Genomic DNA, 230,686 nt, shown 5'->3' with positions numbered 1-230,686 from the left:
GCTTTTTCTTTTGGCATATGATCTAAATCACATTATTTGGTAAATATTAAGCAAATTATACCATTTCAGTATATGTTATACATAAAATACTTGAAAATGCAGGATTTATATCGGAGTACTTTATATATACCTAACTAATTTTGCTAAAAATGAATATAAATATTGTAACACCAACAACTACTATAAATATTGGTCTAACTAAATTTGATCCTTTTAGTATAACCATTTTTGAGCCCATCCAGCCACCAAAAAAACTTCCCAAAGCCATCATCAAACCATAAAATATATTCACATGACCAGATGCTATAAATATTACTAATGAGAATAAATTGCTTTTTAAATTAAGTACTTTAGCGTATCCTGAGGCTTGTAAAAATGTATATCCTAAAAAATAAACTATAACTATAATCCAAAAGTTACCTGTGCCTGGACCAAAAAAACCATCATAAGCACTTAGTAGAAAACCAAAAATGATAAAAAATGCCACCTCTGACATCCTTTTTTTACCAACATTCACACCTAAGTTTTTATTAAAAATACTAAATAAGAAAACTACAACTAAAAGCACCGGTACAATATAGTTCATAAATTCATTGTTAATAACTAATGCCATCACGGTACCAAAACACGCTCCTATAAACCCAGCTACCAATCCTCTAATAACAGTTTTGAAATCTATAAGCCCACTTTTATAGTATTTGAAAGTAGCCATTGCTGTACCAATGCTAGCTTGTAGCTTATTTGTGCCAAGTGTAACTATAATAGGTAAACCAACCATACTCAAAGCAGGAATACTAATAAGCCCCCCACCTCCAGCTATAGCATCTATAAAACTTGCTAAAAAGCCCATCGAAACTATAAACATACATAACAAGAAAAAATGATCTGCTAAAAACTCTTGCATATTTACTCCTTAATATGGATAGCAAGCCAAATGGTTGGATTGTCTGTATAAGTTACCCAATGCTTACTATTTTTAGGAATAAATAGATACTCTCCTTGCTCTAAGGTATATTCTTTATCTTCTAATTTAAGCTTTGCATTGCCTTTTAATACTAGTACCCATTCATCATGTTGTTGAATATAAGGTGCGTCAGTGGAAGTCACTTGGCCATATGAAATTATCTTTTCAATTTTAATGTTTTTAGCGTTTAATAAATCAATAAACTTTTCGTGTTTAGAAAAGTTAGGAATTACATCAAATAAATTATCTTCCATATTTATCTACAACTTAAAAACTTCACAAGTATTTTTATATGTTTGTTGGAAAACTTTATCGAGACTCTCTCCCCTTAAGCAAGCTAAAAATTCTGCCACGTACTTTACATACTCTGGATAATTTGGCTTACCTCTAAATGGTGCTGGTGTTAAATAAGGAGCATCTGTTTCCACCAAAATTCTATCTAATGGTAATTTTTTAGCTGTTTCTTGAATATCCTTGGCATTTTTGAAAGTCAAAATCCCAGAAAAGGAAATATACATACCCATATCTATAGCTTGTTTTGCCATATCATAATCTTCAGTAAAGCAATGTAAAATCCCTCCACACTTTTCTATATTTTCTGATTTTAAAATATCTAGAGTATCTTGTTTCGCTGCTCTTGTGTGAACAATTATTGGTTTGGAAACTTCTATAGCCGCCTGGATATGATTTACAAATTTTTCTATTTGCTTAGCTCTAGTATCTTGACTATTGTAGTAATAATCTAAGCCAGTTTCTCCTATAGCTACACATTTAAGATGATTAGATTTAGTAATCAGCTCTTCTATATTCGGCTGATAAGTGTCTAATTCACTGGGATGTACCCCAACAGAAAAATACACATTTTCAAAGTTTTCGGATATTTGTTGGATTTCGTCTATTTCATGCCATGCTACTGCAATTGATATAATCTTTTCAACTCCCACACTTTTTGCATTCTTTATAACTTGCTCAAGGCTTATATCTTCTAACTTTAAATAGTTAAGATGACAATGTGAATCAATAATCATTTTCTATGGAAAAATATTGTAAGTTAAAATGATTATAGCAAACAAGCTATACCATCAACAAAAAAATTGAGCTAATTGGAAATAACTAACACACCGCCAGAAAAATTGCTTTCTTTTTATCTACTAATATTTATACTCAAACTAGCTTTTGCTAATATCTTAAGTAATTTCTTTTTATAAAAAGTATTATGGCATTATACACCTATCCTTCTAATAAACTTGAATATCTAGTAAAGATATTTTCTAAATTACTGCAGTTTAATAAAAAAGAAATTTTTAAGCCAACTTATATACTAGTTGGTAGCCGTGGCATGCAACACTGGTTAAGCATGGAACTTGCCAAGCAAAACAGCATTTCCATGAACACAAAATTTGATATGGTAAATAGTTTTATAATTAACACTAGTTACAAAATAACTAACAATCAATCTCATAAGAAAGCTTATTCTAAAGAAGTTCTTAGCTGGCGTATATTCAAATTACTAGATGACATTGGCGTTGCCAAACTAAAAAACTACTACAAGGATAGTAGCCAAAGAAAATATCAATTAAGCTCACAAATAGCTAATGTTTTTAGCAAATATATAAAGTATCGCCCTGCTTGGTTAGAAAAATGGCAAAATCTTCAATTTATTAGCAACTCACCTTCTGAGGACGAACTATGGCAAGCTAAACTTTGGCAACTTCTTACAAGCGAAAATCCTAAAACACCTATTCAAATACAAAAACAAGGCATAGGAAAACTTAGTTCTGAAACTTTACCTAAAGATATTTACATCTTTGGAATTAGTGCAATTTCACCTAATAATTTAGAATTTCTGCTCGAAGTAGCAAAGTACACAAATATACATCTTCTGTATTTAAACCCTTGTAGTGAATATTGGTACGATTTAAAAAAAGCTAAAATAGCTAGTTGGCTTAATACCGAAGAAGATTTTACAATACAACCTTTATTAGCTAGCTTTGGCCAACAAGGAAAAGATTTTTTCAACCAACTTTTAGAACAAAATCAGCAAGAATTCACTAGTTTTGAGCATGTATGTGAGAATATAAAAATAACACCTTCTGATGGAGGCTCTCTACTAACAAATATCCAACGAAATATACTTGAATTAAATACTGAAAAGTATACGAATAGTATTGATAACTCTGTAATAATAAATTCTTGTCATAGTCCACTTAGAGAAATACAAGTTTTACATGATAACCTTCTAGAGCTCTTTGAACAAGACTCTACCCTGCAACCACAAGATGTTTTAGTAATGTGCCCAAATATTGAGGATTATGCTCCTTATATAGAATCAGTTTTCACTAAATCTCCTAGTGATTCGCCTAACAGACTTCCTTGTTCAATAGCTGATAGATCGATTATAGATTCAGAAAGTTTAGCAGCTAGTTTTATTGAGATTCTTAAGCTTCCTGATAGTAACTTTGAAGTTACCAAAATTATAGATTATTTATCCGTACCAGCTTTACAACGAAAATTTGACATTACACTTGACCAACTTGAAACTATTAAATACTGGTTAACTGAGGCCTGTATACATAGAGGATTAAATAACCAAACTTTTAGCTGGAATTGGGGACTTAAACGACTATTGTTAGGTTTTTGCTTAGCTGATGAGCCTATGATTATAGAAGATTCATTGCAAACTCTACCGAATATCCAAACAAATGATATTCAAGAACTTGGAAAACTATATGAACTTATTGAACTTCTACAATCATTTTCTGAAGAACTTAAACAAAAACGCTCAGCCCATGACTGGCAAGAATTTTTATTAAAAATACTGGATACATTATTTAATATAGACGACTCTGATGAATACATAGCAAACGTTATTAAACAAAATATTGCAAAAATTGTACAACATACTGACCAAGCTAACTTTACAGGGCTAATTGATCTAGCCATTATTCGAAATATTTTAACCACAGCTCTTTCTGAGCCTATTGTAAATAACCATTTCTTACGTGGTAAAATCACCTTCTGTTCAATGACTCCTATGAGAAGTATACCGTTTAAAGTAATTGCTATGCTTGGGCTTAATAGTACAACTTATCCCCGTAAAGATACAAAAATTAGTTTTGATCTGACAAACCATTTTTCAGCTCAAAAAGGTGACAGAACCAAACGTGATGATGATAAATATCTCTTCTTAGAAACAATAATTTCTGCTAGATCAGTGTTGTACCTAAGCTTTCAAGGAAACAGTTACAAAAATAATTCTGAACAAGAACCAAGCCTTATAGTCAAAGAGTTTATAAGTTATTTAGAAACCCACTATAGCTGGAATCTTAAATACAACCTTAAAAAATACCCTTTACATCCCTTTAGTCCAAAATGCTATAGCAAAAACTATCAAAGCTACGATGATAAGTGGTTAAAGCTTATAAGAGCAGAGAAACAAAATTTTAATTCCCAAAGAAATAACGATGTAGAGTTGCCTACTAAATTTAGTTTACAAGAAATAGTTAACATTTTTGAAGATCCTTTCAAAGCTTATTCACAACATACTCTAGGCTTGACTCTACAAGAAAATGAACCAGGACTTTCAGATACAGAACCTTTCGAAATAAATGCTTTACAAACTTATAAAATAAAAGAACATTTTTTAAATTGTCATGAAAATCACAAAGATATTGATTTAAGCATCAAACACCTTAGATTTTCTGGTAGGTTGCCTCAATCACCACTTACTGATGAATTATTGCACCAGAACCTAGACTTAGTAAGTAGTTTTTACGATAAAATTGACCACTTAAATCTACAAAACTTAACTTTAGAAGCAAATATACAAAATATAAAAATATATTCTAATATTAAATTATCTAGTGATAATACTTTAACCTTATATAAGGTTTCTAGCTTAAAACCAAAAGATAAGTTACAACTTTATCTAAAGTGTATATTGTACAATCACATCTATAATGAAAAAATAACTGGAGAATATTTATATATCAATGATAAAAAAGTAGAGTCCTTTAAAATTAATACTCTTGAAATAGAAAATGTCGAAAACGAATTATCTCATTATTTAATTCAAGCAATAAATTTTCTAAAGCAGCCTACTCTTGCTCATATCAGCCTGCTTGAACCTGCTCTTCAAGAAAATAACAATAAAATCAATGAGGTTTTATATAAAGGTCCTCGTCCTTTAGCTAAAAATCTTTATTATAAATTATTAAATGACAGTAGCACTCATATAAAAAATATAAATAAGTATTATACAGAATACTTCGTAAAATTATTTTAAGTAAAAATAATAATTATACATAGCTTATAACAAATTATTAAGAACTTTTTATTTCAGGGTTTTCTTTGATAGTTTTTAAAATATAATGCGTTGTAGAGTCCAGTAAGTCCTGCATTAGTTTATAACTTTTTGAATCTTTACTAGAATAACGAGTTATTTTAGCTATCTTTTCTATTTCCAACAGCTGGTTTTTCACGAATTCAATAAGCTCTTGGTCACCTCCTTGAGGGGCACTATCTTTTTTAACGAGCCTTGCATTTATTCTTGTAGCTATATTTTGACGAATTGCTATTAGCTTATTGTATTTTTGTGGAGAAAATACGTTTAAAAAAGGATTCATCTCTAATGCCATATAATCAACCAACTTATATAAATTACATAAAACTATTGAGTTGATACTACATCTCAAATATAAAGGGTTAATATATAACTGATCCAAAGGGATAGGATAGTTACTAATCATATGATGCTTAACTCCAACTTCCCCTTGAAGGTTTCGGACAACAATATTTTTTGAAATAATTTCTTCACAAAAAATTTTAACATGGTCTTTATTTATCTCACTTGGATATTTAGGATAGCAACTTTCTATTTGACGTAAGTAAGCTAAAAATATACTACTCATACTTAGAGTTATATTTATATCAGTGTGACTACGACTTTGTATTATTAATACATCTCTTTCAGTATAAGGTGAAGTTGGAGGAAGGTACCTATCAAATCCAGGTGTCCAGTTTAAGTAGTTACCAACTCCATACACAACAAGACGAATGGGGGTTTTTCTTAAAATATCAGCTTTACTTGCTATGCCAAATGGCACACATGAAAAGAAATTTCCAGGCACCGGATCAAATGCAAATAGATACGTTTTCTCTAATATTTCTTTGCTTTGGGAAACTTTGTTTAATTCATTAGCAAAAAGCATTGCAGTAAAACACCCCCTACTGAATCCTACTAATACCAGAGATCTACAATTTTTAATTTTCTCACCAGTTAACTCACCAAACTCAGTATTTAAAGGCTGGAAAGTTCTCTTATTTAGCTTTTTAGGTTTTTTTGCATATTTATTATTTCGGCTTTGCGCTAATTTCTTTAGTTTAGAGTCGTCAGATAATTGTGCAGATAAATACTTTGCTGTTTTACTTAAATCTGGAAAAAACACATCTTTAAGTGTTTGACCACAACCTTCAACAAAGTAAGTTTCATACTCGTCTTTTTTTTTTAAACAAACCATTAACAAATCATTTTCAATCTCGTCTTTATAGAAATCTTTTATCCACCTAGAATTCGCTCCAGTCCCTTTAAAATAAATCACTATCTTTTTTTCAGAATACTGGTTATTGTTTTCACCTCTATCCATATATAGCTTACCTCCTGAGGTTGCATTTTCACAATTAGAATTATTGTTAAAATTTTTGTATTTATAGCATGTTATAGCTAACTACACTAAAAAGTAGCATATCATTCCGTCAAGCTTGACCACTAGATTTACTTGAATAGCTTGATTTTAGCTATGCCAGCTAGTACTACTTTTATACATTTTACGCTATATTTAAAAAATAACCAATATAAAACATATAATAATTTAACTAAATTAATAACATAAACTATCAAACTATTATCAAATTTAAAACATTTTATTTATTTTTTAAATTTAAATTTAATATTATTTAATGATTTAATAGCTTATTAGATACTATTTATAGCCAAAATCTATACTTAAACTTTTCATCTAAAGATAAGTTGTTTGGGTGAGAACCGACTTCCCCTTGGGGTACTTTTAAGCCATATTGACCATAAAAATCTTTCCAATATTGGGAAACTGAGAGATCATTTAGTGATATATAATTAAGGTAATGTTCTTTAAAAAAGATACCTTTATTTGCGTATTTAAATAATTCATGAATAAGCTCAGAACAATAAAACTTTCCTGATTGGTTTGGTAAAAATAAATCATTATACTGACAACCAATTAACTTGTGTGCATACTTGATAACATTATTAAGAAAATCATCTTTTTGGGCTGTGCGCCCAACTAATATTTTATTATTAGAGTACCTAGCTAAATCAGCGATTATGACTCCTTCAGTTTTTACTGACTCTATAATTCTACTGTCACCAATATATAAGCTACAATGGTAATAACTATAATCTCCGTAGCCAACAGATAAGTTAGAAATATTTTTTTCATAACTATCTACTATAAATAACACATCTCCTTTTCTCAAGCACTGACTAATACTCAACTTAACAACCCTTTTAATTTATCTTCTGTAACTACATTAACACCCAACTCTTGTGCTTTTGTAAATTTGCTGCCTGCATTTTCACCACAGATGACCATATCCGTTTTTTTAGAAACACTTGAAGTAACTTTAGCTCCCATAGATTTCAGTAGCTGCGTTAAGTCTGTACGGCTATAATCTTCAAACGTACCTGTGATAACTATTATTTTATTATCAAAATTACTGTTAGTAACTTTTTCTATCTTTCTTGGATTAGATATTTCTATACCAACGTTTAGTAAATCTTCCATTATTCTTATATTCAAAGAGTCTTGCCAGAAAGAAATTACATTATTAGCCATAATTTCACCGATATCATTTATAGATATTAGCTCATCAAAACTAGCTTGACGAAACTTTTCTAAACTACCAAAATAATTTGCTAGCGATTCTGATGATACTTCTCCAATGTCTTTAATCCCAATAGAAAAAATAAACCTGGCTAAGCTAGGGTTTTTACTATTGGTAATTGAATCTAAAACATTTTGTGAAGACTTAACACCCATTCTCTCAAGATTAACTAATTGCTCAAAGGTAAGCTTATAGATATCTGCTGGATATTTAATTAAATTATCTCTAACTAGTTGTTCAATAAGTTTAGCTCCAATTTTATCAATATCCATAGCTTTACGAGAAACAAAATGTTTTAGGCGTTCAGCGGTTTGTGCCTGACAATGCCAACCTCCTGTACAACAATATATCGCTTGATCATTAATGTTTTCAACAGGTGAATTACAAACTGGGCAGTTGCTTGGCATTTCTATAAGCTTAACTGACGTTTTACGATACTTTGGTAGACTTCTAACGACTTCTGGTATTACATCTCCAGCTCTGCGTACGATTACTCTATCACCCACACGGATATCTTTTCGCTTTATCTCATGGATATTATGTAATGTAGCGTTTGAGACTATAACTCCACCAACTGCAACAGACTTAAGTCTAGCTACAGGAGTTATAGCACCTGTTCTGCCTACTTGAAACTCAATATTAATAACTTCTGATTCTACTTCTTCGGCAGGAAACTTATATGCTACAGCCCACTTTGGTGCTCTTGAAACATAACCAATAGCCTCTTGAAGCTTAATATCATTAACTTTAAAAACTAAACCGTCAATGTCATAATCCAAATCTGCTCTACTATGGCTCATTTGGTGATAATATTCTTCAATAGCATTAAAATCAGTTGCTAACCTCATATGATTACTTATAGTAAAACCTAAGCTTTTAAGGTAGTTCATAAGCTGATATTGAGTGGGAGGGTGTTCAAAGTCTTTAGAATAATATCCTACTCCATAACAATATAATTTCAACGGACGTTTAGCTACAATTTTAGAATCCAACATACGTATACTTCCAGCAGCTGCATTACGAGGGTTTGCAAAGCTCTTTTGACCATGCTCTTGCATATAGTTATTAAGTGCTAAAAAACTAGCTTTATCTAAAATAATCTCTCCTCTTACTTCTAGCTCCTTAGGTGGGCTATTCGTATTTAATCGTAAGGGCACGTTTCGGATAGTTTTAACATTTTCTGAAACTTTTTCACCTTGAACTCCATCACCTCTAGTTACAGCATAATCAAATCTACCATTTTTATAAAAAATGCTTATAGCAAGCCCGTCCATTTTTGGCTCACACTCTAATTCAACATTTGAAAAATCGAGTTTTTCATAAAAACTTTTAAGTTCTTCCAAGCTAAATACGTTAGATAGTGAAAGCATTTTTTTCTTATGCTTAACAGTCTCAAAGCCTTCTAAAACTTTTCCACCTACTTTATCTAAAACTGAATTTACTGGGGTTAATTCAGGGTGTTTAGCGACCAAACTTTGTAAAAGCTGAAAAAGTTTATCATAATCACTATCTGTTATTATCGGTTTATCTAATGTGTGATATAGATAACTTTGTTGACTAAGATAATCAGCAAGCTTATCTATAGTTGATTTTAACTCAGCAAAAGCTAAACTATCATAATCCGTATAAAAAAACGTTCTTGGTGTCATAAGCTAATTTAAATATTCGTATTTAAAATTTCATTGGCTAACATTTTATACTATTTGGCTCTTTTTTAAATCACCTAAACAATTGAGCAATAACTATAATTGTAAGCTCAGTTTCTTTTTAGAGCTTAAATTAAAAATATTTTTACCGTAAATATTTTTTGTAAAAAATTATATGGTACATACATTAGATTCAAGGTATAATGATAAGAAAACAAGCATAAAGAAATAAACTATGAAAAAAATTATAGGTTTCGCATTATTAGTAACTTTATCTTTTACTGGCGTTTACGCAAAAAATTTACAGCTTATGCAAGATAATATACAAAAGGCCCAAGAGGAAAATTCTTCCTCTTAGAAAAGCAATACAAACTCTAAGACCCTTCTAAAACAATATAGAATAAGGCTAGATCACTTATTCAAACTATAAAGACCTCTCTAAGGAACAAAAAACTTATAATCTGTCACATATAAAAATTGCTATAAATCAAGATTTTGGATGTTATCCAAATAATACTGGCGATTAGCTTTGTCTTGTAAATCTAAGAAATCAAAAGAAGGTTGTTCAAATTCTGATGAACAAATCAAAGAAGATTTGCTGTATAAAATTATTAGTCATGAATGTTTATTTGCTAGAATTAGGCTTATTAGTTTAAAGTAAAAGTAAAAAGGGGAAATATTATGGCTACTTTAGTTGGTACACAGTCAAATTTTGCTAAAGCGCTTACTGAATTGGCAGAATTAGATTTTGATGCAATAGAAGCTTATGAAGCTGCTATTAACAGACTAAAAAATATAAACTATAAAGAACAATTACAGCATTTCAAACAGGAGCATGAAAAACATGTACGCGATCTAAACGAAATTTTACTTCTTCATGATCATGAAAGAGTAACAGGCCCTAGTATGAAACAATGGCTAACTAAAGGTAAGGTAGTTATTTCTAATATAACAGGTGATGATATAGGCATACTTCAAGCAATGATTACAAATGAAGAAGATACTAATACTGCTTATGAAAGAATGTTAGACCGCCAGGACAAATGGTCAGATGCTGTTGAAGTACTAGAAAAAGGCTTAAAAGATGAAAGGCATCATAAACAATGGCTCAAAGAGACTATTGCAGCTAAAGGTATAGAATAACTATAACTCACTTAGGCTCTTTCCAAATTTTATAAATAAATAAGCCATAGATGGATTTTTATCAAATTTTCTACAGCCAAAATAAAATTTGGATACTGACTCATCCTTAGGAAAGGGCTATAGGAAAAACCCTACCTTGTACCAAAAATTTTATCTCCTGCATCGCCTAATCCTGGGATAATATATTTTTCCTCGTTCAAATGGCTGTCTATAGCTGCTGTATATAACTCAACATCTGGATGAGCTTTTTTTAACGCTGCTATGCCTTCTGGGGCTGCTACAAGTGTAATGATTTTAATATCTTTAGAACCTGCTTTTTTAAGTAATGAGACGGTTTCTATCATCGAACCACCGGTTGCTAACATAGGATCAACTATTAGTGCTATTCTTTCATCTAACTTATCGCAAAGCTTTGCAAAATATGGTACTGGTTTAGCTGTTTTTTCATCACGGTACATACCCACCATACTTACTTTAGCTGCTGGTATATGCTCAAATACACCATCTAACATACCTAGCCCTGCTCTTAAAATAGGTACTACTGTTAATTTTTTACCTTTAATCTGTTCAACTGTAATTTTTCTACCTTCCCAACTAATAACCTCTACTTCTTCTAATTCAAAACTTGCTGTTACTTCATGTGTCAATAAACTAGCAACTTCTTTTGTCAAGCGCCTAAACTCTTGGGTACTAATATCTTTAACACGCATAAGTCCTAACTTATGTCTAACCATTGGATGTTTTATTTCGACTACTTTCATATTAAAAATTAAATTTAAAAGTCTTTGTTATTTTTAAGATTTTAACATATTACCGACATTTCTTTGACAAATTAGTTTTTAAAAATAGTTTACTTGCCCTAGTATAACCTTTTGGTTAGCTCCTGTAGCAGCTGGAACATTATTATATTGTCTATGGAGAGTTTCATTACCAAGTACAGCAAAAGCTATAGCCTCTTTTGCGTCACTATTTTCCCCAATATCCTCAAAAGTCAGTATAGTTGTCTGATTAAGTAACTTTTTAATTTGCATAATTAAAAAGTTATTGTAGGCTCCTCCACCTGTGAAAATAATTTCATCTAAATCATATTTATCAAATACAAAGCTTTGATACGCTCTAGCTATACTCTCGGCTGTAAATATAGTTAATGTATGCACAATATCTTCTGGTTGCTCGTCATTATATTTTTTTATAATCTTATCTGTATAACTAATTCCAAAAAGCTCTCTGCCTGTTGATTTAGGAGGTTGTTGGTTTAGGTATGGATTTGCCAAAAGTTCTTCTAACATTTTTACTATAACCTTTCCTTTTGATGCTACATTGCCATCTTTATCATAACTCTTAGCAAATAGCGTCTCCATCGCCCTATTAATCATCATGTTACCAGCACCTGTATCAAATGCTATTATTTGATCAATACTGGCTCCTTTTGGGATAACTGTCGTATTAGCAATCCCACCAATATTGTGTAAAGCTCTTGATTTATTTTTATCACGATATAGTAGATAATCCACATACGGTACCAATGGCGCACCACCACCTCCTGCTGCTATATCTGCTGCTCTAAAATTTGAAACAACTGTAGTTTTACATTCATAAGCTATAGTAGCAGCATCACCTAATTGCAAAGAAGACTTAACAAAACCGGCTTCATTTTTTGCTTGGTGATAAATTGTCTGTCCATGGCTTGCTATAAACTCAATTTGTTCTAAAGCCACGTTAGCTTTTTTTAATAATGCTTTAGTAGCATTTGCATACTCTGTGCCAAGCTTAAAATTCAAACTACATAACAATTGAGCACTACTAGTGCTTAAGTCAAGAGCTTTCTTTATATCCTGTAAAACATCATTAGAGTAATTATAAGTTTCAAATGTAACTAGTTTAATCTTTGTATTTAAACCATAACCTTTAACTTTACATAAAGCTACATCTATACCGTCCAAAGATGTGCCTGACATTAGGCCTATACAATATTTATATTCGTTCATACTTAACACTTTTCTAACTCTAAAAGCTCTTCCCAAAGGGTATACTTTTGTTCTAATTCAGTGTTAAGTTTATCAAGCTTTTGTTGTATTACTTTGATTTCAGACTGGCTTTTTTGATAAAACTCCATTTCACCCATTTGATTTTCTATCTCTGAAATACTAGCCTCTAGTTTTTCTATTTGACTAGGCAAGTTACGTAAAATCTTTCTCTGTTCATAGCTAAGCTTATTTAAGTTACTAGCTTCTTTATTATCTTTTGCCTGATTATTATTTGTTTTATTGATGGTGGCTTTACATTGAGATAACCAATCATCATACCCACCAACATACTCCTCAAGCTTACCGTTCTCAAAAACTATTGTGCTAGTAGCAACATTATTTATAAATTCTCGATCATGACTTACTAAGAGTATTGTACCTTGATAGTTTATAAGTAGCTCCTCTAATATTTCTAGAGTTTCGATGTCCAAATCATTTGTTGGCTCATCTAGAACAATAACATTACTAGGCTTTGATAATATTTTAGCTAATAAAAGACGATTTTTCTCACCACCTGATAGATGTGTTATAGGTGCATGTAACCTATCAGGGGTAAATAAAAACTTTTGTAAATATGTAATAATATGAACCTCTTTACCTCCAATGTTGATAAAATCAGACCCTTCTTTTACATTATCTACTACGCTTAGTTTCTCGTCTAGCTGGTCTCTTAGCTGATCAAAATAAGCAACTTTTAAATTATCCGCATGAGAAATAATACCCTCAGTTGGTGATAAAGTTCCTAACAAGCAGTTTAAAAGCGTACTTTTACCACAACCATTTTGCCCAAGGATTGCTATTTTGTCACCACGATGAATTTCTGTAGAAAAGTTTTTAAATAAATATTCTGAACGATATTTGAAGCCTAGATTATCAGCTTGTATTATCTTTTTTGATGAAGTTTTAACATGAGATGTGCCAATATCAACCTTACCAACTTTGTGTTTACGTTGGCTTAGCTCCTTACGCATTTGTTCTAAAGCTCTTACTCTACCCTCATTTCTTGTACGACGAGCTTTTATACCTTGACGTATCCAAGCTTCTTCTTGAGCTAATTTTTTATCAAATTCACTATTAGCTTTTTCTTCAGCATGCAAAATCTGTTCTTTTTTTTCCAAAAATTTAATATAGTTCCCCTCAAAAGAAAAAAGGTGTCCTCTATCTAGCTCAACTATACTTTTAGCAACATTATTTAAAAACTTTCTATCATGTGTAATAAATAATATGGCTCCATTAAAATTAGCTAGAAATTCCTCTAACCATTTTATCGAGTCTATATCTAAGTGGTTTGTTGGCTCATCTAATAACAGCAGGTCTGGCTTTTTAATTAAAGCTCTAGCTAATATAACTCTTCTTTTCATCCCACCAGAAAGATCTTTAAATATAGCTTTTGGGTCTAGCTTTAACTTGGATGCTAAAATCTCGACATCATTTAAGTAATTCCAAGCATGATTTTCATCTATATATTTATGTAACTTCTCCAACTTTGGTGAATTAGGATTACTAGCTAAAGTTTGCTGATACGCTATGAGCTTCTCCCCAACCTCATCTAAGCTAGATAATATAACATCTGCTATACTTCCTTGAATACTTGCAGGAACCTCCTGGATCATACTTGAAACTACAGCATTATTGTGAATAATAACTTCCCCGCCATCAGGCTGAATTTTATTTTCAATAATTTTGAGCAACGACGATTTACCTGTGCCGTTACGTCCAATAAGACATATTCTTTGGCCTTTTGTGATTTCTAGATTAACATTGTTAAGAACTATCTGAGTACCAAAATTTAAACTGATATTTTTAAGCGAAACTAACTGCATTTATATACTTTTGTTAATAAAGTTGTAGATAGCTATTTTACCTTTTCATACAAAACTTTGGTAGCTAATATAAATATTATAATAGCAACAAAATACATTCCTCCGCCAAAAGAAATAGGTGAGGTTGATGAAACTGACGCTAAATGTCCCATCATAATATCATTTAAAAACCAAGCTAGACCAAAACCAGCTCCCGCTGCACCCATGGCTTTGCCTTGCTCTTTATCAGAAACAGCAAAAGATATCATTGACAATAATGCAGTATAACAAATTAGCTGTGCCATTGATGAGATAATTCCTATTAACCACTGTAATTTTTCTACCCCTAGAAATAAGCCTACACTTATAAGAGATGCTCCGCATACTACAGCAGCCAATATAAAAGCATTGTTGTTAGAAAACTTGGCAAAAACTTTGGGTTGTAAAGTTAAGCTTGCAATTGCCGTTGCTAAACCTATTACAGCATAAAATATACCGACTTTTGATACGCTATAGCTATAAGCTTGTGTTAAAAATAATGCTACCCCTTGACCATAAAATCCCCAACCACATTGCACCAAAAGATAAACTACTCCGATAGCTCTTATACGCTTATCTGAAAGCAAAAAAGATATAGTCGTATAAATAGTACCAAGTTCTATAACTAAACCAGGGTTTTTTGGCAAATCTCGCTGCATCGCTATATATATAAATAACATATTTATAAAAGATAAAACACCAGCGAAAAAAAATGGCAAAGTATGACTTATATTCAAAGTCGAAACTAAACTTGTAATCACCGGCCCTATCACAAAACCTAAAGAGCCTGCCATCGCTATAAATCCAAGGTTTTTAGATTTTTCTTCTTCAGTAGAAATATCTATAACAGCAGCTTGAGCTATTTCAAATGCTCCGCCTGCCAAACCACTAATAAATCTACTAGCTATAAACAAAATATAGTTATGTGAATAAATAGCATAGGCAGATAACGCATATGACAAACAAGTTACAAAAAGAGCTACCATCAAGATAATTTTTCTCCCATACTTGTCAGATAATTCACCAATAACAGGACAACCTATCATTAGACCCAAAGGCCAACACGCTAACGCTATTGAATAATACCAGTTTTGGAAATTACCACTAGGGTCACCAAATGTAATACAAGTATTATCAAAAAATAATGAAGGCATAATAGGGAAAACTAAACCTATACCCATTATATCAACTATAATCGTAGTGATAAGTATTACTATTACTACGTTTTTTGAATGTAAATTCATAAGAGACTCTCTATTATATTTTTTTTTAAAAAAGAAAAATCGAATAAATACTACTTAAAAACAGTAAAGATATCAATGCTTAGACATCTGCAAAATATAGTTATGCTCAATTGCTAGCTTTTTCACCGAGCTAAGAAACATCTTGATACAGAAGGTAAAATTTGCGTCTGTTTCATTCAATAATTCAACATCTTTTATTAATGGCCGTATGTGCTTTTCAAATTTTAATAGTTCTTTATAACTTATCCTTTTGTGTTTTTTAATATCATATACAATATCTGATAAAGATTTCATGATATAGTCTTTAAATGCTATAAATACTGGTTCTTGGTCTAGTTTAGCCACTAGTGTAGGATCTAGTGAAGCTTCAATATATTCATACATAACTATCATATATCTATAAATTCTGCGTATATATAGGCCCATTTTCTCATATTCTCTGACCCTTTTAGCAGAGCCTTCATATTTAAGCTCTTTTAGTAAAGATAACTGTTTTGTAAATTCAAGAAAGATACTTTCTCTAAGTTTTTGATGGGACTGGTTACGCTCTATAAATAAAATTTCAAAAAAGTCTCTAATTTGTGAAACAGTTTTTACATAGCTTTGTTTTATTCTTGTTTCAGCTCTTATAGGGAAAACAAAACGGTTAACCATCAAAGCTATAGCTATCCCTAGGGATATCTCCTCTGCTCTTTGGATTGCAATTTCAACACTGGGACGAGCGTTTAGGATAATAATTATTATTGTTATACCAGCAAGAGTACCAGCATAACTATATTTTGATGAAGCTCCTGCAAAATATACAGATAACATCAAAAAGGGTAAAACCATAATTATTTGCAAAGACTTATTAGCGAGAAATACCGTTATTATCATAGCTATTATCGCACCAGCTACAGTACCTAAAAACCTCATAAGTGCTTTATCCAAAGCCCCTCCTAAGTTTGGCTGAGTCGACATGACTACTAATACAGTTATTACCATCCATAAATACATTTGTTTAACTTCAAAAAAATCACCCAAGTAGAAACCTACTAAATAAGCTATCGCTACACCTAATGTAGCTTTCATAGCATTAATTGCTGCATACTTATTACTGTTTAAAAATGCAAATTGCATATATATTCACTATTTGATTTGAAACTCTTTCTTAGAGTTATTTTAACATAAACAATGCTTCTAAAGGCTTTGTTATCTAATTAATTACATAAGCCAATCGATCATAAAACCCTTATATAATTACCGTGCAGATGAAAAACTCCAAATATAATCCATGATCTAAGAGCACCTCGTATCAAATATGAGAACACAGTTGTTGCAAGCTACGACCTTATGATGGTTTCAGAAAGCTTAATAAAATTAGTTCATTAGCTTATAACTTAACAGGTACGTTCATTCAATAATTTCGGAGAAACTTAAATATAAAATAACTAGAGCAAATAAATTAAAAATGTTACTTGTATTTTTGTTTAGTTTTAAGTATAAATAATTTAAAACTTATTTTAAAATAATAAAGGTGCTTAATGAGTTTTCATCTATATAAGAATAATAATGGTATAGCCATAGATCATTATGAAAATAAAATATTAACAAACTTGCCAGATAAAGATGCGAGCGTGCTTTGTGAGTTGGTTTACGAAAGTAGAGCTTTAGATTTTGCTCTTAATTCACCAGATTTGAAGGATTCCTCACTTGCTAATATTTTCTATGAAAACAAACGTAAGGTTATAGAAGATAAAGAACTTAATTTATCCCCGGATGTAAAAGATGCCTTAGAACAATACCCTCATAATTACTATCCAGTATTAGCAAAATATAAGTTGGTGGCTACAAGTTTAGATCTTGTATCAAAGACTCAATCAAATTTTTTTGGTACAGCACCAAGTTATTATGCAATTGTAGTGGCTAATGTTAATGATAAAGAGAATAAAGGTATTTATATTATTAATAGAGGTACTGACAAAGCCTGGGATTATTGGTCGGATTTAAAAATGGGTCACGGTAAATTAATACCAAGTGCTGAAATAATTCCGCATATGATAGCAGGTATAAATTTTACACAAGAAGTATTAGCTCAATACCAAGTAAGAAGTATCGGTTTTAGCGGTCATAGTTTAGGTGGCTCAATAGCGCAAATCCAAAGCATAAGATTTTTTGATTATAAAAAAGGCTTAAGCTTAGCTCCGACTAAGTGTTTTGAGCCTTTTGGGACTAAGTCAGAGGTTGATCCAAGTTTTGGCTTTAGGTTTAAAAATAAATATTATTATTCTGATATTAACTTATGGAAGGGTTTTCGTTCTCAAGTATGTAATGTGGGTATAGAGTGGAAATGTAATAGTTGGCAAGAACTAAGTGACAGATTAATCCATAAGTATCAAAGAAATGCTAAATTTATAGCAAACAATATTAAGAATTTTATAAGGCAAGGCGATATAATAGCTGAGTTGTCAGCACAAATAGGTGATTCAATAAAGTTAACAACAAACATTAATAATAATTACTATAACTATATACCACAGCAAACAAGTGGATTAATAGCTGTACCACAGTTTTTATTTGAGTTGTTAAGAAGGTTAACTATACATAAGATAAGTTGGTATAGGTATAATACATATGCTGAGAACGGTGACTTAATTCCTAATCAGATCGATAAGAAAAATGTAAAAATATTTAAGTTTTCAGCAAATTATAAAGATATACAAAGTTTTAGAGAGGCATTTAAGGATGATAACTAAGATTTCAAAAAAGTTTTTTATTTTAACTTTGTTATTAAGTATTATGTTGCTCACATCATGTGCTAAATCATTATGGCTAGGTAATAAGCTTAGTGATAAAGCAACAAAACAGCAACAAGAACAAGTTATGCAAGAAGTTATGCAACTCCTTAAACAAGAATATAATCAGCCATTTAAATTATTAAATTATAAGTATGAATATAAAAAACATTATGATTTGGGTGGTAATTGTCACTATTGTGATGTTGTGAAATATGGTACATATTATTTCAAAATACAAGCTCTAGATAATCCAATTATAGTTATGGATTTTAGAATCGATGATATTAATAAATCATCAACCAATGAATTGTTAGAGGATTTTAAAAAGAGGCAATTAAAAAGCGTTTATTGTGCTGCTTTTCCAGCATATTATCGACAGTCCATAGCAAATAAAACGAAGGTATTACAACCATATACTAAGCAGACAGAAAATTTTTGTGATAGTAGAAATCAAACAAGCTTTCATAATCCTAGAGATTACTACTTAAAACATCAAGATGAATATAAATAGAATTGGCTTTTTAGTTAAAGTATGTGTTTGGTACAAGTTAAGAATAGATCGTTTTAGCAGTCTATTGCTTGGTGCTTGTGTCTTTTAAAGCACATTTGCGTTTAGCAGTTGTTAAGCCATTGAAATAGCAACTACAACTGTTTGAGCATCGCGAGTTTTGTAGTTGCCAATGGCATACAACTAAGCGATAGCATGTGCTAGGCATTTTTGCATACTTTTTTTGCGATGAAAAAAGTATGTCGCTAAAACTTACATAGTAAGTAGCGAAACTAATCATACTTCGACTACGCTCAGAAACCGAGCACGAAAATAACTGTATACAAACATTTTAATGACAAACATTATCCAATACTTTAATATGTAACTAGGGCTATGCTTCAAAGATCAAGCTCAATAGCATAAAAATGATCATTTACTTGTTAAAAAAGATAGGAGTTTTATGATATCTAAGTCAAATTATAAGAATTACCCTAAAGAAGTTCCAAGCCATATCAAAATCCCTGAGATCACTTTAAGTGATATGCTTAAAATAGTAGTTGAAAACTTCTCCTCTCGTGAAGCTTTTATATGTCAAGGTCAAAAGCTAAGCTTTAAACAAATTGATGAATATTCTGATATGTTTGCAGGATACCTACAACATAAATGGGAAGTAAAAAAAGGTCAACATATCGCCATTATGTTACCAAATCTACTACAGTTTCCTATTATTATTTTTGCGTTAATAAAATTAGGCTGCGTTTTCGTAAACATCAACCCTCTTTATACAAGTAAAGAAGTCAAAGGAATTCTTAAGGATTCAAAAGCAAAAGCAATTATCGTACTCTCATCATTAGCACATACTGTGGAAGCAATTGCTGCCGAATGTGAAGACCTTACGCATATGATGGTTACACATATCGCAGATTTATATTCTACTCCAAGAAAACAAATAATTTCTTTTGTAGCTAAATATACTAAAGGTATGAAAGATAAATATTCAAAAGATAAGTTTGACTCGTTCTCTAATGCCATAAAAGCAGATTATAAACCTGACTACTCTAAAATAGAGGTGGCTCCCGATGATATGGTAGCCTTGCAATACTCTAGTGGTACAACAGGTACACCCAAAGGAACTATTCTTTTACATAAGAATATCGTTGCTAATATATATCAAATCAAAGCATGGACAGAAGGCTTTAATATTAAACTTAGTGAACAAATTGTATTAACTACCCTACCTATTTATCATATTTTTAGTCTCACAGCTAATTTATTTCTTTTCTATTTTTCTGGTGCTCTACAGATTCTAATCCCAAACCCAAGAGATATTAATGGGCTAGTAAACCAAATGAGAAAAAGCAACTTCTCAACTATTTTTGGGGTTAACACCCTTTATGTTGCGTTACTAAATAATAAAAAGTTTAGAAAAAGTAACTTCCCTAATTTCAAGCTTTCTATAAGTGGTGGGATGTCAACCGTCAAAGCAGTAGCAGATGAATGGAAAAAAGTTACAGGTGTGAATATCAAAGAAGGCTATGGCTTATCTGAAATGTCACCGGTTGTCACTGTAAACTCACTCGAAGATTCTGAGTTTAATGGTACCGTTGGATATCACCTACCAAATACAGATATCAGAATATATGATGAAAAAGGTAATGAACTTCCTCAGGGAAAAACTGGTGAAATCTTGGTTACAGGACCTCAAAAATCTCCTGGATTTTGGAGTTTGCCAGAAATCAACAAGGAGCACTTTACTGATGATGGCTGGTTAAAAACAGGGGATATGGGATACCTCGATGAATTAGGACGCTTGGTTATCTCAGGAAGGATAAAACATATGATTATTGTTTCAGGGTTTAATGTTTTCCCTAAAGAAATTGAGTTAGCTCTTATTGATAAACATGAAATACAAGATGCTGCTGTTGTGGGTATACCTTCGGTAGAGACTGGTGAAATGCCCGTGGCATTTGTAGTACTAAAACCGCACCAAAAATTAACAGAAAAAGAAATTATCTCTTACTGTACTACTAAGCTTGCACATTATAAACTACCGAGAAAAATCATTTTTAAGGATGAACTTCCTAAGAATACTGTTGGAAAAATAGACATTAAATTGTTACAGCAAGAAGCTCAGAAGTATAAATAGAAGGTTTTTAAAGTTTTGTTTAAGGAGTCAAGAAGATGTTAAATAGTTTATTTAATGTAATATACAAAAAGGCTAGAAAATCAATGCCTACAATTTCTAAAACTGAGCAAACTGCATTAAATGCTGGTGATAGCTGGTTTGAACAGGATATTTTTCAAGGTAAACCTGATTTTGAGAAACTCCATAACTTACAGAAATTCAGCTTATCAGAAGAAGAAAAATCTTTCTTAGAAAATGAAACCACACAACTCTGTGATATGTTAGATGACTGGAAAATCAATTATGTAGATAAAGATCTAACAAAAGAAACTTGGAAATTTATAAGAGAAAAAGGTTTTTTTGGTCTAGTTACTAGCAAAGAGTACGGAGGCAAAGGCTTTTCAGCAGCAGCACATTCAGAAATAGTCATGAGAATTGCGACAAAAAGTGTTACTGCAGCAATCACTGTCATGGTACCTAATTCTCTAGGTCCTGGAGAGCTTCTGCATCATTACGGTACAGATGCACAAAAAAAATATTACTTACCTCGTTTAGCTGCTGGTCAAGAAATCCCTTGCTTTGCTCTAACAGGTCCAACTGCTGGTTCTGATGCAACATCTTTACCTGATAAAGGAGTTGTTTGCTATGGTGAGCATAATGGAAAAAAAGTCCTAGGTATTAGGCTAGAAAATATTAATAAACGTTATATCACATTAGCACCTGTTGCAACTTTAGTAGGCTTAGCATTTCAATTACAAGACCCTGAAGATTTATTAGGTGGCACTGGCGAAGAAGGTATCACGTGTGCACTATTACCTCACGATCACGAAGGTTTAGAAATTGGCAAACGAGGTTTTCCACTGGGGCAGGCTTTCATGAATGGTTATATCAAAGCTAAAGAAGCTTTTATTCCTATAGATTGGATTATTGGTGGGCAGAAAATGGCTGGAGAGGGTTGGCGAATGCTAGTGGAATGTTTATCTATTGGCAGGTCAATTTCTTTACCTGCATGTGGCTCTGCTAACACACTTATGTCAGCTATAATCACATCTGCATATAGTAACGTAAGAGAACAATTTAAAGTACCTATTGCACACTTTGACGGTGTCCAAGAGAAATTAGCTGAAATTGGTGGTCTGGCATATTTAGCAAATGCAACGCGTGAGTTTACTGTATCTGCTGTTGATGCTGGTATCTCACCATCAGTTGCCTCTGCTATTGCTAAATATCATTTAACTGAAATGGGTCGTACAACAATTAATAATGCTATGGATATTCATGGTGGACGAGCAATAATTATGGGGAAAAATAACTATTTAGCTATTCCCTACATGGCAACACCAATAGGCATTACTGTTGAGGGTGCAAACATTATGACACGTAACTTAATGATCTTTGGTCAAGGAGCTATGCGTTGTCACCCATACATACGTGCTGAAGCTGAAAGCTTGATGAATTTAGATGAAGAACTTGGACAAAAAGAGTTTAGCAGTCTTATGAAAAAGCATATTTGTTATACGCTTGGTAATAGCTCTAGAACTCTTTGGTATGGTTTAACAGGAGGAATTACTGCTAAAGGATATCAAAGTAAGTTTAAACACTATTACAAATATATTACCCACATGAGCACAGCTTATGCATATATTAATGATTTATCACTTATTGTATTAGGTGGCGGATTAAAAAGAAAAGAAAGATTATCCGCACGTCTAGGAGATATTATGAGCTATCTATATATGGCTTGTGCTGTATTAAAATTTTACAAAGATATAGGTGAACCTGAAACTGATGATGCTTTTGTACATTGGAGTTTACAATATTGCTTATACCAAGCACAACAAGCTATGCTGGATTTATTTAGAAATTTTCCTATTAAGATTTTAGCTTTAAAAATGAAATTTTTTGTATTTCCATATGGTAAAAAATTCAAAAAGCCTTCTGATAAACTTGAAGCTGAAATCTGTAAAGAACTTTCTACAAATAGTGCAACTCGTAACTGGATGAAAACTAGATGTTATATCCCGAATGATGATCAAGATCCAACTGGCAGAGTTGAAAATGCTTATCTGACAATATTAGAGACTATACCAATTAAACATAAGGTTATCCAAGCTATCAAAGCGGATAAATTACCAAAAATGACTTGGACAGCAGTGACCGAAGAGGCTTATGAGCAAAAAATTATCACTTCTGATGAGTTAAATAAAGTTAAAGAAATGTTAGCTAAGGTTAATAACGTCATCCAAACCGATGAGTTTGACGATTATGCTTTAGGACCTAAAAACGCACATCCTGAATGGCAGAAAGAAAAACCTTAAAAAGGAGAGAAATATGTCAATTTTAGAGCAAAAATTCAATGAAATGGTTCAAGCAGTGCGGGATGCAACCATTGATTTTAAACCAGATAACAATCAAAAACTAAAACTCTATGCTTTTTACAAACAAGCAACTGAAGGAGACATCCAAAGCAAAGCTCCATCTGCGTTTAGGATGGTCGAACGTGCAAAATGGATGGCATGGAATTCAGTTAAAGGAATGAGTAAAGAAAACGCCATGCGTGAGTATCTAAAAGTTTTTGGCTCTGAATATTTACCTGAAGAGGAAACTATAATTCAGGAAGGTAGCTCCGAACCAGCTACTACAGTAAAACCAGAACCTATTTCTAGAGAGTCTCAACGTAAAGCTATTGATAAAATTGCTGTACTTGGAGCTGGTGTTATGGGTTCGCAAATTGCAGCTCATTTTGCTAATGCTAGATTTCCAGTAGTGTTATTTGATTTAAAATCAAAAGAAAGTGAACCAAACTCTATAGTCAATGAAGCATTGCAAAAATTAACTAAGCTTAACCCAGCTCCTTTTGGCTCAGAAGATTCTATTAAATATATAACCCCAGCAAACTATGATGATAACCTGTCTCTTTTAGAAGATTGCGATTTAATAATTGAAGCTGTTGCAGAACGTTTAGATATTAAAGAAAAACTATATAATAAAATTGCTACTTATATTAATCCAAATGCTATTCTAGCAAGTAATACTTCTGGACTAAGTATTGCCACTTTAGCAAATTTTCTTCCAGAAGATATAAAGGTAAATTTCTGTGGAGTGCATTTCTTTAATCCTCCAAGATACATGCCTTTAGTAGAATTAATTCCTCATTCTACTACAAATACAGATGTATTAGATAAATTAGAAACTTTTTTAACAACAAAACTTGGTAAAAGCATAATTCGTGCTAAAGACACGCCTAACTTTATAGCTAACCGTTTAGGTGTATTTTCAATGCTAGTAACATGTCACTACACAGAAAAAATGAATATCCCTCTTGAGGTTGTCGATTACCTAACTGGTAAGAAGCTAGGTCGTGCAAAAAGTGCTACTTATCGTACAGCAGACTTAGTAGGACTAGATGTACTTTCGCATGTTATTGACACAATGAAAGACAACTTAGAAGATGGTTGGGAACAGCTATACCAAACTCCTAGCTGGATCAAATCACTGATTGATAAAGGCTCTCTAGGACAAAAAACCCAAAAAGGTCTATATATCAAAGAAAATGGCAGTATAAAAGTCCTAGATTTAGAAACACAACAGTATCGAACTTCTGAGAAAAAAGCTGATAAAGAAGTATCTGAAATCCTTGCAGAGAAAGATTGGGGTAAAAAGCTAGAAGCGTTAAAAAATAGTAAAAATTCTCAAGCTCAATTTGTATGGGCATGTTTTAGAGAAATGTTTCACTATGCTACTGTTCTGGTTGGTGATATATGCAACTATCCCAAAGATATGGATTTTGCTATCCGCTGGGGCTTTGGATGGAAACAAGGGATATTTGAAATTTGGCAGCTAGCTGGATGGCAAAAGGTTAGTGGCTGGTTAAAAGAAGAAATATCTGCGGGTAAAACTTTATCTAATCAACCATTACCAAAATGGGTTGATAAACTAGAAACTGGAGTTTATGTCGATAATAAAGAATTTAGCTTTACTGATAATGAGTTAGTGCTGCGTGATAAATTACCTGTATATCAGCGCCAATTATTTCCAGAAATGGTTGTTGGTGAGCATAGCACACTTGATATTGAAACCTTATTTGAAAATGAAGGTGTCAAATTATGGCAAATTACTGACTACAAAGGAGTTGGTATTTTATCATTCAAAAGTAAAATGTGTGCAATTGGTGATGATGTTCTTGATGGAATATCTCAAGCAATTGATATCGCTGAAGAAAAATGTCAAGCCATGGTTATCTGGCAAGAACAAGATGTTTTTTCCGTTGGGGCAAACTTAGAAGAATTTGGCATGAAATTTATGATGAATGGTAAAGATGCTATAGAATCGATTATTCGCAAAGGTCATCAAATAATCACGCAAAAATTACGCTATAGTAAAATTCCAGTTGTTACTGCAGTTAAAGGTTTTGCATTTGGTGGTGGATGTGAAACTATTTTACATAGTGATGCTGCTGTGGCTGCATTTGAAAGCTATATCGGACTAGTTGAAGCTGGTGTTGGGATTATCCCTGGCTGGGGCGGGTCAAAAGAAATGGCGCAACGTGCTAGCCAAGCTCAAGACCCATGGAAAGACTTTGAGCGACGCTATAAAAATTTAGCTATGGCACAAGTTGCTAAAAGTGCTTGTGAAGCTAAAGAAATGGGCTTTTTACGCGAAGATGATATAGTTGTAATGAATACTAAAGAAATTCTATCAGTAGCTATCAAAAAAGCTCAATTAATGGCATTTGTTGGCTACCAACCTCCTTTAAAACAAAAAATTAAAGTCTTTGGTGAAACAGGGATTGCTACAATTAAGGCTTTACTTGTCAATATGCGTGATGGTAATCAAATCTCTGAACATGATTATAAAATCGCTGTAAATCTTGCTGATGCAATGTGTGGGGGAGAAATTGAAAAAGATACTATGGTTTCAGAGGGCTGGTTATTAGAAAGAGAGCTAATAAACTTTATTGAGTTAGCCTCTTCAGAAAAAAGTGCTGCGCGTATGCAACATATGTTAGAAACTGGTAAGCCATTAAGAAACTAATTTTAAGGAGTATTCGCATGAGTGAAAACGTATATATAGTCGCTGCAAAACGCTCTGCTGTTACAAAAGGCAAAAAAGGTGGTTTTGCAAAAAAACGTCCTGATGAATTATTAGCTGATGTTTTACAAAAAACTGTTGCTGAATCTGGTATTAATCCTAAAGATATCGGCGATATAGTGGTTGGTTGTGCTATGCCAGAAGCTGAGCAAGGGCTAAATGTAGCTAGAATTTCTTCACTTTTAGCAGGGTTACCTGATACTATCCCTGCTTTTACAATTAACCGCTACTGCAGTTCTGGCTTACAATCTATTGCTATTGCTGCTAACGAAATTGCTCAAGGCAATATGGATGTTGCTATTGGTGCTGGTATAGAAAGCATGAGTATGATTCCATTTGGTGGTAATAAAATGTCTTTTAGTAAAGAAATTTTTGCCAAAGATGAGAATGTAGGTATTGCATATGGTATGGGAATTACTGCTGAGAATGTTGCTAAAGATTGGAACGTTTCTCGCCAAGAACAAGATGCTTTTGCTCTTAAAAGTCACCAAAAAGCAATCTATGCTATCGAAAATGGTTATTTTAAAGATGAGATTTTGCCGATAGATGTAGATCACCGTAAGCCAAATGAGAAAAGTGGCGAAATCATAAACCATAAAGAAACTATATCCGTAGATGAAGGTGCTCGTAAAGATACCTCACTTGAAGCTCTAGCTAAGCTAAAACCAGCTTTTGCAAACGGTGGTTCTGTAACAGCTGGAAATAGCTCGCAAGTATCTGATGGTTCTGCTGCAGTAGTTTTAGTTAGCGAGAAATATCTTAAAGAACACAACTTAAAACCTCTAGGTAAATTTCTGGGATTTGCTGTAGCTGGTGTTGACCCTCGTATTATGGGTATTGGACCAGTTAAAGCTATTCCTAAGGTACTTAAGCAAACTAGTTTAACAATACAAGATATAGACTGGATTGAATTAAATGAAGCTTTTGCTGCCCAATCATTAGCTGTAATTAATGATCTTAAACTTGACCAAGAAAAAGTTAACCCTTGTGGTGGTGCTATTGCTCTTGGGCACCCTCTTGGTGCAACTGGTACCATTCTAGCCGTAAAAGCGCTTCATGGTTTACGTCGTACTGGCAAAAAATATGCAATGATTACAATGTGTATTGGTACAGGTATGGGGGCTGCAGGTATTATTGAAGCTTGTTGTTAGTTAATAATACGATACTACTTGTTATAGCAGCATATAATGTTGCCTTATTTATAAATTATGTATATAACGCACATTAGCGATAAGTATGTTGCTATAGCTTATGCAGTAAGCAGCGAAATTTGCTTATATAGATAAGGTTAAATTTACTAACTTTTATAAAAACTACTAGAGATTATTTAACATGATAAATTTAGATGATTATAAACCTATAGAATTCCCGTGGGATTATACCTGCTTTAGTTCAATAGATAAAAACCCTATTGGGATTCAACTACCCTTATACCATATTGGAGAACACTTTTATACTAAGTTTAAGTGTTTGCCTCACCATGTTGGTTGGGATAATGTTATTCACGGTGGTGTGATAGCATTGCTATGTGATGATATCCTTGGTAAACACGTGTTAGAGGTTAGTAAATCCTTTTGTATGACACGTAACCTAAATATAAAGTATCTAAAACCCACATATAGTAAAGCAACACATATCTTTAAAACTACTATTATCCGTAAAGGTCGTACCACAGTATGGGCAAAAGTTGATATTTACAATGAAAAAGGTGATTTATGTACCTATGCTGATGCTGATTTTGCTCTTTTAGAAGAGCACCTTGCAAAGCACAAAGATATAGCTAGTTATAATATTAATGACTTAATCTCTCACTCACAACTAAAACTATAGTGATTTAATTCAAATATGATACTTAACTACTAAAATTACCATGTGTAAGGGTATATTTTAAACTTATATTTTAGTAATATTTGAAAAACAGAATAAAGTTTTAAACCAAGAAAATAATTACGAGTTTATATAGCTAACTATACTAAAAAGTAGTACGTCATCCTCGTGGTTGGCTATAGTAGTAAAATGCTTGAAAATACTAAACTCTTTTCGAAAATAGGTAACTATTTTATTGACTTCAGTTTCAATAATTGCAGCTAAGTACAGTAAAGGGTTCGAACTATGTGATGGTATATAGGAATTATTCCTAATACTTGTAATAAAATTATTAAGTGTATCCGATGTAAAGGTACAAGCCAGCTAAGTTTCTATAAATAACCTTAGCTTATTGCCACTATTGATGTGTTTACCTTTTTGCGATTTTAAAAAAGTATTGAGAATTAATATCTAAATTCATATTACACTATACCCGCGTTTTATTCTTATATTTACAATTTTATTAATAACAGAATTAGCCTCAGCTATAGAAGCTACATGTATACTTTTTCTATGAGAGAATCTAGTAAGCTTTGAACCATAATCGCATACGACTAGCAAATCATTAAAAAGGTCTCTCAGTATAGTTATATTATAATATTTGGTCTCAGTTTCTAAAGAAATCATAGGCTTCTTATTTTATTAATCAATTCTTTAATTTTTTTCACTAGTTTCAAAGCTTTTTTAAAGTTATTAGTAAAAGCATTCATAGGTGTTCTAGCTTTAGCTAGCATAATCTTAGCATTTTCACTCCTGAAGCGCTAATCTATTTTTATCCATAAAATCTTCCATACCTGTTCAGACTATGCCTGCACTTTAATAAGAACTGCTAAAATTAAACTATATTATAATCATCAACTTATGCAAGGTTCTAATTTTTCGCAACTAATTGCTCACCACAGTAGCTAAGGGGCCGAACAAAAAAATACTTGCTTGAGCGTAATAAATTTTTGTATGAGAAAAAATATTTAAATACTGCGGCATAAATATTACTCTATAAGATATTCCAGTTATACACTGGCGGAGTTGCTCGCCTAATACCTAATGCCCTAGCAATATAATAACTAACATTTTTACCATCTAACGCTCTTTGATTTTTAAGCTCTAAAATTAAACCTTTTTTGTGCACGATTTAATCTAGGGTCTATAACTTTTTCAAAATTTGTCGTTGATATAACCCAGGTAACTATAAGTCTCACATTTTCAACTTTTTTTTAAATGCGATTGCCTTTACAGAATGACTTGAATAATAAGCCTAAAAAATGTTTAATTTATTAAGCAAGTAATGAGCTACAATATTAAGATAGGTGAAATTATGAATTATACATTTTACTTTAATGGAACTGGTGACGATACTATATTCTCCTTAGATTCCGATCCATGGATAAATCTTAGCGATAGTCGAGAAGATCGTTCTTTAATACTAACATATTTAGATTTTATGAATCGACCTGACAAACTCAAGGTATACGAAGGACTAGGTACAGGACAAGGTATGCAAAGCTCTATGGAACTTCTCTTTGCTACAAATCTTAGTAAGTATACTAAGCGATTTATTTACGATATTGAGGACGTTACTCAAAATCAGAAAAATGAGCAAATAACTATTAATCTTATAGGATTTAGTAGAGGCAGTATTACTATCTTACATATTTTAAAAAATCTTCAAAACAGTAAGACCAACCCTTTGAAAGAAATTCCTAATTTAACCCTAAATGTAGTTTTAATAGATCCAGTTCCTGGTAATTATAAAATATCAAATAGACTTGATTTTTTGCATCAGAATACAACAAATCAACATATAGATCTATCTAATATTAATTGGATAAATAATGTAGGAATTCTTATATCATCCCATTGCATAAAAGCAATGCCATTTAAGCCAATGATTCCAGAATTTCATTATAATACAAAAGTTACAATTGACTTTTATTTTGGTGAACACACTTTTATCCTCTATACAACAGCCCGGCTCCGCATCGATAAAGACGATGACGTAAGCTATCACGATTACTATGATGCTGAAAGGATATTAAAAAAATACGATGACGATGACGATGACAATTACAATGACAGTTATTATAAAGCTAAAAGAATATTCGATCGAAAAAAGCTAGAGATTATATGTGATGATTACAATAGCTTACCGTTATTAAATGTTTTATAAAAAATATTTAATAACAGTACGCTTGAGAAAGTGGAAAATAATGAATACTTGCTCAGAACTCCATCTGGATTGACTAACTTAAAATCTAAGGATAAAAAAATACGTCTATTTATTAAACCTCCCCAAAAGGAAGAGCTGCCCGAAAAACCTATATATAGAGAGGTATTTACTAGAGCTGGAACAATAAAATTGCAAGTCAATAACCTTCCTAATGGTGACCGCTTAAAAATTGAAAAATACGGTCTTAAAAATATTCCCATCGCAAAATATGTAAATCAAGATGATGATTTTACTATGTTGAAAAAAGCATTAATTCAATGCTCTTCTAATAATGATAAGCGAAATTTATTTACTCAAGCTACAAATTTAAAAGATTTATGTTCTGTAGCTTGCAAACGCAGAAAATTTGGAAAAGGATCTACGGAAAGTCTTAATAAACTTATTGAATTATTAAACCTTAAAACATTTACTAATATTAGAAACCAAATAATAGATGTAAACTATCCTCTACGCCAAAGAGATATTAGAAGTTTTGCATTTTTTGAAAAAAAATTTAATCAGGCTGTCCAGGATGCTAAATCCGTACTCCCAAAAACAGATATTCGAACTATAGAAGAAATAACTCATCAATTTTTAGAAAATTATTTTAGTAGTAAAAAATAAGGAGGAAAACTAAAACTATTCTTTCGACGCAAAACAATCTAATAAGTAAAAATTTATAAAATAACTAGCGGAGAGCAGTTAACCCTAACCTAACCAACTCCAAACTGGGGTGGTATGGTCATGTTTTTAGTCTCTGCGGCGATTATAGAGTCGTACTTGGAGAGTGTCAAATGAACGATTTTGGAATCTCTGTAAAATATTATCGTGTCCATAAATTCTCTATTTGCGTGATCTTAAGTACATGATATGAGCCTTAGGTATCGAAATATGAAACCTAGAGGGCAAGGTAAATCATTCTGTTTCTTTTATCGGCATGTTATGCTTGACTTATACGCTTTTTATCAGCATAGTAAATAATTAGATATAAACTGATATTTAGCTTACATCATGCCGACAAACTTTAAACCCATGTATAGTATAACCCCTAGCATCGCCAAAAGCCTGATGAGAATTGAGGCTGCGAAGGAAAAGGTCACGTTACTGCCTGTTAATCCTACAGTTCTCGCCTCGCTGCGTGAGACGGCAAAACTATATACTACGCATTATTCGACGATGATAGAAGGTAATAAGCTCAAACCTGAGGAGATCAAAGAAGTCATCCACCTTAAAGGACATTTCCCCGGTAGAGAGCGTGATGAACATGAAGTAAAGGGCTATTATGCTGCACTCGCTCAATTAGAACAATATGCCTCACAAAACCATCCCGTTACCGAAAAAATTATTCAAACTTTGCATGCTCTTGTAATGAGCGATGGAAGGACGCGCATTAAACCAACACCTTACCGAGATGGACAAAATGTTATCAAGGACAGTGGAACAGAAACGATTGTCTATATGCCGCCGGAAGCAAAAGATGTACCTGGGCTTATGCGCAACTTAGTGTCATGGATCAAAGCAAATGAAGAGATACCGTGCCCCATTGTCGCTGGGATTGCTCATTACCAGTTTGCAACAATTCACCCCTATTACGATGGGAATGGACGAACAAGCAGGTTACTGACGACCCTAATCTTGCACCTTGGTGGGTATGATTTAAAAGGCCTGTATTCTCTTGAAGAATATTATGCTAAAAATTTACTTGGCTATTATCGCGCTATCAGCATTGGTCCATCTCACAATTATTATTTTGGAAGGGCGGAAAGCGATATAACCCCTTGGGTGGAATATTTTACGGAAGGGATGGCTTTTGCTTTTGAAAAAGTTGTTGCACAAATGATTGCAAGTAATGAGAAAGGCGAAAAAGATCATTCGCAAGTTTTGCGCACCTTAGATCCGAAACAGCGCAAAGCCTTGGAATTATTTAAAGGATATGATGTTGTTACAGCCAAGCAAATAGGCGATCTATTTGGCTTCCAGCCTAGAACGAATGCTGCGCTTTGCAAAAAGTGGGTTGAAGGTGGTTTTTTAGAAATAGTGGACCACTCTAACAAAGCCAGAAAATATAAGCTGGCAGAGCCTTACGATGTTATTGTGAAAGAGAGTCTATGACAACCTTCCAATCTAATATCATCAGCATTTACGGAGAAAAAGGCAAAATCTGGCTAAATGAACTGCCTCAGCTTGTCTCAGCAACATCCTCAAAGCTAGATTTACGTGATTTAAAATTTAAAATCCCCAATCTTACTTACAATTATGTGCTATCAGGATTTCAGGACGGCAACCATATCATTTTAAAACTGGGACTTGATAATGAAGGTTTAAAGCAAGAAGCATTTGCGCTCAAGTGCTTTGCAGGATGTGGTGCCGTGAAGGTATTGGCCGAAGATGAGGGCATGTTACTTTTGGAAAGAGCGGTGCCTTGTACATCTCTTAAAGGCTATTTTCCAAACAGAGAACATGAATCTATTGAAATTGCATGCAAGGTTATGAAAAAGCTGCATCAAGCAAATATTCCTTCCGCCCATAAGTTCCCCCATATCAAAGATTGGCTTACGGCGTTGAATAAAGATTGGTCTATTCCTGATGAACACCTTCAAAAAGCAAGAATGCTACGAGATCAGCTGCTACAAACTTCTGAGGCAGATGTTTTGCTCCATGGAGATCTCCACCACGATAACATTTTGCAAAATGGCGAAAATTGGTTGGTGATCGATCCTAAAGGGGTTATTGGCGAATCAGCATATGAAGTAGCAGCTTTTATCCGCAATCCGATACCAGAATTACTGAATCATATAGACGCTCCACATATTATTCATAATCGCGTCAGTCGCTTTGCTACAATTCTTGAATTACCATCACAGCGAATTCTTGATTGGTGTTTTGTGCAAGCGCTTCTTGCATGGGTTTGGGCACTAGAAGATGGTTGTGATACAGGATACTGGGAACGATTAGTAGAGGTTTTGCACTCTTGCCACATAAGCTGAGAGTTGACATCTATGGCGTTGGATAATGTAGTAGCTCAAACTTGATCTGACAGTCACCAATTAATTTGAGACTGAATTTATTTCTAAACTAGTGTCAGATTTATCAAACATATTACCTAAATTTTTCTCTTTTGCCAAAGGTTTTGAGTCAATAAAAGTTTTCATAGGCGTTTTTCCATAACAGTGCTTACCAGAATGTGGTCTATCGTTATTGTAATAATCCAGCCATATATCAACATCTTGCTGAATCTCCTCAATCGTTGAATAAACCTTTTTTCTAAACATTGTCTCATAACATTCATTTTTCATAGTTTTATGAAATCTTTCACAGATACCATTAGTTTGAGGGGAGTTAGCTTTTGTTTTAGTATGGTCAATGTCTTCTATGCTTAAGTACATCTGGTAGGAATGATTCTCCAGCTTTCCACAATATTCCGTGCCTCTATCTGTTAATACTCTTAATAGATCTATTCCATGTTCCTCAAAGAATGGTAATACCTTATCATTAAGCATATCAGCAGCTACTATTGCATTTTTTTCTGTATATAACTTAGCAAATCCTACTCTAGTATACGTATCTACAAATGTCTGTTGATATATCTTACCTATACCTTTTATATACCCTACATAATAGCTATCTTGAGATCCTAAGTAACCTGGATGATGCGTTTCAATCTCACCAGTAGCAACCTTTTTAGCTTTTTCTTTTTCTAAAGCTTGTAATTGAGCTTCTGTAAGTATAAAGCCATCTTGAGCTACTTTGGTCTCTAGTGCTGTTAATCGCTTCTTAAAATTCTCTAAGTCATGTCTAAGCCAAATAGATCTAACTCCACTTCCTGAGACTAATATTCCTTGCTTTGCTAATTCATTTGATACTCTATGTTGTCCATACGCCGGATATTCATAAGCCATATTAACTACTGCTTGCTCAATATGTGCCTCAACTCTATTTTTCTCTAATGGCTTCTTACGGGATATTTCTTGTAAAGCTAATTCTCCACCATTATCGTATAACTCTTTAAAGCGATAGTAGCTGTCTCTTGAGTAACCCATCACTTTACAAGCTTGCTTGACATTACCTAATTGTTTTGCTAATTCTAACAGACCTAATTTGGGTTTGATTATCTTTTGAGATGCATTCATTTTATTCTTCCTTAATTTGACATCTTATTTTATACACAATGTCAGATTAAGTCAAAGCTATTACAGATGATGATAATTCTTTAATCATCCAAATATTAGCTTCTGTTTGAAATTGCTCAAATATTTTAAACCCAGCTTTTGTAAAGGCTTTAATTGCGGTTAGATTATCTTTTGCTGGATCGATTAGGCACCAATCAAAATGCGTTAGTACTTGGCTTTCAAATTCATTTAAAATTCTTGCTCCCCATCTTTGGTGTAAGAATTGTTGCTCTCCGATAAATAAATCTACACCGCATATAGAGCCAGAAATAGCGCTTAAATTTAAGCCATTCTCTTGCGCAAAATCACGGGCATTATAAGCCTGTGTATAACCTATCGTTTCTTTGTTCACACAGATGATGTAAGCATATGTTTTGTGGTTTGAATTTTTTGAAAGAGCAAGGCCATGGATGTGTTTACCAAATTTCTCTTTCACCAACTCCAGCGTATATGTCACATCCTGATCCCACCATTTTTTGACGTGCGGCGTTTCCAGCCACTTTAGCAATAACGGAAAATGTGATTCATGTAGTGTTTCGAACGTGATGGCCATGATCTACTCCTGCTTTCCTAATGATTGGAAGGCTTTTAGCGCAGGGGTATCGTCCACAAACTTCAGCATTCTGCGCGCCCCTTCAAAAGGAGAGATAGCAGTTGTATCCACCTTAAAATCATATGAATTCAAAACACCTTGATGTACTCTATCGATCTGATCATTTGATAGACCAATGCAACGATCTCGTCTTAAAACTTCTCGCTCTTGCATAACTGCTAGATCGCAGAAAACGCCGATATAATAAACTGTGTGACTCTTTAACTGCTGAACATACGCTTTTAAGGCCTCTTCATCAAATATCACTTCGTCGATAATGAGGTTGTTTCCGTATGTAGCTAGCATTTCAGTAAACTGCGGCATAACGCTAAATAGCTTCACGCCTTCTGGCCCAGATTCGACATACATTGTGGGGTCGCGATCATTTTGCCCTGGAATAAATTTTAAGTATGGCTCTTGTCTTCCGAAGGGAATCATATCAATGAATGTATCAACGCCGAAACTTAGCCAAAGATCGGTACTTTCGTGCTGAATGGCCTTTGCAATGGAAGTTTTACCGCTAGAACCACACCCGTTTAAGAAAATAATTTTACTCATGCCCCGTCCGCTGTTTGTTGTTGTAAAATGCCGCGCAAATGCTCATCAAACCCTTGTTTATTTTCCCCTAAACTTTTGAAAAATGATTCTTCAGCTGCAAGGAGATCTTTTGCTGCGCCTTGGATTTTAGCTACACCGGCATCTGTAAGCTCAGAAAACTTAGACCGTTCATCACCTTCTTTTTGGGAGCGCTTCAAAAGTCCTCTTTTTTCCAGGGCACGCAACACCTGAGACGTCATGGTCACATCAAAGCTCAAAAACTTGGCGAGGTCATTTTGCGATACATCCGCCCCATCTTTTTTCAAAAACCCTAATGTCATTAAAAGCATAAACTGAACGTGAGTGAGATCATGAGGCAATAACGTGCTTTCAATCTTGCGCTTCCAGGCAAAATAAGCAGAATAGAGCAAGAAGCCTGACACTTCGTTCATGTTGATCCAGTTAGTTTTTGATGACTTTTTCATATGAATAATCTCCGATTAATTGCTTGGTGCATGTTGTGGATTGATAGTGACTCTGTGCTGATACATGTAAATGATCTCCTTTAAACAATTATTTTACACGAAACATACTGTCTACGCACAGAATATATTTGCATAAAAACAGCAAAGTATGTCAAGATAAAGCTGCGCATGAGGAGCAATAAAATAATTTTGGATTTGAATAAAATGACGACACTTTTTGATTTACATGGGAAAACAGCCATCATCACCGGGGCTTCCAGTGGTCTTGGGGAGCAATTTGCCCGCTCTCTATCTGGTGCAGGCGCACGTGTGATCTTGGCCGCTCGCAGGATTCATAAGTTGAACGACTTGGCTGTTGAGCTTAATAACGCGAAGGCCATCCAGATGGATGTATCGGACAAACAATCCATAAAAAGTTGTTTTGCTGAGTTAGAGCAAGCCGGAGAGAAGATTAATATCTGCGTTAATAACGCCGGAATTGCTATCCTTACTCCTGTTTTTGAAGAAGATGATAATGATAACTTTGAGTCCATTGTTCAAACGAACCTGATGGGCGTGTGGTACGTCACTAAGGCAGTGGCAAACCACATGAAAAACCATGACATTCATGGGTCTATTATTAATATTGCCAGCATTAACGGAGATGCCTTTCCTTATAAAGAAGCAACAGCTTACGCAACCTCTAAGGCGGCTGTGATTCATATGGCAAAATCTTTGGTGACCGAGTTATCAAGGCATAAAATCAGAATTAATTCTATATCCCCCGGTCTTTTTCATACTCCTATGACAGATCACAAATTGGGTACTGATCAACAACGACAAGAGTTTGCTGGGCAGATCCCTATGGGCTTCGTTGCAACTCCACAAGATTTGGATGGCGCTTTATTGTTGCTCGCATCAAATGCGCATTCGTCTTATATAACAGGAGCATGCATTACCGTTGATGGTGGCAAATCTTTTGGAACATCCTGGGGGTCATAATAAATTCTATGCGCGTACTTAAATTCATCATCGCAAATATAGGGCCCTATAAAAAGTATGTGTTTGGCATCTTTTTAGCGATGTGCTTGATCACAGTTGATAATACCTTAAAGCCGCTTTTAGTGAAGCTGTTTATTGATATTGTCTCGGGAGCTGAGCAAGGAAATCTATGGGTTGTATTCATATTCTATGCCTTACTTCAATTTATGTTGGTGAGTGTATGGACGATGAGCGACTATTGCATCACAAAATATACAGCTAAGTTTCGATTAAATGTAGCCGAAACCTTTATGACAAAGCTATATGAATATCCGTATAGCTTTTTTCAAAATCAGCTTTCCGGTTCTTTGACATCGAAAATAAATGATGCATTTCAACACTTGCCACATCTGATTTTTACGATCATTAACCCATTTATGTATTTCATTCTGTTAATACTGATCTCATTAGGGCTGCTTGCCTCAGTTGCACCTATTTTTGCACTAAGTATGGGAGCTTGGGTTCTATTATTTTTTGTTATCACCCTGGTTTCCATGAAGAAAAGCATGCGGCTCAATAAAGAATATGCGGAGGAAAAATCTAAAATAATTGGTCTGGCTGCAGACTATCTGAGCAATATGATGAGCGTGAAACTTTTTGCCGCCAGAACTTTTGAACAAGGGCGATTTTTCAAACTGCAAAAACCTTTTGTTGATATAGCTGAAAAAGGCGGTTTTTATCACACCTGGTTATATGGTTTTTTGGGCATACTCACATCACTTTATGCACTATCTTTTCTAGCTGCTCTTATTTTTGGTTATCAAAAAGGGATTGTCAGTCCGGGTGATTTTGCGCTTGTGATTATGATAAATTTTAATATCATTAACACACTCTATCAACTCTCACATATGCTAAGAGATTTTATAGCTAATTGGGGTGCAGTGGATCAGGCGATAGCTTTGCTAGAAACAAGCGAAATTACGCATTCAGATAAGCCAAACGCCACGACCTTAAATTGCAGACAAGGCAAAATAGCTTTTGATCAAGTCAAATTCCATTACAAGGGCACTGAGCCTCTTTTTCAGAATAAATCCATCGAAATTAATGCCGGTCAGAAAGTTGGGCTTGTAGGCTATTCCGGTGGTGGTAAGTCTACTTTCGTTAATTTGATCCTACGCCTTTACGATGTAACTGATGGCGCTATTTTGATTGATGGTCAAGATATCAGGGATGTAACCCAAGACTCTTTACGAGAAAATATCGCTATGATTCCCCAAGACCCATCATTGTTTCATAGAAGCTTGATAGAAAATATTCGTTACGGCCGAGCAGATAGCACCGATGAAGAGGTGATTGAAGCTGCTAAAAAAGCACACGCTCATGATTTTATCTCCACATTACCCCAAGGTTATGACTCACTCGTTGGAGAAAGAGGTGTTAAACTTTCCGGTGGCCAGCGTCAACGTATTGCAATCGCCAGAGCGATTCTCAAGAACGCCCCAATTCTTATCCTTGATGAAGCAACGAGCCAACTTGATTCTGTAACAGAAAGCTTGATCCAAGAATCCTTATGGGAGTTGATGCAAGGTCAGACTGACGCCTCCGGCAGGGGGAAAACCACAATCGTCATTGCCCATCGCTTATCAACCTTGCTGCATATGGATCGCATCCTGGTTTTTGACAAAGGCAAGATCGTAGAAGACGGCGCTCACAGCGGGCTTCTTGCAAAAGCAGGGCTTTACAAAAGCCTATGGGATGCTCAGGTTGGTGGATTTTTGGGTGACGATCAAATGGAGGAGGAGGCATGAAATCTTCAGTAAACATTCAATACACATCCACACCTGCAAGTGAAGACATCGATTTTCTAACGCAAAAAATCAATCAAGAAACACCTGAATTTGGTGAAGCTCATCCTTTCGCATTCTTTATTCGAGATGAGAGGAGCCAAATTATTGCGGGATGCAATGGCAGTGTGATTTTCGGCAGCATTTACACCGATCAATTGTGGGTACATCCGACTCATCGTAAAAATGGTTTAGGCCACAAATTGATGGAGGCTGTTCATGATTATGGCCGCAGGTCAGGATGTTCTATGGCAACCGTTGCAACAATGAGCTTTCAGAGAGCTAAAACATTTTATGAAAAATTAGGATACGTAAGTGATTTTGAAAGGCCGGGGTATACGCAAAATTCTAGCTGCATCTTTTTAAAGCGGAGCTTGTAATGTTTAAAGTTGATTGGGAAAAAACAAGTGTCACATATCAACTGCCAGAAGGCACGATAGAGAACATTCTAGGCCTTGCTTATCCCGATACAAAACTCATTTCGCATGCATTGATTGCTAGTGGCTGCGCCAATCTTAATTTTAAAATTCAGTTGGAAAATGAAAAGCACCCACTGATTTTACGTGTTTATTTGCGCGACAAAGATGCGGCCTACAGAGAACAAAAGCTATCTGTATTATTAAAAGCAAACGTTCTCATACCTCTTACGCACTATATAGGCGAACTTGAAGGGCATCATTTTGCCATTACAGAGTTTATGACTGGCGTACCTCTTAGAGATCTTTTACTGGGTGATACACCCCATGATCTGAGTGCAATCATGAGTGAAGTGGGTATGATTCTCTCAAAAATTACAGCTTATGAATTTCCAAAAGCTGGCTTCTTAAATAAAGAGCTGGAAGTGATTGCATACGAATCCTCCGATGTCATCAAATTTGCACAAGATTGCTTGAATGATAAAACCGTATTATCTGTGCTATCGCCTGAGGTGGTTGCTGAAATCAAAGAAGCTATAGATCAGCACGCATCTTTATTTCCCAATAGTGATGAGAAGCATCTTGTTCACGGTGACTTTGATCCGGCCAATATTTTGGTAGATAAAATTAACGGCTCTTGGGTTGTGACCGGCATTTTAGACTGGGAATTTGCTTTTTCTGGGTCTTACCTTTGGGATGTGGCTAACATGCTCAGATACGCCCATAAAATGCCGCCTGAATTCCAGAACTCATTTATAGATGCCTTGCAAAAAGATGGTATCAAATTGCCTCCCGATTGGCACACAACTGCACATTTATTAAATTTATCATCGTTGCTTGACCTTCTTAAGCGATCAAACTCTAAAGACCATCCGGATCGATGCGCTGATATTCGCGAACTTATAAGTCATATTTTGGGAGAATTAAACAAAATGAATGAAAAAAGAAAGGTTCAAGTGCGATGCTATCAAGATGGGGATGCCAAACATATTGCTAGTATTTTTTACAACACTGTACATACAGTCAATGCCAAGGATTATACTAAAGAGCAGCTTAATGCATGGGCCCCATACTATGATAATTATGCTGCTTGGCAAGAAAAATGTGCAAAACTAAATCCTTTTGTTGCAACAATAGATGGTACGATAGTTGGCTTTGCAGAATTTGAGCCAAATGGCCATATCGATTGCTTTTATGTCCATCATGAATTTCAAGGTGCTGGAGTTGGCACGGCCCTTATGCGTGAAATCGAGATGGAAGCGAGAGAAAAATTATTGCCGCGCATTTATGCAGAAGTTAGCATTACTGCCAGAGCATTTTTTGCTAGCAAAGGATTTCAAGTGCTAAAGCAACAAACGGTGGGAATTCGTGATATAGAACTGACAAATTTCCTTATGGAGAAATGCTTTGTAACTTGTGAATTACTATCATCAAATCATATCCCACTTATATCTGAGGCTTTTAACCAAATCGGCTGGAATAAGCCAGCATCCATTTTTGAAGAATATTTAAAGGAACAAGAGATAGGCGCGCGAATCGTTTGGGTGGCTCACGTCTATGATCAATTTGCCGGTTACATAACCTTGAAATGGCAATCACTATATCCGTCATTTAAAGCGCAAAACATCCCAGAGATTAGCGATTTAAACGTATTGCCGGCCTACCGAAAAATGGGCATAGGCTCTTTGCTGCTTGATACGGCGGAAAAAGCCGCTGCAACAAAAAGCGAAGTTGTGGGCATCGGGGTTGGCCTATATGCAGGTGCAGATGGCGGATATGGAGCAGCTCAAAGACTTTATGTGAAACGTGGATATATCCCTGATGGAAAAGGCGTTACATACAATTACCAACCAGCAATACCTGGCAATAGCTATCAGCTTGATGATGACTTGGTGCTGTGGTTTACGAAGAAATTGAGGTGAGAGGGGTTATGAACAAACGAATAAAGAAATTTTTTTCATATTACAAGCCTTATATGAGGTTGTTTTATGCTGATATGGCTTGTGCTGCTATTGTTTCGATAATTACGCTTGCACTGCCATTCTGCGTCAGATATATCACCAAAAATTTACTGGAAGTTGAAAATCCAAATGCTCTGAATGATATTTATTTCATGGGCGGACTAATGCTTACTCTACTTGCGATTTACACAATATGTGAAGCATTTGTGAGTTATAAGGGGCATATAATGGGCGCTTTGATGGAAGGTGATATGCGTAATGAACTATTTGAGCATTATCAAAAGCTTTCTTTCAATTTTTATGATGAGCATAGAACTGGCGAATTAATGACTAGAATCTCAAATGATTCTTTTGATATTTCAGAATTGTACCACCATGGCCCCGAGGATATTGTTATATCTGCGCTAAATTTTATTGGCGCATTTATTATTCTGCTCTGTATTAACATTAAATTAGCATTAGTTGCACTGAGTTTTCTTCCAATTATGGGGGTATACGGGTATTACTTTAGCAATAAAATGCATGCTGCCTTAAGAAAAAGTAGAGACAAGATTGGCAATATTAATGTCCAAGTAGAGGACTCTCTTTCTGGTATTAGGGTTGTTAAATCATTTACTAATGAAGAAATTGAAAAGAATAAATTTTCATTCGCAAACCAAGCATTTATAAACAGTAGAAAAGATGGATATAAGAGTGAGGCTTATTTTTATAGTGGCCTGGAAACATTCACGCATCTTATGATGATTGTTGTTGTTATATTCGGTGCTGCCAGCATTGTAAAGAAAACTTTAGATTTGGCTGATTTACTAACATTTCTACTTTATATTGGCATACTGATCGAGCCAATAAAAAGGCTTGGCAATTTTATCCGGTTGTATCAAGAAGGGCTAACTGGCTTTGAAAGATTTATGGAAATTTTAGAGGTGGAGCCTGATATAAAAGATAGCCCTAATGCTAGAGAGTTAACGAATGTTCAGGGAAATATAGAGTTTAAAAATGTAAGCTTCAAATATAAGGAAGATTACAATCATATATTGAATAATTTATCTCTTAACATTCAATCTAGTGAATATATTGCTTTAGTTGGGTCTTCAGGCGTCGGAAAAACAACTTTATGTTCCTTGATCCCTAGGTTTTATGAAGCTAACAATGGTGAAATTCTGATAGACGGTAACAACATTAAGCATATTACTAAAAGATCATTAAGAAAAAATATAGGCATTGTGCAACAAGATACTTATCTTTTTGCAGGGACAGTGCTAGAAAACATTCGCTATGGTAGGCCAAACGCAAGTAATGAAGAAATCATTGAAGCCGCAACACAAGCAAATGCGCATGATTTTATTATGGCGCTACATAATGGATACGACACAGATATCGGACAAAGGGGAGTCAAGTTGTCAGGAGGACAGAAGCAAAGATTAAGTATTGCACGTGTTTTCTTAAAAAATCCACCTATCATTATTTTCGATGAAGCAACCAGTTCTCTGGATAATGAAAGTGAAAAAGCTGTACAAAATGCTTTGGAAAAATTAGCGACTAACCGTACAACCATTGTTATTGCGCATCGTTTGTCAACAGTAAGGCATGCACAAAGGATTTTAGTCTTAACTGATAGTGGAATTGTTGAGCAAGGCACTCATGCTGATTTAATAGCTCTGGGTGGAGCCTATGCTAATTTATACAATATGCAACTTAGCATGTAATTTGAAAGACTGTTGATTTAATAAAACTCATGCTTTAGGTAGGAGTGTTGGAGGCTTTACTACTAAGATACATGCTCTTACAGATGCTTTAGGAAATCCAGTTAGATTTATTCTAACTGCTGGTAATATACATGATATAGTTCCATCTCAAGAGCTTTTGCATGGTATTAAAGACTCTTATGTCATAGCTGATAAAGCATACTTCTCAGATGAAAATGTAAGGTTTCTCAAAGAAAATGGCAATACTGTTGTGATTCCTGCTAGAGAAAACTACACAAAAGATCATAGTGTTGACTGGCATATTTATAAAGAAAGGCATCTTATAGAGAATTTCTTCTCTATAATTAAGCATTTTAGAAGAGTTTTCTCCAGGTTTGACAAAACTTGCTCAGCTTTTTTAGGCTTTATTGCTTTAGCTAGTACATTTATTTGGCTGAGATGATTTTTTGTTCATGGAACCTAGTCTCATGTATGCTTAGTACATCAAATTTATCTATTCCAATAGACTATGAAATAGTGAAAAAGGATGAGCGATATTATGATGAAAAAGATAAACGGTATAAAAGAAGATCTAAAGTTACTAAAAACCAAATGTTTCAAAACATGATAAATCGAGCAGTTATTAATCATGTTAAGTTTAAATATATTTTGGCAGATAGCTGGTTTTGCTCTAAAGATAATATGAATTTCATACATCACACATTATCGAAGAAATTCATACTTGGTATGAAGTCAAATAGAGTTGTTGCCTTGAGTGATTATGCTAGAAAGAGTAAGGATTTTATTAAACTCTCTGAACTTGATATTGCTGATGGAGAATCTTTAAAGATATGGCTTAAAGATATGAATTTCCCTGTCCTTTTAACAAAAAAGATTTTCATAAACGAGAACGGTGCAAAAGGAATTTTATATCTTGTAACAAATGATTTAGAAATAGATTCTAATCAGTTATATCATGACTATCAAAAAAGATGGCAAATAGAGGTTTATCATAAATCAATTAAGCAAAATACTTCTTTATCAGCATCACCAACTAAAGTTGAGAAAACTCAAAGAAATTGTAATAGCTTTGACTTAATCTGACATTGTGTATAAAATAAGATGTCAAATTAAGGAAGAATAAAATGAATGCATCTCAAAAGATAATCAAACCCAAATTAGGTCTGTTAGAATTAGCAAAACAATTAGGTAATGTCAAGCAAGCTTGTAAAGTGATGGGTTACTCAAGAGACAGCTACTATCGCTTTAAAGAGTTATACGATAATGGTGGAGAATTAGCTTTACAAGAAATATCCCGTAAGAAGCCATTAGAGAAAAATAGAGTTGAGGCACATATTGAGCAAGCAGTAGTTAATATGGCTTATGAATATCCGGCGTATGGACAACATAGAGTATCAAATGAATTAGCAAAGCAAGGAATATTAGTCTCAGGAAGTGGAGTTAGATCTATTTGGCTTAGACATGACTTAGAGAATTTTAAGAAGCGATTAACAGCACTAGAGACCAAAGTAGCTCAAGATGGCTTTATACTTACAGAAGCTCAATTACAAGCTTTAGAAAAAGAAAAAGCTAAAAAGGTTGCTACTGGTGAGATTGAAACGCATCATCCAGGTTACTTAGGATCTCAAGATAGCTATTATGTAGGGTATATAAAAGGTATAGGTAAGATATATCAACAGACATTTGTAGATACGTATACTAGAGTAGGATTTGCTAAGTTATATACAGAAAAAAATGCAATAGTAGCTGCTGATATGCTTAATGATAAGGTATTACCATTCTTTGAGGAACATGGAATAGATCTATTAAGAGTATTAACAGATAGAGGCACGGAATATTGTGGAAAGCTGGAGAATCATTCCTACCAGATGTACTTAAGCATAGAAGACATTGACCATACTAAAACAAAAGCTAACTCCCCTCAAACTAATGGTATCTGTGAAAGATTTCATAAAACTATGAAAAATGAATGTTATGAGACAATGTTTAGAAAAAAGGTTTATTCAACGATTGAGGAGATTCAGCAAGATGTTGATATATGGCTGGATTATTACAATAACGATAGACCACATTCTGGTAAGCACTGTTATGGAAAAACGCCTATGAAAACTTTTATTGACTCAAAACCTTTGGCAAAAGAGAAAAATTTAGGTAATATGTTTGATAAATCTGACACTAGTTTAGAAATAAATTCAGTCTCAAATTAATTGGTGACTGTCAGATCAAGTTTGAGCTACTACAAAGAAATCATATTTTTTGCTCATTAGTGGCTTTTTGTAAACTAGAAATGCTCAAGATAAAAACTTCACTAGACCTCTTGCATAACCGATCTAGAGCTCGAAATTATAAATTCTAGCAATCAAATTAAACCTCAAACCAAATCTTTTTCTTCTGTTTCTATAACGATTGGCAATAATTTTAAATCGCTTAACCATGCCGATCACACTCTCATTTAGAACACGTTGACTAGATAGTTCACATTTAGCAAGTTATGCAAGAGGTCTAATATATAATAGAAAATGAAGAAGTAAACTGTCCCAAATTGACGGGGTAGATCACTTTATATGATATCACACTCGTGATTACTACTTTCAATAAACTCATAACAACTTGGGCACATAGGGAATGTTTCAAACTTAATTGGATTTTCAGAGTATGCCGATATAGTATCACCATCTTTACTTATAACATAAGTGCTAGCTCGACTGGTTGTTTTAGCGGGGTTGAAGTTATTTTCTTGATTAAAATTGGGATTGTAAAAACCTTTATTGAAGCCTTTCACAAATTGTTGTTTTTTCTGTTTACTTAATTCATCTTGTGTATCAAATTTATTGTAATCCTTAAAAAGAAATTGTCGAGTATTAATTGGCTTACCCGTGTTTAGATGAACATTACATTGTAAGGTATAACCTTTAACAGAGCCACTCAGCTTGTTGCTTATCATAGCAATAACTAACTTTTCACTAGCACAAAGTTGATCTTCTGGGATATTTATGTTTTGAGAATGCGTAAGGTGGCTATGTAAGCTTTTTTTAAAATCTAAATCTTTAAAATCAGATAGCTTAAGTTGTTCTGACAACGTTTTACTTATTGTTGTATCTACTTTATTTAGAACATCTCTATTTTTTATATTATTGATATTTTGTTCATTTTGTTGCAAATAATTGAATGTGTTTCTATAATTACTATTTATGTTATTCCATTGATTGTCTGGTTTTTGGAGGCTGAGATCATTAAAAGAATTAGATTTGCCAAAATCTCTGAATTTTGTTTGTATTGTTGGCATTTGGTTTATAATTTTACTATTTTTTAGCATTGGTTGCATTACTGCAAATAACTGTAACATTGTATTATGATTATGAGTTAAATCCATATTACTAGTATGGCAGCCAATAAAATGAACTCGTGTTGTTGAGAAAGCTTTCATAAATTCTATAATTTGCTCACTTGACCAAATGAGGTCGTTACCCATACCGCAATGACCCATTAGACTTAATCCTCTAATGGTTATATTTTTATTATAGGATAAATGAGTTGTAATATAATCAAAATTTTTTGCTTCAATTATCCCTACTTTCCGATTTACTTTACATTTTCTCCTAATGTATGCTCGAGTTGATAATAAGGTTTCTTGGTCACAATCAAGATCATAATGGTTTAAGACAAGAAGAGTGTCAGCATCTTTTAATACATTTTCTAATGATGTTGGTTTTATCATTGTTTTACCATCTTGGATACAACTTATATATCCCATATTAGGTCCATATTTATCGAATTTACTAGACTTTACTGGTATACATTCTTTAAAAAAATATATATCAGAAAAGTGGCTTTCTTGTAAAAGATTGAATAAGTCACCATATTTTTGATTCTCGCCAGCTTTTAAAATTTTTGGAGACTCCGTGATCCGGCGTTTAGCTTCCAGTTTCTTTATTTGAACACTAACTTTATCTTTACAAGTAAATTTCGGTATCGTAATTTTACCGTAATCGTAAATGTGGGCCTCGTATAAATAAAAGAATTTATCTTTTTCCATAGTCAGAAAAGCTTCTGCTGTATAAGGTTCTTTTGAAGAGTTAAAATCGTTGACGATTAAAGTAGCTAGCTTGTAAGTGTAGTCATTACACAATTTATAATCCAAACCACACTCTTCCTTTAAAGCGTGAAGTTTTAGGATTACTTTAGAATTCATTTCAAATTGAAATTGATCAGATTCAATTGCTTTTGAAAGAAAAGGATAGATCACATCATCACGAAGCTGTACCCAAAAAACCACCGCACGTATATGCTGCTCAGAACCCTCAGGTAATGATTCTATTAATTTGTCAATTTTCTCAAAAAGTATCATCTTGTGTTCTCCTATTTTTTAACAAACATCTTAATCTTGTTAAAATGATGAAAGATTTTAATTACCTTATAGTTTATATAATACAACTTCATCAGTATCTATTATATACAGTTTAATTGATAATAGATGTTAATTAATAATCAACATTATGTAAAAATTAAATAATTGCTAGTGTTTTGAGATAGAGGTGATATAGCAAAATCACCACATTTTAGTTGCATAGATTTCTAAAGTTATAATTCTTTGTTAACTTAAATATATACTCTAAATATTTGTAGAGTTAACTGTTTAGTTAGGTAATTCATGACGTTAGTTGAGACACATTTACTCTCAGTATTGAAAAATTTTCCATCCTTACATAAAGAGCTTAATTGTGAGGTTAGATAAAGTCTAAACTCAAATTTTCCATTTTTAATTGCATTTTTATTATCCCCTGATAATGCCAAATGTTTAACAAAAGTTCTTGAGTTAATTTTTTTCTATAATTATGTCCATTTAGAGTATACTTTTTGAAACACAGTGTTTTGTGATCGGTGGAAAATAATGGTGTACTACTTGTCTCTGATAGAGTACAATAAATTTGAGTTATTTATATTTGTAATGGTCAAATAAGTCTGTAGACAAATTAAGCCACATTTTCTAATAAATTTCCTTTTTGATGAGGGGTTAAATATCCAATAGACCTCTTGCATAACTTGCTAAATGTGAACTATCTAGTCAACGTGTTCTAAATGAGAGTGTGATCGGCATGGTTAAGCGATTTAAAATTATTGCCAATCGTTATAGAAACAGAAGAAAAAGATTTGGTTTGAGGTTTAATTTGATTGCTGGAATTTATAATTTCGAGCTCTAGATCGGTTATGCAAGAGGTCTACTAAACCACTCCGCTCTGAAATATAAGCTCTTGGTTAGATCTAATGCTATTGCTCTTAAGCAACTATATGAAATTAGAAATTCATAAGTAACATGCGTAAGGTGAGTTACTTAAAATAGCCGTTTAGATAAAAGTCCGTAACTTCAGTTAGGTAAGGATAATAAGTTTGTAAAATTAAATAAGCTTTTAGACTTTAATTACTTCAGAAAGGCTTTAAAAGGTATATATGTTCAAGATAGTAATAATCTAGGCAGACCGAGTTACGATAGCGTGATGATGTTTAAGTTGTTGTTACTTGGCCAATGGTATAGCCTAAGTGACAGAGAGCTATCCGATAGTTTAAGACTGCGTTTAGATTTTTTATATTTCACAGGTTTTACTCCTACAGGTGATTTACCAGATTATAGTAGTATCTGTAAATTTAGAAACCTACTAATTCGTAAGAACAAGCTATCAATATTGCTAAATAATTTGAATCAACAGCTGACAGATTTAGGTTTAAATATATCTCATGCTAAAGGAGCAATAATAGATGCTACTCTTGTTGAATCTGCTGGTAGGCCTGAAAAATATATAGATAACCCACCAGAAGATAGAAAAGAAGATCAAACTCAATATACTAAAGTTGCCTATGGCAAAGATACTGATGCACAGTGGCTTAAGAAAGGTAGTAAAAGTCATTATGGATATAAGGTTTTTACAAGTGTAGACGATGAGTATGGATTTATACAGGCTATCCATACAGAATCAGCTAAAGTATATGAAGGACATAGGTTAGCAACGCTACTAGAACTTGTATCACCAGAAAGATTGTTTGCAGATAAAGCGTATTACGATGCTAAAAATAATGAGCTATTAAAAATAAGAAAATTAAGAATCGAATACTTCAAAAGGCGGTTAAGAATAAGCCTTTAACTAAAAGGCAGAAATTAAGGAATATTCTTATACCAAAAACCAGATATAAAGTTGAGCAATGCTTTGGAACATTAAAGAGAAAGTTTAACTTTACTAGGGCTAGTTACTTTTCAACGGTAAAAGTTCATGCACAAGCATTGATGAAAGCTTGTTGTTTTAACATGCTAAAGGCAGTCAATTTGATGGGTTAACTAGGATAAGTGTATCTATATCTGCCAAAACAGCAGCTATAGAACACAAAGGTACTAATATTTGCTAATCTAGCACAAAAGTGCAAAAAATTATGATAATCTCAAAAAATCTACTATTTATTCAACAGTCTTATATATTTCAATTGGTATTAGGTGCATTTCAGCAGAAAATTCTCGCTCTACGGGTACATACGCCATTCTCCGCCCCAATAACGAACCTCGAGACCGGATTTTCAAAAGCCCAGTAAAATCAAGGGTTCAGGACATGCGTACCTTCGGGTCGGACGTTCGCATCTAACGGAGAAACGGAGATCAAAAAGGGAGATTTTGGGGTGAAATCGGTGATTTTACGATTCTCTAGGTACGTATGTGTCGGACGACTAAAACGCGCTAAAGCCTATGAATACTGGGGTTCAGAGGGGAGTTTGTAGATTTAAAAATTCACGCCCAAAAAGTTCGAGCGCTGTAAACTGGCGGAGAGGAAGAGATTCGAACTCTCGATAGCTGTTAAGCTATACACGCTTTCCAGGCGTGCTCCTTCAACCACTCGGACACCTCTCCAAAGGAATACAAGTATACAATAAAATTTTTTATTTTCAAACCTTTATAGAACCATAACTACCGCAGATATAAACATCAATGCAATAAATAGCATCTTTAATAACCTTGGAGATATTATCCCTAAGTATTTAACTGCTAATAAACTACCAACTACAGAAAATGGAATAGCCGATAAAAGCAAAGGTATACTCAAATAACCAAATGTATTAGGCACATCGACATTAATACCATACACCAACATAACAGTAGCAATGCTTGAACTAATAACTACACACACGCTTGCAATTGAAATGGCTTTTTTTATATCCACACCTATCTTTATAAAAAACATAGTCACAAATGTTGTGGAAGTAGCAAGTATACTTAATACACCACAAACCCCACAGATTGGATAGGCAATTTTTGATGGTAGCTTCACAATTTTACTATCATTATGTAAAATCATCCAGATACCACTTAATACAAGTATCACAGAGAAAATATGCTTTAATAAAATCGTATCTATATGCTTAACAATTAATCCTCCTATCACAGCACCTATGGCCAAAGCTATTAAATAATATCTTAGCTCTCCAAACTGAATATTTCCTTTACGTTGATGCTTATAAGTAGCTATCAAACTCAAGCATATAGACATACCGCAACACGTAGCCAATGCTATTTGCATTGCATAACTTGGACCATATATATGAACAATAATATAATAAAAAGCTGGTGTTGCTATCAATCCAGCTCCACCGCCAAGCAGTGTAGATATAAAACTAGCCACAAAACCCACTACAGCTCCTAATATAATCAACATTTTTTCTCCTTTAAAGTTTTATTTGAGATAGTTGTAAACCGTTGCTCGACTAATACCTAATGCCCTAGCAATATAATAACTAGCATTTTTACCATCTAACGCTCCTTGATTTTTAAGCTCTAAAATTAAACCTTTTTTTTGTGCACGATTTAAATTATCTAACAACAAGTTTTTATCTATACAATATTTTTGTACAAAACCATTTATCTTTTCATATAAAGTATCCTTAAATAGATTTTGTTCATCTTTTGCTATTTGATTACCATCATCTGGCAAAAACATATTTATTAAAGCTCGATACTTATCAAAGACAGAAACATCTAAATTTATACATAATGCTCCTACTACGATACCTTTATCATCTCGAATAACAGTAATAATACATTTCATCTTCCGTCCGTCATAATTTAGCTTCTCATAAGGACCAATTACAGATAATAATTTGTCATAAGCTTTAAAATCTATATGATCTAAATATGATGAATCACCGACTTCTCTTCTAGATATAGGATTAAATATTGCTTCTATTCTATTTTTACTTAGGTCATGAATAACAACCTCAGCAAAAGGATAAAGAAGCTTACTTATCGCTTGTGCGATATCACTATAAGATCTTAATTCAACACGCATTTCTTCATACTCAAAACAACTATTTAAACAATATATTCTAATTTAGACATTATTGTCAATATAAATAAATAAAAATAGTTTAGAATATAGCAACAGCTTGCTATAATGAATTTGTTAGACTTTTAATTTATACAAACAATATAATAGCGAGGGAAAATTATGATGAAGAAAAAATTACTTACAATAGCTACACTATTAGCAGCTTCTGTGGCACTTACATCATGCACAGCTGAAGCTGTTGCTGTTACAGGTTTAGTTTTAGCCAGTGTTGCAGTTGGAGCTTTAGCATATGAGTGGATGGAAAACCCAGATGCTTATAACGCATATGCAAAAAGTAGAGATACTGTCTTTTCAGCTGTTCAAGAAGTATTAAAAGAAAATAACTATACCACTACAGAGCAAACAGTTGATCAGAAAAAATCTGAAATTAAAGCTGTTTCTCCTAGTGGTGACTCTATTAATATTGTAGTCCAATCCGCTAAAGATAATAAAGATCAATCAGCTATTTATATTAAAGATGATAGCAAAGCTAATGCAACTATTATACTTAATAAAATTAATGAAAAACTAGCAAAACAAAATTAATTGATATTAAAAAGGTTTAATAATAGGGCTAATCAGCTATAAGATCATATTCGGTAGATTCTGTTATTTCAACCGTAGCAAATTCTCCTACTTTTAAACCTCTCTCAATTGCATCGCCAACGATTACCTGACCATCAACCTCTGGAGCATCATATTTAGTTCGCCCAATAGCATAATTTTCATCTTTATTAATAGAATCTATAATTATCTGCTGCTCTGTACCTATAAAACTTTGTAACTTATCAGCACTTATTTGAGCTTGTAACCCCATAAACTCATCTAAACGTTGTTGTTTAACTTCTTCGGAAATAAGATTATCAAAACCATTTGCCTTAGCTCCTTCAACTTCAGAATATTTAAAACAACCTACCCTGTCAAGCTGCGCTTTTTCTGCAAAATCTAATAAATGCTCAAAATCTTCTTCTGTCTCACCTGGAAAACCAACAATAAAAGTACTACGAATAGTTATATCTGGGCAAATATCACGCCATTTGTTTATTCTATCTAAAGTCTTTTGCGTATGTGCAGGACGCTTCATTCTCTTTAAAACTTCTGGTGATGAATGCTGTAAAGGCACATCTAAATAAGGCAGTATTTTCCCCTGAGCCATAAGTGGTACAATTTTATCCACATGAGGATACGGATAAACATAATGTAACCTTGTCCAAATATCTAAATCACCTAAAGCTGTAGCAAGATCTAAAATATTACTTTGATACTCTTTATCTCTCCAAATACCAGATTTATATTTGATATCAACACCATATGCAGAAGTGTCTTGAGATATCACAAGTAATTCTTTAACTCCAGCATTTTTAAGCTTCTCAGCTTCTTTCATTATATTATCGATAGAGCGACTTTTTAGCTTACCACGTATATCTGGAATAATACAAAAAGTACAAGTATTATTACATCCTTCTGATATTTTTAGGTATGAATAGTGTCTTGGAGTCAGTTTTATCCCTTGTGGAGGCACCAAAGATACAAAGTCATTAGCAAAAATTGGCGCATGAGTATGCACAGCTTCGATTAAATTTTCATAATCTTGTGGACCTGTGATACTTAAAACTTCTGGATGTTTTTCTTTGATAAGTTCAGCCTTATTACCCAAACAACCAGTTACTAACACTTTACCATTCTCAGCAATTGCTTCACCAATCACTTCTAGAGACTCATCTATAGCTGAATTTAAAAAGCCACATGTATTAACTATAACCATATCAGCCATTTCATAACTATCAACAAGATCATAGCCTTCAGCTTTTAATTTAGTAATTATACGTTCTGAATCTACTAAATTTTTAGGACACCCAAGGCTTACAAAACCAATTTTAGGAATTTTAATCATACCACTTATTTAAATAAAAAAATTATGAGGGTTATTTTAGAGCAATTTGATAGAAAAAAATAGTTGAAGTTTAAATTACATTTGAGCTATTGGCTGAGAAGAATCAGACTCATCACATTTAACACCAAAGTCAAGATCAGTTCTTCTATCTAAATAGTAAGCCTTTTCAGACGCTTTGTAGATACATGCATCGTTTAACCCACCTGCACAAAACTCATCATAAAATTGAGTTGGCTCAGCAGCTGGTTTTAATTTACCATAACTTACTACACACATTTGATCTTGATTTACATTTCTTGACAACAAATACTTATATACAGCATCACCACGCTTTTGACCAAGATTAAAGTTGTACTTCTCGCTTCCTCTAGGGTCAGTGTTACCAGATAATTTAAGTGGCTGGTCTGGATGAGCAACTAAATAATCTGCTGTTTTGTCTAAACATGCTTTTGCATCGTCTGTTATATCATAACTATCAAAGCCAAAATATACTGACCTACAATTAATTTCCATCAACTCTTGCTTCATCTTCTCTACTTGGTCTGAACTCATATTCTCAGAACCAAATATCTGTGAAGACATTTCTAAAGCCTGTGAGCTATCAACGCCAGCATACTTATCCTTTATAAGATTGCTATTATCTGGTCTAGTACTAGAACAGCTAGCTAATAATAAAACTGAACTTATAGCTGCTAATCCTAAAATTTTATCTCTCATTAGTTTATACTCCCGTAGTTTAAGTAACATTATCAAAATTTGTAACATTATAATTCCCACTATCATCTACATATTTACCACCGTGGTTATCTGCAGATTCAAGGGTGCTAATAAAGCCTGGCCCATCAGTTTCAGTAAGCTCAGAACCACTTAGGTCAGCATTTGCATTTGGCATCAGTTCTGGTCCTTGATACCAAGCACATCCACCAAGTAAAACAAATATAAATAATAAAAACACTCTCATTTTCATTTATTAGCCTTAAAAATTTTTAGGTGACCAACTTGGAGACTGAATAAGAGTTTGTGTATCTCCAATACTTTCAACACTAAATTGGTTTTCTCCACCTAATGATACCATATCCAAAGAATTATGTCCTTTTGAATTAGTAGTAATATAAGCTATCATATCACCGAATGGGGAAACTGTTGGTGAGGCATCTGCTTTACCATTAGTAAGTGTAGTAATATCACCACTAGCTAAATTAAAACTAGCTATTTGAGTACCTGTTGATCTAGCTTGTTGATACATAAATACGATATTCTTACCATCTGAAGTATAGTTAGGCTCATAACCTTGATATATTTTACTACTTAATATAGAAGACTGCGGATATTTAGAATCAATAGGCGCGATATATATGTTTGGTCTTGTACCCCTATCTGATGTAAATATCACACTCTTACCGTTTGGAGAAAACTTAGGTGCTGTATTTATACCATTTATAGTTAATTGCTTTAAAGCTTTTGTTACTAAATTCAATATATATATATTTGTCTGCTCTGAGTAACCTTTTGATAACGCTAGAACAATCTTACTGTCATCTGGTGAATATGCTGGAGAGCTATTTATTCCTTTATAATTAGTCACTTTTGTAACCTTACCAGTTCCAATCTCAAGTTTATACACGCCCATGCTACCACCGCTATAACTAGAGTATATTATAAACTTACTATCATTTGACCAAGATGGTGTTGCTATAGGGTTATCGGTTTGTTTTAGTACAGTATGTTTATTATAACCGTCATAATCAGAAATAATAAGTTCATAAACTCTACCATATCTTGCATAAGGGTTTGTTACCTTAACATATGCCAACTTAGTTAAAAAGAATCCTTGTTCTGCAGTAATCTTTTGATACACATAATTTGAAACCTTATGAGCTAAAGTTCTCATCAAAGAAACGTTTATATTGCTATAAGTTACAGACTGTATGTAACCTGTGTTGTTTCTTTTAAGAATCTGTACTTCTACAGTGTAGTTATTGTAAGAATTTTTTGTGTACTTAGTAAATACAACATAGTCAGCATTAATATTTTTCCAAGGAATTTCATGTTTATCTTTTATTTCATACTGTATACTGGCATTACCTTTTAGCTTACCATTATGGTTAAAATCTGATACTACAACTGAGTTTACATCTTGAGGAAACTGATCTATTACATTATTACTAATCAGTGACACTAGAGGTTTTTTGATAACTCCCGTTGTTACCTCCGCTACTAACTCTGCCTGTAAACTAGAAACTAAAAACATTAATATTGCAAATACTGCTATTACCTTTTTCATTGCTTAATTTCCTTACTTAAAACTACGACTGCTTAAATATAAAGCTTATATTTTCACTCTGTATTGTTTGCTTAGCCACACTATTTGATATGGTTGGTGGAGTAGTATTCTTTATCGCATCAACAAGTGACTGATCACAACTATAGTTACCGGAAGTTCCTGTTAACTTTACAAACCTACCATTTCTAATTATTGCTCTAGGCAAATCATATATACCTCTACACGAATCCTTTATCCAGTTAGATCCTACCCTATCTTGATATTCAGAAATATAACTAGCTATTGCTGATTGTGCTTGATTTTGTTCTATCTGTTTTTTCGCAGCAGCTTCTGCTTCTGTTTTGGCTTTTGCCAATCTCTCTTCACGAGCTTTACGTTCAACTTCCTCTTTAGCTGCTTTCTTTGCTTTCTCTTGGGCTTCAAGCTTAGCTTTTTTCTCCTGCTCTAGCTTAAGTTTTTCGGCTTCTGCCTTGCGTTTAGCTTCTTCTTGAGCTTTTTTTTGAGCCTCGATTTGTTCTTTTTTCTCTTGTTCTAATCTAAGCCTCTCAGCCTCTGCTTTAGCTAGTCTTTCTTCAGAAGCTTTGCGTTTAGCCTCTTCTTTGGCTTTTATAATTGCTTGCTCTCTAGCTTTATCTACAGCCTCTCTAATTTTACGTAGCTTTTGCTGCTGTTGTTCGTACGTTTGAATCTGATTGTTAAGTTCACCACTTGTTATAGAAGTAGCTTGTATAACTTGCATCTGCTTAGAAGCCTCTACAATCTGTGCTTGTAACCTCACAGTAGAATCAAATTTAAGCAAACTTATATAAGATAATACATATAACATCACTACTATAACTATATGTATAATTACTGCCTTAATTAAAAAAGGATTGTTATCTATCTGTTTTCTAAAGTATCCTAAAATTTTACGATAATTAAGATTTGCCATCTTCTGTGACTAACCCCACTTTATCAACTCCAGCCTTTTGAATAAGGGCCATAGCTTTTACTACCTGACCATAGTTTGCATTACTATCACCTCTTACATACACAGGCTTTCCTGGATTTTGTTTAGATAAATTAATTACCACGCTTGCAAGCTCTCTAGATTTTAATGGCGCTTTAGGATTACTAACCCCCTGATTAACAAAATACGCTCCTTGATTATTTACAGTTACAACTATTGGCTTACTATCTGTAGAGGGAATTTTTTCTGACTTAGTCTTAGGCAAGTCTACTTTAACCCCTTGAGTTAAAATAGGTGTAGTAATCATAAAAATAACCAATAGTACCAACATAACGTCTATATATGGAACTACATTGATGTCTATCATTGGTCTTTTTTTCCTAAAAAACTTTTTATTTCTTCTTTTCATAATAAAAGCCTTTAGTAGCTTTCTTGACTGCAGTGTTGGTGCTGCTCTTTAACCAAATTATTATTATGTGCTTCTTTCAACAATAAGATACATAAATCATCTTGGAATGATTCATAAGTAGACAAAATATCATCGACTTGATTTGAAAGTCTACTATGACCAATAACAGCAGGAATTGCGACAAATAAGCCCAGTGCTGTAGCTATCAAGGCCTCAGCAATATGCGGAGCCACTACTGATATAGTAGCCTGCTCCACACCACCTAAAGTATTAAAAGACGACATAATCCCCCAGACTGTTCCAACTAATCCTATATATGGAGCCACAGCAGCTATAGTTCCTAAAGCTGGAAGTTTTTTTTCTAACTCTTTAGCTTCTTGAGATATAGCTATACTTACAGTTCTTTCCATACCTTCTAGGATTGTCTCTCCTTTTAAGACTCCAGTATCTTTAAGGTTATTATACTCTCTCAAAGCAGAACAAAAAATTATAGACTTACCGAAAATATTTTCTTTATGTTGTAAGTAATATTCATATAGCTTTTGAATATGATGCCCCGCCCAAAAAAGCTTATCGAACCTGGCTTGTTCGTGTTTATATTTCTTTACACGACCGTTAACTTCTAACATTATAGCCCATGAATAAACAGACATAGCCACCAAAGCCAACATTATCAATTGTACAATAAAATTTGCGTGCCATATTAACTGAATCAACGATAACGAGTTATCTTGCATAAATTTACCCTAAAAATTTTATGTTTATAATTTTTATAAATGCTACGAATATTATACGGAAACTCACATAAATTATAAATACTTTAATTTACTTATCAAATTATAGTTTAATATTAATAAATAATTCTGCTATTATTTTAGTTACCCAACAAAATTATAGTATTAAAAAATGTTAAATATAAAAAAACCTTATAGATCTCTTATATTTTGTTTAGTAAGCTTTGCTTTAATATCATGTTCAAACTCCCAAGGAGACTCATTTGGCTATGCTTCATCTCCACCTACTCAAAGAGATATGTACTCTAACGAAGCAGGACCCTTACAACAACCAGGTGGTGTAGCTGCTGAAATAGAAAGTGAGCAAGGAAATCCTATGGATAATTCGGACTTTACAGTAAGATACTAAGATTCTGCATCGATTATTTTTTTACCATCTACACTTGATGATTTATTAATATAATCATTTTCTGTTTTTTTCTTATATTTATAGTGAGAAACTGGTCCTGAAAGTGCATAACCTATCATTATTAAATAAAGGAGTTTCTCAGGCATAGTAAACAACATCAAGATTATAAGTATAAAACAGATTACATATAATTTACTAATATTACCTTTGCCATCACTATCCTTAAAGCTTCTAAACTTAATATCACTTATCATCATAAAAGCTAAGTACAAAGCTGTAAATGAAGTTAATAACACTGTAACAAAAGCGTAGCCACCTACAAATGTTTCTTGGCCCAACCAGATAAGTCCAGAAATAGTAACAGCACCAGCAGGACACGGCATACCATAAAAATATAGCCTTTTTTCTATTAAGCCTTCTTCTGTAAGCTCTTTTGGCTCTTGCTGGGTATCAAACTTAGCTAATCTAAGAGCTACTGCTAACAAATACAAAAATGAAATCGCCGCCCCTAAAGGACCAATATTATGCAAACTCCAAAAATATATCACTAATGCCGGAGTTGCTCCAAAAGAAACAACATCAGCTAGGCTATCCAATGCTGCGCCAAACGCTGTTTGAGTTTGTGTGTAGCGTGCAATCCTCCCATCAAAAGCATCTGCAAATCCTGACAAAAGCATATAACCAGCACTTGATATAAATTTGCCTTGGAAAGCTGCAATAATTGCTAAAAAGGCAAATAACAAACTAGCACTAGTAAATAAGCTAGGTAGTATGTACTTTGATTTTTTCATATCGATATTTTCTAATAACCACATAAGTATAACCTCTTATTTCTTCGTCAAATCTGGTCTTAAGATTTTAGCACCATGTAAATATATGTGGCTAATTTCTTTTTGATCTTTGTTAGTATTATAAGTCAACATTATCCTGATACAAAGATCTAAAGCATCTTTAACTTTCATTTGTTGACAATCTAATAACGGTACATCTACTAAGCCTAACTCTCTTGCAGCTACAGCAGGAAATTCTGAACTTATATCAGATGTTACTGTAAATATAATATTTACTATATCTTTATGTGCTACAACGTTATCTTCAAGCATTTTTTCAAGCAACTCTTTAGTAGCAGCCAGTACATCTTCTTTTGTATCTTTATTTATAGTTGTAGCACCCCTGATAGATCTTTGCATTATCTATACCTTAGTAAATTTTTGCTTTAGTAATCTAGGCAATGGAAAATAAACTTCCTCTTTTATGCCCTCAAAGTCTTCAACATCAACATCTTTATCACAAATATCTGATATTTTAGCTACTATTTCCTGTACCAAATACTCTGGTGCTGACGCTCCAGCACTGACTCCACAAGTGTTTTTGTTATCAAACCATGATCTATCTATATCTAAAGGATTATCAACCAAATAGGAATCAACACCCTCTAATTTAGCAAGCTCTCGTAATCTGTTTGAGTTTGAACTATTATGAGAGCCAACTACAACAAGTATATCTATATGTCCTAACATTGCTTTAATTGCTGCTTGTCTATTTTGAGTAGCATAGCAAATATCCTCTTTTTTAGGACCTTTGATGTTCGGGAATTTTTTGTTTAAAGCTTCTATAATATTTTTTGTTTCATCTACAGATAAAGTTGTTTGTGTAGCATAATATAAGTTATTCGGGTCTTTAACCTCTAGCTTGGTAACGTCGCTCTCATTCTCAACCAAGTATATCGCTCCTTTTTTGCTACGATATTGTCCCATAGTTCCTTGAACCTCTGGATGTCCCTTGTGACCAACTAGTATACATTCAGCATCATTATTGCTAGCTAGTCTAACTCCTCTATGAACCTTTGTAACAAGTGGGCAAGTTGCATCATACAATATTAGGTTTTTTGTCGCTGCAGCTTGCTCAACCTTAAGCGAGACACCATGAGCACTAAATATACACACTGAATTATCAGGAACTTCATCTATCTCTTTAACGAAAATGACTCCTTTTTTCTTAAGTGAGTCTACGACAACTTTATTATGCACTACCTCATGTCGTACGTATACTGGTGATTTTTCTACTTCTAAAACTTTCTCTACGGTTTCTACTGCTCTACTTACACCCGCACAAAAACCACGTGGGTTAGCCAACAGTATCTTCATTTAGATCTTCCTCATTTTTTGCAATACTAAGTATTTTTGCCTCAAATACTATTATCTGACCAGATAATGGATGGTTAAAATCAACCGTCACATCATCATCACCAATTTCAGTTATCAGACCTGGCAACTTTGTACCATCTTTTTGACTAAAAGAGACTATAAGCCCCTCTTCTAACTCTATACTTTTAGGAAACCTAATTTTTGGAACTGAGTAAATACTCGCTGGATGCTTCTCACCGAATGCTTCTTCTGGCATTAAAACCACCCTTTTACTAGTACCTACTTCTGCTCCTATAAGCTCTTTTTCAACTTTTTCAGTAAAACATCCTTGCCCCATTTGAAAAACAAAAGCACGGTTATAATTTTCTGTATCTTCAGCTATAGAGCCATCTTTTAGTCTAAATTTAAAATGCATTTTAACAAAACTATCTGTAGTTACTTTCATTACAAAAACCACATTAAAACCTTTTTGAACAAGATACCATATTTACGTAAGTTAGTCATCTTATTGATATAGAAATTAAAGTTTATGCTAATAGAAACCACCAAGCTTCAAAATACGTGTTATAGAAACTGCTAGTTATAGTACAAAATACTGGTGTCACATAGTTTGACAACAGTGACTTCTTTCTCTATTCTTAATATTATCTTATATTACACACCTTTAATTTTCTTAAAACACAGTAATTATAAAAAAGGGGAAAGGTAATGAATAAATACACAAAACAGCATTTAGAAAAGCATGAAATTTTAGAATATAGCGCCGAAGTTAGCAATTGGCTTTTCCTTATCCCAGCTATCATGGCTTTATTTTTCATTTTTGCAGGTACAGCAGAACCAAAAACTGCTGGAATAATGTATTTTATAGCTCTTTGCTACATTTTATACCCTTATATTATCAAAACATCTACTGAGCTTGCTATAACTAATGAGAGAATTATAGGAAGGGTTGGTTTTCTACATGCTAAATTTTTGAATTTAAGGTTTAATCAGATTGAAAGTGTTAAACTGTCTCAAAGCCTTTTTGGTAAACTTTTAGATTATGGAGATATCACTATTTATAGCTCAAATTCTACTAGATACAGGTTTAAATTTCTCTCTAACCCAATAGCACTTAAAGCTTTTATAAGTGAAAAAAATATAATTAAGAACTTTAACTCTAATATTTAAGTGATATATTATGGCAAAAGTTTAAACTTACAATACCTGCCCTCGCAAGTATAACCGTCTATTTGTCATTCTTACTTCACACTGTCAGTAACATAGTTGACGATGGGATGTCATATAGTACACACCAAGCTTTCACTGTTTTATTCAACAATTTTTATAAAGACTATTTTAAGGCGAACGTTTATAGTAAAATTATTAGTTAAGAAATAATTTTAAGTTTTATCAGTATGAAAAAGCATGTATACACTTTATCTGTAGCACTTCTATCAACACTCCTAATAAGCTGCGCTTCTATGGATAAAGATCAAAAACCTACAACTTATCCCACTCTTGACTCATGTACTCCAGATTTACTTCAATCTCAACAATCCTTCATATGTCTAAAAAGAGTAAAAGGACCTGACTTCATAGAGACAAATATTAAATTTAGTGCAGATAGCTTTACTTTAAACGACCAAGCCAAAGAAACTCTTAATAAATTATATGCGTACCTAAAACTAACTGGTGATACTAACTTTGTAATCAAAGGGTACGCTGGAAAAATAGACTCTAAACTAATAAAACATAATGATCTATTGACAAAACACGATCTTCGCCTTTCTAAAGATAGAGCTTCTAGCGTTAGAGAATACCTAATAAACAAGGGTATAAAGCCTGACGGTATCGAAATCCAAGCTTTAGGATACCAAGACCCTATAGCTCCTAATGATTCTAATGATAATAGAGGGATCAATCAAAGGGTAGAAATAACCCTCAAGAGTAAACTTATAGATCAAATTGACAATATTAATGATCGCATCAAACACGTTAAAATTAGCAATTATACAAAATTTTTCTCAAACATTTATCTACTTAACGATAATCAAGTAGATGAAATGGCTAAGATATATGACAGTCGTGAGAAAAGACCTGTTTTGGGTATTAATTTCAAAATCTTTGTAGATAAACAGTATCCTGCTAGAGAGGACAATAAAAACTTTAGTATCATCTCTGAACCAAAACCTATAAACGCGTATAACCCTGATAAAAAAGTGTATAAAATAGGGTCAGCTCAATACAACTATACCTACAAAGGTATAACTGCTCTTACTATCAGCGATCTTAAACAGGAAGCTTCTGTAGGTGACTACGTAATTCCAAACGACATCGTTTTTTCCAATCCACTACCAGCAGAAAGCTTTAAAATGGACAGTAAAATAACTGCTAATGTAATGCAAGATATTATGAATACAGGTACATTCTCGTTTAGCTACAATAGTATCTTAATCAACAAAGGAGCCACTGATGGTCTAAAACTTGGTGCTGAAATGATACTTTATGAACCAGAATCAAGAGCTGATGGCTATCCAGTTCCTCCAAAGTACATTGGTCATGGCTTTGTATATCGTCAATCAGACCATTATGCCCTTGTTTTGATAGTCAATTCTCTCCAAGAGATCACAAAAAACTCTATGGCTACTACAATTTTGTAATGAAAACTACAACAAAAAATTGCCTAATACTAACTATATCTCCTTACTTTGGTAATAGTCGCTTTAATGCTGCTATTAGTAACGGTATTGATTTGGAGGATTTGGTAAATAGCCCATCACACTATCAAAAACAATTATCTCTCCATAAAGAAACTTTAGATTACTTAGTAGAGAAAAAATATTTACCATATTTGGACAAAGTTAATAAGTGGCTAAGCAAATCAAGCAACTCTCTGGTAACGTATTTTGATAAAAAATATCCTTTTGAACTAAAGCAAATTTCTAATCCGCCTATAATATTATATTGTTTGGGTAATGTTGATTTACTTGATACTTACCAACTAGCTATTGTCGGGGCTCGTAATCACACTAGTTATGGAAAAAATGTTACACAGAAAATCATTAGTGAACTAGCTTATCACAACATAACTATAACCAGTGGCTTAGCTTATGGTATTGACACTTTGGCGCACCAGTACGCTTTGGAGAATAATCTTAAAACCATAGCAGTTATAGGCACAGGTATTGATGTTATTTATCCTAAATCTAATACCACCTTACACCAAAATATCCTATCTAACCAAGGTCTTATTATTTCTGAATTTAGCCTTGGAGTAGAGCCTCTTAGACACAATTTTCCGCAAAGAAATAGAATAATTAGCGCTTTGTCTAAAGGTGTTTTAGTAGTTGAAGCAGCACAAAAAAGTGGCTCTTTAATTACTGCTGAGCTAGCACTTGAGCAAAATAAAGAAGTATTTGCAGTTCCTGGAAGCATTTTTAATACCTCAAGTAGTGGTTGTAATGAACTAATAAAAAAAGGTGCAAAATTAGTTAGTAATGCTTCTGACATCCTAGAAGAACTAAATATCAATAATAGCCCTAGAATTATTAATACTTTCGATACTATAGAAATTAGTGATGAGCAAAAAGCAGTTCTTAATAGTATCAATACCAGTCTAACCACTATTGACCAAATCATTAATAATACTTGTTTACCTTACCATAAAATTAGTGAGATACTATTTGAACTAGAAATGAAATCTCTTGTTGAAACAGTGCCCGGTGGATACACCAGAGGACAACTGTCTTAGTCTTGCTCTTTTATTGTTTGGATTAGGGTTTGGGGATCATCAGCATTACCAGGTAACTTAGCTTTTGCATTACGAAGCTGGATGCCTATATCTTTAGACTCATCAATATCATTTGCTTTAGTGTCACCATCTAAGTTAGCCAAGTCAATAACTTTGCTATCATTAGAGTAGCTCTGATCAAAAGCTTCATCCACCTGAGAAGCTTCATTTATTTTATCTAACTTACTCTTAAGCATCATAGGCGGTTCTACAGATTTATTCGTAGACACATTCCCACTTGATGCCATTTGTGACGCTACATTGTCACCTTCGTAACCTAAAACACCAAGTACAGCCTTATCTGTCTCTAGAGCATCACTATCTGCTTTTAGTTCTTGTTTAAGAATCTTTGCCATACCATAGTCATAGTTTTGTAAATACGCATTACGCATAGCTATATATGGATCTATCGAAACTTCTTTTAAATTAGAGTATGCTGGTAAGTAAGCCACTCCTTGGTTAATTTGGTAGGTTCCATATATACCCCAGGTTACTATATACGATGCTGCTGTACCAATTGGCGCGAAGAAAAATACATACGTAAGAGGATTAAACAAAGCATCCACACCATTTGCTACATCCTCTAAAGTGCCTGGACCTAAAAGTGGCCAAACAACATAAGGAGATGCTTCATTCTCATCATAGACACCCCACTTATGTAAAGTTACAGCAAAACTTTGATGGTATCTCATCTGCTTACCAAACCAATCATCTGCTACATCAAAGAAACCTAAAACCCCAAAAGTTGTATTTGTTAAAAACCTAATACTATCATCACCAGCATAGCTTAACTGCCCCTGAAACATATCATTGACTACTCTTGCAGGTTCAAGCAGGTTCTGAAACATATTAAAAATTCCTGTTTGTACAGAATCTGGCATCACATAATCATAGCCTTTCGCAACTGGAGTGAGAGCGTCATAAGCTTTATCATTAAAAGAATACATGCCTCTGTTATAGTTTTCAAAAGGGTCTCGCTTATCCTTTGTAGTTTTCATATTAGAACAACCACTGACTGTTATTCCAACTGCTGAAAGTAATAATATAAAATTTATCAACTTCATTAAGCTTATCTCTTTTTATAGTTAGTAAAAACACAACCTACCAATTATAGTAAATTAAGTCCCAAAACTCTAATAAAAATTTTCTTAATAGCTGATCTTTGATATCATTGGTTCAAGTATTTTAAAAAAATCTATAGCTTTAGTGGCCATGAATAACTTAGATAACAATGAAGTGGATAAATTTTCACGCTTAGCAAACGGTTGGTGGGATCCAAATGGTGAGCTAAAGACCTTACACCAAATTAATCCTTTACGTTTAGAATTTATAAAACAACATACTACTTTTGATAATAAAAAAGTTTTTGATATAGGCTGTGGTGGTGGAATTCTTACAGAGTCACTTGTCACAAAAAACAATAAAGTTTATGGTCTTGATGCCTCAGGTGAAGCCATAAGTGTGGCCAAAGGGCATGCTAAAAGTAATAATCTGGACATAAACTATATAAACTCAACTATAGAAGAGTTTGCTGCAGTTACAGAGGATCAGTTTGACGTTATTACATGTATGGAAATGTTAGAGCATGTTCCAGATCCTGAGAGCGTGATAACCTCGATATCCAAACTTGCTAAACAAGGAAGTTTATTTTTTGCCTCAACGTTGAATAGAAACCTTAAATCCTATCTATTATCGATAGTAGCAGCTGAACACATTTTAAAAATAGTGCCCAAAGGCACTCATCAGTACAACAAGTTTATAAAGCCCTATGAGCTAATAAAAGTAGCCGAAAAATATGGTTTTAAACCTTTAGAAATAATTGGTATTCACTATAACCCTATTACTGATTCTTTTAAACTGGGTAAAAACGCCGATGTTAATTACATAGTAGCTTTTGAAAAGGTATAAAATGCAATATAACTATTTTCACTATCCAATTGATAAATTACCAAACTACGGAAGTGTTGTATACTTTGCTTACCGTAAACTTAATGATGGTAAAAAAGAAATACTCTACTTATTAGATCAAATAAAATCGCAAATTATAGCTTGTACAGAGCTGTATAATAATATTGAAGTTGCTAATGAAAAAATGAACTGGTGGCTAAAGGAAATAAATAGCTTAAAAGATGATAGAACCATATCCTCACCACAACTAAAAAAATTAGCTGAAATCTTTGATAAAAAGATATTATATAAACACCTGACAGCAGATATCAGCTATTCAATAGAAAATAGTAGCAAAACTGAGAGAGACTTTTATTTTCATATTTACAACAATTTCTTAGGTATAGAAACTCTTAAAGCCCTTTTTTTAAATAATTTTAATGATGTAAACATTGATGATGTAAAACAATCAAATGCTAATAATGAAATAATCAGACATATTTTTTGTATACCTAAACATTTTTATAATCATATAATTTTTGATGAAAGGATAATACCTAACATATCTAAAACTGAATTTGACCAAATTGCTCTACAATGGTTAAGTAATTACAAACCAGTTAAACTAGATAGCAAATATAAACCTCTAGAAAAGATAAATAAAATTCACTACAAAATGCTCAAAAAACACCTCAAAAAAGTTAATAATCCTTTTAAGGAAGCTATAGATTTTAGTCCTTTGGCTTTATTGTGTTATTCGATTTAGAGAGATAGTATTGTACTTATAGGGAACTAAAAAATGTTTAAATTATTTAACACTAAAAATTGTAAGTAGAATATCGTAAAATGTCACTATTCCTATTCCTTAAATTCTAGGCTGTATTTTAAGTTTCAAACACTTCGTTACATGTAACACCAGTTATAGGAGTTGACGTTCCACTCTCACTATAGCTATTGGTGTATCCTAACCAGTCCATATCGTAAAAATCATCAACATATACTCCACCATCTTGCCTTAGAAAAAATGCCGCGTCCCGACCAGGATAACTATCCTCTACCTTATTACCCGGAGTTGGAGAAAGGACTGAAGCTAAAATCCCATAACCACTTGGACATCTAAAAGTAATTGCACTTCCAGTATTTACCCAAGTAATACCTGTAACCTCACCGACTCCACTTGATGCTATCTGAGAATAATTACCGCCTACCATAGTCATTGTTGGTACGAAAGCGTCTCCTGTATTGATGGGAGTAGCAGCTGTTACAGCTCCGGAACCACCTGGTGGTGTAGCTGTCAATGTTACAGTATAAGTTGTATTATAATTATCAAATGTTACATTTGTATAAGCTGATGTAGGTGCAGAAAATGTTGCCGATGATGGATTTGAACTCCACTGTAGTGTCCAAGCATCAGTTATCCCAGTACCTGCTAAATCTACCGATAAGGAATAATCTAAAAATCCAAATCGAGAACTACTTAATCGTAGTGCTACAACTGTCCCTGTAGTTATATTTTTTGTAGATGTCGTTACTACTTCTCCATCTACAGAAACCTCCAAAGTTACATTATAGGTTGTATTTATGTTTGGAAAAAGATAATCTATCTCTTGGCCTGTACCGATTTCAGTACCATCTACTTTCCAAGTAAAGGTTGCATCATCTGGTATACCTGTATCTGTTATATTAGCTGTAAATTTATAGTCTAATACAGAGCTCCCTATAACCTCAGATTCTATTTTAGCTTTACCATAATTAATATTTACTGTTTTTACTAAATCAATTTTTTCAATAGAACCATCTGGGTTTGTTAGCGTCCCAGAAACACCAATCTGATGTGAGCCTACTGAATTAAATATCCAGCTGGTCGGATTAGAGTCATATGTACAATCACTATTACATGTTGCTAAATCATTATCACTTAACTGTTGGTCTGTAGCAAACTGACCATCTGACATAACCCAAGTTATGTTATATCCTGGCTCAGATACAGCCTCTTGCTTTAGTACCTTATCCACAGATTTGCCTACTACATTTGTATATCTAAGCAGGTCAACATTATCTAATTCTATACTGCAAATTATACCTTGACAATTTGTTAATATCTGCTGCTCACTGTGCTCCTCCTGTGTGCAGCTATTTAACAGTGAAGCTAATGCCAGCGTAATAGCCATCGCTCCTATTAATTTTTTATTCATAACACAGCCATCATTATTGTAATTAACACATTTATTTTTACAACAAATTATTCTTATATTTTAAAATAAAAAAATTTATTCTCAAGTTAAGTTGTTATAGTATATTAAATTTAAAAATTTATTCCACACTTTATTTTAAAAAAACTTAATATATGTTTTATAAATTTTATTGAATTTATCGTTAAAACAACTAACTTGAGATTAACGTAAAAGTGACAGCAATAAGCAGAGTTGATTATATTGTCACTAACGACAAATCTCAAATCACTCAACCTTTCACTTTCAGGTTATAATATTAGAGACAAAGCAGTAGAAGATATCGTTACTAACTTAAAAATTTAAGAGCTCTAGATCTTTCAAGCTGTTACATTAACGACCAAAAGCTCAACGTTATAGCTACAAACCTAAAACGTTTAAAGTCACTAAATATTTCACATTGTAAATATAATATAGAAAGTGGTGTTATCGATCATGAAATAACAAATCTTATTCCAAAATTAAAAATATTAGGATGCACGGACGTTAATTATCATAATCAAATCTCAAGGCACCCTGCTTCTGATTTCCCACTTTTATTGCTTAATAGTTCAGATTGCCGTAAGTATTTTAATAAACAATATCATATATACTCAAACTAATAAGAACTAAACTTTACTTTTTTTTATAAACATACTTTGGGTTTATAGTATCTGCTAAAAGCTTGTTTTCAAAGTCAATTCTAAGCAAAATACCTATTGTGTAACACATAATCAACAAACTACTACCACCGTAACTTATAAACGGTAACGTTAAGCCTTTTGTGGGCAATATTCCTGTATTAACTCCTACATTTACAAATACCTGAAAACCCATCCAAAAGCCTACGCCATATGCTAAAAATGCTTGATAATATCTTTTTAATTCAAATGCTAATTTAGCAATATTAATAGCTTTTAAAACTATAAACAAATACACCACCAATAATATCATTAGACCAACTATGCCTATCTCTTCAGCTATAACTGATGTAATAAAGTCCGTATGAGCTTCTGGTAAAAAAAACTGCTTTTGTACACCATTTCCTAGCCCATCACCAAACCAACTTCCTCTACCAAATCCAATAAGTGCTTGAACTAACTGATAACCTGAGCCGTTGGCATTTTCCCAAGGATCTAAAAAACCTGTGATTCTATGCATACGATAAGGTGAGATAATCACTAACATAGCAGCCATAGTTACCATAGCCACTAAAAGTAAGCCATACCATCGTACTTTACTACCAGCAACAAAAAGCATCCCCAAAACACAAATTGATATAACCACTGTTGAACCAAAATCAGGTTGCATGAGTAAGAGCATCGCTATACAACCTAATAGAGTTATAGGTACTAAGATACCTTCTTTAAAATTTCTCATTTTCTCAAGGTTTGTAGCAACATACCCAGAGAAAAATATTATTGCTAAAAGTTTAGCTAATTCTGCAACTTGAATATTAATAATTACCAAAGGAATCCAGCGTCTTGCTCCATTAACGCTTTTACCAACTCCAGGCACTAATACAGCTACTAGCACTATAAGCATTATAAAAAAGAAAGCGTTAAAATTTTTCTCATAATTTTTTGTAGGAACTAGTAAAGCTAATAAAAATAAAAATATCGACACAATAGCAAAGAAACCTTGTCGGATGGAATAGAAAAAAGGATTGTTATAATCATCTAATGCAACAACCATTGATGCAGAAGTTACCATAATCCAACCAAATGCAAGTAACCCTAGCATTATAAAAACTAAGGAAATATCTATCTCAAGTTTTGCTCTGACTCTTTCTCTCTTTGCGTTCTGTTTTGTTAATAAAAGCTTTAATCTATAGAGCATTAAGTTAATTTCCTAATTACTGTTTCAATTGTAGAACTAATTTTTCAAATACTTTGCCACGTTCAGCATAACCACTAAATTCATCAAAACTAGCACATGCTGGAGATAACAATACTATATCACCATTTTGAGACTTTTGATGTGCTAGAACAAAGGCATCTTTCATGTTATCACAAAGCTGATACTCACAGTAGTTACTAATTTGCTGTTTAATATAATCTTTATCCCTACCGTATATAACTACAAATTTCACAAATTTTTGTAAAACCTCTTCCATCAAGGTAAAATCACCTCCCTTAGCGATGCCACCCAATAGAAGAATAATATTTTTACTAACTGTAATACTCTTTAGTGCTGCTATTGTAGCACCAACATTTGTTCCCTTAGAGTCATTAATATAGCTAACATGATTAACCTTATCGACAAATTTACAGCGGTGATCAAGACCATTAAAAGTTTTTATTATCTCAATAGCTTTATTGGTATCTACATTTAGTTTTTCTAGGATGTTGAGTGCCACTACTATATTTTCTAAATTGTGTAGACCATACAATTTTGTTTGTGTTGTATCCAATAACTTTGAAGAGCCGTTGTAGATACTATTATCTACTAAAGTATACTTTCCAGTATACTTTAAGCCTTTACCCTCAACATCATATATAATGAAATCTTTGCTAAAATTCGCTAAATTTAGCTTCGATTGAGTGTATTCGGCTAAATCTTTGTATCTATCTAGATGATCTGGGGAAATATTAATCACGCACCCTATTGCAAAATTTGCTTCTTGTAATAAATCAATTTGAAAACTTGATAATTCTATTACACAAAAATCAAACTCATCTGCTAGCTTAGAAAGTGGCGATATACCAATATTACCAGTAAGAATGCTTTTATGACCTAATTGGTTTAAGGCATAGTTAAGTAGTGTTACTATTGTACTTTTACCATTAGATCCAGTAATTGCTATAGTTTTTACATCTGTATGTTGTATTTGTTTATAGAAGATATCTATATCGTTAGTTAATTTAGCCTTATAGTCTTTAAGTTGGTTATATGGGTATTTATTCGTTGGAATACCAGGGCTTAATGCTATTAGATCATAAGTGTCCAAGTCATAATCTAGAAACTCTTGATCGTTATGGGAAATATCTATCTTTAAATTATTAAACTGTTGCAAAAAATCATATATAGCTTTTCCAGTAGTACCAAACCCCACTAGTAAAATTTTATTGATTTTATATCCATTAAAATAAAAGTCAGACACTATCTAACCTTAATAGCGATCAAGCCTATTAGAAATAATACCACTGAAATTATCCAAAAGCGCACTACTACTTTTGTTTCTGGCCAGCCTTTTAGTTCAAAATGGTGGTGGATTGGAGCCATTTTAAAAATTCTTTTGCCATTTCTCAGCTTATATGATCCTACTTGAAGGATTACAGAAATAGCCTCTACTACAAATAATAATCCCATGATAAAGAATATTAACTCTTGACGGATCATAATAGCTATTACACCAAGTACAGCTCCTAGCGTGAGTGAACCAACATCTCCCATAAACACTTCCGCCGGATGAGAATTAAACCATAAAAAGGCCAAACCAGAACCACAAATAGCCGCGCAAAATACAGCCACTTCTGCCAAACCTTGTTTACCAAGGTAGTTAAATAACAAATAGCTTGATAAGTTATAATTAGTTTCAATATATGCGTATATTCCTAACCCAGCAGCAACAAGCACAACTGGCAAAATTGCCAACCCATCTAAACCATCTGTTAGGTTAACAGCATTACTACTACCGTTTATAATAAAAAAAGTTAATACGGTAAAAAGCACTATTCCCATAGGAATGTATAAATCTTTAGAAAACGGTATAGACAAATTCATTTGGCCGTTTTTTTCTAATAGAACAAATAAAACAATCGCTAGGATAATAGAGAAAACAGATTGTAAAGCAAATTTATGTTTTGCTCGCAGTCCTTTTGGATGCTTAAGCACAAGTTTCAAATAATCATCGAAAAAACCAATAGCTCCAAAAAATAAAACTACAAAAATTAAAATCCAAAGATAGATACTACTTAGATCACCCCATAGTAGTGACGATATAACTATAGATGATAAGATTAAGACACCGCCCATTGTAGGGGTATTTTTTTTAGAAAAATGACTTTTTGGACCTTCATCACGAACTACTTGGCCAATTTGCATTTTTTGAAGCCAACGTATCATGGGAGAGCCGAGTAATAAAGTTATAAGTAACGATGTAATAGTAATCATAAGTATTCTCATAGAAACATAACTACTAAATACGTCAAAAGCCGAGAAATACTGACTAAGCCATTTTAAAAGATAGATTAACATACAATTTTTATCTGAAAATAAATTAGCTACATTATAATATATCCTGTAATACTTTTACAGAGCTTTAGAATCCTTAAGTTAACACTATATATAGCCAGACCCATTACAGCAAGTGCATTTAGTATTTTGTCCAATAAAACCAGCTCCTTTACAATAAACACAAATAGGATGAAATTTAGCATTATGTTCTCTACCTACAGTTACTCCCCCTTTTTGCTTATTTGGAAGGAATTTAACATCTTCTCCTCTACCTATAGTTATTCCTCCTTTTTGCTTATTTGAATAAAATTTATCGTCAGATTTTTCTATAGCTATTCCCCCTTTAGAAATACGCGTTTTTTCCATTTGCATCGCGCTTCTAGTAGCCTGCCCTCTATATATAGATTGAATTTTTGTAACTGCTTTTGTCCGTGTTTGCTGTTCTTTATACCACTGCTCATTTAGCCCCGGAAATGTTGGAGTTAGGCATTCATCGTTATAATCATCCTGGTTATAAAAGTTACCTCGTCGCGTATTTATAAATCCTTTCTTTTGTTTTTTTTCACTCTCTAAAATCTCTTCGGACGAAGGAAACTTATTACCATAGAATATTGCATTCTGCTCAACTATAAGCCAATCAAGAGCTTCTTTATGTAATTTAAATACCTTACCAGTATCAACAAAATTATAGCCTGAATCATTTAAATCATAGTATTTTGAGGTCTGTAAGTATGCTCTTATAATCTCAGCTGTACTTGGGGAACACTCTGAGAAACCCTTATAGTTCCAAAAACCTCCTCCAATTTTAAGTGAAATACAAGCTGTTTTTATATTTCCTAGCCTACAAAACTGTTCTTTTAGCAACTCATCAGGAAAATCTTCATACTCAGGTCCTATTTTATTCTCATAGTAACCAAAAAAATCATCACCCATCACTAATTTAATTATTTCACTATTAGAAGAACTTCGTCTAGGAATATATGGTTTGACAAACGAACCAATTCCTGATTCCTCTAAACCTCTTATCGGAACCCAAGTATTAGTGAACCCAGCTTTAGCAGAATTTTTACCACTTGACAGATAAAAAATATACCCCTCTATAACACATATTTTCCTTTCCTTAAATGTTGCCAATAAAATATTCATTTTCCTTCCTCTATCAATTACTATCTCACCTTACGCAATTTGGTCATGAATTTCTAATTTCATATAACTGCTTAAGAGCAATAGCGTTAGATCTAACCAAGAGCTTATATTTCAGGGCAAAGTGGTTTAGTGAAGTTTTTATCTTGAGCATTTCTAGTTTACAAAAAGCTACTAATGAGCAAAAAATATGATTTCTTTGAGTTTTCTCAACTTTAGTTGGTGAGGCTGATAAAGAAGTATTTTGCTTAATTGATTTATGATAAACCTCTATTTGCCATCTTTTTTGATAGTCATGATATAACTGATTAGAATCTATTTCTAAATCATTTGTTACAAGATATAAAATTCCTTTTGTACCGTTCTCGTTTATGAAAATCTTTTTTGTTAAAAGTACAGGGAAATTCATATCTTTAAGCCATATCTTTAAAGATTCTCCATCAGCAATATCAAGTTCAGAGAGTTTAATAAAATCCTTACTCTTTCTAGCGTAATCACTCAAGGCAACAACTCTATTTGACTTCATACCAAGTATGAATTTCTTCGATAATGTGTGATGTATGAAATTCATATTATCTTTAGAGCAAAACCAGCTATCTGCCAAAATATATTTAAACTTAACATGATTAATAACTGCTCGGTTTATCATGTTTTGAAATATTTGGTTTTTAGTAACTTTAGATCTTCTTTTATACCGCTTATCTTTTTCATCATAATATCGCTCATCCTTTTTCACTATTTCATAGTCTATTGGAATAGATAAATTTGATGTACTAAGCATACATGAGACTATATTAATACCCTTTACATGAACACCTTTAGCATGAGAGTGATGCCAACAGACTATATCATTCTCATCTGTACTTGGCTTTTCACTAATTGTATCATCCAAACAAAGAACATCGTATTCGCTATTATGTTTTCTAACTAAAGGCTTTATATATTTCCAAAATTCTAAGCTTGTTAAATCTGACTTACTTAAAAACCTTGTTATTTTGTCATGGGATACTTCTTGATCTAATATATCTGATAATTTTGTAGCCGTAGCATACTTAGTTTGGCTTATAAGATAATCTGTGTATATGTCTAGTAAATCCTTGTCCATCTCTTAGATAATACAATTTTTTTCTATGATCAGTATTCTAAATATCTTTTTAAAATTTACAATCTTTTGCGTAAGGTGAGTTACTATTTTAAACCGCGGTCAGCAATCTAACGAATACTAAATTATAGTTAATCCGACCGTATATTAGTTACAAAATTTATCATCTCCATACTTATAGCCGCTATCCTACTAAAGTAAGAGTATACAAATATAAGAAATTCTTTATAGGTAGTAAATTTAACAAGAGATTGTTTTTTTAAATAACAATGTGACGTGTGTGATACGCAAAAAAACATTTATATACAAAGAAAAAATACTATTCTTACTATCTTTTATAGCAATTTTATAATATTATCATCTTTGTAAGGATAAAAGAAACTTCATTGATTTGATTTTTATGTGTAATTTTAGTTTTTGTTTGAACCTGAAATTATCATTACTTCGTCCATACAACTAGTCAGATTTAATATCTGGATATAATAAACCAATAAAAATTAAAGAGAATAAAATGAACAATAAATTACAAGGTACAGTTAAATTTTTTAATGAACAAAAAGGTTTTGGATTTATAACTCCTGACAACGGAAGTAAAGACGTTTTTGTACATATTACTAAACTAAATGGCTCAACTCTTTCTGAGGGTCAACAAGTTGCTTTTGAAACACAAGAAGGTAGGAAGGGTCCTGAAGCTATAAATATTGAGGTGCTATAATGCCTAGTATTAGAGTAGATGAACGTAAGCCATTTGATATAAGTCTAAGAAACTTTAAACGTGCTTGTGAAAAAGCGGGTATAAAGCAAGAGCTACGAGACAGGCAACACTACACCAAACCAACAGAAAAAAGAAAAATAGCTAAGCGCTTAGCTATTAAAAGAGCTAAAATCGCTACTAGAAAAGCTTTTAGTTACTAAATTATAGAACTCACTTCTACTTATATGTTTGGTAGTATAATCTAAAAATTAATCTCTTCATGCAAGCTAGAAGATGTTAGGTCTATAGCTAATTTAATTTTTTGAACTCATTGTAACCTGTTTTTTTTACCATATTGTTTAATATGGTTAATGTCCTCATTTCATTCCTATATTTGTTCACTGTACTGGTAAAATATAGTTAATCCGAGTAATTAATGTAGAAAAATGCTCGTTATTCCAGACTCTGATCTAAAACTTACTTACCAAGAGCTGCTGCAAGCTAAATTTAGAGCTCTAAGGTTAAAAATACACATCCCCTAAAAAGTTAATAACATGGTTGATTTTACGATAAGCATTAATTTTATTGAGATCGGTCAAATGAAACCAAGGTGACAAAGTGTATTAGTTTTATATAAAGTTAGCTTAATTATACAAATTTTTGTAATAGTAGGATTTTTGTGTAGTAATAATTCCTTATGGTTACCCTATCTTTATTATTTAAATCTTGTCATAAAAAGCCAGCCTTAAATGTCTCCTACTTTAAATCAACAACCCTTTCCAACTAATTCCATCACTCAACATTTAAACAAATAATTAATCATAAAATCTTTTTATTTAAAATATAAAAAATTATACTTAATATTAAAATACACTTGAACAAAAATATAAAAAAGTATATTATTATATAATCATAAAGTTAGTATTAATGCACATATAAATTTAAGAAACAAAAGGAGTATAATATAAATCATGTCAGTTAATGAAACTATACCTAAATCTCGTGTCAATATCACTTATGATATGGAAGTTAGTGGTACAAAGAAGGCTAAAGAATTGCCACTTAAGCAATTAGTTATTGGGGATTTTTCTCAAGGCTCTTCAAAAGAGAAATCTCTAGAACTAGCAAATCGTAAAGTATATGAAATAGAAAGTAATAATCTAGATTCTGTTATGCAAGAAATGGGTATACAACTTGATATTAATGTTGAAAACCATGTTGAACCTGCTAGTGGTGTACTAAATGTAAAGATCCCTCTAAAGTCTATGAAGTCTTTTAACCCAAACAGTATAGCTCAAAACATACCTGAACTTTCAAAATTACTGAAAGTAAAAGAACTTCTAAAAGAATATATTTCCCTAATTGATAACAACAGAAAATTTAGAAATCTAGTGAATAATTTATCAGCTAGCCCAGAATCCCTAGAAAGCTTAATAAAACAGTTAAAGCTAGACGATAATAGTGGCTATCGTATAGAAAGTTCTCCAGAAAACAAAGAGGTGTAAATATTATATGAGTGAAATAAAAGAGAAACTGGCATCTTGTAGTGATATTTTACAGGCGGCAAACTTGGAGCCTAAAGAAAATTTCGAAATAGTCAATTACGGAAGCATTGATACTATTGAACCAACAAATTATGAAGGCAGAATGCTATCGGCATTAGCTTTTTTGCTATCTAATTCAAAAGACTCTATAAATAAGGTATCTGCTCAAGATTTAATGGATAAAATAGATAATGTTATATGCTCCCAAGTCCAGGAAGTCTTACAAGATGATACTTTCAGAAAGTTGGAAGAAAGTTGGCGCAGTATTTATGAATTAGCAAGTTCTATAGATAATAATAAAACTAAATTAGCTATTCTAGATGTGGATAAAGAAGAATTAGCTGAAGATTTTGAAATGAACGCAGCTGATATATTAAGTAGCGATCTTTTCCAAAAAACATATGTTCACGAGTATGACCAATATGGTGGAGAGCCTTTTGGTTCTATAATAGGACTTTATGAATTTGATAAGACTCAAGAGGATATTGAATGGCTTATGACCATGGGTAAAATAGCTGAGGCTTCCCATGCTCCTTTTATAGCTGCAATCTCCCCTAATTTCTTTGGTGGTGAAGATTATAACTCTCTTTCTGAAATAAAAGATATAGATAGTATGATGGCTCATCCACGCTTTGGCAGATGGAACGCTTTTAGAAAGACTAAGTCAGCAGGTTACATTGGCCTGACACTGCCTAATTTTATGCTAAGAGCCCCATACCACCCGGATACAAACCCAGTGGGTAAAGGAGTCATCTCTAACTTTAAAGAAAGTGTAGATATTTCTAAACCTTATGAAAGTTGTCTATGGGGTAATGCAGCTGTTTTATTCGCTAAGAACTTATATAGATCATTTACAGTAACTGGGTGGTGCCAATCTATTTGTGGGCCTACTAGTGGTGGATTAGTAGAAGGTCTACCTATATATAATTATAACAGTCATGATGCTAATGCTTATGTTTTACCTACTAATTATTTGATTCCAGATCATAAAGAGTATGGTTTAGCTAAAGCAGGATTTATACCTTTGGTTTATGAGAAAAAGACTGCTAATGCTTGCTTTTTTAGTGCTCAATCACTTAAGTTGGCAGAGGAGTTTGAAAATGATAATGATTCAGAAAATAGCCAAATGGTAACCAAGTTACCTTATACATTCTCTATGTCAAAAATAGCACACTATGTTAAATGTATGACAAGGGATGTTATAGGGTCAGAAGCTGATGAAACCGTGGTTAAAAATAGTATAACGTCATGGTTAAATCAGTATGTAACCACAGCACCAAATCCTAATTCTTTAACTAAATCCTACTATCCATTTAAAAAAGTAGATGTAGGAGTAGAAAGGAATAGGGGGATGGCGGGTCACTACAAGTGTCATATTGAAGTTTTACCACATATCAAATTTGAAGGTATGGAAGTAACAATGAAAATAGATACGCGTTTAGATTCGTAAAAAATAATAATTAAATCAAACAAAACTTAGAGGAACAAAAATGAAACCTACAGAATGTGTAAAATACGATAGATCAGGTTTAGATATAAACAGCTATTTTGGGTGTGCAGAAAGCGAGATGTTTATTAAAAATGAATCCCCTTTACTATTGATTGAAAAGGGAGGACTTGAAGTAAAATCTGGCAGCTTAAAAGTAACTATAGAAGATATAGCAGGTATATATAATAGAGAAAAAGATGATGGCTCAACAAAAGCTATTGCTGGTGCTATATTAGGGCTTAGAGCAAGACGCAATCCAGGTGAAGTTTATGATTTAAACATATGTTTATCATCAAAAACTAAGATTGAAAAAAAGCAAGGTAGTTCAGACTCCCTAACTATCACTATAAAATCAGGAAAATTGAATAAAGAGCAAATAACGCTTGAAAACAATAATGGAACTGTATGGGCGAGCGTATTTGATGTGAAAACTGACTTTGAAATAATAGTATCAGCTGATGACTACTATGTTGAGAGTGCATCACATCCTGGACTACAAATACTTCGTATCAATTATGGACGTATAAAAGGTGTGACTCAGCTTAGTATCCCAGCAACGAATGAAGAAAACTCTGTTCAAGTTATAGAAATGGGTGATCCAACAGTAAGCAGGTAAATAACATGTCATTAATACACTGGCAAATAGGTCAGTATTTATCACCTGAACACTTCTCTTGTCAACAAGATGGAGTTTTAGGTTTAAACACTGACATTTCTTTAAAACTTCTTAATTATAATGATGGGTTGTTTGATATAGCTTTAGATATGGAACAATTCATTTATAATATCGTTGATTTAAAAAGCCTTATCCTAGTACTTCCTGAGTTTAAGCCGGTAGTACTAGGACATAACGCTAGAGTAGAAAAATATAATCTAATAAAGAAAAGTAACAATAATCACGTATCACTACATTTAAACATTAGCAAAGAAAAAATTATTGAAAATGTAAAAGTTAATGGTACCAATATTAAATTAGAATATTTAAGCATCTATTTTTCAGAATCATTTGATAACGAGGCTAAATTTTCGTTTAAAATAATGGACCTAGAGTTTGCTGAAGATACACATAAGTGGGAAGTAAAACAAGGTTTTTTCCCTAGGCTTATAGCTTTACCATACATGTACAGTAAAGAGATATTAACCCGTATGAGCGTTTGTATTAATGAAATTAATTCTTTTATTAATATAGAGGTTTCCAAAACTAATAATTTTTGGCGCTATGCTCATTTATATCTAAAGCTTTCAGAGATAGATAATTGGCTTAAGTCTAGTATTAACATAGAAGATCAACCCCCTATTTTATTTAAAGATATAATAAAACATATTCAAGGGTTATCTTCGATAGCATTTATCCTTAAAGGGCAAAACCCTAATTTGTTTATTCCAAACGGTTTAGATATTTATAATACACTTGAAGCTCTTAAAGAATTACAATTTCAAATAAGGAAACTTAATCTAATAGAGCATAAAATTTGTCCTCTTGAATATAGAGAAGGTATATATAGAAGTAAAATTTTACCAGCTAACTTCTTTGAATCTAATAATAAATATATAGTCATTGAAAGTAGCCAAAATCTAGATTCCTTAGACCTCTCTCTAATGAAAGTTTTCGCGCCTTCTGAAATTAGAGATATTGTTATAAACTCTATAAACGGTGTTGAAGTAGATAGTGTTGAAGACAACATTTCACAAAAAATATTCCCTGAAGCAAAGAAAACTTTACTTATAAAGCCTTATGGAGATAGGTGGAATGCAATACTCCATGACAAGTTAATATGCATAAAAAGCTTTCAAGAAAAAAATAATACTTTTGATAGGGTATATATAGCGTATGATTAGAAAAGAATTAAATATAAATATTTTAAACTTATTATCAAAAGCCAGTGAGGCTGAAGAAGTAGCCTATATTGCTCTACCAGATGAGTTTGAACAGGCATATATTTGTATTAGTGAAGAAGACTATTTAGCTGCGCAAGATATATGTATAAATATCATAAATAAAGGCTGTATAGATGCAAAAATAATTTGTTATCTAGTTTTTTGTATGTGGTTTAATAGTCAAGATGTTAATGAATACAGTTTAATCTTAGAAGAGCTGTACCAAATTTATTTATTTTTAACAGAGCTCATCAACCAAAAAAAAATAAAACCAAGATATTGTAAGTCTGCTACAAAATGGCTATATAACATGTTGTGCATGCATGCAGATTTTCTAAAATCTAAAGAAACTTTTTTACCCGAAGATAAAGCGTCCATAATAGCCGCAATAAAAGTATTTATTGATCAGACTAGTAAATTAGAGTTAGATGAGCAAGAACATTTTGCCTTATTGAATAAGTTTATGCAAAAATGGCAGGAAATAAAAACAAAACAACTAAATGATGATCTTAATGATATAGACATCTCTAATAACCAAAATCAACAATGCAATGTTCAAGTCAAATCAACTTTAACTACTGATCAATTAGTAGATTTGACAAACTCGGACGTTAAAAATGAACTTCAAGGTAGCTACGAATGGAATAAGCTTTTAAATGAAATCAAACAATTTGATAATTTCATTATTAACGATAATTTCCTTCCTGCTGCTATATTACAGAAAAAAATACAGTCTAAAATAGAAAGTTTTGACCCTTTGGTATACTTCCCTAACTTTTTTAATTCTTATTTAAATTCCAAATTAAAAGGTTTTGAAAAAATTGTAGAAACATCTACTCTACAAAACCATTACCTTTGGAGTTTATTAGATAATTTATATGAGGTAGATAGAATAAGTTTCTCTAAATTAGACTTCGAACAGTATATAAATATTATGATGAAAGAAAATATCGCTAGTAGTTATCCAGAGGATGAACACGATAGGTTAGATAATGCTGAACACCGCTACAATCGTGGTATGAGCCAGCATGATGATGATTTTAATAATGATGATTTTTAACTTTTAAAGGCATATATGAGTACAGCAATACCTAAATATTTAGAAGCCTCTATATTCAGTCTACAAGATGATAGATCTATAGATAATGATAGCGAGAAAAAGATAATTGCCTCAGATATAAAATCTTTTGATATCTGTTTTGACATGTATGGTTTTCGTGGTGAAATAACGTTCCAGTTACCATATAACAGAAGTAAAGAACCTTTATGGGATAAGCTTATAGAGGAAGATTTTTTTGCTATCAAGCTTAAATATTATCAGGAAATAATAAAAGATAATAAATACGAAATAGATGAAAAATTCCAATGGCAAATAATAGGTTATACTGACACCTCAGAACGTGGTCACTGTCAACTAGTTGAAAAATTCGAAGCAAATTCAAGTTATTTAGAAATCTCTGTAAAATTCACAGATTCTATCAAAGCTTTTTTTAATAACCATTATATACAAAAAATTTTTTTCCAAAGAAGCTATCAGCAAATTTTTAAAGATACATTAAAAGATTTTTCTAAGATTTTTGAACTAAAACTTGAAGGCCAACTGCCATCTGAAATAAAAGAAAGCAGGCCATGGTTAGCAGTAAATTGTGAAAAAAGTTGTCAATGGTCATTTTATAAATATATGATGAACACTTTCCAATATTATCATTTACAGCCGTATTATGTTTATAACAATGAAGACAACGAAGAATACAAAGTTAAAAGCCTAGATGAGTTTAAACAAGATTTTGATAATAAAGATGCTTACAAAATAGATAGATTTTATATCGATAATATCTATTTTAATAAAAATTCTAGCAATCTAGCTTGTTACACTATCAATAATTCTTTTTGGGATAAAAATAAACAGTCTACAAATTCGAAAGAGTTAAAATTAGAAAAAACAAAAGATTCTCCAATAAAAGCTCAAGAAAGTTACCAGTATGGAAATGGAAAAGATTTTGATGCATTTGTCAAAAAATATGAGAAAAACATTGAGCTGGATTCAAAAAATGGGAAGTCGTACGAGCTTTATTTCAAGTCTCACCTAGCGGAAATTAACTTTTTACCCATGAACATCATAAGCTTAAAAGATGGCAATAAAGATGAAAACAAAGTTATAGATGAATATCAGTACCCTAATTTCTTTATTACGATAACACATCTTAAATATGTTAATTTGCAGGTAAAAAATAAAAATGTTTATATCGAAAATCATAATAAGAGTTTAGGTAAAGATGATAATAATCTTCATAAAGATTACTTTCAGCTAAAAGGCGACTTTTCTATAAACATAGAAGCACAAAATAAAAAAGATATCTCCAGATACTATCCAGTATTTAAAAAGGAAAATCCAACAATAAAAAGTTATGGCGAAATTTTTGGTACTGATGACGATAAGAAATTAGATTATTTTTTAGGCGTAGAAAGTAAAGATGAAATTAAGGAAAGTAAAGTCAATGATTCTTTAGTGAAAAGTTTTGGTATGAATACAATGTCTCCATTAACGGTAACAAGCTTATATTATCTAGTGTCTATACCTGAAAACCTAAGTCCTGGGACAAAAGAAAAACAACGCAAAATTTCTGTACCGTTTTCTTTTAGTAACAGTTATGGATTTATGCCACTGAAAAATAAAACCCCTGTTAGACTTAACATATTCCAAGAACACTCAAATATAGAGAGTGTGGTTTGGATGCCTATGACAGAAAATAAAAACTTTGAAACCACTGATAAAGAAAGCAAAAATACTATATTTATGGGTATGGATGATAAAAGTTATACGAAAATGGAGCATTTATCCTATGAAGAAAAAGATAAATCTAAATTTTCTATCGAATCAAAAAACAACAAAATCAAAACGAACCTAAATTTTGACGCTAAAAGTTTTAATATAACTATTTCTAGCACAGAAAAAAATAAGTAAAGAGGATAATATGAAAGCGCTACTCTGTTTGATTACTCTAGCAGTAATAATTATCGTTAGTTATAAATTAGTAAGAATTTGGTTAATGAAAGTATTTAAAAAATACACCTTAGGTAAATATAGAAAACTTATATTGTATATATTTAAAGTGAATGAATTAACCGCTATATATTCAGAATTTCGAAGAACACTACCTATAAAGTATAGAATATTTAGTTCTTTTAGGCTTAAAAAAAAGGTTATTGTAACTGAAACTATAACCTCTGAGAGAGGATTTGAACTCACCTTGATATCAAATAATATTGTGCTATCAATAAACCCTGACCAGTTTTTAGGTAGTAACCTCGACATAAAAGAAATTAGAGCGTTTTTTAAGTTTTTTTCAAAAGGTGTGTTAAATAGTATCATATATGAAGTCAATTTATCTAAACATCTTAGTGATACTGGTATAAACGAGAAAAAAATTAATAATATCGTACAAGTATTAACTATTTTAGCTAATCTCTTTAGGAATAAAATTTCTTTACAAATAGCTCTAATATATAGTAAAAAAATTCCTGGTGCAGTAGCTTGGGATAAATTACAAAAAGGCCTTTCTAGCTTCCCGTTTTGGCAAAAATTTTTACCGGATGAAGGATGGGCCGAATCGCTGCTAACTCAAGATCAGTTAAAGACTTTAGTAATGGATGAAGGATCTAATACCCAAGAAATTACTGAATTATACAAATTCTTGATGAGCTGTACAAAAGTTACTCCTTATTTACAAAAATTATACTCTGGTCTTGAGGAAAAAACAGCGCCTAAAGTTAAAGGTTTTTATTTGATTGAACAAGAAAATATTAACAGGTTTGTAGGATCAAATGATAATCTTGATGAAATTTATATGACTTCTAAAATTATTAAGTATGGTGGGTTAACGGCTCTAAGTTTAGGGATAGCAATATCCTTACCTATGGCTTATCAGTTAGAGAAACAAGAGCTTAAAGACAAGATACAGTATGGTTTTGAAACTCGCAGTTTAAAATTGAATAAATTTACTTCTGATTTATATTTTCATATTCTCAATGAAAGTTTTTCCGTAGCTGCAAAACCAACCCTTTATTTTAGAAATCATCAAAAAGATTATGACGAAATTTTTGATAATAGTCTTTATGAGAATTTCTTTAAACAACAAGAATATACAAAAGTTTCTGCTATCAATATGCTAGCATTAGCAAGTATTAAGGACTATAGAACATTATCTTTCTTAAGTAAAAATATCCCTATAAGTAGTAATTTTTGGGCAGACCTAACAGATCTTCCTTTGTCAGTTATAATATCTTCTAATATTTTAAATGAAAGATTCGGAGTAAAAACTGGTCAAGGTCTCTCATTAAGCGTTGACATGATTAATAGTAATAAAATAGCTTTAAATAAAGCTCAAATACTTGATGAAGCTGAAAAAAATATAAGTAATATTGCCCAGACTAACGATGCAGTTGTAAGTAAACTATATACAGATATATCAGAATTACTATTTTTAAATATTTTAGGTAGTAACTACGTGGTCAACGATTCTCTGGTAAAAAAAGATATTAGAAGTTTTGCAAAAACATTATTGCTGAATTCTAACCTTGTTTTAACTTCCCAACAGATAATAACCTTGAGTAATAAATTAGCTATCTTGAACTCTATAGTACTGTTACAAGAGTTACATAATTCACAAGATCTATATACATTTAATTACATATTAAAAGAATTTGCGAGCCAGACTAAATTTTTGGGTGAAGAAGATAAAGAATACTTGTTAGAACAAATTTTAGTAGCTATGGATAATTTAGGTACACTTGATATAGTACCCTATACTGATCCTTCAAAGATGTATTCTAAAAGGTACTACTTAAACGTGATTCTTCCTTTTTATAACGAATACACAGATACAATACAACTTTACGAAGGTAACAAGTTTAAGGAAACTCTAGAAGCTTTTTTAGTCAGATCAAAAAGTGCATATGAGTTAAAGTATTTAGTTTACAACTTAAATCGTATAAAAGACCAACTGGATATAGCTTCTTCATCAAATAAGGAAAGTATAGATAAATTATATAGCTTAGCTAAAACACAACTTTTAAACAATTTGCTCGAAGAAGTAAATAATAATTTATCCTTCTTTGCTAAAAACAATAAAACTATAAGCTCTTATATAATTAGTTTGAACGCCTTTGAAAAAACTTTAAATAAATATAAAGAGATCTTGGAACAAATGGGCGATATATTATCTAAACTTTTTTCAGATCCTAAATCGTATATAGAAAAACGTGATGAATTAGAAAAAGAAATTGACATAAAATTTGACAAATACATTTCTAGCCTTAGTTTAGATCCTAAAATATCTACGATAGTCAGGTTACCGATTAAACAGCTTCGAGAGGTGGCTAATTCACTTATATCTTTATACATAAATGAATATTGGACGATACATATATCTCCTATATACAACCATGTTTACTCTAAATTTCCTTTCAATGTGAATTCAACTGACGAAGCAACGACAACATATCTGACAGAAGTATTAGCTAAAGGTGGCGCTTACGATGGAGAAATCCACTTATTGAAAACTCAGTTTGCATTAAATGAGGATATTATTAGCTATTTGTATCCAAGCAATAAAAACCAACTTTTAGCGCTAGAAGAAATTAAAAATACATTATGGGATAAATCAGGTGTTATAAAACCTTTAAGCTTAACCGTTACCTCTGTTAATGGATTAGTCATAAATAGTCTAGATACAAACCCAGCAAAACCTCTAGCTTATATTGGCTTATTCTCTTATGACAACGAAGATATTTATAATATGGGAATAAATAATATAAAGAAAACGTTTAAAATCAACTGGTGGGAAACAGGTGTATGTAGTATTGAGATAGTAGATACAAACAATAACATGTTAAATTTTAAAACAAACTCTGGGAGTTGGTCTTGTTTTAAACTACTAAAGCAAGCTTCAAACAATAATGATGTATTTACGTGGAAATTTAAAGAAGGAAATGTCAGCTTTTATATTCCTTTAAATAGTTTCATGTTTAATCAATAAAATAGGAACCGGTATTTTTGTAAAAAAGGAAATAGAAAAACATATGAATAATAATATTGAAGTTGATAAAGTTGCAAATAGCATATTAACAAAACTATCAGAATGGAAAGAGAATGCTAACGCGAACTTTGTTAAATATGCTCACCAAATATATGCTTCTAAAATACAAAACAAATATAGTAGTTTACTAACACCCTGCCCTAAGGGGGTCTTTCTTAAGGTTACAGATATCGAATATAATAACGATTCTGAATATATTGACCTTTATCAAGAGCTTCAGGTTAATCGTCCAAACTGTCAGGGTTCTTTGTTTTCTATGTTAGATACTAGCTTGATGCCATTTGGTGTCCACCGAGTTCGAAAACTTTCTGATAACTCTATAAACCTAACTTTTAGTAATAATGATAAAACATTCACTTTAGCTAACCAGCGCTTAGTTTTTTGGATTCACTCAGATACTAGTAATATTAAGCGGAGCCTGCAAATATTTAATAATCTAAAGGAAAAAGCCAAGCTAACATACTACAGTGGCTCAGTTGAATCTTGCCTGGAAGTTAATTTAGAACTTGGTCACTCATATAAACAAAAAGTGAACATGGCTATTAAAAATAATATCTATGACCCTAGACTCCAATTTATAGTTAGTATTGATTTTAGCGCAATAAAAGAAATATCTTTTGAGAAATTAGACTTAGAACTAAAGTTTGATACACTAAGTATTCCTGAACATGAATTAATAAAATGTTTTCATACTAATTTAATTCCTATGATGAACCAAGCTGTAGTTAATATTAAGCCTTTTAAGCTAGATGGTAATGATGACATATATTGGCTAAGAACTGATTCTGAGTTAAAGTATCAAGCTTGTGAGTTACGAGGTTTATACTCAAATAATTATTTAATAAACCCCAGTGCGTATCGTATCGTGTATAACGATAACCAGATTGGAGTTGAGTTTAACCAGATAGAGGAGTATTTTAATACTAATATAACAGGCTCAATGTATATCGATTATAACCTAGATGATTCTTTGTATGCAACAGACACAAATTTAAGATGGTACGGGCATAACATTAATCGCTATAAAATTAATGCTATTAGCTCTATTCACAATCATTCTACTAGCGTGGATGAAATAAAAATACGGGCTCTCATCTCATTATTGAGTATCTCCGAGCTAACTAAGTGGACGGTTGATATGTGGAAACACTTATTGACATTTTTTGACAAATTTGCCTACATTAAAATAAACTACTTATTAAATAAAGTTGAAGTCAAAGGAAAGGAAATCGTATTGAATTTTATAACTGATGACGCGGTTATACAAAAATGGATAATATTTTATATACATCAGCTTAAACTTTTTATTAGTCACAATGTACCATATTTAGATACTAAATTAGAGGTGGGCTTTTAGAATGGAAATAAAAGAGATACCTCTTAGCTACCGTAGTTGTATAAAATTTTTGCAAGAAACTTATCCTGACTATCGCTTGGATTATAAGATAAATTGGGATATGGTTACTAGCAAATACATAATCTGTAAAGTAGAGTTATTAGATAATGAAATAATAGTTTATATAAATGCATCATTTTTTATCCACCAAACTACAGATATGTATGATTTATATAACAATATCGAATATATAGCTAGTCATGATAAGGAGTTTGAAAAAAAGCTTTGGACTATGTGGTTTGAATGTTTTAATTACTACATGTATCCATGTTTAACAGATCTTAATAAGTATTATTTAGATTCATCACTATTTTTCTCTTCTCTAGATTATAAAAAAAACTTATTAAGCTTAATAGAACATCAAATTATTCAACTATTTCCTAAAATATTAGTATCTGTTGATATCCATTACGAAAAAGCTACTCTTAATAAAACTTCTTTACTAACTAAAGCAAGCTTTATAGAAAATGTCCGCCTAGCTATAGATATAGAACCTAATTTGTATGTTTGTGGAGTAATTACTTTTTATTTGAAAGATCAAGAGGATGACTATAAAAATGATATAACGTTGTTAAAAGAGAAATTAATTGAAATGTCCCAATTTTCTGGATTAAAGTTTAATAATTTAATGTGCTTAATAGACTATGGACCATTACAATGTAGCATTAATAGTAAATTACAGAATTGCTATTTGGATGGTGGTAAATATTTGGAGAGAATAATATGATTTTTAAGAAAAAATGCCTACTATTGTTAACAATAATTTTGTTATGTTCGTGTGCAAAAGACATTACTGTTGAAATTGCAACAAATAAAAAAGTAAATAAAGGAGCTCCCTTTTTTGTTCTTATCAATAGAAATGATAATATTGCTGACTTCAAAAAAATTACTCCAGATAAGCTACAAAACCAAATTCTCGAAGATGCTTCTTTATATCTATCATATTTAGTAACACCAGGTGTTAAGAAAGATATTACACTTAAAGACCAAAGAGGTGACTTTAGTATATTTTTTATGCTACAAGATGCTGGTACCAAAGTAAATAATTGGAACTATTATATAAAAGATCCTATTGACAAATTTTATAAATTCACTCTAGACAACAATAAAATAACCTTAAATAAACAAAAGGAAGAAAATTATGTGGAAGACTTGTTTTTTTAACATTATTAATGCAGTTGATGATTTTGTGCCAGAAACACAAGGTACGTTTGATATATGTAGAAATACTATATTATCAAAAATCAATAAATTAGAATCAATATTCTTATCGGAGAATGATACTACTGATAATAGCTTTTGCCATTTAATAATTTTTGCTACTGTAGCTTATTGTGATGAATTATTAAGCTTGAAAGCTATTGAACATAACTTTAACTATAAACCAATGCAAGTTGAGTTATTTAATGTTGCTAATGCTGGTGATGTATTTTACGAATATGTTGATTCTATTTTGCAAAGAAAGAAAAATTTAGACTTTATATACCTAATTTACTATTTTTTATTAGAGCATGGATATAGAGGACGTTATGAACTTAATAACCCTAAAAGGTTAATGTATATTAGGCAGTTAGCTTTTTACATTAAACCAACAATAAAGGTTACAAAGTTTGCTTTTAATCAAGATACAAAAAAAAACCTGCTCTGGGCAAAAGTACCAAAGAATATTTTTGCGTTTTCTTCATTTATAGTGTTGATAGTAACTTTCTTTGTTACACAGTACATTTAATAACCCATATGAGGATGTAACCTATGTCAGATACTTTTAACCATACAATTGACGCAGATAAAGATAAAATTGAAATTTCTGGAGAAGCACACAGCCACACCCAAAAGATAACTTTGGATTTTAAGTCAAAGAAATTAACCTTAGAAAATAAAGAATTAAAGGTTTGTATCGATTCCGAAGAAGAATACATCACCCTCCATAATGGCGAATCTAGCATTAAAATAGAAAAAAATAAAATTACATGCAAGGCACCTACGTTTGAAATAGACTGTGATAGCTTTGCCATTAACTCGAAAGAAACCGAAATTAAAGCTAGTAAGAGTGTTGATATAAAATCACCTAAAGTAAATACAGGTTAGTTTTCACCAACGTTACAAATGATTTTTTATTCTATAACAATTTAATACAGGATTATTTTATGTTTGACATTAATAAGTCTAAAGCTACTATAGCTAAACTTGAAGAAGTTTATAATAAGTTACCTTCAGAGGTTGCTAAAACTATTGATTTAAATAAATTACTGGAAAAAGAAAAAACTTTCGTTGAGTATGATAATTTTCTTAGCAAAATTCCAACGGATAATCTGGAAGATATCTACCAAAAATTATCTGACCAAAAACTTACTTTTTTAGATGATGGATATACTGATGGCTTAATGGAATCTATAGAGACAGATCTACACAAGTTACTAACGTTAGCAGATGAAAACTTGAACCGTTCTCCCAATATAGAGCTAAAAGGAATATTTAACGAGATAGATTTTCAACAAATATCCAAAGAAGAGTTATATAAAATTAATTATAAAGCTTTAGGTAATGCCATCCAAGCTCATAGTGTCGATGTTGTAGCTCCTGGAGTTGCTATATTACAAAATATAATTAATAATTCAAACGCATTATTTAATATTACTACACCTCAAATTTTTCTAGACAACGAACTGTTTCAACCGGTTACCTCATACAACATTGAAATTAATAAACTAGGCTCTTATTTAGCCAAAAACTCTGCTAACCCTGATGTAGAAAACATAAAAAATAGTGCTCTTAATTCCTTACAGCATTTTGAACAGATAAAAAATAACCCTAACGTAAAAGGATATGCAGAGAAAAATGTAGAAGCTTATTATACTATATCAAATTTTAAAAATAATTTTAAAGGTAACGTAAATGAAGAGGTTAGTGTTGACAAAGTAAGTTCTTTAATTAATACATTAAACTCCCAAGTTGCAGATGTTAAGAATTTAAAAATAAATAGTAGCTTATTACTTAATCAAACTAATAGCGTCAATCCTGCTTTATTACAAAATTCCCTTACATCTTTAAATACTCTAAACAATATCAATCAAAAGTTAGATTTTTTAAGTACTGCAAATTGCTGTTCTGATTTTGAAAAACCAGAATTCCAGCTTGAAATAGCAAATGTTGATACAAGTTTTGAAGAATTTACTTCAAGCTTAGATAATATAAATCAACTTTCTGAAATCAACCCATTAGGAGAAGAGTTAGTCGATTTAAATAGTAAAGTTTCTGATATGCAGCAACTACTCGATACTCAAAATCTACAGAATATTGATATAAATGATATGGATATAAATGCTAATGTGTTAAATCAAATGGATGCCTTAAGTGGGGGCGTTCACTGTGCTTTTTGTGACTTAGACCATCCAAATATGAATTTAGATTTAGGTATGATACCAGATCTACCATCGTTTCTAACTCCAGATTTACAAGATTTATTACCAGAACTTACTCCAGACCTCTCAATGTTGACTGATAACTTAAATCTTCCTTATGATTTACCTGTTTTAGACCAACCAACCTTAGAGTTACCGTCTTTAGATTTGCCAGACTTACTTTTGGACTCAAAATTTAAATTAGCTTCGCTACTTAATGATTTTGGTTCATGTCCTAACTTATCACCCAAACTTTCAGGCTGGTTAAATAAACTAGATACGCCTATACCATCCATAGACAGCCAATTTGGTACAGCTAAGCTAGCTGTTAATTTACTCTCTCTTAATACAAGGGTTATGGATTTGTCATTAGCTTCACCTACGTTAGATATACCTACATTAGATAAGCCCAACTTAATGGCTTCTTCGGTTGCTATGCCTGCGTGTGTGATTGGTTTACTTGGTAGAAATCGTGGTACTACTTCTGGGTCAAAAGAATTATACGTAGTTTCTGGTGCTAAAGTTAAATGTTCTTTTGGGTCTTCTGAAATGCCTTTAAATGTACTCCCTACAGGTGTTTTTATAGAAAAATTGGCTCCCACATTACCTATTAACTTTATTCCTTACCTTAATATCCCATCATTTGGTACATGCAAAAATCCTATGCACCCAGTTGTGATGGCAACAGGTATGCCACAGCCTTGTATACCTATTGTTTCACCTTGGTTACAGTTAGCTCAAAAATCTCAAGTTAAAGGTTTGCCAGTTGTTAGAGCTAATAGTTGTTCTTATTGTATTTATACAAGCATGACTGGTAAAGTAACAATAAGTAACCCAGGACAGAAGAAAACCGTTGCAGAATAAAAACCAATATAAGTAGCCATCAAATTTATTTGTTCTTAAATAATAGCCAAAGTCTTAATCCCTTATACCTGTATTAAAATATTAAACGGCATCAAAAAAAGTTTGCACCCTAGCTACTCAACTGTTACAGATTTTGCTAGGTTTCTAGGTTGGTCAACATCTGTACCTTTGATAATAGCCACATGATATGAAAGAAGTTGTAATGGTATAGTAAATACGATCGGAGCACTAAAGTCACTACCTGCATCTAGCTCTAACACTATACTGTTATCAAAGCTAACTCTATCTTTTATTGCTTTGTCAACGAAAAGAACAAGCTTGCCTCCTCTAGCATGAACTTCTTGGAGGTTAGATAAAGTTTTATCCAATAACTCATCATTAGGTACTACTGCCACAATTGGCATATTTTTATCCACTAAAGCTAAAGGACCATGCTTTAACTCTCCTGATGGGTAAGCTTCTGCATGTATATAAGATATTTCTTTTAGTTTAAGTGCTCCTTCTATAGCTATTGGAAAATACAATCCTCTACCTAAAAATATCGTATGTTCCTTATCAGAAAAATACTCACTTATTCCATCAATTTCAGCATCTAGCTTAAGGGCTCCTAAAGCTAAAGCTCTAATGTTTTTTAACTCTTGTGTATAACGCGATAATTCGCTATCTGAAAGTTTTCCTTTTAGTTTTGCCATAACTAATGTAAATAAAGCTAAAGCCACCAGTTGTGTAGTAAAAGCTTTTGTAGATGCTACACCAATTTCCACTCCTGCTTTAGTCATAAAAACAACATCTGACTCACGCACAAGAGAGCTATTTGGCACATTACATATACACATACTCCCTATGTAATTTTGTTTTTTACTTTTTCTTAGTGACTCTAAAGTGTCAGCTGTCTCTCCAGATTGAGAAATACTCACAAACAAAGATCCATCTACTACAACATTATCTCGATATCTAAGCTCACTAGCAATCTCTACACTACATGGAATTTTAGCGTACTTCTCTATCCAATATTTTGCTGTTAAACCAGCATTGTAACTTGTACCACAAGCAACTATACAGATATGTTGTGTTTTTTCAAACAGCTCTTGTGTCTGTTTATTGAAATTTTCTAAACAAATTTCGCCATCCTCACTAAGGCTTGATGTAATAGTATTTGATATTGCTTCTGGCTGCTCATATATTTCTTTAAGCATATAGTGCTTATAACCATCTTTTGAGGTACTCATAGAAGAGTAGTTATACTCTTCTACTTCAAGGTTTTTAGGTGCCCCTTGACTATCAAACACCTCTATATTATCCCGAGAAATTATCGCAATATCGCCTTCGTCAAGGTAAGAAAACTTATTTGTAACTGGAAGCAATGACAAAGCATCTGATGAAATAAAATTCTCATCAATGCCAACTCCTATAACCAATGGAGACCCCGAACGAACAGCTACAATCTTGTCTAAGAATTTTTGTGAAATTATAGCTAGAGCATAAGCACCCTTTAACATTGAAACAGTATGTTTTATGTTTTCTATTATCGTCTTATCATCACTCCACTCTCTATCTAGTAAATGTGCTACCACTTCTGTATCAGTGTCTGATTTAAAGGCGTAACCTTCAGCAATTAGAGACTTTTTTAATTCTGCAAAATTCTCTATTACACCATTATGAACTATACAAAAATTATTTGATGCATGAGGATGAGAGTTGGCTTTAGATGGCTTACCATGAGTCGCCCATCGAGTATGAGCAATACCAATATTACCCTTTAACTGCCCTACTAAAGCATGAACTGATTTTTCAAGCTCTACAACTTTACCAACTTCTTTACACACATCTATTTTATCGCTTATTACAGCAAGACCTGCTGAGTCATAACCACGATATTCTAGCTTTTTAAGCCCTTCAATCAAAATGTTTGTTACATTTCTCGTTGAATTTGCTCCGACTATCCCACACATAAATTAATATACCCTATGATTTTTTTATTTATCTTACTTAGTAACTTTTTTAACAGGCCTTTCCCATGTATCTATATGACGCTGTCTAGCTCGTGAAATTGCTAGATTATCAGCAGGCACATCTTTAGCTATCGTTGATCCTGCTCCTATTGTAGCTCCTTGACCAATATTGACAGGTGCTATAAGTTGTGAATCTGAACCTACGAAAACATAATCCCCAATTATTGTTTTATGTTTATTTGCTCCATCATAGTTACAAGTAATTACCCCTGCGCCAATATTGCAATTTTGCCCTATCTCACTATCTCCAAGATACGTAAGGTGTGAAGCTTTTGACCCCTTACCAAGAGTGACTTTTTTAGTCTCAACAAAATTACCAATAACTGCTTCTTCTTTAATATCACATTCTGGACGCACTCGTGCAAAGGGTCCAACTATAGCACCATTTCTAACAATAGAACCATCTATCATGCTATTTGCCTTTATCTTAACATTATCCTCAATGGTGCAGTTTTTAAGGATACAATTAGCTCCAATAACAACATTATTGCCTAATTTTACATTTCCTTTAATTATTACATTTATATCTATCCAACAGTCTTTACCAACTTCTAGATTACCTCTAACATCAAATCTATTTGGGTCAGCAATACTCACACCTTGTGCCATAATTTTTTCTGCTACATTTCTCTGCCATACTCTTTCTAAATTTGCCAATTGAGCCCTATCATTAACGCCTAAGATTTCGAACTCTTCTATTGGATGAGTTACATTTATAGAAACTGAGTCATTTTTTGCAAATGTAACTATATCTGTTAAATAATATTCTCCTTGGGCGTTATTTGCTTGTAGCTTAGGTAACCATTGTTGCAATAAGTTTTTATGAACACAGTATATGCCTGTATTAATCTCTTTTATTTGACGCTGGACATCATTAGCATCTTTTTCTTCGACTATACCAGTCACAGCTCCAAATTTATCCCTTACTATACGTCCTAACCCAGATGGATTATCAACAAATGCTGTCAAAACTCCCAAATCATGATTATGGGTAGTGCTTACTAAGTTATCTAAAACCTCAGTTGAAATAAGTGGTACATCCCCGTAAAGTATAAGTACTTTTTGCTCCTGCAGATACGGCAAGGCTTGTAACACGGCATGACCTGTACCTAACTGCTCAGCCTGATGTACAAAAGTAATGTTTCTATTGGAAAGTGTTTGCTCAAGTTGCTCTTTTAGATGTCCATTTACTACTACAATATTAGTAGGATTTAATTTCTCCACAGACTCAATAACATGTTTTATCAATGGTTTAGAAGCTAAAGTCTGTAAAACTTTAGGTTTATTTGAATTCATTCTAGACCCTTTGCCTGCTGCTAAGATCACTACTGATAAGCTCATAAAAATCTCCTTATAATACTTTGCCACATTGTTCTAACAAAATATTGATTATCTGGTAATGATCATCAAACATTTTATCATACATGTTTTCTACTATAGACTTTATATCAATCCATTTTGCACCTTTAGCATCATCTGCTGGCGCTATATTTGGTAGACTATTATACCCCTCTAATACAAATAAACCAACGTGTGTAATAGTTTGCCCTCTTATAGAACGTGATGGATAATCAAACACAAAATTGCCTCTATTAGCTAAGGCCAACTGTTCTGTAGATATATCTATATTTGTCTCTTCATATAGCTCTCTAACTATTGCTTGTGCGATAAATTCGCCATGCTCCAAGAATCCACCTGGCAATGCCCATAAATTTTTACCTGGAGCTTGCTTTCTTTGAATAAGTAAAACATGATTATTTACCACAACTAAAGCATCTACAGTTACAAATATTGGTTTATGTGGTGCAAATGCCCACTTAGCTTTATAGTCTACTACTAGCTGATTCTCTTCTTTTAAAAGATGGTACTGATCGGTAAGCATAAATTCCCGTAGCATTTTGTAGGTACCAGCTGTTGGGTCTTCACAACACATGTATTCTGCTAAGATGGTGCCTTTATAATACTGCTTTCTAAAATTTGTTGCATTGAACTTCTTATAATTATCAACAGATAAATAGTCCCACTCACTGAAGCTTTTTAGATAGTAACTTGATGCATCCTTTTCATGTCCTACTACTACTATGCTATCATTAAATTCAGCGTGTTTATTTACATTAGCACGTAAATCATCTTCCCATTTTTGCTCTTGGTAGTAATAATCAGCCAAAGGTTCTATCTCTACCAAACTTAGATCTATACCTAAAATATCTAAATCAGCTTCTATCATCTGCTTTCTTTGCTCAAAAGAAAACGGGTTTTTTATATTAGAAGCGCAATAAGAACTTCCTACGTTTATAATTATTCTTTTACTAAGAGTTAAAGCCTTTAGAATATTATGCAAATGCCCCTTGTGAAAAGGTTGAAAACGCCCTATAAACACTGATACATCATACATTTTTCTGCCTATGTGCTTAAAACTTGTGGTGTAACATCGCTATTATATACCTGACTACCAGACGGTGCTGTTATATTAGTATAGTTATCTTGGCTTTCAATATTATCATCAGTATCTTGTTGTTTACTTTTTTGAATAGTTCTATCATACGATCCAAAACCTATAGAGCTTATTGCTCCTGCCAAACCACCTAAACCAGACTTACTATTAGATGTATCTGATAAACTTGAAGGCTTTAATGAACTTGAAGTAACACTAGCTTGGGCAGCTTTTGCTAAATTGATATTATCCTGACTTTTTAGTACTTGTCCATCCAAGGCTTTACGAATTTGATTTAATAATCCAACCTCCTGATCTATATGGTTATCTGCCAAAGTTTTACCATCAGCATTAAATACCGCCGGTACAGTCACGAGACTTGATAACTCATCTATTTTACGTACTTTTATAACAAAAACTAAATTTTTTGTATTATCTTTAACTGTTATAATATGTCCTGTTAAGACCTTATCTTCTAACGATAAAATTTCATAACGGTCCGAATAGTTTTTAAAATAGCTTTCTAACAAATTAATAGTTACTAGCAACGGTTCACGAAATACTAGCTTAAGCGCTCCTTTATCATCATAAACTACACTGATAGATATTTTAGATATTTGATCAGCTACTATCTTACTCATATCAAATTTATCATTGTAATTTGGAGGCAGCATTCCTTTTTCTGCTTCTTCTACTTGAGACTTGGCAAAAGTATTATCACCTTCTGGTAAGGTAAACTTAGGATCTATTAGTTCACCATTTAAGCCAGCAGGCATTTTTAAAGATGGGTTTTCAACTACTTCTGCTCGGGCATAATCAAGCTTTCTATTTCTAAATGGAGAACCTTCAACAGTATCTGATAAACTTTCGTAAGAAAAATCGTTCTCTACCTGATTCATCGAGCAACCTTGTAGTAAAGTAACAAAACTTACCAAAACTACTATTTTGGTTATTTTTTTCATTGTTTAACACTAATTAACTTAACAAAATTTGTTAGCTAAACATTATAACACAGTGCTATACTTAAATATAATAAAAAGCTTAGGTTGTAGACAACATAGGAAGGTTATGCAAGATTTTTTATTTATATTTATACAGTATATTCTACCTCATGGTTTTATATCACGCCTGGTAAGCAAATTAGCTAACTCAAAAAACAAGTTTATAAAGAATTTCCTAATAAATGCTGCTGTTAAAAAATTTAAGATAAATTTAGCGGAAGCAAAGTACTCTGAAATTAGCAAGTATAATTCTTTTAATGACTTTTTTACCAGAGAATTGGCAGATGGCTTTAGACCACTAGAAGATGATCCTAAAGTAATCAGCTCTCCGGCTGAGGGTGTACTAAGCCAGTTTGGACAAATAGATAATAGAACACTCATACAGGCTAAAGGAAAATTATTTTCTCTTGATAAGCTAATCGCAAATAGTTCTAAAACTCACTTCACTAAATTTGCAACTATATATTTATCACCTCGTGACTATCATCGTGTGCATATGCCTATTGATGGAAAACTTACTAAAATGGTTTATATACCTGGCAAATTATTTTCGGTTAATAAACTTACTACTGAGAAAGTAGATAATATTTTCGCTAAAAATGAAAGATTAATTTGCTACTTTGATACAAAAATTGGAGAAGTTGCTGTAATATTTGTTGGGGCATTATTAGTTGCTGGAATTGAAACTATTTGGCATGGCAAGATAGCTCCTAATTACTACAGTGAAATACAAACTTGGTTTTATAATGATAGTAAATATAACCTTGAGTTTAAAAAGGGAGATATTTTAGGATGGTTTAATTTTGGTTCAACCATCATACTATTATTGCCAAACGATAATGTGGCCTTTACACTTAAAAACAACAATACCCCTATTCACGTTAATCAAAACTTAGCCTTTATTACTGAATAAAGTTTTACGTTAACCCAACAACGACTAAAGATATTTGAATTACTTACTCTTTTTGACCTACATTCATTAATATAAGCTTCTTCATTTTGGTTTTCTCTGAACTGATTCTCTTGGGTTCTAAACCTAGCAGGCAATTTAATACCAAACCTTTTTGCCCATTTTCTAATAGTTACATGTTTAAATCCAAGTACTTTTTCAGCGTCTTGGTAACTAAGTCCTTGTTTTTGACATTTTAATAATACCTCTTCAGCTGAACAATTAAATCTATCCTGAATTATTAGTTCAAAATTACCTGTGTATTGGTTTGCCATAAATAAGTCTCCCTTAAACTTAGGTTTTATTACTGTTACAACCAACTATAAATATCGATATTATAGAGTAGTATAGTTTGAGCCCTCACTTTGATATTACAAGCTATCAAGAAATGGCTACAACTTTTTATACAGCAAATTTTAGAGTTTAATTTTAAGGGAAAAATTATTTAACTTTCAAGTTAAAAAAAATTATGCCACAGCTGAATAGACTGGTTTATCCTAACTTATAAGTAGCCTTATATGTCTGTAAACTTAAACTGCAGCCCAAGCCTTTAAATTACAAAGGTTTTTTACCTATATTAGTCAAGCCAAGGTACTATAAATTAATAAAAAACAAATTTTTATTTATGTTTTTTTTAAACAAAAAAATTAAATGGCTAATTTTTAGGCAATGAAAAAGGCTTAGCTAATTTTTGAAGTAATTTGAAAGAGTTATTAAAAAATTCTATTTAAGTAAACTTTAGTCAATAGGAATAAGCCCAGCCAAGTAAGTTTTTTGTATACAGTTATTTTTATCTAGGTATTTTGCACCATTTGAATCAGTTTTAGTTGGACATTGATTACTTGTTACACATGAGGTTAAGACTATAGAACATAAAATAATTATTGCGATTTTTTTCATAAATACTCTCCTCTACTTAGCTGTTTGTTGCTCAGTAGGTTTATCATCAGCAGGTAACGGTTGGTATGTTGATACACATGAAGCCAATATGCTAGATATTAGAACGATTAATGTAATTTTTTTCATGATACGTTTCCTTATAGTTTATTCAATTTTGAGTAGGTCATTAACAAAAACCATCTCGCATGTATTTATTTATAACACATACCTTGTATATACTCAATATTTTGGATTACTTTTTGATAGAATTTAAATCTATTAATTTAGATATATTAGAAAACCTGCTTGGATTGGTTTTAGTAGCATATTCCCATATTTCTTTATCTGAAACTACAGTAACAGCTAGCTTAGCTCTAGTTACGCCAGTATAAACCAGCTTATTTGAAAGAATTTTATTTGCTTTTTGAGGCAAAACTAGCATTACTTCATCAAACTCAGAACCTTGAGTTTTATGTATTGTCATTGCGTATGCTATTTCGTGCTTTGGTAGCAGAGATATATTTATTTTTTTAAAATCATTATTTGAATTTTCAAAATAAACCTCTTGATCATAAACCAAACCGACATCTCCATTAAAAACGTCTAGAGTATAATTATTTTCTGTTATCATAATCGGCTTACCATCATAATAATCAGCATCTTTTTTACCTAAAAGTTTTACTATCTTCTTATTAAAGTTATCTACTCCTATCTGAGTATTTTTATTAGCCAACAATATCCTGAAAGATTTTAAAATTTCAAAAGATTTTTTAACATCCTTAAGTTTCGAAAGTTTGATATAATATTTATGGACAAAATCAGATAAAACAATGTCTAGCTTACTAAGTGAATAGAAATTTATTGAACCATAAATATTACTTTTGGAATACAAATTTTTATAATTTTCATTAATTATACTGTTAGCAAATTCGGATATCACTCTATTTGAACGGTAATTTTTTTGTAAATATATGATACATTCATTAATCAGCTCAAAATCACTGTAGCCAGTTAGTTGGCCAATAACTTTCTTAGTCTCATTAAGATTATCTCTAATACTTTTTATTTTAGTAAATTCCACTAATAAATTACCAACTTCTACTGCAGGTAGTTGATTAACATCTCCAACTAATATAAGTTTGCAATTAGGCTTAATCGCTTGAAGAATTTTCACGAACAAACCTATATCTAGCATAGATGCTTCATCTATAATCAAAGCATCACAATCAGCTAGATTGTCTTTATGGTATTTAAGTTTAGAAGAATTATTTCGCACACCCAAAAATCGATGTACTGTCATAATTTCTATATCAGTATTGACATTAAGTTGATCTAGTTCTAATGATTCTATTAATCTATTAGTTGCTTTACCCGTAGGGGCTAATATTTGAATGCTTAACTTAGTATTTGAATTTATATATTCTAGGGCTATTAAAAGCTTCATGATAGTAGTAGTTTTCCCTGTACCAGGGCCTCCAGAGATAATACTAAAACCTCTAATAAGACTATTTGCTACTGCTATCTTTTGGTAATTAATAGTCTCAGACTTATCAAATAACTCTTTTAATATTTTTTTAGCTTTTTCAAAATCTAAATTTTTAAGGTCTAGTTTTAATTTACTGGATACAACTTCTGCAATTTCATTTTCATATAACCATAGCCTTCTAAAATATAAGCAGTCAAATTTATAAACTATTGGATATTCTTTACTAGCAAGGTTCAAGCTTTCAATTTTTTGCTGTAACTTAGCCAAGCTTTCAAATTTATAACCCACTTTGGATGTATCTTGTTGAGGTTCAGACCATAAAGTTTGATCTGCTATCTCAGTTAAATCTAAACAGCTATGACCTTGTCTATAACTTTCGCTTAAAGCGATTAAAAGATGAAAAATATCAGGGTTATCGTTGTTTAAGAAATCAGAAATTTCTTTTGCAAGAAAATAATCTATAGCCTGTATGTCTGATAAATAGCTTTGACAGTCTTTAAGACTTTTATAAACCATTATCCTCTCCAAACAAACTGTCTAAGGTTAGGACAATTTGCTTTTCTAAAATAACACTATAAACACCGTATCCATCCTTGAAACCTCTTAAATAAAAATAATACACTCCACCAAAGTTTTTATCAAATTCATAATTTTCTAGATTTTGTCGTAAAAAGCGGTGTAATGCTACACCATATATTAAATATTGTAAATCATACATGCTTTGCTGATTTTTTATTTCCATAGCTTCTTGATTATAGTCACTTATTTTATCACCCAGGTAATTAGTTTTATAATCAGCCACATAGAAACGACCTTCATACTCAAATATAAGATCTATAAAGCCATGTAACATCCCAAATAATCTTTGATAATCACACTCTAAACTATTTGAATTTCTATACTTAGCTAAAATTTGGTAAATATCTTTTTTAAATAATGATACATTCGTTACAGGCAAATAAAACTCAGCCTCTCTTAAGGTTCTTTCCATAGTTAAATTTTGCAACTTGAAATAATTATCTCTTTTATATAAGTTTGGAATATCAGCTCGTACAATCTCTTCTATCCAAGCCTTTAAATGAACAAAATCAGCTTCCTCTATAACCTTATAAATCATCATTTGTTCTTTTATTATCTGATCATCTAAAGGCTTACTAAAGTCACTTAACTCAAGTATATTATGTAGTAAATTACCTGTATCAGCTCCTTTGGCTGCTCTAAATTTTAGTTCTGAACTAGTGTTGGTACCTTTATCATCTTCCTTTAATTCATCAATTTTAAAATCTAAGGGCTGTTCATATTGGGTATGAATTGATCTAGTAATACTTGAAAATGACATCAGCTGCCAATCTTTTTCAACCTTTTTTGTAAATCTTTTTGCTACAAGCTTATCTAAATCTATAGAGCTATTTCTAGATTTATATCCAATAAAATCGATCTCATCAAAAATTATTAACTCACTATAATTATTTGGATTATTCGTCACTTTTTGAATCTTATCTTTCCAGCTAGCAGTCTCTGTATACTCCAAAAATAATGCTAATGGACTATATTGTGACTTATTAAAATTAGCAACACCAATATAGCATCTATCAACTGCTCTAGTAACTGCTACATATAAAAGCCTCATAGCCTCTTCTAAGACTTGTAATCGAATATTTTCTATAACTAACTGGGCTTCACCAATCTGATAGTAAGTTTTCTCAAGCATACTAATTTTATTTATAGGAGAGTTTTTTTCTAGTTTAGCATCACTAGCAAATGGCACAAAAACCACAGGATATTCAAGGCCTTTAGAGCCATGAATAGTAACTATTTTTATTAGCCTTTCATCACTTTCTAGCCTAAGTTCAGTTTGACCTGATGAACTTTGATTATGTATCTGTTTTTCTAACCATCCAATAAGTTGAACTTTGGATTTATACTTATTTTCAGCTATTTTTATTAATTCTGCTAAATGTAAAATATTTGTAAATATTCTCTCTTTGTTAGATTCACGGATAGCAAAATTATTATGCAAAAGCTCCATAATTAAAGCCATAACACCTTGAGTAAACCATATTTTCCTTAATTGCTTGATTCTTTCGACTATTTGTTGCCATTTCAAGCTTGTATCAAAGCTTCTATAATCTAAAAAATCATCTGCCGTTTTACCAAAAAATGCTGTAGCTAAAGCTTGCCTTAGGAGTTTTTGGTCTTGATAATTGTTAAGACCATTTAATAAAGTATATAACTGACAAGCCTCATCTGTAGCATAAATATTACTTCTTTCACTTAAATATACTGAACTAAGACCAACTTCCTTTAAGTTTTCTGTAATAAGTTTAGCTTGGTTTGAATTTTGTACTAATATAGCTATATCTTCTTCTTGGACTTTTTGAGTTTTTAATAATTTAACTATCTCACTTGCTGTCCACTTAGCAAGTTGTAGTCTTAAATCATCTGTTGTTAGGTTTTTTTCAGCATCCTCAAGCTTTGGATCATAAAGAAAATAGTTAATTGCTACTAAGTTATCATCAAAGCATCTATCACTTGAAGTTTTAGCAGCTTTGATTACTTGATAACCAATACCTTGACTAAAAACGTCTTCTTTATAATCTTTAGATGCTGATAAAATATCACTCTTATAAAATAATCTATTATAAGCTGCTATCATCTGATTAGTAGAGCGCCAATTTGTATCCATTGTCCAAATATATTTTGCACTTTGCTTAGCTCTTAGATAAGTATAGATATCTCCACCCCTAAATCTATAAATAGCCTGTTTAGGGTCACCTATCATCACTAAAAATAGCTCTTCTTTTTTAAGGGGATAAATAGTATCTAATATTTCATATTGCTCATTATCAGTATCTTGAAATTCATCAATTAGTGCTACAGAATACTCTTTTTGTAAAAATAATGCTAACTCTTGCGAAGTTTTTAGAGCGTCTCGTAACTTTATAATCAAATCGTCAAAATCTAAAACAGCGTTTTTGGCTTTAAGGTTTTTGAACTCTTCTCTAATATCCAAACAAATTTGTTTTGCTAAAACATATGCTTTGAAAACCTGCTTGTAAGTATCAATATCTTTAATTTCTTTAATGTATTTATCTTTAAGTGCTTTTAAATTACAAAAAATCGGCTCAAACTCTTCTTTTAAGTTTCTATAACGATTACCATTTACAAAATTTAAAAGCTCTTTAGGAATACTAGTTAACTTATAATCTAAACACCATTCTTTTATAATGTTCCATTCTTGTTCTCTTTCACTCTTCTTACTATGATTATTTACTAATTTCTCAAATATAAAATCGCAATGAATAGAGACCTCTTCAAAAGCTTTTAGCTTCTCTTCATATAATTGTTTTTCAACAACCTCAAAAGATAAAGCTTCAATTTCATTATTAGAAAGTATAACCTCCCTGAAACCTTTAGAGCTTTGACCAGATCCATTTATAAAATTTTCAGGAGTGTGCCAATTTGCAGACCTAAGCAGATTAAACTTTGCTTCGTTAGAGTTAATGTATTTACGAAAATATTCCCGTGTGGCTTCTAATAATAGCTCGGATGTATCAACTTCCATAGATACATCCATATCTATACCACTTGCAAAAGCTTGCTCACTTAGAACTTTTTTACAAAATCCATGTATGGTAAAAATAGCAGCCTCATCTATTTCTAAAAGTGCTTTTTTTAGGTGCTTACGCTCTGAAGAGTTATTATCATAAGTTGTTAACTTTTCTCTAATTTTACTTTCTACTCTACCAATAATTTCTTGAGTAGCATCTTTCGTAAATGTCATCACAAGGATATTTTTAGGTAAAAGGTTTTTCTTCAATAATAAGCGAACGTATAGTTCTGTAATATTATAAGTTTTACCAGTACCGGCACTAGCTTCTATAATATGGCGACCGGTTAAAGGCATTTCCTTTATATCTAATGGTTGCATCAATAAGATTGTCCCTACTTATATTTCTTTAAATATCTTACAGCTTCATATTTACCCTAACAAGTACTATAATTCTTTTAACATTTAAAAAATAATTATTAATCATGGATATAAATCAACTACTTTTAACTATCTTAATGGCTGGTATTCCTCTAATATTTGCTATAACTATGCATGAAGCTGCTCATGGGCTTGTAGCAAAATTACGTGGAGATAATACAGCTTATATGCTTGGTCGTGTAACGCTTAATCCTGTACCTCATATAGATCCAATAGGCACAATTCTAGTTCCTGGGCTTATGTTATTATCATCACTTACTGCTGGCTTTCCTTTTATCTTTGGTTGGGCAAAACCTGTACCTGTTGATTACAGTAAGCTTAAAAATCCTCGTTCAGATATGGCTTTAGTTGCTCTAGCTGGTCCTATGACAAATTTTCTAATGGCTTTACTTTGGGCTTTAGTTGCCAAATACGTAACTTTACATCCTTATTTTCAGAGCATGGCTTTATATGGTGTGATGATAAATGTAGTTTTAATGGTGTTAAATTTGCTACCAATTCCACCATTAGATGGTAGTAAAGTTATTTCAGCATTTTTATCACCTAACGCAGCCTATAAATATAATAGTTACCAACACTATGGGTTTATTATTCTATTGGTACTAATTATCATCCCTTTTGCTGGCTCAAATCTTTTATTTTATATTATGGATCCATTTATAACTGGTGTTATGAAGCTTATACAACTAGTTATTTTTTAATTTTAATAATGTTTTAGGTATCCTACTTTAAATATAAATTTTTGACGTAGCTCAATTAGTGTCGAGAAATGTTAGGAATATAAGATGGTGCCGGAGGCCGGACTCGAACCGGCACTCTGTTGCCAGAACCGGATTTTGAATCCGGCGCGTCTACCAATTTCACCACTCCGGCAATGAATGGTTGTTTTATTATAAACTATTATAAGCCTTCTGGCCAATTATTTATGATAGTACCTAAAGATAAATCCAATTCTACCAATTTATCTTTGATTTCATTTAAAGATTTTTTACCAAAATTTGGTGCTTTTAGTAACTCTGTTTCTGTTTTTTGTACAAGTTCACCTATATATCTAATATTTACTGCTTTTAAACAGTTTGAGGATCTTGCTGTTAGATTCAACTCTTCAACGTGCTTTAACAATAAAGGATCAATATTTTTAGTAGGGTCTTCTACAAAAACACCTTGGTTTATTTCATCAACATTAACCACATTAACTAATTGGCTTTGAATCTTAGCAGCTGCTAGTCTTAAAGCATCTTGAGAAGTTATATTACCATTAGTTTTAATATCAAAACCTAAACTATCAAGATCTGTACGTCTACCAACACGGGCATTTTTAACTTCAAACTCACAAAAAGTGACTGGCGAAAAAGTAGCATCTAGCAAGAATTCGCCATCTTTGAAACTTTCTAATGCTGGTCTATAGCCAACACCCTTTTCAACTTTAGCTTCTATTTTAAGTTTTTTGCCACCTATGTAGCTACAAATAAACACATCTTCATTTATAGCCAAACCTGCAGATAACTTAGCTTCTTGAGAAAAAATCTCTTCAGCAGAACCTGATAAATCAAAAACAATAGTTCCAGTGTCTACATTATCAGCTAACGTTACAGCAAGAGCTTTAACATTTAGGATAATATCAGCAACAGTTTCTTCACATGGAATTATATCTTCCAAAGAAGTAACCTTACCATCGTTAATTTTGATACTAGTAATACACGCCCCGCCAATAGAGTAAAGCATAGTCTGCTTTAAGGCAAAACCGAGAGTATAACCAGCACCTCTATCTAACGCTTCAAAAGAGAATTTAGTTGCATTTTTACCGTAGTCATTTATCTTAATATTAGTAGGGTGTAGTAAATTTTCTATAGCCATAGTTGTTGAGAAACCAAGTATATTTATGTAGAGATATTTTCAATTCCAAAGATTATAACATATAAATTCAATTTTTTAATAGATTAATTGAGCCTTATTTTATTTATACTATCAAGCTTTGTTTTAATCTTACTTTCAAAACCATTTGCTGTGGGTGTATAAAAATGCTGATCTATATCTACAGGTAAATATTGTTGCTTCACATACGAGTTTGGGTAATCATGAGGGTATAAGTATTTGCTGTCTTTATAATTTTTAAGATGTTGAGGTACATCTATATTTCCTTTACTCTTAATTACCTCTAAAGCTTTCTTATATGCCTTATAGCAAGCATTACTTTTAGGTGCTACTGCTAGGTATATAGCTGCTTGAGATAAAGCTAACCTACCTTCAGGCATACCTAGTTTCTCATAAGCATTCCAAGCATCTAACGCGACTCTTAAAGCTTGTGGATCAGCATTACCAATATCTTCAGAAGCTATACAAAGCATTCTTCTAGCTATAACTAAAGGATCTACTCCATTTTCTAACATCAACCCTAACCAAAATATAGCCGCGTCAGAATCAGTCCCTCTTATAGATTTATGAAAAGCTGATAATTGCTCATAAAATTCTTTACCATCACGGTGAAAATTTCTAGTTGTTTCACCAACAGCCTTATCAAACAACTCTTTGTTGAAAACAATAGTATCTGACTGGTCACTAATCAAAAACATTCTTTCTACTAAGTTTAAAATCTTACGACAATCGCCTTCACTATAATTATATATCGCGCTAGTAAGATCGTTTTCTAAAGAAATATTATATTTTGAAAGTATAGCATCTTGTTTTAGTGCCCTTTGAATTAAGTTTTGCGTACCTAATTGATCTAGTCTTTTTAATCGTAGTATAAACACTCGAGAGATTAAAGCATCATTTAAGTAATAAGTTGGATTCTCGGTAGTAGCCCCTATTAAAATTATTCTTCCTGACTCCACATACGGCAAAAGCAAATCTTGTTGAGATTTATTAAAGCGATGAATTTCATCTAAGAATAAAACAAAACTATCTAAATGCTCGTTATCAGCTATTATTTTTTTAACCTCTTTCACTCCTGAGTCTACAGCTGATAATTCAAAAAATTCCAAGTCTTTTGATTTAGCTATAATCCTTGCAACAGTAGTTTTACCAACACCTGTTTTGCCGCATAAGATTAGAGAACAAACACTATCAGCTTTACTAAATATCTTGGTTAAAACGCCATTTTCAGTAAGTAGATGCTCTTGCCCAGCTACTTCCTCAATATTTTGTGGTCGCAATCTAGCAGCTAGTGGAATGTGTTTCATATTTTAAGCCTTATAAAAACATGTAATGAATTCTAAAATGTTGTGTCATTTCTGGCTTGATCCGGAACCTCTTTACTATTGGCTATGATTTAAAAGATTCCCTCTTTCGTGGAAATGACAATTTTTTATTATAATTTACTTACTATTTTCAATTTAGTTTATAACAATCTTATACTTACTCTTAACCAACTCATAAAGCATACCTTCTCGTACCGCACCATTTGATAAATTCATTTGAGAAACTCCCAAACAGTCAAATATCGCATATAGGATAGCCACACCACCAGCTAATACACTTTCTCTGTCTTCACGCAAACCTTCAAAGCTGATATTTTCAACTTGCCTCTTATCCATCATCATGGTGATCAAATTGTTCAGAAATTCTTTAGTAATAGCTGATGACCCTGTCATTTGCTGACAAATATTCGTTACTGATATAATTGTTCCCGAAGATCCTAATACCACATCCCAACCAACTTTTTTATATTTAAGAATAATCGGTCCTAATATCTTTTTAGCTCTAGCAACTGTTGTGTAAAAATTACTAAAATCCAACTTATCATTGCCAAAAAAATCTTTCTGCATCCCCACACAACCCATATCCAAGCTACGCGCTATCAGTATTTTATTACCTCTACCAATTACAAGCTCAGTTGAGCCACCTCCGATGTCTATAACTAAAGTCTTCTGATGAATATCTTGGTTATCTCTAGCACCAACATAAACTAATCTTGCCTCTTCTGCACCTGAAATAATTTTTATTTTTGTGCCTAATGCCTTATCAAGCCTTTTTTTAAACCCTTTAATGTTATTCTTGGCTTTTCTTAGAGTATAAGTTCCTACAGCCCTAATATACTCTACATTATAAGCTTTTATTTCCTTTGCGAAAAACTCTAGACATTCAATAGCACGGTCTTGCGCTTCTTTACTTATTGTAAGATTGTTATTTAACCCTGCTCTTAGTTGTACTTTTTGTTTTTGTTTAGAGAGTGTAACTACCTCACCACTAGTTTTGATCTCACTTATAAGCATGTGAAAACTATTTGAACCTAAATCTATGGTAGCTACTATCTTAGACATTTTTAAAACCTACTTTTGTTACTACTACTCATTATAAAAAAATATCAGCAAAATAGCTAAAAAAATTTGTTTGAAGAGTTTTTTTGTTTATAATGAACATTATAAATTTAACAACTAAACTAGTCTTTATATAAAAAACAAATCCATAACTAGTTTAAAGTAATCCTACAAAAATCAGCTTTTTATAAAATCAATGTATTAAAATAAAGGAAAAACAAAATTATGTCAAAATGCATCAATATAACAGACAGCCAATTTCAAGATGAAGTGTTAAACAGCAATATCCCAGTTTTGTTAGATTTTTGGGCTCCTTGGTGTGGGCCATGCAAAATGCTGTCTCCTATACTTGATCAAGTAGTTGAACACTATGGTGATAAAATCAAAGTTTGTAAGATAAATATTGATGATAATGAAGAAACTGCAACAAAATTTGCCGTTCGTGGTGTTCCTACTCTTATGGTTTTTAAAGATGGTGGACATAAAGAAACTAAAGTTGGTGTAGTACAAAAAAGTCAACTTGTATCAATCTTAGATAAGTATCTATAAGTCATAGCTTCGTTCAACCTATTATTATTTACAATATATACAAACAGAGAATCACGAATGAATTTAAATGAATTAAAGTATAAATCTGTAAACGAGCTAATGGATATAGCTCAAAGCTTAGATCTTGAGTCACTACGTGCAAGAAAACAAGAACTTATTTTCTCTATCTTAAAATACCATGCTGATAATGGCGAGGACATTTATGGTGAAGGTATTCTTGAAGTTTTACAAGACGGTTATGGTTTTTTAAGATCTTCTGATAGCTCATACTTTGCCAGTCCAGATGATATTTATGTATCACCTGCTTTTATTAGAAAACTAAACCTACGCACTGGTGATAGTATTGTTGGTAAAATTCGACCTCCTCGTGATAGCGAAAAATACTTTGCTGTTAAACACATCGATAGTGTTAATTTTGATTCTCCTGAACTTGCTAGAAAAAAGATTCTTTTTGAAAACTTAACGCCAGAGTATGCTAAAGAAAGGCTAACCATGGAGATCGGCAACGGTTCTAGTGAAGATCTCACAGCCAGGGTTATAGATTTAGCAGCCCCATTCGGTAAAGGTCAACGTGGTTTGATTGTGGCACCACCTAAAACTGGTAAAACAATTATGATGCAAAATATCGCAACCTCAATTGCTAAAAACCATCCTGAATGTAACTTAATTATGCTTTTAATTGATGAACGCCCTGAAGAAGTAACTGAAATGCAACGTTCAGTACGTGGTGAAGTTGTAGCTAGTACTTTCGATGAGCCTGCTGCACGCCACGTTCAATTAGCTGAAATTGTGATAGAAAAAGCTAAAAGACTAGTCGAGCATAAACAAGATGTTGTAATCCTACTAGACTCTATCACAAGGCTTGCACGTGCTTATAACACTGTATCACCAGCATCTGGTCGTGTGCTATCTGGTGGTGTTGAAGCAAACGCTTTACAAAAGCCAAAAAGATTCTTTGGTGCTGCTCGTAACACTGCTGAAGGTGGTAGCCTAACAATCATTGCTACAGCCCTTGTAGAAACAGGTTCTAAGATGGACGAGGTTATTTTCGAGGAGTTCAAAGGTACTGGTAACATGGAGCTACACCTTGATCGTAAGATTGCTGAGCGTCGCGTGTATCCTGCGATTAGCTTTGATAGGTCTGGTACGCGTAGAGAAGAGCTACTTACTACTCCAGAAGAATTGCAGAAGCTTTGGATTTTACGTAAGATTCTTGGTGGTATGGAAGATGTTCAAGCTATGGAATTTTTGACTGAAAAAATGAAAGGCACATTAACAAATGAAGAGTTCTTTGAGACTATGAAGAGAGGGACTATTTAATTTTAATGTTTGCTAAATTGTACCTCTCAACGTTTAGGTTGATTCTAAAAGCAATTCATTAAGCTCATTAGGCGCTAAGTTTAAGTTGTTTTTACTCAAAAATTTTACCATTTGAATTCACACTATTGGGGGCTCATAAACTAATATCACTAAAGCATATCATTTTGCTTTTTCATATGTTTTTTTGAAAAAAGTATATTGCTCCTGTTGATTTCTAGATTGGCAATACTTTTCTGCTTTTTCTAAGTTTTTATGGTCTACTACAATTTTTTCTTTTCTAGCTTTAATATAATAATCAGCTACACCTATTCCACAATACAGATTAACTAACAGATTCTTTTTAAAATCCTCTAACAATTCATTGGTTGATGATTTATTAATATCATCGATTCTAAAATCCATAACTATAATTAGATTATCTGGGGCTTGTACTTTGAAGTAGTATGAACCATATTGGGAAAAATCAAAAGACCCAGGGCGGTTATGAGTTTGGTATTTATATTCAAAACTTTCTAATTTAAGTGGTTGCTTATATTCTTTCTCAAGAAGTTGCATAACTTGTTGTTTAACTTTCTGCTGTTGTTCTTTAGTTGCTTTTGGACTTATGCTTCTTTCTAAATATCCATATGTTGCAGCAGCTGTCATGCAACTAGTTAAAAAGCAACATAAAAAAAATAGTGTTATTATTTGAATTTGTCTCATTACAGCTAAACCTCTACTCGGTTACTAAAAGTATCGGTATTAAAACATAATCTATACTTAGTCTTTTGCTCTAAATTACCGCTTAATTTTAAAATATCTGAATTAAGTTTATTTACTTGTGTTTCTATTAAACTACCATCTGGTCGATATTCTTGATAACGATAGTTAGCTATCTCATGAAGAGTTTTAAAGTCCTTATAACTACCAGCACTATCTATCAACACTTTTTTACCTACGCTTACAGCTATGTTAGCTATAATATCACCTTTCCTACTAAAAGATGTAAAATCAATATCTGACTTAAAGCTTGTATAATTAATTATTAATTTATCTGCTATACCCTGCCAACTATTACAATTTTTAGCTGCTAGCTTACACTGCCATGACTTAAAAGCTTTAATTGGATTTAAAGTCAAATAGTAAAGTGCTCCGTCCTCATTATTATATTTCATAAATGGGTCTGCTTCATTCTTAATACCAAAAGGTTCAAATCCTTTTGATGGTGATAGTCTAATTCCTCTAAATCTTTTATCTACAAAGTATACTGCTTGCATTTGTGCTATTGAGCCACCCAAGCTATGTCCTGCAAAGCCTATATGTTTAAGATTATAATTTTTAAGAAGGGAATTAACAAATTCTATAGCTGATTTTGTATGATTTGATACCATTGTAATTGGTGTGCCTTTACCTAAAATTGTCATATTTAACAAATCTGTTTTGATTAAATCATTATAGATACCGCCCAAACTATTTAATCTTGTACCTCTGTTTATTACATATATACCTTTATTTTGTTTATCTCCAGCAGCTGCTACTGCAATACCATAGTAACCAACATCGTTACCTAATTGGCTACTTGTAGCTACTAACTTATATTTTGCTAATACCGGATAGTAATGATGAGGGTATTGTTCTAAGGCATCTTTTATATCTGAAGATAAATAAGTTTCAATCTTTGGAATTAATTTTGTTGGTATCTGATAAATTGAATCAGCTAAAGAAGTATCACCCGAACCAGCTATAATTTCTAACATGGAGCTCTCATAAACCAACTCACAAAGCACGCTAGCATCTTTATCTGGTAAATTTGTTAATATTTTATTTTTATAATGCTCTATAGTTATATCATTATTATTCTCATATGAGTGAAAACGCATTAAACACCGCCAACACATTTTTTTAGTTTTAAATTATTTATACATAAAATTAAATAAAAATACAATAGTTAAAATTATTTTTAATGTAAATTTAGAGATATTTTGTGCCTGTGAAGCTTCAAATGTTATGACTATTAGCTTATATATTTGTTTATAAATATAATTAATTTATTATAAGCGTTTAAGTAATTTACATTTTTTTTAGGTTTATAATTACCAAAATACTAACAAATGTTTAAAATTTATCTTGTGCACGTATTTCAGCTAAGGTTTGTTCAAGAATAATACGACCATTTTCATAATAAGTTAGTAGCTGACTATCAGGATGGTACTGCCCAAGTTGATAATTTTCATCAAGGTGTATAGTCTCATACTTTCCATCAGTATTTTTAATAAGGTCTAACCTACCTTTTTTTGATTTTTTAGCAGGATCTGTACTAGGGTTTTTTAGTACACCAATAACATTATTTTCTCGCTTTATAGCTGAACATTTTATTGCAAATTTAAAACTGTCACGATTTACAGATGACTCAAAATTACCCTGTAATAAAGCTCCCCCCATACCAAAAGCAATATTTTCAGCAGAATACCCTTTTTGTTTCATTAGACTTAATACTCTATCTATCAATTGAATATTAACTCCATCTCCTTGTATTAGGCTTACCTTATTTATTACTTTATAACCTTTTGAGTTAACAGTGCTATCATAACCTTTTTCTAACTCTTCTAAAGCATAAATAATATTTTTAACTGCATCTCCAGAATCAGGACGTATTACAAGACTTGCTTTTTTAACTTTTACTTTATCTTTTAAAGCTACCCAACTTTTTATTGCTTGTTCAAAATCCCAACTGTCTGAAACACAGGCATATAGTGTACTACTCTCTCCGAACTGCTCTATCATATTTTCAAAAGCATGATATTCACAATGACTACCCTCACCCCAGCTAGTCATAGTTGAGTGCTCACTTGCTGGTATTGAAAAACCTGCCATATCTTCATGATAGTACTGCTTACAAACCTGTAAGGCTGCTAAGGTATCTGTACCTAAAAAATTAATCAAATGTGCTGCTGACCCAATACCAGCTGATTCTTCTGATGAAACTCCCCTGTAGCCAAAGTCATGTAGCATAAAACCAAGCTTATCTAAACTATCTGCTGTTTCTGACAAATATTTTTTTATAAGCTTTTTGATATTGAAGCTAATAGTTGCAACAGTAGTTGGATACCAAACTTTTAATAATAAAGTTTCTAAAAAACCAGGTAACCAAAATAATTCTTCATCCGTACTTTCTATAGTCATCAAAACATTATGTACTGGAACAACACTTCCTTCTCTGACAGCTCTAATACGTACAGGTAAAAAACCTCTATATTTTTTGATTATTTTTTCAAATCCTTGTCTATGAAATGGTAACCCATGAGCTTTCAAAATGTTCTCTGCTTCATCAAGCATATCCTCAGTGATTGGTTGAGACAAATATTTCTTAATATAATATTGCAACCCAAAAAATTTTGTTTGATTGCCTAAATCAGCATTACTAGTACCTCTACTTTCTAGATAAAAGTGTAAGTATCTAGTATCTTTTGGATATTGAAAAGGATGAGAATGCTTATAGCTATCCGTCATTAAAAGGATATTATTATTATGAGCCATTATCTAAAGTAAAACGCTAATAAAGAGTTGGTTAGATAATTATATAGTTATAAAAAATAGAACACAAAGTTATTATAGTTTTAGATTTTTGATCTTGCCCTCAACAAGCCTTAAAACCTTCTCCATGTATTCTAGAGAAAGCCCTGTTTTATCTAACATAGGATTATATTCCGCCACTTCAAAACAGATTAATTGACTATAATCTATTTTAGAAAGAGTTTCATAAAATGTTTCAGGCTGTATACCATTTTCCACAGGAGTGCCAACAGCATCCATTTTTAAAGGATCTAATCCATCTAAGTCAAAACTAATTCCTACATTTCCATTTGTAACTTTTGCTAAACGCTCAAATTCCCTCAAAAAAAACTGCTCAAAATTTTGGCTATTTAAATCTCTCTGATAATAAATTTTTACACCTAATGAGTTTAAAAATTCCTCTTCTGCTGGTTCATATGACCTTATACCAAAAAAAACTATATTTTCTGGTTTTAACTTTGGTTGTTTATTCAAAATGTTTTTAAATTCTTGGTAACCATAACCTAGCAAATGTGCAACTGGCATACCATGAATATTACCAGTTTCTGATGTATCTGGCCTATGACTGTCCATATGAGCATCAATCCATATTAAGCCCAACTCATTGCTATGCTTCTTAAGGTGATCATATACCCCGCTCCATGTTGCTATCGCGCAAGAATGATCCCCACCTAACACTAATGGGAAAACACCTTCATCAAGCTTTTGTGATATTGCTTTAGCAGCCTTTGTAAAATATTTTGCCATCGCTTTAATCTCTGTACGACCGCCGATATAATTGATTATCTGAGAGTCTAATTTTCTATCTCTTATAGCATTCAAAAAAACATATGGCGCTTTAGCACAACCTACCCTTCTACCAGCGTTACCAATAGCAACGCCTACTGCTTCAACTTTTTTCATTAAGTCCTCCAGATAAAAACCACACTCCTATTTACACCCATATCAAGCCTGTATTTAGCAATAATGCTAGACTCACCTTGCGTAGATACTAACATGATATTTCTCAAAAAATAAATTCAAATCTAGCATTTAAAAACATCTAAGTAATATCACATTGTTAAAGCTTCTGATAGTGGGCTAGTTACTTATAATAATTGAAAATAATAGATAACTAACGAATATTACCAAAACATATTTGAACGCATTGGCTTTATTGCAAATACCATTACTAATAGCAGATAAATATACCACGGCACTAAACTTAAGATTGGCACTAAAGTTACTAGCATACACCCAAAAAAGAATTGGGTAAAAAATAACAATACCTGATAAGCAGGCTTATTTGTTTTTAGATATTGTCTTGCTTTTTCTAAATAAGAACCTTGAAATGAAAATAAGTGTAATATAAGCGGCATTGCCGCGATTAAAAACATTACTAAATAGAAAACCCAGCTAACTTCACTAAGTGCAAAATAGTTAGTTGCTACAAGCAACCCTACTAAAAGATATACTATTTTAACTAAAACCAAATCTACTAGTGTAAATTTTTGCAATTTCTCTGATAAATAATCTTCTTCAAACATAACCTACTCCTTAGTTTATATAGTTTAATTCTAGTCTATGCTTTAAGAAGTTAAAAGGATTTTTAAATAGAGCAGGCAAAAAAGTAATTAGGCTCACCGTCAAGAAAGATAACTTTAAGCTGGCTTGCTGGAACTTATTTGCTTTTTGCAATTAAATCAACAGTCTCCATTATTTTTGCTATAATATAAACACTATATCAGCAAATTTACGGCTGCCCTTAAATGACTATAAAACTCAAAGTTTTAGTTGCTGATGATGATAAACAAATTGCCGAATTTATAAAAACTAAATTTGAAGAAAATAATATTGAAACGACTCTAGCCTACGATGGTAAAGAAGCTTTGTTTCTTATTAATACTAATGAATATGATATTATTGTTATCGACTGGATGATGCCATATTTAGATGGGATATCATTACTTAAAATTCTTCGCAAACAACAATTAGTAACCCCCATTATCATTTTAAGTGCTTTAGATAGCACTGAAAATAAAATACAAGGGCTCAAATCTGGTAGTGATGATTACCTAACTAAACCTTTCTCTATTGAAGAGTTAATTATCCGTGTAAACATACTCTATAAAAGAACTAAATTAATTGCTCAAATAAATACTCACAAAATAATTTGTAGTGACATAGTGTTAGATGAGCTAGCTCATGAAGTAAAAAGAAATAATGTGCTTATACCTCTTCAGCAAAGAGAATATAAGATTTTACATTTACTTTTAAAGCATAAAAACGAAGTAGTTAGTAAAAACATGATTTTGAAAGAAGTCTGGGATTATGAGTTTGATCCCCAAACTAATGTAGTTGAAGTACATATTTCACGTTTACGTAATAAGCTTACTGAAAATAACCTTCCTGACCCCATAAAAACCATGCGCGGATTTGGATATGTCATCCAAGAACAATCTTAATAAAACTATTCAACGTAAATATATAATAAGCTCTAGCTTCAAAATGGCTATGCTTTTTACTATTTTGCTGAGCTTAAGTATTATTTCTTGGATTTATGTAGTAGTTTCATCTATTAGTGGTGATAAAATCTCTCAGCACGTTATACCTCTAGTCACCGGACTTAGTACGGCAGCTAGCGTTGTCATTATTAGCTACTTTGTAAGCATATTTGTTGTAAGAAAAATAAATCATATAGCAACAACCGCTGCATCTATAATAAATACACAAGATTTTAGCTGTAGAATAGAATCTAAAGCAAACTGGGATGATTTAAGCAATTTAGCTAATATTTTAAATATCTTGTTCGAAAATATTGAAAACCTTCTTACAGATATAAAAAATGTGTCTAACAATATAGCTCATGATTTAAAAACCCCTCTGACTCGTTTGAAAAATAAACTAGAAATCTTAGAGGAAAAGTACCCTGACCAAGATACTGAAAAAGCTTTAGAAGAATGCGATAAGCTTTTAGAAGTATTTAATAGCCTATTACGTTTAAACAGACTCGAGCATGGACATGAAAAAATTATAAAAAACTACCTAAATATAAAAAATTTGATTAGAGATGCTATAGAATTATATGAGCCAATATTTGAGCAAAAAAATATTACTGTGAAAACAGATATTACAGCTAAACCACTTAATCTAGATAAAAACTTATTTTTCCAAAGTATTATAAATATCTTAGATAATTGTTACAAATATTCCGATAAAAACACTTCTGTAACCATTCTAGGGACTATAACAAAAACAAACTATAAACTAACTATCAGTGACACTGGAGCAGGAGTAGCTAATCAAAACTTTGAAAAAATATTTGAACGGTTTTTTCGTGAAGAACAAAGTCGGACTCAGCAAGGTAATGGACTTGGGTTAGCTTTAGTAAAAAAAGTTATAGAGCTACATAACGGCAATATCACAGCAAAAAACAACTTGCCCACTGGTTTACTAATTACTATCACTATCCCTTTACATTAATTTTTTTTAACTAGGCTTTTAATGCTAAAAGAATTATTTTAGGTATATATATTGATCTATATTGATAAATTATGGAAAAAATAGCTATAATAGGCGGCGGCATATCAGGATTAGCAATTAGCTATCTTCTAAAAGATAAATACGATTTAACTATTTATGAGAAAAACAACTATTTTGGAGGTCATGCTCGTACACTTAATATCGAAAAAGGCATTTCCATAGATACTGGATTTATAGTTTTTAATTACCACACATATTATCACTTAACCAGGCTTTTTACTCACCTAGACGTACCTGTAGCTAAGAGTAATATGTCTTTTGGAGTATCTATAAAAGAAGGCCGATTTGAGTATGGTTCAAGTAACCCCAAAAGCTTATTTTGTCAAATATCGAATATCTTAAACCCTTACTTTTACAAAATGGTTTTTGATATCTTAAAGTTTAATAAAATATCAAGAAAGCATCTTAAAAATAATACTCTTGATGAAAGCATAACTTTAGAAGAATACCTCAGTAATCTAAAAGTCAGTAAATATTTCAAAGATTATTATTTATTAGCCATGGGAGCTTGTATTTGGAGCACTCCAATAAATCAAATGTATAAGTTTCCTGCTCTTAGTTTTATTAGATTTTTTAATAATCATGGACTACTTACTACAAACAAACCTATCCAATGGTATACAGTCCCAGGTGGTAGTAAAGTATATGTAGAGAAAATTGTCAAGAAACTAGAAAATGCAAATGTTAAGTTTGCTCCCAGTGCAATTAAAGTTTTACGTAAAACTAAAGTATTTATTACAGATGAAAGAAATATTATAAATGAATTCGATAAAGTTATATTTGCTTGCCATCCCAATGAAATTCTTGAAATATTAGATGATCCTTGTATAAATGAGAAAAAACTACTCACAGCAATAAAGTATCAGCCAAACACTGCTATCTTACATACAGATGAGAAGCTAATGCCCAAAAGATCTAAAGCTTGGTCAAGCTGGAATTATCTAAACAAAGAAACTAAAGATAATCGTAAAGTTGTATCCTTAAGTTACTGGATGAATAATTTACAACCTTTAAAAACAACTAAAAATTACTTTGTAACTATTAATCCAGATGAAAAACCAGAAGAATCTAAAATAATTAACGAGCATATCTTTGAACATCCTGTATTTGATAAAGCAGCAATCAGGGCTCAACAAAATTTCGATATTATTCAAGGTTTAAACAGCTCTTATTATTGTGGCGCATATCTTAGATATGGTTTTCATGAAGATGGTATATTTAGTGCTGTAAAGGTAGCAGAAAAATTAGGAGTAAAAACTCCATGGTAAAAAATTTTGTTTTAAGCTCTAAAATATTTCATAAAAGGCATCACCCGAAACAGAATTCTTTTTGTTACAATGCTTACTATGTAGTGTTAGATATGCTCGATATAGATAAAAACAAGTTAAAGATATTTAGCATCAACAAGTTCAATCTATATAGTTTTTATGACAAAGATCACGGCTATAGGAACAAGAAAGATAGTTTAGATTGGATAGCCAACCTACTCCAAAAATATAAGCTTAATTATGATGATACTAGATTATTAACTATGCCTCGGGTCCTTGGATATTTATTTAATCCAGTCAGTTTCTGGCTTTGTTATAACAATGAAAAGCTTATAGCCGTAGTAGCTGAAGTTAACAATACTTTTGGTCAAACCCATAGCTATATTTGTCATAAAAATGGTGTGCAAATAACTAAAGATTCTTGGTTTGAAGCCCAAAAAGAATTTCATGTTTCACCTTTTTATCAAAGAGAAGGTTTCTATAGATTTAACTTTTTTATTAACTTAAAAAACAATTCAAAAAACCAAATTACTATAAATTACTATAATAATGATAAGCTTCAACTTAGTACGCAGATAACTGCGGTTACTAAAACTTTTTCAAGTAACAACCTATTTAAAGAGTTTCTAAGATCTCCATTATTAACATTTAAAGTGATTTTTCTAATACACTATCAAGCTCTAAAAATCCTTTTAAAACGAATCAAGTATGTTCCTAAACCAGTGCAAATCAATAATAAAATAACGGAAGCAAAATACATTAACAAAATTTAATTTTTTGGCAATATTACCTCAACATTTATCTGCTAATATTTATCTTAACCATAGACTAACTTGGCAGATCAAATGTTTGAAAAGACTATCAGGAAAAATATCCTAAAAGCCTTAGATAATATAGAATTTGGTGAAATTTGCTTAACTACACCAGAAGGTGAAGTAATATATACAAAAGGCCAAAAAAATGGACAAATAGCAGACTTAAAATTAAAAGATTGGCGTACAGCCATTAACCTCAAATTTAAAGCTGATATAGGATTTGCGGCAGACTATCGAGATGGATATTGGGAAACATCTAACCTAAAAGCTTTAATACTTTTTGGTCTAGAAAATGAGCAAGCCTTTGGTCAATACATGAAGCCAAACGTCATCTTTAAGTTTCTGCATAAAATAGGCTATCTGACTAAAAGAAATACTTTAAAGCAAAGTAGAAAAAACATCCAAAAGCATTATGATTTAGGAAACCAATTTTATAACCTCTGGCTAGATAAAACTATGACTTACTCATCAGCTATGTTTAAAAACCAGAATGAAACCCTTGAGCAAGCTCAGATCAATAAATACTCTAATATCATTAGTAAATTTAACAAGCCTCAAGGTTCTATTATTGAGATTGGTTGTGGCTGGGGTGGTTTTGCAGAAACCGTAATTAACCACGGTAATTACTATCTTAAGGGTATTACCCTTTCAACTGAGCAGTACGAATTTGCCAAACAGCGTTTAGTAGGGAAAAACGTTGATATAACTATAGAAGATTATCGAATACAAGAAGGGCAATATGACTATGTTGTTTCTATAGAGATGATAGAGGCTGTTGGTAAGAAGTATTGGAATACTTATTTTTCAAAACTTAAATCCTTAGTCAAACGAAATGGTAAAATCATTATTCAAAGCATAGTTATTGATGACAAGCTTTTTAACAGCTACGCTAAAGGTACTGATATGATTAGAACTTTTATATTTCCAGGTGGTTTTCTACCCTCAATACAACAAATAGAAATTGAACTTAAAAAAGTTGGGTTGAAATGTGTTAATAAAGAGTTTTTCGGTAAAGATTACGCTAAAACTTTAGATATTTGGGATAATAATTTTGCAAATACTGGGCAAGAGCTTTTAGAACTTGGTTTTGATAAACGATTTCAAAGGATGTGGCGTTTTTATCTAAATTCTTGTAGCGCTGCTTTTACTCATGGTCGTATAAATGTTGCTCAGCTGGAAATAGTACATGCTTAAAAGACTATTCGGGATATTCTTTATTTGTTTACCTATACTCATAAGCGCTCAAGAACTTGAGTTATCAACTATAAAAGCTCAAAATTCTAACCTGGTTGGCAAGGTTCATTTTAAAAAATGGTTTTTTGATATTTATGATGCTGAACTTTTTACAAATACCGGTAAATTTAATTGGGATCTACCTTTCTTACTAAAAATACATTATTTAATAGATCTCCAAAGTAAAAGCATAGTCACGCAAACATTAAAAGAAATATCAAAACAACACCCAAATGAAGTCAAAGATAACTACCAAAACTATCTGGATACTTTTAAAATGATAATACCAAACGTAGCTAAAAATACAAACCTCTACGGGTATATGGATAAAGATGGTTATGCAAACATTTATTCTGATACAAGATTACTAGGAACTATACAAAATAAAGGTTTATCAAAATATTTCTTCGAAATATGGTTAAGTGATAAATCCTCTAATATCAAATTATCAAAACAACTGAGAGGCATATGAAAGGACTAATACTTAAAATAGGAGCGATTATTATGGTTTTTGGATTATTTGGATGTTCTATAAATATTTCTGATTATAAGGAAGAAACTCCTAAGTTAGATTTAAAAAAGTACCTACAAGGTAAAATAGTCGGTAATGGAATTATTCAAGATTATAAAGGCAAAGTTATTAAAAAATTTGACTTTTCCGGTGATGCTAGTTGGGATAATGATACTGGTACATTTGATGAGCATATGACATATTACGATGGACAAAAAGACCACCGTATATGGAGAATCAAAAAAATATCAGACAACTATTACGAAGGTACAACTGATGATGTAATTGGCATAGCAAAGATTTATGTAGAAGGTAATGCTATGAATTGGCAATACCAGATGCGCATCCCTGTTGGAGATAAAAAATATACGATAAATTTTGATGATTGGATGTATTTAATGAATGATGACGTCCTAATAAATAAAAATTCATTTAAAAAATTTGGCTTAAATGTTGGCTCGCTAACTTTGTTTATGCATAAACAAGAAACTGGAAAATAAAGGATGCAAAAATTTGAAAATAAAACCATATGGATAATTGGTGCTACTGACGGCATCGGTAAAGCTATTTTAGAGAGATTAGATAGCTCAGTAAACGCAAACTTTATAATATCTTCACGCTCACAAAAAAAATTAGAAACCATTGGTATGAATCTAAAAAATGAATCTATATCATTAGCTTTTAATATTACTGACTACTCAGAATTTGAGAAACAAGCAGCCAAAGCTATACAATACAAACCTGACTTTATAATATATTTACCAGCTTTTTACGAACCTTCTCTAATAACTGATATATCGTTATCTAATCTTGATAAAACTATACAAACCAATTTAACTGCTGTTTTTTATCTTATAAGATTTATTTTGCCATATATAAAGAAAAACCCACACTGCCAATTAGCAATAACTGCTAGTGTAGCTGGTTATATAGGGTTGCCAAAATCTCAGCCCTATGCTGCTACTAAAGCGGGTGTTATCAATCTAGTTGAAAGTTTAAAAGCTGAAAATCAAGATTTAGACATTAGACTTATAAATCCAAGTTTTGTAAAAACAAAACTAACAGACAAAAATAATTTTAAAATGCCCGCTTTGTTAACCCCAGAAAAAGCTGCCAAAGAAATTCTCAAAGGGTTATTATCGAATAATTTTGAAATTCATTTTACTAAAAAATTCACCTTAATCTTAAAATTTATCGCAAAATTCCCATATAGGTTGTATTTCAAAATAGCTAAAAAATTAATTTAAATTCGTGGAGCAAAATATGAAAAGTAAGTCAAACAATATTACTAAAATAGCTTTTGCTGGATTACATCTTAGCTGTTTAGGTGTATTTTTTGTAAACTTTAACTTAACAGCTTTGTTAGTATTTACTATTACGTTTAGCATGAGAACTTTTGCTTTAACGGCTGGGTACCACCGTTATTTTGCACATAGATCTTTCCAAACATCGAGGGTTTTTCAATTTATATTAGCCCTAGTGGGAACATGGGCTTCTCAAAAAGGGCCGCTATGGTGGTCTGGGCACCATAGATACCATCATATTCACTCTGATAAAACTACTGATCTTCATTCACCTGAAAATGGTTTTTTTCAGTCGCATATAAGCTGGATTTTTAACCCTAATAACAATTCTGTAGAGTTAAAATACACAAAAGACTGGTTTAAATATCCGGAACTAGTTTGGTTGGATAAATTTTCTCATTTATCATTTTTTTTATATCTTGTTGGGCTATTTGTTATTGGTAGTTTTGTAGCTTATAAATACCCAAATCTAGGAACTTCTGGTCTAAACTTTGTCTTTTTTGGGGGGATATTAAGCACTGTTTTACTATATCACACAACTTTCAGTGTAAATTCAATTTGCCATATCTTTGGGTCCAAAGATCATCTAACAACAGATAATAGTAGAAATAACTGGTTTATTGCAATTCTCACTTTTGGAGAGGGTTGGCATAACAATCATCATAAATTTGCTTATTCAGTTAGAAATAACCTTAAGTTTTGGCAGATTGACATAACTTACATTATCTTAACTATACTGAAAAAATTAAGAATCGTATGGGGGTTCAAACAACCAAAAACTTAACGAATTTGTTGGTCATTAAGATTGTTTAGTTTTATTTTTTCTTTTATCACGCTTTGGCTTTCTCTTTTTAACTTTCTTCTTAGTGCTATATTTTTTAGAGCTGTCAAAATCTTTTGCTGATTGCTCTGGAGAATATAATTCAAAATCTATATGGACACTTTCTAAATCTGCCCTTATTACTCTTATGGTTATTTTTTGACCTATCTTAAAAACTTTGTGGTTTCTTCTACCAATCAAAATGTCTTTAGTTTCATCAAAAATATAATAATCACCAGGAATAGTTGAAACATGAACCAAGCCTTCTATGAACATATCTTTAAGCTCAACAAACAGTCCTAGACCATTGATATGTGTGATTTTTGCCTCTAAAACATGCCCTATATAATCTTGCATAAAGTAACACTTCAACCAATCTTCTACTTGTTTAGAGGCTCCATCTGCATTTCTTTCTTGAAAAGATGCGTTGTCGCAAATATTAGCTAACTCACTAGACTTATAGTCACAACCACCATGATTATATTCATTGATAATAGATTTAATAATTCTATGAACTACTAAATCAGGGTATCTACGAATAGGTGAAGTAAAATGAGTATACTCATCATAAGCAAGACCAAAATGCCCAACATTATCAATACTATAAACAGCTTGATTCATGCTACGCAAAGTCATCATTTGAATATCTTCATAATCAGGACGACTTTTAATACTTTCTAGCATTTGTGCTAAGGCTTTTGGTGTTACTTTACCATCTTTACCATAAGATAGATGGATACCATGACGAGATAAATGTTTTTTTAAAGCATCCATCTTATCCTCTTTAGGCTCGCTATGTACTCTAAACGGAGAAGTTTTTTTATGCTTTATTACAAACTTAGCTGCTGCAACGTTTGCTACTAACATGCACTCTTCTATTAGTCTATGCGCATCATTGCGTTGCCTTGGTATTATTGATTGTATATGGTTATGCTTATCAAGGATTATTTGTGTCTCTATAGTATCAAAATCTATCGCTCCTCTTTGATCTCTGGCTGTATGCAAGACTTTATACAAATCATATAAAACAAATATATCAGGCACTAACTCTGGAGTATTTTCTACTATAGAGTTTTGTTTCTTATCTAATAGTTTTGCTACTTCAGTATAAGTTAAACGTGCTTTAGAATTTATAACAGCTGAATAAAACTTATACCTAGTTAACTTACCAGTGCTACTTATATTCATCTCACAAACTAAAGAATACCTATCAACATTTGGCTGTAAAGAGCATAAACCATTTGATAATTTTTCTGGAAGCATAGGTATTACATATCCAGGGAAATAAACCGAGGTTGAACGGCGTTTAGCATCTAAATCTAAAGCAGAATCTTTCTGAACATAACTTGAAACATCTGCTATTGCAACATATAATTTCCAACCCTCAGCTTTAGTTCTACTAGCAAACACGGCATCATCAAAATCTTTTGCATCTTCGCCATCAATAGTAACAAAATTAAGCTTTCGCAGATCTACTCTTTCTTTAGTTATTATATCATCTGAAAGAGTATCTAAGTATTCAAGAGTTTTTTTACTCCATTGCTCTATTAAATCAAACTTTTTAGTAGCTAGCATCATAGCTTGTTTAACTGGAGATATCGCTTCAACTTCTTGCTTGAACTTAGCAACTGCAACACTATTAATACTTGGTTGAACTATTATTTCAGCTTCTATTAGTGAATCCTGATCAATCTTTTGTCTAGGAGGTAATAAGACTATATCACTAGTTATATTCTTATTTATTGGCTTGAGAAAGTGCCCATCAAAAATTTTATAATAATAACCTGTTATGTTTTTTTGGGCTCTTGAAACTACTGATTTTATCTCTGCTTCAATTTTACCTTTTTTATTTATTCCTAATACCCTAGCTGTAACTTCATCACCTACCATTAACATTTTTGCTTGGGATGAAAGAATACTAACTTTAGTATTTAATGTATGGCTAAATATTTCTAATCTACCATCTCTATCAACCGAAACTTTTGAAGTTACATAAACATTTTTTATTTCCGGAAGGCTATAATATGATTTATCTTTAACTAATTGACCGTCTCTAACCATAGCTCCTAGTCTATTAACCAACCCTTCAAATGAAGACTTTTTGTTAATTTCTAAAGCTAAAGCAATATTTTCTACGCTTACTGGCAGCTGCATGTCCTTGATATAGCACAATATCATCTGGCGACTCGCAATGGGGTTTTCATACTTTTGTGCTTCTAGATCCCTATTAGGATCATTATTTATACTGTACTTACTCACTTATTAATTTTTCCTACTCAAAAAATTTTTTGCTAACTAAATTACCTTTATCAAATTCAGCTACTGCAATAAATTTATTCTCATCATATATTCTAAAAACTCCATTGATATCTGCTTGAGTTGTTAGGATACCTTTATTGTATAAATCATGCTGTTGATTTATATCTAAAGTGTATATTGGTTTGTCTTTAAATACACTTTCTATGTGTTCTATAGTATCAAGTTTTTCTTCAAAACTTAAATCTTTCAAATCCTCAATTTCGTATGCTTTATCTAGAGAAAATGGACCACTTTGAGTCCGTTGTAATGCTATTAAATGACCTCCACAACCAAGTTCCGTACCTATATCCATAGCTAAACTACGGATATATGTTCCTTTAGAACATCTAACCTTAATCTCTAGTGTATCATCTTTACTACTTAGCAACTTAAGTTCATATATGGTTATTTTTCGTGGTCTTATTTCAACTTGTTTACCCTCTCTAGCCAGCTTATAGAGTGGTTGCCCATTATATTTTAAAGCTGAATATATTGGTGGGGTCTGATCACTTTGGCCTCGAAATTTATCAAATATGTTTTCTATAAGTGTATTTGAAAATTTAGGAACATCCAAAATTGTAACTATCTCACCTTCTGCATCACCGGTAGTGGTTTGTATACCAAGTTTAATTGTTGCTATATACTCTTTGTCAGCATCAAGTAAATATTGAGCTATCTTGGTTGCTCTACCAAAACATATTGGCAAAACACCTGTTGCCATAGGGTCTAATGTGCCAGTGTGGCCAGCCTTTTTAGCGTTATATAAATATTTTAATTGCTGTAGAATTTTATTTGAGCTAATACCTTTAGCTTTATTTATTACTATTATACCATTTAAATTTAGCTTATTTTTTTTCATGTAAACCCTGACTTTCTAGCAACCTTATCATTTCTTTGGCTGCTTTTTGCTCGGCTTTTTTTCTAGAGGTATCTTGTGCCTTAGTCTCAAAACCTAATTCTTTTACAATTGCAGCAACTTCAAATATTTGTTCATGATCTTTACCGGAAATAGCTATAATGTTATATGCTGGAAGGCTCATGGAATTTTGCAGCAATATCTCTTGTAGCCTGGACTTATTATCTTTAACCTTCACAATATCTACATCTAATCTAGAAAAAATGTCAGCGTACCAACCAAGTATAACTTTTTTGACATTAGCAAAATCACTATCTAAATAAATCGCACCGATTACAGCTTCAAAAACATCCTCTAAGATTTTCTCTCGTTTTTGTGAACCTGTCTCACTACCTCCCAATATCACAAACTCATCTATTTTATAATCTAGAGCTAATTTTGATAATGTAACGCCTTTAACAAGTTTTGAGCGAATTTGGGAAAGCTCACCTTCAGTGAATTTGGGAAATTTCTGATACAACGACTCTGCTATAATAAAACCTAATATTGAATCACCTAAGAATTCTAAACGCTCGTAATTTTTTTTGGCTTTACTTCTATGTGTTAATGCTCTAGTTAAAATTGTATGATCTTTAAAAGAATAGCCTAGTATTCGGTAAAGTCTGGAGTAATCTGGAATCATCTACCTAAAAAACCTTTCCAATTTCATTCCAACGGATTTTTTTATCAACCTTATCCCAACTCATCCAAACAAGTTTAGCTTTACCAACTAAATCTTGTTCTGGCACAAATCCCCAATACCGACTGTCCTGACTATTATCTCTATTATCGCCCATAACAAAATAATGACCTTCTGGAACTTTCAAACTTTCAAAGTCTTGAGATTTAACTGATTTTATCCAATCTATCTCATGAGTAACATCTCCTAGATGCTCCAGACAAACAATATCCCCACTATTATCTGACAACGATTTATTATTATAATTCATAACACTTCTATCACAATCAGTATAGTCAAGCTGTTTACCATTTATGGTTAAAGTCTTATTTTTATAAGATATAATATCCCCAGGCAAGCCCACAACTCGTTTTACATAATCCACATTAGGGTTAACTGGAAAGTGAAAAACCACGATATCGCCTCTTTTAGGGTAACCTGTATTGACCAGTATTTTATTAGTAAATGGTGCTCTAATACCATATGCTGTCTTATCTACAAAGATAAAGTCTCCTACTGGTAACGTAGGAGTCATGGATGCTGTAGGAATTAAAAAATTTCCCACCAAAAATGTTCTTAATATAAAAACCACAAAAAACACGCTAAATAAAGATCTAGCTTGATCTGCTATAAAAGGAGCTTTTAAACCATGATCTTTATAAAATTGGCGTTTTTGCTTTTTATTAAGAGCTTTAAGTTGCTCTCTATATGAAGCTAATCTATTTTTTTGAAAAAAAAGATAATCTATTAAATAAATAATACCGCTTGCAAAAGTCAAAAATAGTAACCAAAAAGTAAACCCTAGACTTAAGAAATATTCCATAAAAGTTATTTAATTACTTTGTCCTTTTGTACAAAATAACCAACGCCTCTTATTGTTTGAATAAAATTAGAGATATTAATTTTCTTTCTCAGGTTGTGCATATGCACTTCTAAAGTGTTAGTATCCATCTCTTTATCAGTTGAGTAAACTTCTTCTAAAAGTTGTGTTTTTGGAACAACTCGACCAGCGTTTTGAACCAATATAGATAACAATGCTAATTCTTTTTTAGAAACTGGAATAATTACACCATCCTTTGTAACTGTCTCAGAACTAGGGTTAAAACTATAATCACCAAACATGATTTCTTCGTTAACACTTTTACCAGATCTAACATCTATCCTACGGGAGATAGCTTTAACTCTAGCAACTAACTCTTTAAGTTCAAAAGGTTTAGTCATATAATCATCAGCCCCAAAATCTAAGCCTTTAACTCTATCTTCTAAACCATCTCTAGCTGTAAGTAAAAGTATAGGCGTTTTAATACCTCTACTTCTTACGCTTTTTAGAACTTCTAGACCAGTTTTAATTGGTAAACCAATATCCAGGATAGTTATATCGTATAAACCAGATTCTATAAAAGTCTGAGCAGCCTCCCCATCAGAAACCAAGTTCACATTAAAACCTTCTTTCTGTAAAGCTTCCAGCAAGCCTTCCCCCAAGTTTAAATCATCTTCTGCTAATAATAATCTCATGAATCTCCCTCTACTCCTATTTAAAACTTAATAAACTCAAATTGGCATATTTTTCTGTGAAAGTATACATTACAAGATACATAAAGTAAACATTCATTTTAAATTACCATCTTTACATCATGTTACTATAAATTAATATTATTCGAAACCCTCTATTCCAAAATATATTCACAATTAAATTTAAGCCTTCAAAACAACAAAATACTTTTCCATAAAGCTTCACCAAACTCTTTTGCTAATTCTTGCGACCTTCTTATGTTAGCTTTAATCGCCTTATCTACTATCACCTCCAAGCCAAAATCTTCAAAAACCTTTAAAGCCTCTGCTGTAATACCTTTCTTAGATGTTACATTTTTTCTCAATGTTTCTATACTATCACCACTATTTAATGCCATCTGTGCCGCCCCTAAACAGCTTTGTATAACTAGTATACTTGCCTGGTCTTCCGCCAAACCATTTTTAACAGCAGCTTTAACCATATGCTCCATAAATTGCAAATAATAAGCTGGAGCAGAACTAGCACATGCTGCTACAACATCTATCTTATCTTCATTGTCTACTACAACTATTATACCCATAGCTGACATTACATCCATCACTATATTTCTTTGCTTAGAGTCTACGTTTTCATTAAAGTATATACCTGTAGCGCCATAGCCTAAGCTACTTGGTGTATTCGGTATTACTCTTGCCAAAGCAACCTCTTTACCAAACAGTTTAGTATAAACACCTATCTGAATACCTGCAGCAACGCTAATTATTAGCTGAGTACCACTTACATACTCCTTAATACTTTTAATAAGCTCACCCATTTGCTGTGGCTTAATAGCTAAAACAATAACATCACTTTCAGCTATAGCATCACTTAATGGCTTTGATATTTCTACCCCATATTTATTAGATAAAATCTTAAGCTTATCAAGATTCCTGTCAATAACAGTTATGTTTGTCGGATTAAAATTACTTTTAACTAAACCAGAAATCATCGCTTTAGCCATATTACCACCACCAAGAAAACATATCTTAGTATTCATAAATTAATTCCTCAAACATTTTGTATTAAATAAGATGATAACATTTCATATAAATATTGCTAATATATCACTTATGCATATAAGTTATTTTTATAAAAACTATGAAAGAAATAGTACTTGCGTCAAACAATAAAGGAAAAATAAAAGAGTTCAAAGAGAGTTTTTCAAAATTAAACATAAATGTATTACCCCAATCTGAGTTTAACGTACCAGAGATTGAAGAAACAGGATTAAGCTTTATTGAAAACGCTATACTTAAAGCTCGCAATTGCTGTAAGCATACCGGGCTCCCAGCGATCGCTGATGATTCTGGTTTAGAGGTTTTCACGCTTAACGGTGAACCTGGGATATATTCTGCTAGATATGCAGGACAGCATGGTAATGATTTAGCAAATATTGAAAAATTACTAGAAAGACTAAAAAAATCAAATAACACTGATGCAAGATTTGTATGTACTATTGCCTATTTAAAACATGAGAATGACCCTACTCCAGCTATCGCATTAGGCACATTACATGGTAAGATCATTAATCAACCTATAGGAAATTATGGATTTGGCTACGACCCTGTTTTTTTACTACCCCAATTAAACAAAACTCTAGCTCAAATAACTATACAAGAAAAAAACCTCTGTAGCCATAGAGCAAAAGCTTTGAATAATCTCCTAAATAATTTTAAAGATGATAATAACACTTAATAATTTCTAACCTCATTGAAAAAAAATATATGCTATAATCCTTAAAAGAGTAAATAAATTATTACGCCGGAAAGATTAAGTTGGACTACTTAAAAAAAATTACATACAGATTTTTAGCTTATGTATATTCTAGCTTATTTATAGTCTATATTCCTATTCTATATGTCAAAAAACTAAAACGAAGTTTCAAAAATATCCATTATAGGCAACGTTGGGCTGAAAGATTTGCTGTAACAAAAACTCGACTAAATAATTGTATTTGGATACATTCTGTTTCAGTTGGCGAGACATTATCTGCAGAACCTCTAGTAAGAAAACTAATTCTAGAATATCCTAACGAAAAATTTGTCATTACAACTACTACCCCTACTGGTAGTGATGTAGTAAAACAATTATATGGTAATTGCGATAATGTATACCATATGTATATACCATATGATGTACAGCCTTTTATAAATAGCTTCTTTGCGAAACTTAACCCAAAATTTTTTATAATCATCGAAACAGAAATATGGCCAAACATCCTACAAAAGTGTTTTGATGAGAATATCCCTGTAGTTATAACAAACGCCAGACTGTCTAAAAAGTCTATGCGTAACTATACAAAAATCCCATTTGGCAAAGAATTTTTATTTAGTAAGCTCTCTCATATTAATGCCCAAACTGAAAAAGATGCAAAACGCTTTATCTCTCTGGGTGTCCCTAAAGAAAAACTTACGATAACTGGTAATCTCAAATATAATCTAATAACCCCAGAGAGTCTACAAAAAGACATGATGGGTTTAAAGGAAAGTATAGCTAATCGCGCAGTTTGGGTTGCAGGTAGCACTCATCAAGGTGAAGAAGAGATCATACTTAAAGCCCATTTAGAAATTTTAAAACTAAAACCAGAATGTTTACTTATAATAGTGCCAAGACATAAAGAAAGATTTTCAAAAGTTGAAAAACTTATAGCTAAACACAAACTTTCATTTCAAAAAAGAAGCGCATCAAAAGACTCCATACAAAAGCAAACTCAAGTTTACCTTGGAGATACCATGGGGGAACTTATACACCTTTATCATGTTTCTGATATTACATTCGTTGGAGGTAGCTTAAACAACACAGGTGGACATAATCTACTTGAACCAGCAGCCTTAGCGAAGCCTATTATTAGTGGTAGTAGTCTTTTTAACTTTAGCCAGATATCAAAAGATTTGATTAAAAACGATGCTCTGATTATTATTAATAGCCCTGACGAACTTGCTAATAAAGTAATTGAACTTTTTGATAATACCCAAATTTTAAATACTATGTCAAAAAATTCATACTACACTTTTAAAGCTCATAGTAATGTTTTAGAAAAACAATACAATCTAATAACCAAATTTTTATGAAAGAAAAAGATAAACTAGAAGATTTTAATAAATTTATTCTAGAAACGTTTACAACTCTTAAATGCAGTTCTAAAACTCTGCTTGAAGCAATAAAATATAGCTTCTTAGCTGGAGGCAAAAGAATACGTGCTCAATTTGTTTATGCAATTGGAGAAGCTTTTAATGTCAACATTCAAGACTGCCATAAATTAGCTTTTGCCGTCGAAGCTATACATACATACTCTCTAATCCATGATGACCTACCTGCTATGGATAATGATACGGTTCGTAGAGGTAAACCAACATGCCACATTAAGTTTAATGAAGCCACTGCAATTTTAGCTGGAGACGCTTTACAAGCTTTAGCTTTCCAAATAATTCAAACAGTTAATGTTAAAGATTTACTTACCTTAAAAAAAATAAATTCCCAGTTAGCACAATTTTGTGGCTTAGGTGGCATGGTAGCTGGTCAACAGCTCGATATAGAGGGTGAAAATAAACTCCTAACCCTAGATCAGTTAGAATGCGTCCATATCCATAAAACAGCAAAAATGTTTAGCGCTAGCATTTTGTTACCATATTACCTCTCAACAAATACAGATAATCCTACAGAGCATATACTTAAGGATTTATCTTTACTTATAGGACTATGTTTTCAAATCAAAGATGACATCCTTGATGTCACAAAAACCACTAAAGAATTAGGAAAAACTCCTGCAAAAGATATAGATGCTAATAAATCAACCTATGTTTCGTTATTAGGCTTAGAAGAAGCTATAAATTATTTAGATGAAAAAAAGACTTTGCTGGCTTCTCTAATAAGCCAGCTTAAAGCTAAAAATATAAATTGTTACAATATAGAAAAACTTATAAACCTAGTTATAGATAGAAACTATTAGTCATTTCTGTTAAAATTTCAAAAATTTATCAGAGCCAAATTTAAATCGATGCAAAATTTACAAAAAATATACGCTTGGTTAGTACACCTTTTTACTTCACTAGGTGCTGTGTTTGGAATATTTGCAATTATATTCTCAATAGAAGCGGCGAAAGCAAATGTTTTAGGAGATACAGATTTATATTATTATAATATGAGACTATCTTTATTCAGTATAATAGCTTCCGTATTCATTGATTCTGTTGATGGAAGCTTTGCGCGCCTTGTTGACATAAAAAAACTTGCTCCTTTAGATGGCGGACTTTTAGACAACATAATTGACTTTAGTACTTACTCTATAGTGCCATGTGTTTGGATATATGTTTCAAACATTGTAAGTCATGAGTGGTTACTAGTTGCTATAGTCCTCATAACCATCTCTTCATCATATCAATTTTGCCAACCCAATGCTAAAACTAAAGATTGCTTCTTTGTCGGATTTCCTAGTTATTGGAATGTCATAGTTATATATATGCTGTGTTTTCAGTCATCACAGTGGCTTAATGAAATAACTATATTAATTCTAGCAATTTTCTCTTTTGTGCCTATAAAATATATTTATTTATCAAGAACAGAGTATATTAGTGAGAGCAAAGCAGTCAAAACATTTACGTTTTTATTTACTATGCTTGCCTCTATAGCAACTTTTATTGCTGTACTAATGTACCCAATAAAGACACCAAGTTTACTAATTACTATAATAATTATTTTTAGCATTTTTTATATAGTTTTTAGCCTTAAATTAAACTTTAAAACCCCAAAGGTTAACTAGCTTTACTAAAAATAAACGGTTTATGCTAAGATATTCAAACGGTTGTTTATTAGAAAGATTTCAATATGGAAGTTTTAAGTCAAACAGAACGTCAGAAGCTTTTTCTGGAGAATATTTTTCCATATAAGCATAAAATACCTCGTAAAATTTACGAAAAGCAAAAATACCATTTACAAATAGAGTTACTAAAATTACAAAGGTGGGTAAAAGAAAATAACAAAAAAGTTTTAATTATTTTCGAGGGCAGAGATGCTGCAGGCAAAGGTGGAACCATCAAAAGAGTTATGGAACATCTAAACCCACGCGGCGCTAAAGTTGTAGCTCTTGAAAAACCTACAGAGAAAGAGCGAAACCAATGGTATTTCCAAAGATACATCAAATATCTGCCATCCGGAGGTGAGATAATTCTATTTGATAGATCATGGTACAATCGTGCTGGCGTAGAAAGAGTCATGGGATTTTGTACAGAAAAAGAGTACTTCTCTTTTTTAGAACAAGTTCCTATGCTTGAAAAAATGTTAGTTGATAGTGGCACTATTATTATTAAATTTTGGTTCTCAGTTAGTCAACAGGAGCAGAAAAATAGATTTATTGCTAGAGAAGCACATCCTCTAAAGCAATGGAAACTTAGTCCTATTGATAAAGCATCTTTAGATAAATGGGATGACTATACAGAAGCTAAGGAAAGAATGTTTATGTATACTGACAAACCATATGCACCATGGGTCATAGTAAAATCAGATGACAAAAAAAGGGCTCGTTTAAACGCTATTAGATATGTTCTTAACACTATAGATTATGATAACAAATCATTAGAAGTAGCTATACCTCCAGATCCTTTGATAGTTGGCTCTTCTGCAAAAATATACAAATAGCTCTTTAGAACAATTTAACCGAAAAAAATAACAAATACATATTGACTAACAATAAGCTTTAAAATATAATTGTGGCTATGTTTGGGCCTATAGCTCAGTTGGTTAGAGCGCCGGACTCATAATCCGTAGGTCGTAGGTTCGAGCCCTACTGGGCCCACCATTATTACCTAACATATATTTAAATATCAAAACTTTAATTAAAATAGCTCAAACTGACAAAAAAATTTTTCATAGTTTTATACAAAATATTATATGATTCTAGACTACTCAAGCTTAAACCAATTAGGCGCTTTATATGATGGTGCGTTTTGATTATAATCGCTAAGAAATTCATTAACATTTAATGTTCTATCTTCTTTGATGTCAGCACCTTCAATATTAAAGATAACAAAATTTCTTAAATCATTATAACTCATATAATTCTTATTCTTAACAATAAGCTTCCTTAAAGCAGTAAATTTTGGTTTTTGAAGGAGCTCTAAAGCTCCGTTGCCAGTTTTGGTTTCTTCACCTACCTGAAAATTAAATCTCTCAGTATTTCTACTTCTTTTAACTAAACATATAGCAATTACATATGCCAGAATCGAATGAGCTATAGCAGATGGTAAATAATCGGAACTAATTTCATTCAACGATTCCAAAAGACTATTAAAATAGTCTTTTTTCGAAAAATTAGAAGTAAGATTCGACCAAGTACTCGTTTTACTTTTCAATTTTTTTAAAAAATCAATTATAAGAGAAGTTGGTATCATATTTGACAAATCAAGAAAAGTCGATTTACAGTTAATCTCCTCATACATAGCTTGAGTTGCCATCCTATTCTCATTTTCATAAAATGTTGTGTTATAATATTCACTATAATTAAATTCACTGAAATTAAAAGGCCCCTTTTTTTCTGACGAAGGGGCGCAATAGATTTTGTTACATAACTTACCAAAAAGCTTATTATAAAAATTTTTATACTTAGTGTCTGCAACTACATCACTTCCTAGATCTTCAATACAGTCGTATGTTAAACCCATATACATTTTTTGACGAAATTCTTCTACTATCATATCATCTTGTTGATGAAGATTTTTACGTACTTTACAGATTTCAGCGTATGTATTAAACTTGATTTTTGTTCCTAAATTAAGGTATGTATCTAGTAGCCAAACATCAAGGTTAGATGTTCTTACATAAGTAAGAAAGTTTTCAAAAGTAGGAGTAAGTTTTTGGTTTATATAACTATTAATTTTCTCTCTATCAGAAGTTTTATAAAGAATTACAAAATGATGAGTATTTATATTTAATCTTACTATACATACAGTATACCCTCTTAATGACTCTATTTTTGTATTTAAAAACTTTAAAGTAACGTAACAGATCTTAGATTGCTCTGTACAATCTCCAATTTTCCCGATTAAAGATGATAAAGCAATCCTTTCACAAGAAATTTCTTCATCATTGCTAGTCGGAGCGGCTAATGATAATTTTAATAATCCACGAAGCTTTTTACTTTGCTGAAAAATAGGAAGATTACTTGAATAAGGGACAGATTGCCTTATTAATGTGACTATTTGTTGGGCTAATATTTCATTCATTATAATATCTCCTTTTTAATACACTTAAACAACTTAAGAAAATTAAGATGTAAAAAACTAAACGAGCTTGTTGATTGTAATAATTAAAAACTTAATACTAACAACTCTCTTATGCTAGAACCAAATGATATCAGTTAAGTATATGATTTATATAAGGGGTTTTTAATAAGACTTAGGAATTTTTAATAGCCCATATAAGTTTATGACATAGCCTACTAGGTATAAAAGTAATATTTGCTTAAATAGCTTCGAGAAATTTTTGCTTATCTTTCTTTGTTAATCTAACCCTATGCTCATTCATTAAAGTGCCGTGATAAGATTTATTTAGAGCTTCTAAAATATCCATCAATAATTCATAACATGTTTTTACGTCATATCCTAAAGCTGAAAGCTTCTTAAAATTCATAACAGCTATTATGCCATTTAGACTACCATTATTAATGCTTTCAAATTCTTGCTTATCATTATCTGGCAATATGCTGAATATGACGTCTTTATAATTAACCCTTTGAAAAACTTTCTCCTCAGTATACCTAAGATCATAGTGTTTCAACTGCATAGCTAAATTTTTTATTTCAATAGGTTCTATGCTTTCAAAATACAGCAAAAGATATCCTTCTCTTAATAAAGGGTACTCAAGCTGTATTTCTACAACCTCTTCAGAAAAATCATTTTTTAGTTGGCTTGTTAAAAATTCACTACTTGTTCTCTCTATATTCTCTAGTGTCAGTTTTTGTTTTAAACGCAAACTTTTACGAAAAAGATCAATAATTATTAATACAACTAAAATTAAAACCAAAATTAAAATCAACGACATATAACACCCACACTACTATCTTTTATTAAACTAATATTATATATATAAAGGCTATAAAAATTAAGATTTTTGAACAATTATAGAGTCTAATATACCAACTATTTTTTGATCAGTATCTACTATCATGTTTTCATGAATACTTGTAAACTCCCGCGTTATATAGTCATTTCTTTGCTTATCATCAAATAGTCTTCTTAATTCTTGATATAAATTATCTACTGTACAATCTTCTTGTATTAACTCTTTTATTATTTCACTTTTATGTAAAATATTAGGAAAAGCCCAGAAGCTATGATTACCTATCAACAATCTTCCTAAAAAAGCAGATAATGCTGAGACCTTGTATCCAACCACCATTGGTAATTTACATAACATAGCTTCTAGAGTAGCTGTACCAGAAGCTAGTAAACTATAGTCAGACGCTTTTAAAATATCATGGGATTTAGCATTGAACACTTTTATGTTTAGCTTTTGTATTTGTTCATCATACTGGTCAAAAATTGACTGTAAAGATGGTTTTGCTAAAGGCATCACAGCTTGAAACCTATATCCAGAGTCAACTAGTTTCTGTAAAGCTTCAAGAAATAAAGGCAAAAGTCTAGATACCTCATTACTCCTACTGCCAGGTAAAACTGACAATATTGGTAAACTTATATCTCCTAAACCCAACTCTTTTCTATAGTTAGCTCTATCTATATTTATTGAGATATTTTTTGCCAAAGGATGCCCAACAAAAATAGCTTCAAAGTTATGTCTTTTTTTATAATAATCAACTTCAAAAGGCAATATTGCCAATATTTTATCTGTAGCTTTTCTAATTTTTTTAATTCTATACTCACGCCATACCCATATTTTAGGGCTAACATAATGTATAGTTTTTATACCAGCTGCTCTAAGTTTTCTTTCAACAGTAAGATTAAAATCTGGAGCATCTATCCCTATAAAAACATCCGGTTTTGTTTGTTTAAAATGATTAATAATTTTTCTACGTATATTTAAAATCTGCCAACCTTTTGAAATTATCTCCAAAAAACCTATTAAAGAAAGAGCATCCATAGGATAAAGACTTTTAAAGCCAGAAGCCTCCATCTTAGGGCCACCTATACCCTCTATAATAGCGTCAGGGTACCTTTCTTTAAGCTTTGCAACTAAAGTACCACCCAACTGGTCTCCTGATAGTTCGCCTGCTACTATACCTATCCGCATTATCTTAATATACCCCTTCTAGAAGTACTCATCAGCTCAACAAAAGGCTCTAAAACTGGATCTTCTGTAGCCATATTCTTTATAATTTCAAAGGCTTCACTTATCATTAAACCACGACGATAAAGTATTTTATAAACGTCTTTTATTTTTTTTATCTGTTCTGCTGTAAAACCACGTCTTTTGAGCCCTTCAGAATTTATACCGCAAGGAGACGCACCAGCAGTAACCGCTGTTACCATTAAATATGGTGGCACGTCTTTTCCTACCAACGCAGCATGAGCGATAAATGCATGCTTACCTACAGTACAGAACTGGTGGACCCCAGTATTAGAACTCAAAATAGCATAATCTTCAATATGAACATGCCCAGCTAAACCAACGCCATTTACTAGGTTAATGTTATTCCCTATCTTACAGTCATGACCGATATGCACATAACACATAATTAAATTATTATTGCCGATCGAAGTTACTCCAGATTCCTTTAATGTACCACCATGTATCGTCGCACATTCTCTAATAACATTATTATCACCTATAACAACTTGAGAAAAATCTCCTTTTTTATAAGTATAATCAATAGGATCATCTCCAATAGATGCATACTGAAAAATACGATTATTTTTACCAATAACTGCATTATCACCTATAGTAACATGGCTTTTAAGCTCAGTGCCTTCACCAATAACTACATTTTCACCAACAACACAAAATGGACCAATTATAGCACTATCTGCTATCTTAGCACTTTCGTGAACTACCGCTAGGCTATGTATCACTATTAATAATCCTTATAAGCTGCCATTAATTCTGCTGAACAAACAATTTGTCCATCAACTTTTGCCACAGACTCAGCTGTACATATAATATTCTTTTGTTTAACCATTCGTGATTCAATAATCAGTACATCACCAGGGACAACTGGTCTTTTTACTCTAACCTTATCTATACCTGCAAGCATAAAAGTTCTTCTACCACCACCAGCTTTAGCAACCACATGTGCAAATAGTGTCTCAGCCATTAGCTCACCTAATATAGCTGTAGCTTGAGCCATCGCTTCAACGATTAAAACTCCTGGCATTACTGGGAATTCAGGAAAATGTCCATTAAAAAAATCTTCATTAATTGTAACGTTTTTTTGAGCTATTATACTTCTTTCTTCAATATTCCAGTCAACAATTTTATCTAAAAGAGCAAAAGGATACCTATGTGGCAAAATCTTCCTAATTCCCATCACATCTATTTGCTTATTATTTTCATCAAATTGACTCATTACAAATCCTCATTACTTAATTAATTTATTTTCTAAATCTTTGACCCTAGCTATTAATTTATCAATTTTTGACAATCTAGCTACAAACCTACCCCATTCAATTCTTGGTTTTACTTCAAAAGCGGCATAATACATACCCGGTTTTGTCACGGATTTACCTACATTAGAGGCGCCCCCTATTACAGCATTATCACAAATACTAATATGACCAGTAATAGCAGATTGACCACCTATAAGACAGTTACTACCTATCTTAGTACTACCTGCTACTGCTGTCACACCTGCCAAAGCTGTGTTTTCGCCGATAACCACATTATGAGCTATCTGTACTAAATTATCAATACGTGCCCCTTTTTTAATGATAGTGTCATCAATAGCACCTCTATCAACCGTCGTATTAGCACCAATTTCAACATTATCTTCAATAACTACTCTACCTAGCTGCGGTATTTTAGTCCATGAACCATCATCGTCACGTGCATTTCCAAACCCATCACAGCCTATAACTGCATTCTGATGAATAATACATTTTGCCCCAATAATAACATCATGTGCTATAGATACACTACTCTTAATAATTGTAGAATCCCCTATTTTCGTTCCATCCTCAATAGTAGCGCAAGCACCTATTACAACATTATCGCCTAAAACAACATTTTCACCAATAACTGCATTTGCGTCAATAGTTACATTATCCCCGATAACTGCACTAGCTGCTATAACAGCCTTACTATGTATCTTACCACTAGGTTTTGGAGATTTATCAAAAATCTCCATTACTTTAGCTAATGCCATATATGGGTTAGATAATACAATAGCGTTCGTATTACAGTAATCTAAAGCTTCTTCTGTAATTAAAACAGCAGAAGCTTTTGTGTTAGATAAATCTTTTAAGTACTTAGGATTAGTGCAAAAGGATATATCTCCCTCTTTTGCTTGAGATAAAGTAGCTATTTTAGTTATTTCAATACTACTATCGCCCTTAATCACACCATCTAATTTTTCTGCTAATAAATTTAAGCTATACATTATTTTACCCACCAATTATAGTTTTTGGTTTTTCTAAGAGTTCTTGTTCATCATAACTACAACATCATCAGATATGTCATCAACACCATTTACGTAAGCAAGAGCCTGAGTAGTTAGTATAACATTATAACCTTTCTGTTTTGCTATTGTCTCCACTGATTTATCAAATGCAGCTTGGAACTTTTTAGATAATTCATCTTTTCTTGAGTATTCTTTTTGTTGTAAAACTCTAGCTTTTTCTGCAAAAGTTTGTTGTTCTTGTTGTATTTGCTGTTGTTGTTTCTCTAACTCAGCTTTTGTCATAGTAGTAGATTTTTGCTGTAATTCTTTAACCTTTGCCATAATGTCATTTTGTTGTTGCTGTAACTTTGAAGCCTCTGGCTTAAGGTCATTTTCTAATTTTTTAACACTTACTGAACCAAGGTCTGTGTCATTAAATATCTCTACTGGATTAACTACAGCTATCTTAGTATCTGCATACAAAACAGTAGTAGCCACTGTAAAAAGCATCAACGTAATTAAAATTTTCTTAATTATTTTTTTCATATTTTTCTCCTTTGATTTTTAGAAATTTTGTCCAAGTGAAAACTGGAATACCTGAGTAACATCACCTTTTTGAACATTAAATGGTTGAGCAAAAGATACTGCTAGTGGCCCCATTGGTGAAGCCCATCTAAACTCAACTCCAACTGAATATTTAAGGTTACCCAAAGATGGTGATGTAGGGCTAGGTGGAGTTGGATATAGTACCCCATTTAGATCATAAGTTATATACGTGTTACCCACATCTAAAAATGCACCGATTCTCATATTAGAACTATCCTTAATAAAAGGTACTGGAAACAATAAATCCCAATTGTTATATATATTAAGGTTACCACCAATTGAGTTACCTGGCTGAGGATTATTAGGGTCTACTAAGTTAATATCTCTAGGGCCTAATGAACCTTGTAAGAAACCACGCACTGATCCCCAACCACCTCCATAGAAGTTCTCATAAAAAGGTAGTTCTTTAGTTTTCCCATAACCTCCACCATACTGCACTCCTGCCCTAATTGAGAGCGCCGATAAATCTGTATTTGGTACAGCAATATTATAAGTCCCACCGACTTCAACTTTATAAGAATTAATATTACTTATTCCAGGTATATTTATTGAGCCATTTAAATTAAATGACCCTCCCTGTGTTGGGAACATATATTTATTAGAGTTATTATAGCTCCAACCACCTGTTATAGCAGGCTCATTAAATACATTTCTACCTCCTTGCTGCTGAATAAACCATTCAACTATAGAAGATTTGTAACCTTCCGACTGTTTAAGGGTATTGTTAGCAAATGTCAATCCCCAAGATACATTACTAAACGTTGATATAGGCAAACCATACATCAACCTAGCACCAAGCGTATCTAATTGGTATGCAGCTATGGCATCTGTTTTAGCAAAGTTTGAACGGTTAACATATGCTGAAACACTCTGGCTGATCCCTGAAGTAGTAAAAAAAGGATCGATATAACTTATATCTAATTGTTGGAACGGTATGGAAAGCTGAGCATTAATATTAAAAGTATTACCTGTACCAAACACGTTAGGCATATTAAGCCTACCGCCTATCATAAAACCATATAAATCTGAATAACCTAAGCTACCACTTATTGAGTTGGCGTTACGCTCCTTAATATTGTAGTTTATATCTACCAAATCATCTGAGCCTTCTACAGGAACAAGTTGCATGTCAGCAGAACCAACATAAGGTAACTGATCAAGCCTTCTTTGTGACTTATCTATAGCCTCTTTATCATAAGTGGATTGTTCATAATATTGAAGCTGCCTACGAAATACGTAATCATTTGTGACATTATTACCAAAGAAATTTACCCTATTTACATAAACTTTTTTACCCGCATCTACAACAAATTTAAAAGAAACTACTCGATTTTCCTTATCAACATCTGGAATAGGGTTAACTGTTGCAAAAGCATAACCCTTACTTCCTAATAAAGTTCTTATTGACTCTACAGTATCTACAAGCTTCTTTTTTGAAAAAATTTCACCTTCTTTTAGCTGAATCAAGGATTCAACTTCTGATTTAGGTATTATAAATTTACCATCTAGAGATATATCACCAACCTTATAAACTTCACCCTCCTGGATACCAAGAGTTATATAAGAATGTTCACGATCTTTCGACATAGAGGCTTGTTTAGAAGTAACTTTAAAATCTAGAAAACCTCTATCAAGATAATAATTTGTCACATCCTGGACTGATTTCTCCATACCGTTAGGCGAGTAACTATCAAATTGAGCTAAAAAACCCCACAGATTCCAAATAGATGGTGTTTGAAAAGCTAAGCCACTTTTTAGATCACTATCGTCAAAATTTTTGTTACCGACAAAATTTATGTCTCCAATTGTTGCAGGTTTCCCTTCTTTAATTGTTAAATTAATGTTTATTCTGTTGTTCGGTAGTTTTCTGATATTTTCATCAATTTTGGCACCATATAATCCCATCATTGAATACTGGGAAAGTAACGATTGTTTAATTAAAAACATTGTATTAGGATTATAAATATTACCTACATAGACCCCAGCATCAGTAAAAACTTTTTCAAGATCCTCTTTTTTGATTTTTTTATTACCACTGAAACTAAAATCTGCAATTATTGGTCTTTCTTTTACATTCACAAAAAGATTACTACCCTTCCGATATAGGTCTACACTATTAAAAAAACCCGTACCATAGAGATTGTTAATAATCTGGTTTGTATCTTCTGGTGTGATATAACTACCCCTCTTAAAACCTATACGGCTTTTAACTACATCACCCTGTAATCCTTCTAAACCAACTATAGATACTTTGTCTAGTATAAAGCTACCTGTTTCTGCCCAGCCAGCACACGCAATACCCATAAGAATAGAGGTTAATACAAACTTCTTTCTTAAAAAAAACACTTAATTCTACCTCAAAATAGAATCTACTAAACATCGAGCTTTTTTATCAATCTCAAAAACTTCTTCTATTTGTTTAGGATTCTCAAACTTTAATTTTTTTAATATTTTTTTATTGATTTTTATAATATCTAAATATTTAATTTTACCATCTAAAAATGCTTCTACCAATTTTTCATTAGCAGCATTAAATACTATATTTGCTGCGTAATCTTTATTTCTTAAATTTTCAAAAACTAATTTTAAAGCTTCAAACCTACTAAAGCATGCTTTTCTAAATGTCAGCTTTATTTTTGTAAAATCCAACTCTGCAACATTAGCACACCCTCTAGCTGGATAATACAAAGCATTTGTAATGGGAGTTTTCATATCAGGAACACCCAATTGAGCTAAAAAACTACCATCTACATATTTAACCATCGAGTGAATAACACTTTGAGGATGAATTAAAACGCTAATTCTATCAGCTGGCACACGAAAAAGCCAATATGCTTCTATCACTTCCAAAGCCTTATTAACCATAGTTGAAGAATCAACTGAAATTTTTCTTCCCATACTCCAGTTAGGATGAGCACATGCTTGCTCTGGGGTTATATCAACCAACTCCTCTAATTGCTTATCTCTAAAAGGACCTCCCGAGGCTGTAAGGATTATCTCAGTAATTTCTTTTTCATTAAAAGTCTTGCTTTGATTATCCAAACACTGAAAAATTGCATTATGCTCACTGTCTACAGGTATAAGCTGGGCGTTATTTTTTGCTACCTCTTCAATTAACAAATGCCCTGCAGCTACTAAAGATTCTTTATTAGCTAAAAGTATTTTCTTGCCTGCCCTAGCAGCTGCAAAAGTTGGCTTAAGTCCAGCCACTCCAACTATAGCAGACATTACTATATCAACTTGTGGATCACTAGCAATTTGCTCTAAGGCTTCCTCACCAACCAAAATCTCAACTTCTCCAACAAGTTCTCTAAGCTTTTGGTATTTTTGTTGGTCAGGTACAACGACGTACCTGGGGTGAAACTCTTTACATAAATCAGCAAGTTTTTTTATATTACTAAAGGCACTTAAAGCATACACCTCAAAGCTACTACTCTCTCTAATTACGCTTAATGTGCTATCTCCTATAGAACCTGTAGCTCCTAATATAGTAACCTTGCTTTTCATAGACATAACCTTTATTCTGTTAAGTCAACATCTAAAGCTATTTCAGTTTCTTCTTCTAAGCTTTCCTCTATATCTGTATCATCTTGTTTTACAACCTTCAAACCTATAAGTTTTTCATTGTTTCGAAGATTGATCAACCTAACACCTTGTGCCGAACGACCACACTCTCTAACTTCAGATGATGATGTTCTAACTAAAGTGCCATTATTTGTAATCATAACTATGTCCTCATCTTCAGCAACAAGTACAGCCACAACTACCTTACCATTTCTATCTGATGTGGAAATTGCTATAACCCCTTGACTAGCTCTTTTGGTTTTTCTGTATTCAGAAACTGAAGTTCTTTTACCATAACCATTTTCCGTAGCAGCTAAAACAACTCCTTCATCAGAATTTGTCACAAGCATAGAAACTATCTTTTGATCATCTTGTAAACGCATACCTGTAACGCCAGCGGCAGAACGACCCATAGCTCTAACATCAGATTCATCAAAACGAATTGCTTTTCCTGCATCTGAAAACATCATAATCTGCTTATTGCCATCTGTAAGTGCAACATAAGATAACTCATCGCTATCATTCAAGCCAATAGCGATCTTACCTGTAGAGCGCGGTCTTGCAAACTCTGATAAATCAACTTTTTTAACTCGACCTAATTTTGTAGCCATAAATACATACCAGCCTTCTTCAAACTGTGAAATTGGCATAAGAGCAGTAATTTTTTCATCTCTTTCTAGTGGTAGAATATTATTTATTGGTCTACCTTTAGAGATTCTACTAGCTACTGGGAAATCATAAACTTTTGACCAATAAACTCTACCTAAGCTTGAAAAACAAAGCATAGTATCGTGAGTTGATGCTAAAATTAATTTAAAGATACTATCTTCTTCTTTAGTTTTGGTTGCAGACTTTCCTACTCCACCACGTTTTTGAGCATTGTATAAACTTAATGGCTGAGTCTTAACATAACCATCCATCGATAACGTTACAACCATTTCTTCTTCTGCTATTAGATCTTCTCTTGTCAAATCCAATCTTGAAGAAATAATTTCTGATTTTCTAGCGTCGCCAAAGTTTTCTCTTATTTCAACGAGTTCTTCTTTGACTACTCTAATAAGCTCATTTGTATCACTTAATATTGATATTAGATACTTAATTTTATCAATTAATTCTTTAAACTCATTTACTATCTTATCTTGTTCAAGACCTGTTAGTCTATGTAGCCTCAAAGCTAAAATTGCATCAGCTTGCTCTTCTGTTAAGTTATATGACGAATCTGTTTGGATACCATAATGAGAGGCTAATGTCTCTTTACGATACATTTTAACATCAACACCTTCAAGCATATTTTTGACAAGAATACCATTCCATGACCTAGCTAGCATAGATTCTTTAGCATCAGCCGGACTTGGTGAAGCTTTGATAAGCTCAATCATCTCATCTATATTTGATAAAGATAACAATAGTCCTTCTAAAATATGAGCTCTTTCTTTTGACTTTCTTAGCTCATATATAGTACGGCGAGTAACAACTTCTTTTCTATGCTTTATAAATTGCTCTAAAATCTCTTTTAGGCCTAAAAGTTTTGGTCTATTGTCACTAAGAGCGACCATGTTGATACCAAAACTGCATTGTAGTTGAGTTTGAGCATACAAAGTATTTAATACAACTTCTGGAGATTCATCTCTTTTTAAATCTATTACTACTCTAATACCATCTTTATCAGACTCATCTCTAAGTTCTGAAATGCCTGTTACTTTTTTATCTTTAACAAGCTCAGCAATTTTTTCAACTAGTTTTGCTTTATTTACCTGATAAGGTATCTCTGTAATTATTATCTGCGATTTACCTGATGCTTCATCTTCTTTTATATCAGCCTTAGCTCGCATTATCACACGGCCACGACCTGTTTTATACGCTTCTAAAATACCATCTGTACCATTTATATAGGCACCTGTTGGAAAATCTGGTGCTGGAATGTATTGTATTAACTCTTCAACACTTAAACTAGAATTGTCTATAAGAGCTATTGTTCCATTAATTACCTCTGTCATATTATGAGGAGGGATATTTGTGGCCATACCAACAGCAATACCTGATGAGCCATTAACTAAAAGATTTGGTACTCTTGTTGGCAAAACATCTGGAACTAACTCTGTGTTGTCGTAGTTTGGAGAAAAATCTACCGTCTCTTTATCAATATCTACCAAAAGCTCATGAGTAAGCTTTTGCATTCTAATCTCTGTATAACGCATAGCTGCTGGTGAATCACCATCAACTGAACCAAAGTTACCTTGACCATCTACTAAAGTATAACGTAAAGAAAAAGGTTGAGCCATCCTAACGATAGTATCATAAACTGCAGTATCACCATGTGGATGATATTTACCTATAACATCACCGACAACCCTAGCAGACTTTTTATAAGGTCTATTATAATAGTTTGATAGCTCATTCATCGCAAAAAGAACTCTTCGGTGAACTGGCTTTAACCCATCTCTGACATCTGGTAAAGCTCTACCAACTATAACACTCATTGCATAATCAAGGTATGATTGCTTTAATTCTTTTTCTATATTTATTGATGATGATTCTTTAGTCGTTACAGACATTACTTACCGTTTTTAATAAAGATATGACATATGGGTGATATTTTAACATACTCAAGCCTAAAAAGCATCTTTTGATAATAAGTAAGAAACCAGTAAAAATTCTTAAAAATGTATGACTAATTAGTTAATTTCCAATTTATAGTTTTAAGTTTATGATCAAGTAAATACTGGTTACAAAGTATAAAATGGTTACATCCTAGAAAGCCGCGATGAGCTGACAAAGGAGATGGATGCGTTGACTCCAGAATTAAGTGTTTAGAATTATCAATAAGGCTTTTCTTTTTACGTGCGTGAGAACCCCAAAGCATAAAAACAACATTTTCTTTATACTCCGATATTTTATTGATTACTGTATCTGTAAAAGTTTCCCAGCCAATGTCTTTATGTGAGTTTGCCTTATGAGCCTCTACAGTTAAAGTTGTGTTTAACAAAAACACACCCTGCTTTGCCCAATCAACCAAACAACCATGATTTGGAATCTCAAAATCTGGAATACTACGAACAAGCTCTTTGTACATGTTACGTAAAGACGGCGGGATGTCAACTCCCTTTTGCACTGAAAATGCTAGACCATGAGCTTGATTATAATTATGATATGGATCTTGACCAAGAATTACAACTTTTAAATTTTCTAACTCAGTATACTTAAAAGCATTAAAAATGTTTTCTTTAACTGGAAAGATAACTTTACCTTTATTTGCCTCACTAGCTAAAAATTCTAATATTTGCTTAAAATAAGATTTTTGTTTCTCTTCTGATAAAATATCTGACCAGGTCATATCTAGTTTAAACCGACTCCCAACAATAAGTATAAAGATTGATTATAATTATAAAGTATAATTTTTATTAGATATAGATAATACTAAACTTTGCTCTTTATTTTTTTGAAAGTAATGATTTGAAAGCCGAAATCCTATCACTATCAAGCTCATTAACGTAATTTATTATCTCATCGTACGTATTAAAGCTAAGGTTGTCTGATTGGCTAACTTTATCCATTAAATCATGAAACCACGCTTTTCTCGGGTTTTGTTTATATAACGTACTCACAGCTCTTGACTCCATAACGATATTATCGCTTTTAATATAAGTATCCTGCCTAGCACCAATAGTTTTATATTCGTTAATTCTTTTTAACTGACCTAATTCTTTCTTATAATACTTATTTTTATCGAAACTGGCAAAAGTATCAATATCTTTTACTAAAAGTTCTATCATATTATTGATTATAGTTTTCAAATCACTTTTTAATACACTACACTCAGGCATTGTTATATACTTAGAGTATTCATAAAGCTCACTAAGCAATTTATATGCCTTTGTATCTTTTATAATTTCTATAGCTATCCCTTTAAGTTTATTAGCATTATTGTCTAACAAGTGTAAATTACAACTCTGTTTTAGAAACTCTGCCAAACTACATTTTAACCAAAAATGATTGTAATCTTTTGGAGCACTAACGTACCCATTAGTTACCAGCTGTTGTGGTCTAGTTTTTACAAAGAAAGTGTTGCCATACGTTTTGTAAATATCTTCAAGGTTTCTTGGCCTATCTTTCTCATAAATGAATTTCTCAGGGTCATTGATCATTTTCTTATGCAATTGAGATATCTTTACTGGAGTAAACTTATCAAGGTTCATTGTATCAACAAGCCCAATATTAACATAATAAGCTAAAATATTAAGAGCCCTAGTATAATTTCTATACGTATATTTTGTATCTGTACTCTCGCTATGTATAACTTCCAAAATCATATAGGGTATTTGGCTAATATATGTAATTATACCCAATAGCACATAATCATCTAACATTGGAAATACTTTCTTTATTTCTTTTAACTTATTTGGGTAATACTTTTTAGTGTTAGTAAATAGCTTACCTTTTATATTGACCGGTATCGTATCACTACTTAAGTTAAATTGAAATTCGGCACCTGAATCACTTTTAGCAACTGGTTTAATTTTTGAGTTAAGAGCTTGTTCATTTACCACGTCAAGATTATATCTGACATATTTACTAAAAAATTCCCTCAATCTATCTGTGAATCCTCTTACACTAACATCGTTTTTAGCATACTGCTTATGCCAAATTTTATGCTGCTGAATGTTTGGAGCATAACCAAATATTTCTTTATGTATCCAAATATAAACTAATACACATATATATAAAACTCTTTCTAAGTAGTCATCTTTCTTAATATACCTCGGCGAGGTTACATACTCCAAGGTGTTACCAGCATCAGTTTCTAACGCTTCTTGGAAATATTCTTTAGGTTCAAAAATTGCTACGACTTTATGATCTTTATAAAATTCAGCTGGAGAATTTTGTGCATATTCAGTAATGCATGCCAATTCAAACTCAAGTCCTGTAAAAATATGACCGGTGGAGGCTTTGATATGAGAGCCTATTAAATTATTTAGATTGTATTTAATATCTAATGATTTTCTGCGTGCACGCGGATAATCTTCCTGCAACATAATAAGCGGCCGACCTTCTTCTAATTTAGATAGAATTGGATTAGATAATGACTGTCTTCGAGTATGTTTTTTCATATCAATACTATTACCTAACTTAGACTGCTCTACTCTAATTTCATTAATCAATTGAGAATTTCTAGAAATTTGCGACTTTACTTCTTCTTTATTTACTGTTCTCTCATAGTCTTCATTTTGAGGCAAATATGCTATATATAAATCTCTAATATTTGGAAATCCTTTTATTGATTCTGATACATTTTTAAAACCAAGTTGGTTTAATAGAGGTAATATCCTCCCTCCTAAAGTTCCATGTTGTAAAAATTTAATATCAACATCTCCTGGTACCAAATCTCCTACTGTTATAAAATTCCAGTAGGCATCAACAGCACTAAGTTTTTCAATTTTTGAGGGGCTGCCAAACAAACCTCCTATTAAACCTCCTTTATAATTTAATCCCCCTTCCTAGTATTTTTATAATCTTCCAATGCATTAAATAAATCTTTAAATATTTTATCTTTCATAAATAAATAGTTTTTATTTAGAATAATAAAGCAATTTAAACAAAAAGTATACCAATATTTATATAATTAATATTAAATAAACACTTTAAACTATTTTAAATTTTCTGGACTGCAATCTAACATTTAACATGTTAATTTGAACTTACGCAGTTTGTTGAGAATATGAAAAACAAGTCAAATGTAAGTTTAATTGACAACTGTTCCTAAGCCACCTTCTTAAATTTAGAGAAAACTGGAACCAAGAATAAAAACAAACTAAAACCTGTAAAAGTAGCAAGTAACATATATATTGTAAAGGCTGTTATATTTGTCTTACTTAATATACCTACTAAATAAACTGAGAGTGCTGCACTACTTAACTGCATAGTTCCCATTAATCCAGAAGCATAACCTGATATTTTTTCAAAGCTACTAACAAGCCCTGCTGTTCCCAAAGGAAGTAAAAAACCATTACCAAATGTTAATATTGTAGCTGGCAATATTAAATCAACAGGAGTAAAGCTTACCCCATGGTTAAGTACAATAAACATTATTCCACCCAATCCAAAAAAGCCGTACCCTATAAAAATAGTCCGATCTATACACATAAACGATAGTAAACGCTTTGCTACTTGATTTCCAAATAAATAACTAAGTGATAGTGAAACGTAGAAAAAACTAATTTCTATAGCTGTATACTTAAAGTGGTGAAATAAAAAAGGCGATTCTGCTATGTAACCAAAATAAGTAATATATGCAAAGCATACTATCGATGTATAGGCCCAAAAGTTTTTACAAAAAAATAATTCTTTATAATAACCAAATATAATTTTAGGATGAATAGATACTCTATTCTCTCGAGATTTTGTTTCATGTAAAAATAAAATTATCATAAGGAATAAAATGCTCGAAAGTAGCACTACGAAAGCAAAAACAATCCTCCAATTTGCGATACTTCCTATTAACCCACCTATTACTGGAGATATAGCTGGAGACAGTCCAACTATTGGAAATATAACTGTAAAGATCTTTGCTGATTCTTGTTTGGTGTAAGTATCACCAACAACAGCTCTGCCTATAACCATACCTGAGCTTGCTCCTATAGCTTGTAGAAGCCTTGAAGCAATAAACATATTAATAGAAACCGATAACATACATAAAAATGTACCAATAACAAAAATTACCATGCCCATTAATATAATAGGTCTTCTACCATACCTATCACTTAATGGACCATAGATTAATTGTGATATAGCTAAGCCAAACAAATATACACTTAAAGTTAACTGTAACGAGTGTTGAGAAGTCTCAAAATAATTACCAATCTGTGGCAAAACAGGTATATAAATATCTGTTGCGATTAAGCCTATTGCACACATCAACCCTATAATAAACAAAAAAATTATATTATTTTTCATAACATTTTACCTTAAACTTTTAACAGTTGTAACGGGTTACTAAGAGTAATATCTTTAATCCGTTTTTTACTTAACTTCATACTCTCAAACCACTCTTTTGATTTTAGATACCAGTCAGCGATACTAGGTTGAGACTTTTGTCCAAAGTCTGAGCTATATATCACTCTTGGAACATTTTTTAAAACCTCCACCATATCATCCCACGATTGATATTTTAATGTATAGGTTAAAGCACACTGCTCAACCCATAAAAATCGATATTGGTCTAATAAAACCAATAGTTCTTTAGCTGTTAACCCAGTCATAGGGTTTGCTGGTTGATTGAGCATAAATTTATCAACTTTTAATTTTGCACACTCTTCTAACAATAACAAAATTTCATTTTTACTTGCATGACCACTTGTAACTACTATTGGATAGTCTTTACTCATCTTTAATATATCAATTACATCCTCTTTTAGTGTATTTTTAATGCAAATAGAGGATGGCTCTGATGCATACTTTTCAGCCCATTGATTACTATACGATCTAATTAACTTACTCTTATGTTGAGTTTTTCTTAAAGTAGGTAAATGGACAAGTATTCGTAACCTATCAGCATATGTATATTCCGATAAAGCATGTAAAATGGTTTTTCTACTTAACCCTCCAGCAATATTGTTTAAGACTATTGATGGTAGCACTGGTAAACCTTGAGTTCTTGCAATTTCAGCTGCCTGAACTGTTGATCCTAAATGGCTCTTTAGAATTACTGCTCCACCCAGATCTTGGTATTTTTTTCCAGCTGAAATTGAATTCTCTCTTCTTAAAAATAGATCTGGAGATGCATGGTAGTGTATATCAATAAAATTTATGTTCTGCATTTTATGAGTTCCATGGCTGCGCATAATTAAACTTAGATCTAGCCTCTGATAGACCCATTCCCAATTCTATAGCTTCTATGATTTTCTTTTCTGTTTCCTCTATACACCTTGCTCTTTTACAAACCTCTTTAATTTTATCCTTAGGTATAAAAAGGATTCCATTTTTATCACCAAAAACAAGATCTCCATGGCTAACTAAAACATCCCCAATTTTCACACAACACTTCTCGGCAACCTTTTTGACACGATTTTTCCCAGAAGCCATAAAGACATGACTACTATAAACTGGTAAGTTTGAGCTTTCTATTTCTTCTATATCTCTAACTGCACCGTAAATAATAGCTCCACCGATCTTTCTTAATGTCGAAACTCTAGTTAGTATCCCTCCCCATGTTGTACACCAATCTCTTGCCGCATTATCTATTAGTATTATTTCGTCTTCTGCTACATTATCAATATAATTGCCAGCATTTTGAAAGTCTTTATCCTCATCTAAAAGATCATATTTAACTGTGTAAGCAAAACCTATTAAAGTATTATTTGAGCTTCTTACACTAAACCCGGTAACTCGATCCTTAATACCTAAGCTATCTAAGGCGTCAGAAACTACTGATGTAGTTAGTTTAGAAAATTCATGTTTAACCTGCTCAAGCTTCATTTATTTTCTCCCAACATTTTTTTTAAAGATGATAAGATACTGTGACACACAAAATGTAACGCATATTTTTGAACTTCTGGACCTCTATAAGCAATTTTTAGTTTATTATAGTAATTTAGATTGTTAGACCTAGTATTACATTCAAGAATAGTCGAACCACTATAAGGAAGCTTTTTCTTAAATTCCTCTAAGCCTTTCATTTCTACATAAATAAGTTCTTCTGATTCGTCTGTTATGTCACTAATATATGGTGCAACTAGTTTCCCTAACTCTCCATCTGTCAGGTAGTCTATTATTTTTATATTCAATTTACTTTTACTTACAAAATCTAGTAATCTAGTTTTACTATCTCTTCCATCATTAGAAACTGTATATTTAGCTAAATGCCTATTAACTTTACTGATAATATTTTGTAATTGAAATTCTCTTGATACTGGAAAAGAAAGCTTTACATCAATATATGGGTAGCTCCACCTGTATGCAACCTCTACTTCAGATGCTAAAATTATTCTATCGATATCATCTGCTATATCTGCTTCAATAACTCCCAATAATTTCCATGTAAGACTTTTTCTCTCTATTAAAAACTTTTGTTCTTCTAAATATGGTATTACATATTTTTCAAACATTGGTTGATTTTCACTAGGAGGCCCAGGTAACATAAAAACGACCCTATTATTAATATTAATTTTGCATCCAGCTGCAGTGCCATTTGGGTTTTCTAGTATTTCTGAACTTTTTGTGTAATAGCTTTGACTTAATCTGACATTGTGTATAAAATAAGATGTCAAATTAAGGAAGAATAAAATGAATGCATCTCAAAAGATAATCAAACCCAAATTAGGTCTGTTAGAATTAGCAAAACAATTAGGTAATGTCAAGCAAGCTTGTAAAGTGATGGGTTACTCAAGAGACAGCTACTATCGCTTTAAAGAGTTATACGATAATGGTGGAGAATTAGCTTTACAAGAAATATCCCGTAAGAAGCCATTAGAGAAAAATAGAGTTGAGGCACATATTGAGCAAGCAGTAGTTAATATGGCTTATGAATATCCGGCGTATGGACAACATAGAGTATCAAATGAATTAGCAAAGCAAGGAATATTAGTCTCAGGAAGTGGAGTTAGATCTATTTGGCTTAGACATGACTTAGAGAATTTTAAGAAGCGATTAACAGCACTAGAGACCAAAGTAGCTCAAGATGGCTTTATACTTACAGAAGCTCAATTACAAGCTTTAGAAAAAGAAAAAGCTAAAAAGGTTGCTACTGGTGAGATTGAAACGCATCATCCAGGTTACTTAGGATCTCAAGATAGCTATGTAGGGTATATAAAAGGTATAGGTAAGATATATCAACAGACATTTGTAGATACGTATACTAGAGTAGGATTTGCTAAGTTATATACAGAAAAAAATGCAATAGTAGCTGCTGATATGCTTAATGATAAGGTATTACCATTCTTTGAGGAACATGGAATAGATCTATTAAGAGTATTAACAGATAGAGGCACGGAATATTGTGGAAAGCTGGAGAATCATTCCTACCAGATGTACTTAAGCATAGAAGACATTGACCATACTAAAACAAAAGCTAACTCCCCTCAAACTAATGGTATCTGTGAAAGATTTCATAAAACTATGAAAAATGAATGTTATGAGACAATGTTTAGAAAAAAGGTTTATTCAACGATTGAGGAGATTCAGCAAGATGTTGATATATGGCTGGATTATTACAATAACGATAGACCACATTCTGGTAAGCACTGTTATGGAAAAACGCCTATGAAAACTTTTATTGACTCAAAACCTTTGGCAAAAGAGAAAAATTTAGGTAATATGTTTGATAAATCTGACACTAGTTTAGAAATAAATTCAGTCTCAAATTAATTGGTGACTGTCAGATCAAGTTTGAGCTACTACACTTTTTGGGAAAAATGCTTGCTGCTTATTTACATCATGCACTGAAATATTAAATCTTTTAAACCTATCACAAACAAGTTTCCAACTTTTTTCATCAAAAACTAGCTCCTTACCAGTTGCACCTGCTACAGCATCTCTTGTCTTATCATCAGAAGTTGGACCTAATCCTCCTGTAATTATTACACAATCACTACTATTTAAACCAAACTCAATTGCTAACTTAATATCTCTTTGGTTATCAGAAACTAACTGATGTCCTTTGACACTACCTCCTAAAGAGGAGATCTTTTGTGAAAAATATTGCGCATTTGTATCTAGTCTATCGCCATTGACTAATTCAGAACCCGTGGAAATAATCGAAATAACTTTGCTACTTAGTGGAGAATCTACTAGATCAATTATCCTATGAGCCATCTCTTTAGTAGATGTAGTTCCTCCCATATCATAAGTTAAATATTTACTCTCTTTTATTACTTCTTTTATAGCTTTTTTAATTTTTTCTGATTGTAATGTATAATTATAGCTCTCTAATAACATAGCTATAGTCAAGAATATAGCGCAAGGATTTGCTATATTTTTTCCTGATAATCTAGGAGCACTTCCATGTACAGGCTCAAAATAGGCACCTTTATTACCATAATTACCACTTGGAGCAAAACCTAATCCTCCCATAACAGCTGCTCCAACATCTGAAAGGATGTCCCCAAACATATTTTCAGCAACTATTACACCAAAATTTTCTGGCCGACGCACTAGCCACAAGCCAACAGCATCAACATTTAAAATTTCAGCCTCTATATTTCTATAATCTGATGAAATCTTATCAAAAATAGTTTTCACAAAATGCGAACTATGTCGCATTACATTTGGTTTATCTGCCAAGGTAACTTTATTAAGACCATGCCTGCTTGCGTACTCAAAAGCAAATTTAAATATCCTTTCTAATCCGAATTTAGTTTGTAGTCTCAATGTAGCACAAGCCTCGTCAGAATTTATATTTTGCCACCTACTGTTACTAGACACTATAGACTTAATCTCATCAGGTAAATAACCATAATCGAACCCTGAATACAACCCTTCTGTGTTTTCTCTTATTACAGCTAAATTAAAATCTTTAGATCTATCATTTATATTAAATATAGGTCTGACATTAGCAAAAAGATCTAAGGTCTGTCTAAGTTGAATAACTGGAGAAATATACATAGGAGGATTATCAATTAAATAACTTGGGAGCTCTGATATTGCTTGTTTATATGGTTTACTTGTAATTGCCCCTAGCAACGTGGCGTCACATTCATTTATAATCTCCCATGTTTTTTGAGGAACAGGGTTACCTTCTTTTCTCCAACATTCCCAGCCTATTTCTCCATAAATAAAGTCAAAATCTAGCGATAATGCTCCAAACACAGGCATAGCTGCCGAAACCACCTCATGGCCCACCCCATCACCAGGTAATATAGCTATTTTTCTCAAAGAGTTACTCACAGCACCACTCCTTCATTGTTTTGTCTAATTCATTAAGCATAAAATCAAGGTTATCTTGAAATAGTCTCATACTTGCATTTGGTACAATTACCTGTTTATCTGCAGGCAATTTAACGTTATTTGGGGTTGCTAACTGAGATTTCTCTCCAATATATATCTTAGTATTTTTTGGCACTTTTTCTAAAATCGATAAGTTAGCTTGTAATATCAAATTAAACCCTAGTTGCATCCGTTCAATAGCTTCTTTTTCCTCTATTTCACTTAATTCATGCTCAATAACGTAATCATCCAAGTTAGCTGCTATTTTCTCTTTAGCTATCAATGCGTTAGTTAAGTCAGCTTTATTCAAATATACTAATATTTTACTTATCTTGGTTTTTAACCTTTCATCAGCAATGGATGGTGAAGAAAATAATATAACTTTTTTATCATCAAGGGTTCCATCATCAAATACGGTTTGAATAAGTGTTCCACCCAAAGCAAAACCCATGAAAATATCATACTCATTCTTATTTAACTTTAACCAACCTAAAAAATTATTTCTTGCTTGCTCTAATGAATCGCAACCATAACAAAAGGTTAAAGGATCTATTGCTTCAAACCTTAATTCTTGATTTAATAATTTATCAAATGGTTTCATGAGATAAACATGATCTTTCCATCTAGCTAATATAGGCCCTATGACAGCTACTTTTTTCATATATTTTCCTCTGCATAACTAAATTTAATTCTCTATATTTATTCTGAAAATTAGAGTAGTCATACCCTACAAGCGCCTTTCTTTGGTCAGCTGAGAAGTTTAATGCTGCAGCTATAATATCTGATGATGAAAATTCTAAATTTGATTTTTCTACATTCTCAGAAAAATAATCTGCCAGCTCTAGTATAGGTCCAAGATCATATTTAAATAACCCATGTTTCATTAAATATGCTATCCAATACTCTGTCTGTAAATTTCCTGGACCTTTACCCATACCCCTAATAGAAGTATCAAAATATGTTGCTCCGGCATCTAATGCTGATATTGAATTAGCAACTGCCAAATTGAGATCATTATGAGGATGAAATCCTATTTCTATATCTATGTTTTTAATTACACTACTAACAAGTTTAGATATTTGAGTAGGTAGCAAACTTCCATTAGAATCTGCTAAATATACCAACTCAACATTTTCTTTTTTTAACTTTTCTATAAAAAGTAAAATATCATTTATATTATGCTGACTTATACGAGTCAAATTAACACAATTTTTAATACCCAGATTATTGCTTTCTTTTATATACTCAATTGAATTCCCCGCGTTATCAATAGGAACACAACATCTTAAAAAATCAATCCCATTATCTTTCATCCTTTCTAATTCTGATATATCAACATTTCTAGGATGATACATCATTACCAGTTTAGCTAATTGAGACACTTCTCTTACTCGCTTAATATAATGATCACTTCCAAGTCCACATTTTCCTATGTTATTAATTTTCTTGAAAGATCCATTTCTATAGCCTACTCCTATATAATCTATCCCAGCTAGAGAAAGCTTTTTTACCACCATATTAATTAAGTTATCAGAAAAATTGAAATTAACTCTATATCCACCGTCTCTGAGAGTTACGTCAATAATCTTTATGTTTTTTATACCTTCCATTGTCCTTCCCCTTACACTTATACAATTTCTGGGTAATTTAGGTCTTATGGATATCTAAACTACAAGATTGTTTTGATCATCACTACTAATAATCTGAATGACCATGAAGCATTTATTGTTATAATGGTCTATTAATAGTTCATTTCCAATTTTTTTTACAGCACTTTAATTTTATAACTTAGTTATTTTTCTATTAAGTAAATGTCATAAGCTGGAATTAGATGGATGCTAAGAAGATAAAATATATAGTGCACGTATAGTAAATGAGCATTTTAAGGATACAATCTGAGAGCTAAAACCAATCAGGTTTATATTTTAAATATTTAGTTTTTTCATATAACCTATTTTTGTCAAAACCATTTTCTGAGTAATTCATCGGTAGAATTGTACGAGTAACATAATCTCTCAAATCATCGTAGGTAAGTTTTTCTTCACTTTTATCCAGTATATTTTTTAAATCAATAAATCTTTGGCTATTTAATAGACTTAATGCTTTATTTCCAGTCTTTGTCTGTATTGAATAAGAATAATTATTATCATCTTTTATCGTTCTTTCTGATAAGCATATGGCTAATATGTTTGATAGATGGCCCTCAATAATATTTAACTGAAAAGATTTACTAATATTTTGCTCATAAAAATGTTTATATTTAATCAGGTGATCTTTTTTTGTTTCAGATGAGAAATGATTCATCCAAAAGCTAGTTGCAGCTACAAGTTCTTTAACAAAAAAGTACATTAGATTTACTTGAATTCGTGGATACTTTAATGTAATAGTAGTATAGTTTAGGTCATTGAATCTACCCATTCGAGTATATGGTTTACTATCATAATTAGTATTTTCATTACTCATGTACCTACCTATTGATGATTGTCGCATTGAATCTTTGTAATCGGTTTGCGATAGAAATAAAGAGCTATTTAATATTTCATCCATAAGAGGAGAAAAAGCATCTAAAAAACGCTTTCTATACTCGTGGTCTTGATTATGTAGCTTGATTCCTCTTTTGTTATCATTTATCAATTTAGTTGTATCCTCTAAATAAACTAGTCCTTGTTTATCAAAGACCTTATTGATTGATGAGTGTAATCCTTTTCCTCTGGAAGAAATTTTATCTAAGATAGAATTATCAATTTTACAGCCTAGTTGGATCCAACTATCGAGGATCCATACATCATAAGGCTTATTGGCTATAGATGTTATCCAATTAATGAAGCTAACATTTTTATCCATCGAAAATTTGCTTAATGATTCATGTATATCTTTTGTATACTGCTCAGGATATAAAATATTAAAATGGTGAGTCCAGTCATTTATTCTTATAATATCACAACGATAATTATTCAGATTTGGAATATTTATAAGTTTAAATAAGGTTAATATTACTTTTGATTGTTCTGTACAATCCCCTACTCCGCATAATAAACTTGAGAGAGCTGATAATTCCTTACATATGCTTAATGGTGTATTTGGAGAGCACGAAGGAGCATTAATTTGCATTTGAGTCAAATGGATTGGATTATCATTATTTTCTATTAGAAAAAACGGTAAGTTTGTAGAATATGGAATAAACTTACGAACTTTACAAACAATAATATTACATAATTCACTTAATTCTTTTTCTGATAATGACATTTGCTTTCAACTCCTTTTTTAATTAATTTTTTATAAATAATTATTGGATCTACTTCATCAAATACTTCTAGAGTACTTAACTTCTGGTTTTGTTACAATTATCAGAAATTCTTACGTCTTATCAAAATTACTGCCGTCCTTAGGAAAGTAACAGCTTTTTAAGAAAATTTACTTAAGTGTGATTGTAAATTTTAAGTGATGTATAGCTTTTACAAAAAAAATAATTATTAATTTGTTTCTATACTAAGCTTCTTATTTTGGAATTATTGCTTTTTCAAATAGTGTTCTATTTTTTCTTTTGAGGCGGAAGGTCTGTAGCTGTACCTTCAAAAACTTCTGTAGCCATCATTAAACTTTCAGAGAGTGTTGGATGTGGATGAACCGTAAGAGCGATATCTTCAGCGTCACAACCCATTTCAATAGCTAAAGCTGCTTCTGAAATAAGCTCACCGGCATTAGTACCAACGATAGAGGCTCCAATAATTCTATGGTTCTCATCAAATAGCACTTTTGTCATACCTTCTGATCTACCAATACTTAATGATCTACCACTAGCAGCCCAAGGAAATACTCCTTTTTCATATTTGATACCTTTTGCTTTAGCAGAAGTTTCCGTTTCACCAACCCAAGCAACTTCTGGATCAGTGTAAGCAACCGCTGGAATTACTAGAGGATCAAAGCTATGGTTTAAGCCAGAAATAACTTCAGCAGCAGTTCTTCCTTCTGGCACAGCTTTATGAGCAAGCATAGGCTGGCCAACTATATCACCAATAGCAAAGATGTGCGGCACATTAGTGCGAAGCTGTTTATCTACTGGGATAAATCCTCTTTCATCAACTTTTATACCAGCTTTTTCAGCGTCAATTAACTTACCATTTGGCTTACGACCAATAGCCATAAGAACTCTATCGTAACGCTCTTCTTTTGCTGGATGATCACCTTGCATAGTTACATAGATACCATCTTTACGCGCATCCATAGCTGTAACACCAGTTTTTAGACGAACTTCATAACGCTTATTCATTTTTTCATAAGCTTTTACTATGTCTTTATCCACACCATTCATCAGCTGATCAGCAAATTCAACTACTGTAATCTTAGTACCAAGTTCAGAATACACTTGAGCCATCTCTAGACCAATAATTCCACCACCAACAACAAGCATAGTTTCTGGAATTTCTTTCATCTCAAGAGCACCTGTTGAGTCGATAATTCTCTCATCTTTTGGCACAAATGGTAGATTAATCACACTAGAACCAGCTGCTATAATACAATTATCAAAAGCGATTTTAGTAACTTTACCATCAGCTGCTTCTACAGCAAGCTCTTTATCAGATGTAAATTTACCGTAACCTTGTACGATCTTAACTTTTCTCATAGCAGCCATGCCTTTTAGGCCACCAGTAAGCTTACTAACAACGTCATTCTTATACTTAAGAATTTTATCTTTGTTGATTTTCATATCACCCATTTCGATGATACCATCAGCTGCTAAATGTCTAGCTTCATTGATAACTTTTGCAATATGTAACAATGCTTTTGATGGAATACAGCCAACATTTAAACAAACACCACCAATGTTTTCATATCTTTCTACTAAAGTAACCTCTAGTCCTAGATCAGCTGCTCTAAAAGCTGCACTATATCCGCCAGGACCACTACCTAACACTACCACCTGTGTTTTAATATTACTCATTTTTTTAAAACTCCGCTTACATTATGATTTCACGTAAATCAGATAATATCTGACAATATCTAGTTAAAAACTTCGCAGCCAACGCACCATCTATAACTCTATGATCTGCTGACATAGATAAAGGCAACATAGTTCTAGGAATAAACTCTTTACCATTCCAAACTGGTTTAACAGCAGTTTTTGAAACACCCATAATAGCCACTTCTGGCATATTAATAATTGGTGTAAATGCTGTAGTACCTAATACTCCGATACTTGAGATAGTAAATGTAGCACCAGCCATATCTTTTGCACCTAATTTACCATCACGAGCTTTGCCAGCTAATTCCATAATATCTTTTGATATTTCAATGATACCTTTTTTATCAGCATCTTTAATTACTGGAACCATTAGACCAGCTGGCGTGTCTGCAGCAAAGCCAATATTATAGTATTTTTTAAGGATTAAATTTTCACCATCATTTGAAAGCGAGCTGTTCATTCTTGGAAACTCTTGCAATGCTACAGCTGCTGCTTTAACCAAGAATGATAAAGGAGTAATTTTTATACCTTTTTTCTCAGCAAATGCTTTTTTAAAACTTCTAAATTCTTCAAGGTCCGTAATGTCAGCATCATCATAGAATGTTACATGAGGAATCTTAACCCAGTTTCTGTATAAGTTTTTAGCACTAATTTTATTAATTCTTGATAGCGGCTGAGTTTCAATCTCACCAAATTTAGCAAAATCTACTACCGGATCGTCTAAAAGATCTAAACCACTACCACTAGCAGCCACTTTGCCAATCTGCACTTGTGTAACAGCATTTTTGATATAGTTGTAACAATCCTCTTTTGTAACTCGACCTTTACGACCTGTAGCTTTTACTTTGTTTAAGTCTACATTTAAAATCCGAGCTAACTTTCTAACAGCTGGTGAAGCATGGGCATTTGAGTTATCTACTTCATATTCATTTACTGAACTGGCTGTAGCTTGAGATGATTTTGTCTCTTGTTGTTTTTTAGAAGCTTCTTGTTTAGCAGGAGTAGGTTGTGAGCTAGCTTGTACTGGAGCTGAACCTTGCGTTTTAACTTTAAGTATTAAACTACCTTGAGAAACCTTATCGCCAACCTTTGTGATAACTTCTACAACTTCACCAGCTACTGGAGATGGAACCTCCATACTAGCTTTATCTGTTTCTAGCGTAATTAAAGAATCTTCCTCTTGAACTTTATCACCAACTTTTACAGATACTTCAATAACATCAACACTATCATAGTCACCAATATCTGGTACTTCTACATCTATAATTTCTAAAGATGCTTGAGATGCATCAGGTTGTGGCTTAGACGCTTCACCAGAAGCAGCTCGTGTAGATTCATGTTGTTCTTCTTGCTTTGACTCTTGAGTCTTTTGCTCACCTGCAACTTCTATTTCCATAATCGCAGAACCTTGTGAAACTTTATCACCAACTTTCACAGTTAACTTAACAATTTTACCGGCTACTGGTGAAGGCACTTCCATACTAGCTTTATCTGTTTCTAATGTAATCAAAGAATCTTCTTCAGCAATAATATCGCCTTCAGCCACATTTACTTCAATTACATCTACACTATCATAATCCCCAATATCAGGGACTTTAACTATCTCTATAGACATTAATATCTCCTTACCAATTAGCTGTATAATGGAGCTACACGCTCTGGATCTATATTATATTTTTTAATAGCTTCTTTTACTTGGCTTGCTTTAATTTTGCCTTCTAAAGATAAAGCATAAAGTGCAGCTACTACTACATGGTATCTATCTACTTCAAAGAAACTTCTTAAAGCTGCTCGAGTATCTGATCTACCAAAACCATCTGTGCCTAAGTTAACGAATGTATGAGGAATAAATTCTCTTAACTGATCAGTATACAACTTAATATAGTCAGTAGATGCTATCACAGGACCTTGCTCATTTTTAAAGCATTTTTCTATATAGCTTTCTTTTTTCTTACTTGTTGGATGAAGCATATTTGTTCTAGCTGTATCTTTAGCTTCTCTATAAAGCTCATTAGCACTAGTCATACTCCAAATATTTGAGCTAATATCATACTCATCTTTAAGCATCTTAGCTGCAGCTTCAACTTCTCTTAGAATAGAACCAGAACCCATTAATTGAACATGGTTTTTAGCAGGCTTATTATCTTCTAACTTATATAAACCTTTGATAATACCATCCTCACAACCTTCTGGCATAGCTCTATGAGAATAATTTTCATTCATAACTGTGATGTAATAATAAACTTTATCACCATCAACATACATTCTCTTCATCCCTTCATGCAATATAACAGCAAGCTCATAAGCGTAAGTTGGATCATAAGACACACAGTTTGGTATTAAACCAGCTTGGATATGGCTATGTCCATCCTCATGTTGTAAACCTTCACCATTTAAAGTTGTGCGCCCTGATGTACCACCTATAACAAAACCTTTTGCCATAGAATCACCAGCTGCCCATGCCAAATCTCCAAATCTTTGGAAACCAAACATAGAATAGTAAATCATAAATGGAATCATTGGCACCTTATGAACACTATAAGAAGTTGCTGCGGCTATCCATGAGCAAAAACCTCCCTGCTCATTAATACCTTCTTGTAAAATTTGACCATCTACAGATTCTTTGTAGAACATAACTTGTTGTTTATCTTCTGGAACGTACTGTTGACCTTTAGGATTATAAATGCCTAGCTGTCTAAACAAACCTTCCATACCAAAAGTACGTGATTCATCAACTGTAATTGGTACAAGATACTTACCTAATTTTTTATCTTTTGCTAACGTTGACAAAATTCTTACAAAAGCTGTAGTAGTTGAAAACTCTCTATCGCCACTATCATCTAAAAGATTTTTAGCAAAATCTGTGTAGTGAGGTATTTCTAATGCTTGGTTGTTCTCAAGCCTAGCAGGTATATAACCACCTAAGTCTTTTCTCTTAGAATGAAGATATTTCATTTCAGGAGAATTTTCATCTAACTTTATAAGTCTATAGTTTTCAACATCTTCTTTTGTAGCAGGAACATCAAATCTATTTCTAATATAATCTAACGCTTCTGTATCAAGCTTTTTAACGTTATGAGCGATATTTTTTGACTCTCCGGATTCACCTAAACCATAACCTTTAACAGTCATAGGTAAAATAAGGGTCGGACGCCCATTTGCATTTTCAGTAGCTTTTTTGTAAGCGGCATAGATTTTAAGTGGATCATGGCCCCCACGGCGAAGTGCTGCTAAATCAGCATCTGACATATCTTTAGCTAGAGCTTCTAAGTCTTCATCACCACTAAATACCACTTTGCGGCACTCTGCTCCACCATGAGCTTTGATAGTATGAAACTGACCATCATTTAGTGAGTTTAATCTTTCTTGTAATTTCTTACCTGCTTTTGGATCATTTAATAATCTATCCCAATCACTACTCCACAGTACTTTGATAACGTTCCAGCCTGCACCCATAAACACATCTGCAAGCTCTTCTACAATGTTACCATTACCATTTACAAGTCCATCTAATCTTTGAAGATTACAGTTAACTACAAATATAAGGTTATCTAGACCTTCACGACCTGCTCTAGTGATAGAACCAATTGACTCTGGCTCATCCATCTCACCGTCACCACAAAAAGCCCAAACTCTACGATCAGAAGTTTTAGCTAAGCCTCTTGCTTCTAGATACTTCATAAATCTAGCCTGATAAATAGCCTGTAGTGGACCTAGTCCCATAGAAACTGTAGGAAACTGCCAATATGTAGGTTGTAAATAAGGATGTGGATAAGAAGATACAGCATTCTCACCATTAAAAGCTTGTTTTCTAAAGTTATCTAATTGCTCAGATGAAATTCTGCCCTCTAGGAAAGAGCGAGCATAAACAATTGGAGAAAGATGGCCTTGATAGAAAATCAAATCACCTGCATGATTTTCATTTGGAGCTTTCCAGAAGTGGTTAAAACCGACTTCATACAAAGTCATAGCACCAGCACCAGTACCTATATGACCACCAATTGAGCCATCTTTTTTATTAGCATGTGCTACGATAACAGTAGAGTTCCATCTATTTACTGCTTCAATTTTCTTTTCTAACTCTATATTACCAGGATAACTAGGCTGATTACTAACATCTATAGAGTTAATGTATTTTTTTACTTTAGCTGTTGCATAAGCACTCTCTACACCAAGCTCAGCTCCTTTAGCTAGAAGCTGGTCAAATAAAAACTTAGCTCTATCAACACCTTCTCTTTTAACCACATCTTCAAAAGCTTCAAGCCATTCTTGAGTTTCTAAAACATCAATATCTTTAGTGAAATCCGACATCAGTTTCCTCCGAATTAATCGAATATTATGAAATTAAAATATATACCCAGCTGATTATAAGTCAATAACAATACAACATCAACCAGTAAAACTTGCTTTGGATACCAAAATGATTGTCAACCTCTATTTTTAGTTGCTTTAGGTTTTATAGTTAAGAGATGAAGCAATTTAGCAAAATAATTATAGAGGAACTAGGAATATTTACAACTTATGTTTATTTATAATTTATAAATTACTTTAAAATTTATTTTGGGGCTATAATACATTCATCTAATGCATCTGAGATTGCTTTATTAGCTTCTATTTGTTTTATCGAGCAATAATGCTCAGTAAGCCTTTTTTTGTATAATAGTTTATTTTCTCCAGGGGTTCCAACTGGCCAATCTATAACCCCAGACTCATTAATTTCTTTTAGAAGCTGCAATTTATTTTTGATAATCGTACTCTGTGGTTTATTTTCTAATTTGGCTACACCTGTAACTAAATCAAATGTAAGAATTTTATTTTGTTTTTCTTGCAACAATAGTGCCATCTTACTTTTTTCTTCAGCAGCTTTAAGTTTCATTCTATTATCAATAGAAACTCGAGCCTTCTTTATTTGTATACCTAGATCCATACCTATCAACTTACAATAGTATTTATTATAAGAAATTGTCCTTTTCATTGCTATATTACATGCAGTTTCATTATTAATATAAAACAAATCAGAAACAGAGTTTACTTTAATAATAGGAGATAAATCTTTACTTAACTCGTCTAGTGTAAGAGGGACTACAAATTCATATAGCGTATGACCACCGCTTCCATACAACATGGCTGCTATAAAACATCTTAGATAATTGTTATAGTCAATGTTAGGCAAAGTTCCACGTTCCATTAAAGCAATAATCAACCTCAGTTGACATAGCATTGTTCCAGAAGGTGAATTGGCATACGGCAATACATGCAAGCTAAAAACTTTATTAGGCCAATTATCACCCTCTATCAACATTGGATTAGAATTATCTGTAGGTCGTTTATAAGTCTGAGGTCTAAGACTTGTTGCCAAATCATTTCTAGGGATCGGCATTTCTGTACGCATAAGTCCTAAGTTTCTATTATAAAGCGTTTTTCTTTCTGGCCGTATGTCACGTGCTCTATAATGCTCTTGATATAATTTAGCAGTTGAATAAATATCATGAGGTAGAAGTTCACCAGAATTCTTTGCAACATCAGTTGCGTATGCTCCTAATTTACAAAGGACCTGACATTTGGATAGAAAATCTTTAGGCATCCCAATGTTTGGTCCTTGACCAAGAATACCTTCAGATCCTATATGAAGATATTCTCCTTGACTAAGAGTCTTTTCATGATGTTCTTTCACAGCAGGGCCACCAAACTTAATTGCAGCAGCATATAAACTATTCAAATCTGATAAAGTTAAATATGAAAGGTGATGAAATAAAGTTTCACAACATAAATGGGTTTCAAAATACCGGCGTGTTGGATCATCGTTAATCCTTACAGGGTCAAATTGCAAATTATTTTTTTTAAAAAATTTTAAGTATTGTTCGGTATTAGTTAAATTATTAAGAACATTATCTTGTCTTATTATAAATTGATTTAACGCATTAGTAGATAAACCATCCAAATATAGGCGAGTATATTCCATATATCTAGGATCGTTATTGTCATAACTTGAAATTGTCTTTATTACATATTGAGATGGTGTAAGTTTCATTATATTCTCCTACTTTGCTTATATTGGTCTAAACACTAAACAATCAAAACTTGAAAGAAGTTTATATATTAAAGATTTTAATTTATATATAGTGAAATTGATAGATATAGTAAGTTTTTGATAGCAGGTTACTTATGGGTTACCATATATAACCTCATTTCGAGAATTATTTCATAGTTAAGCTCTTATAATTATTGATTTTAATTGGACTAATAATAAACTGAGCCAAAGCAGCCATGGTGAGTAAAAGCATTGTTTATAGATCTGTGCCTTGTGTGCCATAAAGTTAGATTACTCACCTTACGCAAAAGATTGCAAGTTTTAAAAAGATATTTAGAATACTGGACATAGGAAAAAATTCTGTTTTTTAAGAAATGGAGAAGGATTTACTAGACATATACACAGATTATCTTATAAGCCAAACTAAGTATGCTACGGCTACAAAATTATCAGATATATTAGATCAAGAAGTATCACATGACAAAATAACAAGGTTTTTAAACAAGTCAGATTTAACAAGCTTAGAATTTTGGAAGTATATAAAGCCTTTAGTTAGAAAACATAACAGCGAATACGATGTTCTTTGTTTGGATGATACAATTAGTGAAAAGCCAAGTACAGATGAAAATGATATAGTCTGTTGGCATCACTCTCATGCTAAAGGTGTTCATGTAAAGGGTATTAATATAGTCTCATGTATGCTTAGTACATCAAATTTATCTATTCCAATAGACTATGAAATAGTGAAAAAGGATGAGCGATATTATGATGAAAAAGATAAGCGGTATAAAAGAAGATCTAAAGTTACTAAAAACCAAATGTTTCAAAACATGATAAATCGAGCAGTTATTAATCATGTTAAGTTTAAATATATTTTGGCAGATAGCTGGTTTTGCTCTAAAGATAATATGAATTTCATACATCACACATTATCGAAGAAATTCATACTTGGTATGAAGTCAAATAGAGTTGTTGCCTTGAGTGATTATGCTAGAAAGAGTAAGGATTTTATTAAACTCTCTGAACTTGATATTGCTGATGGAGAATCTTTAAAGATATGGCTTAAAGATATGAATTTCCCTGTCCTTTTAACAAAAAAGATTTTCATAAACGAGAACGGTGCAAAAGGAATTTTATATCTTGTAACAAATGATTTAGAAATAGATTCTAATCAGTTATATCATGACTATCAAAAAATATGGCAAATAGAGGTTTATCACAAATCAATTAAGTGTAATAGCTTTGACTTAATCTGACATTGTGTATAAAATAAGATGTCAAATTAAGGAAGAATAAAATGAATGCATCTCAAAAGATAATCAAACCCAAATTGGGTCTGTTAGAATTAGCAAAACAATTAGGTAATGTCAAGCAAGCTTGTAAAGTGATGGGTTACTCAAGAGACAGCTACTATCGCTTTAAAGAGTTATACGATAATGGTGGAGAATTAGCTTTACAAGAAATATCCCGTAAGAAGCCATTAGAGAAAAATAGAGTTGAGGCACATATTGAGCAAGCAGTAGTTAATATGGCTTATGAATATCCGGCGTATGGACAACATAGAGTATCAAATGAATTAGCAAAGCAAGGAATATTAGTCTCAGGAAGTGGAGTTAGATCTATTTGGCTTAGACATGACTTAGAGAATTTTAAGAAGCGATTAACAGCACTAGAGACCAAAGTAGCTCAAGATGGCTTTATACTTACAGAAGCTCAATTACAAGCTTTAGAAAAAGAAAAAGCTAAAAAGGTTGCTACTGGTGAGATTGAAACGCATCATCCAGGTTACTTAGGATCTCAAGATAGCTATGTAGGGTATATAAAAGGTATAGGTAAGATATATCAACAGACATTTGTAGATACGTATACTAGAGTAGGATTTGCTAAGTTATATACAGAAAAAAATGCAATAGTAGCTGCTGATATGCTTAATGATAAGGTATTACCATTCTTTGAGGAACATGGAATAGATCTATTAAGAGTATTAACAGATAGAGGCACGGAATATTGTGGAAAGCTGGAGAATCATTCCTACCAGATGTACTTAAGCATAGAAGACATTGACCATACTAAAACAAAAGCTAACTCCCCTCAAACTAATGGTATCTGTGAAAGATTTCATAAAACTATGAAAAATGAATGTTATGAGACAATGTTTAGAAAAAAGGTTTATTCAACGATTGAGGAGATTCAGCAAGATGTTGATATATGGCTGGATTATTACAATAACGATAGACCACATTCTGGTAAGCACTGTTATGGAAAAACGCCTATGAAAACTTTTATTGACTCAAAACCTTTGGCAAAAGAGAAAAATTTAGGTAATATGTTTGATAAATCTGACACTAGTTTAGAAATAAATTCAGTCTCAAATTAATTGGTGACTGTCAGATCAAGTTTGAGCTACTACAGTGAACAAGTACCAACCTAGTCGTAAACTAGGAATCCTCTTCGTTCACTGAGAGGAGGATGTCAAAAGAAAATTTTTGAACCAATTTTAGAAAAATCCAGTTTTTAATAGTGATACCTACATTGAGCAATAAGAATATTATTATCCTGAATTTTATAAACTAAGCGATGTTCTCTATCAATTCTTCTTGACCAATATCCAGTCCAATTATGTTTAAGTGGTTCTGGATCACCCAAACCTTCAAAATAATTTCTTTTAATATCTTTAATTAGCTGATTTATACGCTTTAACTTTTTCTTATCATTTGCTTGCCAATAAAGATAATCATCCCAAGCATTAGTTGACCAAGATAATATCATTCTTCAATAAGCTCTTTTTGTATTGAAATACCAGACTCAAGTTCTTTTATTGATTGATCAAGCCTATTATAGTTATTTATGCTAGACATCAAATGAGCTGTTTCTTGATATGATTTAAAATCATCTAAAGACATAACAACAACAGCTTTTTTTTCAGAGCCTCTCGTAACAACAATAGGCTGATGGTCTTCAACGACGCTATCCATAGATGATGCCAGTTCACTTCTGAATGATGTATAGTTTAAAGTTCTCATAATTACCTCCAACTTATTGTACTAATGAATAGTATAGCATAAGTACTTATATAAGTACACAAATTATTGCTATAGATCTTTGGCTGATTTGATTAAACTTTTTAAAGATGGGCAATTCTCATTGCCTGGACGTAAGGCATTATTAAAAAGTGATGTTGACTATGAGGTTGTACTGATAGATGCAACTGAAACGCCCATTGAACGACCTAAAAAAAACAAAAAACCTTTTATTCTGGCAAAAAGAAGCGGCATACGTTAAAGACGCAAATTATCGTGGATAAGAAGAAAAAGGAAATTATTTGTACCAATTTTTGCAATGGCAAGAGGCATGACTTTAGATTAAATATAAGATTTACCATTTTTTTTACGTGAAGGATGAAAAAATTTTCTTTTGTCGAACCTTGAATTTGGAACTTCTGAAACTAAGTCTTTTCCTTGTTCTAAAGCTTCCCACAAACTTTTACTATCATCAATACCACTTGGCAAAACAAAACTATAACCCACTATTGCAACTTTTTTCATAAAAATACTCTTCAATAATTTAAAATAACATTAACACAAATCATATATAACATAGATTACAAAAGGACTTCATCACTTGCCATCACTTTCACATTTTTTATAATAAGAGCAACAAATAAATTCTCTTTAGGTGTAGTAGCTCAAACTTGATCTGACAGTCACCAATTAATTTGAGACTGAATTTATTTCTAAACTAGTGTCAGATTTATCAAACATATTACCTAAATTTTTCTCTTTTGCCAAAGGTTTTGAGTCAATAAAAGTTTTCATAGGCGTTTTTCCATAACAGTGCTTACCAGAATGTGGTCTATCGTTATTGTAATAATCCAGCCATATATCAACATCTTGCTGAATCTCCTCAATCGTTGAATAAACCTTTTTTCTAAACATTGTCTCATAACATTCATTTTTCATAGTTTTATGAAATCTTTCACAGATACCATTAGTTTGAGGGGAGTTAGCTTTTGTTTTAGTATGGTCAATGTCTTCTATGCTTAAGTACATCTGGTAGGAATGATTCTCCAGCTTTCCACAATATTCCGTGCCTCTATCTGTTAATACTCTTAATAGATCTATTCCATGTTCCTCAAAGAATGGTAATACCTTATCATTAAGCATATCAGCAGCTACTATTGCATTTTTTTCTGTATATAACTTAGCAAATCCTACTCTAGTATACGTATCTACAAATGTCTGTTGATATATCTTACCTATACCTTTTATATACCCTACATAGCTATCTTGAGATCCTAAGTAACCTGGATGATGCGTTTCAATCTCACCAGTAGCAACCTTTTTAGCTTTTTCTTTTTCTAAAGCTTGTAATTGAGCTTCTGTAAGTATAAAGCCATCTTGAGCTACTTTGGTCTCTAGTGCTGTTAATCGCTTCTTAAAATTCTCTAAGTCATGTCTAAGCCAAATAGATCTAACTCCACTTCCTGAGACTAATATTCCTTGCTTTGCTAATTCATTTGATACTCTATGTTGTCCATACGCCGGATATTCATAAGCCATATTAACTACTGCTTGCTCAATATGTGCCTCAACTCTATTTTTCTCTAATGGCTTCTTACGGGATATTTCTTGTAAAGCTAATTCTCCACCATTATCGTATAACTCTTTAAAGCGATAGTAGCTGTCTCTTGAGTAACCCATCACTTTACAAGCTTGCTTGACATTACCTAATTGTTTTGCTAATTCTAACAGACCCAATTTGGGTTTGATTATCTTTTGAGATGCATTCATTTTATTCTTCCTTAATTTGACATCTTATTTTATACACAATGTCAGATTAAGTCAAAGCTATTACACTTTAGGGTAGTTAATAAAGTAAATTTTAAGAAATAGTTTTCTTAACCACGCTCATAAACTTAGTCTTGATTAATTCTAAACTCTCTTGACTATCAGCCTCAAATCTTAAAACTAAACAAGGAGTTGTATTTGATGCGCGAAGAAGCGCCCAACCATTCTCAAATTCAACTCTTACTCCATCTATCGAAATAATATTTGTATCAGAAAATTCTTTTTTACATGATTGTAAAATAGCCTCTACTATTTCAAATTTAGTGTCTTCTGTAACATCCATATTAATCTCTGGAGTAGCTACACTTTGAGGAATCTCTGCAAAGATTTCATCTAAAGTTTTATTAGTTTTAGAAAGGATATTTAAAAGCCTAACGCCAGTATATAAACCATCATCAAACCCTGGCCATCTATCATTAAAAAATATATGTCCACTCATCTCACCTGCCAAATCCACAGGCTCTTGTTTCATCTTTTTCTTAATTAATGCATGTCCTGTTTTATACATAGTTGCCTTACCACCAAGACTTTTAACAAAATTATCTAAGTTTTTAGTTGATTTAACATCGTAAAGGATATGAGCTCCTGGCTTGTTACTGAGCACATCCTTTGCATAAAGCATAAGTTGTCTATCAGCTGCTATAATATCGCCACTATTAGTAACTAAACCAAGCCTATCACCATCACCATCAAAAGCTAGGCCAACGTCTGCCTTTAGTTCTCTTACTTTAACAATAAGATCTTGTAAATTCTTAAGTTTACTTGGATCTGGATGATGATTAGGAAAATTACCATCAACTTCACAATACATTTTAATAACATCGCAGCCTAGTTTTTCAAATAATTCAGGAGCTATGTTACCTGCTATACCATTACCAGCATCTATAACCACTTTAAGCTTTTTGCCAAGAGTTTCTCTCTCTAAAATAAAGTTTATATATTCTTGTGAAATATCTTTCTTAGTAGATACTCCTTCCCCTTGTGAAAAAATATTTTTTCTTATTAAGTTTTCTATTTCTAAAATTTCTTCATTTGCTAATGTATTATCAGCCAAAGTCATCTTTAAACCATTATAATCTGCTGGATTATGACTACCTGTCAGCATGATGCCTGTGCCATTGGTTAACTTTTTAGCAGCAAAATATAAAACTGGTGTTGGTACTGCGCCAATATTAATAACATCGCAACCACTTGCCAAAATACCGCTTTCTAAAGCAGCTAATAAACTAGGTCCAGATAAACGCCCGTCTCTAGCAATAGCAACTTGGTTTTGGTTTAACTCTTGTGCTTTTGTTCCAAATGCTAAACCTATATTAAAAACAACATCCTCATTAAGATCAGTTGGAACGACACCTCTAATATCATACGCTCTAAATATATATTTAGACATATTTTGCACATTTTTATACATCAAAACTCCTTTATAACAGATAATCGATATTATCCTCGTTATCAAAAACTTCTAAAATGGTTTCAAAACCAAGAGAAAAACAAATAACCTTAAAGGTCTCTGCAAGGTTATCACCCAGTAAAAGCTCCTTTAGGTCCTTATTATATATTAATTGATCCTTTTGGTCTAAGCTTTGAAACAAATTAGTAAACACCCTATCTATACCTGCTCTTTTTAAAAAATTAGCTTGATTCATATAACCGTCTAACTCAAAGCCTACTTCTGTAGCAGCTTCAGCAACTGCTGTAAAGTCAACATGCGAAGTTATATCTTGCAAACCTATATTTATAAAGGGATCAAAGTTAACTTGATGCTTATGATAACAAGCTAAAGTTCCCATACTACGTGCTGGTGTATAATATAATTTTCTGTGGTATCCATAGTCGCATAAAAATATAACTGCTTGATCTAAGCAATCTCTTAAAGATTTGATCCATGGACGTATCCAAGTGTTTAATTCACTGACATACCCATCTTCAAAACTTAAGTTGTCTCCTAATATTCTTTGAGCCTCATACTCAAAAAGAGAATCATTAGTTTGCAAATCTACAAATTTAAATTTACTACCATCAAAAGTTACACCTTGTTGGATAAGTTTGTTATCTTTTACATTAAAAATATCAACAGGCATAGCATCCAAAACTTCATTAGCAAAAACTATAGCTTTTAGTTTTTGTTTTGGAAGTTCTTCCAACCAGACAAACCTATCAAAAAGGTTAGGAATATTTTGCTTAATATATTTTTGCTGCTTTAGCTTAAGATCCGTACTTAGTTCGACTATAAAATATTTTTCTGGAAGTATCCCAAGCTTACTTAGCTCATCCATACAATCAGCTGCAAACTTACCTGTTCCAGAGCCAAATTCTACAATATTACCTTGTTGCTCAAATTCACGCAGTATGGTTGCAAACTGCCTTGCAAAAGTTCGTGCAAATAATGAGGTTTGTGAAGTTGCTGTGATAAAATCACCACCGCTTGATATCTTATCCCTAGAGCTAGAGTAATATCCATAATTTGGATAATACAAAGCTAGCTGCATATACTCTCTAAAACTGATACTTCCACCTTGAGATTTTATCTTTGCTACAACTCTTTCTTCAATTCCCATCACTAGTGGATATATTCTATTAAATAAACATATTGTATGGCGAAACTATCTTTTAATCAAAAAATATATGACTTTAACAAAAAAAAATATTAAAATCTTCTTTTAAAATAATTTTTAGTTTAAGAATAATGACGACTATCAACACATATCCCGTCGGTATAACGGGTGGAATAGCTAGCGGAAAGTCTACCGCTACAAAAATTTTAAAACAAAGACTTAATCTAAATGTGGTTTGTGCTGACACGATAAGCAGAGAAATAACCAAAAAACCTTCTGTAATTAAAAATATAGCTGAAAAGTTTGGTAATGATATAATCATAAACAAACAGATTAATAGAGCCATGCTTAGAGCAATTATTACAGAATCAAAAGAAGCTAAAAAATGGCTAGAAGATTATTTACATCCTGTAATTAATAGAGAAATAAAAAAACAAGTTAATGAATCCCCTACAGTTTTAACTATAATTGATATACCTCTACTTGGTCCATATAATATTCGCCACTATGACTACTTAAAAAAAGTTATAGTAATAAAAGCAGATCTTGAGACAAGAATAAAAAGACTAATGGAACGTGATGGTAAAGACAGACAACAAGCTGTAGCTTTTATAAACTTACAAATATCTGACCAAGAAAGAGAAAAAATAGCAGACTATGTTGTAGATAACACAAACTTAGATGACCTAGGGTTTGAAAATAGACTAATAGAAGTTATAAATGATATAACAAAGCTTGACTAGACAAACCCAAAAGATTATAATAGCCAACAATTATTTAGCACCCATAGCTCAACTGGATAGAGTACTCGGCTACGAACCGAGCGGTTGGAGGTTCGAGTCCTTCTGGGTGCGCCATTAATTTAACGTTGCGGGAATAGCTCAGTGGTAGAGCACAACCTTGCCAAGGTTGGGGTCGCGAGTTCGAGCCTCGTTTCCCGCTCCAAAATTCTCTAAACTTTATTCATCTAAGCACTTATTTACTGATGCTTAATGTGATAAAATCTTGTAAAGATTTATAACTTATGGATTTAATTGTTTTTTACAGCTTTTATTTAAGTTTCATTTAAACAAAAACTTAAATCTCAACCAGTGTAAGCTGCATTTTACGTTAAACATTAATCTATATATTTTAAAGAGTAATGGTATGACAAAAAAGATTATTTTAACAGGGATTACACCATCTGGTTCGCCACATTTAGGCAACTATATAGGTGCCATTAAACCAGCTATTGAGTTATCTCATAATGATGCTTATGAATGTTTATATTTTATCGCTGATCAACATTCTTTAGTCAAATTATGGGATAAAAACCTTAGACAGCAATATATCAAAGAAATAGCTTGTACATGGCTAGCTCTTGGACTTGATACAGATAAAACCATTTTTTATCGTCAGTCTGATATCCCTGAGATTATGGAACTAAACTGGATTATCGCAACAACTACTGCCAAAGGACTACTTAACCGCGCTCATGCATATAAAGCTTTAGTTGATCAAAACCTTCAAGAAGAAAATACTGATCCTGATAAAGGTATTACTATGGGGTTATTTAACTACCCTGTTCTTATGACTGCGGATATTTTGATGTTTGATGCTGATTTAGTCCCAGTTGGAAAAGACCAGATTCAGCATTTAGAAATAGCTAGAGACATAGCAAATCGTTTTAACCATATTTACAAAAGCTCTTATCTTAAAGCTCCTCAAGCTTTAACAAATGAAGATACACAAACAATTTTAGGCTTAGATGGACGCAAAATGTCAAAAAGCTACGATAATACTATCCCTATTTTTTCAACTGAAAAGAAATTAAGAAAACAGATAATGAAAATTATCACAAACTCACAAACTCCTGAAGAAAAGAAAGACCCTAATAGCTGCACTATATTTGCCATCTACAAAAGCATAGCTAATACAGATGAAATCAAAACTCTTGGGGATAAATATCTAGCTGGCGGACTTGGCTGGGGTGATGCTAAACAAATTCTGTTTGAAAAAGTAAACCAACATCTTTTATTAGCACGTGAAAAATATGATTACTTTATAAATAATCCTAACATAGTTGATGAAATACTTGCCAAAGGTGCAGCAAAAGCGCGTCCCTATGCTATACAAAAACTCAAAGAAGTTAAAGACACTATTGGAATATAGTTAATGGGTCAAGCTAAGAAAAATATAATAATAGCAAACTATAGTATTCATTCTTTAGCTCTAATCTGCTGGGCCAAACAACACTTATTAAGTAATTTTTTTGTACTATCAGTTGACACTGGTTTTGCATCACATGACTGGAATAGTTACTTAAAGAATGTATTTAGCTGGCTAGAGCAACAAAAAATTAACTATTTTCATTTAAAAGCTGAACACTCTTTCTCAGAGCTTGTTAATGCTCGTAAGCAATTTCCTTCTCAACAATTTAGCTGGTGTGCAGGTTTTTTAAAAGGAATAACTCTACTAAATAAGATTGATACGCTTGATCCAAATGCTGAAGCTACAATCTTACTTAGCCACCGAAAGGATTTATCTAAAATTTCACAACTGTTAAAAAATGTAGATGAAGAAGAAAAATATGATTATAGAAGACTCGAGTATCCTCTTTTAGATAAAACCTTTGAAGAGATAACTCAACTTACTAAAGATTTGCCTTTTAAGCCAGCAACCCATAGTCTTGAGTGTCAACCATGCATTCATATGACACAACAAGAGTTTAAAAATATTTCTTCAGAAGATATAAAAAAAGTAATATCATTAGAAAAGCAGATTAATGCTTGCATGTTTTTGGGCCAGCCTTTTGATAGTTTAAAGGATGAATTTTTAAGTGAAAAGAATATCTTGCAGGAGCTCTCAAAAGCTTGTAGTTGGGAGTATAGCTGTGGTTTATAAGGAATATTGCCTATGAATGAATATTTTTTATTTAGTTTACTAACTGTAGTAGCTGCTATGATGAGCTATATAAATACCAAATTTCTCAAACTGCCAAAAGCTATAGGTTTGACCATTCTTTCAATAACTTTTTCGGCAATTTGTGCATCTTTTTTAAGCACTACTAACTTTCTAGTAGTTGCCTTATCCAGTTTTGATTTCCAAACTACAGTCTTAGATGGGATGCTATCATTTTTACTTTTTGCAAATGCCTTACATTTTAATATGATTGAGCTAAAAAAAGAGCTAAAAGCAATTTTCGGGTTAGCTAGTGTTGGACTACTTCTATCTGCATTTACTACTGCAGTTTTAATATATGGCTTTTGTAAACTAGTCGGCTTTGAGCTTAGTTTTGGATATTGTTTAGTCTTTGGAGCATTAATCTCACCAACAGACCCTATAGCTGTAATTAGCACATTAGCTGGAAACAAAACTATACCAAACTATATAAAAACTCGTGTTGTTGGCGAGTCATTATTTAATGATGCTACAGGTATCGTTTTATTTGTAATTTTGTCAAATGTGGTTTTTTTTGGTAGCGGTGGAGAATTCGGGCAGTATATTGATAATAATGTTGATTATCTTTGGCTTATCACTAAACAGATTTCTATAGAAGCTGGCGGTGGGATTATCCTAGGTTATATTTTTGCAAGAATAGCTTTAGTCTTTTTAAAAACCAATAAAGATGCTGAAACCTCTATTTTTGTAACACTAGCTGTTGCAAGTATGGGTTACCTAATAGCACATAGTCTACACGTTTCTGGTCCCATTGCCATGGTCATAGCTGGTCTTTTTATTGGCAATAATTTATCAGATAACAAAAAATCTTGTCCCGACCAAGTTAAGAAAGTAGATAACTTTTGGATGATTATTGATAATATGCTTAATTCTTTTTTATTTATCTTAATAGGACTAGAGTTAACTAGCATAACTTTCAACCGCGTTGCTCTTTGGATTGGCGTAGTTGGTATATTCATAGTCACTTTCGCAAGATTTATTAGTATTTCAATACCTATTACTGTTATCGATAAGAAACTCACTAGAGCCTCAACAAAAGATAATATACTAGTAGCTTGGTCAGGGGTTAGAGGTGGAATATCTTTAGCATTAGCACTATCACTTCCTGACGAAGGCCACCTTATTGTTAGCGTGACATATATAGTAGTTATACTTTCTATATTAGCTCAAGGATCAACGCTAAAGATTGTGTTAAATATGATCTATCCACCCAAAACTATCAAACGTGCTGCCAATGACGAAATAGAAATAAGAAAAGCTTAAAAGACTCTGTTAATTTAAAGGTTTATTCATACTTATGGGTATAATAATCAATACCAAGATGTCTAACTAAAGCATTATCTATAGCTATTGCATCTGGGGTTGAGTCAGTTGGCCTTCTTGGATTTACTCTATCATTTACCCACGTATTATTATCCCAAAGGCTAGTTGTGTTTATACACTGTTGAACATAATTTGCTACCAAATACCTATTTTGAATTTCCATACACCCTTTAATAAATATATCAACGTATGACTGAATAATTGGGAATTCTTCATTAGGTTTTTGTATCGCTTTTGCATCTCTAGCATATATCCAGTAATCTCCTTGTTGAAGGTTTTTTAACCCTAAAGCTTCTACATCTGTACTAGGCACCTTATAACGGCAATAATCGCTTTCTCTTTTATCAGTAGCCTCAACCGCTTTTTCATTTGTTAGATAATACACCGCATTTAATGTGCTACCTGTCGATGGAACTGCTAATAAGAATGTACCCTTAAATGAGCCTGTTGCTCTTAATCCCCAAATTCTTTTAAAGTTTTTTACTTCTATTGGATAGGCATTTACCGCTTCAGGATTTGTTCTTTGACGTGATTTATCGTTTACTAAACTACCATAACCAATTATAAAATTTTGTTTAGAACCATCTATAGGTGGATGACAAGTGTCTGAAAATCCAGATTTCAAACTACATAAAAAAATCGCTAAACTCAAAAAACTTTTTTTCATATTACTATCTTCCTCATCTAGCTTTATTAGAAACTCTAGTAATTATTTTCTAATCTAGAATTATTAGCTCCACCTTGAGTATACATACTCATACCCATAGTTGAAGACATTAAGTTTTGATATTGAAAATTACGGCCATAAAAATCATAATAATTATCTGTGAACTCCTCAGGAAATGATCCTCGCAAAGTGTCTTGATTACTGTAATTATTGCTATAGTTATTATCTCTATAAGATTTATCCGTGTTATCTAAATATACTTTTTGTGAATAATTCTTTAATTCAACCGTCTTAACCACCGTAATAGGCTCTGATGAAAGATTTATTTCTTTAGAGCCTTTAAATTCAGTATTAGAAAAAGCAGCCACACCATTTTCTTGACCTTCATAAACATTAGCATACAACATAAATATTGACATTAACGCAAATATAAAAATCAGTAATACTTTCATTTTCTTATCTCTTTATAAAATTATTATTATTCTTTAATATTGCCAAAGCCTGATCATAATCACAATCATTTAATATCATTACTATAGCTATTTTAACTGACTTATTTGCTTTTATATAAAATGCTCCTGCTGTAGCATACTCAACGCCAGTAGCTTCACAAATTATTAACTTCGCTCTTTCGACTAACTTTTCATTAGTTGGCTTAACATCTATCATAAGGTTTTGATAAACCTTACCTATAGACACCATGGACAAGGTCGAAATCATATTCAAAATTAACTTTTGAGTTGTTCCAGCTTTTAACCTAGTTGAGCCTGTTAAAATTTCTGGTCCAGGTACTGCTTCTATACTATAGTTTGCGCACTCTGAGATCTTTGCTTTTTTCGTGCAACTAATCGCTACAGTTTCAGCTTTGACTAGCTTTGCATATTCAAGTGCTCCTATAACGTATGGAGTCCTACCGCTAGCTGCAATACCTATAACCATATCATTTTCACTTAAACCTATTTTCTTTAAATCTTGGTAAGCCAATTGCGGATCATCTTCAGCTCCTTCTTGGGCTTTAATAAAAGCTTTCTCACCACCAGCTATAATTCCAACTATCGTATTATAGTCCACACTAAACGTTGGTGGACACTCAACTGCATCTAAAATACCTAGCCGACCACTTGTACCCGCTCCAACGTATATAATCCTACCATTATTTCTAAGCACTTGAGAGCTTCGGGTAGTAACTTGAACTATGTTGTTATGCTGCTCTTTTAAAGCTTCGATAATGTTATATTCCTCATTTATCATCAAAGTTACTGCATCTGAAATAGACATTGTATCTAGATCAAAACTTTTTGAGTTTCTCAGCTCAGTATTTATATCCTTTAATATACTCATAATGTTATCTGCTTAACTACGCCTAATGGATAAAAATATTTACTATCTAAATATACAGGAGCCGGTATAGGTTCTTCTCCAGAACTATCACCTTGATCTTGTTGTTTATCCGGTTGCCTGCTTTTAATATCTATTCTATTATCCTTACTTTTTTCAAATCTATCTTCAATTTCATTTTTGTCTTTTGGTTCAAGCTTATCCCCTAGTTCATCACGTATTTCTTGAACTTTGGCATCTAACGCTTTGGATTGTATATAAATCTTATTAATAGTGTTCTTGACAGCCTCTAAATCAGCTAAGACTTGAGGCTCTTCACCGCTTAAATCTATTTCCTGTAAAATCTCTAAGTTTTCGTCCATCTGTATTACTTTTGTTTTAGTGAAAACAAATAAATAACCAAATTTAGGTATAATTTGCTCTACAATATCTTTATTCTGTTCATTGTTATCATCTTTGGATGAGAAAAGTTTAAAAACATCGTCTTCTTCGTCTTGCGTTTTGAGTTCTTTTTCTAGACCATTAATGCCAAAATCTAGAGATATAAAACTACCTAAACCTTTTTTGTACTCATAGCGATGTACTTTATCCGGCTCAAAAGTTACTATAAATAACGAATTGTCTGATTTAGAAATAATAACAGGCTTACCAAAGCTTTCTCCATCTATGTAAGTATCTAGACTTTTACCGACTCTATGATCACCATTATAGTTAAAATCACTTATACCCATAAGATTTTTACTTTCGTTATTTGGATGAAATATAAAAGCCATTTTTGCATCAAGATTATTAGCAAAATCTGGCACTAAAAGTTTCACATTTTCTTCTTTAAGACTAGCTTTTAAATTTAAGCTATCACCTAGTTTAAGGCTATATTGATTATTAGTAGTTGAATAAGTTGAATAATAAACTTCTAACACTTCTTGATTACCCTTCTTTTGATCAGCTTTTCTTGCTAAAAGTATTTGGGGAGGACCATCGCTATCCTCAAAATACCATGCTGCATCAAAAATATTTTCTCTAACAAATTGTGCTGCTGACGAACCACCTTTTGAATCTCCAGAAATAACTGGCTGCCACTTACCTATCTCATCACCTAATGCTTTTGTATCTGCTTCTAAACCTTCAATATTATCAGCTAGTAAATCTTCAAGAACAACACTAGTTGTAAAAAGCTTGTTTATATCATACATCAGTAGCATTAACTGCCATTGTCCATTTTCAAGGTTCCAACCAACCTTAATTTTATAGTCTGTACCCATACCTTGTGGAATTGGCACACCAATTTTTGCTTTATCTGTAAATATATTTATCTGTTTATTTTGTTTTTCAATAAAGCCAATAAAGCCTTTAGGCGCGTCTTTTAATCGCCCATCGATTGTTAAACGATAATTTCTTGCTTGATAATCTGTCATCGCAGCAATGTCTATCATTGGTACATTAATAGGCACGTAATCTGTATTATAATTTTTATAAGTATTAGCCGATGGAACGTTATAAATAATTTTTTTGGCTAAATCAGCTTTTGAACCATCATTATATGCTTTATATGTAGATTTAAAACTACTGTATTGCTGCGCTTGGAATAGTTCAGCATTACTATTTTTTGGAAAAAATGTTGAAATATCATCTTCATCTACTGTTATTTCAAAGGTACTATTACCTATTTTAAGCTCGCTTGGTTTAGAAAAATCAATATCGTCCTTAGCACTTGCTATATATGTTTCCCCAATTACTTTTTCATTGCTATTTTTTATAATACTTTTGGTAGTAAGTAAACCCATTTTAAAAGAATATAAAAGCGCGGTAAGCATCACCATAATCACAAAAGAGAATATCAATGCCATAAGTAATACAGATCCTGAATTTTTATTACTTTTTATCCTCTTGAACATTAAACTAATCTCTTTATGTATTTTCTAACAAAAATATCTTACTAAAAATATCATCCGCAACTTTAAAAGATATTCTCAAAGCCGCGACTGAATCACTTTTAACACTAATAGGCTGTGTTGCTATTTGCTTCCAGTTAAGGTTAGCACCACCTTGACTAATATCTGCATTTAAAACATACTCAACCTTCAGGTTACTTACATCGTTTATCAACTCATAAATCTCAGAATCATTAGCATTTTGTTTCACATACTCGTACAATGAATAAATTTTATTACCCTGTTTATCTTTTTGACCAGAATCTGCCACAAAAAATATTTCTAAAATATATTTACCAACATAGTCACCCACTTTAAACTTATCCTCAACGCGTGAATAAGTTGATACAAAATCACCTGTAACAGCCATAGTCTTTACCAAATCACACTCAAAAACATTACACAAAACCAAATAATCATCCATAGAAATATCTTTTTCTGGTACAACTTCTTTTTGAAACCTGTTTACCTTGAAAATATTATTTGATGAGTTAGTTTTTAGAGTTGAACTTAAGCTGGCACGCTGGATAGCTATATAATCTGTATTAGGTTGAATGCAGTAAATACTGTTTTGCTGACTGAAATATTTTTCATTTTTTACTCTCTCATCACAAGATTCTGGATCTAATGTTAAACTTTCTGGCAGGCTCTTAATGCCTTTTATAGGGCTTTTTCCTATAGTTAAAATTCCAAATTTCCCGAAGATATCACCAGAACTATCCCCTGAGTTATCCACAAGCTCTTGATACATATCGCCATACTTTGTAGCAAAGCCTATTTTTGAAATAGCGTTGTAGAAAATCTGTTTCGTTATAAGCTGTTTAGAATTGATCTGGTGTTTACTATTAAGCTTATTGTATTGATTTTTCATATCTATATAGACATTTATTGCCATCGCCATAACTATAGCTGCTATAACTATTGAAACCATTAGCTCTGGCAAGGTAAATCCAGCGATTTTTTTACTGTTCTTCGCCATCATTTTGCTTTATTTCTCTTTGTATAATCTTGACTCTATCTGCTACACCAAGCTTATCATCAAATGCAGCTATGTTTACCACCTTATATATAATTTCAACATCGTTAGCTTTAGCTTTTTTGGCCTCATAATCAGCTCTTTTAGCCATCTCTTTTATATCTTTTATTCCCAAAATTTTAAATCTATTCACAGGCTTTTCCTGCCCTAAAGACATAGCATTATTGCTTTGCTCTGTTACAACTGTTTTTTTAAATTTAATACCGTCTTTAGTTGCTGAATCATCAAAAACACCTGTTAGTCTATATACACTAACACGATCATCTAAAACACTTGATATCTCATTACGTCTATTATCTAACGTAATACTTACTAGAACACTATTTAACAGTAAAAAACCTGAAGAAAGAACAAACAGCAAAATTAATGCTGCCAACATTGCTTCGACAATACCAAGACCTGCTTGTGACTTTTTTTTATACAAAATTTTCCTAGCCTAAACCAAAATAAAAATAGATAAGAATTAAGCCTCTTTAAACTTCCCAAAAGACATTAATTTATCATACCTTTGTGAGTTGCGTTCTTCTACTGACATTTGGCATAAATCTTTTAACTCTTTAGTTAATGCTTTTTTGATATTTTCAGCTGTAGTTACGAAATCTCTGTGAGCACCGCCTAATGGTTCAGGGATTACTTCATCAACTATGTTTAACTCTTTCAACCTCCCTGAAGTTATATTCATCATTTGAGTAACTTCAGATGCTTTTTCCGCAGTTTTATGCAGAATTGAAGCACATCCTTCTGGGGAAATAGTAGCAAAATAGCTATATTGAAGCATTAAAAGTTTATCTCCCACACCAATTCCTAGTGCCCCGCCAGAACAACCTTCACCTATAACTGTACAAACTATAGGAACTTTAAGAGCACTCATCTCAAAAAGGTTTCTTGCAATAGCTTCACTCTGGCCACGCTCTTCTGCTTTAATACCTGGGTAAGCTCCTGGGGTATCAATAAACGTAATCACGGGCATATTAAACTTTTCAGCTAATTTCATAAGCCTTAAAGCTTTTCGATATCCTTCTGGGTGCATCATACCAAAGTTATGTTTTATCTTGCTTTTTGTGTCACGACCTTTTTCTTGACCTATAACCATAACAGGATGATTATTGAGTTTCGCTAACCCCCCTATAACAGCTAAATCATCACCAAAAGCTCTATCACCATGAAGCTCCTGGAAGTCAGTAAAGACTAAGGGTAATAAGTCTTTGAAGTATGGTCTATTTGGGTGTCTTGATAACTGTACTACTTGCCAGTCAGTCAGTTTTGAATAAATCGACTCCATTAATTCTAGTCTTTTTTTGTTTAGTTTTTTTAATTCTGCTTCCGTTTTTTCATCATCAAAAACATGAGAAAGCGAAGTAATTTTATCTTCTACTTCCTTAATTTTTGTCTCAAAATCCAAGTAATTCATCCTAGGTTCCCTACGTGTGCTTACAATATCTTAAAATAAGTTACCAAATATGATAAATTATTTTCGCAAAATAAAAAACAACTATGTATGATTTTGTTAGTTTGCTATGTCATAGATGTATTATATAATCATTGCTTAACTAATCACAATTTTAAGCTAGTTTAGATATGTCTAATCACACACCGATGATACAGCAGTATCTAAAGATAAAATCACAATACCCAAATATACTTCTTTTTTACCGTATGGGAGATTTTTATGAATTATTCTTTGAGGATGCTAAAGAAGCTGCCAACTTACTTGATATAACCTTAACAGCTCGTGGCAAGTCCAGTGGAGAGCCTATCCCAATGGCTGGAGTACCATACCATGCAGCTGAAGGTTATATTGCTAAAATTATTAAAAAAGGCTTATCTGTGGCCATATGTGAGCAAATAGGTGATCCTGCCACATCAAAAGGTCCTGTTGAGCGTCAAGTTACTCGTATTATCACACCTGCTACAGTTTCTGAAGAAGCTTTTTTAGATACAAATCAAGACAGTTTACTACTAAATATTTTTGTTAAAAATGATAAATACTACTTAGCTTATACAAGCTATACTCAAGGAAAGGTTTATTTACTTAAAACTATCAGTAATTTACCCGAGTTAAAAAATGAGGTGCTTCGACTTTCGCCTAAAGAAATTATAACTAACTGTAATAATATTGCTGTAGAGGGCTTTTTTAAAGTCCCAATAAAGCACCTTGAAGAGTGGTACTACAGTAGTTATGAAGCAAAGAAACAAATCAATAACACTTTGGATATTTCTCTAGCTACAACTGTGTTACAAAATACTAAGGCTGAACAATTGATAGCTATAGGTTCGATATTAGCTTATTTAACAGATATTTTAAAACAATCTCCTAAACATATTACAGATATTAGTTTTGAAAAAGATATTCAAATACTTAAGATAGATGTAAACAGTCGCAATAATCTTGAAATAGATAACAATTCAAAATCTAGTCTAATAAATATAATTGATAATTGTAAAACCAGTTTAGGTAGTCGTTTAATTAAAAGATATTTTAAAAATCCAATCAAGAACCTTGATAAAATAGCAATTCGCCATAATGTAATCAACGCATTAAAAGATAAACAAAGTTTTTTGAAGATCCAAGAGACTCTTAGATACATTAGTGACATAGAAAGAATAATTTCACGAGTTGCTTTAAATACAGTTAAACCAAAAGATTTGGTTTCATTACAAAATACGTTAGAAGAAATACCTAAACTAAAGAAATTATTAGAAGAAATATCTTCACAAGATATAAGCAATATAAACCAAAATATTTACCAGCTTGATGATCTAGCAGAGCTTCTTAAAAAAGCTATTATAGAAAACCCTCCAGCAACCATACGTGATGGTGGAGTTATTAAAGAAGGTTTTGATCCTGAACTTGATGAGTTAAAAGGTATTAAAGATAATTCTTATGATTTTTTACTAAAATTTGAACAACTTCAAAAACAAAAAACTGGGATTAGCAACCTCAAAGTTGGTTATAACCGAGTTCATGGCTACTATATCGAGCTTTCCAAACAATATGCTGATAAAGTCCCTATTGAGTACGTAAGACGACAAACTCTTAAAACAAGTGAACGTTATATAACTGATGAACTTAAAGACTTTGAAAACAAAATCTTATCGTCTAAAGAAAGAGCTTTAGCTAGAGAAAAGCTAATCTACGAAAATTTATTACAACAAGTGCTTAAATATTATATTCAAATCCAAAAATCAGCGCAAAGTATTGCCAAAATAGATGTTCTAGCTAACTTTGCAGAACGTGCAGTCAAGCTTAATCTAGTTCAACCAAGCTTTAATAGTTCTGAAAAACTTAATCTCAAAGATGTTCGTCACCTTGCTATAGAGCAAAATATAGATGAGACGTTTATACCTAATGATACTTTTCTAGGCAAGGATACTCATACTTTAGAAATTATAACAGGTCCAAACATGGGTGGTAAATCAACCTACATGCGTCAAGTTGCTCAGTTGATTTTCCTAGCACATATTGGTTCATTTGTACCAGCAAGTTCTGCGGATATTTGTGATATAGATACCATTTATACTAGAATTGGGGCTTCTGATGATATATCAAGTGGTAGATCAACTTTTATGGTTGAGATGACAGAAACTGCTTATATCCTTAATAATGCCACTGATAAGTCTTTAGTGATTATGGATGAGATAGGTAGAGGTACTAGCACGTTTGATGGCTTATCATTAGCAGAAGCTTGTGCTGAAAAGTTTGCTAAAATAGGAGCATTTACACTATTTGCTACACATTATTTTGAGCTTACAGAATTGGTTAATAAATATACTAATATTAAAAATACTCATTTTGAAGCTAAAGAGTACAAAGACAATATTTACTTTATGCATAAAGCTGTAGCAGGTGCTGCTAAAAAGTCTTATGGAATCCAAGTTGCAAAACTAGCTGGTATACCAACCGATGTTTTAGAATCAGCAACTAAAAACCTCCAAAAGCTAGAAAATAAAAACCCTTTAATCGACACTCAGCCAACTCAACAAGCCACTTTAGAACTAATTTCACCACAAGAAAGCTTATTACAAGCAAAATTAAGTAAACTTGACGTTAATAGTATCACCCCACTAGAAGCTCTAAATATTTTATTTGAATTAAAAAAACTTTCTTACTCATAGAAAAACTGAAAAAATTAAGAGGTATAAATCCATATGTATCAAAATGTTTGTCTTAACTGTGGTGACATAATCTTAAAAAAAGTACATGAATATTGCCAAAAAAAGGAGCAGCAACTTAAGGCTACATACTTACAAGATATTCGTTTCTCAAAAATGTCTAAAAATATCGCGCTTTTTGTTCTTGGGGCACCTGGTAATGGTTCACAGCATAGAAAATTAAAATAACTGTTTTCAATATAACTAAGTTAACCATATAGCTATTAATCTAGGCTAATTTTAAGGAAAAACCATCAATTACTAGTAATTTAGTTATACAATTTCTTCTAATTTGTTATAATTTTTTAAATCTACATTTATAATATTTTAGGTGAAAAATATGCAAACTGATAAAAACCAACCCTCTTTTTTAATTCAAAAGGTATATACAAAAGATGTATCATTTGAGACTATCAACTCCCCAGTAAGTTTTAAAGAACAATGGGCTCCAACTTCGGATTTTAATATAGATATAAATACAAAAAAGATAAATACTGAAAATTTTGAATTAGACCTAACAATCACAATAACTACAAAAAATAATAATAACAATGTATATATTGTAGAAGTGACTCAATCTGGGCTTTTTACAATTACAAATATGCCTGAGGAACAAGTAGAATCGGTGCTTAACACTTATTGTGCTAATACTTTATTTCCTTATGCTAAAAGAGTCATTGACTCGTCTATTATAAAAGGTGGCTTTCTACCTCTGAATCTAGCTCCAATAAACTTTGATGCAATCTACCATATGAAAAAAAAATCTCAACAACCAAAACACTAAAAAAAGAGTAGCAAATGGATAATGCACAAAATAGCTTAATTAAAATTTTAGGCTCGATAATGATAATAGTCGGCACCATGATAGGTGGAGGAATATTAGCTTTACCAATAATTACAGCTAAGCTTGGTTTTGTGATAGGCTCGATACTAATTATTGTCATCTGGAGTATCATGACATACACAGCTATAGTAATTTCCGATATTTCTTGCTCTATGCCATATGGAAGTAGCTTTAAAACTATAGCCCAAAGATACCTTGGCCAAACTGGTGGTATAGTAGCAAGTATAGCTTTTTTAGTACTTATGTATTTTATTAGCACTGCATATATTTCAGCTGCTGCCTCCTCATTATCAACCACCTTCCCTATGCTAGAACAAAAACTATCAGCTTTAATTTTTGTAATAATATTTGGTAGCATAGTCGTTTTGGGAACTCGTTTTGTAGATTATGCCAATAGATTTTTCATAGTTTTAAAAATTTTAGTTTTAGTCGTACTATGTTTAGTTTTCAATAAATATATAGAGCTGTCAAATTTACTTGAATCTCCTATTGATCTTGGCATATCTCTTGTAATTGCGATTCCTGTTTTTACTACATCATTTACTTCACATATCATTGTACCCGCTCTTTCTGACTATCTAGCTAAAAATACAAAAGATATGAAAAGAGTGATTATTATAGGAAGTATAATCCCTTTAATTCTTTATATAACCTGGGTAGTTACTATATTAGGAGTTCTTCCTTTGCATGGACCTATAAGCTTTATGACCTCTATATTTAGTCATATACCAGTTACAGAAGCCAATATTGGAGATATATTAACAACTCTGAGCCATAAAATTAAAACCCCTGTTACAGATATTGTTTTACATATATTTACTTATGTGGCAATTATGACTTCTTTCTTAAGTGTTAACTTATCACTTTTTCATTTTAATATAGACACTTATAAACTATATAAAACCAAAAGAGTTATAAGCTATTCTATTGCAACAGTACTGACTTTTGGTATACCTTTGATTATAAACCAACTTAACCCAAATATCTTTATATATGCCATGACTTGTGTTGGGCTTTCTATAGCGATATTGCTTATGATCATGCCTGCTCTAATGGCATTTAAAATAAATAAGCTTAAAGAAAGTTTTAACTATAAGATTTCTAGCTATAAAAGTTTATGGCTAGTATCTATAGTAAGCGGTGTAATTGTTGTACTGTGTGTTATCGCTTAAAATGTTACTTAACCTAAATTCTACTCTTATAAATAATTTTCTTGATAATATCCTATATCATAAAAGCTACTCTAATGAGACTATTGATAACTATAAAAGAGATTTATACCAGTTAAGTAATTTTATCGGGAATACAGACATTGCTAAGCTAAAATCTCAAGATATACTTGGTTGGATAAAAAAATTACATTCTCAAGGAGCATCTCCAAAAACATTACAAAGAAAACTCAGCTCAACAAGAAGTTTTTTTAACTTTCTAATTAACAGTGAGATAATTAACATAAATCCAGCTAGCAATATTAAAGCCCCAAAAGGCTCTAAAAAACTGCCAAAAGCTTTAAATATAGATGAATTAGCATATTTACTTGATATAACTCCTGGTAATGATATTGAAGCTCGTGACATAGCCGGTTTTGATTTACTTTATAGTTGCGGAATCAGACTTAGCGAGCTTTCAGCTATACAGCTAAAAGACATAAGTATGTCCCAATACAGTGTACGTGTAACTGGTAAAGGCAATAAACAACGTATAGTATACTTTGGTGAAAAAACAACTAATAGCTTAAAAAGATGGTTAAGCATTCGTGAAAAATACAAACCCCAAACCGAACATCTACTTATCTCCCGTGACGGCAAGCAACTTACAAATAGATCTATCCAGAAACGTCTAGAGTTATTTGCCCAAAAATACGCCTCTCGACACATTCACCCACATATGCTTAGACACTCTTTTGCAAGTCATGTCCTTGACTCTTCAAAAGATTTACTTGCTGTAAAAGATCTGTTGGGTCATGTTGATATTTCTAGTACCCAAATTTATACTCACCTTAACTTTCAACAACTAGCTAGTGTTTTTGACAAAGCACATCCAAGAGCTAAGAAAAAATAATTTTATGATTACTATTAATGTTTTTGATAACAATACAATTGATCAAATAAAAGGTTTAAATTTACGGTTTGATTTTTCAATTTGCAAAGAAGACAAATATCTTTTTTACGAAAATGGCTTTTTAAAGTTATACAATAAAAATAAAGAACTTTATATAGACTTTAGCAATAATGATATTTTAAATAGAATAACCCCTCAAGCTAAAAAGTGTAGTGTGATACAAGCTGTAGAAGGTAGAAACAAATCCAAATTACATATACTTGACACTACAGCTGGTCTTGGTAGAGATTTTTTTACACTTGCTGCTAGAGGGCATAGAATCACTGCTATCGAAAAAGATCCTTATATATTTTTACTACTTAGCGACTCTATAAAAAGAGCAAAAGATATACCAACTTTAGGACTTATTACAAAAAACATCACATTAATTCATAATGATAGCTGTGATTACATATCAACTACTAATGAGTTTTTTGATTGTATATATATAGATCCTATGTTTCCACCACGTAAAAAAAGTGCTAAGGTAAAACTAGATATGCAATCCCTTCACGAATTATTACAAAATAATGAAAATAGCAATAAATCACTTTTTGATAATGCTTACTCGAGTGCAAAAGCTAAAAAGATTGTTGTTAAAAGACCTATTAATGGCTCTTTTTTATCTGATAGAAAGCCAACATCTCAATTAAAAGGAAAGACTAATCGTTTTGATATTTATTGCTTGTGACGTTCTAAATACTTCTCTTTACACGTGTATAAACACTAACTAATAGAATACCTGCTACAAACAAGAATACTGCCGAGAACCAATAGTAAATAGTGAAATCTCTAATATACTGTGGTGGAGCTTTTGAAGCTACTAGTGCCGAATTTGCATAGTATAGAGCATAACTTATAAAAACTGCCGCAACAATTATTAGCCCTTGGGAAATTCTGTATACTAGTAAAGCTCCACCCAAAACAAACAACATATAGCAAAAATACTCAAAACCAAATAAAAACTCATAAGATAAAATAGCTGGGTTTATAAAAGCATAAACTAACCAAACCCATATCATAATCATAATCGCACTAGTTAATAAAGCTAAAAATAGTCTATTTACTTGTAACTTTGTATAGCTTGGTTCTAAAATCCAGACTATTGCTGCCAAAAAAGTTACACATAGTTGCATTGACAAATATGCAAATGACAGAAGCATACTATATTTACCATATAGGAAAAGCTTAATTATTAAAGCGAGAACCACCGCTAACCAAGCAAATCTGTTTTTCCTATAAAGTAGCAATGCAAATATAAGAAAGCAAAAATTACCAATACTGTCGTATATAATATCATTTAAAGTGACCATTCTAATCTTTAGATTATTTACTATTTTAAATATTATCTCATAATTTAAGTCTATAGTTTAATTTTAAGCTTTTGCTTACGCTATATTTTAGCTATACTTGGCATATAACTACTATTTTTTGAATATTATCAACTAGAGATGCATAATTTAAATAAGATATTGATGAGTTTCATAATCATTGCCCTAACTAATATACTAGCTCAAGCAGAAACTGAAGTTTACTCATGGAGAGCTGAAAATGGAAACCTTGTTTTTTCTGAAACTAAACCACCTGAAGATGTTGAATATAAAATCATAAATGTAGGCAGCCCTACAGTTGTTGATACAAAATCACCCGAGGAGCCTGAAAGTAGCGAGGTCGTTAAGATTAAACAAGGCGATATACAAAAATTAGATGACTCACAACTTGCTAAAAAGAATAAACAAGCTCTTAAAGAGAATCAAAGTGATTTAGATATACAAGTAACATCACCAGGTAATGACGCAAATATATTTACAAAAGAAGAATACATACCTATAAAAACGACTCCAGCTCTTACAGCTAATGATAAACCTTTGTTTACAATTAATGGTAACGTTATAGCAGCAAGTTTTGAAGACGAAACTTGGCAAATTCCTAGACCTGCTCCAGGAAAAAATGAACTTATTATATCTGGCCATACAGCTGATGGCAAAAACATCAACCAAGCTAATATTTCTGTTTTCTATATCAAAAATGGTTGGTTACAGCAATCTAAAAATACGGGAAACTTACAAACAAACAGTAAATCATAAAAATTAAATTAAATTATTTCAATTTATTCCCACCTAACATCTATAAATTTATCTTGGTTTTTTTCTTTTAAATGTTTCAAGTTAGGGCATTTAATCGTATGTACTACAACTCCTTTGGATACACTCATGTACCCTTCGATTCTATCGGGATATATAGGTTGACAACATCTTGCAAACTCATATTTCATGCCGTCAAAACCTGAAACTAGAACTTTCATAAACTCTGGCTTCTGTAAAGGGCTTTTTTTAGTTTGCTGCCTTTTTATTAGCTTCTCTTGGGCAGAGTAAGTATCAATTATGTAGTTAACTATACTTTTTATACGTACACTACCATTTTCAATAGCTGCAAATAAACTATCTGCCATCTGCATATTAAATTTATTAGCAACCTCACTGAAATCTACTTCTTTAAGGTCGTAACCTTTTAGCTCCTTTAAAAGCCTATCTCTACCAAGGGCTACGTTATCTTCTTTGTTTTGCTCATTAAACCACTTTACAACTCTTGATCTATTTCGGGCTGAAGTTAAGTATCCTAAATTTTCAGACGCCCAATCTTTACTAGGATTTGGTTCTTTTTGAGTTAGTATCTCTACTTGATCTCCTGTAGTGAGCTTAGTAGTTAAAGGTACAATTTTACCATTTAACTTAGCTCCTTTTGTACGATGTCCCACCATAGTGTGTACAGAGTATGCAAAATCTAACACTGTTGAGTCTTCTGCCAGATCAATAAGCTCATTAGCTGGAGTAAATACATAGAGTCGTTTGGTTAATTCTTTAGACACCTTACTATAGTCATTAATTTCTTTCTCCCACTCAAGAAGGGATCTAAGCCAAGCAACTCTTGCCTCATAAGAAGCATCAAACTTAACACCTTCTTTATAACGCCAGTGTGCTGCAAATCCAAGCTCAGACTCCTCGTGCATTTTATGAGTTCTAATTTGTATTTCAAGGTTTTGACCATGGGCTTTAACAACAGTATGTATAGATTTATATCCATTAGACTTCGGGCTTGCTATATAGTCACTAAACTCTTGCGGTATAGGGCAATATAGATTATTCACTTCTGCTAAAACTTTATAACATTCATCAACGTTATTTGCTACAACCCTAATCGCTGTAATATCAAAAAGTTCCTCTATATCTTTATAGTTTTTGTTTTTTAGCTTTTTATATATGCTGTATATATGTTTAACTCTACCTTGTACACCAGCATGTAAGTTATACTTTTTTAATATAGCTTTTAACTCTTCTATAACCTTATGTAAAAACTCCTCTCTCTGCTTACGAGTAGCTCCTAGACTTTCAGCAATCTTTTTATACTGTTGACGCTCTAGAAAAAAGAATGCTCTATCTTCTAATTCCCACTTTATAGCACTCAAGCCTAATCGATTTGCTAATGGTGCATATATATCTAATGTTTCTCTAGCTATAACTTGCTGGGTTTTATGGTTTAAAGATTTTAAATGCCTAATAGTACACAATTTATCAACTATCTTTACTAAAACTATTCTGACATCTTCTATAATAGTCAAAAGCATCTTTCTAAATGTATCTATTTGCTCAAGAGATATACTATCTGAACGATACATCCTAATAGCAGACATCTTACGTGTGCCTTGTAATATTTTTAATACAGTATGGTTACAGGTCTCTACTATTTCTTCATCGCTAACATCACCAAAATTGTATAACTCATAAAGAATACCAGCAGCAACCGAATCTTCATCTGCCCGGATTTTAAAAAGTATATAAGCAATCTCTATAGCATATAAAAATGAACTAATACCTGTTGGATGGCGTACTGAGTCCGCACTTTTTATTTTTAATAATTCCAATGATGAACTTATAAGCTCAAACTTATCATCAGAATAAAAGCTTTTTAATTCTGCAATCAAAGCTTGATCATTTATCTGACCATCACTATCAAGCAATTTCGAATCAATAACTTGCATAAATATCCACTCTTTATAAAAAAGTACAAAGTTAATCTATAAGCCGGGTTCTGTAATAAGCAGCCATTTATCTAGGCTTGCTGTCACCAACAAGCTCAAGCGACCTACCCTGCTACAGTGCGAGCAACACTATTGTAGCACTATTTGGTCTTGCTTTAGATGGGGTTTACAATGCCATTGAGTGTTACCACCAATGCGGTGTGCTCTTACCACACCTTTTCACCCTTACCTTTTAACAAGGCGGTATATTTTCTGTTGCACTTTCCGTAGGCTCACACCTCCCAGATGTTATCTGGCATCTTGCTCTATAAAGCCCGGACTTTCCTCATCTAACCGCTAAAGCTATATTATATAAGTCTATTAGCTATATTTAATAGCCACATTATAATAATAAAACTCTTTTCGTGGTCAGACGCGACTGCCCGATCAACTTTGTAACCTTTAACCTTGCCTAAGCTTAGCTAATTCAATCATGGTATTAGATTTTACAGAATTATACTCTTCCTGCAAAGTAACTATCTTAGCATTATAAGCCTTTTTTATTTTTATAAGTTCAGTTCCAAGCTCCATTCTATCGTTATTTAGCTTTTCCCTATAATCATTATACTGTTCTTGTAGCTGAATTCTATCGTATCTAACAGCCTGAATAAGCTTAAACAACTCTACTATATCCTTTGGATATTCATTTAGCTTATTAATACTAAAGCCTTCTTCGGCTTTATAATTGCAATCATCAGGTTGATCTATCATATCAAAACTTGGTTTCTTCATGAGCATGTATAATGACTTAAATTTAATAAAAACTATATGTATGCCAATCTATCAAAAGCTACTAATAATTGCAATGCAATAGTAGCTATTCCAGATAGTAATATCATAACAAGGTACAGTTTACTTAGCAAGTGGTTTCTGGATTCTCTATTTCTAAGTATCCAAACCATAATAGCTGGCTGAATAATCAGCAAGAAAGCCACAAAAATACTTGCATAACCTAAAGCAGCTATAAAACTATTAACAAAGTATATTGCAAAAATTAGAGGAGGAACTAACGTTATGATCACAGCTAAGAGTTTTTGTAATTTTTTCGAAGTATCTAACTTATATAAATCCTTATTAAAAGAAAACAATGCCAGTGCAACCCCTAAGAATGAAGTTATAGTAGCAAAATTCTCAAAAAGCTGAATAAATAACAATGGTTTAGTTTGTCCTAATCCTTTATATGCTTGTGTTAGTGTTTGAGCTTTACTGCTTAAATCAATAAAGCCATTAGTACCATATAAATTAACTGTACCTAAGGTAGTAATAACCCAAACTATATATACCAACAAAGGTGTTAAAGCACCTATTGCTACTGTTTTTTTGAATACTTTATCATTACCAAAGTAGTTCCGAATAGAAGGAATAACTATATGAAAACCAAAAGATGTAACTAATATTGGAATAGCAAACCAGGCGTACTCAATGCCCAAAGTTTTGTTTTCTAACAAAGAACTTTTGATTTCAGGAGCAACAAAGGCTACAAATAGTACAAATGCTAGGATTTTCAAACTCAAAAACAACTCATTAACTCTAAAAACTACTCGTATACCCTTGAATATAAAAAAACCAAATACCACACAGAATACGAACTTTGCAACGTTACTATCAGTTATTCCACATAAGCTAAATACATAAGTTTGAAAAAGTTGTCCTCCCATAAATATATAAGCTGTAAGTAGAGAATATAACAATAATAAATAAAACAGAAAATTTAATGTTCTACCAAACTTTCCTAGTAGGTTGTAACTAATAGAATCCATATCTGTACCTAAAGGCTGCGAAGTATTAGCCTCAACCATAAGCATAGCTGTAGCAAACATGATAATCCAAACTAAAAACAGCAACACTATAGCATACTTAAAACCAACAGCTGCCACAGCAAATGGTATACCAAGCATTCCTGCGCCAACTGCTGTACCAGCTATTATAGCTATTGCGCCTAACTGTTTTACGATAGAAACTTCTTTCATGATTATCCCAAACGCTATCCAAACGTCAAATTATAACAACAAATAACTAATGTCTCTAATGAAATCCAGCTATAAAACTTGATTTACAAGTTAAAACCTAACATAATCAAACCAAGTGTAAATATAAATAAGTAACAAATTAAACTAAAATACGTCTCAAGTAACTCTACCGTTTTTGCCTTTGAGCCAGTTTTGCAACGTTTTTTGGTAAAGTAAAATGATGAAAAATATACGTTTCAACTATAGTTAGTGACGCTTTTATACTTACCAGTTATTTCAAAAGCAAACAATAAAAAGATGCTGACAAAGCGCTAATTTCTAGGATCAAAATCCATTTTTTCTTTCATTTGTCGATAAAACTCTTTTTTATCTTCAGTATCTGCTAAAGGTAATTTAACATCGTATACTATATAAAAATCTCCGCCAGCAAGACCTTTGCCCTTTATACGCATTTTACGCCCAGATTGTGTACCTTCTGGTACCTTCATCCTTTTTTTACCAAAAGGCGTATCTATCTCTAAAGTTGTTCCAAGAGCTGCTTCCCATGGTGCTACACTAACATGCTCATAGACATCATTGTCATCAATTTCATAATTTTTATGCGCAACCACTTCTATCTTTATATATAAATCACCACTAGGAGCATTTATACCTTTTCCTTTAGCACCTTTTTCTTTTAATCTAAGCTTTTTGCCATTTCCTATAGCTTCAGGGATATTTACCTCTACAGTTTTGTGTTGCATAGTTGGCATTCCTTGAGCCCCAGCCTCTTGATAACTATAAGACACTGTTCGCTTACCACCTTTAATAGCCTCTTCAACACTCAAGCGTAAAGATACTGTCATATCCTCACCTTTTACTGCTTTTGTTTGACCTCCACCAAAACCTCTTGAACCGCCACTTGCTCCGTTAAATAGATCTCCAAAAATATCACCTAGATCCTCAAAGTTAAAACTTTGTGAACTTGAACTTGCTCCAGAAAATCCGCTAAAACCGCCTCGACCTCCAAAACCACCTTGTTGTACTTTGTCCCAATTCTCACCATAATTATCATACAGAGTTCTCTTTTCTTTATCTTTAAGGACTTCATATGCTTTTTGAATTTCTTTGAATTTTTCTTCAGCTCCAGCCTCTTTGTTTACATCTGGATGATATTTTTTAGCTAACCTTCTATATGCTTTTTTTAAATCTGCTTCAGAGCAATCTCTACTTACACCCAATAATGAATAATAATCTGTCATTTAGCTTAAAACTCCCAACTGTCATTTATTCTACGTATCTAATTATCTTATTCTAACAAAGTTATATATAAAAATGTTATACATATAGTCATTTCTATGTATATTTTATCTATAATCCAACTATGCCATCCTACAGCTGCGAAGTATTACTACAGGCTCAGCAACTGCAAAGTAAAAGCACTCAGCTACAACATGCTTTAACTAATTATAGACTCTTATATTTAATAATTGATCGCACATATTTAACTTTATCTCACTAGAGATAAGGACGTTTTTGCTAAAAACAAGGAATATTGATTAAAGGCTAAATTTCAACATACGTTAAAGGCAAGCGAATAACAAGTATGTTCCCATATTGGGACTGTTGCATGCTGGAATTAGATGGGTGGTAACAAGGCAAAAATATTCAAAAAAGCGCAGTTTACATGTAGTAAATGAGCATTTTGAGAATGTTTTTAACACAGTTAGAAACATATAATTTTAGTTTGCAACAGTACCATATTTTACACACAGCAATTTTTCATTTAATATATCTCTTAATTAACATCACTATCATCCAACTAAAACCTCTATGAACTTTATATCTAGCGGTAGTAAAACAAATAAATTTTACGTACAAAAAATAAGTACACCTATTGGTTTGATTCTTGCTGTAGCAGATAACAATTATCTCTATTCACTATCCTTTATAGATAACTCAAAGAGAGACTGCTTAGAGGAGACATTAAAATATCTCCATGAAAAAGCGTTGTTAAAATCAAATAGTATTCTAGATAGGGCAAAAAAAGAACTAGATGAATATTTTAAAGGCCAACTAAAAAGTTTCAGTATACCATTAAAATTAATTGGTACTGACTTTCAAAAACAAGCCTGGCAAGAATTACTAAAAATCCCGTATGGTAAAACTATCAGTTATCTGGAACAAGCTCAAAATATTGGTAAAGCTAAAGCATATCGTGCTGTAGCAAATGCTAATGGAAAAAATCCTATATCTATAATAGTCCCTTGCCATAGAGTTATAAATGCTAATGGAAAATTAGGTGGGTACACCGGAGGGATAGAGAAAAAGATTTTTTTACTTAATTGTGAAAATAACACGCCTTAAAATCTTTAGATAATACGTTTCCTATGCAACCATATCCAAACTAAAGGTATAGCTATAATTATCATGTCTGCTATTACTAAAATTAACGTGTATTGAAAAACATTACTTACCCGAGAAAAAGCAGGTGGAAATAACCCTAATATAAAGCCTAGTATACACATCACTATCGCAACTACTGACATTGCTATAAGTAACCAATTTGTATTTCGTTTGCCAACGTAAAATACCCTATAAATATCTGGCCTAATAAACCTAAGCCTGATAGCAGAGATAAATACCATAATCCACATAACTACAGTAAACTGCGATGTAATAGCCACCAGCAGAGCAAATGCTGCGTATACCGAAGGCATAATTAAAAAAGTTAAAGATAAAACCATAACAATAAGTACCTGAATCATTAACATATTAACTGGCATACCAAATCTATTTTTTCCTGACATAATTTTTGGGAAAAATTTTTGCTCTGCTGCTGTTTGCATACCTCTAGCTGGACCTAAAATCCAGGTACTAAGAGCTGCTAACATTCCTACTGTTATCAACACTACTATTATTGGTTTAGCAAATGCTAAACCAATAATATTTAACACTTGTGATATCCCTTGTATTAAACCATTTAATACATTTACGTCTTTTACAGGAATAATAATTGTTAAAGATATTGTGGCTAAAATAGTTAAAGATACTATAATTACAACTGCTATTAATATTGACCTAGGAATATTTTTTTCAGGGTTATTGATATTAGTCATATGAAAAGCAACCGACTGTATACCTGAGTAAGAAGAGAATGTCTTGACTAATAATGCATATGTACTTAAAGAAAAAATAGGTAATACCTCATTAAAGCCATGATACTCTAAATTGCTTTGTCCTGTTGCTAGAAAATATATCGCTCCAGCTATTAGCAAAATTCCAGGCACAATCATACCAAAAATAGCCCCGGTTATATTTAAGATAATAACTCTTTTAAATGGTAAACAATTAAACAAACTGATAACTATAAACACCGCTGCCATAGCTAGCCAAAAGAAAAAACTAGTCTGTGTATTTTCAGCAAACCCACGAAACCCTATGTAAGAAAAAGTAGCTATCAATGCAGTAACTGAACTAGGGAAGCCAACCACATTATTAAACCATTCCAACCACATAGCTAATACACCTGCCTTCTCACCAAGGCCTGCTTTAACCCAACTAAAGACACCGCCGTTATTGTGCGTAATCATGCTACTAAGCTCAGCACATATAAGCGCTGTTGGTAGCAAAAATGTAATAGCCGCTATTAGATAAAAGAAAATGCTTTGAAGTCCTATAGTTGCCATATAAGCAATAGAACTTAAATTTATTATTGCAGAAATATTTAACATGGTAAGTGATAATGTTGAAATCTTTCTATTTAACTGCTGCATACCAATCCCTAAATAAAATACTCTTTAACTTCTGATCCTAGATTATAATGATTATGTAATATCAACTATTTTGCAAAGATATTTTAAACGATAAATTGGTAACCTTTCATTTCTAATACTTAAAAATTTATTATAAAATGATACCAATTAACTCAACTTAGTTGTAGACTAGTTTGGTTTAAACAAAAAATACTAAAATGAGGTACAAAATTAAAAATATGTACCTTACGAAATGCTAAACAATAAGGAGAAGCATACATGCAAGCACAAGAACATATCGAAAAGATTATAGCTGAAGTTGAAAAGAAAGACTCTCATGAAAAAGAATTTATTCAAGCAGTAAAGGAAGTTCTTCATACTTTAAAACCAGCTTTGGAAAAAAATCCTAAATATATAGAAGAAAATATACTAGGTAGAATAGTAGAGCCAGAAAGAGGAATTTCTTTTAGAGTGCCTTGGGTCGATAGAAATGGTAATGTACAAGTAAATAGAGGTTATAGATACCAGTTTAACGGTGCTATTGGACCTTACAAAGGTGGTATTAGATTCCATCCAAGCGTTTACTCTGGAATTATTAAATTCTTAGGCTTTGAACAAATTTTTAAAAATAGTCTTACTACTTTACCTCTAGGTGGTGGTAAAGGTGGTGCTGACTTTGATCCTAAGGGTAAAACAGATGCTGAAATTATGAATTTCTGTCAAAGCTTTATGACTGAATTACAAAGACATATTGGCCCTGATATTGACGTTCCAGCTGGTGATATTGGAGTTGGTGGAAAAGAAATTGGCTACATGTATGGTCAGTATAGAAGAATCCGTGGAGCTTTTGAAAATGGTGTTTTAACTGGTAAATCTTTAGAGTCTGGTGGAAGCTTAATCCGTCCAGAAGCTACAGGATATGGTGCTGTTTTCTTCTTAGATGAAATGCTAAAGCACGATGGTGCATCACTAAAAGGCAAAACTGTTGTTGTATCTGGTTATGGTAATGTATCTTGGGGTGTATGTAAAAAACTTGATCAACTTGGTGCTAAAGCTGTTACAATCTCAGGTTCAAAAGGTTTTGTACACGATCCAGCTGGTATCATCGGTAATGAGAAGATCGAGTTTTTATTAAAAATTCGTGAAGGTAAAGCTAGCATGCAAGATTACGCTGATAAGTTTGGCGCTACTTTCCATGCTGGTCAAAAGCCTTGGGGAATTAATGCTGATATTGCTATCCCATGTGCCACTCAAAATGAAATCGATGTTGCAGATGCTGAAAAGCTTATCCAATCAGGTGTTAAATATATAGTTGAAGCTTCTAACATGCCTACAACAAATGAGGCGATAGAATTCCTAATGAGTAAAGGAGTAATTCTAGCTCCTGGTAAAGCTGCTAACGCTGGTGGTGTTGCTACTTCGGGTCTAGAAATGTGCCAAAACTCTGCAAGAATTGCTTGGACAGCTGAAGAAGTAGAAACTAAACTACAGCAGATTATGGCTAATATTTTTAACGCTTGTAGAATAGCGAGTGAAAAATACGGTCTTGGTTATAATCTAGTTGCTGGTGCTAACTTAGCAGGATTTGAAAAAATAGCTGAAGCTATGATTCAACAAGGCAGATATTAATTTCTCACTCTTTTATACATTTCTTTTTCTAAAAAAATTTCAAACAACTGGTATACTTACTAAATTTATTAAGAGTATATATTTTTATTTTTCTGATGTTAACACAACACAACAGTCACTACGATGTAATCATAATAGGCGCTGGAGCTGCTGGACTTATGTGTGCTATAGAAGCAGGCAAAAGACAACGTAAAGTTTTAGTTATAGATCATGCTAACAAAGTTGGCAAAAAGATTTTAATGTCTGGTGGTGGACGTTGTAATTTCACAAACTACAATGTTGCTCCTGATAGATATTTATCTGATAACCAACATTTTATGAAATCTGCTCTTAGCCGTTATACACAGTGGGATTTTATTGGTTTAGTCAGTGATTATAATATTCCCTACCATGAAAAAACTTTAGGGCAACTTTTTTGTGATAATAAAGCTAAAGATATCGTAAATATGCTTCTAGCTGAATGTGATAAATATAATGTCAAGATAAAACTAGAAACTAAAATTAATAAAATTTACAAACAACAAATCTGTTTTAATGTGATAACAGAAACTTTGGATTATAGTTGTGAGTCACTAGTTATAGCAACTGGAGGTCTTTCAATACCAACTATGGGAGCTACTGGATTTGGTTATAAAATAGCAAAACAATTTGGACTAAAAGTAAACTCCCAAAGAGCTGGGCTTGTGCCTTTTATTTTTAGTAAAGAAGATCAACAAAAGTTTGCTGAGTTAAAAGGCATCTCAATTTTCTGTAATGTCTCTAATGCTAAAGCTAGCTTTGATGAAAATATTTTATTTACTCATAAAGGTTTAAGTGGACCAGCCATTTTGCAGATATCTTCTTATTGGAATACTGGCGAAGCTATAAATATAAATTTATCGCCTAAGATTAGTATTCAAGATTTCTTAGTAGAGAAAAAACAATCTGGTCTTAAAAGCATACTTAAAAATACTCTAACTGAATTATTGCCAAAAAATTTTGTGACTACTTTTCTTGACGAAGAATTTTTGTCTAAAAGAATATGTGACCTATCCAATGAAGAAATAAACCAGGCAGCCTCTAAGCTACACAACTGGGTTATTTACCCACAGACTACCGAAGGCTACCGTACCGCAGAAGTAACTCTAGGTGGTATAAACTGTGATGAGCTTTCCTCTAAAACTCTTGAATCTAAGAAAGTTAAAAACCTGTATTTTATAGGTGAAGTTGTTGATATAACTGGTTGGCTTGGAGGCTATAATTTCCAGTGGGCTTGGTCTTCTGGTTGGGTTACTGGACAAGTTGTATAATTTTTTACTCTAAGCTATAATAAAATTTAACTCACCTAAATATGTTACTAATCTTATGAGAATACCAGCTGAGAGAGAGTTTGTCATAAAGAAAGCTGTTTTTAAGGCTATAAAAAAAAATGAAAGCCCAGCAAAACTTGCTAATTCATTTGGAATTTCTAAAAGCACTATATATAAATATCGTCGAGCTTTGAGAGATCAAGGATTTATCAAGAAAAATGAAAATGGCATATATGTTGCCGTAGAAAATAAATTTTCAATAAAAAAGGCTATTCCACAATCTGGTGATTTATTTTCAACAACTACAAAGAATCACTTTGCAGAACCTGAGTATACTAAAATAACAGATATCCCAGTCCGTGATGATATAGAACAACGACTTCAATCAAAAGTTCAAGAAATGAGAAAAATAAAACAAGAACATGACAATGAAAAAGGCGTATTTAAAAAATTACTAGGAAAATTTAAAAAGAAACTCTAATATCTATAACATTTACACAATAGTATTTTTATCTTAAACTAGCTCTAACTATTCAATTAACATAAAAAATTTAGTGAAAAAATTTAATATACTTATAACAGGTTGTTCCCATGGTGGTATTGGTTATGTTACAGCTGTATACCTCAGAGATTTAGGACATAGAGTTTTTGCATCAGCACGACAACAAAAAGATGTTAATGCCCTAAATGCAGAAGGTTTTGAAACATATCTAATTGACGTAACTAACTATGAGCATATTGATAATGCTTTAGATGACATTTTACAGAAAACTAATGGAACTCTTGATGTCGTATTTAATAATGCTGGCTTTGGGCAAGCTGGAGCTTTAGAAGATATTGAAACAAAACACCTTAAAGAACAGTTTGAAACTAATGTTTTTGGATTGCATAATTTAACGGTAAAAGCTTTAAAAATAATGCGTAAGCAAGGATATGGTAAAATTATCCAACACAGCTCAGTATTAGGTCTTATAGCAATGAAATATCGTGGAGCTTATAACGCTAGCAAATATGCTGTTGAAGGCTTAGCCGACACTATGAGGTTAGAGCTTAAAGGCTCTGACATATACATGAGCACTCTAAATACAGGACCAATTACGAGTAAATTTAGGGAGAACTCATTAAAAACTATCAAGAACGTTGAATTTGAAAAATCAGCCCATAAGCTACAATATGAAAAAATACTAGCTGGTAAACACAAAAAAGTTCCTTTTAATGAACCTGCTATTTCCGTAGCTAAAATAGTAGAGAAAATAATAAACTCAAACAAACCAAAACCAAGATACTACATAACAAAAGCTACTATAATCATGGCTATTTTAAAAAGGGTACTTCCTAGCAAACTTATGGATACTTTCCTTAGTAAATATTAGGTTTTAGGCTTATTAACATTTAGCTTATGTGTAATAGCTTTGACTTAATCTGACATTGTGTATAAAATAAGATGTCAAATTAAGGAAGAATAAAATGAATGCATCTCAAAAGATAATCAAACCCAAATTAGGTCTGTTAGAATTAGCAAAACAATTAGGTAATGTCAAGCAAGCTTGTAAAGTGATGGGTTACTCAAGAGACAGCTACTATCGCTTTAAAGAGTTATACGATAATGGTGGAGAATTAGCTTTACAAGAAATATCCCGTAAGAAGCCATTAGAGAAAAATAGAGTTGAGGCACATATTGAGCAAGCAGTAGTTAATATGGCTTATGAATATCCGGCGTATGGACAACATAGAGTATCAAATGAATTAGCAAAGCAAGGAATATTAGTCTCAGGAAGTGGAGTTAGATCTATTTGGCTTAGACATGACTTAGAGAATTTTAAGAAGCGATTAACAGCACTAGAGACCAAAGTAGCTCAAGATGGCTTTATACTTACAGAAGCTCAATTACAAGCTTTAGAAAAAGAAAAAGCTAAAAAGGTTGCTACTGGTGAGATTGAAACGCATCATCCAGGTTACTTAGGATCTCAAGATAGCTATGTAGGGTATATAAAAGGTATAGGTAAGATATATCAACAGACATTTGTAGATACGTATACTAGAGTAGGATTTGCTAAGTTATATACAGAAAAAAATGCAATAGTAGCTGCTGATATGCTTAATGATAAGGTATTACCATTCTTTGAGGAACATGGAATAGATCTATTAAGAGTATTAACAGATAGAGGCACGGAATATTGTGGAAAGCTGGAGAATCATTCCTACCAGATGTACTTAAGCATAGAAGACATTGACCATACTAAAACAAAAGCTAACTCCCCTCAAACTAATGGTATCTGTGAAAGATTTCATAAAACTATGAAAAATGAATGTTATGAGACAATGTTTAGAAAAAAGGTTTATTCAACGATTGAGGAGATTCAGCAAGATGTTGATATATGGCTGGATTATTACAATAACGATAGACCACATTCTGGTAAGCACTGTTATGGAAAAACGCCTATGAAAACTTTTATTGACTCAAAACCTTTGGCAAAAGAGAAAAATTTAGGTAATATGTTTGATAAATCTGACACTAGTTTAGAAATAAATTCAGTCTCAAATTAATTGGTGACTGTCAGATCAAGTTTGAGCTACTACAGCTTATGATTTCTTTTTTTATCAGGCTCTAATATTTCTGGAGAACCTATTCTATTAAATAAATAGTAACTTAACCAATTAAAGCTAACAACAAATTTATTTCTTATGCTAACCAAAAAAGTTATATGCACACCACCCCATATAAACCAACCTAATTTACCTGTAAGATTTAAACCAAATATCCTAGCTATAGCAGAATGTTTTTGTATTATAGCCATTGTACCTAGATCTTTGTATTTAAAATTTTTATATTTTTTTGCCTTATTTCTATTTACAATATGGTTAGCAATATATTTGCCTTGCTGCTTAGCTACAGAAGCTAATCCAGGCAAAGGGTTATCTGTACATCTAGAAATATCACCACCAAAATAGATATTATTGTACTCACTATGGGTCAAATCTGGTAAGACGTTTACTTTACCTTTTGACATTTGTTTCTCCATCCATGGTCCTAAGGGTTTTCCTTTTAAAACGGTACTCCATATAATAGTAGCACCCTTATAGATAGATTTATCTGTTTGCACACAATTTTCAGAGATATTAGTAACGGTTTCATTTAAATGGATTTTCACACCACGTTTTACCAATGAAGAATAAGCATAATCAGATAATTTCTTAGGAAAAGCTGATAGGATTTTATCCCCACGATCAACCATATAGATATTTATGTCTTTTTTAGTAAAGCTAGTGTAAGTATGAAAAACATCGGTTGAAAGTACATCCAACAAAGCGCCTGTAATCTCAACTCCTGTTGCTCCTGCACCGATTATAATAAAAGTCAGATGCTTAAGGATTTCAACCATAGAGCTAGAACTTTCTGCTAACTCAAATTGCTTTATAATATGAGATTTAATCTTTTGAGCGTCATATGCTGTTTTTAAAGAAAGCGTATAATTTTTCCATTCATCATTACCTAAATAATCGTACTCAACTCCTGGAGCTACTACTAGATAGTCATATTTATAAATATTTTCTGAAGTTTTTACTATTTGTTTACTGGGGCATATATCTATTACTTCGCCCATCTTAAATTTCACGCTAGGTTTATTATGCAATACTTTTCTAATAGGTGCTACGACGGAGTTTAAAGGGATAAAAGCAGTAGCTGCCTGATATAACATAGGTTGAAACACATGATGGTTACTTTTATCCAATAAAGTGATTTCAAATTGGTCACTACATTTAGATAGTTTTTGTATACAATTTATACCAACAAAACCAGCGCCTATTATAACTATTTTTTTCATTTTTAGCACCCACTTAGTTGTAACTAATATATAAGGTATTGAATAAATAATATTGTTAGCTACCAAGCATACAATAAATTATATGTAAACTGACGCTAGAATTTAAGGACTATTTTATAAACATTACTTTCTAAATTTATATAATACCCACCCTATTAATATAAATATAGCTGGACCAATGATAAGCTCTAATTCATATATAAGCATTTCACTTAATGTCTGAATATCACTTGGTGGTTGAAAGCTAAATAAAATACCTAGTGTTGTTGAAACAAACACTAAAAAACCTAATAAATACCTAAACTTATTACTCATAAGCTTTATATAAGCAACTACCAAATATAAATAAGGTATAAAATAAAGTATTGTTGCCATCAATATTAGTGCTTGATACATCACATTTACCGATGGTAAAAAACTAGTCAACAACACTATAACTGTAACCAAAACACCCATAGCTACTAGGGCATTTTTTGGAGAATCATGTTTGTTTGTTTTATGTAACCACTCTGGCAAAATACCTCTTGGTGTACACTTAAAAAACATAACAACAGGTGCTAACAACCATATACTTACAGCTGCTAGTTCAGCAAATGTTAGTAAAAATGCCATTAATTTTGGAAACCATGCCCACTCAAATCTATGACCAATTATTTCAAAAGCAGTCATTAATCCAGAAGTTCCATTAATACTATCTGGAGAAGAAACTAAATTTAAGGCTACAGTTCCCAATATATATAAACCTAACAGTATAAAAGCAGATGCTAATAATCCATAGTAAAGATTCCTTTTTACATTTCTAACTGAATTAGCAAATGTAGGGATAATTTCTATACCAGCCATAGCAAACATTATAATAGTAAGCGTAGACAGATTCCCCCACGTGCTACCTTGTGGTATAAAATTAGAAACTGAAAAATCAGTAGCACTTTTGCCAGCTACAAAATAAGCAGCAAACCCTAAAACAATAATAGCTATAGCAGGTATAAATGAACCAAGTATCCCACCAACGTCAACAAGATATTTATTGACTTTTAGACCATAAAAACTAACAAATGTAACTAGCCAAAAAGCACTTAATACTACTATAACAATATAATAATTATTATTAACTAACTCTGGGTGACCTATAAAATAAGCAAAATTAGTTGCTAAGAACATTAGTACAGCTGGATAATAAAATATAGTGTTTACCCAATATAGCCAAGCAACCATAAAACCAGATTTTTCACCTAATGCTCTAGTTGTCCAAGCATACATACCACCTTCATCAGGATACTTCCTGGATAATTGAACAGCTATAACTACTAATGGTAGAAAGAAAATCAAAGCTCCAAGTATCCAAAAGAATACTGCTGAAGCTCCTAAACACGCTGCTACTGGTATCCATCTAATACCAAAATTAGCTGTAACAGCCATAATAGTAACATCTTTAAAACCAAGAACTTTATTATTATCTGAAGAAGATAAATCCATAAATAATACCTATTTTGTAATCAATAGGTATTATTATAGGTCAAAATAAGCTTAATAATAAGAAAAAATTATAGAAGTATTAGAATAAATTACATCATACCTGGCATGCCGCCCATGCCGCCACCCATAGGCATAGCTGGAGTATCTTCTTTGATTTCACCAACCATAGCTTCTGTAGTGATCATCAAACCTGCAATTGAGGCTGCATGCTGTAAAGCAGAACGAGTAACTTTAGTAGGATCTAAGATACCCATCTCAACCATATCGCCATAAGTGTCATTTGCAGCATTGTAGCCATGATTACCTTGCTTAGCTTTTACTTCATTTACAACTACAGAAGGTTCTCCACCAGCATTCGCTACGATCTGTCTAAGAGGAGCTTCTACTGCTCTTTTTAGCAATAAGATACCATGGTTTTGATCTTCATTATCGCCTTTTAGACCTTCTAAAGCTTTCTGAGCTCTAATTAAAGCAACCCCTCCACCAGGTACGATGCCTTCTTCTACAGCAGCACGAGTAGCGTGTAAAGCATCATCTACACGGTCTTTTTTCTCTTTCATTTCAGCTTCTGTAATAGCACCAACTTTAATTACTGCTACACCACCAGAAAGCTTAGCTAATCTTTCTTGTAATTTTTCGCGGTCATAATCAGAAGTTACTTCTTCAATATTCGCCTTAATCTGCTTAACTCTATTAGCTATTGCATCTTTATCACCAGCACCGTCAATTATAGTGGTATCGTCTTTGGTTACTTGTACTCTACCTGCTGTACCTAGATGCTCCATATTAGTTTCTTCAAGTTTCATACCAAGATCTTCAGAAATTACTGTAGCATCTGTTAAGATTGCAATATCTTCTAGCATAGCTTTACGACGATCACCAAAACCAGGAGCTTTTACAGCACATACTTTAACAACTCCTCTCATATTGTTTACTACTAGAGTTGCTAAAGCTTCACTTTCTACATCTTCTGCGATAATTAATAATGCCTTACCAGACTTAGATACACCTTCTAATACTGGAAGTAACTCACGGATATTAGAAATTTTCTTATCTACAAGCAAGATGAACGGGCTTTCTAAATCTGTAGTCATGTTCTCTTGGTTTGTAGCAAAGTATGGAGATAAGTAACCTCTATCAAACTGCATACCTTCTACTACATCTAATTCATCTTCGAAGCCTTTGCCTTCTTCTACAGTTATAACACCTTCTTTACCAACTTTTGCCATCGCATCAGCGATAATCTTACCTACTGTAGAGTCAGAGTTAGCAGAGATAGTACCTACTTGCTCTATGGATTTAGCATCTGAACAAGGCTTTGAAAGTACTTTTAATTCTTCTACTAGTTTACCAGCGGCTTTATCAATACCTCTTTTTAAATCCATAGGGTTCATACCTGCAGCAACAGCTTTTAAACCTTCTGTAAGTAAGGCTTGAGCAAGAACAGTAGCTGTAGTAGTACCATCACCTGCAACATCAGCTGTTTTTGATGCTACTTCTTTTACGATTTGAGCACCCATGTTCTCAAATTTATCTTCTAGCTCAATTTCTTTAGCTACTGATACACCATCTTTAGTTATAGCAGGAGCACCATATGCCTTATCTAATACAACGTTACGACCCTTTGGTCCTAGAGTTACTTTAACTGCATTAGCTAGTGTATTTACCCCGTCTAACATCTTTGCACGTGCTTCATCCGAAAATAAAACTTTTTTTGCTGCCATATTATTTCTCCTTTAAAATTTGTAAGACTTTTAAGTTACCCAATAATACCCATGATGTCATCTTCTGACATCATCAGAAGAGTTTCATCACCAACCTTTACTTCACTACCTGAATATTTACCAAATAGCACCTTATCGCCAACTTTTACATCCATAGGCTGGGTAGCACCACTTTCTAGCTTTTTACCGTTACCAACAGCTACTACCTCACCTTGACTTGGTTTTTCTTGAGCACTACCAGTTAAGATAATTCCACCTGCAGATTTTGTTTCTTCTTCTGCACGACGAACTAACACTCTATCTTGTAATGGTCTAATATTCATAACGATCTTACTCCTTTGTTATTTATAGAAAATCTCAAATCTTATGCAACTATAGACTCACCTAAATTCTATAGACTTGCAAAGCTAGATATTGTGACTAAAAATTTCTTTTCAAGGTAATTTTTTGTTTTTTTATACATCCTAATACAGTTTACGCAACTTTTAGTCTACAAAAGTTTTAAAACCAAATTAGAAATTAATTCATTTCGATCTCATGAAAGAAAAAAACATTCTCATCTTTATTAATAATGTCATAATATGCATATAAGCATGAAAAAAAAGATTCTATATTTCTTATATCTTGGTTTACAATTCCTATATTAGGATCAAAAAAAAGAAAAGAGTCATCAGAAATATATAGTAAACAAGAATGGTTCTTACTAGATGCCGCTTCTATACTTTTATGAAAATTTCTACCAGCATAAGAAACTATTGCTGGCTTAGAATCTTTATTAATAAATAAACCAAACGAAAATGATACTATAAACAAACCTTTTCTATCTCTATAATCATTTAAGCTTTCAGCTATACGACTAATCTGGTTATTGATTTGGTTATAAATTGTATTCTGTTGAGATATTTCATTTAAGATATACCAACTTTTAACAATCTTAAAATTATCGTTTGCAAATAACTGTTTTGATATAGTATCTATACTGTCCGTTAACTGTTGTAGTGTAAAATCTCCCCATAAATCGAATATATTAAAATTTTTGTCTAGATTATGACTAAAGAAGTCGATATCAAACTTCTTATTATAAGAATTTTGCTGTTTATGTGCAGTACTCAATGATTTACCAGATCTAATCAAATCACTTTTTATTTTTGATGCGTTTTGAGAAATATCATTAAATAATAAATGTGTAGGCTTCTTTTGACCTTTTATTAACTCTCCAAGTAAAATACTCAAAGTTAGACATAGTCCTTCAGAAAACATTCCTCCTTGGCTAAATTCTGTAAAAAATTTAGAAGTATCTAAAAATTGTCCCTTACAACCGATCTTTCTTATTTCATTTTGATAAAAAAATCTAGGCATATCAGCAGCTCCCTATTAACTTCGGTAAATATTAACCGTCATATGTTTAAAGTCTTAAAATTATTTAATTGTACCAAGTTTTGGATACTTATCATCTTGGCTTTTTTTAATAAGATTTAAGGATTTTTAATAGGCATAATATGCCAAAAATGGCACAGCCTAGCACAATAAATCTACTGGAGGTGGCTACTTGCTTAGAAAATGATAACTTAATTATGTGAGCTAATTTCATAATTAAATTGACCAAAAGCTGGCCAAAAGGTTATTTTATTTATATCATATGCTTATACACCCATAGCTTAACTGGATAGAGCGTCGCCCTCCGGAGGCGGATGCGGGGGTTCGAGTCCCTCTGGGTGTGCCATAAATTAAAACATATAAACACCTTAAAACTAATTGGGTAACAAATAGGTAACAACTCGTTTACTTTTTCATGTAAATAAATTTTCAAAATCTCTGAAACGCTAGTTGATTTAGATAGCCCTGAGGCTATATAAAACTTTTACAATAGCGTTTCTAAGCATAGCAGACTAATACCTGGAGATAGGAGCTTAACTATGAAATAATTCTCGAACTCAGGTTACTTTTAGATTTTTTGGTCGGAAGTCTAAAATTTTATTAAAAATTTTCATAAGATTTTTATCATCAGTATCTTTTATAACTTCACGACAAATATACATCTTAATAATTTTCTCAATGTTAAGATCCATTTTAGCTACTTCGTTACCAGACTTTTCCCATTTTGCTATAGCTGTATGAGATTCATTTACTACTTCTGAAAACTGGCGTAATGACATTTTAAAGTAACTACGGATGAATTTTAATTGGTTACCAGTTATACGGTCTTTAGATTCACCTATTTTTTTTATCCATTCATTAGCTATAGCTATATCATCGATAATTGGACACCATTCATTGTCATATCTAACCATCTTCACATCTTTTAATGTAACTGGAAAAATCATTCCTGTATATACATACTCTTTAACTACTTTTTCTTCTAAATTACTCATGACGCTTCCTCCAAATTAATAGCAGTAATAATTGGCATCATATCTACTATGAAAGTTATTATTACTCTTATATTTGTATCTCTAGGTTTGCCCTAAATACAATATTTCCAATCTTCTCTATCATGCTCGTAACTATCTTTCTTTCTATTCCTAATACGTTTTGAATGTCCTTGTAATAAATATAAAACACCAATATAGCAGTAATATTTCTCTCTAACATTCTTTGTCTAACATGAGGTAAGAAAACATATTTTTATCTGCTATTTTCTGTTCTATCAAAGAAAATAATTCCTTATCTGATTTCTTTGATGGTTTCATAGTTACAGCTCGATTTTATTACTAAAGTAATTATATAATCAATAGAATATTGTGTAAACTAGGTTTACAAAAAATAATTATAAAAAAGTCTTTACAAAGATATCATAATAGCAAGTTATGCAAGAGGTCTATTCTAAGTTTTTGGGTATCTTTTGTGTGTAGACCTTTTTGAGATTTAAGAAATGTCAAAATAGTTGACCAGTTTGTCTCTGAGATGTAATATTTCATTCCTGTTAAGTGTGTTATTTATTTCGCAAAACTATTTAAATACACTTAACAACTTTTTTCAAAAATTTTGTTCATGGAACCTAGGTTTATAGAAAATATTTTCTATAATTTAATTTTGATACCATGCAATAATCGTTATATATATTTTCAAAAAAATTATTAACATTTGTTATATTTTTCAAACTTTCATTCAAACTTTTATTAACAGAAATGCTTGCTGGTGATCCAGCTAAAATCGTCGTCTTATAAAAATTTCTCATATATATCTGTGCTTCTTCTTTATAATGATGTAAAGCAAAACTTACTAATTGATCTAGACCATTTTTATTAAGTTTTACAGTTTTACCAAGCCATGTGTCTACAATATAAAACTCACTATCACCAAACATATGATTAATGTTTTTTAGTAAATCTTCATACGTTCCGATTTCAATAAATATTGTATTAGCACTACACATCAAAATATTATGAAAAATCTTATTATCATGAACTAACAACAATTCATGTTGGCCAGGACGTAATACCACAGTATAATAGTTATGATCAAGATTAAAATCATATAATTGCAAATATATATGAATTAAATTTGTTAGATCTCCACAATTACCAATCATATATTTTAATACCTGTTCTGCTTGTATATGTACTTCTTTAACATGTGTAGGTTTAATATACGAAGAATAAATTTCAAACAAATTAAATGTTGGCTTATGCCTAAAAGTTAAATTTTGAGATTCAATTGAATTACGTATATATCTAGATGAATGTTCTAAAAGCTTTTCTATTTGCTTCATATAGTTAACCTCAGTTCGGGCTTAAAAGCTTTGTAAATAAAAGGTTTTGTGAGTATCTTTAGGTTAAAATAAGCGAAACATCGTTAAATTTCGACAATAATGATAGATCAACTTATTTCAACCTTTTGTCGTATAGACGACTTTTGTATTATTTACCATAAAGAATTACAAAGCAAGTCAATTGATTACAAAAAGAAAAAAGTAGGTGTCAAAGCAAGCTTATCCTTAAGTGAAATAATGACTATCTTGATTATGTATCAAGCAGTTAGATATAAAGACTTTAAAACTTACTACATTGAGTTTATAAAAACTTATTGGAAACATTATTTCCCTACAGCCCCATCCTATAATCTAGCAGGTTAATTAAGAATTTACACATTTATTTGGAAAGCCCCAAAGAAAAAAGTTCCTAGAACTAGGTTTGAAAAGGCTATGTTAGCTAAGAGATCTATCATTGAGACTATCTTTGATTATCTCAAAAATAATCTAACTTTATGGCACACAAGACACAAATCCTTAAACAATGCTTTTACTCATCTTATTGCTGCATTAGCCCAATTTATTATATGCCCAATTAAAATTAATAATTACAAGAGCTTAACTATGAAATAATTCTCAAACTCAGGTTAAATAGTTAGATTTAATAAAGAACTATGTATAAGAAGTCGCTATTTCTAAAATTTCCTTTAATCTTTTTTCTGTGTCAGCCATAACTAGAATCATCACCTTATTATTAAGATCAAGGTTACCTATACATGTTATTACCACACCTTCACTATTGCCATATTTGTAGTCAACCTTGTTTGACTTAAGATACTCATGATAATCTTTTATAGTAGCACCTTTGGGCACAATAACATTATTATGTCCTATCCAAGGCTTATGCTCACCTTCACGCAATTCGTACGCAAGAAAACCAGCGTATATTGCTCCAGTTTGACGCGCATTAACCTCCAAAATATAAGGTACAATTTTACCATCTATATTTCTAATCAAAAGATCAACTCCAATAATACCTCTAACTCCCATATCTCTGAGTATTTCTGTTATCTGGTCACAAATTGCAATAACAGCTGGTTCATCACTAAATTTTGATTTATATTTATTGCCCAAATGTGTTTGGCCATCTAACATTTGATCGCTAAGTCCTAGACATATATCATCTTCTTTTTTATCTGCTATACAAACCTGAAATGCCGGTGAGCCAACATTATCTAACCAAGGGTCTAGCATAAAAACTTCTACGTTTTCCATTAATTTTAAGATATCTCTTAATTCTTTTTCACTCCCAAAACGGTGAATACCATACCCAGAACACGCTCGAGGTATAACTACAGCACACTCATAAATACCTTCACTTTCATATCTATGATATATTTTTAAAGATTTCTTGACATAGTCTTCGCTTATTGTCGAAATTATATCTACACCAGGTACTAATATACCTTTTTGATCTAACAACTGCCGTAAAAAAGACTTATCATTCAAAAATTGTGATAAAGACTCTGAAAGACCATAATATTTTTTATATTTTATACCTAGCAACTCTATTGCTGCTGCTGAAGTAAATGGCACGATATGTGTATAGCTAGGATCGTTAAATTCTGGAATTTGGTTAGCGTAATTCATAACTAAAGTAGATAAGCTATAGTAATCTGTGGCTTTATCTATAAAAATAAAATTACTCATATTTATATAACTTAAGCCTATATCTGTGAAATATTCTATAACCTGCTTAATCTCTGTCTTAGCATTTTTAGACAAAATTATCTTATGGTCTTTTGCTAACAAACAGACAGTACGTGTAGCATATTTATCTACAAAAGAACTTACCAAATCTGCTCCGTGTATATCTGTTGTATTAGGTATATGGATAGCTTTTTGCCCCCAAATTCTTTCAGCTATCTTATTTGTAGTCTTGTTTATCATACATGGAATCCCTTTTTTGGTTGTAACAAATCATAAGCGTCAACCAAAGCTTTAGCAAATGCTTCTACTATTAATTTCAGCTTACTATTATCTACTGTTAACTCTGCGATATTGTAATTGTCATTATCTGTAGTGGTAACTGATAATAAATCTTTAGGAATGTCTACACACACTGTATTAAGTTCACTCACAAGGTAATGTGCAACTAAATGCTCTGCTAAGATATAAGGTCTATCATACTCTACAACTATGCCTTTACTCTGTAACTCTACAGTTAATGTGTTTAGTAACTCTTTAGATGCAAAAATACCATTAGCATGGTCACCAGTAAAAAGTTCCGTTACCCTTTTTACTCCTTCTTTATGACTGTTTTTATATAGGTTTATGTATTCTAGAAGATTATCAGGATTCTCTTTCACTGCTTCTGAATAATATTCTTGTTTTAAGTTTGGGGAATAACTTGACATAGTATGTAACTCTATTGATAAAGCGTTATAACTCTTTGCTAGAGCAACTACATGACATAATTTAGCCATATAATCATTGTATAGTTTAACTAAAGAGTTCTTTAGTTCTAGGTGTTTACTATAATCAATAATGTTTCTTAAACAATTAGGATAAAGCCTATTTGCATCCAAAATTGAACGAGGAAAGGAAGGCTCTAATACCAAAGTGTTTAAACCATAAGTGGTATAGAGTTTTTCTGCAATAGCATGACTAAGCTGCTGAGCTCCAAAATCATATTCTATTGATAAAAAATCAGCAAGATCTCGTATATTTAGTTTAACCAATTCTGCTATAACTGGATAATCATGGTTAATAAAATCCATACCTTTCTCAGCATGCGGACAAGTTATTAGTAAATCAAACTTAAGATTTTCCTGTGTATAAAAATATAAAGTAGCACAATCGTAATACTTAATGCAGAAAGGTTCTTTTGTTAATTTATTTATTTGACTCATTAGACTACTACAAAAACACCATTTTGTATTATTATTGCTACAGTAATTAATTATAACAACTATAAAACTAATAATAAAATTTAAAATTCTTTATAATAATTAATAACTAAGACGTATATGATAAATTTAAAACCATGTCCACTAATAACAAAAGAGAAAGTTCAATATTAGGCTTTTTAGCAATATCTTTTGCTAGTTTCTTTATGATACTAATGCTAGTTATATCGCTGCTTGGGTTTTATCAAATCAAATATCAAAATGACGCTTTTGCTGATGATCAGTTAAAAATTACTGCTCAAATAATAGAAACAATATTACATAAATACCCTATAGATAAACAAAAAAATTATTCTAAAAACATTTTAGATGATATCTCAAAATCATTTATAGATATTAAAAGTTATAGTGAAAACATAGGATTTACAATTTATGATCGAAAGAAGAAAAAAATTATTCTAAAAACAAGTAATCTTCCTGTTTTTAAAAAAGGCTATCGAGATATTTCTCTGACTGTTGGTTATGAATGGCTATATACAAATAAAAACGAAAAACACCAATGGTATACTTATACACTAGAAGCAGACGATAACAGGTATTTTATTACAGTTTTTGCAAGCCACCATGTGAAAGATAAACTAACTCGACAAGCATTTCTTAGACTTACATTATTATCTATTATAACTTATATAGCCTTGATTATTTTTACTTATTATATACTACACATAGCTTTACAACCGTTAAAACGTATAAATAATAACGTCTCGAAAATTAATCCGCGTAAAAATGAAAAACTTCAAGAAAACATCGTTCCCCATGAAATAAAATCTGTTATAGAACAAATAAATTCTCTGATTGAAAAGTTCCATCAAACCATTGAAAGAGAGAAAAAATTCTCTGGAGATGCTGCTCATGAGCTTAAAACCCCTATTTCTGGCATTAAAACTTTAGTAGAAATAGCTTTAGCCTCAGATGATATTAACGAAATCAAACAAAAACTAAGAAGAATCAGAAACTCTGCCGATAGGTATTCACATATTATAGATCAATTACTTATACTAAGTAGGATTCAACCCGATGAGCAAGTAATATTTGCAAAAAAACTACTCGTTAATAAAGTTCTAGAAACTTTTATTGCTGAAAGCGCAATCAAAGCTATAGAGAAAAATATTGAAATATCTTTTTATCCATGCGAACAAGAGCTTTACTGTTATAGCAACGAGTATCTTTTAGGCATCTTGTTCAAAAATTTACTATCAAATGCCATAAAATATACTAAAAATGGTGGTCATGTAGAAATAAGATCCTTTGAAAAAAATTCTAACGTTATAATTGAGGTTAAAGATAATGGTATAGGAGTACCTCCAGAAAATATAAATAGAATATTTGATAGGTTCTATCGAGAAGTTGGCACTGGTGAGGAAGGTAGTGGTTTAGGATTAGCTATTGTTACAGAGATTGTTAGGTTGCATAATGGTAAGATTTTTGCTAAAAACAATACTGATCAAAAAGGTATAACTATTACTGTTAAAATACCTATGGATAACAAATTAGAAGACTAAATGTATCTCTCTATAGCTTTTTGTATTTCTAGGTCCTCAAAAATAAACCCTAAAGATTCTAGTTTCATAGGTTTGATGTTTTGACTTGACAATAATAACTCCTTTCCCATTTGACCAAACATAATCTTTACTATAGTCGTAGGTATTTTGATAATATATTTTTTAGCTAGATATTTTCTTAGGAGCTCAGCTAACAGCTTATGCTGACATGCATTTGGTGCGGTTAAGTTAAAGGTCTCTTTAGCAGCTAATTTATTAGCTATTATAAACTGAATCGCTCGTGACAAATCATAAGCGCTTATCCAGCTCATGTAGTTATGACCATCTCCAAAAATGGCTAAAAAGCCAAACTTAGCTGGCAGTGCTATTTTCTCAAGCACACCTCCATTACCAATAACAACCCCAAAGCGCAGAATAGTGTATCTTTTTAATTGAGAATCAACTAAGCATTTTTCCCACTGATCAACAACTTCTTGACCAAAATTAAGCTTATCATAACGCCTATCATGACTATCTTCATCTTGTGGTAATTTAGAAAAATTATAATAACCAATCGCACTAGCATTTATTAACCAAATATTTTTATTACCTATTAACTCTATAAGTTTATTTGTTGGCCCAACACGGCTTGATATTATTTTCTTTTTAACTTTTTTACTCCAGCGTTTTTGTCCAATATTATAACCACATAGATTTATAACGATATCGTAATTAATAATATTATTTTCTGTCAATTGCTGCCAAGTTATAAGATGTTTATAGTTACCTAAAGTTTGTTTTTCTGTCCTAGTTAAAAGAGTTAGCTCGTGCATACTACTTAGATATTTAGATAACTCTGTACCAACAAAGCCTGAACCTCCTGCGATTAAGATTCTCATAACATTTCTCCAAAACTTTCTATTTAGTTGTTATGCTTTATATTATATTGACAGAAACATATTAAATAACATTACATTTTATTAATCTTACCGTGATAGTATTGAGAATACCACTAAGATATGCCAAGCTTAACAATGTAATGTTATTCAAGATCATTCTCCCAGCTAAAAAACTAATTATAAAACTTGGATAACAAAATTAGTTTAATAAAACAACAATAAAGAGGTTTTTTTATGTACTGGGTCGAAATTCTATCAAGGATACAATTTGCATTTACAGTTAGCTTCCATATTTTATTTCCTGCCTTTAGCATTGGTTTATCGACTTTTTTAATGATTTTTGAAGCTTTGTGGCTGATTACAAAAAATAACACGTACTTGTCTATAGTGAAATTCTGGACAAAAATATTTGCTCTGACATTTGGTATGGGAGTTGTTTCAGGAATCGTTATGGAGTTTCAACTAGGTGCCAACTGGGCAGGCTTTGCTCAAAAAGTTGGACCGGTGTTGGGATCGCTATTTACCTATGAAGTTTTAACAGCCTTTTTTATTGAAGCTGGAGCTTTAGGTATAATGATTTTTGGATGGAACAAAATAAATAAATACGCCCACTTTGCAGCAAACTTTACAATTTTTGTTGGAGTCACACTATCAGCATTTTGGATTTTATCTGCTAATTCATGGATGCAAACGCCTGATGGAATTAAGTACGCAAATGGACAATTTAATGTTTACAGTTGGCACCATGTTATATTTAACCCATCAGTAGTACCTAGATTTATACATATGCTTTTAGCATCATATTTAAGTACATTATTGGTTACTCTAGGTGTTGGTTGTTATTATATATTAAAAGAGAAGTTTCACTCATTTGCTAAAACTTGTATTAAATTTTCTGTGGTTTCAATTTTAATCCTTAGCATAAGCCAACTCTTTGTAGGCGACGAGGTTGGTCTTAAAGTTCATGAACATCAACCACTAAAAACAGCTGCTATGGAAGGCATCTGGGATACTCAAAAAGGTGCGCCTCTTGTGTTATTTGCGTATCCAAGTGAGTCCCAAGAGAAAAATCTCTTCACTATAGAAATTCCTAAATTAGCATCTCTTATAAATACCCATAACTTAAATGGTGAAATGCTTGGATTAAAATCTGTAGATAAAAAAGATAGACCTTTAGTTGCTGTTGTATTCTACAGTTTTAGAATAATGGTTGGTATAGGCTTACTTATGATTTTAATTGGTTTAGTTGGCTCTATTATGTTGTTCAAGCAAAAAATATATAAAAATAAATGGTTCCTAAGTATTTGTACTCTGTCAACTCCCCTTGGTTTTGTTGCTATAATTACAGGATGGTTTACTGCTGAATTTGGTAGGCAACCATGGGTTGTTTATGGAATAATTAAAACACAGTATTCTGTAAGCGATATTAGCTTTTTACAAGTCTTTAGCTCATTAGCATCGATAATTATTGTTTATTTTATTATATTTGGATATTTCTATTTTAAGTACCTACTTAAGATAATTAAAAGTGGGCCAAATACCATTGGAAATGAACGTATGCCTTACTCATACTTCCAATCTGTTGAAAAAAATATTAAAGGTGAGGAGTAACATGGATTTAGGATTAATTTGGTTATTTATAATCGCTTTTGGATTATTGTTATACGTGGTATTAGATGGTTTTGCATTAGGTATGGCAGCTCTTTTTCCTTTTTTATCACAAAAGCAAAGAGATATCGCTACAAGTGTATTACTGCCAACTTGGGATGGCAACCAAACTTGGCTAGTTTTTTCTTTAGCTTGCTTCTATGGCATGTTCCCTTCTGCTTTTGCATATATCTTTCCAAAAATATATTTACCCGCAACTCTTCTAGTGGTAATGTTGCTTTTCAGAGGTATTTGTTTTGAATTTAGACTGAAATCTTCAGCTGCAGGAATCAAGAATTGGGATTATTTATTTTTTATTTCATCTTTAGCTGCTGCATTTCTACAAGGTTATATAGTAGGAGATCTTATTGTAGGTTACCCAAAAACTACTATCACCAGTGGTATAAGCTTTGGGATCATTACAGGTTTAACACTAATGGTAGGCTATATGCTCTTAGGTGCTACACGATTAATTTTAAAAACAGAAGATGAACTATTAGCAAAAGCAAAATTTCTAGCAAAAAGACTAGCTTTTTGTCTAATTATTTTAATGTTACTAATAGGAGTAACAACTCCTTTTTATACTCTACTGCCTTTGAATAACATTTATAAAACCCCTATTTTAATAACTTTTTTTATACTAACGATTATTGGTTTTATTTTTCTATTTAAAAATTTCAATAGCAAATATCATGCTCTGCCTTATTGGATTACAGTTGCGATATTTGTATTTACTTATGCGAGTATGCTTACTCTTATCTTTCCTTTCATAATACCTTATAAAATAACTTATATAGAATCGCAAGCTAACAATACAACTCTGTTATTCACTTTAATACCTGCAACTATCATGATTCCTTTGTTACTTTTATATACTAGCTACGCTTATTATGTATTTAGGGGTAAAACCAAAGAAAAACTTGGCTATTAATTTGACCTAGCACTTTAAACAATATCTTTTATTTAGTCTACCTCACAATTATATATTTAGCTGCTTCTTCTGGTGTAATTGTTCCAGCCTTAAGAAGATTCTCAATACTCTGCTCCATAGTAGACATACCCTTAGATGTACCAGTCTGCAAAGCGGTATAGATCTGGGGAAGCTTGTTTTCTTTGATCATATTTCTAATACCAGAATTAGACACTAGCACCTCATAAGCTGCGACACGCCCCCCCCCTTTTCGTTTAAGCAATCTTTGAGAAATAACTAATTGTAAAGATTCCGCTAACATATTTCTAACAAGTTCTTGCTCAGCTGGTGGAAATACTGATATAACCCTATCTACAGTTTTTATTGCAGACATCGTATGTAAAGTACCTAAAACCAAATGTCCTGTTTCAGCTGCTTCTAAAGCTAAACGAATAGTTTCTAGATCTCGCATCTCGCCAACAAGTATACAATCAGGATCTTCTCTAAGTGCTGACTTTAGAGCAGCATTAAAACTTTTTGTATCTCTTTTGACTTCACGTTGGTTTATCAACGCCCTTTGACTAACATGTACAAATTCTACTGGATCTTCAATAGTCAGAATATGAGCATCTTCATTGTGGTTTATCTCATTGACTAATGCCGCTAATGTACTACTTTTACCAGAACCAGTGGGGCCTGTTACTAAAATTAAACCTCCTCTTTTTGCTTGAACTTCTTTGAGCACCTTTGGAGCTCCAAACTGATCAAGCGTTGGAATAGTATTTTCTAAGCGACGTAAAACCGCTCCGTAACCACGATTATGAAAAAAAGCGTTTACCCTAAATCTAGCATCATTTTCTTTATCATCTATCGAAAAATCGCATTCGTAAGTATTTATTAACTCATCTTTTTGGTCATCTGTCATTATTTCCAGCAGCATTTGAGAGATCATTTTGTCGTTAAGAGTAGGCGATGACTCTATATCTATCAAGTCTCCATCTACTCTATACTTAGCTTTACAACCAGAAGATAAATGTAAATCTGAAGCTTTCTTTTGCACACAGAGAGTAAGGAGTTTTTTTATCATATTTATTTATATTTATGGAATTAGTAATAGTATATAAACTTTATCATTCTTAAAGAATAAAAAAAATAGAAAAACAATAAACTCATAAATACAACAAGTACACAGCTGCCAAGTTATATCACGAAAGCTAAGTTTTCAAAACTCTAAATACAGACATGTTTTATTACTTTTTCTAATGCTCTTTTAAAGAAATTAGCCTTTCTATCATTTGTGACATACCTATTAAAAATTCTTCGCACTCATTAGTATTCTTACCAACTATTTCTTCAATTGGCCCAGAGACACTTAGAATATCTTTGCGAAAGAGCTCTATAGTTGCTGCTGTACCTATATAAATAGCCTCATATAAACATTTAGCTGCAAGTAAGCATTTTGAGTGAATTGAAATCATATTATCAACATCATGAAGAATTGCTGCTCGAACCTTAGGATATAAGGTTTCAAAATCATAAGGGATTTCTAAAGGGTAAGTAAACGAATCTTCAACAGTTGTTATATTTCTAATATCAAAAAGTCGAATAGCTGTTTCATATTGCTCAGTTAACTTTTTTTCCATAAAATCTTCAGGAGTGGTTTTACTCATAAAATTATTACTTTTTGGTTTTCTTGTAGGACTAATAGGTGCATTCATATATTCAACACAGTAATAGTCGTATATAATATGACATTGTGCAGAATGTAGAAAAACTTTCTGTTTTTTAAATTCTTCTTCAAGTTCCTTATTTATTAGTAAAGAATGTTCTGACCATAACTCCCATTGCATAAGCTTAAAAGCAAAATTTTCTTTTTTATTCATAGCTAAAAAATGTAAACTCTTTTTTTGGAAGTTATTACAATTATATATAGAATTTAAAGAAAGCTAAAAATTTTCTAGCTAAATAATTTTTTAAAAAAATTAGCCATTTTTGCAAAGATACAACCTGATTCTGTATCACAAGAGCTATCAGAACTTACTGGAGTTTTATCCATCATATCTTTAAGTACTGTCTGCAAAATACCACCATTTTTTAGATAATCGACATCAACATCAGCATCTAGTCTAGCTAAAGCCTCAAATGTTGTTGTATGCGCAGTACTTGGATGTACAGCTTCTACTACAACTCTTTGACGTGGCTTAATATCATTTAATTTTTTAATATTAAACATCTCCGTACCATCTAAACCTAAAGTTTTAGCATTTTGACCATCTACATATTCAAGTGGTAAAACACCCATACCAACCAGATTTGAGCGATGAATTCTCTCGTAGCTTTCTGCTATAACTACTTTTACCCCCAATAGGAAGGTACCTTTAGCAGCCCAGTCACGAGATGAACCTGTACCATACTCTTTCCCAGCTAATATTACTAGGGGTATACCTTTTTCTTTATATTTCATCGCAGCGTCAAACACATACTGTTGAGAACCATCTAAGTGATACTTAGTAAAGCCGCCTTCTACACCGTCTAGCAATAAGTTACGGATACGGATATTTGCAAAAGTACCTCTCATCATAACTTCATGATTACCACGACGTGAGCCATAGGAGTTAAAATCTTTTTTGTCCACTCCATGTGATTTCAGGTATTGACCTGCTGGGTATTCTTCTGGAATATTACCTGCTGGTGATATATGGTCTGTAGTTACAGAATCACCTAACATTAGAAGAGTTCTAGCACCTTTAATATCTAAATCGTCATTACCTTCAGCAAATTTCTCAAAGAAGTTAGGGCATTGGATATAAGTGGATGATTTATCAAACTCATATAGTTTACCTGTAGGTACCTGAAGCTCTTGCCAATCTTTTGTGCCATCAAGTACCGTTGCATATGCTTTTTTAAACATATCAGAGTTAACCACATCTGCTTGTATAGATGCAATCTCTTCTGTAGTTGGCCAAATATCAGCTAAAAATACATCGTTACCATCAGCATCTTGACCAATAGGGTCTTCTACTGGGTCAAAGTCTACTGTACCTGCTAAAGCGTATGCAACCACATGTATAGGTGATGCTAAATAGTTGGCTTTCACATGCGGGTTTATACGGCCCTCAAAATTACGGTTACCTGAACTTACAGAAGCTACAACTAAATCAGCTTCATTTATAGCATTAACAACAGGCTCATCTAATGGTCCTGAGTTACCAATACAAGTTGTACAACCATAACCAACTAGATTAAAGCCTAAGTTTTCAAGCTCTGGTAATAAACCTGCTTTCTCAAGATATTGAGTAACAACTTGGGACCCAGGAGCTAACGATGTTTTTACAAATGGTTTAACTTTTAGACCTTTTTCATTTGCTTTTTTAGCCAGTAAACCCGCACCTAAAAGTAGTGATGGATTAGAAGTATTAGTACAAGAAGTAATAGCAGCTATAGCAAGTGAACCATGAGTTATAGTTTCACCTAAACCTTTTACTTCAGTTGCTTTTTGTAATTTTTCTTCAGTTAGCCCAAAACCATGTAAACCTTGTTTATGTACTAAAGCTTCTCTAAAAGCTTTTTTCATATCATGGAAAGCCACTCTATCTTGAGGTCTCTTAGGACCTGCTAGATTAGACTCCACATCTGATAAATTTATCTCGACTATACTAGAATACTCAGGCTCTTCAGCTGAATTTTCTCTAAACAAAAGTTGCTCTTTGTACATTTGACGAGCAGCATCAACAAGCTCACTACGGTTAGTATTGTTAAAGAAGTCTAAAGTTACTTCATCAACTGGGAAGAAACCTATAGTAGCACCATACTCAGGAGCCATATTTGCAATCGTAGCTCTATCTGGTAAAGATAAACTTTCTAAACCTTGACCGTAATATTCTACAAACTTACCTACTACACCATGTTTTCTAAGCACTTCGGTAACCTTAAGCACTAAGTCAGTAGCTGTAACACCAGTTTTTAGTTTGCCAATAAGTTTAACCCCTACCACATCTGGTAGTACCATATAGTATGGTTGACCAAGCATAACAGCTTCAGCCTCAATACCACCAACTCCCCAACCTACTACACCAACACCATTGATCATAGTAGTATGTGAGTCTGTTCCAACTAACGTATCAGGGTAGATTACAGCTTCACCATCAATATTTTTAACTAAAGCTCCTTTTGCAAGATACTCTAGGTTAACTTGGTGAATAATACCCATTCCTGGTGGTATTACAACAAAATCATTAAACGCTGTTTGTGCCCACTTAAGTAAGCTGTATCTTTCACCATTTCTTTCAAACTCTTTAGCTACGTTTTGAGCTAAAGCTGTTTTTGTACCATAAAAATCTACTTGTACTGAATGATCAATAACCATTGCTGTATCTACAAGAGGGTTAATTTTATCAGCATCACCACCTGCATCTTTGATAGCCTTTCTCATCGCAGCTAAATCAACTACTGCTGGTACACCTGTGAAATCTTGCATAACCACTCTAGCTGGCATATGAGGAATCTCTGGCCTAGACTCTGCTTTTGCAGCCCAATCTAAAACCTTATGCAGGTCATATTCTTTTACTTTATAACCATCTATATTTCTTAACTGGTTTTCAAGTAACACCCTGATTGAGTAAGGAAGACGAGAAATATCTTTGCCTAACTCTTGACCAAGTTTCTTTAAGCTATATAGCGAATATTTTTTGCCTTTATCCTCTATTTGTAGCTTAGTGATATTTTTAATATCAGACATGCCTTTTAACCTCCGTAGATACTAATTAATTTTTGTAAAATACGAATATATTTTAACCTGTTAATAAAGGTTTGTATATAAATAAGATTTTATTGATATCTGATTTATCAAATACTTGAAAGCCTATTGCTTAAATAAATTATTTCTTACCTTTTAAAGCTTTTAGTAACTTAATTATATATAAACCTTGGGCATAAATAAGACTTATACCATGTGACATCTATTGATTGGTTGTAATTACTCAAATCATCAACGTGTATTGCTTCTAAACCAAGCTAAAACCTTGTATCATATTTTAAAAATATCATTTTAAGCAGAGTAAAAAATGTACGATAAAGACAGTAGAAATGTTATTTTACTAGCAGGGATTGGAGCAATATTAGAGTTTTTTGACTTTGTGCTATACATGATTTTCTCTAAAGAAATATCAGCAACTTTTTTTGCACAAATTCATAATCCAACAATTAAATCTTTTTTAACTATTTTAATATTTTCAATAGCTTATTTAGTAAGACCTTTTGCCGGAACTATCCTTGGTATAGTTGGTGATTTAATTGGACGTAGAAGACTTTTATTATTTACAATACTACTTATGGGTAGTTGCTCATTATGTATGGGCTTAATGCCAGGGTATGCACAGTGGGGGCTGTTTGCAAGCTTTGCTTTTGTAGCTTTACGTATAATGCAAGGGATCGCTTTAGGTGGTGAATTACCTGGGGCATATGTAATAGTTTATGAATCTGTCAAAGGCAAAATAGGCTTTGCTACTGCAATATTGTTTACGTTTGTAACTGGTGGCTTTCTGTTTTCTGATTTTGTTGGATTTGCCTTGGAGTATGTTTTTGGAAATTATGGATGGAGAGCAGGATTTATAATTGGTGGCTTATTAGGTTTTATAGGATATTATGTGCGTAGAAATCTACATGAAACTCCAGCGTTTGAAAACATCGATAATCAAAAAAGACATTCTTTTGGATCTTTAATATCTACTTATAGAGCAAATCTGTTTGCTGGAATTTGTGTAGTTATTACAGTAGCGTTTGGTGGTGTGATGCTGACATTATATATGCATAAATTTGTTGAAGACATCTTACCTAGTTATAATTCTGGACAGATATCTTTGATTTTGATACCTAGTGTTTTAACACTTACTTGCTTTACTTTCTGTTTTGGATTTTTGTCAGATAAATTAGGCATTGCTAAAATGTTTATAGCAGGAGCTGGTCTTATAGTTATTTGTGCTTTACCAGTATTTTATTTAATGAGTTACTTTGGTACAACCTTTTCTATAATTTTAGCTTCGGTAGCTATCATGCTATGCTATACTTTAGTCGCAGCTACATTTATATTTTTATTATGTGATCTTTTCCCAACAGATGTAAGACTTTCTGGAGTTGGGATTAGTTACAACCTAGCTTTTGCAATAGTTGGGGGTATAGCGCCTTTAGTAAGCACTACTATTATTGCTACGACCAAATATCACTTTTTAGGACCATCAATAGTCGGATTAGTTTGTGGCGTAATCGGACTAGTTGGAGTATTCATATATTTTAAAAAAGGTGGTTACTATAAATATAATAAAGATATAGTCGTCAAGCTTTAAAAAAATACGAACCAATATGTGACTGTTATAATATAACTAAAACATAGTTGCCAAAGTTATACTTTTAAAATCAACTCTACTTCTTTAGTAAAGATAAATCTAACCTACCTTTCTTAAATGGCGGGCACCAAAGATAATTAGTTTCAATAATTTTAGAAAACTTAAACACCCCGTCTAGTACACCATCATCACCGCCAAGCATATTCCACATTTGTAGGTTAAAAGATCTAAATGATAGAGCAAAACCTGAAAACATAAATCCGCCATTTAAGTGATCATCCGACCATGGCATAGATTTTCTAAGGATTTGAGCTTCTGGGGAAAAGTTTTCTTTTGCTGATCTTTTGACATGAGCAAAGTCTTTTAAATTTTCAAATTGATGTGAATCATCTAAAGACCTTCCTACACATTCTTCCTTTTCAGATTGACTTACACTAACTAACCAATCAAAATCATGTAGCCATTGTTGCAAGACCCAAAAGCTTGAGCCTTCTAATTTACCATCTGTCACTATTGCAGCAGGCACGACCTCATCACCTTTAGGATTTTCTATGCCATCCTCAAACCCTGAAAGATCATACTTACCGCGGTATGTATAACTTGATACTACTTTTTTTAGCTTAAAAAAATCCTTAAGTGCTTTTCTAACGGCTATCGCATGGTGAAATAATTCTCCTTTATCATCTACCCTTAACCACAACACCAAATCATGTCCACTGTGGTCTGACATTTTATCACTATCAAACGTAGCTTTTTGAAAGTCTAAATCTTTAGGTAGATCAAACTTAACTAGAAGCTCATTACCAAAACCTGCAACTATAGATTGACCATCAACAAATTTTTGCAGAATTTTCAAACCAAACTCAACCTCACTACCAGCATTTAGATCAAACATCATAAATAATGCTGATGAAGGAAGTCTATCTACAATCCCTAATTGATACTTAAGTATCTCCACAATTTTACCTTATAAATAATCCCTATTTACCGGTATAATATAAATAACAACCCAAAAACGCTACAACCAATGATAAAAAAACAAGCTTTTTATTTTTTAATAATAGGTGCTTTAGCTTCTTTAGTAAACTTTATACTGGTTTTTATAATTGTACATTTAAATATTACTAAACCACTTATTGCTAACTTTTTTGCTTATTTAATAGCTTTTAATGTGAGTTATTTTGGTCACAGATATCTAACATTTTCCACAACTACACAATCCCATAAAAAGGCTGCTTCACAATTTTTTATAAATGCTCTAATAGGTCTAGCTTTAAATGAAGGAATATATTATATATTCTTACATGTACTTCATATTCAATATCTAATTGCTTTATTTATAACTATGCTGCTTGTTGCAATCTATACTTTTATTGTAAGTAAATTTTTAATCTTTAAAGCCTAAACCTAGAAGGATAAAGCCCCTCTTATGTCTAACATAAATAGTCAAATTAGCATATATATTCATTTTCCTTGGTGCGTG

General features: G+C 32.3%; 206 protein-coding genes, 6 tRNA genes, 1 other RNA gene and 10 pseudogenes (2 of these 223 only partly in view). 99 read left to right on the top strand and 124 right to left on the bottom strand.

Annotation, left to right across the window (positions count from 1 at the left end; genetic code table 11):
* From FRA_RS02155 to FRA_RS02140, 4 genes are all read right to left on the bottom strand, one after another.
* Positions 1-17: the 5' portion of an ABC transporter ATP-binding protein gene (locus tag FRA_RS02155; RefSeq protein ID WP_035721488.1), read on the bottom strand. It extends 907 nt beyond the left edge of the window; 17 of the gene's 924 nt are visible here — the first part of the coding sequence; the start codon lies at positions 15-17; its stop codon lies off the left edge, out of view.
* A gap of 113 nt (positions 18-130) precedes the next feature.
* Positions 131-904 (bottom strand): TSUP family transporter, encoded by a 774-nt coding sequence (locus tag FRA_RS02150; RefSeq protein ID WP_035721485.1) that lies wholly within the window; start codon positions 902-904, stop codon positions 131-133.
* 2 nt (positions 905-906) lie between these two features.
* Positions 907-1,218: a cupin domain-containing protein gene (locus FRA_RS02145; RefSeq protein ID WP_035721483.1), complete on the bottom strand. Its 312-nt coding sequence runs from the start codon at positions 1,216-1,218 to the stop codon at positions 907-909.
* Positions 1,219-1,224: 6 nt separating this feature from the next.
* Entirely contained in the window at positions 1,225-1,992 is a 768-nt protein-coding gene (locus FRA_RS02140) for a TatD family hydrolase (protein ID WP_035721481.1), read from the bottom strand.
* Between the two features lie 188 nt (positions 1,993-2,180).
* On the opposite strand from FRA_RS02140, the gene recC reads away from it, so the two are divergent.
* A complete protein-coding gene (gene recC / locus FRA_RS02135) occupies positions 2,181-5,249 on the top strand; it encodes an exodeoxyribonuclease V subunit gamma (protein WP_051686804.1) in 3,069 nt (1,022 codons plus the stop codon).
* Positions 5,250-5,286: 37 nt separating this feature from the next.
* On the opposite strand, the gene FRA_RS02130 is transcribed toward recC, so the two are convergent.
* From FRA_RS02130 to ligA, 3 genes are all read right to left on the bottom strand, one after another.
* On the bottom strand, positions 5,287-6,609 hold the full coding sequence (locus FRA_RS02130) for a hypothetical protein (protein ID WP_035721479.1): 1,323 nt from the start codon (positions 6,607-6,609) through the stop codon (positions 5,287-5,289).
* Positions 6,610-6,949: 340 nt separating this feature from the next.
* Entirely contained in the window at positions 6,950-7,495 is a 546-nt protein-coding gene (locus tag FRA_RS02125; RefSeq protein ID WP_035721477.1) for a YiiX/YebB-like N1pC/P60 family cysteine hydrolase, read from the bottom strand.
* Positions 7,492-9,534 carry an NAD-dependent DNA ligase LigA gene (gene ligA, locus FRA_RS02120; protein WP_035721475.1) on the bottom strand — a complete coding sequence of 681 codons (2,043 nt, stop codon included), beginning with the start codon at positions 9,532-9,534 and terminating at the stop codon, positions 7,492-7,494. Before ligA ends, FRA_RS02125 begins: the two co-directional genes overlap by 4 nt.
* A 232-nt stretch (positions 9,535-9,766) precedes the next feature.
* On the opposite strand from ligA, the gene FRA_RS02115 reads away from it, so the two are divergent.
* The 3 genes from FRA_RS02115 (at position 9,767) to FRA_RS02105 (ending at position 10,674) form a co-directional block, all read left to right on the top strand.
* Positions 9,767-9,889 carry a hypothetical protein gene (locus FRA_RS02115; protein WP_280954105.1) on the top strand — a complete coding sequence of 41 codons (123 nt, stop codon included), beginning with the start codon at positions 9,767-9,769 and terminating at the stop codon, positions 9,887-9,889.
* Positions 9,890-10,060: 171 nt separating this feature from the next.
* Positions 10,061-10,192, top strand: coding sequence for a hypothetical protein (locus FRA_RS02110; protein WP_321174142.1), 132 nt, complete (start codon positions 10,061-10,063; stop codon positions 10,190-10,192).
* Positions 10,193-10,212: 20 nt separating this feature from the next.
* Positions 10,213-10,674, top strand: coding sequence for a DUF2383 domain-containing protein (locus FRA_RS02105; RefSeq protein ID WP_035721473.1), 462 nt, complete (start codon positions 10,213-10,215; stop codon positions 10,672-10,674).
* Positions 10,675-10,805: 131 nt separating this feature from the next.
* On the opposite strand, the gene upp is transcribed toward FRA_RS02105, so the two are convergent.
* The 5 genes from upp to FRA_RS02080 all read right to left on the bottom strand — a co-directional run bounded on the left by upp (position 10,806) and on the right by FRA_RS02080 (position 16,905).
* Entirely contained in the window at positions 10,806-11,435 is a 630-nt protein-coding gene (upp, locus tag FRA_RS02100; RefSeq protein WP_035721472.1) for a uracil phosphoribosyltransferase, read from the bottom strand.
* Between the two features lie 78 nt (positions 11,436-11,513).
* Positions 11,514-12,662, bottom strand: coding sequence for an anhydro-N-acetylmuramic acid kinase AnmK (anmK, locus tag FRA_RS02095; protein WP_035721471.1), 1,149 nt, complete (start codon positions 12,660-12,662; stop codon positions 11,514-11,516).
* A gap of 2 nt (positions 12,663-12,664) precedes the next feature.
* The gene (locus FRA_RS02090; RefSeq protein ID WP_035721470.1) at positions 12,665-14,524 is read right to left on the bottom strand and encodes an ATP-binding cassette domain-containing protein; all 1,860 of its coding nucleotides are present in this window, start codon (positions 14,522-14,524) and stop codon (positions 12,665-12,667) included.
* 32 nt (positions 14,525-14,556) lie between these two features.
* Entirely contained in the window at positions 14,557-15,786 is a 1,230-nt protein-coding gene (locus FRA_RS02085) for an MFS transporter (protein ID WP_035721469.1), read from the bottom strand.
* A 72-nt stretch (positions 15,787-15,858) separates the two neighbouring features.
* Positions 15,859-16,905 carry an FUSC family protein gene (locus tag FRA_RS02080; protein ID WP_035721467.1) on the bottom strand — a complete coding sequence of 349 codons (1,047 nt, stop codon included), beginning with the start codon at positions 16,903-16,905 and terminating at the stop codon, positions 15,859-15,861.
* A gap of 404 nt (positions 16,906-17,309) precedes the next feature.
* Here FRA_RS02080 and FRA_RS02075 point away from each other — a divergent pair, with 404 nt between their 5' ends.
* The 7 genes from FRA_RS02075 to FRA_RS02045 all read left to right on the top strand — a co-directional run bounded on the left by FRA_RS02075 (position 17,310) and on the right by FRA_RS02045 (position 28,099).
* Positions 17,310-18,521 (top strand): alpha/beta hydrolase family protein, encoded by a 1,212-nt coding sequence (locus FRA_RS02075; RefSeq protein WP_464110830.1) that lies wholly within the window; start codon positions 17,310-17,312, stop codon positions 18,519-18,521.
* A complete protein-coding gene (locus FRA_RS02070) occupies positions 18,511-19,074 on the top strand; it encodes a hypothetical protein (protein WP_035721461.1) in 564 nt (187 codons plus the stop codon). Before FRA_RS02075 ends, FRA_RS02070 begins: the two co-directional genes overlap by 11 nt.
* A gap of 439 nt (positions 19,075-19,513) precedes the next feature.
* On the top strand, positions 19,514-21,199 hold the full coding sequence (locus FRA_RS02065) for a long-chain-fatty-acid--CoA ligase (RefSeq protein WP_035721457.1): 1,686 nt from the start codon (positions 19,514-19,516) through the stop codon (positions 21,197-21,199).
* Between the two features lie 35 nt (positions 21,200-21,234).
* Positions 21,235-23,496, top strand: a complete 2,262-nt coding sequence (locus FRA_RS02060; protein ID WP_035721454.1) for an acyl-CoA dehydrogenase — start codon at positions 21,235-21,237, stop codon at positions 23,494-23,496.
* Positions 23,497-23,509: 13 nt separating this feature from the next.
* Positions 23,510-26,212 (top strand): acyl-CoA-binding protein, encoded by a 2,703-nt coding sequence (locus tag FRA_RS02055; RefSeq protein WP_035721451.1) that lies wholly within the window; start codon positions 23,510-23,512, stop codon positions 26,210-26,212.
* A 17-nt stretch (positions 26,213-26,229) separates the two neighbouring features.
* Positions 26,230-27,420, top strand: coding sequence for an acetyl-CoA C-acyltransferase (locus tag FRA_RS02050; protein WP_035721448.1), 1,191 nt, complete (start codon positions 26,230-26,232; stop codon positions 27,418-27,420).
* A gap of 181 nt (positions 27,421-27,601) precedes the next feature.
* Positions 27,602-28,099 (top strand): PaaI family thioesterase, encoded by a 498-nt coding sequence (locus tag FRA_RS02045; RefSeq protein ID WP_035721445.1) that lies wholly within the window; start codon positions 27,602-27,604, stop codon positions 28,097-28,099.
* Positions 28,100-28,552: 453 nt separating this feature from the next.
* Here FRA_RS02045 and FRA_RS02040 read toward each other — a convergent pair whose 3' ends face one another.
* Positions 28,553-28,762, bottom strand: coding sequence for a hypothetical protein (locus FRA_RS02040; RefSeq protein WP_035721442.1), 210 nt, complete (start codon positions 28,760-28,762; stop codon positions 28,553-28,555).
* Positions 28,763-29,129: 367 nt separating this feature from the next.
* Complete coding sequence (locus FRA_RS02035) at positions 29,130-29,264, bottom strand: hypothetical protein (RefSeq protein WP_321174143.1); 135 nt, start codon at positions 29,262-29,264, stop codon at positions 29,130-29,132.
* 186 nt (positions 29,265-29,450) lie between these two features.
* Here FRA_RS02035 and FRA_RS02030 point away from each other — a divergent pair, with 186 nt between their 5' ends.
* From FRA_RS02030 to FRA_RS02015, 4 genes are all read left to right on the top strand, one after another.
* Positions 29,451-30,302 carry a hypothetical protein gene (locus FRA_RS02030; protein ID WP_035721439.1) on the top strand — a complete coding sequence of 284 codons (852 nt, stop codon included), beginning with the start codon at positions 29,451-29,453 and terminating at the stop codon, positions 30,300-30,302.
* A 30-nt stretch (positions 30,303-30,332) separates the two neighbouring features.
* Positions 30,333-30,965 carry a hypothetical protein gene (locus FRA_RS02025; protein ID WP_035721436.1) on the top strand — a complete coding sequence of 211 codons (633 nt, stop codon included), beginning with the start codon at positions 30,333-30,335 and terminating at the stop codon, positions 30,963-30,965.
* A 444-nt stretch (positions 30,966-31,409) separates the two neighbouring features.
* Positions 31,410-32,453 (top strand): Fic family protein, encoded by a 1,044-nt coding sequence (locus FRA_RS02020; protein WP_321174141.1) that lies wholly within the window; start codon positions 31,410-31,412, stop codon positions 32,451-32,453.
* Positions 32,450-33,328, top strand: coding sequence for an aminoglycoside phosphotransferase family protein (locus tag FRA_RS02015; RefSeq protein WP_035721430.1), 879 nt, complete (start codon positions 32,450-32,452; stop codon positions 33,326-33,328). Before FRA_RS02020 ends, FRA_RS02015 begins: the two co-directional genes overlap by 4 nt.
* A 60-nt stretch (positions 33,329-33,388) precedes the next feature.
* Here the strand turns inward: FRA_RS02015 and FRA_RS02010 are convergent, their stop codons facing one another.
* Genes FRA_RS02010 through FRA_RS01995 form a run of 4 tightly spaced genes read right to left on the bottom strand, consistent with a single transcriptional unit; the run spans position 33,389 to position 36,124 of the window.
* Entirely contained in the window at positions 33,389-34,471 is a 1,083-nt protein-coding gene (locus FRA_RS02010; RefSeq protein WP_035719039.1) for an IS481-like element ISFw3 family transposase, read from the bottom strand.
* A 46-nt stretch (positions 34,472-34,517) separates the two neighbouring features.
* Positions 34,518-35,063 (bottom strand): GNAT family N-acetyltransferase, encoded by a 546-nt coding sequence (locus tag FRA_RS02005; protein ID WP_035721427.1) that lies wholly within the window; start codon positions 35,061-35,063, stop codon positions 34,518-34,520.
* Positions 35,064-35,066: 3 nt separating this feature from the next.
* The gene (locus tag FRA_RS02000) at positions 35,067-35,660 is read right to left on the bottom strand and encodes a chloramphenicol phosphotransferase CPT family protein (protein WP_051686803.1); all 594 of its coding nucleotides are present in this window, start codon (positions 35,658-35,660) and stop codon (positions 35,067-35,069) included.
* Positions 35,657-36,124, bottom strand: coding sequence for a MarR family winged helix-turn-helix transcriptional regulator (locus tag FRA_RS01995; RefSeq protein WP_051686802.1), 468 nt, complete (start codon positions 36,122-36,124; stop codon positions 35,657-35,659). The genes FRA_RS02000 and FRA_RS01995 overlap by 4 nt, the downstream gene beginning before the upstream one ends.
* A 168-nt stretch (positions 36,125-36,292) precedes the next feature.
* Between FRA_RS01995 and FRA_RS01990 the strand changes: the two genes are divergently transcribed.
* From FRA_RS01990 to FRA_RS01955, 8 genes and pseudogenes are all read left to right on the top strand, one after another.
* The gene (locus FRA_RS01990) at positions 36,293-37,105 is read left to right on the top strand and encodes an SDR family NAD(P)-dependent oxidoreductase (protein WP_321174140.1); all 813 of its coding nucleotides are present in this window, start codon (positions 36,293-36,295) and stop codon (positions 37,103-37,105) included.
* Between the two features lie 8 nt (positions 37,106-37,113).
* Positions 37,114-38,892, top strand: coding sequence for an ABC transporter ATP-binding protein (locus tag FRA_RS01985; protein WP_035721422.1), 1,779 nt, complete (start codon positions 37,114-37,116; stop codon positions 38,890-38,892).
* On the top strand, positions 38,889-39,308 hold the full coding sequence (locus FRA_RS01980) for a GNAT family N-acetyltransferase (RefSeq protein ID WP_035721419.1): 420 nt from the start codon (positions 38,889-38,891) through the stop codon (positions 39,306-39,308). The genes FRA_RS01985 and FRA_RS01980 overlap by 4 nt, the downstream gene beginning before the upstream one ends.
* Positions 39,308-41,266, top strand: a complete 1,959-nt coding sequence (locus FRA_RS01975) for a GNAT family N-acetyltransferase (protein ID WP_081835946.1) — start codon at positions 39,308-39,310, stop codon at positions 41,264-41,266. Before FRA_RS01980 ends, FRA_RS01975 begins: the two co-directional genes overlap by 1 nt.
* A gap of 8 nt (positions 41,267-41,274) precedes the next feature.
* On the top strand, positions 41,275-43,011 hold the full coding sequence (locus tag FRA_RS01970) for an ABC transporter ATP-binding protein (protein WP_035721416.1): 1,737 nt from the start codon (positions 41,275-41,277) through the stop codon (positions 43,009-43,011).
* A 31-nt stretch (positions 43,012-43,042) separates the two neighbouring features.
* Positions 43,043-43,453: pseudogene (locus FRA_RS01965) on the top strand (IS5 family transposase); the annotation flags it as partial.
* A gap of 14 nt (positions 43,454-43,467) precedes the next feature.
* Positions 43,468-44,070, top strand: a pseudogene (locus FRA_RS01960) (transposase); the annotation flags it as partial.
* A 65-nt stretch (positions 44,071-44,135) separates the two neighbouring features.
* The gene (locus FRA_RS01955) at positions 44,136-45,218 is read left to right on the top strand and encodes an IS481-like element ISFw3 family transposase (RefSeq protein WP_035719039.1); all 1,083 of its coding nucleotides are present in this window, start codon (positions 44,136-44,138) and stop codon (positions 45,216-45,218) included.
* A 123-nt stretch (positions 45,219-45,341) separates the two neighbouring features.
* Here FRA_RS01955 and FRA_RS01950 read toward each other — a convergent pair.
* Together FRA_RS01950 and FRA_RS01945 are read right to left on the bottom strand one after the other, a co-directional pair.
* Positions 45,342-45,485: pseudogene (locus tag FRA_RS01950) on the bottom strand (IS5/IS1182 family transposase); the annotation flags it as partial.
* Between the two features lie 86 nt (positions 45,486-45,571).
* Positions 45,572-47,359: a hypothetical protein gene (locus FRA_RS01945; RefSeq protein ID WP_035721387.1), complete on the bottom strand. Its 1,788-nt coding sequence runs from the start codon at positions 47,357-47,359 to the stop codon at positions 45,572-45,574.
* 709 nt (positions 47,360-48,068) lie between these two features.
* Here FRA_RS01945 and FRA_RS01940 point away from each other — a divergent pair.
* The 4 genes and pseudogenes from FRA_RS01940 to FRA_RS01925 all read left to right on the top strand — a co-directional run.
* Positions 48,069-48,212: pseudogene (locus FRA_RS01940) on the top strand (IS5/IS1182 family transposase); the annotation flags it as partial.
* 234 nt (positions 48,213-48,446) lie between these two features.
* Positions 48,447-48,602 (top strand): annotated as a pseudogene (locus tag FRA_RS01935) (transposase); the annotation flags it as partial.
* A 90-nt stretch (positions 48,603-48,692) separates the two neighbouring features.
* Complete coding sequence (locus tag FRA_RS01930; RefSeq protein WP_464110841.1) at positions 48,693-49,148, top strand: transposase; 456 nt, start codon at positions 48,693-48,695, stop codon at positions 49,146-49,148.
* The gene (locus FRA_RS01925) at positions 49,088-49,339 is read left to right on the top strand and encodes a transposase (RefSeq protein WP_321174139.1); all 252 of its coding nucleotides are present in this window, start codon (positions 49,088-49,090) and stop codon (positions 49,337-49,339) included. Before FRA_RS01930 ends, FRA_RS01925 begins: the two co-directional genes overlap by 61 nt.
* Before the next feature lie 471 nt (positions 49,340-49,810).
* Here the strand turns inward: FRA_RS01925 and FRA_RS01920 are convergent.
* The 3 genes from FRA_RS01920 to FRA_RS01910 form a co-directional block, all read right to left on the bottom strand.
* Positions 49,811-49,900: transfer RNA gene (locus FRA_RS01920), tRNA-Ser, on the bottom strand.
* A 43-nt stretch (positions 49,901-49,943) separates the two neighbouring features.
* Entirely contained in the window at positions 49,944-50,702 is a 759-nt protein-coding gene (locus tag FRA_RS01915; protein ID WP_035721384.1) for a sulfite exporter TauE/SafE family protein, read from the bottom strand.
* A gap of 18 nt (positions 50,703-50,720) precedes the next feature.
* The gene (locus FRA_RS01910) at positions 50,721-51,332 is read right to left on the bottom strand and encodes a helix-turn-helix transcriptional regulator (protein ID WP_035721381.1); all 612 of its coding nucleotides are present in this window, start codon (positions 51,330-51,332) and stop codon (positions 50,721-50,723) included.
* A 159-nt stretch (positions 51,333-51,491) separates the two neighbouring features.
* On the opposite strand from FRA_RS01910, the gene FRA_RS01905 reads away from it, so the two are divergent.
* Positions 51,492-51,917, top strand: coding sequence for a DUF3568 family protein (locus FRA_RS01905; RefSeq protein WP_081835944.1), 426 nt, complete (start codon positions 51,492-51,494; stop codon positions 51,915-51,917).
* Positions 51,918-51,945: 28 nt separating this feature from the next.
* On the opposite strand, the gene rimO is transcribed toward FRA_RS01905, so the two are convergent.
* The 7 genes from rimO to tolQ form a co-directional block, all read right to left on the bottom strand.
* Positions 51,946-53,265 carry a 30S ribosomal protein S12 methylthiotransferase RimO gene (gene rimO / locus FRA_RS01900; RefSeq protein WP_035721375.1) on the bottom strand — a complete coding sequence of 440 codons (1,320 nt, stop codon included), beginning with the start codon at positions 53,263-53,265 and terminating at the stop codon, positions 51,946-51,948.
* 75 nt (positions 53,266-53,340) lie between these two features.
* Positions 53,341-53,982 (bottom strand): OmpA family protein, encoded by a 642-nt coding sequence (locus FRA_RS01895; RefSeq protein WP_209451682.1) that lies wholly within the window; start codon positions 53,980-53,982, stop codon positions 53,341-53,343.
* A 19-nt stretch (positions 53,983-54,001) separates the two neighbouring features.
* Complete coding sequence (locus tag FRA_RS01890; protein ID WP_035721372.1) at positions 54,002-54,232, bottom strand: hypothetical protein; 231 nt, start codon at positions 54,230-54,232, stop codon at positions 54,002-54,004.
* A 9-nt stretch (positions 54,233-54,241) separates the two neighbouring features.
* Positions 54,242-55,549 (bottom strand): PD40 domain-containing protein, encoded by a 1,308-nt coding sequence (locus FRA_RS01885; RefSeq protein WP_035721369.1) that lies wholly within the window; start codon positions 55,547-55,549, stop codon positions 54,242-54,244.
* A gap of 22 nt (positions 55,550-55,571) precedes the next feature.
* Positions 55,572-56,480 (bottom strand): cell envelope integrity protein TolA, encoded by a 909-nt coding sequence (tolA, locus tag FRA_RS01880; protein ID WP_035721358.1) that lies wholly within the window; start codon positions 56,478-56,480, stop codon positions 55,572-55,574.
* Positions 56,467-56,907: a protein TolR gene (tolR, locus tag FRA_RS01875; RefSeq protein WP_035721355.1), complete on the bottom strand. Its 441-nt coding sequence runs from the start codon at positions 56,905-56,907 to the stop codon at positions 56,467-56,469. The genes tolA and tolR overlap by 14 nt, the downstream gene beginning before the upstream one ends.
* An 11-nt stretch (positions 56,908-56,918) precedes the next feature.
* A complete protein-coding gene (tolQ, locus tag FRA_RS01870) occupies positions 56,919-57,644 on the bottom strand; it encodes a protein TolQ (protein WP_035721351.1) in 726 nt (241 codons plus the stop codon).
* 169 nt (positions 57,645-57,813) lie between these two features.
* Here tolQ and FRA_RS01865 point away from each other — a divergent pair, with 169 nt between their 5' ends.
* Entirely contained in the window at positions 57,814-58,050 is a 237-nt protein-coding gene (locus FRA_RS01865; protein ID WP_035721348.1) for a hypothetical protein, read from the top strand.
* On the opposite strand, the gene FRA_RS01860 is transcribed toward FRA_RS01865, so the two are convergent.
* Genes FRA_RS01860 through fkpB form a run of 4 tightly spaced genes read right to left on the bottom strand, consistent with a single transcriptional unit; the run spans position 58,047 to position 60,642 of the window.
* Positions 58,047-58,865, bottom strand: coding sequence for a CDP-alcohol phosphatidyltransferase family protein (locus tag FRA_RS01860; RefSeq protein WP_035721345.1), 819 nt, complete (start codon positions 58,863-58,865; stop codon positions 58,047-58,049). The two genes, FRA_RS01865 and FRA_RS01860, sit on opposite strands and share 4 nt — an antisense overlap.
* A 12-nt stretch (positions 58,866-58,877) precedes the next feature.
* The gene (gene aroH, locus FRA_RS01855; protein WP_035721342.1) at positions 58,878-59,240 is read right to left on the bottom strand and encodes a chorismate mutase; all 363 of its coding nucleotides are present in this window, start codon (positions 59,238-59,240) and stop codon (positions 58,878-58,880) included.
* Between the two features lie 3 nt (positions 59,241-59,243).
* Positions 59,244-60,197 carry a 4-hydroxy-3-methylbut-2-enyl diphosphate reductase gene (gene ispH, locus FRA_RS01850; protein ID WP_035721340.1) on the bottom strand — a complete coding sequence of 318 codons (954 nt, stop codon included), beginning with the start codon at positions 60,195-60,197 and terminating at the stop codon, positions 59,244-59,246.
* On the bottom strand, positions 60,178-60,642 hold the full coding sequence (gene fkpB / locus FRA_RS01845; RefSeq protein ID WP_035721336.1) for an FKBP-type peptidyl-prolyl cis-trans isomerase: 465 nt from the start codon (positions 60,640-60,642) through the stop codon (positions 60,178-60,180). Before fkpB ends, ispH begins: the two co-directional genes overlap by 20 nt.
* 263 nt (positions 60,643-60,905) lie before the next feature.
* Here fkpB and FRA_RS01840 point away from each other — a divergent pair, with 263 nt between their 5' ends.
* From FRA_RS01840 to dprA, 3 genes are all read left to right on the top strand, one after another.
* Positions 60,906-61,367, top strand: a complete 462-nt coding sequence (locus tag FRA_RS01840) for a PH domain-containing protein (protein ID WP_035721334.1) — start codon at positions 60,906-60,908, stop codon at positions 61,365-61,367.
* 227 nt (positions 61,368-61,594) lie between these two features.
* On the top strand, positions 61,595-62,839 hold the full coding sequence (locus FRA_RS01835; RefSeq protein WP_035721332.1) for an OmpA family protein: 1,245 nt from the start codon (positions 61,595-61,597) through the stop codon (positions 62,837-62,839).
* Positions 62,839-63,930: a DNA-processing protein DprA gene (gene dprA, locus FRA_RS01830; RefSeq protein ID WP_035721329.1), complete on the top strand. Its 1,092-nt coding sequence runs from the start codon at positions 62,839-62,841 to the stop codon at positions 63,928-63,930. The genes FRA_RS01835 and dprA overlap by 1 nt, the downstream gene beginning before the upstream one ends.
* On the opposite strand, the gene FRA_RS01825 is transcribed toward dprA, so the two are convergent.
* Positions 63,927-65,033: an MlaA family lipoprotein gene (locus FRA_RS01825; protein ID WP_035721328.1), complete on the bottom strand. Its 1,107-nt coding sequence runs from the start codon at positions 65,031-65,033 to the stop codon at positions 63,927-63,929. The genes dprA and FRA_RS01825 overlap by 4 nt on opposite strands.
* Before the next feature lie 148 nt (positions 65,034-65,181).
* On the opposite strand from FRA_RS01825, the gene ubiG reads away from it, so the two are divergent.
* Positions 65,182-65,877 carry a bifunctional 2-polyprenyl-6-hydroxyphenol methylase/3-demethylubiquinol 3-O-methyltransferase UbiG gene (gene ubiG, locus FRA_RS01820; RefSeq protein WP_035721326.1) on the top strand — a complete coding sequence of 232 codons (696 nt, stop codon included), beginning with the start codon at positions 65,182-65,184 and terminating at the stop codon, positions 65,875-65,877.
* A gap of 1 nt (position 65,878) precedes the next feature.
* Positions 65,879-66,622: a hypothetical protein gene (locus tag FRA_RS01815; protein ID WP_035721323.1), complete on the top strand. Its 744-nt coding sequence runs from the start codon at positions 65,879-65,881 to the stop codon at positions 66,620-66,622.
* A 118-nt stretch (positions 66,623-66,740) separates the two neighbouring features.
* On the opposite strand, the gene FRA_RS01810 is transcribed toward FRA_RS01815, so the two are convergent.
* From FRA_RS01810 to FRA_RS01785, 6 genes are all read right to left on the bottom strand, one after another.
* Positions 66,741-68,051, bottom strand: a complete 1,311-nt coding sequence (locus FRA_RS01810; protein WP_035721321.1) for a hypothetical protein — start codon at positions 68,049-68,051, stop codon at positions 66,741-66,743.
* 651 nt (positions 68,052-68,702) lie between these two features.
* Entirely contained in the window at positions 68,703-69,905 is a 1,203-nt protein-coding gene (gene ftsW, locus FRA_RS01805; protein WP_035721319.1) for a putative lipid II flippase FtsW, read from the bottom strand.
* Positions 69,906-69,921: 16 nt separating this feature from the next.
* Positions 69,922-71,169, bottom strand: coding sequence for a UDP-N-acetylmuramoyl-L-alanine--D-glutamate ligase (gene murD / locus FRA_RS01800; RefSeq protein WP_035721317.1), 1,248 nt, complete (start codon positions 71,167-71,169; stop codon positions 69,922-69,924).
* Positions 71,169-72,266 carry a phospho-N-acetylmuramoyl-pentapeptide-transferase gene (mraY, locus tag FRA_RS01795; protein WP_035721314.1) on the bottom strand — a complete coding sequence of 366 codons (1,098 nt, stop codon included), beginning with the start codon at positions 72,264-72,266 and terminating at the stop codon, positions 71,169-71,171. Before mraY ends, murD begins: the two co-directional genes overlap by 1 nt.
* Positions 72,267-72,350: 84 nt before the next feature.
* Positions 72,351-73,391: an IQ calmodulin-binding motif-containing protein gene (locus tag FRA_RS01790; RefSeq protein WP_035721310.1), complete on the bottom strand. Its 1,041-nt coding sequence runs from the start codon at positions 73,389-73,391 to the stop codon at positions 72,351-72,353.
* Positions 73,392-73,434: 43 nt separating this feature from the next.
* On the bottom strand, positions 73,435-74,493 hold the full coding sequence (locus tag FRA_RS01785; RefSeq protein ID WP_464110823.1) for an IS701 family transposase: 1,059 nt from the start codon (positions 74,491-74,493) through the stop codon (positions 73,435-73,437).
* 508 nt (positions 74,494-75,001) lie between these two features.
* Here FRA_RS01785 and FRA_RS01780 point away from each other — a divergent pair.
* The 15 genes from FRA_RS01780 (at position 75,002) to FRA_RS01710 (ending at position 91,854) form a co-directional block, all read left to right on the top strand.
* Positions 75,002-75,205, top strand: a complete 204-nt coding sequence (locus tag FRA_RS01780; protein ID WP_035721307.1) for a cold-shock protein — start codon at positions 75,002-75,004, stop codon at positions 75,203-75,205.
* Positions 75,205-75,405, top strand: a complete 201-nt coding sequence (rpsU, locus tag FRA_RS01775) for a 30S ribosomal protein S21 (protein ID WP_035721306.1) — start codon at positions 75,205-75,207, stop codon at positions 75,403-75,405. The genes FRA_RS01780 and rpsU overlap by 1 nt, the downstream gene beginning before the upstream one ends.
* A 750-nt stretch (positions 75,406-76,155) precedes the next feature.
* Entirely contained in the window at positions 76,156-76,689 is a 534-nt protein-coding gene (gene tssB / locus FRA_RS01770; protein ID WP_051686801.1) for a type VI secretion system contractile sheath small subunit, read from the top strand.
* Positions 76,690-76,696: 7 nt separating this feature from the next.
* A complete protein-coding gene (tssC, locus tag FRA_RS01765; RefSeq protein WP_035721303.1) occupies positions 76,697-78,178 on the top strand; it encodes a type VI secretion system contractile sheath large subunit in 1,482 nt (493 codons plus the stop codon).
* Between the two features lie 40 nt (positions 78,179-78,218).
* Positions 78,219-78,833 carry a hypothetical protein gene (locus FRA_RS01760; RefSeq protein WP_035721301.1) on the top strand — a complete coding sequence of 205 codons (615 nt, stop codon included), beginning with the start codon at positions 78,219-78,221 and terminating at the stop codon, positions 78,831-78,833.
* 5 nt (positions 78,834-78,838) lie between these two features.
* Complete coding sequence (tssK, locus tag FRA_RS01755) at positions 78,839-80,056, top strand: type VI secretion system baseplate subunit TssK (RefSeq protein WP_035721299.1); 1,218 nt, start codon at positions 78,839-78,841, stop codon at positions 80,054-80,056.
* Positions 80,049-81,155 carry a type VI secretion system protein IglI family protein gene (locus FRA_RS01750; protein WP_035721297.1) on the top strand — a complete coding sequence of 369 codons (1,107 nt, stop codon included), beginning with the start codon at positions 80,049-80,051 and terminating at the stop codon, positions 81,153-81,155. The genes tssK and FRA_RS01750 overlap by 8 nt, the downstream gene beginning before the upstream one ends.
* A 15-nt stretch (positions 81,156-81,170) precedes the next feature.
* A complete protein-coding gene (locus FRA_RS01745) occupies positions 81,171-83,060 on the top strand; it encodes a hypothetical protein (RefSeq protein ID WP_035721296.1) in 1,890 nt (629 codons plus the stop codon).
* A gap of 10 nt (positions 83,061-83,070) precedes the next feature.
* Positions 83,071-86,133, top strand: coding sequence for a hypothetical protein (locus FRA_RS01740; protein WP_035721294.1), 3,063 nt, complete (start codon positions 83,071-83,073; stop codon positions 86,131-86,133).
* Positions 86,134-86,176: 43 nt separating this feature from the next.
* Positions 86,177-87,550: a type VI secretion system baseplate subunit TssF/IglH gene (gene iglH, locus FRA_RS01735; RefSeq protein ID WP_035721292.1), complete on the top strand. Its 1,374-nt coding sequence runs from the start codon at positions 86,177-86,179 to the stop codon at positions 87,548-87,550.
* A 1-nt stretch (position 87,551) separates the two neighbouring features.
* Complete coding sequence (locus tag FRA_RS01730; protein WP_035721290.1) at positions 87,552-88,316, top strand: hypothetical protein; 765 nt, start codon at positions 87,552-87,554, stop codon at positions 88,314-88,316.
* Positions 88,313-88,753 (top strand): type VI secretion system lipoprotein IglE, encoded by a 441-nt coding sequence (gene iglE / locus FRA_RS01725; RefSeq protein ID WP_035721288.1) that lies wholly within the window; start codon positions 88,313-88,315, stop codon positions 88,751-88,753. The genes FRA_RS01730 and iglE overlap by 4 nt, the downstream gene beginning before the upstream one ends.
* Positions 88,731-89,318, top strand: coding sequence for a DotU family type IV/VI secretion system protein (locus FRA_RS01720; protein WP_035721286.1), 588 nt, complete (start codon positions 88,731-88,733; stop codon positions 89,316-89,318). Before iglE ends, FRA_RS01720 begins: the two co-directional genes overlap by 23 nt.
* Positions 89,319-89,341: 23 nt before the next feature.
* Positions 89,342-89,677: a hypothetical protein gene (locus tag FRA_RS01715; RefSeq protein WP_035721284.1), complete on the top strand. Its 336-nt coding sequence runs from the start codon at positions 89,342-89,344 to the stop codon at positions 89,675-89,677.
* Between the two features lie 59 nt (positions 89,678-89,736).
* The gene (locus FRA_RS01710) at positions 89,737-91,854 is read left to right on the top strand and encodes a DUF4280 domain-containing protein (RefSeq protein WP_051686800.1); all 2,118 of its coding nucleotides are present in this window, start codon (positions 89,737-89,739) and stop codon (positions 91,852-91,854) included.
* A 113-nt stretch (positions 91,855-91,967) separates the two neighbouring features.
* Here the strand turns inward: FRA_RS01710 and glmS are convergent, their stop codons facing one another.
* Genes glmS through FRA_RS01690 form a run of 4 tightly spaced genes read right to left on the bottom strand, consistent with a single transcriptional unit; the run spans position 91,968 to position 97,262 of the window.
* Positions 91,968-93,806: a glutamine--fructose-6-phosphate transaminase (isomerizing) gene (gene glmS / locus FRA_RS01705; RefSeq protein WP_035721282.1), complete on the bottom strand. Its 1,839-nt coding sequence runs from the start codon at positions 93,804-93,806 to the stop codon at positions 91,968-91,970.
* A gap of 33 nt (positions 93,807-93,839) precedes the next feature.
* Entirely contained in the window at positions 93,840-95,207 is a 1,368-nt protein-coding gene (glmU, locus tag FRA_RS01700) for a bifunctional UDP-N-acetylglucosamine diphosphorylase/glucosamine-1-phosphate N-acetyltransferase GlmU (protein ID WP_035721280.1), read from the bottom strand.
* 10 nt (positions 95,208-95,217) lie between these two features.
* Positions 95,218-96,261: a bifunctional nicotinamide-nucleotide adenylyltransferase/Nudix hydroxylase gene (locus FRA_RS01695; protein WP_035721278.1), complete on the bottom strand. Its 1,044-nt coding sequence runs from the start codon at positions 96,259-96,261 to the stop codon at positions 95,218-95,220.
* A gap of 8 nt (positions 96,262-96,269) precedes the next feature.
* Positions 96,270-97,262: a hypothetical protein gene (locus tag FRA_RS01690; protein ID WP_035721275.1), complete on the bottom strand. Its 993-nt coding sequence runs from the start codon at positions 97,260-97,262 to the stop codon at positions 96,270-96,272.
* 106 nt (positions 97,263-97,368) lie between these two features.
* On the opposite strand from FRA_RS01690, the gene asd reads away from it, so the two are divergent.
* Positions 97,369-98,214 (top strand): archaetidylserine decarboxylase, encoded by an 846-nt coding sequence (asd, locus tag FRA_RS01685; protein ID WP_035721271.1) that lies wholly within the window; start codon positions 97,369-97,371, stop codon positions 98,212-98,214.
* Here asd and fevR read toward each other — a convergent pair.
* From fevR to recB, 4 genes are all read right to left on the bottom strand, one after another.
* Positions 98,187-98,525 carry a transcriptional regulator FevR gene (fevR, locus tag FRA_RS01680; protein ID WP_035721268.1) on the bottom strand — a complete coding sequence of 113 codons (339 nt, stop codon included), beginning with the start codon at positions 98,523-98,525 and terminating at the stop codon, positions 98,187-98,189. The two genes, asd and fevR, sit on opposite strands and share 28 nt — an antisense overlap.
* 463 nt (positions 98,526-98,988) lie before the next feature.
* The gene (locus FRA_RS01675) at positions 98,989-99,150 is read right to left on the bottom strand and encodes a hypothetical protein (RefSeq protein ID WP_321174136.1); all 162 of its coding nucleotides are present in this window, start codon (positions 99,148-99,150) and stop codon (positions 98,989-98,991) included.
* Between the two features lie 232 nt (positions 99,151-99,382).
* The gene (gene recD, locus FRA_RS01670) at positions 99,383-101,131 is read right to left on the bottom strand and encodes an exodeoxyribonuclease V subunit alpha (RefSeq protein ID WP_035721265.1); all 1,749 of its coding nucleotides are present in this window, start codon (positions 101,129-101,131) and stop codon (positions 99,383-99,385) included.
* Positions 101,121-104,546 carry an exodeoxyribonuclease V subunit beta gene (recB, locus tag FRA_RS01665; protein ID WP_035721263.1) on the bottom strand — a complete coding sequence of 1,142 codons (3,426 nt, stop codon included), beginning with the start codon at positions 104,544-104,546 and terminating at the stop codon, positions 101,121-101,123. The genes recD and recB overlap by 11 nt, the downstream gene beginning before the upstream one ends.
* 104 nt (positions 104,547-104,650) lie before the next feature.
* On the opposite strand from recB, the gene FRA_RS01660 reads away from it, so the two are divergent.
* On the top strand, positions 104,651-105,307 hold the full coding sequence (locus tag FRA_RS01660; RefSeq protein ID WP_035721260.1) for a site-2 protease family protein: 657 nt from the start codon (positions 104,651-104,653) through the stop codon (positions 105,305-105,307).
* 85 nt (positions 105,308-105,392) lie between these two features.
* On the opposite strand, the gene FRA_RS01655 is transcribed toward FRA_RS01660, so the two are convergent.
* The 4 genes from FRA_RS01655 to FRA_RS01640 form a co-directional block, all read right to left on the bottom strand.
* Positions 105,393-105,479: transfer RNA gene (locus FRA_RS01655), tRNA-Leu, on the bottom strand.
* 27 nt (positions 105,480-105,506) lie between these two features.
* Positions 105,507-106,463: a DNA-directed RNA polymerase subunit alpha gene (locus FRA_RS01650; protein WP_035721259.1), complete on the bottom strand. Its 957-nt coding sequence runs from the start codon at positions 106,461-106,463 to the stop codon at positions 105,507-105,509.
* A gap of 83 nt (positions 106,464-106,546) precedes the next feature.
* Entirely contained in the window at positions 106,547-107,788 is a 1,242-nt protein-coding gene (locus tag FRA_RS01645) for a replication-associated recombination protein A (protein ID WP_035721256.1), read from the bottom strand.
* Between the two features lie 153 nt (positions 107,789-107,941).
* On the bottom strand, positions 107,942-108,868 hold the full coding sequence (locus FRA_RS01640; protein ID WP_035721252.1) for a Ppx/GppA phosphatase family protein: 927 nt from the start codon (positions 108,866-108,868) through the stop codon (positions 107,942-107,944).
* Between the two features lie 222 nt (positions 108,869-109,090).
* Between FRA_RS01640 and trxA the strand changes: the two genes are divergently transcribed.
* Both trxA and rho read left to right on the top strand, forming a co-directional pair.
* Positions 109,091-109,414: a thioredoxin gene (gene trxA / locus FRA_RS01635; protein ID WP_035721249.1), complete on the top strand. Its 324-nt coding sequence runs from the start codon at positions 109,091-109,093 to the stop codon at positions 109,412-109,414.
* A gap of 57 nt (positions 109,415-109,471) precedes the next feature.
* Entirely contained in the window at positions 109,472-110,734 is a 1,263-nt protein-coding gene (rho, locus tag FRA_RS01630) for a transcription termination factor Rho (RefSeq protein ID WP_035721246.1), read from the top strand.
* Positions 110,735-110,893: 159 nt separating this feature from the next.
* On the opposite strand, the gene FRA_RS01625 is transcribed toward rho, so the two are convergent.
* The 5 genes from FRA_RS01625 to FRA_RS01605 form a co-directional block, all read right to left on the bottom strand.
* A complete protein-coding gene (locus FRA_RS01625; RefSeq protein WP_155960903.1) occupies positions 110,894-111,436 on the bottom strand; it encodes a hypothetical protein in 543 nt (180 codons plus the stop codon).
* A gap of 5 nt (positions 111,437-111,441) precedes the next feature.
* Positions 111,442-112,593 (bottom strand): lipase family protein, encoded by a 1,152-nt coding sequence (locus tag FRA_RS01620; protein WP_035721239.1) that lies wholly within the window; start codon positions 112,591-112,593, stop codon positions 111,442-111,444.
* 235 nt (positions 112,594-112,828) lie between these two features.
* Entirely contained in the window at positions 112,829-114,250 is a 1,422-nt protein-coding gene (locus FRA_RS01615; protein ID WP_035721236.1) for a nicotinate phosphoribosyltransferase, read from the bottom strand.
* A 72-nt stretch (positions 114,251-114,322) separates the two neighbouring features.
* Complete coding sequence (locus FRA_RS01610) at positions 114,323-115,189, bottom strand: arginase (protein WP_035721234.1); 867 nt, start codon at positions 115,187-115,189, stop codon at positions 114,323-114,325.
* A 221-nt stretch (positions 115,190-115,410) separates the two neighbouring features.
* Entirely contained in the window at positions 115,411-115,812 is a 402-nt protein-coding gene (locus FRA_RS01605; RefSeq protein WP_035721232.1) for a hypothetical protein, read from the bottom strand.
* 222 nt (positions 115,813-116,034) lie between these two features.
* Here FRA_RS01605 and bfpR point away from each other — a divergent pair, with 222 nt between their 5' ends.
* The 9 genes from bfpR to FRA_RS01560 all read left to right on the top strand — a co-directional run bounded on the left by bfpR (position 116,035) and on the right by FRA_RS01560 (position 123,723).
* Positions 116,035-116,730: a two-component system response regulator BfpR gene (bfpR, locus tag FRA_RS01600; RefSeq protein ID WP_035721228.1), complete on the top strand. Its 696-nt coding sequence runs from the start codon at positions 116,035-116,037 to the stop codon at positions 116,728-116,730.
* Positions 116,708-117,748 (top strand): sensor histidine kinase, encoded by a 1,041-nt coding sequence (locus FRA_RS01595; RefSeq protein WP_035721225.1) that lies wholly within the window; start codon positions 116,708-116,710, stop codon positions 117,746-117,748. The genes bfpR and FRA_RS01595 overlap by 23 nt, the downstream gene beginning before the upstream one ends.
* A gap of 71 nt (positions 117,749-117,819) precedes the next feature.
* Positions 117,820-119,076: an NAD(P)/FAD-dependent oxidoreductase gene (locus FRA_RS01590; RefSeq protein WP_035721222.1), complete on the top strand. Its 1,257-nt coding sequence runs from the start codon at positions 117,820-117,822 to the stop codon at positions 119,074-119,076.
* Positions 119,070-119,849 carry a DUF1365 domain-containing protein gene (locus FRA_RS01585; protein WP_035721219.1) on the top strand — a complete coding sequence of 260 codons (780 nt, stop codon included), beginning with the start codon at positions 119,070-119,072 and terminating at the stop codon, positions 119,847-119,849. The genes FRA_RS01590 and FRA_RS01585 overlap by 7 nt, the downstream gene beginning before the upstream one ends.
* A gap of 72 nt (positions 119,850-119,921) precedes the next feature.
* Complete coding sequence (locus tag FRA_RS01580) at positions 119,922-121,085, top strand: SAM-dependent methyltransferase (RefSeq protein ID WP_035721216.1); 1,164 nt, start codon at positions 119,922-119,924, stop codon at positions 121,083-121,085.
* Positions 121,078-121,596, top strand: coding sequence for a chalcone isomerase family protein (locus FRA_RS01575; RefSeq protein ID WP_035721213.1), 519 nt, complete (start codon positions 121,078-121,080; stop codon positions 121,594-121,596). The genes FRA_RS01580 and FRA_RS01575 overlap by 8 nt, the downstream gene beginning before the upstream one ends.
* Complete coding sequence (locus FRA_RS01570; protein WP_035721210.1) at positions 121,593-122,135, top strand: DUF3833 domain-containing protein; 543 nt, start codon at positions 121,593-121,595, stop codon at positions 122,133-122,135. The genes FRA_RS01575 and FRA_RS01570 overlap by 4 nt, the downstream gene beginning before the upstream one ends.
* A 3-nt stretch (positions 122,136-122,138) precedes the next feature.
* The gene (locus FRA_RS01565) at positions 122,139-122,882 is read left to right on the top strand and encodes an SDR family NAD(P)-dependent oxidoreductase (protein ID WP_035721207.1); all 744 of its coding nucleotides are present in this window, start codon (positions 122,139-122,141) and stop codon (positions 122,880-122,882) included.
* A gap of 16 nt (positions 122,883-122,898) precedes the next feature.
* Positions 122,899-123,723: an acyl-CoA desaturase gene (locus FRA_RS01560; protein WP_035721204.1), complete on the top strand. Its 825-nt coding sequence runs from the start codon at positions 122,899-122,901 to the stop codon at positions 123,721-123,723.
* A 15-nt stretch (positions 123,724-123,738) separates the two neighbouring features.
* On the opposite strand, the gene rnr is transcribed toward FRA_RS01560, so the two are convergent.
* The 6 genes from rnr to proC all read right to left on the bottom strand — a co-directional run bounded on the left by rnr (position 123,739) and on the right by proC (position 130,180).
* Entirely contained in the window at positions 123,739-126,018 is a 2,280-nt protein-coding gene (gene rnr, locus FRA_RS01555) for a ribonuclease R (protein WP_035721201.1), read from the bottom strand.
* Between the two features lie 13 nt (positions 126,019-126,031).
* A complete protein-coding gene (gene truB, locus FRA_RS01550) occupies positions 126,032-126,916 on the bottom strand; it encodes a tRNA pseudouridine(55) synthase TruB (RefSeq protein ID WP_035721197.1) in 885 nt (294 codons plus the stop codon).
* Positions 126,903-127,595 carry a ribonuclease III gene (gene rnc, locus FRA_RS01545; protein WP_035721194.1) on the bottom strand — a complete coding sequence of 231 codons (693 nt, stop codon included), beginning with the start codon at positions 127,593-127,595 and terminating at the stop codon, positions 126,903-126,905. Before rnc ends, truB begins: the two co-directional genes overlap by 14 nt.
* A 4-nt stretch (positions 127,596-127,599) precedes the next feature.
* Positions 127,600-128,454 (bottom strand): signal peptidase I, encoded by an 855-nt coding sequence (gene lepB, locus FRA_RS01540; RefSeq protein ID WP_035721191.1) that lies wholly within the window; start codon positions 128,452-128,454, stop codon positions 127,600-127,602.
* Positions 128,455-128,459: 5 nt separating this feature from the next.
* Positions 128,460-129,146 carry a response regulator gene (locus FRA_RS01535; RefSeq protein WP_035721187.1) on the bottom strand — a complete coding sequence of 229 codons (687 nt, stop codon included), beginning with the start codon at positions 129,144-129,146 and terminating at the stop codon, positions 128,460-128,462.
* A gap of 188 nt (positions 129,147-129,334) precedes the next feature.
* Entirely contained in the window at positions 129,335-130,180 is an 846-nt protein-coding gene (gene proC, locus FRA_RS01530; RefSeq protein WP_035721184.1) for a pyrroline-5-carboxylate reductase, read from the bottom strand.
* Positions 130,181-130,281: 101 nt separating this feature from the next.
* Here proC and rdgB point away from each other — a divergent pair, with 101 nt between their 5' ends.
* The 6 genes from rdgB (at position 130,282) to FRA_RS01500 (ending at position 134,977) form a co-directional block, all read left to right on the top strand.
* Entirely contained in the window at positions 130,282-130,878 is a 597-nt protein-coding gene (gene rdgB, locus FRA_RS01525; protein ID WP_035721182.1) for an RdgB/HAM1 family non-canonical purine NTP pyrophosphatase, read from the top strand.
* Positions 130,879-130,958: 80 nt separating this feature from the next.
* Positions 130,959-132,254: a lipid IV(A) 3-deoxy-D-manno-octulosonic acid transferase gene (gene waaA, locus FRA_RS01520; protein WP_035721177.1), complete on the top strand. Its 1,296-nt coding sequence runs from the start codon at positions 130,959-130,961 to the stop codon at positions 132,252-132,254.
* A complete protein-coding gene (locus FRA_RS01515) occupies positions 132,251-133,132 on the top strand; it encodes a polyprenyl synthetase family protein (protein WP_035721174.1) in 882 nt (293 codons plus the stop codon). Before waaA ends, FRA_RS01515 begins: the two co-directional genes overlap by 4 nt.
* Before the next feature lie 48 nt (positions 133,133-133,180).
* Entirely contained in the window at positions 133,181-133,942 is a 762-nt protein-coding gene (locus FRA_RS01510; protein WP_035721172.1) for a CDP-alcohol phosphatidyltransferase family protein, read from the top strand.
* A 65-nt stretch (positions 133,943-134,007) separates the two neighbouring features.
* Entirely contained in the window at positions 134,008-134,817 is an 810-nt protein-coding gene (gene ppk2 / locus FRA_RS01505) for a polyphosphate kinase 2 (protein WP_035721169.1), read from the top strand.
* A gap of 83 nt (positions 134,818-134,900) precedes the next feature.
* Positions 134,901-134,977 (top strand) — tRNA-Ile (locus tag FRA_RS01500).
* Positions 134,978-135,080: 103 nt separating this feature from the next.
* On the opposite strand, the gene FRA_RS01495 is transcribed toward FRA_RS01500, so the two are convergent.
* From FRA_RS01495 to FRA_RS01420, 16 genes are all read right to left on the bottom strand, one after another.
* Positions 135,081-136,400, bottom strand: a complete 1,320-nt coding sequence (locus FRA_RS01495; RefSeq protein ID WP_035721165.1) for a hypothetical protein — start codon at positions 136,398-136,400, stop codon at positions 135,081-135,083.
* 238 nt (positions 136,401-136,638) lie between these two features.
* Positions 136,639-137,217, bottom strand: a complete 579-nt coding sequence (locus FRA_RS01490; RefSeq protein WP_035721163.1) for a cell division protein ZipA C-terminal FtsZ-binding domain-containing protein — start codon at positions 137,215-137,217, stop codon at positions 136,639-136,641.
* A gap of 60 nt (positions 137,218-137,277) precedes the next feature.
* Positions 137,278-138,423 (bottom strand): lipid-A-disaccharide synthase, encoded by a 1,146-nt coding sequence (lpxB, locus tag FRA_RS01485; protein ID WP_035721160.1) that lies wholly within the window; start codon positions 138,421-138,423, stop codon positions 137,278-137,280.
* Positions 138,423-139,202 carry an acyl-ACP--UDP-N-acetylglucosamine O-acyltransferase gene (gene lpxA / locus FRA_RS01480; protein WP_035721157.1) on the bottom strand — a complete coding sequence of 260 codons (780 nt, stop codon included), beginning with the start codon at positions 139,200-139,202 and terminating at the stop codon, positions 138,423-138,425. Before lpxA ends, lpxB begins: the two co-directional genes overlap by 1 nt.
* A 2-nt stretch (positions 139,203-139,204) precedes the next feature.
* Positions 139,205-139,696 (bottom strand): 3-hydroxyacyl-ACP dehydratase FabZ, encoded by a 492-nt coding sequence (gene fabZ, locus FRA_RS01475; protein WP_035721154.1) that lies wholly within the window; start codon positions 139,694-139,696, stop codon positions 139,205-139,207.
* 12 nt (positions 139,697-139,708) lie between these two features.
* Complete coding sequence (gene lpxD / locus FRA_RS01470) at positions 139,709-140,725, bottom strand: UDP-3-O-(3-hydroxymyristoyl)glucosamine N-acyltransferase (RefSeq protein ID WP_035721151.1); 1,017 nt, start codon at positions 140,723-140,725, stop codon at positions 139,709-139,711.
* Between the two features lie 33 nt (positions 140,726-140,758).
* Positions 140,759-141,271, bottom strand: a complete 513-nt coding sequence (locus FRA_RS01465) for an OmpH/Skp family outer membrane protein (protein WP_459382051.1) — start codon at positions 141,269-141,271, stop codon at positions 140,759-140,761.
* A gap of 18 nt (positions 141,272-141,289) precedes the next feature.
* Positions 141,290-143,677, bottom strand: coding sequence for an outer membrane protein assembly factor BamA (bamA, locus tag FRA_RS01460; RefSeq protein WP_035721149.1), 2,388 nt, complete (start codon positions 143,675-143,677; stop codon positions 141,290-141,292).
* A gap of 6 nt (positions 143,678-143,683) precedes the next feature.
* Positions 143,684-144,844 (bottom strand): 1-deoxy-D-xylulose-5-phosphate reductoisomerase, encoded by a 1,161-nt coding sequence (gene dxr / locus FRA_RS01455; RefSeq protein ID WP_035721147.1) that lies wholly within the window; start codon positions 144,842-144,844, stop codon positions 143,684-143,686.
* 5 nt (positions 144,845-144,849) lie between these two features.
* Entirely contained in the window at positions 144,850-147,450 is a 2,601-nt protein-coding gene (gene gyrA / locus FRA_RS01450; RefSeq protein ID WP_035721144.1) for a DNA gyrase subunit A, read from the bottom strand.
* A gap of 116 nt (positions 147,451-147,566) precedes the next feature.
* Positions 147,567-148,229 (bottom strand): uracil-DNA glycosylase, encoded by a 663-nt coding sequence (gene ung / locus FRA_RS01445; RefSeq protein ID WP_035721141.1) that lies wholly within the window; start codon positions 148,227-148,229, stop codon positions 147,567-147,569.
* Between the two features lie 97 nt (positions 148,230-148,326).
* Entirely contained in the window at positions 148,327-150,351 is a 2,025-nt protein-coding gene (locus FRA_RS01440; protein ID WP_035721139.1) for a hypothetical protein, read from the bottom strand.
* A gap of 301 nt (positions 150,352-150,652) precedes the next feature.
* Positions 150,653-151,846, bottom strand: a complete 1,194-nt coding sequence (locus tag FRA_RS01435; RefSeq protein ID WP_051686799.1) for a multidrug effflux MFS transporter — start codon at positions 151,844-151,846, stop codon at positions 150,653-150,655.
* A gap of 11 nt (positions 151,847-151,857) precedes the next feature.
* Entirely contained in the window at positions 151,858-152,709 is an 852-nt protein-coding gene (locus FRA_RS01430; protein WP_035721135.1) for a DUF6282 family protein, read from the bottom strand.
* Position 152,710: 1 nt separating this feature from the next.
* On the bottom strand, positions 152,711-153,367 hold the full coding sequence (locus FRA_RS01425; protein ID WP_035721132.1) for an RraA family protein: 657 nt from the start codon (positions 153,365-153,367) through the stop codon (positions 152,711-152,713).
* Complete coding sequence (locus FRA_RS01420) at positions 153,364-154,029, bottom strand: hypothetical protein (protein ID WP_464110829.1); 666 nt, start codon at positions 154,027-154,029, stop codon at positions 153,364-153,366. Before FRA_RS01420 ends, FRA_RS01425 begins: the two co-directional genes overlap by 4 nt.
* A gap of 145 nt (positions 154,030-154,174) precedes the next feature.
* Here FRA_RS01420 and FRA_RS01415 point away from each other — a divergent pair, with 145 nt between their 5' ends.
* Positions 154,175-155,254 (top strand): IS481-like element ISFw3 family transposase, encoded by a 1,080-nt coding sequence (locus FRA_RS01415; protein ID WP_035718769.1) that lies wholly within the window; start codon positions 154,175-154,177, stop codon positions 155,252-155,254.
* 15 nt (positions 155,255-155,269) lie between these two features.
* On the opposite strand, the gene FRA_RS01410 is transcribed toward FRA_RS01415, so the two are convergent.
* The 9 genes and pseudogenes from FRA_RS01410 to FRA_RS01370 all read right to left on the bottom strand — a co-directional run.
* A complete protein-coding gene (locus tag FRA_RS01410; protein WP_051686798.1) occupies positions 155,270-156,772 on the bottom strand; it encodes an isocitrate/isopropylmalate family dehydrogenase in 1,503 nt (500 codons plus the stop codon).
* Positions 156,765-157,472 carry a hypothetical protein gene (locus tag FRA_RS01405; protein ID WP_035721118.1) on the bottom strand — a complete coding sequence of 236 codons (708 nt, stop codon included), beginning with the start codon at positions 157,470-157,472 and terminating at the stop codon, positions 156,765-156,767. Before FRA_RS01405 ends, FRA_RS01410 begins: the two co-directional genes overlap by 8 nt.
* Positions 157,435-158,421 (bottom strand): beta/alpha barrel domain-containing protein, encoded by a 987-nt coding sequence (locus FRA_RS01400; protein WP_051686797.1) that lies wholly within the window; start codon positions 158,419-158,421, stop codon positions 157,435-157,437. Before FRA_RS01400 ends, FRA_RS01405 begins: the two co-directional genes overlap by 38 nt.
* 292 nt (positions 158,422-158,713) lie before the next feature.
* A complete protein-coding gene (locus FRA_RS01395; RefSeq protein ID WP_035721116.1) occupies positions 158,714-160,057 on the bottom strand; it encodes a hypothetical protein in 1,344 nt (447 codons plus the stop codon).
* Between the two features lie 286 nt (positions 160,058-160,343).
* Positions 160,344-161,753, bottom strand: coding sequence for a dihydrolipoyl dehydrogenase (gene lpdA / locus FRA_RS01390; RefSeq protein ID WP_035721114.1), 1,410 nt, complete (start codon positions 161,751-161,753; stop codon positions 160,344-160,346).
* Between the two features lie 16 nt (positions 161,754-161,769).
* Complete coding sequence (aceF, locus tag FRA_RS01385; RefSeq protein WP_035721111.1) at positions 161,770-163,389, bottom strand: pyruvate dehydrogenase complex dihydrolipoyllysine-residue acetyltransferase; 1,620 nt, start codon at positions 163,387-163,389, stop codon at positions 161,770-161,772.
* 17 nt (positions 163,390-163,406) lie between these two features.
* Positions 163,407-166,085 carry a pyruvate dehydrogenase (acetyl-transferring), homodimeric type gene (aceE, locus tag FRA_RS01380; protein ID WP_035721108.1) on the bottom strand — a complete coding sequence of 893 codons (2,679 nt, stop codon included), beginning with the start codon at positions 166,083-166,085 and terminating at the stop codon, positions 163,407-163,409.
* A 244-nt stretch (positions 166,086-166,329) separates the two neighbouring features.
* Positions 166,330-167,805 carry a hypothetical protein gene (locus FRA_RS01375; protein ID WP_035721106.1) on the bottom strand — a complete coding sequence of 492 codons (1,476 nt, stop codon included), beginning with the start codon at positions 167,803-167,805 and terminating at the stop codon, positions 166,330-166,332.
* A gap of 166 nt (positions 167,806-167,971) precedes the next feature.
* Positions 167,972-168,101, bottom strand: a pseudogene (locus FRA_RS01370) (IS982 family transposase); the annotation flags it as partial.
* A 78-nt stretch (positions 168,102-168,179) separates the two neighbouring features.
* Between FRA_RS01370 and FRA_RS01365 the strand changes: the two are divergent.
* Both FRA_RS01365 and FRA_RS01360 read left to right on the top strand, forming a co-directional pair.
* Positions 168,180-169,046, top strand: a pseudogene (locus FRA_RS01365) (IS701 family transposase); the annotation flags it as partial.
* Positions 169,047-169,102: 56 nt separating this feature from the next.
* Positions 169,103-170,182: an IS481-like element ISFw3 family transposase gene (locus FRA_RS01360; protein ID WP_035718769.1), complete on the top strand. Its 1,080-nt coding sequence runs from the start codon at positions 169,103-169,105 to the stop codon at positions 170,180-170,182.
* 137 nt (positions 170,183-170,319) lie between these two features.
* Here the strand turns inward: FRA_RS01360 and FRA_RS01355 are convergent, their stop codons facing one another.
* Positions 170,320-170,574, bottom strand: a complete 255-nt coding sequence (locus FRA_RS01355; RefSeq protein WP_035721100.1) for a Txe/YoeB family addiction module toxin — start codon at positions 170,572-170,574, stop codon at positions 170,320-170,322.
* Positions 170,571-170,828, bottom strand: coding sequence for a type II toxin-antitoxin system Phd/YefM family antitoxin (locus tag FRA_RS01350; RefSeq protein ID WP_035721097.1), 258 nt, complete (start codon positions 170,826-170,828; stop codon positions 170,571-170,573). Before FRA_RS01350 ends, FRA_RS01355 begins: the two co-directional genes overlap by 4 nt.
* Before the next feature lie 97 nt (positions 170,829-170,925).
* Between FRA_RS01350 and FRA_RS01345 the strand changes: the two are divergent.
* Positions 170,926-171,170 (top strand): annotated as a pseudogene (locus FRA_RS01345) (transposase family protein); the annotation flags it as partial.
* Here the strand turns inward: FRA_RS01345 and FRA_RS01340 are convergent.
* The 4 genes from FRA_RS01340 to FRA_RS01325 all read right to left on the bottom strand — a co-directional run bounded on the left by FRA_RS01340 (position 171,168) and on the right by FRA_RS01325 (position 175,210).
* Positions 171,168-171,350, bottom strand: a complete 183-nt coding sequence (locus FRA_RS01340) for a beta-ketoacyl synthase N-terminal-like domain-containing protein (RefSeq protein WP_035721095.1) — start codon at positions 171,348-171,350, stop codon at positions 171,168-171,170. The pseudogene FRA_RS01345 and the gene FRA_RS01340 overlap by 3 nt on opposite strands.
* A 165-nt stretch (positions 171,351-171,515) precedes the next feature.
* Positions 171,516-172,595: an IS481-like element ISFw3 family transposase gene (locus FRA_RS01335; protein WP_035718769.1), complete on the bottom strand. Its 1,080-nt coding sequence runs from the start codon at positions 172,593-172,595 to the stop codon at positions 171,516-171,518.
* A gap of 91 nt (positions 172,596-172,686) precedes the next feature.
* Positions 172,687-174,063, bottom strand: a complete 1,377-nt coding sequence (locus FRA_RS01330; protein ID WP_035721088.1) for a phosphomannomutase/phosphoglucomutase — start codon at positions 174,061-174,063, stop codon at positions 172,687-172,689.
* 10 nt (positions 174,064-174,073) lie between these two features.
* Positions 174,074-175,210 (bottom strand): class I SAM-dependent methyltransferase, encoded by a 1,137-nt coding sequence (locus tag FRA_RS01325; protein ID WP_035721085.1) that lies wholly within the window; start codon positions 175,208-175,210, stop codon positions 174,074-174,076.
* Between the two features lie 128 nt (positions 175,211-175,338).
* On the opposite strand from FRA_RS01325, the gene coaE reads away from it, so the two are divergent.
* The 6 genes from coaE (at position 175,339) to FRA_RS01295 (ending at position 179,410) form a co-directional block, all read left to right on the top strand.
* A complete protein-coding gene (gene coaE / locus FRA_RS01320) occupies positions 175,339-175,950 on the top strand; it encodes a dephospho-CoA kinase (RefSeq protein ID WP_035721083.1) in 612 nt (203 codons plus the stop codon).
* 37 nt (positions 175,951-175,987) lie between these two features.
* Positions 175,988-176,064: transfer RNA gene (locus FRA_RS01315), tRNA-Arg, on the top strand.
* 13 nt (positions 176,065-176,077) lie between these two features.
* Positions 176,078-176,152: transfer RNA gene (locus FRA_RS01310), tRNA-Gly, on the top strand.
* Positions 176,153-176,353: 201 nt separating this feature from the next.
* Positions 176,354-177,358 (top strand): tryptophan--tRNA ligase, encoded by a 1,005-nt coding sequence (gene trpS, locus FRA_RS01305; protein WP_035721082.1) that lies wholly within the window; start codon positions 176,354-176,356, stop codon positions 177,356-177,358.
* Positions 177,359-177,361: 3 nt separating this feature from the next.
* Entirely contained in the window at positions 177,362-178,090 is a 729-nt protein-coding gene (locus FRA_RS01300; protein ID WP_035721078.1) for a hypothetical protein, read from the top strand.
* A 12-nt stretch (positions 178,091-178,102) separates the two neighbouring features.
* Positions 178,103-179,410: a cation:proton antiporter gene (locus FRA_RS01295; protein WP_035721076.1), complete on the top strand. Its 1,308-nt coding sequence runs from the start codon at positions 178,103-178,105 to the stop codon at positions 179,408-179,410.
* 22 nt (positions 179,411-179,432) lie between these two features.
* Here FRA_RS01295 and FRA_RS01290 read toward each other — a convergent pair whose 3' ends face one another.
* From FRA_RS01290 to FRA_RS01260, 7 genes are all read right to left on the bottom strand, one after another.
* Complete coding sequence (locus FRA_RS01290) at positions 179,433-180,137, bottom strand: hypothetical protein (protein WP_035721072.1); 705 nt, start codon at positions 180,135-180,137, stop codon at positions 179,433-179,435.
* Positions 180,138-180,172: 35 nt separating this feature from the next.
* Entirely contained in the window at positions 180,173-180,589 is a 417-nt protein-coding gene (locus tag FRA_RS01285; RefSeq protein ID WP_035721070.1) for a hypothetical protein, read from the bottom strand.
* A 4-nt stretch (positions 180,590-180,593) separates the two neighbouring features.
* Positions 180,594-181,478: an N-acetylmuramic acid 6-phosphate etherase gene (gene murQ, locus FRA_RS01280; RefSeq protein ID WP_035721067.1), complete on the bottom strand. Its 885-nt coding sequence runs from the start codon at positions 181,476-181,478 to the stop codon at positions 180,594-180,596.
* Positions 181,475-183,370 carry a hypothetical protein gene (locus FRA_RS01275; protein ID WP_035721064.1) on the bottom strand — a complete coding sequence of 632 codons (1,896 nt, stop codon included), beginning with the start codon at positions 183,368-183,370 and terminating at the stop codon, positions 181,475-181,477. The genes murQ and FRA_RS01275 overlap by 4 nt, the downstream gene beginning before the upstream one ends.
* 13 nt (positions 183,371-183,383) lie before the next feature.
* Complete coding sequence (locus FRA_RS01270; RefSeq protein WP_035721062.1) at positions 183,384-184,388, bottom strand: PilW family protein; 1,005 nt, start codon at positions 184,386-184,388, stop codon at positions 183,384-183,386.
* Positions 184,369-184,821 (bottom strand): hypothetical protein, encoded by a 453-nt coding sequence (locus tag FRA_RS01265; protein ID WP_051686796.1) that lies wholly within the window; start codon positions 184,819-184,821, stop codon positions 184,369-184,371. Before FRA_RS01265 ends, FRA_RS01270 begins: the two co-directional genes overlap by 20 nt.
* Positions 184,822-184,905: 84 nt before the next feature.
* Positions 184,906-185,853, bottom strand: coding sequence for an acetyl-CoA carboxylase carboxyltransferase subunit alpha (locus FRA_RS01260; protein WP_035721056.1), 948 nt, complete (start codon positions 185,851-185,853; stop codon positions 184,906-184,908).
* A gap of 167 nt (positions 185,854-186,020) precedes the next feature.
* Between FRA_RS01260 and mutS the strand changes: the two genes are divergently transcribed.
* From mutS to FRA_RS01230, 6 genes are all read left to right on the top strand, one after another.
* Entirely contained in the window at positions 186,021-188,558 is a 2,538-nt protein-coding gene (gene mutS, locus FRA_RS01255) for a DNA mismatch repair protein MutS (protein WP_035721052.1), read from the top strand.
* Between the two features lie 33 nt (positions 188,559-188,591).
* Entirely contained in the window at positions 188,592-188,783 is a 192-nt protein-coding gene (locus FRA_RS01250; RefSeq protein WP_035721049.1) for a hypothetical protein, read from the top strand.
* A 151-nt stretch (positions 188,784-188,934) separates the two neighbouring features.
* Positions 188,935-189,378: a protein-export chaperone SecB gene (secB, locus tag FRA_RS01245; RefSeq protein ID WP_035721046.1), complete on the top strand. Its 444-nt coding sequence runs from the start codon at positions 188,935-188,937 to the stop codon at positions 189,376-189,378.
* Between the two features lie 14 nt (positions 189,379-189,392).
* Positions 189,393-190,610, top strand: a complete 1,218-nt coding sequence (locus FRA_RS01240) for an amino acid permease (RefSeq protein WP_035721043.1) — start codon at positions 189,393-189,395, stop codon at positions 190,608-190,610.
* Position 190,611: 1 nt separating this feature from the next.
* Positions 190,612-191,499, top strand: coding sequence for a tyrosine-type recombinase/integrase (locus FRA_RS01235; protein ID WP_035721040.1), 888 nt, complete (start codon positions 190,612-190,614; stop codon positions 191,497-191,499).
* 13 nt (positions 191,500-191,512) lie between these two features.
* Positions 191,513-192,229 (top strand): class I SAM-dependent methyltransferase, encoded by a 717-nt coding sequence (locus tag FRA_RS01230; RefSeq protein WP_035721091.1) that lies wholly within the window; start codon positions 191,513-191,515, stop codon positions 192,227-192,229.
* 4 nt (positions 192,230-192,233) lie between these two features.
* On the opposite strand, the gene FRA_RS01225 is transcribed toward FRA_RS01230, so the two are convergent.
* Positions 192,234-192,851, bottom strand: a complete 618-nt coding sequence (locus FRA_RS01225) for a hypothetical protein (protein ID WP_035721038.1) — start codon at positions 192,849-192,851, stop codon at positions 192,234-192,236.
* A gap of 162 nt (positions 192,852-193,013) precedes the next feature.
* On the opposite strand from FRA_RS01225, the gene FRA_RS01220 reads away from it, so the two are divergent.
* Positions 193,014-193,625, top strand: a complete 612-nt coding sequence (locus FRA_RS01220; RefSeq protein WP_321174133.1) for a DUF4124 domain-containing protein — start codon at positions 193,014-193,016, stop codon at positions 193,623-193,625.
* A gap of 23 nt (positions 193,626-193,648) precedes the next feature.
* On the opposite strand, the gene FRA_RS01215 is transcribed toward FRA_RS01220, so the two are convergent.
* From FRA_RS01215 to FRA_RS01195, 5 genes are all read right to left on the bottom strand, one after another.
* Positions 193,649-195,577 carry a RelA/SpoT family protein gene (locus FRA_RS01215; RefSeq protein WP_035721034.1) on the bottom strand — a complete coding sequence of 643 codons (1,929 nt, stop codon included), beginning with the start codon at positions 195,575-195,577 and terminating at the stop codon, positions 193,649-193,651.
* Positions 195,578-195,600: 23 nt separating this feature from the next.
* Positions 195,601-196,011: RNase P RNA component class A (rnpB, locus tag FRA_RS01210), an RNA gene on the bottom strand.
* Positions 196,012-196,018: 7 nt separating this feature from the next.
* On the bottom strand, positions 196,019-196,348 hold the full coding sequence (locus FRA_RS01205; RefSeq protein WP_035721089.1) for a hypothetical protein: 330 nt from the start codon (positions 196,346-196,348) through the stop codon (positions 196,019-196,021).
* Between the two features lie 32 nt (positions 196,349-196,380).
* A complete protein-coding gene (locus tag FRA_RS01200; RefSeq protein WP_035721032.1) occupies positions 196,381-197,586 on the bottom strand; it encodes an amino acid permease in 1,206 nt (401 codons plus the stop codon).
* A 311-nt stretch (positions 197,587-197,897) separates the two neighbouring features.
* Positions 197,898-198,827 (bottom strand): DnaJ C-terminal domain-containing protein, encoded by a 930-nt coding sequence (locus FRA_RS01195; protein ID WP_035721030.1) that lies wholly within the window; start codon positions 198,825-198,827, stop codon positions 197,898-197,900.
* Positions 198,828-199,398: 571 nt separating this feature from the next.
* Between FRA_RS01195 and FRA_RS01190 the strand changes: the two genes are divergently transcribed.
* Entirely contained in the window at positions 199,399-199,932 is a 534-nt protein-coding gene (locus tag FRA_RS01190; RefSeq protein WP_035721027.1) for a methylated-DNA--[protein]-cysteine S-methyltransferase, read from the top strand.
* Positions 199,933-199,937: 5 nt separating this feature from the next.
* On the opposite strand, the gene FRA_RS01185 is transcribed toward FRA_RS01190, so the two are convergent.
* Positions 199,938-201,341: an APC family permease gene (locus FRA_RS01185; RefSeq protein ID WP_035721023.1), complete on the bottom strand. Its 1,404-nt coding sequence runs from the start codon at positions 201,339-201,341 to the stop codon at positions 199,938-199,940.
* A gap of 258 nt (positions 201,342-201,599) precedes the next feature.
* On the opposite strand from FRA_RS01185, the gene gdhA reads away from it, so the two are divergent.
* The 5 genes from gdhA (at position 201,600) to FRA_RS01160 (ending at position 206,785) form a co-directional block, all read left to right on the top strand.
* On the top strand, positions 201,600-202,949 hold the full coding sequence (gene gdhA / locus FRA_RS01180) for an NADP-specific glutamate dehydrogenase (protein WP_035721021.1): 1,350 nt from the start codon (positions 201,600-201,602) through the stop codon (positions 202,947-202,949).
* Between the two features lie 95 nt (positions 202,950-203,044).
* The gene (locus FRA_RS01175) at positions 203,045-204,238 is read left to right on the top strand and encodes a BaiN/RdsA family NAD(P)/FAD-dependent oxidoreductase (RefSeq protein WP_035721020.1); all 1,194 of its coding nucleotides are present in this window, start codon (positions 203,045-203,047) and stop codon (positions 204,236-204,238) included.
* Positions 204,239-204,293: 55 nt separating this feature from the next.
* Positions 204,294-204,719 carry an FTL_1293 family small RNA FtrC-regulated protein gene (locus tag FRA_RS01170; protein WP_035721018.1) on the top strand — a complete coding sequence of 142 codons (426 nt, stop codon included), beginning with the start codon at positions 204,294-204,296 and terminating at the stop codon, positions 204,717-204,719.
* Between the two features lie 73 nt (positions 204,720-204,792).
* Positions 204,793-205,611, top strand: a complete 819-nt coding sequence (locus FRA_RS01165) for an SDR family NAD(P)-dependent oxidoreductase (RefSeq protein ID WP_035721016.1) — start codon at positions 204,793-204,795, stop codon at positions 205,609-205,611.
* A 94-nt stretch (positions 205,612-205,705) separates the two neighbouring features.
* Positions 205,706-206,785, top strand: a complete 1,080-nt coding sequence (locus FRA_RS01160; RefSeq protein WP_035718769.1) for an IS481-like element ISFw3 family transposase — start codon at positions 205,706-205,708, stop codon at positions 206,783-206,785.
* Between the two features lie 29 nt (positions 206,786-206,814).
* Here the strand turns inward: FRA_RS01160 and FRA_RS01155 are convergent, their stop codons facing one another.
* The 5 genes from FRA_RS01155 to FRA_RS01135 all read right to left on the bottom strand — a co-directional run bounded on the left by FRA_RS01155 (position 206,815) and on the right by FRA_RS01135 (position 212,624).
* Positions 206,815-208,065, bottom strand: coding sequence for an NAD(P)/FAD-dependent oxidoreductase (locus tag FRA_RS01155; RefSeq protein WP_035720978.1), 1,251 nt, complete (start codon positions 208,063-208,065; stop codon positions 206,815-206,817).
* 123 nt (positions 208,066-208,188) lie between these two features.
* A complete protein-coding gene (locus FRA_RS01150) occupies positions 208,189-209,541 on the bottom strand; it encodes an APC family permease (RefSeq protein ID WP_035720976.1) in 1,353 nt (450 codons plus the stop codon).
* Positions 209,542-209,630: 89 nt separating this feature from the next.
* On the bottom strand, positions 209,631-211,265 hold the full coding sequence (groL, locus tag FRA_RS01145; RefSeq protein WP_035720974.1) for a chaperonin GroEL: 1,635 nt from the start codon (positions 211,263-211,265) through the stop codon (positions 209,631-209,633).
* A gap of 35 nt (positions 211,266-211,300) precedes the next feature.
* A complete protein-coding gene (locus FRA_RS01140) occupies positions 211,301-211,588 on the bottom strand; it encodes a co-chaperone GroES (protein ID WP_035720971.1) in 288 nt (95 codons plus the stop codon).
* Between the two features lie 196 nt (positions 211,589-211,784).
* Positions 211,785-212,624 carry a hypothetical protein gene (locus FRA_RS01135; RefSeq protein WP_035720968.1) on the bottom strand — a complete coding sequence of 280 codons (840 nt, stop codon included), beginning with the start codon at positions 212,622-212,624 and terminating at the stop codon, positions 211,785-211,787.
* 288 nt (positions 212,625-212,912) lie between these two features.
* Between FRA_RS01135 and FRA_RS01130 the strand changes: the two genes are divergently transcribed.
* Positions 212,913-212,988, top strand: a tRNA-Arg gene (locus FRA_RS01130).
* A gap of 211 nt (positions 212,989-213,199) precedes the next feature.
* Here the strand turns inward: FRA_RS01130 and FRA_RS01125 are convergent.
* The 3 genes and pseudogenes from FRA_RS01125 to FRA_RS01115 form a co-directional block, all read right to left on the bottom strand.
* Positions 213,200-213,637: a helix-turn-helix domain-containing protein gene (locus FRA_RS01125; RefSeq protein ID WP_051686794.1), complete on the bottom strand. Its 438-nt coding sequence runs from the start codon at positions 213,635-213,637 to the stop codon at positions 213,200-213,202.
* 447 nt (positions 213,638-214,084) lie between these two features.
* Positions 214,085-214,183: pseudogene (locus tag FRA_RS01120) on the bottom strand (IS5/IS1182 family transposase); the annotation flags it as partial.
* 86 nt (positions 214,184-214,269) lie between these two features.
* On the bottom strand, positions 214,270-214,977 hold the full coding sequence (locus tag FRA_RS01115) for a hypothetical protein (RefSeq protein ID WP_035720965.1): 708 nt from the start codon (positions 214,975-214,977) through the stop codon (positions 214,270-214,272).
* A gap of 99 nt (positions 214,978-215,076) precedes the next feature.
* On the opposite strand from FRA_RS01115, the pseudogene FRA_RS01110 reads away from it, so the two are divergent.
* Positions 215,077-215,589: pseudogene (locus FRA_RS01110) on the top strand (transposase).
* Between the two features lie 39 nt (positions 215,590-215,628).
* Here the strand turns inward: FRA_RS01110 and FRA_RS01105 are convergent.
* Both FRA_RS01105 and FRA_RS01100 read right to left on the bottom strand, forming a co-directional pair.
* Positions 215,629-216,906 (bottom strand): ATP-grasp domain-containing protein, encoded by a 1,278-nt coding sequence (locus FRA_RS01105; protein ID WP_035720959.1) that lies wholly within the window; start codon positions 216,904-216,906, stop codon positions 215,629-215,631.
* Positions 216,903-217,868, bottom strand: a complete 966-nt coding sequence (locus tag FRA_RS01100) for a hypothetical protein (protein ID WP_051686793.1) — start codon at positions 217,866-217,868, stop codon at positions 216,903-216,905. Before FRA_RS01100 ends, FRA_RS01105 begins: the two co-directional genes overlap by 4 nt.
* Positions 217,869-218,002: 134 nt before the next feature.
* Between FRA_RS01100 and FRA_RS01095 the strand changes: the two genes are divergently transcribed.
* The gene (locus FRA_RS01095; protein ID WP_035720956.1) at positions 218,003-219,427 is read left to right on the top strand and encodes a sensor histidine kinase; all 1,425 of its coding nucleotides are present in this window, start codon (positions 218,003-218,005) and stop codon (positions 219,425-219,427) included.
* Here the strand turns inward: FRA_RS01095 and FRA_RS01090 are convergent.
* Positions 219,424-220,305: a TIGR01777 family oxidoreductase gene (locus FRA_RS01090; protein ID WP_035720953.1), complete on the bottom strand. Its 882-nt coding sequence runs from the start codon at positions 220,303-220,305 to the stop codon at positions 219,424-219,426. The genes FRA_RS01095 and FRA_RS01090 overlap by 4 nt on opposite strands.
* A 234-nt stretch (positions 220,306-220,539) precedes the next feature.
* Between FRA_RS01090 and FRA_RS01085 the strand changes: the two genes are divergently transcribed.
* Both FRA_RS01085 and FRA_RS01080 read left to right on the top strand, forming a co-directional pair.
* The gene (locus FRA_RS01085) at positions 220,540-221,916 is read left to right on the top strand and encodes a cytochrome ubiquinol oxidase subunit I (protein WP_035720951.1); all 1,377 of its coding nucleotides are present in this window, start codon (positions 220,540-220,542) and stop codon (positions 221,914-221,916) included.
* A gap of 1 nt (position 221,917) precedes the next feature.
* A complete protein-coding gene (locus FRA_RS01080; RefSeq protein WP_035720949.1) occupies positions 221,918-222,883 on the top strand; it encodes a cytochrome d ubiquinol oxidase subunit II in 966 nt (321 codons plus the stop codon).
* 37 nt (positions 222,884-222,920) lie between these two features.
* On the opposite strand, the gene FRA_RS01075 is transcribed toward FRA_RS01080, so the two are convergent.
* From FRA_RS01075 to acnA, 3 genes are all read right to left on the bottom strand, one after another.
* Entirely contained in the window at positions 222,921-223,949 is a 1,029-nt protein-coding gene (locus FRA_RS01075) for a type IV pilus twitching motility protein PilT (RefSeq protein WP_035720947.1), read from the bottom strand.
* 172 nt (positions 223,950-224,121) lie between these two features.
* The gene (locus FRA_RS01070; RefSeq protein ID WP_035720946.1) at positions 224,122-224,745 is read right to left on the bottom strand and encodes a hypothetical protein; all 624 of its coding nucleotides are present in this window, start codon (positions 224,743-224,745) and stop codon (positions 224,122-224,124) included.
* A 74-nt stretch (positions 224,746-224,819) separates the two neighbouring features.
* The gene (acnA, locus tag FRA_RS01065; protein ID WP_035720943.1) at positions 224,820-227,600 is read right to left on the bottom strand and encodes an aconitate hydratase AcnA; all 2,781 of its coding nucleotides are present in this window, start codon (positions 227,598-227,600) and stop codon (positions 224,820-224,822) included.
* A 325-nt stretch (positions 227,601-227,925) separates the two neighbouring features.
* Here acnA and FRA_RS01060 point away from each other — a divergent pair, with 325 nt between their 5' ends.
* The gene (locus FRA_RS01060; RefSeq protein WP_035720941.1) at positions 227,926-229,203 is read left to right on the top strand and encodes an MFS transporter; all 1,278 of its coding nucleotides are present in this window, start codon (positions 227,926-227,928) and stop codon (positions 229,201-229,203) included.
* A gap of 76 nt (positions 229,204-229,279) precedes the next feature.
* Here FRA_RS01060 and FRA_RS01055 read toward each other — a convergent pair whose 3' ends face one another.
* The gene (locus tag FRA_RS01055; protein ID WP_035720939.1) at positions 229,280-230,161 is read right to left on the bottom strand and encodes a Dyp-type peroxidase; all 882 of its coding nucleotides are present in this window, start codon (positions 230,159-230,161) and stop codon (positions 229,280-229,282) included.
* Positions 230,162-230,230: 69 nt separating this feature from the next.
* On the opposite strand from FRA_RS01055, the gene FRA_RS01050 reads away from it, so the two are divergent.
* Both FRA_RS01050 and hemW read left to right on the top strand, forming a co-directional pair.
* Entirely contained in the window at positions 230,231-230,608 is a 378-nt protein-coding gene (locus FRA_RS01050; protein ID WP_035720937.1) for a GtrA family protein, read from the top strand.
* A 24-nt stretch (positions 230,609-230,632) separates the two neighbouring features.
* Positions 230,633-230,686, top strand: partial view of a radical SAM family heme chaperone HemW gene (gene hemW / locus FRA_RS01045; RefSeq protein ID WP_035720935.1) — the beginning only. Its footprint extends 1,089 nt past the window's final position; only the first 54 of its 1,143 coding nucleotides appear in the window; it begins with the start codon at positions 230,633-230,635; its stop codon lies off the right edge, out of view.

It is taken from the genome of Allofrancisella heilbronnii (assembly GCF_000710735.2).
In the GTDB taxonomy this organism is placed as follows: domain Bacteria; phylum Pseudomonadota; class Gammaproteobacteria; order Francisellales; family Francisellaceae; genus Francisella; species Francisella frigidaquae.
This window is presented reverse-complemented; position numbering and strand designations above follow the sequence as displayed.

What these genes read in the sequence shown, in the direction of transcription:
- FRA_RS01215 (WP_035721034.1), bottom strand. Translation starts at nt 195,577, where the DNA reads ATGCAAGTTATTGATTCGAAATTGCTTGATAGTGATGGTCAGATAAAT.
- glmU (WP_035721280.1), bottom strand. Translation starts at nt 95,207, where the DNA reads ATGAGCTTATCAGTAGTGATCTTAGCAGCAGGCAAAGGGTCTAGAATG.
- murQ (WP_035721067.1), bottom strand. Translation starts at nt 181,478, where the DNA reads ATGAGTATATTAAAGGATATAAATACTGAGCTGAGAAACTCAAAAAGT.
- FRA_RS02005 (WP_035721427.1), bottom strand. Translation starts at nt 35,063, where the DNA reads ATGGCCATCACGTTCGAAACACTACATGAATCACATTTTCCGTTATTG.
- FRA_RS01510 (WP_035721172.1), top strand. Translation starts at nt 133,181, where the DNA reads ATGCAAAATTTACAAAAAATATACGCTTGGTTAGTACACCTTTTTACT.
- FRA_RS01785 (WP_464110823.1), bottom strand. Translation starts at nt 74,493, where the DNA reads ATGGACAAGGATTTACTAGACATATACACAGATTATCTTATAAGCCAA.
- FRA_RS01080 (WP_035720949.1), top strand. Translation starts at nt 221,918, where the DNA reads ATGGATTTAGGATTAATTTGGTTATTTATAATCGCTTTTGGATTATTG.
- FRA_RS02020 (WP_321174141.1), top strand. Translation starts at nt 31,410, where the DNA reads ATGAGAATTGAGGCTGCGAAGGAAAAGGTCACGTTACTGCCTGTTAAT.
- fevR (WP_035721268.1), bottom strand. Translation starts at nt 98,525, where the DNA reads ATGGCAAACCAATACACAGGTAATTTTGAACTAATAATTCAGGATAGA.
- ispH (WP_035721340.1), bottom strand. Translation starts at nt 60,197, where the DNA reads ATGAAGATACTGTTGGCTAACCCACGTGGTTTTTGTGCGGGTGTAAGT.
- FRA_RS02065 (WP_035721457.1), top strand. Translation starts at nt 19,514, where the DNA reads ATGATATCTAAGTCAAATTATAAGAATTACCCTAAAGAAGTTCCAAGC.
- FRA_RS02090 (WP_035721470.1), bottom strand. Translation starts at nt 14,524, where the DNA reads ATGCAGTTAGTTTCGCTTAAAAATATCAGTTTAAATTTTGGTACTCAG.
- recD (WP_035721265.1), bottom strand. Translation starts at nt 101,131, where the DNA reads ATGGTTTATAAAAGTCTTAAAGACTGTCAAAGCTATTTATCAGACATA.
- trxA (WP_035721249.1), top strand. Translation starts at nt 109,091, where the DNA reads ATGTCAAAATGCATCAATATAACAGACAGCCAATTTCAAGATGAAGTG.
- FRA_RS01100 (WP_051686793.1), bottom strand. Translation starts at nt 217,868, where the DNA reads ATGAGTCAAATAAATAAATTAACAAAAGAACCTTTCTGCATTAAGTAT.
- FRA_RS02000 (WP_051686803.1), bottom strand. Translation starts at nt 35,660, where the DNA reads ATGAGTAAAATTATTTTCTTAAACGGGTGTGGTTCTAGCGGTAAAACT.
- FRA_RS01250 (WP_035721049.1), top strand. Translation starts at nt 188,592, where the DNA reads ATGTATCAAAATGTTTGTCTTAACTGTGGTGACATAATCTTAAAAAAA.
- FRA_RS02045 (WP_035721445.1), top strand. Translation starts at nt 27,602, where the DNA reads ATGATAAATTTAGATGATTATAAACCTATAGAATTCCCGTGGGATTAT.
- FRA_RS01955 (WP_035719039.1), top strand. Translation starts at nt 44,136, where the DNA reads ATGAATGCATCTCAAAAGATAATCAAACCCAAATTAGGTCTGTTAGAA.
- FRA_RS01265 (WP_051686796.1), bottom strand. Translation starts at nt 184,821, where the DNA reads ATGTTGGCAGCATTAATTTTGCTGTTTGTTCTTTCTTCAGGTTTTTTA.
- mutS (WP_035721052.1), top strand. Translation starts at nt 186,021, where the DNA reads ATGTCTAATCACACACCGATGATACAGCAGTATCTAAAGATAAAATCA.
- FRA_RS01745 (WP_035721296.1), top strand. Translation starts at nt 81,171, where the DNA reads ATGAGTACAGCAATACCTAAATATTTAGAAGCCTCTATATTCAGTCTA.
- FRA_RS01350 (WP_035721097.1), bottom strand. Translation starts at nt 170,828, where the DNA reads ATGAGAACTTTAAACTATACATCATTCAGAAGTGAACTGGCATCATCT.
- FRA_RS01290 (WP_035721072.1), bottom strand. Translation starts at nt 180,137, where the DNA reads ATGAAAAAAAGTTTTTTGAGTTTAGCGATTTTTTTATGTAGTTTGAAA.
- lepB (WP_035721191.1), bottom strand. Translation starts at nt 128,454, where the DNA reads ATGGAATATTTCTTAAGTCTAGGGTTTACTTTTTGGTTACTATTTTTG.
- FRA_RS01160 (WP_035718769.1), top strand. Translation starts at nt 205,706, where the DNA reads ATGAATGCATCTCAAAAGATAATCAAACCCAAATTAGGTCTGTTAGAA.
- FRA_RS01405 (WP_035721118.1), bottom strand. Translation starts at nt 157,472, where the DNA reads ATGAAAAAAGTAGCTGTCATAGGGCCTATATTAGCTAGATGGAAAGAT.
- FRA_RS01645 (WP_035721256.1), bottom strand. Translation starts at nt 107,788, where the DNA reads ATGAAACACATTCCACTAGCTGCTAGATTGCGACCACAAAATATTGAG.
- ung (WP_035721141.1), bottom strand. Translation starts at nt 148,229, where the DNA reads ATGACCTGGTCAGATATTTTATCAGAAGAGAAACAAAAATCTTATTTT.
- FRA_RS01420 (WP_464110829.1), bottom strand. Translation starts at nt 154,029, where the DNA reads ATGTTACCTGGGCCTCCTAGTGAAAATCAACCAATGTTTGAAAAATAT.
- FRA_RS02055 (WP_035721451.1), top strand. Translation starts at nt 23,510, where the DNA reads ATGTCAATTTTAGAGCAAAAATTCAATGAAATGGTTCAAGCAGTGCGG.
- FRA_RS01790 (WP_035721310.1), bottom strand. Translation starts at nt 73,391, where the DNA reads ATGAATATTTTATTGGCAACATTTAAGGAAAGGAAAATATGTGTTATA.
- FRA_RS01715 (WP_035721284.1), top strand. Translation starts at nt 89,342, where the DNA reads ATGTCAGATACTTTTAACCATACAATTGACGCAGATAAAGATAAAATT.
- FRA_RS01205 (WP_035721089.1), bottom strand. Translation starts at nt 196,348, where the DNA reads ATGAAGAAACCAAGTTTTGATATGATAGATCAACCTGATGATTGCAAT.
- FRA_RS01825 (WP_035721328.1), bottom strand. Translation starts at nt 65,033, where the DNA reads ATGAAGTTGATAAATTTTATATTATTACTTTCAGCAGTTGGAATAACA.
- FRA_RS01415 (WP_035718769.1), top strand. Translation starts at nt 154,175, where the DNA reads ATGAATGCATCTCAAAAGATAATCAAACCCAAATTAGGTCTGTTAGAA.
- FRA_RS01660 (WP_035721260.1), top strand. Translation starts at nt 104,651, where the DNA reads ATGGATATAAATCAACTACTTTTAACTATCTTAATGGCTGGTATTCCT.
- FRA_RS01975 (WP_081835946.1), top strand. Translation starts at nt 39,308, where the DNA reads ATGTTTAAAGTTGATTGGGAAAAAACAAGTGTCACATATCAACTGCCA.
- FRA_RS01895 (WP_209451682.1), bottom strand. Translation starts at nt 53,982, where the DNA reads ATGAGAGATAAAATTTTAGGATTAGCAGCTATAAGTTCAGTTTTATTA.
- ppk2 (WP_035721169.1), top strand. Translation starts at nt 134,008, where the DNA reads ATGGAAGTTTTAAGTCAAACAGAACGTCAGAAGCTTTTTCTGGAGAAT.
- FRA_RS01175 (WP_035721020.1), top strand. Translation starts at nt 203,045, where the DNA reads ATGTTAACACAACACAACAGTCACTACGATGTAATCATAATAGGCGCT.
- FRA_RS01490 (WP_035721163.1), bottom strand. Translation starts at nt 137,217, where the DNA reads ATGTCGTTGATTTTAATTTTGGTTTTAATTTTAGTTGTATTAATAATT.
- FRA_RS01075 (WP_035720947.1), bottom strand. Translation starts at nt 223,949, where the DNA reads ATGATAAAAAAACTCCTTACTCTCTGTGTGCAAAAGAAAGCTTCAGAT.
- FRA_RS01995 (WP_051686802.1), bottom strand. Translation starts at nt 36,124, where the DNA reads ATGAAAAAGTCATCAAAAACTAACTGGATCAACATGAACGAAGTGTCA.
- FRA_RS01590 (WP_035721222.1), top strand. Translation starts at nt 117,820, where the DNA reads ATGGAAAAAATAGCTATAATAGGCGGCGGCATATCAGGATTAGCAATT.
- fkpB (WP_035721336.1), bottom strand. Translation starts at nt 60,642, where the DNA reads ATGAAAGTAACTACAGATAGTTTTGTTAAAATGCATTTTAAATTTAGA.
- tssB (WP_051686801.1), top strand. Translation starts at nt 76,156, where the DNA reads ATGTCAGTTAATGAAACTATACCTAAATCTCGTGTCAATATCACTTAT.
- FRA_RS02145 (WP_035721483.1), bottom strand. Translation starts at nt 1,218, where the DNA reads ATGGAAGATAATTTATTTGATGTAATTCCTAACTTTTCTAAACACGAA.
- FRA_RS01980 (WP_035721419.1), top strand. Translation starts at nt 38,889, where the DNA reads ATGAAATCTTCAGTAAACATTCAATACACATCCACACCTGCAAGTGAA.
- FRA_RS01970 (WP_035721416.1), top strand. Translation starts at nt 41,275, where the DNA reads ATGAACAAACGAATAAAGAAATTTTTTTCATATTACAAGCCTTATATG.
- FRA_RS01985 (WP_035721422.1), top strand. Translation starts at nt 37,114, where the DNA reads ATGCGCGTACTTAAATTCATCATCGCAAATATAGGGCCCTATAAAAAG.
- FRA_RS02130 (WP_035721479.1), bottom strand. Translation starts at nt 6,609, where the DNA reads ATGGATAGAGGTGAAAACAATAACCAGTATTCTGAAAAAAAGATAGTG.
- anmK (WP_035721471.1), bottom strand. Translation starts at nt 12,662, where the DNA reads ATGAACGAATATAAATATTGTATAGGCCTAATGTCAGGCACATCTTTG.
- dprA (WP_035721329.1), top strand. Translation starts at nt 62,839, where the DNA reads ATGAAAACTACAACAAAAAATTGCCTAATACTAACTATATCTCCTTAC.
- FRA_RS01650 (WP_035721259.1), bottom strand. Translation starts at nt 106,463, where the DNA reads ATGGCTATAGAAAATTTACTACACCCTACTAATATTAAGATAAATGAC.
- rnc (WP_035721194.1), bottom strand. Translation starts at nt 127,595, where the DNA reads ATGATTCCAGATTACTCCAGACTTTACCGAATACTAGGCTATTCTTTT.
- FRA_RS01640 (WP_035721252.1), bottom strand. Translation starts at nt 108,868, where the DNA reads ATGTCTAAGATAGTAGCTACCATAGATTTAGGTTCAAATAGTTTTCAC.
- glmS (WP_035721282.1), bottom strand. Translation starts at nt 93,806, where the DNA reads ATGTGTGGGATAGTCGGAGCAAATTCAACGAGAAATGTAACAAACATT.
- FRA_RS01585 (WP_035721219.1), top strand. Translation starts at nt 119,070, where the DNA reads ATGGTAAAAAATTTTGTTTTAAGCTCTAAAATATTTCATAAAAGGCAT.
- FRA_RS02015 (WP_035721430.1), top strand. Translation starts at nt 32,450, where the DNA reads ATGACAACCTTCCAATCTAATATCATCAGCATTTACGGAGAAAAAGGC.
- FRA_RS01060 (WP_035720941.1), top strand. Translation starts at nt 227,926, where the DNA reads ATGTACGATAAAGACAGTAGAAATGTTATTTTACTAGCAGGGATTGGA.
- FRA_RS01990 (WP_321174140.1), top strand. Translation starts at nt 36,293, where the DNA reads ATGAGGAGCAATAAAATAATTTTGGATTTGAATAAAATGACGACACTT.
- FRA_RS01270 (WP_035721062.1), bottom strand. Translation starts at nt 184,388, where the DNA reads ATGATGGCGAAGAACAGTAAAAAAATCGCTGGATTTACCTTGCCAGAG.
- FRA_RS01285 (WP_035721070.1), bottom strand. Translation starts at nt 180,589, where the DNA reads ATGAAAGTATTACTGATTTTTATATTTGCGTTAATGTCAATATTTATG.
- proC (WP_035721184.1), bottom strand. Translation starts at nt 130,180, where the DNA reads ATGAATACTAAGATATGTTTTCTTGGTGGTGGTAATATGGCTAAAGCG.
- FRA_RS01335 (WP_035718769.1), bottom strand. Translation starts at nt 172,595, where the DNA reads ATGAATGCATCTCAAAAGATAATCAAACCCAAATTGGGTCTGTTAGAA.
- ftsW (WP_035721319.1), bottom strand. Translation starts at nt 69,905, where the DNA reads ATGCTCTATAGATTAAAGCTTTTATTAACAAAACAGAACGCAAAGAGA.
- secB (WP_035721046.1), top strand. Translation starts at nt 188,935, where the DNA reads ATGCAAACTGATAAAAACCAACCCTCTTTTTTAATTCAAAAGGTATAT.
- FRA_RS02140 (WP_035721481.1), bottom strand. Translation starts at nt 1,992, where the DNA reads ATGATTATTGATTCACATTGTCATCTTAACTATTTAAAGTTAGAAGAT.
- rpsU (WP_035721306.1), top strand. Translation starts at nt 75,205, where the DNA reads ATGCCTAGTATTAGAGTAGATGAACGTAAGCCATTTGATATAAGTCTA.
- truB (WP_035721197.1), bottom strand. Translation starts at nt 126,916, where the DNA reads ATGAAAAAAAATAAGCTAAATTTAAATGGTATAATAGTAATAAATAAA.
- FRA_RS01235 (WP_035721040.1), top strand. Translation starts at nt 190,612, where the DNA reads ATGTTACTTAACCTAAATTCTACTCTTATAAATAATTTTCTTGATAAT.
- FRA_RS01200 (WP_035721032.1), bottom strand. Translation starts at nt 197,586, where the DNA reads ATGAAAGAAGTTTCTATCGTAAAACAGTTAGGCGCAATAGCTATAATA.
- rho (WP_035721246.1), top strand. Translation starts at nt 109,472, where the DNA reads ATGAATTTAAATGAATTAAAGTATAAATCTGTAAACGAGCTAATGGAT.
- FRA_RS01050 (WP_035720937.1), top strand. Translation starts at nt 230,231, where the DNA reads ATGATAAAAAAACAAGCTTTTTATTTTTTAATAATAGGTGCTTTAGCT.
- upp (WP_035721472.1), bottom strand. Translation starts at nt 11,435, where the DNA reads ATGAAAGTAGTCGAAATAAAACATCCAATGGTTAGACATAAGTTAGGA.
- rimO (WP_035721375.1), bottom strand. Translation starts at nt 53,265, where the DNA reads ATGATTAAAATTCCTAAAATTGGTTTTGTAAGCCTTGGGTGTCCTAAA.
- FRA_RS01240 (WP_035721043.1), top strand. Translation starts at nt 189,393, where the DNA reads ATGGATAATGCACAAAATAGCTTAATTAAAATTTTAGGCTCGATAATG.
- aceF (WP_035721111.1), bottom strand. Translation starts at nt 163,389, where the DNA reads ATGTCTATAGAGATAGTTAAAGTCCCTGATATTGGGGATTATGATAGT.
- FRA_RS01910 (WP_035721381.1), bottom strand. Translation starts at nt 51,332, where the DNA reads ATGCGTGTTGAATTAAGATCTTATAGTGATATCGCACAAGCGATAAGT.
- FRA_RS01615 (WP_035721236.1), bottom strand. Translation starts at nt 114,250, where the DNA reads ATGGCTCATAATAATAATATCCTTTTAATGACGGATAGCTATAAGCAT.
- FRA_RS01465 (WP_459382051.1), bottom strand. Translation starts at nt 141,271, where the DNA reads ATGAAAAAAATAATTAAGAAAATTTTAATTACGTTGATGCTTTTTACA.
- FRA_RS01105 (WP_035720959.1), bottom strand. Translation starts at nt 216,906, where the DNA reads ATGATAAACAAGACTACAAATAAGATAGCTGAAAGAATTTGGGGGCAA.
- FRA_RS02070 (WP_035721461.1), top strand. Translation starts at nt 18,511, where the DNA reads ATGATAACTAAGATTTCAAAAAAGTTTTTTATTTTAACTTTGTTATTA.
- FRA_RS01260 (WP_035721056.1), bottom strand. Translation starts at nt 185,853, where the DNA reads ATGAATTACTTGGATTTTGAGACAAAAATTAAGGAAGTAGAAGATAAA.
- FRA_RS02150 (WP_035721485.1), bottom strand. Translation starts at nt 904, where the DNA reads ATGCAAGAGTTTTTAGCAGATCATTTTTTCTTGTTATGTATGTTTATA.
- FRA_RS02105 (WP_035721473.1), top strand. Translation starts at nt 10,213, where the DNA reads ATGGCTACTTTAGTTGGTACACAGTCAAATTTTGCTAAAGCGCTTACT.
- FRA_RS01720 (WP_035721286.1), top strand. Translation starts at nt 88,731, where the DNA reads ATGTGGAAGACTTGTTTTTTTAACATTATTAATGCAGTTGATGATTTT.
- FRA_RS01085 (WP_035720951.1), top strand. Translation starts at nt 220,540, where the DNA reads ATGTACTGGGTCGAAATTCTATCAAGGATACAATTTGCATTTACAGTT.
- FRA_RS01360 (WP_035718769.1), top strand. Translation starts at nt 169,103, where the DNA reads ATGAATGCATCTCAAAAGATAATCAAACCCAAATTGGGTCTGTTAGAA.
- rdgB (WP_035721182.1), top strand. Translation starts at nt 130,282, where the DNA reads ATGAAAGAAATAGTACTTGCGTCAAACAATAAAGGAAAAATAAAAGAG.
- FRA_RS02030 (WP_035721439.1), top strand. Translation starts at nt 29,451, where the DNA reads ATGAATTATACATTTTACTTTAATGGAACTGGTGACGATACTATATTC.
- FRA_RS01760 (WP_035721301.1), top strand. Translation starts at nt 78,219, where the DNA reads ATGAAACCTACAGAATGTGTAAAATACGATAGATCAGGTTTAGATATA.
- FRA_RS01890 (WP_035721372.1), bottom strand. Translation starts at nt 54,232, where the DNA reads ATGAAAATGAGAGTGTTTTTATTATTTATATTTGTTTTACTTGGTGGA.
- FRA_RS01095 (WP_035720956.1), top strand. Translation starts at nt 218,003, where the DNA reads ATGTCCACTAATAACAAAAGAGAAAGTTCAATATTAGGCTTTTTAGCA.
- FRA_RS01565 (WP_035721207.1), top strand. Translation starts at nt 122,139, where the DNA reads ATGCAAAAATTTGAAAATAAAACCATATGGATAATTGGTGCTACTGAC.
- gdhA (WP_035721021.1), top strand. Translation starts at nt 201,600, where the DNA reads ATGCAAGCACAAGAACATATCGAAAAGATTATAGCTGAAGTTGAAAAG.
- FRA_RS01425 (WP_035721132.1), bottom strand. Translation starts at nt 153,367, where the DNA reads ATGAAGCTTGAGCAGGTTAAACATGAATTTTCTAAACTAACTACATCA.
- FRA_RS01605 (WP_035721232.1), bottom strand. Translation starts at nt 115,812, where the DNA reads ATGTTTGAAGAAGATTATTTATCAGAGAAATTGCAAAAATTTACACTA.
- FRA_RS01750 (WP_035721297.1), top strand. Translation starts at nt 80,049, where the DNA reads ATGATTAGAAAAGAATTAAATATAAATATTTTAAACTTATTATCAAAA.
- FRA_RS01885 (WP_035721369.1), bottom strand. Translation starts at nt 55,549, where the DNA reads ATGAAAAAGGTAATAGCAGTATTTGCAATATTAATGTTTTTAGTTTCT.
- aroH (WP_035721342.1), bottom strand. Translation starts at nt 59,240, where the DNA reads ATGCAAAGATCTATCAGGGGTGCTACAACTATAAATAAAGATACAAAA.
- FRA_RS01135 (WP_035720968.1), bottom strand. Translation starts at nt 212,624, where the DNA reads ATGCCTAGATTTTTTTATCAAAATGAAATAAGAAAGATCGGTTGTAAG.
- FRA_RS01915 (WP_035721384.1), bottom strand. Translation starts at nt 50,702, where the DNA reads ATGTTGATTATATTAGGAGCTGTAGTGGGTTTTGTGGCTAGTTTTATA.
- FRA_RS01610 (WP_035721234.1), bottom strand. Translation starts at nt 115,189, where the DNA reads ATGAAAAAAGTTGAAGCAGTAGGCGTTGCTATTGGTAACGCTGGTAGA.
- FRA_RS01570 (WP_035721210.1), top strand. Translation starts at nt 121,593, where the DNA reads ATGAAAGGACTAATACTTAAAATAGGAGCGATTATTATGGTTTTTGGA.
- FRA_RS01225 (WP_035721038.1), bottom strand. Translation starts at nt 192,851, where the DNA reads ATGGTCACTTTAAATGATATTATATACGACAGTATTGGTAATTTTTGC.
- FRA_RS01395 (WP_035721116.1), bottom strand. Translation starts at nt 160,057, where the DNA reads ATGTCATTATCAGAAAAAGAATTAAGTGAATTATGTAATATTATTGTT.
- asd (WP_035721271.1), top strand. Translation starts at nt 97,369, where the DNA reads ATGCAAGATTTTTTATTTATATTTATACAGTATATTCTACCTCATGGT.
- FRA_RS01495 (WP_035721165.1), bottom strand. Translation starts at nt 136,400, where the DNA reads ATGAATGAAATATTAGCCCAACAAATAGTCACATTAATAAGGCAATCT.
- fabZ (WP_035721154.1), bottom strand. Translation starts at nt 139,696, where the DNA reads ATGAGTCAATTTGATGAAAATAATAAGCAAATAGATGTGATGGGAATT.
- FRA_RS02010 (WP_035719039.1), bottom strand. Translation starts at nt 34,471, where the DNA reads ATGAATGCATCTCAAAAGATAATCAAACCCAAATTAGGTCTGTTAGAA.
- FRA_RS01675 (WP_321174136.1), bottom strand. Translation starts at nt 99,150, where the DNA reads ATGAAAAAAATCGCAATAATTATTTTATGTTCTATAGTCTTAACCTCA.
- FRA_RS01730 (WP_035721290.1), top strand. Translation starts at nt 87,552, where the DNA reads ATGGAAATAAAAGAGATACCTCTTAGCTACCGTAGTTGTATAAAATTT.
- FRA_RS01625 (WP_155960903.1), bottom strand. Translation starts at nt 111,436, where the DNA reads ATGAGACAAATTCAAATAATAACACTATTTTTTTTATGTTGCTTTTTA.
- aceE (WP_035721108.1), bottom strand. Translation starts at nt 166,085, where the DNA reads ATGTCGGATTTCACTAAAGATATTGATGTTTTAGAAACTCAAGAATGG.
- ligA (WP_035721475.1), bottom strand. Translation starts at nt 9,534, where the DNA reads ATGACACCAAGAACGTTTTTTTATACGGATTATGATAGTTTAGCTTTT.
- FRA_RS02050 (WP_035721448.1), top strand. Translation starts at nt 26,230, where the DNA reads ATGAGTGAAAACGTATATATAGTCGCTGCAAAACGCTCTGCTGTTACA.
- FRA_RS01865 (WP_035721348.1), top strand. Translation starts at nt 57,814, where the DNA reads ATGTTAAATATAAAAAAACCTTATAGATCTCTTATATTTTGTTTAGTA.
- tssK (WP_035721299.1), top strand. Translation starts at nt 78,839, where the DNA reads ATGTCATTAATACACTGGCAAATAGGTCAGTATTTATCACCTGAACAC.
- FRA_RS02080 (WP_035721467.1), bottom strand. Translation starts at nt 16,905, where the DNA reads ATGCAATTTGCATTTTTAAACAGTAATAAGTATGCAGCAATTAATGCT.
- FRA_RS01070 (WP_035720946.1), bottom strand. Translation starts at nt 224,745, where the DNA reads ATGAATAAAAAAGAAAATTTTGCTTTTAAGCTTATGCAATGGGAGTTA.
- FRA_RS01115 (WP_035720965.1), bottom strand. Translation starts at nt 214,977, where the DNA reads ATGAAGCAAATAGAAAAGCTTTTAGAACATTCATCTAGATATATACGT.
- tolA (WP_035721358.1), bottom strand. Translation starts at nt 56,480, where the DNA reads ATGGCAAATCTTAATTATCGTAAAATTTTAGGATACTTTAGAAAACAG.
- FRA_RS01090 (WP_035720953.1), bottom strand. Translation starts at nt 220,305, where the DNA reads ATGAGAATCTTAATCGCAGGAGGTTCAGGCTTTGTTGGTACAGAGTTA.
- gyrA (WP_035721144.1), bottom strand. Translation starts at nt 147,450, where the DNA reads ATGTCTGTAACGACTAAAGAATCATCATCAATAAATATAGAAAAAGAA.
- FRA_RS01195 (WP_035721030.1), bottom strand. Translation starts at nt 198,827, where the DNA reads ATGACAGATTATTATTCATTATTGGGTGTAAGTAGAGATTGCTCTGAA.
- FRA_RS01595 (WP_035721225.1), top strand. Translation starts at nt 116,708, where the DNA reads ATGTCATCCAAGAACAATCTTAATAAAACTATTCAACGTAAATATATA.
- FRA_RS01190 (WP_035721027.1), top strand. Translation starts at nt 199,399, where the DNA reads ATGAACTTTATATCTAGCGGTAGTAAAACAAATAAATTTTACGTACAA.
- FRA_RS01840 (WP_035721334.1), top strand. Translation starts at nt 60,906, where the DNA reads ATGAATAAATACACAAAACAGCATTTAGAAAAGCATGAAATTTTAGAA.
- FRA_RS01150 (WP_035720976.1), bottom strand. Translation starts at nt 209,541, where the DNA reads ATGGATTTATCTTCTTCAGATAATAATAAAGTTCTTGGTTTTAAAGAT.
- tssC (WP_035721303.1), top strand. Translation starts at nt 76,697, where the DNA reads ATGAGTGAAATAAAAGAGAAACTGGCATCTTGTAGTGATATTTTACAG.
- FRA_RS01740 (WP_035721294.1), top strand. Translation starts at nt 83,071, where the DNA reads ATGAAAGCGCTACTCTGTTTGATTACTCTAGCAGTAATAATTATCGTT.
- FRA_RS01580 (WP_035721216.1), top strand. Translation starts at nt 119,922, where the DNA reads ATGTTTGAAAAGACTATCAGGAAAAATATCCTAAAAGCCTTAGATAAT.
- FRA_RS01295 (WP_035721076.1), top strand. Translation starts at nt 178,103, where the DNA reads ATGAATGAATATTTTTTATTTAGTTTACTAACTGTAGTAGCTGCTATG.
- FRA_RS01185 (WP_035721023.1), bottom strand. Translation starts at nt 201,341, where the DNA reads ATGCAGCAGTTAAATAGAAAGATTTCAACATTATCACTTACCATGTTA.
- FRA_RS01710 (WP_051686800.1), top strand. Translation starts at nt 89,737, where the DNA reads ATGTTTGACATTAATAAGTCTAAAGCTACTATAGCTAAACTTGAAGAA.
- bfpR (WP_035721228.1), top strand. Translation starts at nt 116,035, where the DNA reads ATGACTATAAAACTCAAAGTTTTAGTTGCTGATGATGATAAACAAATT.
- FRA_RS01945 (WP_035721387.1), bottom strand. Translation starts at nt 47,359, where the DNA reads ATGATACTTTTTGAGAAAATTGACAAATTAATAGAATCATTACCTGAG.
- iglE (WP_035721288.1), top strand. Translation starts at nt 88,313, where the DNA reads ATGATTTTTAAGAAAAAATGCCTACTATTGTTAACAATAATTTTGTTA.
- coaE (WP_035721083.1), top strand. Translation starts at nt 175,339, where the DNA reads ATGACGACTATCAACACATATCCCGTCGGTATAACGGGTGGAATAGCT.
- FRA_RS01815 (WP_035721323.1), top strand. Translation starts at nt 65,879, where the DNA reads ATGCAATATAACTATTTTCACTATCCAATTGATAAATTACCAAACTAC.
- FRA_RS01300 (WP_035721078.1), top strand. Translation starts at nt 177,362, where the DNA reads ATGGGTCAAGCTAAGAAAAATATAATAATAGCAAACTATAGTATTCAT.
- FRA_RS01835 (WP_035721332.1), top strand. Translation starts at nt 61,595, where the DNA reads ATGAAAAAGCATGTATACACTTTATCTGTAGCACTTCTATCAACACTC.
- FRA_RS01330 (WP_035721088.1), bottom strand. Translation starts at nt 174,063, where the DNA reads ATGTATAAAAATGTGCAAAATATGTCTAAATATATATTTAGAGCGTAT.
- lpxD (WP_035721151.1), bottom strand. Translation starts at nt 140,725, where the DNA reads ATGTATAGCTTAAATTTATTAGCAGAAAAATTAGATGGTGTGATTAAG.
- FRA_RS01220 (WP_321174133.1), top strand. Translation starts at nt 193,014, where the DNA reads ATGAGTTTCATAATCATTGCCCTAACTAATATACTAGCTCAAGCAGAA.
- iglH (WP_035721292.1), top strand. Translation starts at nt 86,177, where the DNA reads ATGAATAATAATATTGAAGTTGATAAAGTTGCAAATAGCATATTAACA.
- FRA_RS01690 (WP_035721275.1), bottom strand. Translation starts at nt 97,262, where the DNA reads ATGAAAAAAATAACCAAAATAGTAGTTTTGGTAAGTTTTGTTACTTTA.
- FRA_RS01535 (WP_035721187.1), bottom strand. Translation starts at nt 129,146, where the DNA reads ATGAGATTATTATTAGCAGAAGATGATTTAAACTTGGGGGAAGGCTTG.
- FRA_RS01430 (WP_035721135.1), bottom strand. Translation starts at nt 152,709, where the DNA reads ATGCAGAACATAAATTTTATTGATATACACTACCATGCATCTCCAGAT.
- mraY (WP_035721314.1), bottom strand. Translation starts at nt 72,266, where the DNA reads ATGTTAATCTATCTTTTAAAATGGCTTAGTCAGTATTTCTCGGCTTTT.
- FRA_RS02085 (WP_035721469.1), bottom strand. Translation starts at nt 15,786, where the DNA reads ATGAATTTACATTCAAAAAACGTAGTAATAGTAATACTTATCACTACG.
- FRA_RS01560 (WP_035721204.1), top strand. Translation starts at nt 122,899, where the DNA reads ATGAAAAGTAAGTCAAACAATATTACTAAAATAGCTTTTGCTGGATTA.
- FRA_RS01140 (WP_035720971.1), bottom strand. Translation starts at nt 211,588, where the DNA reads ATGAATATTAGACCATTACAAGATAGAGTGTTAGTTCGTCGTGCAGAA.
- lpdA (WP_035721114.1), bottom strand. Translation starts at nt 161,753, where the DNA reads ATGAGTAATATTAAAACACAGGTGGTAGTGTTAGGTAGTGGTCCTGGC.
- FRA_RS01275 (WP_035721064.1), bottom strand. Translation starts at nt 183,370, where the DNA reads ATGTTCAAGAGGATAAAAAGTAATAAAAATTCAGGATCTGTATTACTT.
- FRA_RS01375 (WP_035721106.1), bottom strand. Translation starts at nt 167,805, where the DNA reads ATGAAACTTACACCATCTCAATATGTAATAAAGACAATTTCAAGTTAT.
- tolR (WP_035721355.1), bottom strand. Translation starts at nt 56,907, where the DNA reads ATGAAAAGAAGAAATAAAAAGTTTTTTAGGAAAAAAAGACCAATGATA.
- FRA_RS01325 (WP_035721085.1), bottom strand. Translation starts at nt 175,210, where the DNA reads ATGGGAATTGAAGAAAGAGTTGTAGCAAAGATAAAATCTCAAGGTGGA.
- FRA_RS01400 (WP_051686797.1), bottom strand. Translation starts at nt 158,421, where the DNA reads ATGGAAGGTATAAAAAACATAAAGATTATTGACGTAACTCTCAGAGAC.
- FRA_RS01575 (WP_035721213.1), top strand. Translation starts at nt 121,078, where the DNA reads ATGCTTAAAAGACTATTCGGGATATTCTTTATTTGTTTACCTATACTC.
- FRA_RS01435 (WP_051686799.1), bottom strand. Translation starts at nt 151,846, where the DNA reads ATGAAAAATAATATAATTTTTTTGTTTATTATAGGGTTGATGTGTGCA.
- FRA_RS01515 (WP_035721174.1), top strand. Translation starts at nt 132,251, where the DNA reads ATGAAAGAAAAAGATAAACTAGAAGATTTTAATAAATTTATTCTAGAA.
- trpS (WP_035721082.1), top strand. Translation starts at nt 176,354, where the DNA reads ATGACAAAAAAGATTATTTTAACAGGGATTACACCATCTGGTTCGCCA.
- tolQ (WP_035721351.1), bottom strand. Translation starts at nt 57,644, where the DNA reads ATGCAAGATAACTCGTTATCGTTGATTCAGTTAATATGGCACGCAAAT.
- acnA (WP_035720943.1), bottom strand. Translation starts at nt 227,600, where the DNA reads ATGTCTGATATTAAAAATATCACTAAGCTACAAATAGAGGATAAAGGC.
- FRA_RS02060 (WP_035721454.1), top strand. Translation starts at nt 21,235, where the DNA reads ATGTTAAATAGTTTATTTAATGTAATATACAAAAAGGCTAGAAAATCA.
- FRA_RS01860 (WP_035721345.1), bottom strand. Translation starts at nt 58,865, where the DNA reads ATGTGGTTATTAGAAAATATCGATATGAAAAAATCAAAGTACATACTA.
- dxr (WP_035721147.1), bottom strand. Translation starts at nt 144,844, where the DNA reads ATGTCTATGAAAAGCAAGGTTACTATATTAGGAGCTACAGGTTCTATA.
- groL (WP_035720974.1), bottom strand. Translation starts at nt 211,265, where the DNA reads ATGGCAGCAAAAAAAGTTTTATTTTCGGATGAAGCACGTGCAAAGATG.
- FRA_RS01125 (WP_051686794.1), bottom strand. Translation starts at nt 213,637, where the DNA reads ATGAGTAATTTAGAAGAAAAAGTAGTTAAAGAGTATGTATATACAGGA.
- FRA_RS01170 (WP_035721018.1), top strand. Translation starts at nt 204,294, where the DNA reads ATGAGAATACCAGCTGAGAGAGAGTTTGTCATAAAGAAAGCTGTTTTT.
- FRA_RS01810 (WP_035721321.1), bottom strand. Translation starts at nt 68,051, where the DNA reads ATGAATAAAAAATTAATAGGAGCGATGGCTATTACGCTGGCATTAGCT.
- FRA_RS01780 (WP_035721307.1), top strand. Translation starts at nt 75,002, where the DNA reads ATGAACAATAAATTACAAGGTACAGTTAAATTTTTTAATGAACAAAAA.
- FRA_RS02040 (WP_035721442.1), bottom strand. Translation starts at nt 28,762, where the DNA reads ATGATTTCTTTAGAAACTGAGACCAAATATTATAATATAACTATACTG.
- FRA_RS01340 (WP_035721095.1), bottom strand. Translation starts at nt 171,350, where the DNA reads ATGAAAAAAGTTGCAATAGTGGGTTATAGTTTTGTTTTGCCAAGTGGT.
- FRA_RS01355 (WP_035721100.1), bottom strand. Translation starts at nt 170,574, where the DNA reads ATGATATTATCTTGGTCAACTAATGCTTGGGATGATTATCTTTATTGG.
- FRA_RS02075 (WP_464110830.1), top strand. Translation starts at nt 17,310, where the DNA reads ATGAGTTTTCATCTATATAAGAATAATAATGGTATAGCCATAGATCAT.
- FRA_RS01905 (WP_081835944.1), top strand. Translation starts at nt 51,492, where the DNA reads ATGATGAAGAAAAAATTACTTACAATAGCTACACTATTAGCAGCTTCT.
- recB (WP_035721263.1), bottom strand. Translation starts at nt 104,546, where the DNA reads ATGCAACCATTAGATATAAAGGAAATGCCTTTAACCGGTCGCCATATT.
- ubiG (WP_035721326.1), top strand. Translation starts at nt 65,182, where the DNA reads ATGAATAACTTAGATAACAATGAAGTGGATAAATTTTCACGCTTAGCA.
- lpxB (WP_035721160.1), bottom strand. Translation starts at nt 138,423, where the DNA reads ATGCGGATAGGTATAGTAGCAGGCGAACTATCAGGAGACCAGTTGGGT.
- FRA_RS02115 (WP_280954105.1), top strand. Translation starts at nt 9,767, where the DNA reads ATGAAAAAAATTATAGGTTTCGCATTATTAGTAACTTTATCTTTTACT.
- recC (WP_051686804.1), top strand. Translation starts at nt 2,181, where the DNA reads ATGGCATTATACACCTATCCTTCTAATAAACTTGAATATCTAGTAAAG.
- FRA_RS01695 (WP_035721278.1), bottom strand. Translation starts at nt 96,261, where the DNA reads ATGTATGATGTATCAGTGTTTATAGGGCGTTTTCAACCTTTTCACAAG.
- FRA_RS01620 (WP_035721239.1), bottom strand. Translation starts at nt 112,593, where the DNA reads ATGCGTTTTCACTCATATGAGAATAATAATGATATAACTATAGAGCAT.
- FRA_RS01155 (WP_035720978.1), bottom strand. Translation starts at nt 208,065, where the DNA reads ATGAAAAAAATAGTTATAATAGGCGCTGGTTTTGTTGGTATAAATTGT.